At 34.4% G+C, this 230686-nt stretch carries 213 protein-coding genes and 3 pseudogenes (2 of these 216 cut by a window edge); 58 read left to right on the top strand and 158 right to left on the bottom strand.

Translation table 11 applies throughout. From position 1 onward, the window contains the following. From AC4BBR_RS01795 to AC4BBR_RS01780, 4 genes are all read right to left on the bottom strand, one after another. A protein-coding gene (locus AC4BBR_RS01795) for an endo-beta-N-acetylglucosaminidase (RefSeq protein WP_490460900.1) crosses the window boundary here: on the bottom strand, nt 1–1290 show its 5' portion. The gene continues 1389 nt to the left of window position 1, outside the view; only the first 1290 of its 2679 coding nucleotides appear in the window; its start codon is at nt 1288–1290; the stop codon falls past the left edge of the window. Nucleotides 1291–1600: 310 nt separating this feature from the next. Continuing rightward, entirely contained in the window at nt 1601–2476 is an 876-nt protein-coding gene (locus AC4BBR_RS01790; RefSeq protein WP_490462055.1) for an ROK family protein, read from the bottom strand. An 18-nt stretch (nt 2477–2494) separates the two neighbouring features. Further along, nucleotides 2495–5185 carry an alpha-mannosidase gene (locus AC4BBR_RS01785; protein ID WP_490460899.1) on the bottom strand — a complete coding sequence of 897 codons (2691 nt, stop codon included), beginning with the start codon at nt 5183–5185 and terminating at the stop codon, nt 2495–2497. A 22-nt stretch (nt 5186–5207) separates the two neighbouring features. Continuing rightward, the gene (locus tag AC4BBR_RS01780; protein WP_490460898.1) at nt 5208–6497 is read right to left on the bottom strand and encodes a glycoside hydrolase family 125 protein; all 1290 of its coding nucleotides are present in this window, start codon (nt 6495–6497) and stop codon (nt 5208–5210) included. A 160-nt stretch (nt 6498–6657) separates the two neighbouring features. Here AC4BBR_RS01780 and AC4BBR_RS01775 point away from each other — a divergent pair, with 160 nt between their 5' ends. Then, complete coding sequence (locus AC4BBR_RS01775; RefSeq protein ID WP_490460897.1) at nt 6658–7692, top strand: GntR family transcriptional regulator; 1035 nt, start codon at nt 6658–6660, stop codon at nt 7690–7692. 3 nt (nt 7693–7695) lie between these two features. After that, nucleotides 7696–9837 carry a GH92 family glycosyl hydrolase gene (locus AC4BBR_RS01770; protein WP_490460896.1) on the top strand — a complete coding sequence of 714 codons (2142 nt, stop codon included), beginning with the start codon at nt 7696–7698 and terminating at the stop codon, nt 9835–9837. Between the two features lie 86 nt (nt 9838–9923). Here the strand turns inward: AC4BBR_RS01770 and AC4BBR_RS01765 are convergent, their stop codons facing one another. The 14 genes from AC4BBR_RS01765 to AC4BBR_RS01700 form a co-directional block, all read right to left on the bottom strand. After that, entirely contained in the window at nt 9924–11420 is a 1497-nt protein-coding gene (locus AC4BBR_RS01765) for a response regulator transcription factor (RefSeq protein WP_490460895.1), read from the bottom strand. Nucleotides 11421–11482: 62 nt separating this feature from the next. Then, nucleotides 11483–13213, bottom strand: coding sequence for a sensor histidine kinase (locus AC4BBR_RS01760; protein ID WP_490460894.1), 1731 nt, complete (start codon nt 13211–13213; stop codon nt 11483–11485). Beyond that, nucleotides 13206–13820 (bottom strand): YesL family protein, encoded by a 615-nt coding sequence (locus tag AC4BBR_RS01755; protein WP_490460893.1) that lies wholly within the window; start codon nt 13818–13820, stop codon nt 13206–13208. Before AC4BBR_RS01755 ends, AC4BBR_RS01760 begins: the two co-directional genes overlap by 8 nt. Before the next feature lie 178 nt (nt 13821–13998). Next, on the bottom strand, nt 13999–15465 hold the full coding sequence (locus AC4BBR_RS01750; RefSeq protein WP_490460892.1) for an ABC transporter substrate-binding protein: 1467 nt from the start codon (nt 15463–15465) through the stop codon (nt 13999–14001). 138 nt (nt 15466–15603) lie between these two features. Continuing rightward, complete coding sequence (locus AC4BBR_RS01745; RefSeq protein ID WP_490460891.1) at nt 15604–16524, bottom strand: carbohydrate ABC transporter permease; 921 nt, start codon at nt 16522–16524, stop codon at nt 15604–15606. Nucleotides 16525–16539: 15 nt separating this feature from the next. Further along, entirely contained in the window at nt 16540–17487 is a 948-nt protein-coding gene (locus AC4BBR_RS01740; RefSeq protein ID WP_490460890.1) for an ABC transporter permease, read from the bottom strand. 335 nt (nt 17488–17822) lie between these two features. Beyond that, nucleotides 17823–18758 (bottom strand): D-ribose ABC transporter substrate-binding protein, encoded by a 936-nt coding sequence (locus AC4BBR_RS01735; protein ID WP_490460889.1) that lies wholly within the window; start codon nt 18756–18758, stop codon nt 17823–17825. A gap of 22 nt (nt 18759–18780) precedes the next feature. After that, nucleotides 18781–19725: an ABC transporter permease gene (locus tag AC4BBR_RS01730; RefSeq protein ID WP_490460888.1), complete on the bottom strand. Its 945-nt coding sequence runs from the start codon at nt 19723–19725 to the stop codon at nt 18781–18783. Nucleotides 19726–19727: 2 nt separating this feature from the next. Further along, nucleotides 19728–21209, bottom strand: coding sequence for a sugar ABC transporter ATP-binding protein (locus AC4BBR_RS01725; protein ID WP_490460887.1), 1482 nt, complete (start codon nt 21207–21209; stop codon nt 19728–19730). A gap of 20 nt (nt 21210–21229) precedes the next feature. Further along, nucleotides 21230–21619, bottom strand: coding sequence for a D-ribose pyranase (rbsD, locus tag AC4BBR_RS01720; protein ID WP_490460886.1), 390 nt, complete (start codon nt 21617–21619; stop codon nt 21230–21232). After that, nucleotides 21616–22497, bottom strand: coding sequence for a ribokinase (gene rbsK, locus AC4BBR_RS01715; RefSeq protein WP_490460885.1), 882 nt, complete (start codon nt 22495–22497; stop codon nt 21616–21618). The genes rbsD and rbsK overlap by 4 nt, the downstream gene beginning before the upstream one ends. 79 nt (nt 22498–22576) lie before the next feature. Continuing rightward, complete coding sequence (locus AC4BBR_RS01710; protein WP_490460884.1) at nt 22577–23536, bottom strand: LacI family DNA-binding transcriptional regulator; 960 nt, start codon at nt 23534–23536, stop codon at nt 22577–22579. A 137-nt stretch (nt 23537–23673) separates the two neighbouring features. Then, entirely contained in the window at nt 23674–24276 is a 603-nt protein-coding gene (locus tag AC4BBR_RS01705) for a class I SAM-dependent methyltransferase (RefSeq protein ID WP_490460883.1), read from the bottom strand. Between the two features lie 10 nt (nt 24277–24286). Continuing rightward, entirely contained in the window at nt 24287–24877 is a 591-nt protein-coding gene (locus tag AC4BBR_RS01700; protein ID WP_490460882.1) for an SGNH/GDSL hydrolase family protein, read from the bottom strand. A 742-nt stretch (nt 24878–25619) separates the two neighbouring features. Here AC4BBR_RS01700 and AC4BBR_RS01695 point away from each other — a divergent pair. From AC4BBR_RS01695 to guaA, 3 genes are all read left to right on the top strand, one after another. Next, the gene (locus tag AC4BBR_RS01695) at nt 25620–26144 is read left to right on the top strand and encodes a hypothetical protein (RefSeq protein WP_490460881.1); all 525 of its coding nucleotides are present in this window, start codon (nt 25620–25622) and stop codon (nt 26142–26144) included. 106 nt (nt 26145–26250) lie between these two features. Then, on the top strand, nt 26251–27174 hold the full coding sequence (gene coaA, locus AC4BBR_RS01690; RefSeq protein ID WP_069641246.1) for a type I pantothenate kinase: 924 nt from the start codon (nt 26251–26253) through the stop codon (nt 27172–27174). A 279-nt stretch (nt 27175–27453) separates the two neighbouring features. Continuing rightward, complete coding sequence (gene guaA, locus AC4BBR_RS01685) at nt 27454–29010, top strand: glutamine-hydrolyzing GMP synthase (RefSeq protein WP_490460880.1); 1557 nt, start codon at nt 27454–27456, stop codon at nt 29008–29010. 429 nt (nt 29011–29439) lie between these two features. On the opposite strand, the gene AC4BBR_RS01680 is transcribed toward guaA, so the two are convergent. Then, on the bottom strand, nt 29440–30381 hold the full coding sequence (locus AC4BBR_RS01680; RefSeq protein ID WP_490460879.1) for an alpha/beta fold hydrolase: 942 nt from the start codon (nt 30379–30381) through the stop codon (nt 29440–29442). Nucleotides 30382–30986: 605 nt separating this feature from the next. On the opposite strand from AC4BBR_RS01680, the gene AC4BBR_RS01675 reads away from it, so the two are divergent. Then, a complete protein-coding gene (locus tag AC4BBR_RS01675) occupies nt 30987–32291 on the top strand; it encodes an ISL3 family transposase (RefSeq protein WP_490460878.1) in 1305 nt (434 codons plus the stop codon). Nucleotides 32292–32465: 174 nt separating this feature from the next. On the opposite strand, the gene AC4BBR_RS01670 is transcribed toward AC4BBR_RS01675, so the two are convergent. The 9 genes from AC4BBR_RS01670 to AC4BBR_RS01630 all read right to left on the bottom strand — a co-directional run bounded on the left by AC4BBR_RS01670 (nt 32466) and on the right by AC4BBR_RS01630 (nt 39157). Then, on the bottom strand, nt 32466–32969 hold the full coding sequence (locus AC4BBR_RS01670) for a DUF4411 family protein (RefSeq protein ID WP_207696433.1): 504 nt from the start codon (nt 32967–32969) through the stop codon (nt 32466–32468). A 3-nt stretch (nt 32970–32972) separates the two neighbouring features. Next, complete coding sequence (locus AC4BBR_RS01665) at nt 32973–34082, bottom strand: ImmA/IrrE family metallo-endopeptidase (protein WP_490460877.1); 1110 nt, start codon at nt 34080–34082, stop codon at nt 32973–32975. A 464-nt stretch (nt 34083–34546) separates the two neighbouring features. Beyond that, nucleotides 34547–34789, bottom strand: a complete 243-nt coding sequence (locus AC4BBR_RS01660; RefSeq protein ID WP_490460876.1) for a helix-turn-helix domain-containing protein — start codon at nt 34787–34789, stop codon at nt 34547–34549. Between the two features lie 604 nt (nt 34790–35393). Beyond that, on the bottom strand, nt 35394–35690 hold the full coding sequence (locus AC4BBR_RS01655) for an immunity protein CdiI family protein (RefSeq protein ID WP_490462054.1): 297 nt from the start codon (nt 35688–35690) through the stop codon (nt 35394–35396). A 59-nt stretch (nt 35691–35749) separates the two neighbouring features. Then, nucleotides 35750–36154 carry a hypothetical protein gene (locus AC4BBR_RS01650; protein WP_490460875.1) on the bottom strand — a complete coding sequence of 135 codons (405 nt, stop codon included), beginning with the start codon at nt 36152–36154 and terminating at the stop codon, nt 35750–35752. A gap of 416 nt (nt 36155–36570) precedes the next feature. Continuing rightward, on the bottom strand, nt 36571–37086 hold the full coding sequence (locus AC4BBR_RS01645; RefSeq protein ID WP_490460874.1) for a hypothetical protein: 516 nt from the start codon (nt 37084–37086) through the stop codon (nt 36571–36573). A 20-nt stretch (nt 37087–37106) separates the two neighbouring features. After that, on the bottom strand, nt 37107–38531 hold the full coding sequence (locus AC4BBR_RS01640; RefSeq protein WP_490460873.1) for an LXG domain-containing protein: 1425 nt from the start codon (nt 38529–38531) through the stop codon (nt 37107–37109). After that, nucleotides 38524–38883 (bottom strand): hypothetical protein, encoded by a 360-nt coding sequence (locus AC4BBR_RS01635; RefSeq protein ID WP_490460872.1) that lies wholly within the window; start codon nt 38881–38883, stop codon nt 38524–38526. Before AC4BBR_RS01635 ends, AC4BBR_RS01640 begins: the two co-directional genes overlap by 8 nt. Before the next feature lie 7 nt (nt 38884–38890). Beyond that, the gene (locus tag AC4BBR_RS01630; protein ID WP_069654094.1) at nt 38891–39157 is read right to left on the bottom strand and encodes a DUF3130 family protein; all 267 of its coding nucleotides are present in this window, start codon (nt 39155–39157) and stop codon (nt 38891–38893) included. A 339-nt stretch (nt 39158–39496) separates the two neighbouring features. On the opposite strand from AC4BBR_RS01630, the gene AC4BBR_RS01625 reads away from it, so the two are divergent. The 3 genes from AC4BBR_RS01625 to AC4BBR_RS01615 all read left to right on the top strand — a co-directional run bounded on the left by AC4BBR_RS01625 (nt 39497) and on the right by AC4BBR_RS01615 (nt 41043). Further along, nucleotides 39497–39757, top strand: a complete 261-nt coding sequence (locus AC4BBR_RS01625) for a hypothetical protein (protein WP_490460871.1) — start codon at nt 39497–39499, stop codon at nt 39755–39757. 28 nt (nt 39758–39785) lie between these two features. Then, nucleotides 39786–40559, top strand: coding sequence for a helix-turn-helix domain-containing protein (locus AC4BBR_RS01620; RefSeq protein ID WP_490460870.1), 774 nt, complete (start codon nt 39786–39788; stop codon nt 40557–40559). 64 nt (nt 40560–40623) lie between these two features. Further along, complete coding sequence (locus AC4BBR_RS01615; RefSeq protein ID WP_490460869.1) at nt 40624–41043, top strand: VOC family protein; 420 nt, start codon at nt 40624–40626, stop codon at nt 41041–41043. Nucleotides 41044–41570: 527 nt separating this feature from the next. Here AC4BBR_RS01615 and AC4BBR_RS01610 read toward each other — a convergent pair. Continuing rightward, nucleotides 41571–42497 carry a helix-turn-helix domain-containing protein gene (locus tag AC4BBR_RS01610; RefSeq protein ID WP_490460868.1) on the bottom strand — a complete coding sequence of 309 codons (927 nt, stop codon included), beginning with the start codon at nt 42495–42497 and terminating at the stop codon, nt 41571–41573. A gap of 78 nt (nt 42498–42575) precedes the next feature. Here AC4BBR_RS01610 and AC4BBR_RS01605 point away from each other — a divergent pair, with 78 nt between their 5' ends. The 5 genes from AC4BBR_RS01605 to AC4BBR_RS01585 all read left to right on the top strand — a co-directional run bounded on the left by AC4BBR_RS01605 (nt 42576) and on the right by AC4BBR_RS01585 (nt 47176). Beyond that, the gene (locus AC4BBR_RS01605; RefSeq protein ID WP_490460867.1) at nt 42576–43340 is read left to right on the top strand and encodes an ABC transporter ATP-binding protein; all 765 of its coding nucleotides are present in this window, start codon (nt 42576–42578) and stop codon (nt 43338–43340) included. Between the two features lie 4 nt (nt 43341–43344). Continuing rightward, the gene (locus tag AC4BBR_RS01600; RefSeq protein WP_490460866.1) at nt 43345–45684 is read left to right on the top strand and encodes an ABC transporter permease; all 2340 of its coding nucleotides are present in this window, start codon (nt 43345–43347) and stop codon (nt 45682–45684) included. A 62-nt stretch (nt 45685–45746) separates the two neighbouring features. Then, complete coding sequence (locus AC4BBR_RS01595; protein ID WP_490460865.1) at nt 45747–46025, top strand: hypothetical protein; 279 nt, start codon at nt 45747–45749, stop codon at nt 46023–46025. Nucleotides 46026–46073: 48 nt separating this feature from the next. Then, nucleotides 46074–46952 (top strand): substrate-binding protein, encoded by an 879-nt coding sequence (locus AC4BBR_RS01590; RefSeq protein WP_490460864.1) that lies wholly within the window; start codon nt 46074–46076, stop codon nt 46950–46952. 14 nt (nt 46953–46966) lie between these two features. Further along, nucleotides 46967–47176, top strand: a complete 210-nt coding sequence (locus AC4BBR_RS01585; protein ID WP_490460863.1) for a hypothetical protein — start codon at nt 46967–46969, stop codon at nt 47174–47176. 756 nt (nt 47177–47932) lie between these two features. Here AC4BBR_RS01585 and AC4BBR_RS01580 read toward each other — a convergent pair. The 6 genes from AC4BBR_RS01580 to AC4BBR_RS01555 form a co-directional block, all read right to left on the bottom strand. Beyond that, on the bottom strand, nt 47933–48085 hold the full coding sequence (locus tag AC4BBR_RS01580) for a hypothetical protein (RefSeq protein WP_490460862.1): 153 nt from the start codon (nt 48083–48085) through the stop codon (nt 47933–47935). Nucleotides 48086–48464: 379 nt separating this feature from the next. Beyond that, on the bottom strand, nt 48465–48617 hold the full coding sequence (locus AC4BBR_RS01575) for a hypothetical protein (RefSeq protein WP_490460861.1): 153 nt from the start codon (nt 48615–48617) through the stop codon (nt 48465–48467). A gap of 784 nt (nt 48618–49401) precedes the next feature. After that, nucleotides 49402–49962, bottom strand: a complete 561-nt coding sequence (locus AC4BBR_RS01570) for an SPASM domain-containing protein (RefSeq protein ID WP_490460860.1) — start codon at nt 49960–49962, stop codon at nt 49402–49404. A gap of 18 nt (nt 49963–49980) precedes the next feature. Further along, the gene (locus AC4BBR_RS01565) at nt 49981–50346 is read right to left on the bottom strand and encodes a radical SAM protein (protein WP_490460859.1); all 366 of its coding nucleotides are present in this window, start codon (nt 50344–50346) and stop codon (nt 49981–49983) included. Beyond that, nucleotides 50336–51091, bottom strand: a complete 756-nt coding sequence (locus tag AC4BBR_RS01560; RefSeq protein WP_490460858.1) for a hypothetical protein — start codon at nt 51089–51091, stop codon at nt 50336–50338. Before AC4BBR_RS01560 ends, AC4BBR_RS01565 begins: the two co-directional genes overlap by 11 nt. Then, nucleotides 51075–51821 carry an ATP-binding cassette domain-containing protein gene (locus AC4BBR_RS01555; protein ID WP_490460857.1) on the bottom strand — a complete coding sequence of 249 codons (747 nt, stop codon included), beginning with the start codon at nt 51819–51821 and terminating at the stop codon, nt 51075–51077. The genes AC4BBR_RS01560 and AC4BBR_RS01555 overlap by 17 nt, the downstream gene beginning before the upstream one ends. Nucleotides 51822–52027: 206 nt before the next feature. On the opposite strand from AC4BBR_RS01555, the gene AC4BBR_RS01550 reads away from it, so the two are divergent. The 4 genes from AC4BBR_RS01550 to AC4BBR_RS01535 are packed head-to-tail and all read left to right on the top strand — an operon-like array spanning nt 52028 to nt 54763. Continuing rightward, nucleotides 52028–52747, top strand: a complete 720-nt coding sequence (locus AC4BBR_RS01550; RefSeq protein WP_490460856.1) for a LytR/AlgR family response regulator transcription factor — start codon at nt 52028–52030, stop codon at nt 52745–52747. Continuing rightward, on the top strand, nt 52747–54033 hold the full coding sequence (locus tag AC4BBR_RS01545; RefSeq protein ID WP_490460855.1) for a sensor histidine kinase: 1287 nt from the start codon (nt 52747–52749) through the stop codon (nt 54031–54033). The genes AC4BBR_RS01550 and AC4BBR_RS01545 overlap by 1 nt, the downstream gene beginning before the upstream one ends. An 11-nt stretch (nt 54034–54044) precedes the next feature. Continuing rightward, nucleotides 54045–54188: an AgrD family cyclic lactone autoinducer peptide gene (locus AC4BBR_RS01540; protein ID WP_490460854.1), complete on the top strand. Its 144-nt coding sequence runs from the start codon at nt 54045–54047 to the stop codon at nt 54186–54188. Beyond that, nucleotides 54188–54763, top strand: coding sequence for an accessory gene regulator B family protein (locus tag AC4BBR_RS01535; protein ID WP_490460853.1), 576 nt, complete (start codon nt 54188–54190; stop codon nt 54761–54763). The genes AC4BBR_RS01540 and AC4BBR_RS01535 overlap by 1 nt, the downstream gene beginning before the upstream one ends. A gap of 382 nt (nt 54764–55145) precedes the next feature. On the opposite strand, the pseudogene AC4BBR_RS01530 reads toward AC4BBR_RS01535, so the two are convergent. The 3 genes and pseudogenes from AC4BBR_RS01530 to AC4BBR_RS01520 form a co-directional block, all read right to left on the bottom strand. Next, nucleotides 55146–55282 (bottom strand): annotated as a pseudogene (locus tag AC4BBR_RS01530) (transposase); the annotation flags it as partial. 211 nt (nt 55283–55493) lie between these two features. Continuing rightward, a complete protein-coding gene (locus AC4BBR_RS01525) occupies nt 55494–55652 on the bottom strand; it encodes a hypothetical protein (RefSeq protein WP_490460852.1) in 159 nt (52 codons plus the stop codon). Nucleotides 55653–56449: 797 nt separating this feature from the next. Further along, nucleotides 56450–57331 (bottom strand): helix-turn-helix domain-containing protein, encoded by an 882-nt coding sequence (locus tag AC4BBR_RS01520; RefSeq protein WP_490460851.1) that lies wholly within the window; start codon nt 57329–57331, stop codon nt 56450–56452. Between the two features lie 101 nt (nt 57332–57432). On the opposite strand from AC4BBR_RS01520, the gene AC4BBR_RS01515 reads away from it, so the two are divergent. Beyond that, complete coding sequence (locus AC4BBR_RS01515) at nt 57433–58140, top strand: CPBP family intramembrane glutamic endopeptidase (protein WP_490460850.1); 708 nt, start codon at nt 57433–57435, stop codon at nt 58138–58140. Nucleotides 58141–58311: 171 nt separating this feature from the next. Here the strand turns inward: AC4BBR_RS01515 and rlmH are convergent, their stop codons facing one another. Continuing rightward, on the bottom strand, nt 58312–58791 hold the full coding sequence (rlmH, locus tag AC4BBR_RS01510) for a 23S rRNA (pseudouridine(1915)-N(3))-methyltransferase RlmH (protein ID WP_490462053.1): 480 nt from the start codon (nt 58789–58791) through the stop codon (nt 58312–58314). A 292-nt stretch (nt 58792–59083) separates the two neighbouring features. Then, nucleotides 59084–60043, bottom strand: coding sequence for an IS30 family transposase (locus AC4BBR_RS01505; RefSeq protein ID WP_490459128.1), 960 nt, complete (start codon nt 60041–60043; stop codon nt 59084–59086). A 238-nt stretch (nt 60044–60281) separates the two neighbouring features. Here AC4BBR_RS01505 and AC4BBR_RS01500 point away from each other — a divergent pair, with 238 nt between their 5' ends. The 3 genes from AC4BBR_RS01500 (at nt 60282) to AC4BBR_RS01490 (ending at nt 64537) form a co-directional block, all read left to right on the top strand. Continuing rightward, on the top strand, nt 60282–61586 hold the full coding sequence (locus AC4BBR_RS01500; protein WP_490460849.1) for a S1C family serine protease: 1305 nt from the start codon (nt 60282–60284) through the stop codon (nt 61584–61586). 202 nt (nt 61587–61788) lie between these two features. Then, nucleotides 61789–63141, top strand: a complete 1353-nt coding sequence (locus AC4BBR_RS01495) for a PTS sugar transporter subunit IIC (RefSeq protein ID WP_490460848.1) — start codon at nt 61789–61791, stop codon at nt 63139–63141. Next, nucleotides 63110–64537 (top strand): 6-phospho-beta-glucosidase, encoded by a 1428-nt coding sequence (locus AC4BBR_RS01490; protein WP_490460847.1) that lies wholly within the window; start codon nt 63110–63112, stop codon nt 64535–64537. Before AC4BBR_RS01495 ends, AC4BBR_RS01490 begins: the two co-directional genes overlap by 32 nt. An 86-nt stretch (nt 64538–64623) precedes the next feature. Here the strand turns inward: AC4BBR_RS01490 and AC4BBR_RS01485 are convergent, their stop codons facing one another. From AC4BBR_RS01485 to pepA, 5 genes are all read right to left on the bottom strand, one after another. After that, nucleotides 64624–65424 carry a MurR/RpiR family transcriptional regulator gene (locus AC4BBR_RS01485; RefSeq protein WP_490460846.1) on the bottom strand — a complete coding sequence of 267 codons (801 nt, stop codon included), beginning with the start codon at nt 65422–65424 and terminating at the stop codon, nt 64624–64626. A gap of 352 nt (nt 65425–65776) precedes the next feature. Beyond that, the gene (gene ytpR, locus AC4BBR_RS01480) at nt 65777–66394 is read right to left on the bottom strand and encodes a YtpR family tRNA-binding protein (protein WP_490460845.1); all 618 of its coding nucleotides are present in this window, start codon (nt 66392–66394) and stop codon (nt 65777–65779) included. Nucleotides 66395–66542: 148 nt separating this feature from the next. Further along, on the bottom strand, nt 66543–67007 hold the full coding sequence (locus AC4BBR_RS01475) for a universal stress protein (RefSeq protein ID WP_490460844.1): 465 nt from the start codon (nt 67005–67007) through the stop codon (nt 66543–66545). A gap of 62 nt (nt 67008–67069) precedes the next feature. After that, a complete protein-coding gene (locus AC4BBR_RS01470) occupies nt 67070–67384 on the bottom strand; it encodes a thioredoxin family protein (protein WP_490460843.1) in 315 nt (104 codons plus the stop codon). Between the two features lie 10 nt (nt 67385–67394). Beyond that, complete coding sequence (gene pepA / locus AC4BBR_RS01465; RefSeq protein ID WP_490462052.1) at nt 67395–68471, bottom strand: glutamyl aminopeptidase; 1077 nt, start codon at nt 68469–68471, stop codon at nt 67395–67397. Nucleotides 68472–68706: 235 nt separating this feature from the next. Here pepA and AC4BBR_RS01460 point away from each other — a divergent pair, with 235 nt between their 5' ends. After that, on the top strand, nt 68707–69048 hold the full coding sequence (locus AC4BBR_RS01460; protein WP_490460842.1) for a PepSY domain-containing protein: 342 nt from the start codon (nt 68707–68709) through the stop codon (nt 69046–69048). Between the two features lie 130 nt (nt 69049–69178). On the opposite strand, the gene AC4BBR_RS01455 is transcribed toward AC4BBR_RS01460, so the two are convergent. From AC4BBR_RS01455 to AC4BBR_RS01405, 11 genes are all read right to left on the bottom strand, one after another. After that, nucleotides 69179–70036, bottom strand: coding sequence for a GRP family sugar transporter (locus tag AC4BBR_RS01455; protein ID WP_490460841.1), 858 nt, complete (start codon nt 70034–70036; stop codon nt 69179–69181). A 23-nt stretch (nt 70037–70059) separates the two neighbouring features. Continuing rightward, on the bottom strand, nt 70060–70518 hold the full coding sequence (locus AC4BBR_RS01450) for a PTS sugar transporter subunit IIA (RefSeq protein WP_490460840.1): 459 nt from the start codon (nt 70516–70518) through the stop codon (nt 70060–70062). Nucleotides 70519–70532: 14 nt separating this feature from the next. Beyond that, the gene (locus AC4BBR_RS01445; RefSeq protein ID WP_490460839.1) at nt 70533–71861 is read right to left on the bottom strand and encodes a family 4 glycosyl hydrolase; all 1329 of its coding nucleotides are present in this window, start codon (nt 71859–71861) and stop codon (nt 70533–70535) included. 9 nt (nt 71862–71870) lie between these two features. After that, nucleotides 71871–73292, bottom strand: coding sequence for a PTS transporter subunit EIIC (locus AC4BBR_RS01440; protein ID WP_490460838.1), 1422 nt, complete (start codon nt 73290–73292; stop codon nt 71871–71873). Nucleotides 73293–73391: 99 nt separating this feature from the next. Then, nucleotides 73392–74159: a chitin disaccharide deacetylase gene (gene chbG / locus AC4BBR_RS01435; RefSeq protein WP_490460837.1), complete on the bottom strand. Its 768-nt coding sequence runs from the start codon at nt 74157–74159 to the stop codon at nt 73392–73394. Between the two features lie 124 nt (nt 74160–74283). Next, nucleotides 74284–75111: a PRD domain-containing protein gene (locus AC4BBR_RS01430; RefSeq protein WP_490460836.1), complete on the bottom strand. Its 828-nt coding sequence runs from the start codon at nt 75109–75111 to the stop codon at nt 74284–74286. A 249-nt stretch (nt 75112–75360) separates the two neighbouring features. Next, nucleotides 75361–76017, bottom strand: a complete 657-nt coding sequence (gene trmB, locus AC4BBR_RS01425) for a tRNA (guanosine(46)-N7)-methyltransferase TrmB (protein WP_490460835.1) — start codon at nt 76015–76017, stop codon at nt 75361–75363. 114 nt (nt 76018–76131) lie between these two features. Further along, nucleotides 76132–76911, bottom strand: coding sequence for a phosphotransferase family protein (locus tag AC4BBR_RS01420; protein WP_490460834.1), 780 nt, complete (start codon nt 76909–76911; stop codon nt 76132–76134). A gap of 110 nt (nt 76912–77021) precedes the next feature. Then, nucleotides 77022–77885 (bottom strand): D-amino-acid transaminase, encoded by an 864-nt coding sequence (gene dat, locus AC4BBR_RS01415; RefSeq protein WP_490460833.1) that lies wholly within the window; start codon nt 77883–77885, stop codon nt 77022–77024. Nucleotides 77886–77887: 2 nt separating this feature from the next. After that, nucleotides 77888–79105: an ABC transporter permease gene (locus AC4BBR_RS01410; RefSeq protein WP_490460832.1), complete on the bottom strand. Its 1218-nt coding sequence runs from the start codon at nt 79103–79105 to the stop codon at nt 77888–77890. A gap of 1 nt (nt 79106) precedes the next feature. After that, a complete protein-coding gene (locus AC4BBR_RS01405; protein WP_490460831.1) occupies nt 79107–79844 on the bottom strand; it encodes an ABC transporter ATP-binding protein in 738 nt (245 codons plus the stop codon). Between the two features lie 135 nt (nt 79845–79979). On the opposite strand from AC4BBR_RS01405, the gene AC4BBR_RS01400 reads away from it, so the two are divergent. From AC4BBR_RS01400 to AC4BBR_RS01390, 3 genes are all read left to right on the top strand, one after another. Further along, nucleotides 79980–80408, top strand: a complete 429-nt coding sequence (locus AC4BBR_RS01400; protein WP_490460830.1) for an HIT family protein — start codon at nt 79980–79982, stop codon at nt 80406–80408. After that, the gene (locus AC4BBR_RS01395) at nt 80408–80749 is read left to right on the top strand and encodes a YtxH domain-containing protein (RefSeq protein ID WP_490460829.1); all 342 of its coding nucleotides are present in this window, start codon (nt 80408–80410) and stop codon (nt 80747–80749) included. Before AC4BBR_RS01400 ends, AC4BBR_RS01395 begins: the two co-directional genes overlap by 1 nt. A 298-nt stretch (nt 80750–81047) precedes the next feature. Then, a complete protein-coding gene (locus AC4BBR_RS01390; protein WP_490460828.1) occupies nt 81048–82079 on the top strand; it encodes a peptidylprolyl isomerase in 1032 nt (343 codons plus the stop codon). Nucleotides 82080–82252: 173 nt separating this feature from the next. Here the strand turns inward: AC4BBR_RS01390 and AC4BBR_RS01385 are convergent, their stop codons facing one another. From AC4BBR_RS01385 to AC4BBR_RS01345, 9 genes are all read right to left on the bottom strand, one after another. Beyond that, the gene (locus AC4BBR_RS01385; RefSeq protein ID WP_490460827.1) at nt 82253–82714 is read right to left on the bottom strand and encodes an ASCH domain-containing protein; all 462 of its coding nucleotides are present in this window, start codon (nt 82712–82714) and stop codon (nt 82253–82255) included. 18 nt (nt 82715–82732) lie between these two features. Further along, nucleotides 82733–83677 (bottom strand): 3'-5' exoribonuclease YhaM family protein, encoded by a 945-nt coding sequence (locus tag AC4BBR_RS01380; RefSeq protein ID WP_490460826.1) that lies wholly within the window; start codon nt 83675–83677, stop codon nt 82733–82735. Between the two features lie 2 nt (nt 83678–83679). Further along, nucleotides 83680–86376: an ATP-binding protein gene (locus tag AC4BBR_RS01375; protein WP_490460825.1), complete on the bottom strand. Its 2697-nt coding sequence runs from the start codon at nt 86374–86376 to the stop codon at nt 83680–83682. Continuing rightward, on the bottom strand, nt 86373–87605 hold the full coding sequence (locus tag AC4BBR_RS01370) for a metallophosphoesterase family protein (protein WP_490460824.1): 1233 nt from the start codon (nt 87603–87605) through the stop codon (nt 86373–86375). Before AC4BBR_RS01370 ends, AC4BBR_RS01375 begins: the two co-directional genes overlap by 4 nt. 173 nt (nt 87606–87778) lie before the next feature. After that, nucleotides 87779–88909, bottom strand: a complete 1131-nt coding sequence (locus AC4BBR_RS01365) for a metallophosphoesterase (protein ID WP_490460823.1) — start codon at nt 88907–88909, stop codon at nt 87779–87781. Further along, nucleotides 88902–89771, bottom strand: coding sequence for a phosphatidylserine decarboxylase (locus tag AC4BBR_RS01360; RefSeq protein ID WP_490460822.1), 870 nt, complete (start codon nt 89769–89771; stop codon nt 88902–88904). The genes AC4BBR_RS01365 and AC4BBR_RS01360 overlap by 8 nt, the downstream gene beginning before the upstream one ends. 21 nt (nt 89772–89792) lie before the next feature. After that, nucleotides 89793–90398 carry a CDP-alcohol phosphatidyltransferase family protein gene (locus tag AC4BBR_RS01355; RefSeq protein ID WP_490460821.1) on the bottom strand — a complete coding sequence of 202 codons (606 nt, stop codon included), beginning with the start codon at nt 90396–90398 and terminating at the stop codon, nt 89793–89795. A 206-nt stretch (nt 90399–90604) separates the two neighbouring features. After that, nucleotides 90605–90946 (bottom strand): YlbF/YmcA family competence regulator, encoded by a 342-nt coding sequence (locus AC4BBR_RS01350; RefSeq protein WP_490460820.1) that lies wholly within the window; start codon nt 90944–90946, stop codon nt 90605–90607. Nucleotides 90947–91014: 68 nt separating this feature from the next. After that, nucleotides 91015–93174 (bottom strand): PBP1A family penicillin-binding protein, encoded by a 2160-nt coding sequence (locus tag AC4BBR_RS01345; protein WP_490460819.1) that lies wholly within the window; start codon nt 93172–93174, stop codon nt 91015–91017. 809 nt (nt 93175–93983) lie between these two features. Between AC4BBR_RS01345 and AC4BBR_RS01340 the strand changes: the two genes are divergently transcribed. Beyond that, a complete protein-coding gene (locus AC4BBR_RS01340; protein ID WP_490460818.1) occupies nt 93984–94844 on the top strand; it encodes an RluA family pseudouridine synthase in 861 nt (286 codons plus the stop codon). 44 nt (nt 94845–94888) lie between these two features. Here AC4BBR_RS01340 and AC4BBR_RS01335 read toward each other — a convergent pair whose 3' ends face one another. From AC4BBR_RS01335 to AC4BBR_RS01320, 4 genes are all read right to left on the bottom strand, one after another. Next, nucleotides 94889–96409, bottom strand: a complete 1521-nt coding sequence (locus tag AC4BBR_RS01335) for a phosphohexomutase domain-containing protein (RefSeq protein WP_490460817.1) — start codon at nt 96407–96409, stop codon at nt 94889–94891. A gap of 37 nt (nt 96410–96446) precedes the next feature. Further along, entirely contained in the window at nt 96447–96902 is a 456-nt protein-coding gene (gene argR / locus AC4BBR_RS01330) for an arginine repressor (RefSeq protein WP_490460816.1), read from the bottom strand. A gap of 161 nt (nt 96903–97063) precedes the next feature. Continuing rightward, a complete protein-coding gene (locus AC4BBR_RS01325; protein ID WP_490460815.1) occupies nt 97064–97702 on the bottom strand; it encodes an ATP-binding cassette domain-containing protein in 639 nt (212 codons plus the stop codon). Continuing rightward, a complete protein-coding gene (locus AC4BBR_RS01320; protein WP_490460814.1) occupies nt 97692–99833 on the bottom strand; it encodes a hypothetical protein in 2142 nt (713 codons plus the stop codon). Before AC4BBR_RS01320 ends, AC4BBR_RS01325 begins: the two co-directional genes overlap by 11 nt. 285 nt (nt 99834–100118) lie before the next feature. Between AC4BBR_RS01320 and AC4BBR_RS01315 the strand changes: the two genes are divergently transcribed. Then, on the top strand, nt 100119–100595 hold the full coding sequence (locus AC4BBR_RS01315; RefSeq protein ID WP_490460813.1) for a helix-turn-helix domain-containing protein: 477 nt from the start codon (nt 100119–100121) through the stop codon (nt 100593–100595). Nucleotides 100596–101057: 462 nt separating this feature from the next. Here AC4BBR_RS01315 and AC4BBR_RS01310 read toward each other — a convergent pair whose 3' ends face one another. The 3 genes from AC4BBR_RS01310 to AC4BBR_RS01300 form a co-directional block, all read right to left on the bottom strand. Continuing rightward, on the bottom strand, nt 101058–102575 hold the full coding sequence (locus AC4BBR_RS01310) for an ABC transporter permease/substrate-binding protein (RefSeq protein ID WP_490460812.1): 1518 nt from the start codon (nt 102573–102575) through the stop codon (nt 101058–101060). A 1-nt stretch (nt 102576) separates the two neighbouring features. After that, nucleotides 102577–103530, bottom strand: a complete 954-nt coding sequence (locus tag AC4BBR_RS01305; RefSeq protein WP_490460811.1) for an ABC transporter ATP-binding protein — start codon at nt 103528–103530, stop codon at nt 102577–102579. A gap of 416 nt (nt 103531–103946) precedes the next feature. Then, nucleotides 103947–104243 (bottom strand): putative quinol monooxygenase, encoded by a 297-nt coding sequence (locus AC4BBR_RS01300; RefSeq protein WP_490460810.1) that lies wholly within the window; start codon nt 104241–104243, stop codon nt 103947–103949. Between the two features lie 452 nt (nt 104244–104695). Between AC4BBR_RS01300 and AC4BBR_RS01295 the strand changes: the two genes are divergently transcribed. Next, the gene (locus AC4BBR_RS01295; protein WP_490460809.1) at nt 104696–105082 is read left to right on the top strand and encodes a GtrA family protein; all 387 of its coding nucleotides are present in this window, start codon (nt 104696–104698) and stop codon (nt 105080–105082) included. Nucleotides 105083–106247: 1165 nt separating this feature from the next. Here AC4BBR_RS01295 and AC4BBR_RS01290 read toward each other — a convergent pair. The 4 genes from AC4BBR_RS01290 to AC4BBR_RS01275 form a co-directional block, all read right to left on the bottom strand. Beyond that, entirely contained in the window at nt 106248–106568 is a 321-nt protein-coding gene (locus tag AC4BBR_RS01290) for a DUF2085 domain-containing protein (RefSeq protein ID WP_490462051.1), read from the bottom strand. A 13-nt stretch (nt 106569–106581) separates the two neighbouring features. Then, a complete protein-coding gene (locus AC4BBR_RS01285; protein ID WP_490460808.1) occupies nt 106582–106881 on the bottom strand; it encodes a zinc ribbon domain-containing protein in 300 nt (99 codons plus the stop codon). Between the two features lie 54 nt (nt 106882–106935). Further along, on the bottom strand, nt 106936–107229 hold the full coding sequence (locus AC4BBR_RS01280) for a zinc ribbon domain-containing protein (RefSeq protein WP_490460807.1): 294 nt from the start codon (nt 107227–107229) through the stop codon (nt 106936–106938). 185 nt (nt 107230–107414) lie between these two features. Beyond that, nucleotides 107415–108614 carry a hypothetical protein gene (locus AC4BBR_RS01275; protein ID WP_490460806.1) on the bottom strand — a complete coding sequence of 400 codons (1200 nt, stop codon included), beginning with the start codon at nt 108612–108614 and terminating at the stop codon, nt 107415–107417. A 768-nt stretch (nt 108615–109382) separates the two neighbouring features. Here AC4BBR_RS01275 and AC4BBR_RS01270 point away from each other — a divergent pair. After that, nucleotides 109383–110696 carry a serine hydrolase domain-containing protein gene (locus AC4BBR_RS01270; RefSeq protein ID WP_490460805.1) on the top strand — a complete coding sequence of 438 codons (1314 nt, stop codon included), beginning with the start codon at nt 109383–109385 and terminating at the stop codon, nt 110694–110696. Nucleotides 110697–110982: 286 nt separating this feature from the next. On the opposite strand, the gene AC4BBR_RS01265 is transcribed toward AC4BBR_RS01270, so the two are convergent. From AC4BBR_RS01265 to pepV, 12 genes are all read right to left on the bottom strand, one after another. Further along, nucleotides 110983–111375, bottom strand: coding sequence for a hypothetical protein (locus tag AC4BBR_RS01265; RefSeq protein ID WP_490460804.1), 393 nt, complete (start codon nt 111373–111375; stop codon nt 110983–110985). Next, nucleotides 111372–112334 (bottom strand): hypothetical protein, encoded by a 963-nt coding sequence (locus AC4BBR_RS01260; RefSeq protein WP_490460803.1) that lies wholly within the window; start codon nt 112332–112334, stop codon nt 111372–111374. The genes AC4BBR_RS01265 and AC4BBR_RS01260 overlap by 4 nt, the downstream gene beginning before the upstream one ends. Then, complete coding sequence (locus AC4BBR_RS01255) at nt 112334–112681, bottom strand: T7SS effector LXG polymorphic toxin (RefSeq protein ID WP_490460802.1); 348 nt, start codon at nt 112679–112681, stop codon at nt 112334–112336. Before AC4BBR_RS01255 ends, AC4BBR_RS01260 begins: the two co-directional genes overlap by 1 nt. A gap of 15 nt (nt 112682–112696) precedes the next feature. Then, complete coding sequence (locus AC4BBR_RS01250; RefSeq protein WP_490460801.1) at nt 112697–113062, bottom strand: DUF3958 family protein; 366 nt, start codon at nt 113060–113062, stop codon at nt 112697–112699. Between the two features lie 3 nt (nt 113063–113065). Further along, nucleotides 113066–113341: a TIGR04197 family type VII secretion effector gene (locus tag AC4BBR_RS01245; RefSeq protein WP_490460800.1), complete on the bottom strand. Its 276-nt coding sequence runs from the start codon at nt 113339–113341 to the stop codon at nt 113066–113068. A 377-nt stretch (nt 113342–113718) separates the two neighbouring features. Next, complete coding sequence (locus tag AC4BBR_RS01240; protein WP_490460799.1) at nt 113719–114099, bottom strand: hypothetical protein; 381 nt, start codon at nt 114097–114099, stop codon at nt 113719–113721. Then, nucleotides 114074–114559, bottom strand: a complete 486-nt coding sequence (locus tag AC4BBR_RS01235; protein WP_490460798.1) for a hypothetical protein — start codon at nt 114557–114559, stop codon at nt 114074–114076. The genes AC4BBR_RS01240 and AC4BBR_RS01235 overlap by 26 nt, the downstream gene beginning before the upstream one ends. Nucleotides 114560–114893: 334 nt before the next feature. Further along, complete coding sequence (locus AC4BBR_RS01230) at nt 114894–115286, bottom strand: hypothetical protein (RefSeq protein WP_490460797.1); 393 nt, start codon at nt 115284–115286, stop codon at nt 114894–114896. Next, nucleotides 115255–116601 carry a T7SS effector LXG polymorphic toxin gene (locus AC4BBR_RS01225; protein WP_490460796.1) on the bottom strand — a complete coding sequence of 449 codons (1347 nt, stop codon included), beginning with the start codon at nt 116599–116601 and terminating at the stop codon, nt 115255–115257. Before AC4BBR_RS01225 ends, AC4BBR_RS01230 begins: the two co-directional genes overlap by 32 nt. Before the next feature lie 15 nt (nt 116602–116616). Then, nucleotides 116617–116982, bottom strand: a complete 366-nt coding sequence (locus AC4BBR_RS01220; protein ID WP_490460795.1) for a DUF3958 family protein — start codon at nt 116980–116982, stop codon at nt 116617–116619. A gap of 3 nt (nt 116983–116985) precedes the next feature. Beyond that, nucleotides 116986–117261 carry a TIGR04197 family type VII secretion effector gene (locus AC4BBR_RS01215; protein ID WP_490460794.1) on the bottom strand — a complete coding sequence of 92 codons (276 nt, stop codon included), beginning with the start codon at nt 117259–117261 and terminating at the stop codon, nt 116986–116988. A 221-nt stretch (nt 117262–117482) separates the two neighbouring features. Further along, a complete protein-coding gene (gene pepV / locus AC4BBR_RS01210) occupies nt 117483–118904 on the bottom strand; it encodes a dipeptidase PepV (RefSeq protein WP_490460793.1) in 1422 nt (473 codons plus the stop codon). Between the two features lie 295 nt (nt 118905–119199). Here pepV and AC4BBR_RS01205 point away from each other — a divergent pair, with 295 nt between their 5' ends. Then, on the top strand, nt 119200–119331 hold the full coding sequence (locus tag AC4BBR_RS01205; RefSeq protein WP_490460792.1) for a type I toxin-antitoxin system Fst family toxin: 132 nt from the start codon (nt 119200–119202) through the stop codon (nt 119329–119331). A gap of 184 nt (nt 119332–119515) precedes the next feature. Here AC4BBR_RS01205 and AC4BBR_RS01200 read toward each other — a convergent pair whose 3' ends face one another. Then, a complete protein-coding gene (locus AC4BBR_RS01200) occupies nt 119516–119815 on the bottom strand; it encodes a hypothetical protein (RefSeq protein ID WP_490460791.1) in 300 nt (99 codons plus the stop codon). Nucleotides 119816–120375: 560 nt separating this feature from the next. On the opposite strand from AC4BBR_RS01200, the gene AC4BBR_RS01195 reads away from it, so the two are divergent. Continuing rightward, nucleotides 120376–120897 carry a hypothetical protein gene (locus tag AC4BBR_RS01195; protein WP_490460790.1) on the top strand — a complete coding sequence of 174 codons (522 nt, stop codon included), beginning with the start codon at nt 120376–120378 and terminating at the stop codon, nt 120895–120897. 53 nt (nt 120898–120950) lie between these two features. On the opposite strand, the gene AC4BBR_RS01190 is transcribed toward AC4BBR_RS01195, so the two are convergent. The 3 genes from AC4BBR_RS01190 to AC4BBR_RS01180 form a co-directional block, all read right to left on the bottom strand. Further along, a complete protein-coding gene (locus AC4BBR_RS01190) occupies nt 120951–121565 on the bottom strand; it encodes a helix-turn-helix domain-containing protein (protein ID WP_490460789.1) in 615 nt (204 codons plus the stop codon). A gap of 171 nt (nt 121566–121736) precedes the next feature. After that, nucleotides 121737–122339, bottom strand: a complete 603-nt coding sequence (locus tag AC4BBR_RS01185; RefSeq protein ID WP_490460788.1) for an AbiU2 domain-containing protein — start codon at nt 122337–122339, stop codon at nt 121737–121739. A 26-nt stretch (nt 122340–122365) separates the two neighbouring features. Further along, a complete protein-coding gene (locus tag AC4BBR_RS01180; protein ID WP_490460787.1) occupies nt 122366–123178 on the bottom strand; it encodes a hypothetical protein in 813 nt (270 codons plus the stop codon). Nucleotides 123179–123447: 269 nt separating this feature from the next. Between AC4BBR_RS01180 and AC4BBR_RS01175 the strand changes: the two genes are divergently transcribed. From AC4BBR_RS01175 to AC4BBR_RS01155, 5 genes are all read left to right on the top strand, one after another. Further along, nucleotides 123448–124056 (top strand): thermonuclease family protein, encoded by a 609-nt coding sequence (locus AC4BBR_RS01175; RefSeq protein WP_490460786.1) that lies wholly within the window; start codon nt 123448–123450, stop codon nt 124054–124056. A gap of 15 nt (nt 124057–124071) precedes the next feature. After that, nucleotides 124072–124356: a hypothetical protein gene (locus tag AC4BBR_RS01170; protein WP_490460785.1), complete on the top strand. Its 285-nt coding sequence runs from the start codon at nt 124072–124074 to the stop codon at nt 124354–124356. Between the two features lie 26 nt (nt 124357–124382). Next, entirely contained in the window at nt 124383–124619 is a 237-nt protein-coding gene (locus AC4BBR_RS01165; RefSeq protein WP_490460784.1) for a hypothetical protein, read from the top strand. A 196-nt stretch (nt 124620–124815) separates the two neighbouring features. Next, on the top strand, nt 124816–125274 hold the full coding sequence (locus tag AC4BBR_RS01160; RefSeq protein ID WP_490460783.1) for an LMxysn_1693 family intestinal colonization protein: 459 nt from the start codon (nt 124816–124818) through the stop codon (nt 125272–125274). Then, nucleotides 125275–125907, top strand: coding sequence for a CPBP family intramembrane glutamic endopeptidase (locus AC4BBR_RS01155; RefSeq protein ID WP_490460782.1), 633 nt, complete (start codon nt 125275–125277; stop codon nt 125905–125907). 118 nt (nt 125908–126025) lie between these two features. Here AC4BBR_RS01155 and AC4BBR_RS01150 read toward each other — a convergent pair whose 3' ends face one another. The 5 genes from AC4BBR_RS01150 to AC4BBR_RS01130 form a co-directional block, all read right to left on the bottom strand. Further along, nucleotides 126026–126592: a recombinase family protein gene (locus AC4BBR_RS01150; protein ID WP_490460781.1), complete on the bottom strand. Its 567-nt coding sequence runs from the start codon at nt 126590–126592 to the stop codon at nt 126026–126028. 326 nt (nt 126593–126918) lie between these two features. Further along, a complete protein-coding gene (locus AC4BBR_RS01145; protein WP_490460780.1) occupies nt 126919–127176 on the bottom strand; it encodes a hypothetical protein in 258 nt (85 codons plus the stop codon). A 526-nt stretch (nt 127177–127702) separates the two neighbouring features. Beyond that, the gene (locus AC4BBR_RS01140) at nt 127703–128014 is read right to left on the bottom strand and encodes a hypothetical protein (protein ID WP_490460779.1); all 312 of its coding nucleotides are present in this window, start codon (nt 128012–128014) and stop codon (nt 127703–127705) included. Between the two features lie 19 nt (nt 128015–128033). Beyond that, nucleotides 128034–129242 (bottom strand): alpha/beta hydrolase family protein, encoded by a 1209-nt coding sequence (locus AC4BBR_RS01135; RefSeq protein ID WP_490460778.1) that lies wholly within the window; start codon nt 129240–129242, stop codon nt 128034–128036. After that, on the bottom strand, nt 129242–129562 hold the full coding sequence (locus tag AC4BBR_RS01130; protein ID WP_490460777.1) for a hypothetical protein: 321 nt from the start codon (nt 129560–129562) through the stop codon (nt 129242–129244). Before AC4BBR_RS01130 ends, AC4BBR_RS01135 begins: the two co-directional genes overlap by 1 nt. An 846-nt stretch (nt 129563–130408) precedes the next feature. On the opposite strand from AC4BBR_RS01130, the gene AC4BBR_RS01125 reads away from it, so the two are divergent. Beyond that, nucleotides 130409–131047 carry a helix-turn-helix domain-containing protein gene (locus tag AC4BBR_RS01125; RefSeq protein WP_490460776.1) on the top strand — a complete coding sequence of 213 codons (639 nt, stop codon included), beginning with the start codon at nt 130409–130411 and terminating at the stop codon, nt 131045–131047. A gap of 229 nt (nt 131048–131276) precedes the next feature. On the opposite strand, the gene abc-f is transcribed toward AC4BBR_RS01125, so the two are convergent. From abc-f to AC4BBR_RS01110, 3 genes are all read right to left on the bottom strand, one after another. After that, the gene (abc-f, locus tag AC4BBR_RS01120) at nt 131277–132746 is read right to left on the bottom strand and encodes a ribosomal protection-like ABC-F family protein (protein ID WP_490460775.1); all 1470 of its coding nucleotides are present in this window, start codon (nt 132744–132746) and stop codon (nt 131277–131279) included. A 613-nt stretch (nt 132747–133359) separates the two neighbouring features. Further along, on the bottom strand, nt 133360–134340 hold the full coding sequence (locus AC4BBR_RS01115) for an amidase domain-containing protein (RefSeq protein WP_490460774.1): 981 nt from the start codon (nt 134338–134340) through the stop codon (nt 133360–133362). 24 nt (nt 134341–134364) lie between these two features. After that, a complete protein-coding gene (locus AC4BBR_RS01110; RefSeq protein WP_490460773.1) occupies nt 134365–134640 on the bottom strand; it encodes a hypothetical protein in 276 nt (91 codons plus the stop codon). Nucleotides 134641–134791: 151 nt separating this feature from the next. Here AC4BBR_RS01110 and AC4BBR_RS01105 point away from each other — a divergent pair. After that, nucleotides 134792–135331: pseudogene (locus AC4BBR_RS01105) on the top strand (transposase); the annotation flags it as partial. Between the two features lie 141 nt (nt 135332–135472). Here the strand turns inward: AC4BBR_RS01105 and AC4BBR_RS01100 are convergent. From AC4BBR_RS01100 to AC4BBR_RS01080, 5 genes are read right to left on the bottom strand one after another with little or no spacing between them, the layout of a single operon-like run. Beyond that, a complete protein-coding gene (locus tag AC4BBR_RS01100; RefSeq protein WP_490460772.1) occupies nt 135473–136501 on the bottom strand; it encodes a C39 family peptidase in 1029 nt (342 codons plus the stop codon). A gap of 33 nt (nt 136502–136534) precedes the next feature. After that, nucleotides 136535–137278: a hypothetical protein gene (locus AC4BBR_RS01095; protein WP_490460771.1), complete on the bottom strand. Its 744-nt coding sequence runs from the start codon at nt 137276–137278 to the stop codon at nt 136535–136537. Nucleotides 137279–137294: 16 nt separating this feature from the next. After that, nucleotides 137295–137960: a hypothetical protein gene (locus AC4BBR_RS01090; protein WP_490460770.1), complete on the bottom strand. Its 666-nt coding sequence runs from the start codon at nt 137958–137960 to the stop codon at nt 137295–137297. A 30-nt stretch (nt 137961–137990) separates the two neighbouring features. Continuing rightward, a complete protein-coding gene (locus AC4BBR_RS01085; protein WP_490460769.1) occupies nt 137991–138257 on the bottom strand; it encodes a hypothetical protein in 267 nt (88 codons plus the stop codon). After that, nucleotides 138254–139009 (bottom strand): hypothetical protein, encoded by a 756-nt coding sequence (locus tag AC4BBR_RS01080; RefSeq protein WP_490460768.1) that lies wholly within the window; start codon nt 139007–139009, stop codon nt 138254–138256. Before AC4BBR_RS01080 ends, AC4BBR_RS01085 begins: the two co-directional genes overlap by 4 nt. Nucleotides 139010–139208: 199 nt before the next feature. Here AC4BBR_RS01080 and AC4BBR_RS01075 point away from each other — a divergent pair, with 199 nt between their 5' ends. Beyond that, nucleotides 139209–139460: an NAD(P)H-hydrate dehydratase gene (locus tag AC4BBR_RS01075; RefSeq protein ID WP_490460767.1), complete on the top strand. Its 252-nt coding sequence runs from the start codon at nt 139209–139211 to the stop codon at nt 139458–139460. Between the two features lie 112 nt (nt 139461–139572). Continuing rightward, complete coding sequence (locus AC4BBR_RS01070) at nt 139573–139989, top strand: ADP-dependent NAD(P)H-hydrate dehydratase (RefSeq protein WP_490460766.1); 417 nt, start codon at nt 139573–139575, stop codon at nt 139987–139989. Nucleotides 139990–140213: 224 nt separating this feature from the next. Here the strand turns inward: AC4BBR_RS01070 and AC4BBR_RS01065 are convergent, their stop codons facing one another. The 4 genes from AC4BBR_RS01065 to AC4BBR_RS01050 form a co-directional block, all read right to left on the bottom strand. After that, a complete protein-coding gene (locus tag AC4BBR_RS01065; RefSeq protein WP_490460765.1) occupies nt 140214–141035 on the bottom strand; it encodes a DUF2705 family protein in 822 nt (273 codons plus the stop codon). After that, on the bottom strand, nt 141032–141919 hold the full coding sequence (locus AC4BBR_RS01060; protein WP_490460764.1) for an ABC transporter ATP-binding protein: 888 nt from the start codon (nt 141917–141919) through the stop codon (nt 141032–141034). Before AC4BBR_RS01060 ends, AC4BBR_RS01065 begins: the two co-directional genes overlap by 4 nt. A gap of 173 nt (nt 141920–142092) precedes the next feature. Then, the gene (locus AC4BBR_RS01055) at nt 142093–142815 is read right to left on the bottom strand and encodes a pseudouridine synthase (protein ID WP_490460763.1); all 723 of its coding nucleotides are present in this window, start codon (nt 142813–142815) and stop codon (nt 142093–142095) included. Nucleotides 142816–143024: 209 nt separating this feature from the next. Beyond that, on the bottom strand, nt 143025–144674 hold the full coding sequence (locus AC4BBR_RS01050) for a putative polysaccharide biosynthesis protein (protein WP_490460762.1): 1650 nt from the start codon (nt 144672–144674) through the stop codon (nt 143025–143027). Between the two features lie 459 nt (nt 144675–145133). On the opposite strand from AC4BBR_RS01050, the gene AC4BBR_RS01045 reads away from it, so the two are divergent. Continuing rightward, entirely contained in the window at nt 145134–146651 is a 1518-nt protein-coding gene (locus AC4BBR_RS01045) for a UDP-N-acetylmuramoyl-L-alanyl-D-glutamate--L-lysine ligase (RefSeq protein ID WP_490460761.1), read from the top strand. A 104-nt stretch (nt 146652–146755) separates the two neighbouring features. Here the strand turns inward: AC4BBR_RS01045 and AC4BBR_RS01040 are convergent, their stop codons facing one another. Then, nucleotides 146756–147667, bottom strand: coding sequence for an AEC family transporter (locus AC4BBR_RS01040; protein WP_490460760.1), 912 nt, complete (start codon nt 147665–147667; stop codon nt 146756–146758). A 229-nt stretch (nt 147668–147896) separates the two neighbouring features. On the opposite strand from AC4BBR_RS01040, the gene AC4BBR_RS01035 reads away from it, so the two are divergent. Continuing rightward, nucleotides 147897–148892 (top strand): serine hydrolase domain-containing protein, encoded by a 996-nt coding sequence (locus AC4BBR_RS01035; protein ID WP_490460759.1) that lies wholly within the window; start codon nt 147897–147899, stop codon nt 148890–148892. 304 nt (nt 148893–149196) lie between these two features. Here AC4BBR_RS01035 and AC4BBR_RS01030 read toward each other — a convergent pair whose 3' ends face one another. Continuing rightward, a complete protein-coding gene (locus AC4BBR_RS01030) occupies nt 149197–151668 on the bottom strand; it encodes a heavy metal translocating P-type ATPase (protein ID WP_490460758.1) in 2472 nt (823 codons plus the stop codon). A 238-nt stretch (nt 151669–151906) separates the two neighbouring features. Here AC4BBR_RS01030 and AC4BBR_RS01025 point away from each other — a divergent pair, with 238 nt between their 5' ends. Beyond that, the gene (locus AC4BBR_RS01025) at nt 151907–152866 is read left to right on the top strand and encodes an IS30 family transposase (protein WP_490459128.1); all 960 of its coding nucleotides are present in this window, start codon (nt 151907–151909) and stop codon (nt 152864–152866) included. Nucleotides 152867–153357: 491 nt separating this feature from the next. On the opposite strand, the gene AC4BBR_RS01020 is transcribed toward AC4BBR_RS01025, so the two are convergent. The 3 genes from AC4BBR_RS01020 to AC4BBR_RS01010 all read right to left on the bottom strand — a co-directional run bounded on the left by AC4BBR_RS01020 (nt 153358) and on the right by AC4BBR_RS01010 (nt 157490). Beyond that, complete coding sequence (locus AC4BBR_RS01020; RefSeq protein WP_490460757.1) at nt 153358–154371, bottom strand: LacI family DNA-binding transcriptional regulator; 1014 nt, start codon at nt 154369–154371, stop codon at nt 153358–153360. A 112-nt stretch (nt 154372–154483) separates the two neighbouring features. Then, on the bottom strand, nt 154484–155158 hold the full coding sequence (gene pgmB / locus AC4BBR_RS01015; RefSeq protein ID WP_490460756.1) for a beta-phosphoglucomutase: 675 nt from the start codon (nt 155156–155158) through the stop codon (nt 154484–154486). After that, nucleotides 155151–157490 (bottom strand): glycoside hydrolase family 65 protein, encoded by a 2340-nt coding sequence (locus AC4BBR_RS01010; RefSeq protein ID WP_490462050.1) that lies wholly within the window; start codon nt 157488–157490, stop codon nt 155151–155153. The genes pgmB and AC4BBR_RS01010 overlap by 8 nt, the downstream gene beginning before the upstream one ends. Nucleotides 157491–157674: 184 nt before the next feature. Here AC4BBR_RS01010 and AC4BBR_RS01005 point away from each other — a divergent pair, with 184 nt between their 5' ends. From AC4BBR_RS01005 to AC4BBR_RS00995, 3 genes are all read left to right on the top strand, one after another. After that, the gene (locus AC4BBR_RS01005) at nt 157675–159855 is read left to right on the top strand and encodes a PTS transporter subunit IIBC (protein ID WP_490460755.1); all 2181 of its coding nucleotides are present in this window, start codon (nt 157675–157677) and stop codon (nt 159853–159855) included. An 80-nt stretch (nt 159856–159935) separates the two neighbouring features. Continuing rightward, nucleotides 159936–160757, top strand: a complete 822-nt coding sequence (locus AC4BBR_RS01000) for an endonuclease/exonuclease/phosphatase family protein (protein ID WP_490460754.1) — start codon at nt 159936–159938, stop codon at nt 160755–160757. Nucleotides 160758–160888: 131 nt separating this feature from the next. Continuing rightward, complete coding sequence (locus AC4BBR_RS00995) at nt 160889–161524, top strand: NAD(P)H-binding protein (protein WP_490460753.1); 636 nt, start codon at nt 160889–160891, stop codon at nt 161522–161524. A 53-nt stretch (nt 161525–161577) separates the two neighbouring features. Here AC4BBR_RS00995 and AC4BBR_RS00990 read toward each other — a convergent pair. Both AC4BBR_RS00990 and AC4BBR_RS00985 read right to left on the bottom strand, forming a co-directional pair. Then, a pseudogene (locus tag AC4BBR_RS00990) lies at nt 161578–161709 on the bottom strand (sugar ABC transporter permease); the annotation flags it as partial. Between the two features lie 195 nt (nt 161710–161904). Continuing rightward, nucleotides 161905–163383 (bottom strand): lytic polysaccharide monooxygenase, encoded by a 1479-nt coding sequence (locus AC4BBR_RS00985; protein WP_490460752.1) that lies wholly within the window; start codon nt 163381–163383, stop codon nt 161905–161907. A gap of 388 nt (nt 163384–163771) precedes the next feature. Here AC4BBR_RS00985 and AC4BBR_RS00980 point away from each other — a divergent pair, with 388 nt between their 5' ends. Then, nucleotides 163772–165235 (top strand): AcpB/EbpR/MafR family transcriptional regulator, encoded by a 1464-nt coding sequence (locus tag AC4BBR_RS00980; protein ID WP_490460751.1) that lies wholly within the window; start codon nt 163772–163774, stop codon nt 165233–165235. A gap of 424 nt (nt 165236–165659) precedes the next feature. Continuing rightward, nucleotides 165660–168653: an LTA synthase family protein gene (locus AC4BBR_RS00975; protein ID WP_490460750.1), complete on the top strand. Its 2994-nt coding sequence runs from the start codon at nt 165660–165662 to the stop codon at nt 168651–168653. Between the two features lie 324 nt (nt 168654–168977). On the opposite strand, the gene AC4BBR_RS00970 is transcribed toward AC4BBR_RS00975, so the two are convergent. The 4 genes from AC4BBR_RS00970 to AC4BBR_RS00955 form a co-directional block, all read right to left on the bottom strand. Then, nucleotides 168978–169736, bottom strand: a complete 759-nt coding sequence (locus AC4BBR_RS00970; protein ID WP_490460749.1) for a MurR/RpiR family transcriptional regulator — start codon at nt 169734–169736, stop codon at nt 168978–168980. Nucleotides 169737–170689: 953 nt separating this feature from the next. Continuing rightward, nucleotides 170690–171256, bottom strand: coding sequence for a DNA-3-methyladenine glycosylase I (locus tag AC4BBR_RS00965; RefSeq protein ID WP_490460748.1), 567 nt, complete (start codon nt 171254–171256; stop codon nt 170690–170692). 158 nt (nt 171257–171414) lie between these two features. Continuing rightward, on the bottom strand, nt 171415–172113 hold the full coding sequence (locus AC4BBR_RS00960; RefSeq protein ID WP_490460747.1) for a glucosamine-6-phosphate deaminase: 699 nt from the start codon (nt 172111–172113) through the stop codon (nt 171415–171417). Between the two features lie 213 nt (nt 172114–172326). Further along, nucleotides 172327–173091: a C39 family peptidase gene (locus AC4BBR_RS00955; RefSeq protein WP_490460746.1), complete on the bottom strand. Its 765-nt coding sequence runs from the start codon at nt 173089–173091 to the stop codon at nt 172327–172329. Between the two features lie 242 nt (nt 173092–173333). Between AC4BBR_RS00955 and AC4BBR_RS00950 the strand changes: the two genes are divergently transcribed. From AC4BBR_RS00950 to AC4BBR_RS00925, 6 genes are all read left to right on the top strand, one after another. After that, the gene (locus AC4BBR_RS00950; protein WP_206847146.1) at nt 173334–173699 is read left to right on the top strand and encodes a hypothetical protein; all 366 of its coding nucleotides are present in this window, start codon (nt 173334–173336) and stop codon (nt 173697–173699) included. Nucleotides 173700–174883: 1184 nt separating this feature from the next. Next, nucleotides 174884–175360 carry a GNAT family N-acetyltransferase gene (locus tag AC4BBR_RS00945; RefSeq protein ID WP_490460745.1) on the top strand — a complete coding sequence of 159 codons (477 nt, stop codon included), beginning with the start codon at nt 174884–174886 and terminating at the stop codon, nt 175358–175360. 64 nt (nt 175361–175424) lie between these two features. Further along, a complete protein-coding gene (locus AC4BBR_RS00940; protein ID WP_490460744.1) occupies nt 175425–175892 on the top strand; it encodes a GNAT family N-acetyltransferase in 468 nt (155 codons plus the stop codon). A gap of 19 nt (nt 175893–175911) precedes the next feature. After that, nucleotides 175912–176295 (top strand): ACT domain-containing protein, encoded by a 384-nt coding sequence (locus tag AC4BBR_RS00935; RefSeq protein WP_490460743.1) that lies wholly within the window; start codon nt 175912–175914, stop codon nt 176293–176295. 101 nt (nt 176296–176396) lie between these two features. Further along, nucleotides 176397–177140 carry a class I SAM-dependent methyltransferase gene (locus AC4BBR_RS00930; RefSeq protein WP_490460742.1) on the top strand — a complete coding sequence of 248 codons (744 nt, stop codon included), beginning with the start codon at nt 176397–176399 and terminating at the stop codon, nt 177138–177140. A 44-nt stretch (nt 177141–177184) separates the two neighbouring features. Then, the gene (locus AC4BBR_RS00925; protein WP_490460741.1) at nt 177185–177595 is read left to right on the top strand and encodes a DUF1622 domain-containing protein; all 411 of its coding nucleotides are present in this window, start codon (nt 177185–177187) and stop codon (nt 177593–177595) included. 93 nt (nt 177596–177688) lie between these two features. Here the strand turns inward: AC4BBR_RS00925 and AC4BBR_RS00920 are convergent, their stop codons facing one another. From AC4BBR_RS00920 to AC4BBR_RS00890, 7 genes are read right to left on the bottom strand one after another with little or no spacing between them, the layout of a single operon-like run. Beyond that, nucleotides 177689–179419, bottom strand: a complete 1731-nt coding sequence (locus AC4BBR_RS00920; protein WP_490460740.1) for a phospho-sugar mutase — start codon at nt 179417–179419, stop codon at nt 177689–177691. Nucleotides 179420–179423: 4 nt separating this feature from the next. Continuing rightward, a complete protein-coding gene (locus tag AC4BBR_RS00915; RefSeq protein ID WP_490460739.1) occupies nt 179424–180488 on the bottom strand; it encodes a BtaManbiosPhlase in 1065 nt (354 codons plus the stop codon). 17 nt (nt 180489–180505) lie between these two features. Then, nucleotides 180506–181399 carry a DUF1861 family protein gene (locus AC4BBR_RS00910; protein WP_490460738.1) on the bottom strand — a complete coding sequence of 298 codons (894 nt, stop codon included), beginning with the start codon at nt 181397–181399 and terminating at the stop codon, nt 180506–180508. Between the two features lie 2 nt (nt 181400–181401). Further along, on the bottom strand, nt 181402–182928 hold the full coding sequence (locus tag AC4BBR_RS00905) for an alpha-amylase family glycosyl hydrolase (protein WP_490460737.1): 1527 nt from the start codon (nt 182926–182928) through the stop codon (nt 181402–181404). A gap of 10 nt (nt 182929–182938) precedes the next feature. Further along, nucleotides 182939–183775 (bottom strand): carbohydrate ABC transporter permease, encoded by an 837-nt coding sequence (locus AC4BBR_RS00900; protein WP_490460736.1) that lies wholly within the window; start codon nt 183773–183775, stop codon nt 182939–182941. Continuing rightward, nucleotides 183762–184637 carry a carbohydrate ABC transporter permease gene (locus AC4BBR_RS00895; RefSeq protein ID WP_490460735.1) on the bottom strand — a complete coding sequence of 292 codons (876 nt, stop codon included), beginning with the start codon at nt 184635–184637 and terminating at the stop codon, nt 183762–183764. The genes AC4BBR_RS00900 and AC4BBR_RS00895 overlap by 14 nt, the downstream gene beginning before the upstream one ends. Next, nucleotides 184637–185956, bottom strand: a complete 1320-nt coding sequence (locus AC4BBR_RS00890) for an ABC transporter substrate-binding protein (RefSeq protein WP_490460734.1) — start codon at nt 185954–185956, stop codon at nt 184637–184639. The genes AC4BBR_RS00895 and AC4BBR_RS00890 overlap by 1 nt, the downstream gene beginning before the upstream one ends. 160 nt (nt 185957–186116) lie before the next feature. On the opposite strand from AC4BBR_RS00890, the gene AC4BBR_RS00885 reads away from it, so the two are divergent. Further along, nucleotides 186117–187109 (top strand): LacI family DNA-binding transcriptional regulator, encoded by a 993-nt coding sequence (locus AC4BBR_RS00885; protein WP_490460733.1) that lies wholly within the window; start codon nt 186117–186119, stop codon nt 187107–187109. A 108-nt stretch (nt 187110–187217) separates the two neighbouring features. Here AC4BBR_RS00885 and AC4BBR_RS00880 read toward each other — a convergent pair whose 3' ends face one another. Further along, nucleotides 187218–188000, bottom strand: a complete 783-nt coding sequence (locus tag AC4BBR_RS00880) for a hypothetical protein (protein WP_490462049.1) — start codon at nt 187998–188000, stop codon at nt 187218–187220. 269 nt (nt 188001–188269) lie between these two features. Between AC4BBR_RS00880 and AC4BBR_RS00875 the strand changes: the two genes are divergently transcribed. Then, the gene (locus tag AC4BBR_RS00875; protein WP_490460732.1) at nt 188270–188998 is read left to right on the top strand and encodes a class A sortase; all 729 of its coding nucleotides are present in this window, start codon (nt 188270–188272) and stop codon (nt 188996–188998) included. 96 nt (nt 188999–189094) lie between these two features. Here AC4BBR_RS00875 and AC4BBR_RS00870 read toward each other — a convergent pair whose 3' ends face one another. The 13 genes from AC4BBR_RS00870 to AC4BBR_RS00810 all read right to left on the bottom strand — a co-directional run bounded on the left by AC4BBR_RS00870 (nt 189095) and on the right by AC4BBR_RS00810 (nt 209681). Next, nucleotides 189095–189346: a hypothetical protein gene (locus tag AC4BBR_RS00870; RefSeq protein ID WP_490460731.1), complete on the bottom strand. Its 252-nt coding sequence runs from the start codon at nt 189344–189346 to the stop codon at nt 189095–189097. A gap of 242 nt (nt 189347–189588) precedes the next feature. Further along, on the bottom strand, nt 189589–191283 hold the full coding sequence (locus AC4BBR_RS00865) for an oleate hydratase (RefSeq protein ID WP_490460730.1): 1695 nt from the start codon (nt 191281–191283) through the stop codon (nt 189589–189591). 108 nt (nt 191284–191391) lie between these two features. Beyond that, complete coding sequence (locus AC4BBR_RS00860) at nt 191392–191967, bottom strand: TetR/AcrR family transcriptional regulator (RefSeq protein ID WP_490460729.1); 576 nt, start codon at nt 191965–191967, stop codon at nt 191392–191394. Between the two features lie 349 nt (nt 191968–192316). Next, complete coding sequence (locus AC4BBR_RS00855) at nt 192317–197488, bottom strand: MucBP domain-containing protein (protein WP_490460728.1); 5172 nt, start codon at nt 197486–197488, stop codon at nt 192317–192319. Nucleotides 197489–197709: 221 nt separating this feature from the next. Then, entirely contained in the window at nt 197710–202938 is a 5229-nt protein-coding gene (locus AC4BBR_RS00850) for a MucBP domain-containing protein (protein ID WP_490460727.1), read from the bottom strand. Between the two features lie 99 nt (nt 202939–203037). Beyond that, on the bottom strand, nt 203038–204075 hold the full coding sequence (locus AC4BBR_RS00845) for a WxLIP family cell surface protein (protein ID WP_490460726.1): 1038 nt from the start codon (nt 204073–204075) through the stop codon (nt 203038–203040). A gap of 158 nt (nt 204076–204233) precedes the next feature. Then, entirely contained in the window at nt 204234–204992 is a 759-nt protein-coding gene (locus AC4BBR_RS00840; protein ID WP_490460725.1) for a WxL domain-containing protein, read from the bottom strand. A gap of 69 nt (nt 204993–205061) precedes the next feature. Beyond that, nucleotides 205062–205286 (bottom strand): hypothetical protein, encoded by a 225-nt coding sequence (locus AC4BBR_RS00835; protein ID WP_490460724.1) that lies wholly within the window; start codon nt 205284–205286, stop codon nt 205062–205064. Continuing rightward, on the bottom strand, nt 205287–205616 hold the full coding sequence (locus AC4BBR_RS00830; protein WP_490460723.1) for a hypothetical protein: 330 nt from the start codon (nt 205614–205616) through the stop codon (nt 205287–205289). Nucleotide 205617: 1 nt separating this feature from the next. Next, nucleotides 205618–206691, bottom strand: coding sequence for a WxLIP family cell surface protein (locus AC4BBR_RS00825; RefSeq protein ID WP_490460722.1), 1074 nt, complete (start codon nt 206689–206691; stop codon nt 205618–205620). 25 nt (nt 206692–206716) lie between these two features. Then, on the bottom strand, nt 206717–207388 hold the full coding sequence (locus AC4BBR_RS00820; protein WP_490460721.1) for a hypothetical protein: 672 nt from the start codon (nt 207386–207388) through the stop codon (nt 206717–206719). A 71-nt stretch (nt 207389–207459) separates the two neighbouring features. Next, the gene (locus AC4BBR_RS00815; protein ID WP_490460720.1) at nt 207460–208182 is read right to left on the bottom strand and encodes a winged helix-turn-helix domain-containing protein; all 723 of its coding nucleotides are present in this window, start codon (nt 208180–208182) and stop codon (nt 207460–207462) included. Nucleotides 208183–208574: 392 nt separating this feature from the next. Beyond that, complete coding sequence (locus AC4BBR_RS00810; RefSeq protein ID WP_490460719.1) at nt 208575–209681, bottom strand: tyrosine-type recombinase/integrase; 1107 nt, start codon at nt 209679–209681, stop codon at nt 208575–208577. Between the two features lie 633 nt (nt 209682–210314). Between AC4BBR_RS00810 and AC4BBR_RS00805 the strand changes: the two genes are divergently transcribed. Continuing rightward, a complete protein-coding gene (locus AC4BBR_RS00805; protein WP_490460718.1) occupies nt 210315–211772 on the top strand; it encodes a helix-turn-helix domain-containing protein in 1458 nt (485 codons plus the stop codon). A gap of 133 nt (nt 211773–211905) precedes the next feature. Here the strand turns inward: AC4BBR_RS00805 and AC4BBR_RS00800 are convergent, their stop codons facing one another. The 17 genes from AC4BBR_RS00800 to AC4BBR_RS00720 form a co-directional block, all read right to left on the bottom strand. After that, entirely contained in the window at nt 211906–212178 is a 273-nt protein-coding gene (locus tag AC4BBR_RS00800) for a hypothetical protein (protein WP_490460717.1), read from the bottom strand. A gap of 88 nt (nt 212179–212266) precedes the next feature. Then, nucleotides 212267–213655, bottom strand: coding sequence for a sensor histidine kinase (locus AC4BBR_RS00795; RefSeq protein WP_490460716.1), 1389 nt, complete (start codon nt 213653–213655; stop codon nt 212267–212269). Next, the gene (locus AC4BBR_RS00790) at nt 213652–214326 is read right to left on the bottom strand and encodes a response regulator transcription factor (RefSeq protein ID WP_490460715.1); all 675 of its coding nucleotides are present in this window, start codon (nt 214324–214326) and stop codon (nt 213652–213654) included. Before AC4BBR_RS00790 ends, AC4BBR_RS00795 begins: the two co-directional genes overlap by 4 nt. A gap of 98 nt (nt 214327–214424) precedes the next feature. After that, nucleotides 214425–215657: an ABC transporter permease gene (locus AC4BBR_RS00785; protein ID WP_490460714.1), complete on the bottom strand. Its 1233-nt coding sequence runs from the start codon at nt 215655–215657 to the stop codon at nt 214425–214427. After that, nucleotides 215650–216339, bottom strand: coding sequence for an ABC transporter ATP-binding protein (locus AC4BBR_RS00780; RefSeq protein ID WP_490460713.1), 690 nt, complete (start codon nt 216337–216339; stop codon nt 215650–215652). The genes AC4BBR_RS00785 and AC4BBR_RS00780 overlap by 8 nt, the downstream gene beginning before the upstream one ends. Next, the gene (locus AC4BBR_RS00775; protein ID WP_490460712.1) at nt 216323–217543 is read right to left on the bottom strand and encodes an efflux RND transporter periplasmic adaptor subunit; all 1221 of its coding nucleotides are present in this window, start codon (nt 217541–217543) and stop codon (nt 216323–216325) included. The genes AC4BBR_RS00780 and AC4BBR_RS00775 overlap by 17 nt, the downstream gene beginning before the upstream one ends. Before the next feature lie 214 nt (nt 217544–217757). Then, on the bottom strand, nt 217758–218780 hold the full coding sequence (gene ruvB, locus AC4BBR_RS00770) for a Holliday junction branch migration DNA helicase RuvB (protein ID WP_490460711.1): 1023 nt from the start codon (nt 218778–218780) through the stop codon (nt 217758–217760). A gap of 12 nt (nt 218781–218792) precedes the next feature. Next, nucleotides 218793–219404, bottom strand: a complete 612-nt coding sequence (gene ruvA / locus AC4BBR_RS00765; protein WP_490460710.1) for a Holliday junction branch migration protein RuvA — start codon at nt 219402–219404, stop codon at nt 218793–218795. A 174-nt stretch (nt 219405–219578) separates the two neighbouring features. Continuing rightward, nucleotides 219579–221252 carry a peptide ABC transporter substrate-binding protein gene (locus AC4BBR_RS00760; RefSeq protein ID WP_490460709.1) on the bottom strand — a complete coding sequence of 558 codons (1674 nt, stop codon included), beginning with the start codon at nt 221250–221252 and terminating at the stop codon, nt 219579–219581. A gap of 188 nt (nt 221253–221440) precedes the next feature. Then, nucleotides 221441–221878: a peptide-methionine (R)-S-oxide reductase MsrB gene (gene msrB / locus AC4BBR_RS00755; RefSeq protein WP_490460708.1), complete on the bottom strand. Its 438-nt coding sequence runs from the start codon at nt 221876–221878 to the stop codon at nt 221441–221443. Between the two features lie 92 nt (nt 221879–221970). Beyond that, nucleotides 221971–222471, bottom strand: coding sequence for an acyl-CoA thioesterase (locus tag AC4BBR_RS00750; protein ID WP_490460707.1), 501 nt, complete (start codon nt 222469–222471; stop codon nt 221971–221973). Between the two features lie 27 nt (nt 222472–222498). Further along, nucleotides 222499–223056 carry a Maf family protein gene (locus tag AC4BBR_RS00745; RefSeq protein ID WP_490460706.1) on the bottom strand — a complete coding sequence of 186 codons (558 nt, stop codon included), beginning with the start codon at nt 223054–223056 and terminating at the stop codon, nt 222499–222501. Between the two features lie 27 nt (nt 223057–223083). After that, nucleotides 223084–225168 carry a DNA mismatch repair endonuclease MutL gene (gene mutL, locus AC4BBR_RS00740; RefSeq protein ID WP_490460705.1) on the bottom strand — a complete coding sequence of 695 codons (2085 nt, stop codon included), beginning with the start codon at nt 225166–225168 and terminating at the stop codon, nt 223084–223086. Between the two features lie 37 nt (nt 225169–225205). Then, nucleotides 225206–227773, bottom strand: coding sequence for a DNA mismatch repair protein MutS (gene mutS, locus AC4BBR_RS00735; RefSeq protein WP_490460704.1), 2568 nt, complete (start codon nt 227771–227773; stop codon nt 225206–225208). Nucleotides 227774–227775: 2 nt separating this feature from the next. Next, nucleotides 227776–228144: a YlbF family regulator gene (locus AC4BBR_RS00730; RefSeq protein ID WP_490460703.1), complete on the bottom strand. Its 369-nt coding sequence runs from the start codon at nt 228142–228144 to the stop codon at nt 227776–227778. Between the two features lie 350 nt (nt 228145–228494). Next, nucleotides 228495–228812, bottom strand: coding sequence for a hypothetical protein (locus AC4BBR_RS00725; protein ID WP_490460702.1), 318 nt, complete (start codon nt 228810–228812; stop codon nt 228495–228497). A 1139-nt stretch (nt 228813–229951) separates the two neighbouring features. Further along, a protein-coding gene (locus AC4BBR_RS00720; protein ID WP_490460701.1) for a WxLIP family cell surface protein crosses the window boundary here: on the bottom strand, nt 229952–230686 show its 3' portion. The gene runs 321 nt beyond the window's last position; the window shows 735 of its 1056 coding nt (coding positions 322–1056); its start codon lies beyond the right edge, outside the window; the stop codon is at nt 229952–229954.

The raw sequence follows: 230686 nt of genomic DNA, 5'->3' as shown, positions 1-230686 counted from the left end.
AGCTTCTAGTTGATTTCCGTACTCATTATCAATAACCCATCGATATGTTGGCATAACATCTTGAATACTACGATTGTTAAAGGGTCCATCTTTAACTTTTGTACCGTTTTTATAAAAAGCATCGCCATTTCCTACATTAAAGTTTGTTAGAAACGGTAAACTCGTCACTGGCGTTTTTTCCACATAATAGCGCGATATTCCTTGCCATTCTTTTTTAGAGCTTTCCACAGTGCGAGGATCTCCTTGTGGATTTATCCAAAATAGTTTTTCATTTTCCCAATAGCGGTCAATATCATAATCGGCCCCGTCTCGTAACGTCCAATCTGGACAATAAAGACCCAAAGAAATTAGAGGTTCCCCATCTCCCCCTAAAACACTACTTGGTTTCCGACTACTATTTATCCCCTTAGCTTGTACATCAATTCCAGCAAAAAGGTCGTAGGGATCACGTTTTAATTGCAGTGCTTTTTCTCTAGATGATTTAAGTGTTTGCCATCGGAAATCTATAAACATTTTGTCTGAGACACGTTTCCCCTTATCTTGGAAATATCCTTGATTCTGGTCGTTCAATTCTCCTTGCCAACTTACTGAACCACTTGGTACCATAGAATCGTACCAAATAACTTGCTGATTTTCAGGCTTATGAGTTTGTAAATAAGCCATGAATTCTTTCATATCACTAGCAGTTTGCGCATCAACATCGGTTTCTTGATTAATGAACCAGCCATCAAAACCATAAGTTGATGACATCTCAAGCAACTTATCTGCTATCGGAAACTTCCCTTGCCGATCTTTTTGAACAAATTGCTTTACCCATTCTTTTTTACCTCCATAAGCTTCTGGGGGAAAGAAAACTGTTCCGACTATCGGCACACCATTTCTATGGGCTGAATCAGTTACGTCCCCACTCGGAGGAACAATAATTCCCTCACCAGAAGAACCCGCCCAAGCAACCAACGTATCAATATATTGCCAATTTGTAAAATTATAGACAGCTTTATCTGTACCACCTTGCGACGGTGTTCCTTTTGTATGTTGGTTCACAATTGCGATCGACAATACTTTTGCTTGCGTACTTTGGTCTGGATTCATTTTTTTCCCCTGTACTCGATCGACTAAAGGAACCTTTGAAACATTGAAGGGCGCATCTGGATCACTTTGGGGACTCCAATTTAATAATGTCTCAGGAAATAAAGCTGTAGATTCTGGTACTTGGTCAAACAACGGAATACCTTGATCATTGTTCCCCTTTGATTCAGATGATTCTGCATAAACGTTTGGCGTAAACATTAGATTTGCTCCTATTGAAAGAGCAAGCATAGTAGCTGAACAATAAAACACACTTTTCAAAGTTTTTCTTTTCAACGAATGAACCCCCTTTTGTCATTTGCTTGAATTCTAGCATTATTCATTCTTACGAATATGATAGCGCTTTCTTGTTTGCGTATAAATAAAAAAACTATAGCATTATTATAAAAAAGGATAGGTTTTATTAAAATTTAAACTCAAAAAGCAATAACTAAAACGTCACTTTTTTAGTCCTTGGTTTCAATTATTGCTTTATTTAGAATCTATCTACTAGAGTAAAAACCTTAGTTTATCATGTTTCAATCCACTCTTTCTGCTCCTTAGCTAACAATAAACAACCCATCGTACCACTATTGTCGCCCAAATCACAACCAACAATGTACTCTTCTAATGTAGGTAATGAAACGTATCCACCTAATTGTCGCTTTAACGACTCACGAATTTCCCGGAAAAGTTGAGTTTGCTTCATTACACCACCACCTAAGATAATTTTTTCTGGTGAAAGTACTAATGTATAGTTCATCAAAGCCTGTGCTATATAAAAAGCTTCGATTGACCAAACATCATGATCCGGCTCTAAATGCTGACCTTTGATCCCAGTTCTTTTTTCTATAGCTGGTCCAGCTGCTAATCCTTCTAAGCAGTTTTCGTGGTAAGGACAAACGCTCTCTAAGGTATCATTTGGATAACGTTGAACTAACATATGTCCCATCTCAGGATGACTAAACCCTTGCAAAACAGCACCGTTCACGACAGCTCCACCCCCAATACCCGTTCCTATCGTCAAATAGATACAGCTTTGTGTTCCTTTACCTGCGCCTAAATGCATCTCACCATAAGCAGCCGCATTTACATCTGTCGTCCAGGCTATCGGGATATCGTAACGATCTTTTAATACGCCTAAAAAATCTATATTTCTCCAACCTTCTTTTGGTGTAGATGTGATGTAACCATACGTACTAGATTTCTGATTAACATCGATTGGTCCAAACGACCCTACCCCTAATGATGTTAATTGATAGGCATCAAAAAATTCAAAGACTCGACCTAAAGTTCCTTCTGGTAATGCGGTAGGCAAACTGATTCGTTCAACGATCTTTAACTCTTCGTCTGCTATAGCACAAATAAATTTTGTTCCACCAGCTTCAATTGCTCCATAATACTCCATCAAAATCACCGCTCCTTCTTATCGGTCAAATCCCATTGTGCGAATTTCATAGGCATTCAAGGTTTTCATTACTTTTTCGGATTGTCTTTCTTCTAGTAAATTCAATAAATAAGGATCTTTACTAGTATTTTTTTCTATCTCAATTTCACTCGATTTTCCACTCATGTTGAAGCCTCGCACAACAAGCGTACGATTATCCTCACTGTTTTTCACTGCCGTTACAGCAAAAGTCTGTCCTGTAACGGTTAAATAAGTATCTTTTGGTTTTAAACTTCCCGTATGTTTCGTTGTTTGTTTCATACTAAATGGAATTTGTGCTGCATATGCTCGTTGATACGTGGCATATCTAGTAGTTGCTTCACCGTGAAAATCAACGCCGTAATTAAATGTATGACTGCCTAAACATTGTGCTTCAGGTGTTGGAAAATACCCCCAGTCTCCCATTTCTCCAACCGCTCTTAAAAGTGTTAAAGCAATCGTATTATTCTCAGGTAAAATTTCATATTCATTCAAGCCAACATTGGAAACGGTCATCCCCGACTTCTCATCGTGAATATTCACAAATGCATGTTGATGTTGCGGATTTGTTGGATTTTCCCAACTTTTACTGACTTGATTCGACCGTGTAACTACCTCATAAATGCTGTCAGCTTCGTGTGTATCTGTTTGGATCCCCGTAGGAAATAGCATCCGCAAGCGATGATCTTTCATTTGATTATCAAGAGTTGTTTCAAAATTCAAACGTGCAGAATCTTTTTCCATCGTCATTAAAGTTTCAACCGTTAATTCTTTCATCATTGATGAACGCTGTGATTTTCGATAACGGAAATCAACCACGGCTTTTTGTTCTTGCTCCAATAAATCTTCCGCCGCTTCCGGTACCATCATACATTGAACAATTTTAATTTGTGCAACAAATGATTCATTTTTAACTATAGAAATTTCAGCTGTGTGATTGTTAGACAAAATAGGAGTCGCACCTTCTGGTTGTTTAAATATATACTCGTTACCAATATCGCCTGTATCTTCGATTGTTAACAACTTGTGATATTCTCTACCTGAAGACTTGTCTAGTACTTTTATAGTACCGTCTTCATCGATCGTAACTATCAAACAACTGTTTTCCAAGACAATTTTCCGGCCATCTTTAATCATTGAATCTGTTTCTTCTAATTTCGCTTCCGTTTCTTGTAACGCAAAAGTATCCCATGAGAAGGCAGGCATATTATCTAATGCCATCTCAATTTCGACATATTTAGCCATGTATGGGATTCTAAAACGATCTTTCGGCAAATCATAGCCAAAACTAATTTCAGGATTTGAAATCGCAGCTGGTATTATTTTCCCTTTAGAATCGACCACTTCAAATGTTGGCGTATCCCCTTCAGCAAGTTCCTCCCACAATTCATGAGGGATGCCTTCTTTGAATGGTTTTCTTGCGATTTCCACTTTTATTCTTACGATTTCTGATTTCTGATAGCCAGAAGTATTAAACACTACAAATGGATGACTTGCTTTTGAGAATTTTTCTGTATCGACCGCCTTAACCAACGTTGTCATAGCTTCTTCAGCTAGAAACCTTCCGACTTCATTTGCCTTTTCAAATCGTGGAATCATTTCACGATGTACTTCATCTACGGAACAGCCACAAATACTGTCATGGGGATGATTTTGCAACAACAACTTCCAAGCGTAATCTAACTGATCATGTGGATAAGTTTGCGTTAAATCATATGCCATCGCAGCAAGTGGTTCCGTCACATTTTCTAACTGTCGCTCTACTTTCGTGTTCCATTGTTTTAAATACACTCTAGCGGAAGCGGTATTCGCTAAAGTAAACCAACCATCCGTCTCTTGACTCGTCAATTCTCCGTGAACTGTTCCAACTTTTTCCGGTAAATCTTGTCCTATTTGCTCTAAATACGCATCAAAATTCGAGTGGATGAATTCATAATCTGGAAACAGTTCATTCGCCAAAGCAATCGCTTTTGTAATGTCTTTTTGAACAGGCTGATGATCCACACCATTCATCATCAGTAAATGATCGGTTGATGCGAATGTTTCAACTTCTGCTAATTTTTGCGTCCAAAAAGCTTTAGCTGCTTCTTTTTCAGCCGGTATCTCATTACCGTTACTGTACCAATTCGCAAACAGCAGCCCTAAAATAGTACTGCCATCTGGTCCTTGCCACCACATTTCAGAATATTGTGATGTGTAATTTTCATCATCTAACACTTCGTTGTTAAAGCCTACAGGTTTTACTCCTCTCCCAAAAGCCGCCGCATCTAATCCTGCTTGTTTCATCATTTGCGGTGTTTGCCCCATGTTGCCGAAAGTATCTGGGAAATACCCTAGTTTAACCGTAGATCCCCACTTCTCGCTTTCTTTTTTACCAATCAACATATTGCGAACGTTAGATTCTGAGCTGATTAGAAAATCATCTTGCAAGATATAAAATGGACCAATCCGCAATTTCCCATCTGTGATTGCTTTTTGAACATCCGCTTTTTTTTCTGGCCTAACTTGTAAATAATCGTCTAAAATAATGGTTTGTCCATCCAAATGGAAACTATCAAAGTCTGAATCATTTTTAGCTAGTTCTAACACATCATCCATCAGCTCGACCAAACGCATATGATGTTGTTCATACGGCAAGTACCATTCACGATCCCAGTGAGAATGTGAGATGATATAAACTTTTTTCTTCATGATTTTATGCTCCATTTCCTTTTTATTGCACCACTCGAATGTCAAAATAATCCATTACTAATTCACAAAACATCATATTCGCCCATGAGAACCATTCGCGCGTATAGTTTGAAGGATTATCTACATCAAATCCTTCGTGCATTAAATGTGTGCCGCCATCATTTGCAACTAAAGAATCCAAGATTCGTTCTTTTTCTTTTTTATCTTCTGTTGTCATTCCTTCCATTGCGAGAGCGATTGGCCAAATATAATTTTCTGGTGTGTGCGAACTTCCGATTCCTTTTGCATATTTCCCTTCGTAAAAGTAAGGATTTTCTTTGCTTAAAATCGTTTTTCGTGTTGTTTGATAAATCAAATTGTCGATCGAGGTGTAACCAAGGTAAGGAGCCGAGAGTAAGTTAGGAATATTACTGTCATCCATGATACTAGTGTGTCCCAACCCATCTACTTCATAAGCGTAGACTGTTTTTCCACTTTGATTTTCTGTTTTCCCATATTTTTCAATCCCAGTATCAATCTCATTTTTTAGTAAAGAAGCTTGTTTTACTACTTCTGGATCAAACAATATTTCTGAAAAAATTTCTTCAATATATCCTAAAATAACTACCGCAAACATGTTCGACGGAACTAAATAGCCGTAACGACATGCATCATCGCTTGGACGAAAACCAGACCAAGTCATCCCTGTTCTTCCTATCTCCGCTCCTCGACCATTATTTACAAGCGTATCTTCTACTCGTGTTGTCTCTCGTTCAAATGTATAAGGTGAATGTTGATGTTCCTGTTCTATTTTGAACACTGTTAAGATCTTTTTCACACCTTCAACAAATTTCCCATCAAATTGCTTCGTACATCCCGTATTTTTAAACAGTAAATAGGCTAACTGAACGGGATAACAAAGTGAATCTATTTCGTATTTGCGCTCCCAGATCCACGGATTCATCGTAGTGTGATCGTTTTGATGTCCAGCACCATTTGGCGTTTCATTGAATGCATTGGCGTATGGGTCGATCGTGATATAGTAAAATTGTCGTTGAACCAATCCGCATATCATGTCTCTAAGTTCATCATCTTCTTTTGCGATAACTAAGTAAGGACGAACTTGGGCGGTTGAATCTCTCAGCCACATTGCCGGAATATCTCCTGTTAGTAAAAATGTAGTACCATCCGCTTGTTTTTTTACAGTCGTCGTCAAAGTATTAGCAAACGCTGCATTAAAATTTTCAGCCCATTCAGCATGTTCATCTCCACATAGATGCGTAATTTTATCCATAAAACCTTGCACCGAATCGGGTATTTTTTTATAAGTCATACTTACCTCCTAATAGTTGATATATCATTTCACAACGAAAGTATATGCTAATGTAAGCGTTTTGTCTACTGTTTTATTAAATATTTTTGAATTGAACTCATTTTATTTCTGTGTTAAACTAGCATTAATGATATATCATTTCATAATTAGGAGAACAATTATGTCAAAACCACTATATAAAAAAATAATAGACGATTTGTTACAAGCAATTGAAACTGGTCAACTACTGGAAAATGAACAACTTCCCACCGAGAAGGAACTTTCCAAAACCTATAATGTCAGCCGTATTACATCTAAACGAGCATTGACAGAGCTTGAAAATCAAGGATTAATTTATCGCATTCAAGGAAAAGGTAGTTATGTTCAAAAACGTTACGTAAAAAAAAGAAATGTCTCACGGATTTTATTCTTGATTCCGTTCGTAAATGATCTTTCCCTCGGTAACTTTAATGAAGGATTGGCACCAATAACAAGCGAACATCATTATGAAGTAATCATGTCATCTGCAGAATTTTTGATCAATAAACAAGCAGCTGATATTATCGAAGATTTCGACGGTATGATCTATTATGCACATAATACTGAAGATTTTTTAGACACGTTATTCGAGCTTTCTATTCAGCAATTTCCAGTAATTGTCTTGGATAAAAAAATACACGAACTCCCTTTTCCAACTGTACAATCAGATAACTTTTCAGGTGGTGCAATGGCTACTAATTTTTTGGCTACTCTGGGACATCAGCGTATCGCTTATATCTTTGGAGAGCCGACTTTACCTCAATCTGTGCGCCAGCGATATTTAGGCTATATACATGCAACCAAAGAACAGCGTTTATCTTTCTATACAGCTTTAACAGATAGACAAGCTTTTTTAAATGCTGATATCATCGCTTATCTTCGCAAAAATGACATTACTGGAGTCATTTGCGAAAACGATTTAGTTGCGATTTCTTTAATGAATCAAGCCAAACGAGCTGATATTGATATACCAAATCAGCTATCCGTTGTCGGTTTTGATAATATTCAAGCTTCATCATTAATCGATCCACCTTTAACAACAATCGCTCAAGATTTTAAGGGAATGGGTAAACTTGCAGGTACAATGCTGATTGAATGGATCGAAAAGAAAGTGATGCCGACAGATCAGCAAGTTTCAGTAAAACAAATCATTCGATACTCAACAAAGGAGATTTGATAGATGAATTTAACATTAATCGATACTAGACATGGCACCGATAATCAACATTCTTTTTCAAATGGCAATTGTTTACCCTACACAGGTGTACCTTTTGGTATGAATTATTTTGCGCCTCAGACCAACGGCGATAATGGCAGTTGGTGGTTCAATCCTCGTGATCGAGTTTTTCAAGGTTTTCGTTTGACTCACCAACCTAGTCCTTGGATGGGGGATTTTAGTTATTTGGTTATGCTGCCTTTTAATGGCGTATTAAACAAGTCGACTGTGTTTCACGCTCAGTCTTCTTATCGACCGGATGAAAGCGTTTTTAACCCTGCTTATTTAGAAATCACTGCTCAACGGTATCAATTAACGACCCGCATGATTCCTAGTATGTATGGGGGTGTTTTAACGACAACTTACACACAATCAGATGCTGGACTTTTGCTTTCATTGCCTGGAAAATACAAACTCACCATCGAGGACGCTCATACGATTTCCGGCTCTATAATAAACTACGCAGGTTGTGAAGATAATCATTTTTCTTTTTACTTTACAATGCATTTTAAACAGCCTTTGATTTTTGAAACACCTCTTGAAAAAGTAGGAGAAGAGGATTGTATTAGCTTTTCATTTGGGGACATTAAGGAACAAGTTGTACAGTTTGGCACCTCTTTTATCAGCTTAGAACAAGCTAAATTGAATTTATCGCGCGAATCTCATTGGCAACCCAAAGATTATCTATCAGATTCAAAAAAACAATGGGCGCATTATCTAAATAAAATCGAGATTCAGGACAAAAATCAGCAACGTCGTTCAACCTTTTATCATAATCTTTACCGTGCTTTTTTATTCCCACAAACATTCTATGAAAAAGATTCTGATGAGCAAATTATCCATTACGATACCTTAGCCAAAGAAGTGAAACCTGGGGTACTTTATACTAATAACGGATTTTGGGACACCTATAAAACGGTCTATCCTTTATATTCATTGATTGCGCAAGATAAATATGCAGAAATGCTAGAAGGATTTTTGAATAGCTATCGGGAAGGTGGTTATTTACCTAAATGGCTTTCGCCTGATGAACGGGGCTTGATGCCTGGCACATTGATCGATGCAGTGATTGCTGATGCCGCAGTTAAAGACATCCGCCATGATTTGATGCCAGAATTTTTAACTGCCATGATTAAAGGCGCAACAATCCAAAGTGAGAATTCAAATTACGGTAGACAAGGAACCAAAGATTATTTGACATACGGTTATGTTCCTGCCAATTATCATGAGTCGGTAAATCATACTTTAGATTATTGTTATAGCGACTTTTGTATCAGCCAAGTGGCCAAGATATTGGATGAAGAGGTCACCTCTGAACATTATAAAAAGCAAGCAAAGAATTATTTAGCTATTTTTGACCCCAAAACAGGTTTTATGAGGGCAAAACAACCAGACGGTACTTTCAAAGAACCATTTAACAGTCACCAATGGGGTGGAGACTATGCAGAAGGTAGTGCTTGGCAAAGCAGTTTTGCTGTTTACCATGATTTTAAAGGGTTGATCTCGGCTTTTGGGGGGCAAGAACGGTTTGAAGAGAAATTAATTGACTTGTTTAATCAAACACCTACCTTCAACGTTGCTGGATATGGTTTTGAAATTCACGAAATGAGTGAAATGGCGGCAATAGAATTTGGACAGCTAGCGATTTCGAATCAGCCAAGTTTTCATTTCCCTTACTTATTTAGCTATCTTGGGAAACCAGAATTTGCTCAGCCTTTACTAAAACAATTGATGATTCAAGAATTCAATGATAGTCCGACTGGTTTTCCTGGTGATGAAGATAACGGTAGTATGGCCAGCTGGTATATTTTTAGTTCATTAGGCTTTTATCCTGTCTGTCCTGGTTCAGGTGAATATGTAATCGGGATGCCTTTGTTCGATAAAGCCGTTATTCATTTATCTAGCGGTAAAATATTAACAATCTCTACCAGTCCAAATCGAGAGCAACAGCAATTTATAGATCGTATTCGTTATAACGGTTCTCTTCATGAACGGTTAGTTTTTGATCATGAGACATTGATGGATGGCGGAACAATTGATTTTACTTTAGGCATTGTGCCTAGACCTAAAAACTATAGAGAAGATCAACTGCCATTTAGTCTTTGACTGAATTGTATATTAAAATTATAATCAAAAAAACCATAAGATTTTCGGGTTCTTGTGGTTTTTTGATTACTTTTAGTTTGATTTCCCTAAAACTCTTCTTCTCCCACTGAATCATAGTGATGTTTATATTTTTCTCGAAATTCTTTTGGTGTTAAATCGTTCATTTTTTTAAAAATCTGCGAGAAATACGTGCTGTTGTTGAAGCCAATTTTATCTGCAATCTCATTAACATTATCATCAGAATATAGCAACAGATTCTGTGCTTTTTTCATACGATACTGGTTCAAATATTGAGAAAAGCTCTTCTTTGTTTCTTTCTTAAAAAGCTGTCCTAAATACATCGCATTAAGATGCAGCGATTGAGCTACGCATTTTAACGTAAGTTCGCTTGTATAATCAGAACGAATTTTATCGATAACATTTTGAACGTTTTCTGAATAATCGTAGGTCATTTTTTCCCGAGAGATTTGTCTGACAGTAGTTGATAGAATTGCACGCAGTTTATCCACATTTGATGAATGATTGATATCGTCTAAAACTTGCTGGTATTCCTGTTCATCCAAGTGATTGAAGCGACGATAAATATCCATAAAAAGCATAAAGGTAATATGACGGACATCTTCTGGACGAGCACCAATTTTTTGCGTTTTTGCAAAAATTTCAGCAATCGTTGTCTCAATTGTAGTAAAATCACCAACCATCAATGTCTTGTTAAAATTAATAATATCTGCTGACAGATCAAAATCATCTGAAAAGACGGAATATAAGATATTACTGCCACTCGTTTCGTAAAACTTATAACGTTGCAATGTTTGATTTGCTTTTTCATAACTATCTGGAACATCTTCCCAATCACTAACAGTCTCACCTACACTTATCAGCCAATCCTCATCATTTTGTAAAGGATTTACTGTCAAAAGCTGATTTAATTGATATTTACCGCCTTTAAAAATATGTACAAGCAGACTTTTATCCCCTAGATTGCGGGAAAAAAATAATGATTGCTGTTGTTCCTCCAACCAATTAATCATTTTGGCTTTTTTCTCACGAGTTACTTCGATCAACAAAACAGTCCAGTCTGCTTTTTTTGCAGTATTAACTACTTGATCCAGCTCTCCATAACTATCCTTATCAATTTCACCATTTACCCATTGTGACAATAAAATTTCACTATATAAGTCGTCTCTCGTTTCCTGTTGATTACGACTATCCAAACGTTTTTTTGCCTTTTTAACACTTTTTAGAAGCTCTAATTTATCCACCGGTTTCATCAAATAATTGATCGCTCCCAGTTGAAGCCCTCCTTTTAAAAAGTCAAATTTCTGATAACCAGAAAGGATCATAAATTCAAATTGACACGCCTCTTTTTGAGCTGCTTCAATAAATTCTAATCCTGTCATTTCCGGCATCGTAATATCTGTAATCACAAGATCGATAGCCTCCGTCTCCATTATTGTTAAAGCTTCTTTTGCATTTTGCGCTGTCCCTTTAATCGAAAAACCCTCTGCTTCCCAAGAGATAATTTTTTTCAATCCATTCACGATCATGTATTCATCATCCACTAGTAAAACATTATAAGTCATTCCCTTGCTCCTTCGCCCCTGCGGTTACTCATCGCAGTATGATTTTACGGTGAAATATAGATTTAATTTTGAGAAATAGGATCATTAAAAGAAAGTTCAATCGCAATGCCTTTTGTTTCATTTAGAGTAATCGTCATCAAAAAAGATGAACCAAAATGAGCTCGTAACCGTTCATTCACATTTTGCAGCCCAATCGAATCATGTAATTCGATCTGTTGACTCGCCAACTTAGTGTGAATCAATTGCAGCTTTTGCAAAGATATACCTTTACCATTATCACGTATTAAAATTTGTATTTGTCCATCTACTAAATGGGCTTTTACACTGATTGCATTGTCTTTTCTGGAAAAATCAATACCGTGAACCAAATAGTTCTCAATTAATGGTTGAATCGAGAATTTCGGTAAAACTAATTCCTTCAACGCTTCATCGATTTCAAAGTGATAAGCGATTCGATCTGGATACCTCATTTGGTATAAGTACACATACTTTTCGCAAAAGCTCAGTTCTTTTTCCAATGTAGTTGTTTTGGCCTGATCCGTATTATTTCTCAGCAATGTTGAGAATGCATACACAACGTCAGCTAGTTCCTCACTGCCTTCACTTAAAGCATACATCCGGATATACTCTAATGTGTTGTATAAAAAATGCGGACTGATTTGAGACTGCAGTGCCCTCATATGAGCATCTTGTTGCTTAATTTCTAGTTTGTAAATATCCGCAATGTACTGTTCAATGTTATCCAACATCGTATTAATACCTTTTGAAAGCTCTTTTAATTCAAATTGCGTCTCCTGATCGTTGATCCGCGTATTCAAATCTCCTTTTGAAACAAGCGCCATCGATCCCATAATAATATCGACTTGTTGAGAATACTTGGTAAATGTTCGATACAATAAATACAATAATAGTGCAATCAAAACGAAGCCGCCTAGGATTAAAATCCGCAAATCAAAAAAAACATGCGTTAAAATTTTTTGTTTAGAAACGGTTACTAAAATATCAACCCCACTTGTTGTTTGCAAGTGCTCCAATATATTGGTTTCCGCTAATTTTCGAATGGGTAATTTTGATGTTTGTTTCATTTTTTGCTGAATCAATTGCTGTTCTGAGATATCATTTTTTTCCGTATAAGTTAATAGCTGATAGCCTGTATTTGAAAATACATACGCGGAAAGTCCTTCAAACGTCGTTAAATGAGTTAAACTATCAACGATATCTTTTTGAGAAAATTCAACATAGAAGCTTCCCAATACTTCTAAAGTTACTGGATTAGTGATTGGATACGCTAAATAGAATTTATTGTTTAAACGTGGAGTGCCACTAATTTTTTTTCCGTTCTTATCTTTAATAGTAGAAAGATAGTAATCATTATAATTATTCAATACCATGATGACTGATTCAATATTGTCATACATTGTATAAAAATTTTGTACTTGGCTAGGTAAAAATAGATAATTCCCCGTTTCCAATTGTTGATCGTAAGAATAATTCAAATAATTTGAAATTGAAGAATCCATGTAACGATTTAAGCTGTTAATCTTCTCTTGGCTATCTGCCAAACTATTTAACATGGTTTTTCCTTGTAAATTTTTATCATTAATTGATCGGCCAATCATATCGACTGCTTCTTGCGCGGTCGTCTCCCCTCTTCCCATCGATTGCCAATAAGTATTCATACCAATACTGACCATACCAATCAAAATTAAGGAAACTAAAATTACGGCATAATTTTTTAGTAATCGGTTTAGCAGTGTTTTTTGGCTAAAGGATGACGATCTTATTTTACGCATGAAATTCCAATCGTTGATCGATCGTTTGCCGCCATGATTTTGTTGCAGTGAAGCTCCAAATTTGAATCATAGAAAATGTTCCAAACAAAATCAACCCTTTGAATTTCCAAGTGATAAGTAAAATCAGACCCATCCCAATGGCAATTTTCAGTAAATTTGTAAAATTAGATAACGTTGAAATAAAAGCTAGTTTCAACAAGTTTTTTAACCCAATGTCATAATAACTATCTAATAATAACGAGTATTGAAAAGTCACAGTCGCATAAACCATTGCAAAAACTAAGAGAAAATCAATCATCAAAAAGGAAAGTCCTTGAATTTGAACTGATAAAAATAGATTGTATACTAATAGTGCCAACAACAAGATCAACGCATAAAAAAGGATATTGCCTCTAACAAAATTCCGCTTAAAACAGCTCCACCCTTCTTTTAAAGTAATTTCCTTATAATTAAACTCATGACTGACAAATAATTCATTCACCGTCTTAAGCGCCGGTCCAACACCTACCACAATCAAACCGCAACAACTAAACAGCCAAAAGAATAAATTTAACTTTACGATGACCCATATCTTAATGAATAACGTTTCTAATGCTTTACCAACCATTCAAATCTTCCTCTCTGCTTCTCTACTAACCATAATAAATAACTATTGTGAATATTCCAAATAAAAAACTACTGCATATAATATATTATGTAGTTTAAACAGAATATTATTTTTCATAAAAGAACCAAGTAAAAACGATGTATCATCGAATCACTTGGTTCCAGCGACTAAGCTTGTTCTATTTTTTCAAAAAGTCATCGTATTGCTTTTGCATTTCAGTCAGAACTTTTTCATAACCCGCATTATCAAGTGCTTCCTTTAATTTAGGAACCGTCTCTTCTGGATCAACAGTTCCTGTGTTTAAACCATCCAGATATTGGCTCATAACATTTGCTATATTACTCATTTCTGTCTTTACATTTGACGTTACAAAATTGAAACCTAATATTGGAGAGCTTTCTGCTTTAGCAATTGATTCGTCACGCTCTTTGATCATTTCTTCAGTGATAGTATCTTGAGTGTATAAAATTTTATTATTTCCAGTATTCCAAGCTGGTAAATGCGTTTTTGGTTTATACCCTTCTAGTAATTTGATCTTGTCCTCCGTATCAGGCACTTTTTCCCAAGCTTCACCTTCGATTCCCCAAACTAATCCGTTGAGTAATTCTGGATCACTATTGAGCTGACCTAAAACTTCTACAGCTTTTTCCTTATTTTTTGAAGTATTTGAGACAACAAAATTAGCCATTTGTGCTTGAGCTGTCGATTTTAGTGGTTTTGTGAATGCTTTCGATACTAGTTCTTGTCCAGCAGCATTACTTAAAATCGTATCGCCATAATCATAAGGTCCTTGTGTTTCTTGACGAATAAACCACGTATTTCCTTCTAAAGGATATTCTGTATTACTCGTTGCGGCATCAGAGGGAATATATCCTGCTTGATACCATTTATGCATCGTTTTTAATGCATTCATAAAATCTTCGCTTTCATACTGATTGACAATTTTATTTGTATCGCCATTTAGATCGACAGCAAACGGATATTCCAGTCCAATCGGAAAGTCATAATCCCCTTGCGCTTTAAATCCTTGACCGATGGCAAAAGCTGCGATAGTTGGCTCTTTTTTATGGAACGTTTTCAAAATGCTTTCTACATCTTCATATGATTCCACATCATCGATTGATAGATCATATTTGTCTAAGTACTGCTTATTAAACGTCAATACTTGTTGCGAATAAACATTAGCATTAACTGGAAATGCGTATAACTTCCCATCAACTAAATTTCCTTTAATATACGCTTCATCCAGCTGATCATAGGCATCTTTCGCAAATTTTGGCGCTAATTCAGTCAAGTCCGCAAAAGCACCTTTTTGTGCATTCGGCACATAGTTATCCGCAAAGGCAATATCATAGTTTTCACCAGAAGAAACGATAACACTCATCTTTTTTTGGTAATCGCCCCAACCAATATATTGGATATTTAATTTAGCTCCCGTTTTTTCTTCGATTCTCTTATTAGCGACTTCCATCAATTCATCATAATTGTCTGGCTTATCACCGATTTGATACATCAATAACGTATTTTCATCCGCTTTTTTACTACTACCACTAGTCTTTTCTTTACTTCCTCCACCACATGCTGTTAAAACACCTAAAAGAATAACTGCTGCACTTAAGCCGACTGCTTTTTTCCAAGTCTTCATTCTTGTTCCTCCTCGTAATTTTTAAATGCTAAACTGAACGTTTAGTTTCTGAGTAATTTAGAAAATCAACGTAAGGTTTCTTTTAATTGAGAAAATATAGCTACTTACTGATGAAATTGTTCTGCAAAACTAGATATCCTATTCTTTCACGCCACCAATCGTTAAACCTTTGACAAAATACTTCTGGAAAAAAGGATAACTAATTGCAATTGGCAAGGTAGAAATAACGACGATTGCCATACGAGCAGATTCACCTGGTATCGCAGCCATCCCACCGGATAATTGATTGCTAGCTCCAGCATTTTGAGTGAGATATTGAATATTATTTTGAATCTTCATTAACAAGTACTGCAAAGGTACTAAGCTATCTTTTTGAATATACAACAGCGCATTGAACCAATCATTCCAATACCCTAAGGCGGCAAATAAGCTAATTGTTGCAATTCCCGGAACAGCTAGCGGTAAAACAATTTGAATAAAAATACGCATCTCGGAAGCACCATCAATCCGTGCTGATTCTATGATCGAATCAGAAACTGAGCGTTTGAAAAACGTACGCATCACAATAATATTAAACGGACTAACTGCCATCGGCAAAATCAATGCCCAAATCGTATCTTTTAACTGAAGTAAATTTGTCATCACTATATAATTTGCAACCATTCCTGGAGAAAATAACATCGTAATCAAACAAAATACGGTAAAGAAACGACGGAATGGAAAATTAGACCTTGAAATTACATAAGCATAAAGTGACGTCGCTGTACTATTAATTAGAGTTCCTACCACAGTCACGACTATTGTCACAAACAACGCTTGGAAGATTTTGTCTTGCATCTGATCAAATAAATAGGTATACCCAAAGAAACTAAAATCTTGCGGCCAAAAACTATATCCGTGTGCCGCTAACGCGGTTTCATTACTAAGTGAAATCGCCACAACAAATAGAAACGGCAACACACAGGATAGTGCAAAAACAGCGATTAATATATTAAAAAATAAATTGACCGGTTTGTTAAATGAACGAATTTCTACTTTCGAAACTGGTTTTTTCCTCAATGTTTTCACTCCTCCTTAGAATAATGCCGAGTCATTATCAAATCGACGAACGATTCCGTTTGTAACCATCAACAAAACAAAACCGACCGTTGACTGATACAAACCAGCCGCAGCTGTCATCCCGATATCTCCTGTAGCAGTCAATCCGTTAAAGATATACGTATCCAAAACAGAGGTGACCTGATACAACGAACCAGAATTTCTTGGAACATTATAGAACAAACCAAAATCTGCTCTAAAAATATTCCCCACAGCTAAAATCGTCAAGATCGTCATTAGAGGTAACAATTGAGGGATCGTTACATTCTTGATTTGCTGCCACTTGCTCGCACCGTCCACCATCGCTGCTTCATAATAAGTAGGATCGATTCCCATAACTGAAGCAAAATAGATGATACTATTGTATCCGATCCCCTTCCACGTTCCAATGAAGACTAAGATAAATGGCCAAAATTTTGGTTCACTGTACCAATTGATTGGCGTGCCTCCTTGACCTACAATCCACTGGTTGAAAATTCCTTTATCTGGACTTAAAAAAGCATACACAAAATACCCAATAATAACCCAAGATAAAAAATACGGCAAAAGAGACATTGTTTGATAGATTTTTACCAAACGCTTATTTCGCAGTTCACTCATTACGATTGCAAAAAATACAGAAATGACAAGGTTTAAGATAATAAACGTCACGTTGTACAACACTGTATTTTTAGTAATCAAAAATGCATCATTAGAAGAAAATAGAAATTTAAAATTATCTAATCCAACCCAAGGACTCGCCTTCAAACTAGCAATAAATCCATCCGGCGAAATATGAAAATCTTTAAACGCTACTACATTAGTCAAAACTGGAATATAAAAGAAAAAAATCATCCATACCATCGCAGGGATTGCCATTAAGATTAACGCTTTATACCGCCAAACATTTGTAAAAAAAAGCGCACTCTTTGACTTTTTCTTCATTTACTCAACTCCTTTCATCAAATTATCTACAACAATATTGTAGCGCTTTCAAGCAAGGATAAGAATAAACAAAATATAGATATTAGTATAGAAAATATAGATTCCATCTAAATAAAACAAACTCAACCACCATTCTTTTACAATACAAGAATTGAGACAAAAATAAGCAGATTTATCAAGATTTCGAATCGCAAATCTTATACATTTCTGCCGTTTCCTAATTACAAGAAGTTCGAACAAAGCATTTTAAATTCACTAATATAAAAAACGCACATCTCTATCCTACCAAATTATCTAGTAGAATCAGAGCGCACGTTTTTTCATTTCTGTGATTTCTATTCTTTTGCTTTCATTAATTCCAATGGTGAATCTATTTTACTTTCCACTTTTTTCCCTTCAAAATGATCATAAGCCGCTTGTAGTGCTAATTTCCCCATTTCAATAGGCTGCTGCGCAACTGTTGCGCCCATCGTTCCGTCTTTCACTGCTTTTACGCCATCTTCATTTCCATCAAAGCCAATAACAAGTACATCCTTTTTACCAGCCGCTTTCAATGCTTCGACAGCACCTAATGCCATTTCATCATTTTGAGCAAACACCGCTGTGATATCTGAATTGGATTGTAACATATTTTCCATAACGCTCAGCCCTTTGGCACGATCAAAATCAGCGGATTGACTTTGTACCACTTTCAGCTCTTTTTCAGCAATATTTTCAAAGCCTTTCCCACGTTCACGAGTAGCTGAAGCGCCTGGCGTTCCTTCAAGTTGAACAACTTTTGCTCCATTACCAACTCTTTCCACGATAAATTTAGCAGCCATTTCTCCACCTTTCACGTTATCAGAAGCAACTAGCGTTACAATATCGCCTCCATCAGAGCTTCTGTCTAGTGCAATCACTGGAATATTGGCTTCATTAGCAGCTTCTACTGCTGGCTGGATCGCTGAAGAATCAACCGGATTGACCAATATCACATCGACGTTTTGTTGGATTAAATCATCAATATCGTTACTTTGTTTTGATGCGTCATTTTGCGCATCGGAAACGATCGTCTTTGTTTTATTTTCATTTGCTAGTGTAGTGATTCCGTCTTTAACTGAAACGAAAAATGGATTATTTAATGTAGAAATACTTACGCCAACTTTTAGATCTCCAGCTTTTTTCCCTTCTACTTTAGTCTCTTCTTTAGACTCATTATTCCCTAGAGTTGCTGCACCGCACCCTGATAAAAGTAATCCTGCTGCAATCATTGAAATAAACAATTTTTTCATAGTCATCTTCTCCCTTATTTAGTTATTTATTTTGTTTTCGGTCTAATAATACTGCGACAATGATTACTAATCCTTTGACGATTTGTTGATAGAAACTGGATACTCCTAATAAATTCAATCCATTATTGATTGTCCCAATAATTAACACACCTATCAATGTTCCAAATAAACGCCCTTTTCCACCTGATAAACTAGTTCCTCCTAACACAACCGCAGCAATTGCATCCATTTCATAAGATTGACCTGCCGTAGGTTGCGCCGAATTTAAGCGAGAAGTGAGGATGATCCCTGAAATCGACGCCATCAATCCCGAAATCGTATAAATGACAATTTGAATTCGATCTGTTTTAACTCCTGCTATTTCTGCGGCCTTTAAATTTCCGCCTACCGCGTAAGTCTTTTTGCCAAATGCAGTTTTATGAAGCAACATATATAATAAGAAGAAAAATACCAACATAACAATAATCGGAAACGGTACACCAAACAAATAGCCTTTGCCCATAAATTGAAAAATAAAACTCTTACCGATTCCTGTAATTGGATTACCATCAGTGTAAACCAGTGTCGCACCACGATAAATCGTCATTGTTGCTAAAGTCGCGATAAATGGCGCCATTTTCCCTTTCGTAATCAAAAGTCCATTGACCATCCCTAAAAAAGCGCCCAAAATCATGCCAAACAGCATCGCTAAAATCGGAGAAATACCGTTAGCAATCAGTCCTGCTGTCAAGGCTCCCGACAAAGCTAATGTCGAGCCCACTGACAAATCAATACCACCCGTCAAAATAACAAAGCTCATACCAAATGCAATCAAGGCATTAATTGATACTTGGCGCAATAGATTCAATAAATTATTGGGTGTAATAAAGCTAGGGTTTAGCACAGTTACAACGATCACTAAAGCGACCAATGCAAGTAATGGGCCTAATGACCCTAAGGCAATTTTTTTCTTTTTTATATTCTCCATGCTCAATTTCCTCCCGTAGCTAAGTTCATAATTTTTTCTTGTGTTGCTTCGCTTTTTAAAACTTCTCCTGCGACTCGTCCTTCTCTAACCACGATGATACGGTCACTGACACTCATTACTTCTGGTAAATCACTGGAAATCATGATGATCGCCACACCACGTTCTGCTAATTCATTCATCAACAAATAAATTTCTCGCTTTGCTCCAACATCTACACCCCTAGTCGGCTCATCTAAAATCAGTACTTGGGGACCTATCCCAATCCATTTAGCTAATACCACTTTTTGCTGATTGCCACCTGATAAACTACTGGCAGGGACATCCTTATTTTCTGCTTTCACTACGAGACGTTTGAGTAATAGCTCCACAAATTCATCTATTGTTTTTTGCTCCAGCAACCCTCGCTTACTAAATTCATCCACTGAAGGAAGCACAATATTATCTTCCAAGCTAAAATCAAGGATCAATCCCTCATCTTTGCGATTTTCCGTTAGAAAACCAATGCCTTTTTTGATTGCCTCAGAAGGCTTATGAATAGTGATTTGCTCTCCATTTAATCGAATTTCTCCAGAGTCATATCGATCAATCCCAAAGATTCCTCTCATAATTTCCGTTCTTCCAGACCCCATTAATCCAGAAAAACCAAGTATTTCTCCTTCTCTAACTGAAAATGAAACGCTCTCAAAAAGACCGGTAGACGTTAGGTTTTTCACTTCAAATTTTATAGCACCGATCGGAGTTGTTTTTTCAGGATAAAAGTCCCCAATGTCACGCCCTACCATATCTCGTACTATTTGGTTCACATCGATCGCTGAAATTTGATGGGTGCTGACTGATATCCCATCACGCATTACTGTAATCCGATCACACAAGGCAAAAATCTCTTCCATCCGATGAGAAATATAAACAATCGCTACCCCGCTATTTTTCAATCCACGAATGATTGTAAATAGATTATCAATTTCCGTTTCTGACAAAGCTGCTGTCGGTTCATCCATAATCAAAACTTTTCCATTCGTCATCAGTGATTTAGCAATTTCCAACATTTGTTGTTGTCCAACAGATAACGTATCCACTTGAGCCTCTAAATTTAATGATATATGCAGTTCATTGAATATCTTCTTGGCTTCTGCAGCCATTGTCTTGTTATCCAATAATCCTAGCTTTGTTTTTAACTCTCGATTAAGATACATATTTTCCAATACTGTCATATTAGAAAACGCATTCATTTCCTGGTGAATAAAGGTTACACCAAATTCTTCTGCTTCTTTGGCATTTTTAAAATAGTGTTCTGTTCCATCAATATAGATTTTTCCAGCATCGCGTTTATGCAAGCCTGTCAAAATATTCATTAATGTTGATTTGCCAGCACCATTTTCACCCATCAACGCATGTATTTCCCCTGATCTTAGTTCGAAATCAACGCCTTCTAATACTTTATTCGTTCCAAAACTTTTACTGATTCCTAACATTTTAACTTCCATGAGATTACTCCTCTCATTTTCTAAAAAATTACCGCTGACTGTAAAATCACATTTGCATAGGGTGTATCTTCTCCAGTTCGAATCACAGCTTTTACTTCTTTGCTAAGTTGTTTAAACTCATCATGAGAAACATACTCAATCTCTGGGAGCCATTCTTTTAGCTGCCTATTTAATTCAACATTGTTCTCCTTGATTTCGGTTGCTAGTATAGCCTTTTCTACAGCTACCTCTTCTAAAATCAGTTCCAAAACAGAATAAAATGAAGGCGTTCCCTGCTTTAAAGAAATATCGATTTGCTTCACTTTTTCAGGAACAGGTAAGCCGCAATCACCAATAATAATCCGATCGGTATGTCTAAGATCATCCACAATTTTAGCAATCTCAGAATTTAGAATCCCTCTTTTTTTCATAAAGTAGCGACCACCTTTTCATACATCGGAATACCGTTTTGGGCACCTTTCGTTTGAATTGCAATGGCTGATGCCGCATTCCCAAGTTTCAGACTTTCTGCAACTGTTAGTCCTTCTAAAATTCCCTTTGCAAAATAACCATTAAAGGTATCCCCCGCACCTGTTGTATCAATGACAGTAGCCACTTTTTGTGCAGGTACGATCACTTCTGCTTCACCATCAAAGAACGCCGCACCTTGATTTCCCAATGTTATGATCAATTTATTCGGATAGTTTCTCAATACTTCTGTTCGTTCTTTATTTCCAAATAGCAGGACTGCTTCATGCTCATTAGGGGTTAAGTACGTCACTTTTTCGATATATTCTTCCGCAATTTCTTTGGCTGGAGCAGGATTGTATAATACCTGAATACGCTGAGTTGTACAAAAATCAATAATATACTCAATCGTTTCTATCGGAATTTCATTTTGCAAAATAACCATTTGCATTTGTTGGAGTTCTTGTTGGTACTGTTTCACAACATCAATGGATAGTCGATCGTTTGCTCCTGGAATAATAATGATCCGATTGTCACCATCCATTACTTGGATATGTGCAGAGCCACTCTCTGCAGTATCAACGGTTTGAATCATATCTGTATTGATGCCATTCTCTTTTAAATTATCGATCAGCGCTTGACCAAAAATATCTTGCCCTACTGCTCCAATCATTGAAACATCTAAACCTGAACGGCTTAAAGCGATTGCTTGATTTGCTCCTTTCCCTCCAAAAAAGGTCTGGAAACTTTCTCCTACCAATGTTTCTCCTTGATTTGGAATGATTTTAGTTGTTACAACAAAATCGGTTGATATGCTGCCAATTACTACTACTTTTTTCATTATTTCATCTCCATCCACGATATGTAACCGGTTACCTATAATCATACATTAACACCTTTCAGCAAGAATGTAAACCTTTTCATCGTAAACTTTCTCCTTTTTGCAACATGACTGGTAAGATTTTTTCTTGCTTTTTCCCTGCTTCTCCTGCTAAAAGCTGTATCATTAATGATGCGGCCGTTTCCCCTATTTCATAAACAGGTTGCTTAATTGTTGTTAATTTAGGATAGGTCATATCTGAAAAAGGAATCCCATCATAGCCCATGATTTGTATGTCTTTAGGAATCGATAAGCCTTTTTGTTGCGCTTTTTGCATAATTTTTAATGCGAGATAATCATTGGAGGCAATCACTGTATCAATATTTTCGTACTCTTTAAAAAAAGTATCTGAAATTTTATCTACTTCATTGACGTTAAATGAACTTGTTTCAAATACTTGGTAATGATCTGTTTGTCCTTTCAAAGCATCTTTTAGTCCTTTCAAGCGCTTCTTCGCACTCTGAAAGGCTAAATCCCCTGTAATAATCAAAATATTTTCAAAGTTCGTCTTTAGAATTTCTTCCCCAATTATCTTGCCACCTAGATAATCATCCGGCAACACTTTATTAAAATCGCCCGCATACACTCTATCGATCCCAACAACCGAAATATCTGTTAAAGGTTCGATTGGCAAGGCTGTGATAATCCCACTCACATTATTTTGGATGAATGTCGTGATATACTGCTGTAGCTGATCTTTTGAATCCGATGTATTTGCTAACAACATCATATAGCCATTTTTAATTAACGTTTCTTCAATACCTTTTGCTAATAAAGGAAAATAGGGATTCGCGATATCAGGTAATAAAACACCAATGATTTTTGATTTTTTTTGAAATAAAGACCGCGCAACTTCGTTTGGAACATAATTTAATTCTCCTATTGCTTCTGCAATTTTTTCCCCTGTTTCATTTCTTACATAGCCATTTTTATTAATATATCTAGAAACACTGGCAACAGATACACCAGCTTTTTTTGCCACATCTTTGATTGTTACCATTTAAGGCACCCCTGTCATGTTTTCTTATATCTTTATTTTAGAGGAAACGCTTGTAAAAAGATAGTTAGACAATAAAATAAAGCCATTGACTACAGATTATGCCTCTAATCGTCAATGACTCCTTCATCGTATATAGATTATTCTTTCACACTTCTTAAAATATAATAGCCTTTATCTTTTGTCACGATCTCTACATTCCCAAAGATTTCTGCCATTTTCTTCTCAGCACTGGGCGCGCCTTGTTTCTTTTGGATCACGACAGTCAATGTTCCGCCGACAAGTAGTCTAGGATGCGCTTCACTTAAAATTTCATGCACCACTTTTTTCCCAGCTCGGATCGGTGGATTGCTAATGATTGCAGCGTATTGCTGTTCATGGGTATCAGCGTAGATATTTGATGTGTGGATATCGACATTTTCCACATGATTTTTCTTCGCATTCTCTTGCGCTAAAGCGACTGCTCGCTGATTGATATCGATCATTTCTACCGTTCTTCCACTGAATGAAGCCAACGTTAAACCGATTGGACCATAGCCACATCCGACATCTAGAAGCATTCCTTCTGGCAAATCTTCCCATTCAAACGCATCGATCAACACACGGGAACCAAAGTCCACTGTATTACGGGAAAATACCCCACTATCGGTTAAAAACTGGAATTTTTTTCCTCTTAATTCAAACGACCATTGCTCTAAATCATGAGCCAAATCTGGATTTTCTGTATAATAATGATTATTCATTTTCTTCTTCCTAACTATTTTCTTTTGTCATCAGTCTACCTTTTATTTCTCGAACAATCAAGGCAGCTAGTAAGTCATAACCGGTTTTAGAAAAGTGTAAGCCATCTGTTTGTAAAAATTCATCTGTTCCAGGGTAAACGACCATTACTTTGTATAAATCGATGACAGCAATTTCGTATTTAGCGCCGATTACTTTTACTCGTTCGGCATATTCACGAATCCGATCATCATCTCGGGTTGGTTTTCTAGCGCAATCTACATATGGCGGTGTGAGTAACACGACTTTTTCTTTGCCGATTTTAGTGATCATTGTTTCGAGGTTTTCTGCGTATTTTTCTAAAGGCACTAGATTGTCACTATTCGTGTCATTAGCACCGAAAAAGATCGTTACGATATCCGCTTTTTCTGCTAAGACTTCTTTGTCCAAACGTTTCATTGCATCTTGCGTGGTATCTCCCGGCATCCCAGCATTTACGATCCTCACTTCTTCATAATGTTGAACAGCCAGATCTTCTGCGATCAGATTTTGTAAAATCGGCGTGATGGCTTCATCACCATATCCTGCTGTGATACTATCTCCAAATAAAACGATTTTTTTCATGAAGGATTTTCCTTTCTGTACTAGTTTTCTTTACTTAATCATACCACTGAAAAGGTCGTTTTGCCGAGGCAAAGAATTATTTTAGCAGTAAAAATGAAACAGCCCCTCCTCCTATCCAATCATACGATTCAAATTTAACTAACATCCTCAAAAATCGACTAATTGTCATAATCATATTGAAACAGTAACTCTTCCGTTATACAATAAAGTTAAATGAAATAAGATAGGAAAACTTACATATGAATAAAAGAAGAATACTCGGCCTAGCCTCGCTTTTGTTTTTAATTGCGCTTGGTGGCTGCCAAAAAATGCTGCACTAAAAACAAAAGACTACGATCTAGCTATCATTGATTCAAAAACATCACAACCTTTCTTGAAAAAGACGATAAACTAGAAAAAGTGGAGCAACTTAAACGAACAGATGGACATCTAAATTTTTGGCGTAATAATTTTTGGAAAATAGATGATCATTACTACACAAAAACCTCTGAAAATCCCAAACTTGAAGTATCCTTAGCAAAAATTGGTCGTGACTTATCCATTGATCTTGTCAAAGCCGAAGGAAATGATGCCTATACTTCAAATGTAGACGGGGAATTTTTCTATACTACCGCCTGTTTTAGTGATCGAACAGAATTTTATAAGTATGATAAAAACTTGAAACTCCATAGGAGAGTATCTCTATGTTTTATGTGGCTATACTAACCCTGATGATGGATCAAGCAAAAATAGGTTAGTGAAAATGACAAAGGAATTTGAAGTGATCGAAGAAACCGATTTAGGTGATGAAACGAGTGCATACATGAGAATGGTTCATTTTCAAAATAAACTGTATATTACAGAAGCCAATGCCAGTGTGGGGGTAACTGGTGAACCAGGAGAAGCAAATCGAGTACTTGTATATGATCTAGCAACAAAAAATCAATCGTATCTCACTTTGACTTATCCTTATCCAATGGAAATATATATAGACGAGCCAAACGAAAACCTAATCATTCGTCACTATGAGCTCTATGTAAAAAGCTATACATGGACCGTTTATAACTTGAAAGACCAATCAGAATCGTTCATTCATTTTCCTGAATATGAAAAATTGGAACAAGAAAAACATATAAATCCTCCATTTTTCACTCAGGATAGTGGTTATTACTATTTTATGTTCGATGATCAACTCACCAAATATGATCCTAAAACGAATACATCGATCAAACTAGACTTATCAGCCTATGACTTTGAAGATACAAGTGCTTTGATTATGAATAAATAAGAATACACACCAAAACTCTACTTTAACCACTCAGTAGGGTTTTGTTGTTTTATGAAAGATGCTATAATAAGCACAGAAATAAATGTTGGCTTTGGTGGAGGAACCGATGGACGATAAAATGAATTATTACCCCATTTCACGGAAGGAATGGCAGGGCTTCTATCATAACGGCAAAGCGCCGCTGACAGAAGAAGAATTAGAAGATATCAAAGGCTTCAATGATCAAATTTCATTGCAGGATGTGCAGGACATTTACGTGCCGCTGACCCATCTGATTCATTTATATATGAAAGAATTTGAGTCTTTAACTGTTAGCAAAGGGCTGTTTTTGCATGAATATGTACCTGTTCCGCCTTTTATCATCGGGATCGCTGGTAGTGTGGCTGTTGGGAAAAGTACCACCGCTCGCTTACTGCAGCTGATTTTGTCCAGAACCTTTAAACGTCGCAATGTCCAACTGATTACAACGGACGGCTTTTTGTATCCGAATAAAGTATTGGAAGAAAAGGGCATTATGGATCGGAAAGGATTTCCAGAGAGCTATGACATGGAAAAGTTGATCGACTTTTTAAACCAAGTCAAAAATAGCCAAGAAGAAATCAAAGCACCACTTTATTCTCATAGTGTCTATGATATTATCGAAGGCGAATATGAAGTGATCCAACAACCAGATATTTTGATCGTTGAAGGAATCAACACACTGCAATTGCCAGCCAATCAGCAAATTTACGTCAGCGACTTCTTTGACTTTTCTGTCTTTGTAGATGCTGAGCCAAAGCTGATTGAAAAATGGTACCTTGAACGTTTTGGTGCCTTACTTGATACGGCCTTTCTTGATCCAGATAATTACTATTATCAATATGCGATTGGGAATCGTGACGATGCCTTTGCGATGGCTAAGGAAGTTTGGAAAACGGTGAATTTGAAAAACTTAGAGGAATATATCTTGCCAACTCGAGGCAGAGCGGATATTATACTTCATAAGACTGAAAATCATATTATTGATGAGATATTTATGCGTAAATATTAAAATTAATTTCGCTAATCTTCAAAAATCTGCTACTATTCCCACTCAACAGTAGCAACACTCAACTTGATTCTAAAGGGGTCAGAATTTTCCTAACGGAAAATTCTCCATAAACGGTGTAAAAAAAGCAGGTTTCTTGCTTTGAAACACAAAGAGCCTAGCAATTTGATGTTGAAAAGTACAAGACGCAACATTTGCGTGTTGTTCCTTCTTTGCTTGAACCTAAACGCTTTTTTTTACAACCTCTTTTTAGATAAATCTAAATGGATAGGGGTAATAAATGTGACCAATGTTGCCGATTTGACAACTGTCGAAAAAATTATTGTTTTAGACTTTGGTAGTCAATATAACCAATTGATTACTCGACGTATTCGTGAATTTGGCGTGTTCTCAGAGTTATTGAGCCACCGAATCACAGCGGATGAAATCCGTGCCATGGCACCAAAGGGAATTATTTTCTCTGGTGGCCCAAATAGTGTTTATGATGAAAATGCGTTTAGTATTGATCCTGAAATTTATGAATTAGGCATTCCAATTCTAGGGATTTGTTACGGCATGCAACTGATGATGCATAATCTAGGTGGAAAAGTTGAGCCTGCTGGCAACCGTGAATACGGCAAGTCAGAGTTATCACTTTTGATTCCTGATTCACCTATTTTTAAAGGAACACCTGAAAAACAAATCGCTTGGATGAGTCATGGTGACCTTGTCGCTGCCATCCCTGATAGCTTTAAAACGGTGGCAACTAGCGCAGATTGTCCGTTTGCTGCAGTTGAAGATACAGACCGCAACCTTTACGGTGTGCAATTCCATCCAGAAGTCCGTCATTCTGAATATGGGAACGACTTATTACGTCACTTTACTTTTGATATTTGTCATTGCGAAGGCGACTGGACAATGGGCAACTTCATCGAAATGGAGATCAACAAAATCCGTGAACAAGTCGGCGATAAAAAAGTGCTTCTTGGCCTTTCAGGCGGCGTGGATTCAAGCGTTGTTGGTGTGCTTTTACAAAAAGCCATTGGCGATCAATTGACTTGTATCTTTGTAGATCATGGTTTATTGCGCAAAGGTGAAGCAGAACAAGTTATGGATAGTTTAGGCGGAAAATTCGGCTTAAACATCATTAAAGTAGATGCAAAAGAACGCTTCTTAGATAAATTAGCTGACGTTTCTGATCCAGAGAAGAAACGTAAAATTATTGGGAATGAATTCGTTTATCTTTTCGATGATGAAGCAACAAAACTTGATGGAATCGACTTCCTAGCACAAGGTACCCTTTATACAGATATCGTAGAAAGCGGAACTGAAACAGCTCAAACAATCAAATCTCACCATAACGTGGGCGGATTGCCGGAAGATATGCAATTTGAACTGATTGAACCGTTGAATACGTTGTTTAAAGATGAAGTTCGTGCATTAGGGATCGAATTAGGCATGCCAGAAGCACTAGTTTGGCGCCAACCATTCCCTGGTCCTGGTTTAGGGATTCGTGTTCTGGGCGAAATTACCGAAGAAAAATTAGAAATCGTGCGTGATTCTGATGCGATTTTACGTGAAGAGATCGCCAATGCTGGTTTAGATCGTGATATTTGGCAGTACTTTACTGTGTTACCTGGCATCCGTAGTGTGGGTGTGATGGGCGATGGTCGTACGTATGATTATACTGTGGGTATTCGTGCAGTGACTTCGATTGATGGAATGACAGCTGACTTTGCTAGAATTCCTTGGGATGTGTTGCAGAAGATTTCTGTGAGGATCGTGAATGAAGTGGATCATGTGAATCGGATTGTTTATGATATTACGAGTAAGCCACCTGCTACTGTTGAGTGGGAATAATATACAGGTGAATGACTCACAAATCCATTGATTTATAAGGGGTTCTGCACCAATGAATTATTCCAAAATAATAAATTTATGCAAATTGTATACCTCGTGTGACCACGTTTGTAACCACGAAGTCAGTCAGAAATGGCTGGCTTTTTTATTTCACTTTTTCTAAAAATAAAATAGATAATTTACCCCTTTTGGAAAAACCGGAAGTTCTAATTCAATCCTAAATTCGTTGTGGCCTTAGACACCGACTAAATATAAAGAAAAGCGACTTACTCTTCCTTGAGCTGGTCGCTTACTTTTTTATTCTTGTTCTATGAACACGTTGTATAGTTATTAATAATCCATCCTACATCTTACTCTTAAAAGGAAAAAGAGAAGTATTTTTAGATTTCTCTTTGTAGCCAAAACTATTTTCTCTGAAAATAAAAATAGTTATTTATTAAGAATAATTGCTTTTACTTTTTCTATGTCTTCATTAAAACGTTGTGGTTCATCAAACATAGGAAAATGAGCAGATTGTTCATATAAATAAAACTCTTTCTGTGGAGCAGTAATCGTATCAAAAAAGACTTTAGCCTGTTCTGGGCATGTCATTAAATCATACTTTCCATTGAAAATAAATACAGGGACTGACAACTCGCCAACAACAGCCCCATAAGTTTGTACCATGAATTCTGAGATTAGCGGAACTGCTTTAGGTGAAAATAAGACACTCATAAATCGAAACTTTTCCCTCAATGAATATCTCCTGTAACTGAATAAATCCTTCATCATATTAAAATTTGAATACTTTCGTCCATTGAAAATACCTCGTCTATGTTTGGAAATATATTTATCAGTAAACATATAGTAGTCACGATTAGTTGCAAATTCAATCTCTAATTTATTTGGAAATTTTTGTAAAAACTTAATATTTCCTTCCTTTTCACAGCAATCCTTTACAAAATCATAGACTATTTTTTGATGTTCATACATTGAATTAACTTGGCCAATACCAATATAAGCAGAAAAAAGAGCGGGTCTTTTTTTTACAGCCAAACTTGCAGTTAGTGTTCCAAATGAATGCCCCATAATAACACAAGTATCCTTGTTAAACTTTTTCAAAAAATACTCCGCCCACTCAATAATATCTTCTACAAGTACGTTTACTTCTAATTTCTTTTGAGTAGCATTTGAGCTTAGCCCACACTCTCTTGTCTCTGGAAAAACACATTGAAACTGTTTCATCAGATCTGGGAAATATTTTTCAATTAAAAATATCTCAGGATACAAAGGTCCACCGTGTATGTATAATAGCAGAAGACGATCATCTGGATTTTCATCAAAAATTACTCCTTTCTCTTCACCTGCAATGTTTATCACTTCTTTTTTCATATTTATAGTCCATTCCTTTCAAATCGCTCACAGCGCTATAATGTATAAAGACAAATAGTCCATCTTCTATTATATACTAAAACCTGTATTGAATTATTTTTTTATTCGTTTTTATACATGTCTAGCTACTAAAACAATACAAATACCTCATTGTATTCTATCAAAGCAATACTTTTCTCTATTTACTCCAATTCTTCAATCATACTTGCAACCATGGAAATTTTAAATATATAACCTATAACAAAAATGTAGTAAAGAACGATACAGTAGTTATAAGGAGTTCCACTTACTTTTTTCAAACATCTAACCTCTCAAGAAAGAAAAAAGTAATTTGAGTTTTTTGCCAACTCTAAATTTTGTATATTTCTCCTTTTGGAAAAACCGGAAGTTCTAATTCAATCCTAAATTCGTTGTGGCCTTAGACACCGACTAAATATAAAAAAAAGCGACTTACTCTTTATTGAGCACGTCGCTTATTTGGCTCTATACTTTCTGATGTTGGTGAAAAATCACCGGCATCTTTTTTAATGCAAAATAATAGAAAAGACACCTCAATATCCTTTAGAATTAAGTCGACTAAAACCATTCAAAAGGAGGAAATCAAGATGTCCTATACAAATCTTATCAAAAATACATTAGATATTCTAGACTTAAACATTACTTTTAATGAAAACTCTTTAAACAAAGAACGCATCAAAGGACAGATCTGCCACGTATTTTCTGGTACATTGGATTATTTAGCCCACTCTTGTCCTCATTGTGGTGGCAATGAAGACGGATCGATTATTCGTTGGAGCTTTACAACCTGTCTGATTTTACTGAATGATGTCTCTGAGTATCAAACGTATTTACGCTTGAAGAAACGCCGTTTCTTCTGCCATTCTTGTACTAAAACCTTTGTCGCTGAAACAAGTCTGATTGAAAAGTGTTGTTCGATCTCAAGGAAAGTGAAGCTTTCTATTGCCGATCGTTTAAGAAAAACCACGTCTATGAGTGAAATTGCCCGTCAAAAGAAAGTCTCTGTTTCTTCTGTTTATCGCGTATTGAAACAGTTTTATGAACCCCAAAAAATCAATCGGCTCACCTTGCCCGATGTTCTTTGTTTTGATGAATTCAACTCTGTGAAACAAGTCGCTGCTTCTATGAGCTTTATCCTAATGGACGGGCAAACAAAACAGTTAATTGATGTCGTTGAAAATCGGCAACTCCCTTTTTTAGAACGCTATTTCTCACGATTTCCTTTGGCTGTTCGTAAAGGTGTAAAATACATTGTTTGCGATAGGTATGCTCCTTATTTTTCTTTAGTTAAGAAACTATTTCCCGAGGCTCAGATTATTCTTGACCGCTTTCATATTGTTCAACACATTGGGCGAACATTCTTAAAACACCGTATTCAACGAATGAATACATTTCTTCACCAGGGAACGGAAGAGGCAAAAAAATATCGTCACTTGAAGAACTATTGGAAACTTCTCCAAAAGAATCAATCAACACTCAATTTTGAAAAATGCCAATGGCGTCCTTCTTTTCGTGCTTATTTAACAGAAACAGAACTCGTAGATCGGTTACTTGCCTATGATAAAGAATTGAAAGCTGGCTATACCTGTTATCAGGATTTTCTCTACGCCATACAGACCAGAGACTACACAAGATTTCACGTGCTTTTAAAACAAGATTATTCTAAGCTTCCAGCCTATTATCAAACGACAATTAATACCTTTAAAAAAGTTCAAACGAGCATTAAAAATGCGTTGGATTTACCTTATTCCAACGGACCGTTAGAGTGCTTGAATAATCATATAAAAGTATTGAAAAGAAATGCCTATGGCTTCCGTAACTTCTATAATTTTAAATTGAGAATTACTTTATGCTTTGGCACTGTTCTTTTTCAACCAAATAGAAAAACCTAGAGGACTTTCCCTCTAGGCTTCATTAGTGATTTAATTCTTTGGATTTCTTCACCAACATTAGTTGACAAAGAGCCGTTTTTTTTTGACTTACTTTTTCTTTCTTAAGAACTGGTTTGATTGTTTCAATTATCAAGGTGCTTCAAAATCCGTTAATATCAAACGTTACAGAACCGTTTATATTTTCAATCCTATCTCTTTAAAAAAATCTAGCATCGTTATACACTTGACTCCCAAATCAGATGCAATATCTGGAATTTTACAAGCTTTGGAAGGGTTAATTCTATTTAGATTGGCATTCTTTGTTTCATCTGTCACAATTGTAAATTGTTCCTTTTTCGCTATTGCAATTAACCATCCATCAGCGATAGTATCATTTGCCCAACCACGCTCACTAGTCAATGCATTTTCTTTATATAAATCACTTGAATTAATGTGTTGTAATACACTTCCCCACTCTTGATCATAAGTTTTATGATCAAGGAGCCCCCTAGTATAATTATTAGCTAAATATTCTTTGACAAACCATTCACTTTGGTATGTTTCGTTAGTAACTATTTTAGGAATAACAATATTTGTATTAAGCACTTTAGTAAACTCTTCCCAAAAAGTCGGGAAATTTTCCTTTGGATAATAACGATCATAAAAGGATATATAAATATTCGTATCTAATAAATACATTCTCTATCTACGCTCCTTTAATATGTTATATCCTCTGTAGCTTACTCCTACAAGGTTAAATGCATCTGTGTAAGATAGTCTTTGATTATTAACCGCATTCTGAACATAATTAAAAAAATGTTGGTCAATCCTAAATCGTACATTATTTTTAAAATCTCCACCACTTGATTTTTTTTCATCAAACAGCTTTTGATTTTCTCTATACTGTTCGTTTAGTTTATCAATTAAGCCCATATATTGTTTATGACTGATTTTTTTGTTATCTAGCATCTTACGTACAATAACGAACTCACTAACTTTAAAGATATTAGCTAAATCCACAGTATTTTGAGTAGTATTGTATTTTTCTAAAAATTTATCATTTGGTACCAATATTTCAGCAGTAACTTTGTTAACAAACGCTTCAGTGTGATCAAAATCAGTTGATTCATTTTGAATACCATAAATTTCTTCATCACCAATAAAAAGATGTACTAACTCATGAATAAGGGTGAACAATTGTCCATTTTTAGTATCTTTTTGATTTAGAAAAATAATCGGCGCTTTTTTATCTATTAAAACAAATCCCCTGAATTCATTTAAATTTAAAGCACGATGAGTATTATCTTTGTACTTTCCATTAAGGAACACAAACACCCCAATTTGATTAATTTTTTCTCTAAAAAATTTTAAAATATTTTCTCTACTCACTTTTAAATAGTAATCTTTTTCAATTCCCAAGATATCCCGAATATAGTTAGCAACTTCTAAATAATTGTCAGAAATCAAAAACTTACCAATGTATTCTAACTCCGTTTCGATTTCTTCACGTAAGAAATCTTGTTTAGAACGCATTTCATCAATAGTGTCTTGTAACTCTCTGCTTTGACTAGCAACATATTCTGAATTAATTGTTCTAAAATTAATAACATTTAGTTTTTTTTCGATCGGTTTATCTAGCATCAACAACCCTACTGGAATTGAAAGTTCTTTAGAAATTTTAGTTAATTGATTAAAGGTAGGAGGTTTTTCACCAGACAAAAACTTATCAAAATTTTTATGCGACTTTTCTTTCATATACTCTATAGAAAGACCTGACTTCTCAAAATAAGCATTCAAAGTTTGAGTATTCATCTCGTTTTCCACCTTTCACTATAATATTTCTTATGCTAATTGTATCATAGTTTGTCAACCAAAAAAACTATGTAAACTTTTTTTAAACACTTTTAAAAAAATAATACTTTAAATCAAACTCGAAATTTTCCTTAGCGTTTACCAACAATTAATCGCATAAACAGAAGTCAAGTAATTAGCAAACTCTCCAATTCTTTGCCTATGCTCAGATATATTTGTCTAGTTCTATTTGGTACATCACCTTCTAAAAAAGATCTTCAGCCCAAACATCACTATTCCATGCATTTAACTTATTTTTCACACTCTTATTAAGATTACATTCTCAAAAAAAAAACCAATTGGAAATTATTTCTTTTTAATTATAACACAAAATTAATTTTTAGTTTGAAACAAAAAATATATTTAAACATTTGTTCAACAAAAAAACTACGATTCATCACAAATCGTAGCTCCACTAAAAGTAATTATTCATCCTCAAATATAGTATTATTCATCTCTGGAAAATCCAACAATTCAGAAACCGTCATATCTAATCCCATTGCTAATTTATGTAACGTTTTCAACTTAGGGTTTTTGGTCTTCCCTTTCATAATATTATCCACAGTAGACTGCGTTATACCTGATAAAGTTGCAAGTTTATTGATAGATATATTTTTCTCAACACGTAAATTTTTAAGTCGTAATCTAATTACATCAGAATAAGTCATAACTTCCCTCCATTAACCTTGTACAGTTAATTAAAGTATATAATATTTCCTTATAACAAATTAACTGCACGCGGTTGACGACGAATAATCCTTGTGACAAATTAACTTTATAAGGTTAATAAATATCATTAGGAGGTCCAACATGACTCACCCAATAAAAATGATCACCTATCAAGACCTACATAAACTAAATCATTCAATCCAACAATTAAAGAACTGGCACAAAACATTCAGTTCACTAAAAAACAACATCCATAATCACTCTATTCCCGATAACCTCTTCTATGAACATGAGCGAATACTAAAAATATTAGCTCAAGAAACACACAAACTTAAAACCAAACAGAAACTCAAAAACATTTTGATTTAAAATCCTAGCCGCAAAATGGGATTTTAAAGTTCATCAGTATTAGCCAAACTGGTACTGATCAACGATAGATTTAAACAAGTAGTTGGATAACCGGCTACTTGTTTTTTTGATTACACATCAGCAGTAGACTAAGAATACTCATGATATTTAGACCGATTATTTTTTTCTATAGTAACCAGCGCAACGCAAAAAAGCCTAGAGGAAATCCCCTAGACCTCGCCACTACTATATGAATTAGATTTTAATCTCATTCTCTATTGCATATTCTTCTCCAAGTACTTCTTGTAGATAATTTGCTATTTGATTAAACTCATCAAGAAATAATTCTTTTTCTATATCTGAGTTAAACCCAATGTACTTGAAACTAGTATCTGTATCAATAAATAGATCATTATATTTTTCCTGTAAGGAAACTAATTTTCTTTCTAATTCTTTATCTTTCACTAACTCTTTAGGTATATCGTTATATAGAAAACGCCCATCTGCATATATCCATATAGGAAAACATTGATACTCTAAATATAGTTTTATTTTTTCATCTCTGTACTCCTAAATTAAATAGTACATTATTTAAACTGATCTATTTTTCCTTAAATATTTAAATTTATTTCATCTATATTATTTTGCGTAGACATCTGAATCAATCCATTAGCAAATTGCTCTATAAGACCAATTTCACTGTATAGATAAAAACAGCATCTATGTTTACGTTCATCGTTATCGTCTATTTCTATTTCTATTTTTCCTGTTGCATCTGCTGGAGAAAAATTCAGCGAAAAAGCTGGCGTGAAATCTCCTTCTTTTTTTCCAAACTCTACATAACAACTATCATTAAATTTAAAAGAAAATTCCTTAATTCTGTTTCCAATAATTTCTAAGTCTGTATTCTCAATATAGCATAATTGATAAGCTGAAATATATTTCGATTTAGCACTAACTTTTATTTCTAATAAATTTGAATCTTCCCAATTTTTTTCTATTTTAATGTTATTCATATTTTCTCCATTTGACAGCTTTATATTTTTCTAACCGTCTTCTGCAAGCCACCTAAAATCAGTAATTTTTATTGATAATCCTTTAACATTTTTTGGGTCTTAAACTGAACTTAATGCATCGTCATTTGCTAATTTAAATAATTTGATAAAATATGTCCAGTACTCCCCTTATCCATAGTTTCTTTTGTTTTTCAAACTACGCTATCTTCAAAATATCTTTCACTCGATTGTTTAGCAATACTAAGAACAATAAGAAAGTAATAGCTAATGACTTTTTATATCTAAAATAATTTACAACCTAATATTATTTTATAAAGCTTATTACGCATAATTTTAGAACCATAATTATTGTTTTGAATCGCAAAATAAACTTTATTTTCAACTAATAAATGAATATTTAGTTTTCTGATTTCACTTTAATTTAGCGAAACAGAACTTTGGATACTATCATTAAGTTCTGACCATTCAATCTTTGAAAAGTCAGAAAATCTCATTCCAATAATTTCATTATCTTTATTTAAAAGTAAAGACAAATGCTTAGACATCTTTACAATAGAAGATAACTTCTCTTCATTTAATTTGAAGTATAAACTAGTATTCTCCCTAAATATATCAAAATCAGCTTCTTTAGTTAAAACTGGTTCTTTATCAAACATATCCAGTTGAATTATAGGATTTTGTTCACTAACTTTACTATTTGGAAGTTTTGAATCTGCAATATCATTTATTGAGGTTATCGTCACACCTACAATTTTCTTGGTTTCAGAATTTATTTTAATTTCTATAAATGATGATTTTCGATTAATGAATCTATAATAATATAACTCTTCTCCCTTGTTATCATTTGTTGGAAATTCTAAACTCACTGGAACATAATAGTCTATTTCAATTTCGTCTAAAATAGTTCCTTCTTCAAAGCTAGTAATCTTCATAAAAATAAAAACTCCTTTTCTTAAGGTATATATTGAGCATGTTTTATAACTGGAAGTTGACCAACTTGTCTAGGAGGACTAAAAATTAACTCCCAATTCCCGGACCTTATAGGTACATTATACTGATATCCTTTTACCACTGCCTCTGCAGTAGAAGCTTGTAGACTCGCTAGCAACTGTTGTTCCGATAATTTACGCCCATGTGATAAGTTCCTAGTAGAATATTCCACTATATGTTTTGTACCATTAGGATTTACCCAGAATTTTTTTCCATTCACTGTCATTTCAAATGATTTTGGAATATTTGTACCATCTATTACTGGTTGAGTACCTTTAATATCATCCCAGATAGTAGCACTAACCCCGCCAACCTTCCCTACATCTTTCCCTCTATCAACAGTCTTCACAACATCCGCCGACTTCTCAAACTCTTTCAACGTTTCCCACTCTTTAGCAGTCAACTTAATCGCATCAAGCGTATAATCACCATTTCTAAGCAACTTAGCTGACTTCAAAATATCCTTTACTCGATCAATCGGCAATACTGCGAGTAGTATGAAAATACCAGAAGATGACCGTTGCATCGTTGTTGAATCTTTCCCAAACAGGATCTCAATATCATCAATATTCGTAAGGATTTTAAAAATCTCTGGTCCATACTCTTTAAACAATTCAACATTATGAACACGAAACAGTTCATGCAGCTCTTTTGTTTTTTGAACATCCAATTTTCCATTGCGATAAATCTGGTATTCGACACCATTCGATAATTCTTTGATGACCACATCAATTCGGTCTTTCGGTTGTGCTTTGTTAAAGTCCTTTAGTGCTTTATACCATTTTTGATTTTTAAAATCAATGCTTTTATAGCCATCTTTACCGCCTGAAAAATTTCCAGCACTGCCTAGAAAGGCTAACCCTTCGGCAATCGAAGCAATGACTGTTTGCACGTCTGAGAAATCACTGCCATGTGCTGCTTCAAAGGCGCTATATTTTTCGAGAATTTCAATTTTCTTGGCGGTTCCTAGCATACTTTGTTTATTAAAAAATTGATTCACAAACGGTACGTCTTCAAAGGCTTTTGCCAAAGCTTCCATGATCACATCATTTTCTGCTTGTAAACGACGTAACTCAGCTTTCAATCCCTCCATTTTGGCGGTATCTAAATCATTTTCGGCTGGTCCAACTTCTGAGGTAAAGGCGCTTAAATAAGCTGTAATCGCATCATCAAGGGTATTTAAGGCATTGTCCACTGTCGTTGATACTTCTGAGTAGGCATCAACATAACTTTTGGTCGAATCCCACCCTGTACCAGATAATTTCCCTGCACGTTGAAACACTTGTTGCGCCTCTTTAAAGGAATTTAGTTGATCTAATACAGTTAAACGTAAATTTTGCACTTCACTGGCAACATTTTGCCTTTCAGTATATCTAAATTTAGGCATCTTCCTCCTCCTTTTGTGCTTGTTTTTTTTGTAGCCATAGGAGGTCGTCTTCTGCTTGGATTTTTTTACGTTCTGTTTCACTGACTAATTCAGTTAACTCTTCTTTGCCCGCATCAAAGGTTCGGAACGCTTCTGTTCGTTCGTCTTCTAGCATTTCTAAGTCTATTCTAGCTGAACGTTCTGCTTCTGTTCCTTTGCTGTAATAGAGAAATTCTTCTAATATCTCTGCTTGTTGTTGGTAAACACGTTGTAGATCATTGAGTAGAAAATCACTTTCGGTGTCTTTTTTCTTTAAGGCTATTTTTCGATCTTCATATTCTTCGATTTTTACTTGTAGTTGTTTTTCTTCCATAAAGCACCTACTTTACTGCATTTTTTTCAGCCTGTTTGATGGCTTGATGTATTTTTTCTAAGTTTCCAATGTCTTTAGACGCGTTGCTTTTAAACGTTGATACGATGGTACTAAGCGAAGAAACACTACTTTTCATTGCACTAGCGGCGCTACTTTCAGAAAAGCTCATGCTACTTGCTTGTTTTGGTTTGAATGATAAGGATGATAGGCTACTTGTAAATTTGCTTGTTAAAGAATTTACTGTCGCTGCATCGGTACTGATTTTATCTGCCATGTGAACGCCTCCTTTGATAAATTAGTTGTTTTTATCTGTTACATACTATTGTTTTTAAACTAAATTTCCTAATCCATATAAGTACTTTAAAAAATAATATGTAATATAAGAATACTATATTGAAAACTATATATTCTATCAAAATTTTCAGTATATTTGTAACTTTTTGATAAACCATATTGAATTATTGTAAGACGTTTAGCAATTCATTCCAGTTCATAGCAATGATTTTAGATACATTGATACCTTATTGAAGAATATCAATATGTTTCTGGTAGACGCTATCAGCATAAATTCAAACAAAAAACGACCAAATCTGAAAGGAGATGACTAAAAATCATGACTAGAATAAAAAAATCTGAGCTAGATAAACTCTTAAAAACAGTAGAATCTTCCAACGAAGAACTGTACAATCAACTGTATAGTTTAAATCATTGGATTTCAGAATATTCAAGTGAACTAGCCCTTTATGGTGATGGATGGGCATCTGGAACGAGTACTCTACCAGATGCAAACAGGATTAATACAGGAAAAGCGACTGTTAACGGAATACCAACAGGTGGGAATAATAGGGAATCAACATTTTTCCCTAAAGAATAGCATCCTCATCTGAGAAGGAGGAACAAACATGAAAACGAAAATGCCTGAAATTCTTTCTTTCATTTCAGAAGAAGCTGTTAATAGAAAAATGACCAGTGAGGAAATTGCCGTTCACTTTGGTTATGATAAACATCACTTTAGTCGGAAATTTAAAGAAATAAATGGATTCAGTGTTGCTGAATTTCTCTCTAGTTTAAAAGTTGAAAAGGCGATCTTTGAACTCGATGAAGAAAAGCGTATACTCGACCTACAAGAACGTTCAGGTTTTGAAAGCAGCGGTAGTTTCACGAATACGTTTAAAAAATATACAGGAAGTTCTCCTAAAGCGTACAAAACGGAAATGAGTGAACTTTTTGATGATATGAAACGTTTTGAAACGGATGATAAGGATCAGTCGATAGCGCATTTTGAAGAAAAGAGTCATTCTTTTTGCACAGTAACGATTGAAGTACCTGATGGATTTGAGATGGGTATCCTATTTATTGGACTTTTCCGTACACTTATCCCGAATCATATGCCTATATCCGGATTAGCTACTAAAAATTTAATCGGAAATACATTGAACAATATTCCAAGTGGCGACTATTATTTATTAGCTTGTGGGATAAGCCGTTCCAATAATATTCTATCTTACTTTAACTTAGGTAATAGCTTGAGGGGGAAAGAAGATGAAAAATTATCTTTTCCAAACTGTTCTGGCAATCATTACACGATTAAGCTTAGAGATCCAATACCAGAAGATCCACCAATTTTAGTGAATGTGGGGAAACTTTTGATCTCCCGTTTAAAGAACACAATCTAGAATAATATTATTCGACCGTGAAATGATACACTAGTCGTAAGTTAATGGAATGGAGATGGAAAAAATGATCAAAACAGGAACCCCTTATCTATACTTTTATGACGAGTGCGACGATGCATTACAGTATTATGTCGATATCTTTGGCGCTGAAATTCTAGAAAAAGCTACATTTGAAGACGTGGATTTTATGGAAGATGAAAGCCGAAAAAATTGTATTGCTCATGCTAATTTTAAACTCGGAGAAAGTGTGATTCTTGCAAATGATTTTCTCGAAAAGAAAAGCAAAGAGACATGTTCTCCAAGCGCACAGACTAGTATCTGGCTTGAGCTTGAAAAGGATGCGGACATAAAGCTTCTGGAAGAAAAAATGTTAGCTACTGGTTCCAAGAGCATTACAAAACTTGAAGAGACTTTTTGGGATTCATTCTATGCTAAAATCGAAGATAAATTTGGGATTATTTGGGAATTGAATGCTCAAAAGTAGAGAGTCAGAAAATGATTAAATAGCGTAAAATATAACTTTGGCCTTATTCTCTATGTTATACGAAATATGCTTATTTTTGAGCGGGAGTAACAAGCTAATAAAGATTCTATAGTAAAAATTAGATCGTTGACCCCTTTGTCAATAAACGTTTACAAAGGGTCAATAACGTTTTGTAAACCTTTTTGCTTGAAAAATCAAAATGTCTATAATCAATATTTTGCATCAGCATTGGCCGAACTGGTACTGATCAACGATATATAAAGCTAAGTAATTGGACAGTCAGGTACTTAGCTTTTATTTTAATCTTGAAACGTTCAAAAAGCCCTGCCAAGATTTTTTCTTAGCAAGGCTTTCATTATTAAAAAACTTGTTCAATTTATCTGACACCATTGTTTATACTGAAAATTTCCCATATATAAAACATCGTAATTCCTCCTTTTTACTATCAATTATAAATTTTATCTCGTAATCCAAAGGAAAGTATAAAAGTTTTACTATAGTATAAAATATATATAAGTATAGCTTACTTAAACAGAATTTCTCAAAAATCGTTCAAGATATTTTTTATAACTATCATGAATATCATGCAATTCAAGCACTTTTAATACATTCAATGCTTGATTGGCTTTTTCGATTCCTTCATTTCTTTCTCCTTCTGCAATTAGAAGAATTCCTTTCAAAAAATTCAATTTATTTTTTTCATAAATTTGCTCGGGTTTGCCTAATAAACTTTCCACTTTAACAATAAATTTTTTTGCTTGCTTGTAGCCTTTATTTTCTATAAAAAAGATAATAAGATTAAGAAGCAGGAGTAACAATTCATTGGTATCTCTAAATATATGTAGTTCCGTTTCAAGTCTTTTTTGTGCACCTTTCACCAATAAACTTACTTGTTCTACGCTAAAGCAAAAAAATACATTGTTAAAAAGTGATACATCATAGTCAAACCACACATCAATATTGATTAAGTAATTCCAGAGAGAGTCAATGATTTCTTTAGAGTATTCTTTTTGTTCTATTCTTTCTATATGTAACTTACAAATACTTATATTATGAGCATGTCTAGTAATGTAATTCGTTTTAAATTTTTTTTCTTCTGATTTAATGAGAGCGTCCAATTCATTGACATTGGCACTGCTGACAACATTCTTTAATTCCTTTAAAAATTGACGTTGACAGTTATCTTCTGACTTATCTTTCATGCTGATAAACTCTTGATAACTCACACTTAACTTATTTAATAGATCATACAACTTTTGAGAGGATATATCTGAGTTACCTCTTTCAAATTTAGATATAAACGAAACTGAAATAGTCTCATCTGATAAGTCTGCTAAGGAAAGATTTCTTGATTTTCTAATATATCTAATAATATTTCCGTTATCCATGAATAACCCCTTTTCAGAAAATTTCTCTTTTTTTACACTATAGTGAAAAATACCAACTAAAGGCAATAAATACCTCTACTATTATAAAAGTACCCTTAATTAGGAGATTTGGCAACTAAATTTTGAAAGAAATGAGGAATAGATGTGCAGGAAATCATTACAGCAGAGCGACTTTGTAAGGAATACAAGAATGGCTCTAATGCCGTAAAAGTATTAAAAAATATTGATTTAAAAATTTATGAAGGTGATTTTACCGTAATAATGGGAAGTTCGGGTTCAGGCAAATCAACTTTATTATATTGTCTAAGTGCAATGGACAGTATTTCATCTGGAGAAGTGAAGTATCAAAATCAAAGAATGGATAACATGAAAGAGGTTGAGATTTCAAAAATTCGGAGAACAGAGATGGGATTTGTATTTCAACAAATGAATCTCATTAGTACCCTTTCTCTCTTTGAAAATATTATTATCTCTGGTTATTTAAAAAATGATTTTAAAAAAAAGGTTCACTCCCATGCAATGAGTCTGCTAGCGCAAGTAGGGCTAGATTCATTTGCAAAAAGGCTTCCGTCTGAGATTTCAGGTGGTCAACAGCAGCGAGTTGCTATCGCTAGAGCACTTATTAATAGTCCAAAGATATTATTTGCAGACGAGCCTACAGGTGCTTTAAATTCAAAATCAGGCGAAAATATATTAGACACTCTTTCTCACTATAACAATAATGACAATCAGACTATTCTTATGGTCACACATGATCTAAAAGCATCATTAAGAGCAAACAGAATTATTTATCTTAACGATGGAGAAATTGAAGGAGAATTAGCATTAGATAAATACGCTGCTGAAAATATAGATATAGTAGAGCGTGAAAAAAATGTATTGAATTGGTTACAAGGAATGGGGTGGTAAGAGTATGCGTACATTTTTGCTACTACTTAGAAAAAATCTATTCAAAAGAAAAACCTTTGCATTTTCGATAGTAGCGTTATCAGCCATTGCTATTATTTTTTTATTGACAACTCTAGGTTCTTTGTCTGAGAATGGCAAAACTTATGACATTTCTTATGAAGCTTCCAAATCACCAGACTTACTTTTTAGCTTTTCCCAAAATAATTATCGGAAGAGTTATACCAGTGAACTAAAAAAGATGGATAATATTAAAAATGTTGAAACGATTGAAACATACTCTGGATTATTAGAAGATGAAAAAAATGGCGATACAAATGTTCTACTTCGTTCACAAGGAATTAACACTTTTCGAGTAGAGGATGGCGGAAATGGTACATTAAACGTCAATGAGACCTATGTACCTATCTATTTAAAAGATTCCCTTTCTCTTAAAAAAAATGACACTATTGATGTTAAGCTCAATTCCCAAATTATTCAATTAAAAATTGTAGGCTTCTTTGAAGACACGGTGTTTGGCTCACCTATAATGAGATATAATCAAATCCTTATTAATGATGGGACTTATGATCAGATTTCAAAGATGGATGCAAGTGAGAACATTATAAAAAACTTCTTCATCCAAGTGAATTTCAATAAACCACCACTTGACGAAGACTTCACAGCTTATGTTACGAATAAAATGGAAAATTTTGAAGGAACAGAAGTAGCAGATTTTATCTATGATAAAACATTTACTAAAAAAGCCTATGTGATGATCCCAACAGTTCTCTCTTTGGTTCTTTTACTTGCAACAGCCTTTATTGTTTTTGTTAGTTTTTTCGTTTTAAGATACGCAATCTTAACTTCATTAGAATCTGACTATACTCAAATCGGTGTTATGAAAGCATTAGGCTTTACCAATAGAAAAATAAAGTATCAATTTATGATCCAATTTCATGTATTAATACTTTTTGGAGGGATTTTTGGACTACTAGTATCTACACAAACCATCCCAAGGTTAACGAGTGTATTTCTAAATTCAAATGGTATTATTGGAGATAACTCCGTTCCGTTGGGACAGATGATTGTGTTACTAGCTGTCTTTATTTTATTAAATTCACTCATCATACTCTTTAGCTTAAGAAAATTAAAAAATATTACTCCTGTCAAAGCGCTTCGAATGGGTCAACTTTCAGATGGAGATAAAGCTAAGAAGAGAATCTCTTTAGAGCATCTAAGTATGTTACCGTTATCTATTAGCATCTCTATCAAACAATTATCCACAAGGTTTAAACAATATACCTCATTAATACTCGTTGCATTTTTCTTTAGTTTCTTATTACTGAGTGTTCTAACACTATCCAAATCTTTTGAAAAAGAGAATGAAGTATTCAAACTTCTTGGCATGCCAAAAAATGATGTAGTATTACAGATTGCTGAAACTGTAGAGGATAAAGAGGAAGCAATAAGGCAATTAGTTAATCAAATTGATAAAAAATATTCAGTCAATTCTTACAGTTCTTTTTTTCAAACAAGTTTGAAAGTAGAAAAACAGTCAATCGTTGCGCTTGTATATGGTGATCTTAAAAGCAAAGTTGATTTAAGCGAGGGACGTTATCCTAAAGCTGAAAATGAAATTCTTATTACAAGTAACGTGAGCGAACAATTTAATAAGAATGTTAATGACACCTTAAAAATATCCACTAAAAAAGACAACTCAGAGGATTTCAAAGTAGTTGGCGTATACCAAAGTGTTAACAACGTTGGGCTTACTATTCATATGCTAGATACTGGGTATTCTAAGCTAAATAAAAATTATTCTCCTGTTCAATATGTCTTGGATTTAAAGAATGATTCAGATGTATCAAAAACAATAAAACAATTTTCTACAAATAAGGACAATATTAATATAACAGATGGTTTAAAAAGTAATAAAAACTTGATTGAAACAATACAAACGGGTTTGCTATTAATGACAATGATTGTATTGATTTTAAGTTTTTCTATTTCATCCGTGATCATTCTCCTATTGAGTACAATTTCAATTAATAGGGAATCATTAGAATTAGGGATCATGAAATCATTGGGTTATACATCGGCTCAATTACGTTGTCAATTTGCTTCCAGATTTGTTATAGCGACAACATTAGGAACAATAATTGGAATCATTTCAGCCTTGCTTAGCGGAAATAAACTGTTTTCTGCGCTTCTTTCAATGGCAGGCTTAACTAGTTTAGATTTAAAATTTTCAATTGGAAATTTAGTTTTTGTAGTATCGTTTTTCGTGTTTGTTAGCTTCTTATTTAGTTATGTTTCCTCACGAAAAATAAAGAATGTACATGTAAAAAATTTATTAGTAGATTAAAGGAGCGAATTAGGGGTATGTTTGGTTATTTAAAAAGTTTTTATACAAAGTTAGCGTTTATAATGGGATTAGTAATGTATGTTTCATATGCTTTGCCCACTGGTAATTGGCAAAATATATACTTAATATTTGTTTCGATCTTCGTTGCAGTTTTCCTACCATTTTTCACTAAAATAAGTGAGAAGTTAGAGCGATTTGCAGTATTAAGAACAGGAAGCATGTTTTTAGGTAAAGTCATTCGCTTTCTCTGGCAATATGCATTTAATTATTTTGCTTTGACCATGGTTATTACTGGCGGTATCGTAGATACTGCTAACCTACAATTTGTCGGAGGATTGTAGGGAGCTATTGCATTAACTTCATTTGCTTCTCAAGGATTACAGTATGTGATGTTAGCATTAGCAAATAAAAATATTGGTGATCGTTATTTGAATATTACACTTGCCTTGAGTTTTAATGTCTGTATTAGTGCCATTGCATCATTAGGATATGTTCCAGTTCAACTATTTTTTGCGGTTACAGGGATTCTCTTAGGAATATTTGACGCATTATACAGTTTGATTACAGATTTAAAAGGTATTTTTTCAAAAAAATCTGGAGTTGGTGTGTTCTTTGGGACATTCAATCCTGCTCATGTTTCACATATGAAAATTATAGAACAATTTATTCAAGAGAGAAACTTAGAAAAGGTGTATGTTCATCCAACTATCGTCCCCAAGCTTCACCAAGCATTATTGGATGAAGGGATTATTAGAATAGCCAAAATGAAAGATGGTATGAGAATTTACGAAAAAACTGAAAAAGCTGATTTTCATATTGATTACTTTCCAACTGGAAATATTTTCTTTGAAGCGGAAAATAGAATTGCTATGTTACGGGGGGCAGTCTCGGATGCAAATTTAGAAAAGAAAGTTGAAGTTTTAGCTATGCCTGATTTATACATTGATAAAGGTTTCCATGGAATCATTAAGCACATTAAAAATAAACATAAAGGGAAAAGAATTTATGGTCTTCACGGTAGTGATTACGGTGGAATGTTGGTGAGAACCATTTATGATGAAACTTTCTTAACACCTTATACAATAGTGAGAAAAGATGATATTTCAGCTACAGCAATTAGAAATGGTGCCGAGGGTATGACTTCCAAGACGGTAACTGAAATACTGAATATTTTAAAGGATGATTCTCATGCAAATAATGGCGACATATTTGAATTTTCAGGCATACGATATATTTATTCAGATTCAAAATTGATTGAGTTAGACTAGCTACGGAGGGAAAAATGACGACAACTAAAGAGATACTTCTACCAAATAATTACACACTAAAATTATATAAAAGAAAATATTTACCTCAACTTTCTGACTTCGTAGCAAATATTTACTTTAACCAACATCATTATCAGTTTGATGAAGATATTGAAACCTTAGCAAATGAATTACGAACTCAAGATGAAGAGCTCAGCAAACAATCGACTATTTGTTGTATTTAAAATACACAAAAAGACATATGTCGCACTGGAAGACTTGTCAAAAGAGTTCAACAATTACCATTTGAAGTAGAATTTGATATTAACTTAGATTTGTTTCAAGATAAATACTCTAACATCTATGAATTTGCAAGATTAGCAAGTGGAGAAAGATCTTCATTTAGACTCATTAAGATTCTTACAACACATCTACTTAGAAGTGTTGATTCAGATAGCAACATAATTGTTGCTAGTTTAGATCAACGGCTCTATAAAAAGGTATTACGGTTAAAATATCCTGTGTTTAAATTAGGCAAAGAAAGACATTATATGGGATCGGTAACTGTCCCTGTGGAGTTTGATTTATCAAAAATTAAAATGTGGGAGCGAAGTAGGTATTTGCTCTTTTTGTGTCTACTTTATTGACATTTATCCAATATATAATTATTTTTGAGCTGAATACACTAGTATTTTCTAGCAATTTTTTGCTTGTCAATTGATCTATTTTTATCTTTGAAAAACTTTTCTAAACACTGGTAGTACTTCTTCTATGATTGTAATTGTTCCCAAACGTCATAAAGTGCATAAATATCGGTTCTTAGCAGAGCTTTCACTGTTAAAAAACTGGTTTGATTTATCTGACACTATAGTTTATAATGAAAATTTCCTATATGTAAAACATCGTAATTCCTCCTCATCTTACTTAGAAATTCTATCCCATAAATTCTTGCGAGACATAGGAGTTTTACTATAGTATAAAAATACGCAGAATCGACTATTTTAAACTATCTTTTTCAAAAATCCTTCGATATATGTTTGGTAACTGTCATGAATATCATGTAATTCAAGAACTTCTGATACAGTCAATGCTTGATTTACTTTCTCAAACTCTTCATTTCTTTCTCCTTCCGCGATCAGAAGAATCCCTTTCAAAAACTTTCCACCTTAACAATAATTTTTTTGCTTGTACCCTTTATTTTCTATAAAAAAGGCAATGAGATTAAGAAGCAGGAGTATCAATTCATTGGTATTTCTAAATATATGTAGTTCTGTTTCAAGTCTTTTTTGTGCACCATTTATTAATCTTAATGAGCGTCTAAATCCATTTTTAATTCATCCATTGGTTGGTTTACTTCTTCAAACTTGTTACTTTCAAAAATTTTCCCTTCTTGCATTTAAAACACATCCTTTTCTTTTTTTATAAAAAGAGATTAGCTCTCGTTTTAACATAAGTAAACTGCCTGCAATTTCATGAAAGAGGACACATTTAAGATACATTATACCCTCTTCCAATAATTCAACTTATCAACTATTAGTCTGACACTACAAAATAACTACCAATAATACATGCTGGACTTTCGATTGGATCCAACTCTTCATAAGCGTTCAAATCCATTTTTAATTCATTCATTGGTTGATTCACTTCTTCAAACTTATTGCTTTCAAAAACTTTTTCTTCTTGCATTTAAAACACATCCTTTTCTTTTTTTTATAAAAAGAGAATAAATCTCTATTTAACTAAATAAGATAAGAGTATAGTGAATAAATCAAAAATCCATAAATTACTATAATTCCTAGGTAATCCACGAAAGTTTTTTTCTTCCCAGTACAGTTCATATTTAAAATTGTGGAAAATAAAATATGATAGCCATCATTTCTCATACCACCTATCGGTATTAAGCAGAAAATTACCATCGTCAAAACTTGTGGAATAACAAATGTATAGTCATTGAAAAATACGTATACTAGGAAGCAAGTATATATATTCACCATAGCTCCTGCATAGCTTACACAGCATCTTCTGAATTTCGGTAGTAAATAACCATCTGAAGTATCAACAGTTATCATGGGAAACACGTACCTAAAATTTAGTCGTATCTTTCCAACTTTTCTATGCCATGCTTTGAGAAAAGTGGCATGACCTATTTCATGGAAAATCACATTAAAAATTAGAAATCCTATTGATATAACTATCGACGAAGAGCCACTGATATTTCCATCAAAAAAAGTGGATGACTTCAAAAAAAGAATACCCAATAATACTACAGAAATAATGATTAATAATATACATAAGTAATCGAACCATTGCCAAGTTACTTTATTTATAGTAGTGAACTTGTATCTTTTTGATGCATAATAGTTCTCTTTAAAAAAATACTGATTATTCATCTTGATGTAGCAATCACCATTCTTCAATTCAAACACTTCATAATTATTAAATTTTAGATTCTGTCCATCCATCATATAAACTACCTACTTAATTTTACACGCTCTTGTACTCGCTCAAAAATGTAAGGTTTAAATTTGCTAATATTACCTTCTTTAAACAGAATTGCACATAACTCACAAACATTAACAACTTTATCTGGAACATCCATACCTAAGTCATTCTTCGCGATATTTATTAAATAATCAAAGTTCTCATTTCGTAACAAATAGAGTAGCCCATTGTTTTTTATGTTATCTAAGGCTTCCTTCAAACTGATGTTTGTATAATCACCGACCGTTAATCCAGTATCCATAACCATTTGAGAGCAACAAGGATAGATTTTCCCTGAATAAGTTACAACGATGTTGCCATCATAAATACATCTAAGGCCATCTACAGATAAGCTTCTATAAAATTGATCATCTGTGAATGCAGTGCATGCCCCTCCAGCAGGTAAACAAGGTACAATCTCAATAGTTGGCCCATACGTGCCATTACCTAAATCATCTATTATATCGCCAATTTTCTCATCTTTTACAACAACTATAGCCAATGTTGTCTGTATTCCTAGTTGAACAGCCGCATTCAGAACGTTTTTCACATACTCTGTCTTTACATATTATCTATGGTAAGAATCATGGCTAAGACTAAGATGGTCTAATCCAGCAGTTTTCAAAATTGATAACTTTTCATAGGCTTTCTCATAAGAAGTTGCCCAATAACTATTCGAAATAGTCGTTACTCTCTTTCCAGCTGCTTTAGCTGCAGATACTAATCGAACCAAATCATTAAATGTCATGAAAGGTTCTCCACCTGTAAAGGAAACAGTTTTTATTTCATCAATATCTTTAGATTCATCAATGTAATCTAAAATTCTCTCTCTATCCAATTTCTCTGTACAAGTAGGTGTCGATTGAAAACAACACATAGAGCATGCTGCACTACATCTTCGATGGATAGTAAAAGCTAAAGTATTATAATTCAATTTTATTTCCTCTCTTCCCTATCAATATATTATTTGTTATTACTAGTAATGAAATCCAAATAGCATTCGGTAGGATAATCAGCAGGTATTTGTAATCTGCCAAGTTAATTCCTAGTGTTGATAGCGAACGGTGTTTCACAACTTGACCAGTTGAAGCAAGAATTGCATTATAAGAAATACTGTTTGGATCAGCTTGATTAAAAAGTCCAAATCCCATCATATTCGCTGTGTTAAATACGATAAACATAGCGAAACAAATTAATGTTGCCGTCATTGTATTTTTAAAAATGAGTGATAGAAGCAGAGAAAACAAAATAATAAAAAGCAAATTAATATCTAAATCCAGTAACATTGTCAGCAGATAGCTTAAATCATTATTTCCTAATAAAAAGAATAGAATTATCAACGTGATATTTGATGCAACTAGTGAAATGACATACATAATAACAGACTTACAAAAAATGATTTGTTTCACAGAGTACCCAATTTGAGTCATATAAACATTGATTCCATTTTTTATATCTGTAGAAAATATAAAGATGTAAATGAACGAAAAAAAGATGAAAGTGAATTGATTATATGCATTTAGTACACTTAAAATTTTGATTTGACCATTCACTTCCTGAAAAAACATATTGGATAGCAACATTCCTGCCATACCTATCACAACAAAAACTAGTGGCATTAAAAGTAATAGTTTCTTATTTCTTAATCTTAATAATTCAAAATTAAATAAAGCTTTCATTTTCCAATCCCCCTTCCATATAGCCAAGAAATGCTCTTAGCTGGCTTGGTGAATAGTCGTTACCTTCATAGAGTTTGATTTTCTTTTCTTCTTTGAATAGTCCATAAATAGTTCCCTCTAGAAAAGAAACATCTTCCATGTCATGAGAAGTATGCAAGAATAAAATATCTTGATTTGATAAATTTTTAACTTCACATAAAAATAACGACTTGTTTTTATAATCTAATGAATTACTTGCTTCATCTAACAAAATAATCTTCTTTCCTGAAGCTAATGCAGAAAATATTTCAACTATTCTTCTTTGACCTGAACTTAAGGTCTTAATAAACTGGCTTCTAGTTTTCATCACAGAAGTAAATATTGGTCCATAATTTTCCTGTCCGTACTTTACCTTTTCCTTACCTAACAAATCAAGAATATCTTGAACCTTCACTTCTTCTGGCATCTGAATATAGTCAGAAACAATAGAAGTTTGTTCTCTTATCTCACTTGGAATAACCCCATCTATTGGGGGAATAATTCCCAATAATGTTTTATAAATAGTGGATTTGCCACTACCATTATCTCCAATAAAAGATACAATACCATTATCTGGTAATTCAATTGTGACATTTTTATATAATGTCTTATTTTTGTAACCGATGGAAGTCTTATACTTCATAAGAAAATCCCCTTCCTTTCCAATTATTAATTTTTTTGGCAGAAGACCTTTAGTAGTTGTTATGTACACATCATAATCTCTTTTCACTCTCTTTTTAGCATCATGTTACGAACAACATTTTATCTGACTCATTTGACCTTTTCCGGAAATAAATAATTGAAATATATGGTAAAATGTAATGAATAACTAAAAACATAGTTATTCATTACATTTTACATGTATATCGTTTCACAAAAATAAGTTATATCAAATTGATGATAGAATGGGGAGGTACTATGATAAGAGTTGCAGTTTGTGATGATATAGATGTTGTTGGTAGTCTAACAGAAAGACTTTTACTTCATTATAATAACGCAACGTTTGATGTTGACGTGTTTAATAAATCGCAAAAACTGATAGAGTCACTAAATGATGAACCTTATGATTTGTTTATTCTGGATATTTCAATGCCAGGTGTAACAGGTATTGAAATTGCAGAACACATTAGGGAGAACGATTATAATTCTCCTATCATATTCTTAACAAGCTACAAAGAATATATGGAAGAGGTCTTTCAAGTACAGACTTTTGATTATATTATGAAACCAATTACAGCTAAAAAATTGTATCCTGTTCTAGATAAGGTCATGAAATTTCTAGATTTGGGTAATGAAAAATTTCATTATCAATTCAGGAGAGTGGATTATAACATTCCACTTAAAGAAATCATTTATTTTGAAAAGAGTGGTCGTCAAGTACTCATCAACACTCTTCTTGGAATTGAAAGCCCACTAACTATCAATATGACAACAAGTACCTTATTGTCTAAACTTGATAGCAACTTTATCCAGACTCATACGTCTTTCATCATTAATATGAAGTATGTTACTGGAATTAGAAGTGATTTAGTCATTCTTACACTACCAGATGGAGACACTCATGAGATTCCTATTAGTCGCAAATTTAAAGATTCTGCCAGAAGACAAATATTAATGAAGATTAGGGATGTATTATAATGGAATTAGCTATCTTAAACTTAGTAACTTTTATCATAAACTTAGCGGTTATCAATTTTTTTTTCACGAGTTCTAATAAAGGAAATAAAATTTATTCTATTCTTTTAGTTCCGCTTGTCATAACAAGCTTTTTAATAAATCTATTTTTACCTAAGGACAGACTACCAGTCTGGAATATTATCTTACAGTTTCTAGCAATAGTAGCACTTACAAGATTAAAGAGAATTCCATTACAAAAATCATTTTTTATGATCGCAACTCTCTTAACCATTTTTCTAGTTACTGATGTTTTAGCAACGGCAATCTTATTTGGGCTAATACCTTCTGATCTATCTGAGTCATCAAGCCTAATTTTTCATATATATGGAAATGCGATTGCAATAATACTAAATATAGTTTTTGTCACAGTTTTTAGACTGTTTGTTTTTGAAAAAAGCTCTTCTTCAAAAAGAGCTTTTCGTATCCCGTTACTTATTGCATTAAGTTCTATACCACTAGTATCTGTTTTAGTTCTTTGTATTTTTTCACTAGTAACTATAGGGGTTATTCCTACATCAAATTCCTTATGGATTATAGTCATCATCGGCGTTATTTATATGAATCTCTGCATTCTATACCTTTACTTCGAAATGCAAACTTATTTTGAGAAATTATTTTATATTCGAATCCAAAATAAAGAATTTGAATCTGAGCTGAAAACATTCAAAGAGGTTAAAAAATCACAATCACAAATACGTTCGATTAATCACGATTTAAAAAATCGGTTCCTTATTATTTTAAGCTTCCTGGAACAAAATAACATTTCATTGGCTAAAGAATATTTAACAGAAGCTGTAGAAAAAATTGATTCCACTAGTCAACAGTTCTACACACACAATTATACGTTGAATTACTTGCTCAATGAAAAAAGAAAAATAGCTGAAAATGCTGGAGCGTTGTTCAACATCAGCATACTTTTCCCTAAAAAAACTACTATTGATAATGACTTTATAGCTGTTGTGCTAGGAAATTTGATGGATAATGCACTAAATGCAGTCTCACGACTACCTGAATTAGAAAAAAAAGAAATTAGGTTAACAATCAAGCTTTTCAATCGTAATCTAATGATTGAACTCTCCAATTCCTTTGACCCAAAAGAAGTAGATTCAAGAAAACATCGTAAGATCCAAGGAATTGGAATTAAAAATATTAAAGCTGTAGTAGAAGAAAACGGTGGCATTTATGAACATTGGGTTAATGATAGTATTTACACTGTAAGTATTGTCTTGCTAAATATCAATATTTGAGATGAAGAACTATGAAAAAACAAAATCACTTGATACGTAAAATTGTAAGAAAAGCTACGATACAAGTTGCTTCAAACGAAATAAACACTCTTTGCACTTTTTTTTGTGGTCAAAAGGAGCCGCCTAAAGCTCTCAAGAAACTGAGGAAATTCTAATGTTAAATTCTCTATATATTGCAATTGCTGGAAGAATGAATCAAAATGAATTAGATGAAGAAAAAGAAATACTCGTCTTTGGAATACATTATCTTATTAATTATCTTATTCTCTTCATTATTGCGATACTGTTTGGAATCTCGACAAAAACTTTACTTGAAACACTTTTATTTCTCCTTGTTATTTTACCAATCCGATCTGTGCAAGGAGGATTACATTTCGAAAGTAGCTCAGTTTGTTTTATTGTATCCATATCATTTTGTATAATTCCTTACTTTTTAACATTTATTGATTTCAACCAATCTCTATTGTTTTTATTGGCGCTGTTTTCCATTCTCTTATTGCTCTTTGTGGATGTCCTTGAAAACAAAAATAATCCTATGAATGATGCAGAGTTAGCCTTTCTAAATAAAAAAGCTAGAAAAATAGAACTATTCTATCTAGGTTTGATTCTCTTTCTTAAGCTAACACATGCAAATTATTTCAGCTATTTCATCAACAGCGCTCTAGTCATTTCTACTATCTCATTCTATATGGGCTTTATTCCACAAAAATTAAGTGCTAAGAAAACCTAAACCAACATTTTATTCGTGCATCCTCAATAAAATACAAAGAACCAATTCTAATCATGATGCAATTCCCCGTTAAGTTATCAATAAATGTAAAAAAAGTTCACTAATTTGGGGGTCTATATCAAATTATGTTGGTAGAACAAAAAAATGAATAAAATTCTAGGACTTGGAACAAAAACAGGAAATTACTGATTTTATTCCAAGTTCTTATATCTGGAGAAGAGGAATTCAGCCAATTATCTGGGCAACTGGCTGGAAGCGACTTGGAAAAAATGCCAAGTCCATTTCTAAATCGAGTCAAATCAGCTGTAATGAATCTTGAAACACAGCTACTAATTCCAAATTTATCTATGAAGCTGCGGAGATATTGGCTACATTCCTCCTTTTAGTGCTGTGAAAAAATAAGACCTTGAATAATATAAATACATGAACGAAAATGATAGAAATTACGGTAACCATAGGCACTCTCTTGATCACCTTAATCTTATTATTTAGCCCTTCCGTAATTCCATTAGAGAAAGAATACCCGTACTTCTTTTGTATAACTCATAAAATGTCGAGTTAAATGAGTCAAACGCCGATCTTCGAAGACTTCAAGAATTTTGTTTGTCTCGCCATTGACACAAATAAAGCTCATTGCTCTTGCGCAAGGTGATTAATGATCCGAAGGATTGTCACATCAGAAACAAAGTGTTCTTGGGCAATCAATTTGCGAGAGACATTATGTTTTAGTTCAAGCATTATTTGCCATGTAAGCTGTTTGGATATAAGTAAGCGTAGCTTTGATTACCTGCGCTTTTCCGTTTTTAACCTGTCGATATTCGAGCCCATCTTCTCCAAAAGAGATATCTTTATCTGTTAGTCCAAGCAATAATCTGGTATTCTTATCCATAGGGAGCAACCTTTCTGATGATCTGTTTTTTTGTCGATTTCATTTGGTCAGTAAGTTGTTCCTTTTTTGTGTTTAAACACTAAAAAAGTGTTGATAAATTTTCCTAAAGGAATTTTTACCAACACAAAATATTATAGAGCCAACAAATCTTGGAAGGGCATTTTGAAAGATTTTTCACATAATTTAAAAAATAGAAGACTGAAAATATTTTTTACGATGTTCTATTTTATGATTCTTCGGACTTATGTCCTAAGCTTTTCCTACGATTAGTCAAGTAGAAACGAAATATATTCCAATCTACAAAACGCTTCCGATTTAATAACTTTTTCAATAATTTGAATTCATGAATATGTTACTCTGATTGTTATTTTACAAGCAAAGCGAATGTATCAGACTCAGTTTCCCCTTCGATTACTTTTACTCTACTCTAAATTTGTTATCAAAGTCATAATAGTCGTTTCTTTGTCTTGTTTATTAATATAGTCTAAATCCATGTAAACAATTGACTGATTTGCAGCGATTTTATCCCCTTCAGAAACTAAAACAGCAACGTATATTTCCTTAATGAATAAAAAGAGCTGCCACGTAATTTTTGCCTTCTAAAATCGTTCCCATTACTCATCTGAACACCTACTTTTCTAAAATATCCCTACTTATGATACGGTTCTGCGTATCGGAAGTGAATGATATTTGGAAAATTTACTACTACATATTACTTTATATTCGTTCGATAAAGTTTAAAACAATTATAAAAATGGTTTCATTTTCTTAAGTATCAAAAAAATTTTGGCTAGCATTTACATGTATCTCTCATAATAATTTTTAGCCTTTTCCTGATGGAGCTGAAAAATAATAGTATAGAACTTTGATTCTGAGGAGAGCATCGAATTCAGCATATCTAATAAGGCTTTCATCTTCGATTGAGAGCTAGAGAAATCTAAATAAAGACCAACCAAATTATTAATAAATGCCAATTGAACAAGTAAATGTAAATTATCTGACGAGTTAACGAGATCATTATAAACAAACAGTGTTTCTTTGGCTCCCTCTATGTCATTAATCATCAATAAACTTTGAATCCTATTAAAATGTAAATCACCTACTTCTTCATAATACAATTTACTGTTAAACTCTTTATATTTTTTCAATTCAGATTGAATACGTTTATATAGCTGTTCTGCCTCATCCTTATCATTTTCTGAAATCGATAGTAAGATTAATTTGCTTAATTTGATTTCTTTTAATGTCCACATTTTCGCATTCTCTAATTCAGATAAAATCTCATTAAATGGTTCTCGAGAAAATTTGTAAAAGTTTGTGTTTGTAATCAATACCAAAAGATAGGCATTCATTGCCAAGTACCGCATTCCCGTATTCTGATGCTTATGATATCGTTCATAAAGCTCATACAATTCTTCAAACTTCCCATTCTTGTATAGCACGTCAATTTGATTCTCTAAAGACTTCTCTTCATTCATCGTGTTTTGCTTCCTAAAGTACTCGAATTCCTCGTAGGAAATCCCTAAATTGTTAATTAATTCTTGAAATTTCATAATTTCAACTGAATACTTTCCAGCCTCAAAATCACTATAAAAGGTTTTAGAAACAACCCCTGTGTAGACTTCTTTTTGAGTATATCCTTTGTCTTTTCGAATTTTCTTTATTATTTCTCCGTACATTTTTTCTCCTTTTTTATTAATTCCTGTATACAGGAATTATAGTAGTTTATTCTTTCAATTACCATGATATATTTGAAAAAACGAATTTTGGAGGAATAAACATGAATAAAATATATCTTAAATTGCTTGGCTTCTCACTAGGTTTGACAATAATCATCAGTCTGTTTTCTGCTGCTAGTATGGTTTTGAAAATGGATGATAATGGTATTATTATGTTTCAAATAGCAGCATTTTTATCTTTAGCCATTCTACTTTTCTTCTATATGAAGAAAAAGGATTCTACATTGAAACAATTTGGCTTTGAAAAGACCTATATCAGCAAATCTATTTTAGGTTTTATTGCTTTAATCATTCTAATTCAACCTATCATTTTAGGAATAAATTTTTCACTGCCCTTTTCGACACTATTATTAATTATCATTCAAATGATTTTAGTAGGCTTCGTTGAAGAATCTCTGTTTAGAGGTATATTTTTCTACTTTTTAAAAGCTGAACAGCCTAAAGTTTACCTTCTATTTTCAAGCATTGTATTTGGTTTACTTCATATCGCTAGTGGATTAAATCCAGAAACAGCTCCGTTATTAGTACTTTTACAAATCATTAATGCTTTATTATTGGGTGCGGTATTCGCACTTTTGTATTATTCTTTAAAATCTATTTATCTCGTAATTGCCTCTCATACACTATTTAACATTTTTGCTTCTGTAACGTTAGAGAGTTCTTTCCAACTTAATTTAGTTGCGGTTTCAATTTTAACTATTTGTTATATAGTATTTTTAATTTACTATACCAAAATAGTTTTTCACTAAAAAAAGTAAACCTGTATTTTAAATTTTTTTGGTGACTTTTTAACTCAAAAAACCCTTTAATGATTTTATTTCAAGTGGTGCATTTATCTCTAACTGTAACTAAATGGATGTCTAGCTAATCAAAAAACGTATCCTGTTCTATTTTAGGATACGTTTTTTTATAGTGAAATCTTATTTATGATACGGTTCCCCCCGCATAATCCGAAACCCTCGATAAATCTGCTCCACTAAAACCAACCGCATCAACTGATGTGGATAAGTCAACTTCCCAAACGACATTTGCCGCTGACTTCTCTTCAATACTTCATCACTCAATCCTAACGAACCACCAATTACAAAAGACAACTGACTTTTTCCATTGATCCCCAACTGCTCAATCTCCTTTGAAAATTCCTCACTACTAAATTGTTTTCCATTGATTGCTAAGGTAAAAACATACTCCTGATCTGAAATTTTTGCTAAAATCCGTTCCCCTTCTTTTACTTTAACCTGTATCATTTCAGCTTCACTTAAATTCTCTGGCGCTTTTTCATCAGCCACCTCAATAATTTCCACTTTTGCATAACTTTGCAGACGCTTCAAGTATTCGTTGATTCCTTGAATTAAATATTTTTCTTTTAACTTACCTACTGTAATAATTTTTATTTTAATTTTTTTCACGTCCCTTTCTACTATAATCTTATACTTGTTAACAATTTTATCATGAATGGTTTTTCTCTTCCACATACTTTCCCACAAAGTTATACACATATACACAGACTTATCCACAGACCCACGTCCTATTATCCTTTATTTCACAGTATTTTGAGATACAAACACATATTCCCGTTCATTTATCCACATTATCCACATTTTGTGGATAACTTTCCTACTGAAGTTTTCCTCTATTTTTTTAAAGTTTTTCACATTTTATTGTGTATAAGTATTTTAATAATTTGATTTGTCAAATTAAGCTAGACAAATGTCTTTCATTTATGTAACTCAAAAATACTTCTAATGGTGTTCGATAATTTAAAGATTTCCTTGGTATGTGATTTCTTTTAGAGGTGACAGCCGCAACAAAAGCTTGGTCAACTTGATTAAAATCCATTGTTTTAGGCAGCCCATCTTTACGTAATAACCCATTCGAATGCTCATTTAATCCGCGTTGTGAGGGGGTTCCAGGGTCTGCAAAATAGATAGAAATATCATTGACATTACTCATGTTTTTCCAATTTGAAAATTCTTTTCCACAATCAAAGGTAATGGATTTGAACAAGTTTCTGGGAATCTTTTGTAGCCAATCAGTTGTCGCTTTTTCAATATCCAATGCTTTCCGACCATTTGGTTTTAATGTAATAATCACTTTTGAAAGGCGTTCAACTAGAGTGATGATGGCACTTTTATGATGAACGCCAACAATTGTGTCACCTTCTAAATGCCCAAATTCCTGTTGGAAATTAGGGTAGTCAGTGGATCGTTCTGAAATATTGCGTTTAAATGCTTGCTTTCCACGACGTTCTTTATGCCCGTTGGGCTTTCGTTTCCCTTTCATTGGTAGTTTTGAGCAATCAAATTGATTCGCTTTAAACTGACGATAAAGTGTTCTAACAGAGCATGAAATAGGAAACTCAGCTCGACCAATAATCACATCAGGTGTCCACCCTTGAGCCACCATAGATTGAATGTAATCATGCTGTTTTGTAGGCAAACTAATGGGTTGTCGACCACAACGTGTTTTATTTTCTTTATATTGTTGGTAATAGTCACAGATAGATTTTCCTTGTTTCAGGAAGTTGTAAACATTGTAGATTGTCTGTCTAGAACGAGTTAAAGTCTTAGAAACCATCGTAACAGGTTGGCTCATATTGAAATAAGCTTCTATCATCACGAGTTCATTTGATGTAAGATGAGTATAGGTCATTTGTCTTCACTCCTTATAATTCTTTGGTCGGAACTATTTTGAGTGTAGCACAAATGACTTATTTAGTTGTCTAGCTTAATTTTACTATCGGCGTAATGATATTTTTTCATTATTTGTATCTGTTTTTCTACCTAACTTGTTCATAAAAAATTCAAAGCTCTTGAGTAGACTAAAGATGTCTTAAAAGACTATACTAAAAATAGAATAAATAATGAGAACTAATTAGGAGGTTGCTTGTATGCAAAAAAAAGACGTTACACCTGATTCAGATAAAAAGCAAAATGGAGTATTCAAAAAATTTGGGATTGGTTTAATTGGAGGATTACTTGGAGGAGCACTCGCTTTTGGCGGTGCATATGCCATTGTGGGACAAAGTCCGTCTTCTTCTAATTCACCAATAACAACAAATTCCGTGAAAGATAATAAAGGCGATACGAAAGTAACGAATGTGAATCTAGACGTAAGTAGTGACGTTACCAAAGCTGTCGATAAAGTCAAAGACTCCGTAGTTTCAGTCATCAACTTACAAAGCCCTAGTCAAAGTACTAATGATGGCGGTTTTGGCGGTATCTTTGGTGGAAATGACGAAAATGAAACGAATGATGCTGAACCTAAGGAGAATGATTTAGAAGCTATAAGTGAAGGTAGCGGTGTAATTTATAAAAAAGATGGTAAAACAGCTTACGTGGTCACTAATAACCACGTAGTCGACAAGGCAAAAGGATTAGAGGTTGTTTTACACGACGGGACAAAAGTTCAAGGCGAATTAGTTGGTACTGATTCTTATACTGATCTTGCTGTAATCAAAATTTCTTCTGATAAAGTGGATTCAATTGCCGAATTTGGTAACTCAGATAAACTAAAAATTGGTGAACCCGCATTAGCTATCGGTTCTCCATTAGGTTCAGCTTACGCTAACTCAGTAACACAAGGGATCATTTCTTCTTTAAATAGAAATATCCAAAATGAAAATAACGGTCAAGCGATCAACATCAATGCGATCCAAACAGATGCCGCAATTAATCCAGGTAACTCTGGTGGTCCTTTAGTTAACATCGAAGGTCAAGTAATCGGAATCAATTCTGTTAAAATCGTTCAATCTGAAAGTCAAGTAAGCGTTGAAGGAATGGGCTTTGCGATCCCAAGTAATGATGTAGTAAATATCATCAATCAATTAGAAAACGAAGGTAAAGTGACTCGCCCGGCGTTAGGTATTTCAATGGAAGAATTAACAAATGTGTCTACACAACAAAGAAAAGAAATCTTAAAACTTCCTGAGTCAGTTCAAATGGGTGTACTTGTTCGTACCGTCCAAACTGCAACTCCTGCTGATAAAGCTGGTCTTGAAAGATATGATGTCATCACTAAAATCGATGACCAAGATATCGATTCTGTAACTGACTTACAAAGCGCTCTTTATAAGAAAAAAGTTGGTGACAAAATGAAAGTCACTTTCTACCGTGATGGAAAAGAACAAACTCTTGACGTTGACCTAACAATTGACCAAGCCGCCCTAAAATCAAATAAACAAACAAACGAATAATTTCACTAAAAGGAGAGTAGAACAAGCGTACTTGAAGGATAGTTCTTTAAGTTGCTTGCTCTACCCTCTTTTTGTACAACTTACAATATTTGTAAAAAATACAGATTTTGTAAGTTGTACAAATATTGTCTTCATTTTTTTGAACATCTTATGATATGATTTTTTTGTAATCGATTACAAAAAAATCAGGAGAGTAAAATGAATGAATAAAATTGAGGAAATAATCAACCAGCACTTAATGCCCCTAGCAATAAAAATTCAAACTAATAAATACATGAGTGCAATTTCAGATGGTTTTTCAATGATTTTGCCAATTACAATGTTGGGAGCAATTTTTACATTGCTATCAAGTATGCAATTTGAACTCTATCAGAATTTTTTAAAAGTCACTCATCTAGCTACTATTTTAAGTTATACCTCCAAAGTAACTACCGATATGATCGCTTTATACGTCGTTTGTGCTATAGCCTATAATTTAACTATAAAATTAGGATTTAAAAAAGATGCTTTCTTTTCTGCGCTTATCTCATTAGTATTATTCTTTCTGTTGCTGCCTAGCGGAATGGAGCATCAATTAGAATCAGGTGAGATGATTACGGTTCCCAATGCTTTATCAACAGATTATTTAGGTGCAAAAGGCATGTTTATGGGAATTATTTTAGGAATGATTATCCCCATCATCTATTGCGCAATTATTAAGCGAGGAATTGTGATTAAAATGCCGGCAAGTGTTCCTCCAACTATTGCAAAATCATTTGCATCCATTGCACCCGCATTTATCCTAACAGGTATTTTTTCTCTTATTCGATTTGGTTTTGAAATGACCTCTTACGGAGATGCCAATAATTTCATTTATACTATTTTAGGTGGTCCGTTGCAGAATTTAGGAAATAGTCCTATTTCATTTATTATTTTGATCATTGTTGCTCAGCTTCTGTGGTTCTTTGGGATACATGGTTATATGATTATTCGTCCAATTCTACAAACTGTTTTTATTCCACTAAGCTTGATGAACTTAACGGCTTTTGAAGCTGGAGAGCAATTACCAAATGCCATTACGTATCAACATTACGGGACGTATGCTAATTTAGGTGGTTCAGGCGCCTTGTTAGGGGTAGCAATTTTAATGTCTTTCACTGCTAAAAGTGATCGTTATAAAAAATTGGGTAGAATGGCCTTGCCAGCTACTTTCTTTGGAATCAATGAACCTGTCATTTTTGGAATTCCAATGGTTTTAAATACCATATTCTTTATTCCTTTTATCATTGGTCCAATTTTAATGTTTGTTATCCCCTACTTGCTACAAGTATTTCATGTCATTGAAACACTAAGAGGCTTACAACTACCTTTAGGTACACCCGCTTTAGTCTATGGTTGGTTAGAAGGGGGGACACCTATTTTGATCGTTCAGGCGATTTTGATTGTTGTTCAAGTCGTCATCTGGTTTCCATTTTTCAAAGCAGCAGATCGCCAAGCAATTTTAGAAGAAACACAGCTAGCTGAGGAAATCAGTAAAGAAAAAAATGAAGCAGGTGAATCAGTTGGGAAAATTTAAAGAAGATTTTTTATGGGGAGGAGCCTTGGCAGCTAATCAGTCAGAAGGAGCTTACTTAGAAAACGGTAAAGGTCAGTCAATCATTGATGTTTTACCTGTAGGAGAAAAACGCAAACGCAGTTTAAAAGATCCAAACTATGCCTTTGAACAAACCTTTGATTACTATCCAAGTCATCAATCAATTGATTTTTATCATCGGTATAAAGAAGATATAAAGTTACTGGCTGAATTAGGAATAAAATGTCTACGAACCTCGATTAGCTGGTCCAGAATATTTCCAAAAGGAGACGAACTGGAGCCTAATGAAGCAGGACTTAAATTTTACGATGATTTATTTGATGAATTACTAAAATACAATATTGAACCGATTGTGACCATTAATCATTTTGATACACCGCTCTATCTTTCACAAAACTATAGAGGCTGGGAAAATAAACAGTTAATCGTCTTTTATAAAAGATATTGCGAAACATTATTTAAACGCTACCATAAAAAAGTAACATACTGGATTACGTTTAATGAAATCAATATGATTTTAAGAAATCCCTTTTTAGCTGGTGGACTTGTCACTAATGAAAAAAGCACGGTTTTCCAAGCTGCCCATCATCAACTAGTTGCTTCAGCAGCAGTAACAAAATTGGCTAAAACGATTGATCCAACGATGCAAATTGGCTGTATGCTAGCCGCTGGAAGTGTTTACCCCTATACATGCAATCCAAAAGATATTCAGGCAGCTATAGAACGTAGCCGCGACCAATATTTCTTTATAGATGTTCAAGTAAATGGCTCTTATCCATACTTTTCACAAAGATATTTTGAAGAGCATGGCATAGAACTGAATCGCTCAAAGGAAGAACTGGCTCTGTTAGCAGAACATACCGTTGATTTTATTGCTTTTAGTTATTATACAAGTCGTTTAGAAACAGTCAATGAGGAGTTAAGAAGTAATATTATTGAAGGCAATGCCATGGCCAGTGTACGAAATCCTTATTTGAAAGATGCAGGCTGGGGAAGACAAATTGATCCCTTAGGGTTTAGGATTACCATTAATGAGATTTATCAGCGCTATCAGCGTCCGCTCTTTGTTGTAGAAAATGGCTTAGGTTCAAAAGATGAACGGACAGGTGATCATATTCACGATGAGTACCGTATTAATTATTTTCGTAGACATGTTGAACAAATGGCAGAAGCTGTAAAAGACGGAGCAGACTTAATAGGGTATACGACATGGGGGTGTATAGATCTGGTCAGTGCTGGAACTGGTGAAATGGATAAGCGATATGGATTTATATACGTGGACTTAGATAACGAGGGAAAAGGAACCAGGAAACGTTATAAAAAAGATAGTTTTAGTTGGTACCAAAAAGTCATCGAAACAAATGGAGAAATCTTATAAATTAAAAAAGCTAAAAAAAGACTAAAATTAGAGATAAACGATGTCATTATAAAATCATTTAGTCTACTAATAGTCTTTTTTTAGCCTTATGAATACAATTGATAGTACCGAGAATATAAGATATCAATACAGAGCTGTGCCTGATAAGGAGCAGCTTTTTTGATTGCACTGTTCCCTAAAAATAGAACTTCATCAAAAATGTTAGCAATTTTCATTTGATCATTTTGAGTAATTAATACCGTATAATTGTCATCAGAGGACATATCAAATAATAAATCACTGAATTTTAAAAAATAATTACCATCAGTAGAAAGGATAACCACTAAGCTATTTTTTGAAATTTGCTGAAATGCCTTTCGTTGATTCATTCGTCCATTAAAGTAGGTAACATATTTTCCGCATGAAAAAAGTAAATATTGCAATTGCTCCAATAATAAGCCGGAGCTATGAGTGCCAAAAAAATACACATCTTCGGTATGATAAATACGTTCACATAAAAGATCAATCTGCTCTAGATCAAGATTCTTTTCTAATGATTGAAACGATTGCGTGATTTGTTTGATGTATTCGTTTAAAGAATGACTGCTGTTGCGTTGATTAATTGTCAATTCAAAATTGTTTTTATTAATGAATTTTTTTGTATTAGACTGATACTCAATGAAGGCTTGCTTCATATCAGAAAATTTTGAATAACCTAGCTTTTTAGAAAAACGGCTGATACTAGCTGTAGAAGTAAAGCATTCTTCAGCTAAAGATTCAATTGAACTATCCGTAGCATCATGCCCAACTTTTTTCAGCAAGGTACGTGCAATCGTCGTATTGATATTTCCTTCTGTTGTGGAAATCACAAGATCCTGAAGTTTACCTACAATACTCGCTTTCTCCATTATATCGTCCTCCAAAATAAATATATGTTTAATATAAGTATAACAGAAAAAAACCAGGTTGGGACAGAAGTGTTTATCTACAACAGCTCTCTGACGAGAAAGTATCCACTCATACCTCGAGCAATAAGAGGACGTTCACGAAAGTTATTCTTCAAATTTTTATGAATGCCTTCTTATTTCCATAGCCTTAACTCTTAGGGCTTTAGCACTTAGAATTGGATGTGACTCGTAGAGTTATTTTCCAGCCTTGTCTATAATTGGGGGAATAAATAAAAGTTAAAACGAGTCAAAAAAATCTTGATGAATCGTTTTAACTTTAAAATCCTATCTCAATTTTAGCTCAAGGTATTATTTATTTTCCGACAGCAAATGCTTCCCCTACTACCGCATCAAATGGCAATTCTAAAATTCCTTTTTTTGCTGGTGCATCTGGCAAGCGTAACTCACTAGCTGAACAAATCATACCAAAACTTTCTACGCCGCGTAAAACACCTGGCCAAATCATCAAGCCGTCTGGCATCATTGCACCAGGTTTTGCTACAACGACTTTTTGTCCAGCTTTGATATTGGGCGCACCACAGACGATTTGCAGCATTTCACCATTATCGACTTCTGTTTGCGTGATCGATAAATGATCAGAATCAGGATGTTTTTTACAAGATTTTACAAATCCGATAACGATTTTCGGGTCATTCTCTTTAATCAATGGTTCAGAAAATCCGGCTAAAGTAATTTCTTCATTCGCTTTAGCTAATTGTTCTTCCGTCAATTCGACTTGGCCATTTCCCTCAATCGCGCCTAAAATTGTCGATGCGTTAAAAATATTCCAAGCAACGATTTGATCGTCCTCTATCACACTTACACGTGCTATATCGCCCTTACGTTCCACAAGATTTTCTTGACCTTTATCGTCAGAAACGATGACCATCAAGACATCGCCGACATGTTCTTTATTATAAGCAAAAATCATTTTTTTCCTCACTTCATTATTATCTTTTATTCCAATATATTGGTTCTTAAAATCATACGCTACTCTTTCTTACCTACTACACAGTGGCTAAGAAAAACAAGTGAAACAAAACGGTTGCGCCTTGCTTCACCTATTTTATCCATTAAACTTATTTATTTTTATTAGCATCAGGATGAACAATCAAAACATCACAGGGCGCATGACGAATAATATAGCTGCTAACACTGCCAACCATCAAACGCTCTACTGCATTCCATCCAGATTGGCCAACCATGATCAAATCGACATCATATTTGTCAGGCAACTCTTTAGACATCACTTCTTTTGCCACGCCATAGGTCACGATCGTTTCTACTTGTGTAAACTCAACACGTTTAGCATGTTCTTTACACTCAGCTAATATTTCTTTGACCTTTTCTGTTTCTTGGTCTAACAAACTATCATTTAAAGAAGAGTAACCCACCATTGAATAAACTCGATTTTCTATAACATGAGCTACGATCACACGACCCTTATTTCTTCTAGCTACTTCAACAGCTTGTTGGTAGGCTAAATTTCCTTGAGCACTGCCATCGACACCAACTAAAATATTTTTGTAGGCTTGTGTTAACATAGTACTCATCTCCCGATTATTTTATTTTATCTCTTGAATCGGCTATCTATTCGACTACAATTTCAATTGACACTTTTTAAAAATGTTGTGATTTCTTCTTTGGTTTTGCGATCTTTGTTGACCAGACGTCCTAACTCTTTACCTTGTTCAGTCACGACAAAACTTGGAATACCAAAAATAGTCCATTCAGAAGCAAGTTCCATAAACTTATCACGGTCTACCTCAATAAAACGAAACGCTGGAAATTCTGTTTCGATTTCAGGTATTACTGGCTTGATAAAGCGGCAGTCACCACACCAATCTGCAGTGAAAAAGAAAACACTTTTTCCTTCTGATACATAAGATGCCAGTTCTTCATAAGATGTTGGAATAATCATAAACTATCCTCTACTTTCCATAAATAATCGTATTAATTGTTGTTTTGTCTAAACCTTTTAATACTTGAATCAACATCTCACGCGCTGCCTCGAAGTCTTTGATATTAAACATTGTTTGATGCGTGTGGATATAACGCCCGCAAACGCCAATCACAGCACTCGGTACACCACTATTTGTTGTATGTGCAGCACCTGCATCGGTTCCACCTTTAGACACAAAATATTGGTATGGAATGTTATGCGTTGCCGCTGTATCTAATAAATATTCACGTACACGAGGCAATGTAATCATACCTGGATCGTAAATACGTAATAATGTTCCTTCACCAAGATGTCCGTAAGTCCCTTTTTTTGTTTGGATATCATCGGCTGCTGAACAATCTACTGCAAAGAATAAATCTGGATTAAATTTATGAACAGAAGGTTTAGAACCACGTAGCCCAACTTCTTCTTGAACGTTAGCACCAGCAATCAGAGTGTACCCTAATTGCTCATTTTCCAATGCTTCCAATGCTTCTAGCACCAACGTGCAACCGTAACGATTATCCCATGATTTACTGATGATATTTTTACCATTAGCTGTCTTGATTGTCTCAGTTTGTGGAACGATCGAATCACCAGGGCGAACGCCGTAGCTTTCCGCTTCCTCTTTTGACTCAAAACCAGCATCGAATAGAATATCGGTCACTTCTAATTGTTTTTGCCCACTAGTTCCACGTAATAAATGTGGAGGAATCGAAGAAGAGATACACGGATAATTTCCTTTGTATGTTTTCAGCGTAAAACGCTGTGCTGATACTACATAAGGATTCCAGCCACCTAAAGGAACCACTTGAAATAAACCATTATCTTTGATCTGCGTCAACATAAAACCAACTTCATCCATGTGAGCCGCAACCATAACACGAGGGGCATCTTGCTCCTTGGCTCTTTTAAGTCCAAAAATCCCACCTAAACCATCATATTGAATATCATCTACCAATGGTGTCATATTTTTTTTCATATATGCACGAATGTCTTCTTCAAATCCGCTTGTTCCTTGTAATTCTGTTAATTCTTTGATACGTTGAAATGTTTTCTCTTCCATCATTGTATTATCTGCCAGTTATCCTTTTCAGGATCAACTTTTTTTACTAAAAATAACATTATTTTCAAACAAAAATGGCAGATACTCCTTTCATATAATTTCACATTCATTATAACGCAAATTTTTTCACTTGCCCACGTTTTTTGTTTTTCGATATTTTCATACTATGTGTTAGAATAGAGTTAAAGCTGAAGAATTTTGGCAAACTTTTGAAAATACGCGGAGGTTATTCCCCATGAATGAAGAAAATGAATTGAGTTATTTTAAAGGTGGTTTAGCGATCGGTTTGAGTCTAGGCATCTTAAGCGGAATCGCTTCAACTTTATGGTACAAGAACACACACACATTGGATGCTGATTTGGTTTTAGAAAATGTGAAAGAAGCTTTTTTGAAAGAAGGACCGATCGAAGGATCTTGGATCGAATTTGAGAAAAAACCATTACGAAAATTTGCAATACATTCAAAAACTTATACTGGCGGAATTTCACGCTTAGAAGACGGAACTATGGTTCAATATGAATTTACTGCGGACGCTTTTACTGGAACTGTGATCGATGTAAAACGAATTAAAGTGTAATTAACTTAAAACGAGATTGAGACAACAAGCAACTACGTTTGTCTTAATCTCGTTTATTCGGACTCATTTTGTATAGTTTGTTATATGGTTCCTTTTCATCATTCAGCTAAAAAATTAGCTCGCACACGTCTTACTTCTTAATTGCCCCAACTAAAATGATACCAATCGTTATTAACAGTGCACCTAAAATAATTAAACTCAACTCTTTAGGAGTCTTCTTTAGGTTCAAAAGGTACAAACCGCCAAATATCGATATCAAAACAGCTAACTGGGAAAAGGTAAAACTTTTTGCTACACCGATAATTGGAATCAGCAAAAAAAGACTTAAATTAGCAAAACTCCAAGTAAATCCTGTTAACAAGTTCCTTATTATTCCTGATTTTTGTATACTTTCTTTTCTATTTATTTTTATGAAGATAGATGAAACCAACATACCTAATGACTGTGGAAAAAAAATTGCTGCTCCTGAAATCGAAAAAGCTTTCGGTAACGTTATATATATAATCAACGCACTTGACGAAATAAGTAATAAGTACAGCGCTCGTCTATAATTTTTATGGGTTGATACTACTTGTCTCCGTTCTTTAAAAGAAGTACAAATGATACCCAAAATAATCATTGTGATACCAATAGCACCCAATAAAAAAGCTGAAGAACTTTGCCATTCTTGAAAAAAAACAACAGCAATCAACGTCGTTCCAATTAATTGAGAGCCATTTGAAATAGGCATCGCTTCAGATACTGGAAGTAATTGAAAAGAATAAAATTGTAAATATTGACCCACTGACCAAAAACAGCCTGACAAAAAAGTAATCAAAAACAACTCTTTTTCAAGTACGGGTTGTCTATAAAAAAAGATGCTCATTCCACATAAACAAGCCACAATAGTTGTGCCAATCAGCTGCTCGATAGGTTTCGTTTTAGTAAGCGATGCAATTATAGGCATAACGCCCCACCCCAACGCAGGTAACAAATATAAAATAAACATGCTCATCTCCTTTACATAGCTAACTAGAAACTAAACACACTCTCTCCTGGGAATACTCGAACGTTTTCTTTCATCAGTTCTCCCTCTGACAGCTCTGGCAAAACAACGATTACGACTGTATCTTTCTCTTTTTCAACTAACAATGGTAGATCCATTTTCGCTAGCAGCGTATCACAAGTAATATTGTCGCCTTCTTCTACATAAATTGAAAAAGCTTCTCCACTCAGTTCAACTGTATCCAGCCCCATATGAACAAGTAATGTCTCACCAGATTTACTTTCAATAGTGATTGCATGCAAGGTTGGGAAAATACTCTGAACTTTTCCGACAACTGGGGAAAAAATCTCCCCAGAGTGATTGATTATTGCAAATCCTGGTCCTATCATATTCGTTGAGAATACTTCATCGTTTACCTGTTCTAAAGGGATTAGTTGACCTGCAGCAACCGCTTTTAATGATCGTTTCTTTTTAAAAAATTTCATTCTCGATCTCCCTTTTAAGCCAATATCGGCCAATACTCTTTATTTGCTTCAATCATTTCATCTAAGACAAGTTTTGCGACTCTTGCATTAGGAACTGTTTGGTTTAAAGTGAACGCTTGCAATGCTTTTTGATAAGATCCTTCAAAATATGCATCAACTAATAATTTTTCTGCTGCGACTTGCGCTTCCATTAAGCCCTTATGAAAATCATTAATCGGCTGTCTTAGTGAAATCGGCTCGACCCCTGTCGCACCTATATAAGCAGGTACTTCAACGACTGCATCTGCTCTTAAATTAGGAATGGCTCCTTGATTGGGTACAATCAGCATAAAACGGCGGCGTTCATCGTTTAGAAGAGAAGTAGCCATATCAACGATATACTGGCCGTGTTCCCCAAAATTGAAATTCAAAACATCTTCTGTTAAACCTTCACGGATTTTTTGCGCCATTTCTCGCGTATTTTTTTCTCGGCCGTCCATTACCATATTCGCTCTTGTATAATCCTTATCTGCATCGTCAACTACCATGTCAGGATAAAGATAATATTCTAAATAATTATTAGGAATGTGCGTTGGAAAATTTTTAGTGATCACAGACATCATCTTGAATGCTTCTTGCCACGTTTTATCCCCAGCATTAAAATCTGCAACAGCCATTTCCTGCGTTGTTAGTTTTTCAATAATTTCTGGCATCACATCTCGACCTAAAGCTTTATCATAAATTTCTGTATACCAGCCAAAATGATTCAACCCATAATAACTTGGAATCCAGTTTTTACGATCATAACCGTAATTTACTGCAATCGTCTCTTCAATTGAAATCGTCATATCACAAGCATTAATCATTTTTGCTGCAGGATAGGTACGACGAACAGCTTCTGAAACAATAGATTCAGGATTTGTATAATTTAAAATCCAAGCATCTGGAGCATACTCCTGAACATAACCTACAATTTCCAACAACCCGCTCATTGAACGCATCCCATAAGCAAAACCACCCAAACCACATGTTTCTTGCCCAACTAGATCATATTTCAAAGCAATTTTTTCATCTTTTTCTCGCATTTTCATACCACCTACACGAATTTGAGAAAAGATAAAATCGCAACCCGTAAATGCTACTTCTGGATTTTCCGTGGAAGATAATGTCACTTCACTATATCCATCTTTTCTCAACATAAAATCAATGATCAAATACATATCATCATTTCTTTTTTTATCAATATCATACAAACGGATTTCTTCGATTGGCAGTCTGCTTGCATTATTTAGCACTGCTTGGATAATTCCTGGTGTATACGTACTTCCGCCACCAGCTATCGTAATAATTTGTTTTTTTGTCATTTTTTCCACCTATCCTTCGCTTTCTAATAATTTATCAAATTCAGCCATGATATATGTCACTTCTAATCCGATAATCACTTGATAATTTTTTTCTGTCGGCTTGATGATTCCACTTACTCCTAGCTGCCTGATTCTCTGTTCGTCAACCACCGAGCTATCCTTTACTTCTACCCTTAAACGAGTGTTACAACTATACGCATCAGCAATATTGCTTACACCACCAAAAGCCGCAAGTAACTTTTTCGCCATATACTCATAATTTTTACTTGCTAAACTCAGCTCTTTTTCTTCTACCGCTACATCCGTACTAAATTCTGTAGCAGCTTCTCTTCCCAAAGTAGGTATATTTCGTTTGGTGATAAGATAGTAAAAGGTAAAATAGTATAGTGCGAAAAAGACAAGACCTATCGGAATAATCAAAATCGCATTTGTCGCAATTCTAAAATTAATCAGATAATCGACAATACAAGCACCAAAAGTAAATCCAATCCGAATATTAAACAGATAACATACAAAGCCTGCTAAACCAGCAAAGAATGCATGTACTACATAAAGCATTGGAGAAATAAACATAAAACTAAATTCCACAGGTTCAGTGATATTAGCAATAAACGAAGTCGCAGCCCCACTGCCCATAACTCCTTTAACCATTTCTCTATTTTCTTTAAAGGCTGCACGATAAACCGCCAAACATATCGCTGGAATACCAAACATCATAACTACAAAGAAGCCTGATAAGAAAAGACCTGCTTGAGGATCCCCGTTGATGAAACGAGTCATTTCTCCTCTGAACACTTCACCATTTGGTGCAGTATAACTGCCTAAATCATAATAGACATACGTATTCAACACATGATGCAGTCCAAATGGGATCAACAAGCGATTTAAAAACATAAAGATTCCTACACCAAATGCACCCATATCCACTAATAATTTTGCAAAATTATCAATCCCTGTTTGAATGATCGGCCAAATGATCCCAAAAATGACTGCTGTAATCGTCTGTAAAATCATCACCATCGTCAATGGAAATTTCTCACCAGCAAAATAAGAAAAGACCATTGGTAATTTTTGATTCTTGAAACGATTGTAGGTCCAAGCTGCAACTAATCCCGAAATAATTCCACCAAAAATCCCCATACTTACATCTGGATTCATAATTGCCAAGCCTTGTTTCAACGTAGCAATAGCTAAAAATCCTGTTAAAGCTGGTATCCCTTTATCTTTCGTTTTGGCAAAACCAATCGCTACACCAATTGCAAACAAAATATCCAAATTTCCAAAAACTGCATTTCCTGCGGCCCCAATCACTGGTATATTCAACATATCATCCGCCGACAAACGCATGATCAAACCAGCTAAAGGCATTGCAGCTACAGGTAACAACATCGCTCTGCCTAATTTTTGTATATTTGCTTTAAAATCCGACATTATTTTTCCTCCTCTTATACTATATAAATAACAATGTTTCTTTCCCCTTTAGCTTATCCCAATCATAAAACTCAAAATCTTCACCTGCCTCAAAATAAGCTAAATCTCACCGTAATTCACCAATTCTATTTGTGCATCCTGTTTTACTATTTTCGCAAAATCTGAATGAATCAAAAATTCAACCTGATTAATTCTTGGAAAAACAAAACTGGAGCCTTGATACAAGGTTTGATCAATATAAGCTGTATGACACATGATTTCCGTTGTTTCATTTGTTCGTAGACGTCCTAGTAACTCAGTTAAATATTCTTCTAGCGTTTGATTGATTTGACGATCTTTTGGATTATCAACACCTACATCATCAAAAAAACGTTCAAAATTTACTACATGTCGCACCTCTTCTTTATGCTCGAAATTTCCGCGAACAGGCAAATCGTATTTTTTTGCCAAAGCAACGACCACTTCCTGATTATGCCCAAATGTATGTGTATGATGGTGACTATCTAAATGGGTTGGTGTAATTCCAGCCCGAAATACTTTTTGTATCTGAGCATTCCATTCCAGATACAATTCATCTGGATCAATCTGAAATGATTGCTCGTAAAATGCCAATTTTTTAAATGTTCCATCTATATTAATTAATGTCTCCAAATTACTTAAAAGCGGTTTCCCACAAGTTAATGTCAAATGAACCCCTACACCTAACTGCGGCAATTCTTTTTTTAGCTCTACAGCATGCCTAAATCCTGGCATATTTGGCATTATTGTAGTAGATGTCAAAATACCTTCTTGATAAGCGTCGATAATGCCATAATTAACACCACGACTATAACCAAAATCATCTGAATTAATAATTACTTTTCCCATTTTCTTCCTCATTTCTATTTGATTGATAACAAAAAGACGTACTCTAACAAAATATCCTCCGCATCAAACTAGAAGATTTTTTATTAGGTTACGCCTACCGAATAGTTACACCCTAAATACTATTTTATTTAATTCTTGCTAAATGGACTGCGAGATACACTGTTTCATTTTCTTGAATGATGATCCCATATTTCTCTTCAATGCTAGTTGTTATGACTTTTGCCATATTATAAGGAGCACTCTCTTGAAAAGACTCGTTGAAAAAAGAAAAATCTTCTTCAGATATCTTTTCTTGATAGATCAAGCGTTTCACTAAAAATTTCACATGAATCATCAAGCGATGATACATCAGAGAATCCTGATTTAATTTTCCAAAATATTCTTTTTCTAATAGCTGTAAAATTTCTGTTGTCATTTCTAAAATTTTTAAACTATTTAAACTGTTTCTTTCTCCTAATTCTGCATTAATAATATGCATGGTGATAAACCCTACTTCGTTAGCACCTAATTCTGTGTTATAGCGTTGATTGATCAATTGAACGACCTTAATAGCTGTCTTGTATTCATCTGGATACAATAATTTCATTTCCGGTAACATGATTGCCGTAACTTGACTGTCTTCTTTCCTTCGTTGAATCGCAAAATAGATATGATCAGTCAAAGCTATATAAATATTGGAATCTAAAGTAGTCTTGATCTCTGACTGAATAAAATGAATAATTTCTTCTGAAAATTCGATAAATTCAAGCGGGATTTGTGCCGCCATTTCACTAAACATTTTCGTTTTTTCTTTAGAATCCAAAACAAAGATTTTATCTGCAGTTGTACTGTCAAACCTTTCATTGATGACAGCTGAAAAGCCGATTCCTTTGCCCATAGCAATTTTTTCTACCCCATTATCATCCACTAAAACAACATTGTGATTGATCTTTTTAATTATATGCATTTTCATTGACAACCCCTTCTCCAGAAAGGCTACGCGAGTTTTTAGTGCTGATTTCTTATCTGTATTTTATCACTTCCTTTCGTAAGACTATCAGCACATTGGCCTCAGATACTAGCCAAATTGAGAAACTTTTTTACGCAAAAACGACCTAAGAAAAGAAAACTTTTCTTAGGTCGTGCCTAATTTAATAGTTACACCCTGTGTTTTATGATTAAAATATACCACAACGTGAAAACGTTGTCAAACCCTGTTTTTTTAGATCTTTTTATTATCAGCTTGAAACCTTGCTTCAACACGGTAAATAGGCTGACCTTTAGCGGAAAATTTTTCTTCGTATTCAGTCATAACATTGCCTTCATAATCACTCGCATGTAAATCCAACCAGACTTGTTCTAGAATCATGCCATATTTTGAAAAACTACTTAATGAATATTCAAATAAGCCGCGATTATCTGTTTTAAAATGAATTTCGCCATTTGGTTTTAGAATTGTTTCATCTGTTGCTAAAAATGTTTTAAATGTCAAACGACGTTTCTCATGTCGTGTTTTCGGCCATGGATCCGAAAAGTTCAAGTAGATTTGATCCACTTCATTTTCTGCAAAATATTGCGTCAATTCCTCTCCGTTGACATGAAGTAATTGTAAATTAGGCAGCTCTTCTTCCAATGCTTTTTCTAATGCAATCGAAAGAACACTTAGCTGCATGTCAATCCCAATATAATTAATTTCTGGATTAGCTTTCGCCATTCCTACTACAAATTGGCCCTTACCAGAGCCGATTTCGATATGAATAGGGTGATCATTCCCAAAACGTTCAGCCCAGCGACCTTGCCACTTGGCAGGTTCATCAACGACTAATTCAGGATGACTAGCCAAAAGTTCAGCTGCTCCTGGTCTTTTTCTCATTCGCATGTTCTATGTTTCCTTTCTTTATAACAAATTTTAAGAGGGTAGGACAAAACGATCACCGTTTTGTGCTGCCCTCTATTATTTAAGTAAGCGGTAAGAGATAAATACTCAACCTCTTTAATACCCAAAAGCTTGCTTCAATTTCAAAATCTCAGCATTCATTTCTCTTCTTTCTCCTGATTGATAGTGTCGGAGAATTTCTTGAAGAAAATTGAATAACGCATACCACTTGATTCGCGTCAATGCTTCTTCACTTGGCCGCATACCGTAAGCTAACAGCCATTTGTTCCAGCTTGTCTGAGGAACATAATGACCGAGCAACATCCCCAAATCTAAAGCTGGATCGGCAATCATCACCGAATCCCAGTCAACTAAATAGAGATAATTATTCGATACGATCCAATTACGATGATTCACATCACCATGAACGACCATATAATTATGAATAGAATAATTTGGTATATTTTCTTGTAGATAGCGATACACCCTAGCAAGATATGAATTATTTTGAAGTTCTTTAGGCAATTTCTCACCATACCCTTGAAGCATCATCGCAGGTGTTTGAATCTGACCGCCGATTTTTCCCAGCATGCTTTTTAGCATATGTGAATGGTGCAAATGATAAAGGACATCCACAACATCATTTCTTTGACCGATTTCTTGGGCTTTGAGTACTCGACCGTCAAGCCATTCTTGTGCCGTTAAAATATCGCCTGTCACTGTTCGTTTCGTCCAAACCAGCTTAGGGGCAATTCCTTCTTTAGACAGTGCAGCCAAAAGAGGAGAAGTATTTCGTTTAATAAATACTCTTTCAGTCGCACGTATACCCATGAAAGTTTGGCCAGTTGCGCCTTTTATTGGCTGCAAGCGCCATTCCTTATCCAACTGAAATGCCATGGAAATTATCTCCTATCCTAACAACTTCTAATAATTAATTACAGTAAGTATCATTTTAGCTTCCATAGCGTTCAACGTCAAGCATCTCTCTTGTTCTTTTAATATTCAAACTAGTTTTCTGATGTTCCGCATACTGTATCAACACTGGCAATATAAGCATTTAGCAACTGTTCAGTAATTCCCCCTGGTTTTCCTGTTCCTATGACATGATCATTTACTTTTACAACGGGTACGATTTCAGTTAGTGATCCAGAAACAAAACATTCATCTGCGGTAAACAATTCTTCTTCGTAAACGGCTTCTTCCTTCACTGGAATACCTAGTTCTCTTGCTAACTCGATAATTTTCATTTTAGTAATGCCCGGTAAAATCAAGTTGCCATCTGGATGCGTATAAACAATGCCATCTTTAACTACCCAGAAATTCGCAGCTGATGCTTCCGTCACCTTATCATCACGAACAAGTACTGCATCATCAAACCCTTGACGACGAGCCTCATCCAATGACAACACATTGCCCATTAAACTCAGTGACTTGATATCGCAATGCAGCCAACGTGTATCAGGAACTACAGCAACCGTAATCCCTTCTTCCATTTTCTTCACTGGACGCTCATACGGTCTAATATTAGCTGTTAAGACTCCTTTGACTTTTTTCGGATCTGGCAATGCATGATTTCTTGGTGAATCGATTCCTCTTGTTACTTGAAAATAAAGTTTGCCTTCTTTGATTCCTTCAATTTCAACTAATTTTTTCAAATTAGCTGTCAACGCTTCTTTGGTAAAAGGCAAGTGCATTCTAATTTTTTCAGCACCGCTCCATAAACGATTTAAATGTTCTTCCACCATATACAGGTGACCGTTATACACTCGAACGACTTCATACAGACCATCACCATATTGATAGCCGCGATCTTCAATATCAATTTTCACGTCTTCACGTTCAACAATTTGATCATTCCATAAAATATGCATTATTACGCCTCCATTTTCTTCAAACGATACGGAACATAAAACTTAGCAAATAACAAAACTTCTACGATCAATGCTGCCACAACCATTAGACCTTCTTTAACATTAGGTAACGCAATCAACACAAAAACACTAAATAGAACTGCCGCCACAAATAATAACACCGTGACAAGCTTACTCACAGCCTGTTTCTTTTGTCCGTTTGGCACAGGATAAAGATGTGTCATCACCATATAGTCAAACTGCGTATAAATCGGAATCAACTGAAATCCGATCAAATAAACAAACAAAACAGATACCCCCATCGAGATCCAAAATTCTTTTAGGAAAAATAAAATCACTCCAGCAACTAATACCAAACGAATGAATAAACCACTATACTCAGAACCTCTTAAAAAACTACGGGCATATAGATATAAGTAAGTATTTTGGCTTGTTTTTTTGATCTTGCCCAACAGTGGATCAAGGAATTTCCGACGTCTCACACTGCTAGAAATTTCCGGTACATCTGTAAATAAGTGGATAAATTGATAAATTCGATGCATCCGACTTTTTTCTTTTTGAACCATTAATTCCCAGTCTAACGATACAGTTTGTTCCTTTTTAGTCAAAACTACATAAAAGAGTACAGCTTGTACCACGGCGATAAGAGGACCTACCACAGGCGCAACATATAAACTAAGAACGATTGCTACAAAACTGGTAACAAACCACAATGTAAACCAAATATAGTACTCTTTTGAAGAAATTTGATATAACTCATATTTTTGTACCCGTAAATGACTGACTTTCAAAATTCCTAACATCACAATAAAATAGAAAAATGTTGAAAAGGCCCATCCTGTCGAAACGACTACTAACGGCATCGACATACCACCCATCAAGAATAAGGCTACTAGTGGCAACCAAAAAGAGTAGCGAATGGCGCGATTTAAATAACTATCCATAACAGATTCTTTCGGTAAAATAAAGACTTTATCCGCCTCTTGTGCCAATGTAGCAATACGGCCAATTTGTAACAAAGCGAGCCACAGAATTATAATGATCGGTCTCCCCCAAACAAAATTTGCTGGTAATGTTTTTAACACTTGAGAATAATAAAAACCCAATCCGCCTAACAAAAAGACACAAACCAAAATAAAATGGTCATTAAACACATAACGCATATATTTCATCATTTTTTTCAAATGGCGTGCTAAACGAATGCCAAAAAATCCAGACATATTAACCCACCTTTTCTTCTTTTGTTAGTGCGATATAAATATCATCCAGCGAAGAACCTGGCAAATCAAACTCTTTCCGTAGTTCCTCCATCGAGCCCAGCGCTCGCACTTCCCCATCATGCAAGACGACAAAACGATCACAATAACGTTCAGCTGTAGCTAAAATATGTGTCGACATCAAGATTGCCGCTCCTTGATTACGCATTTCATCCATTAATTCTAACAATGCATGAATGGCTAAAGGATCTAGACCCAAAAAGGGTTCATCAATGATATATAAACTTGGTTCGATCAAAAAGGCGCATAAAACCATGACCTTTTGTTTCATTCCTTTTGAAAAATTAGCAGGAAACCAGTCCAATTTATTTTCTAAACGGAATGTTTTTAATAACGCATCCGCACGCTTAAAAGCTTCTTCAATCGGGATATCATAGGCCATCGCAGTAATTTCAATATGCTCTCGCAAGGTTAACTCTTCATATAAAGAAGGCGTTTCAGGAATATAACCGATTTTCTTTCGGTAACTTTCCGGTTGTTGCTTTAACGTCTCACCATCAATAGAGATTTTTCCTTTTTGCGGCGTTAATAATCCGATCACGTTTTTGATTGTTGTACTCTTACCCGCACCGTTTAGGCCGATCAAACCAACCATCTCACCAGATTTAACTTCAAAATTAATATCTTTTAATACAGGTATATGACCGTAGCCCCCTGTTAAATGTTCAATTACTAAACTCATCCATGTACCTCCAACTTTTTTATAGTGAATCTATTATACCACGAACTTTTTGAAGGTTTCATGAACTTTTCTTCCCAAATAAATTTCAAGGTATGGTAAAGTAAAAGAAATAGTAAAAAAGAAAGAAGGGAAACCATGACAGATTGTATTTTTTGTAAGATCATCGATCAAGAAATTCCAAGTTATAAAGTTTATGAAGACGACAAGATTTATGCCTTTTTAGACATTACTCAAGTAACCAAAGGCCATACACTCCTTATTCCTAAAGAACATGTAACAGATATTTTTGAGTATGATCCTACACTTGCAGGTGAAGTCTTCGCTCGTGTTCCTAAAGTAGCCAGAGCGTTGGAGAAAGCTTTTCCAGAAATAGACGGATTAAATATTATCAATAATAATAGAGAACTCGCTTATCAATCTGTTTTCCACTCTCATATCCATTTAATACCACGCTATGGAAAGACAGACGATTTCTCCATTCATTTTGGAAATAATCAGGGAATCTATTCTTCTGAAGAAATGCAGGAAATAGCGAAAAAAATCATGGAGCAGGTGAAACAATAATGGGAAAATTTTCTAAAGGAATATTATTCGGTGCATTCGTTGGAGCTGCCAGCGGCTTACTTTTTGCGCCAAGAAGTGGGAAAGCCACTCGTCAAAAATTTGTCGATGAATTAGAAGATTGGTCAGATTTAAAAGAAGATTTTACCGAAAAACTGGATCAATTTAAAGAATCAGCACAAGCATTGCAAGCAGCTGCTGATATGTATATCGAGCCTTTTGTTGACGGTATCAATCAAGACATTGAAAACTTTATGTTTCAAGCAGAACCAAGAGTAAATCAAATTCAAGAACAGATAGAAATAATCCAAGCAGAATTACCTGAGATACCTCCAGAAAACTAATAATTGTCGAGGATAAATTTTTCCTACAATTTATCCTCGTTTTTTGCTTTTATTTAAATGAATTGCTTTTTTCTTCATTTAACTAAAATAGTTATTTAGTCTATATCAATTATCATTTTGAATAATATTTTGAAAATCATCCTTTTTTATAGAGGAAAATATGTCTTAAATAAGAAAAATTTTCGAAAGTATTAAATACATATTTCTTTTATGAATCATAGTGTGGTATAGTTATAACCGTGAGAATTAATTTCTACATAATAAAAAAATAAAATAATCCTTAGGAGTGCTTACGAAAATGAAGAAAAAATTAATCTTAGCTACAGCAGGTCTATTCAGTATTTTTGCCTTAGTTGCTTGTTCAGGTGGTTCACAAGACATCGCAACAATGAAAGGTGGAACCATCACGGTTGACGATCTTTACAACCAAACGAAAGCAAGTCAAGAAAGCCAACAAACAGTTAGACAAATGATCATCTACAAAGTATTCGACCAAAAATATGGTAAAGATGTTTCTGAAAAAGAGGTTCAAGCTGAATTTGATAAAACTAAGAAAGGTATTGAAGAGCAAGGTGGAAACTTTGCAGAGCAATTAAAACAATATGGTTATACAGAAAAAAGCTATAAAGAGATTGTCAAACAACAACAAGCTTATAAAGCTGGACTTAAAGATCACATCAAAATTACTGACAAAGATTTGAAAACTACTTGGGAATCGTTCCATCCAGAAGTAGAAGCACAAATTATTCAAGTTGCTAATGAAGACGAAGCAAAAGAAATCAAAAAACAATTGGATGACGGCGGCGATTTTACAAAAATCGCTAAAGAAAAATCAACAGATGAAGCAACTAAAAACGATGGCGGCAAAGTAAAATTTGACTCTCAATCACAAACTATTGCACCAGCAGTATTAGATGCTGCTTTCAAATTAAAAGATGGCGAAGTTTCTGAACCAATTCAAGCAACTGATTCTACTGGTTACCAATCAACATTCACTATCGTGAAAATGCTGAAAAACAAAGACAAAGGCAATGATATGGCTCCTTACAAAAAAGAGTTGAAGAAAATTGCTGAAGAAGCAAAATTAAATGATCAAGAATTCACTCAAAAAGTGACTTCTGAAGTTTTAACAGAAGCAAATGTTAAAATTAAAGACAAATCCTTTGATCAAGTATTAGCTGGCTTAGTTGAAACAAAAGATTCAGCTAAATCAAGCGAGTCTTCTAAGAAAGAAGAAAAAAAATCTGAATCAAAAGACTCTGAAAAATCTAAAGATTCTTCAAGCAAGACAGAAGAATCATCAAGTAAAACCGAAGAGTCTTCTAAATAATCATTACGAGCGTGGGACAAAACTAAAGAGCAGTTTTGTTTCGCGCTCTAAATCTGAATAAACGGCGAGAAAAAAGCAGCTCCGAGAAATAAGAGGGAATTCACAAAAATTTGAAAAGCAATTTTCGTGAATTTCAGCTTATTTCTCGGAGCTAAACGCTTTTGTCTCAGCCTCTATTTTTGAAAAACTAATTCAAATAATTCGTAAACAATCAACATATCCTCAGAAAAAGGTAGCTCATACTTCTCTAACGATTGCTCAAAAAAAGGTTGGTGAACACTACGCCAGTATCTCAAGGTGCGATCACCTTCTCCTTCAAGATAAGCATGTACTTCTGATATTCGGGTATACGGCAGAATCTCAACTACTTTTGTACAAATAATCGCTTGTGCTTGACCCTTACCGTCCAGAAGCACACTATAATTTCCGACTTCTGGCAATTCCTCAGCTTCAAAATCTTTTTCATATAAAAGATGTAGCGAAGACGTACCAGTCTTTTCTCCTTTGAGAACATGGGCTAGTAGCTCTTCTGCCATTTCTGGCGAATTCCCAAAAGACCAAGCTTCAAATTCATCATGCGTAATCCCATGTTGATTCTTAAATTGTGTCCATAATTCTATCACTGATTGCTTCATTTTTATTTCCTCGTTCACTTAAATATTTTTCGGTACATAAAAACTACGATTATCTAATCCAAAGATACGATCAGTGTATTGTCCTGGATCTGTTTGACGGACTGAACCTAACATCATTTGGATTGAAGCATCGATATTATCAATTTGATGCAATACTTCAGCTTCCATAATCCGTGGCCTAACAGGTGATCCATATTCTAATAAACCATGGTGCGCTAGAACCATATGGCGTAAAACAATGACATCTTCATCATTCTCGTCGATTTTCAACGCAATACATGCCTTTGTAATTTCTTCATCCACAAGAACTAAGTGACCAATCAGATTCCCTGAAAGTGTATATTCAGTGGTCATAGCACCTGATAGTTCTTTGACTTTCCCTAAATCATGTAAAATGATTCCTGAATAGAGTAACGCAGCATTTAATTCATTGTATTCCTTACAGATGGCTTTGCCTAAACGTAACATAGAAACCGTATGATATGCCAAGCCATTCGCAAAAGCATGATGATTTCTTTTAGCTGCTGGATAGTCAAAAAATTCTTTTTGATATTGTGTTAGTAAATAGCGAACGATTCGTTGCCAATGAGCATTTGTGATTTCAAAAACAATCTGATTAATTTCTTCAACCATATCTTCTCGCTTCAACGGCGCCCGTTCCATATATAAGGTTGGTTGATTAGGCTCATCTGGACGTGCCACACGCATATGAATGATTTTCACTTGAGGATTTCCTTGATACACTTCTCTTTTTCCATTTAAAAGAATAACATTTCCAGCTGTAAAGCGGCTGATTTCTTCCTCCGAAGCGTCCCAATATTTTCCGTCGATCGTCCCCGATGTATCTTGAAAAGTAAACGCAATAAATTTTTTACCATTTTTAGCTATACGTACATCGGCATTTTTTATCAAAAGAAATAGTTCAAATGTTTCATCTACAACTAATTCACGGATTTTTTTCATACTTACACTCCTTCTAATTCTATAATCGGCTGTTTCAACTCTTTATAATAGCTTACCATTTCTTGATCAGAAGAAAAACAAATGACTTGCTGATGTTCGGAAAAAACTGCAAATAGTTGTGCTAACTGTTCTTTTCTTTGACTATCATAATGTAACCAGCCATCGTCTATAATGATTGGACATAAACTGCATTGCTCTTGTAAATAAAGAAACGCAAATCGTACGGCCATAATTACTTGATCTCTTGTACCAGTAGATAAGTCATGTAGCATAAAACGTTGCTGATCTTCACGAATAACGATCAATTGTTCTTCATGCAATTGAATCCCCCGATACGTATTTTGGGTCAAGAGCTTGAAATAGTCTGTTGCTTTTTTCAATAAGTTAGGCAGTTGTTTTTCTGATAATTCTGTTAAAAGGTCCATTAACAATTGACCAGCTAATTGATACGCAGACCAATCTAATGCCAGTTCTTCGATCTCCGTTTTGAGTTGAGCTTGTTCTTGATACAGTTCATCTAATGTACGGTCAGACAGCATTTGTTGGCGCTGATAAAGTATTTTTTGTTCTTTTTCCTGCAATTGTTGGATACTATCCTCAATTTCATTAAGTGTTTGTTCAAGCTCTCTTTGTTCGGATGATAATTGTCCAGGGTCACTTGATTCAGCGTATACCCCTACTAACATGTTTTGTAATTCCTGTTTTCGTTTATGATTAGTCGCAACTTCTTGATAATATTGGATTTTTTCTGGAATCTCTATTATAGATGCTATCTGAAAACGATGTAACAGTGGTTCAGCTTGATCGATCACTTGTTGTTGTTTCTCTTTGACTTCACGAATTTTTTGACGTGAGTAAGCATCGGCTTGGTATTCCTTGGCAAAGCGAACTTTTTCCATTTCGTCAGCAAAACTGCTAATTACACGTATTCTTTCTGCTAATGACGTCCCAACAATTGGCAATCGTGCTGTATAACACTCGGTTTCTTCAGTTAATTTAGCTACATGGTTTTGATCTTTTTCCAACTGATGTTCAAGCTCTTGATTCGTATTAAGTAGAATCAAATAGCGGGTAAGGTCCGTCCGATGAGTCAGCCAAAACTCGACTTGATCCATGCGACCTAAGTGATTTTCTTTTACTTTTTGAGCAATGTTTTCAGACATTTCTTTTTCTTCTTCATAGATTTTTTTGATTTCAGCTTTCATTTTTACAAGCTGATCATTCAAATAATCTAATTGAGATAACTTTTCCTGCCATTGGCGTTTTTCATTTTCATAGGTATCTTTTGGTTGATAAAAAAGCGGTGATAATCCCGCAACTAAAAATCCCGCACTCAAAACAAATGTTCCGTATCGAAGTGGTACTGGTAAAAAGAAGCTCAGTACTAGGATGATCCCCGAAAATCCCAAAAAAAGTGGATTAACTTTTTTCTTTGGTTGTTTATCGTTTTTCCGAAACATTTCTTTGTTGATTGTTTCAAAAGTACTTAAATTTTCTTCGCGTGTCATAATTTCTTCTTCTAACAATTGTAAATCAGTCTGGATCGTTTGGCGTTTGACCTTACGCGCAACAATCTCTTCTCTCAGCTCGTTGATCGCTTGCTCTTCAAAAGGTAAGTGAGGCGGTGTCTCGGAGCTCCAACCCCACTGTTTTTCTAAAGAAAACATTTCTTGTCGATTTTTCTGTAACGATTGAATCATCCAACTGATTTCAGAAAGCAACTTGTCGATGCCATACCGTTGATTGAGTAGTTGCTGAATATGTTCTTCTTCTTCTAAGTAAAACTGATAGTCAGCCGTCTGATCTTCCGTCTCACTTTGTGTCGCAATACTTTGATTCAACCGAATCAATTCTTCATTCAAAAAACGATACTGCTGATAAATCGAAAGCAAAGCCTCTTGATCTTCAAGATCCAATACCACGGTTTCTTTTGATTGTTCGATAGATTGCAGTTCTTCATATAAAGGTAGATTCATCACTTGCTTTTCTACAAGTACTAGTTGATTCTTGATTTTTTGCACTGTTTGACGTTTTTCTGCTATCAATTGCTCTGTATTTGACAGTTCAGCAATTAATTGTTGGAAAGGTCGTTCCTGTTGTTCTTTTTCATTAATACGTTGTTGCAGACTTTGGTAAGCATTCAGCTTTTGATTTAATGGTGGTTGGCTACCTTTACCTTTATAGATTGTCTGAGCGCGCTTAAAGTAGTCTTCCCTACTTACTAACAACTGTTGGCTTCCAGATAAACCTAAAGAAAGTAATGACGTCTGTAGTTCTTCTTCATTTAGTTTTTCTAATTGGCTAAGCTGTTCCTGTTGAAAGGTAAATACTGACTGAAACAGCTCTTTCGTCAGCGGATGAATCATCTTCTCCAATACTTCTTCATCGCCTATTTGGTCATTGAAATAAACTTTCGCCTGTCCTTTATTTTGCCCTTTAAAACGTTCAACTTGTACTTCTCCATAAATAGGATGCAAAAACCACAATCTTCCGCCGTATGCTGCACCATTTTTCGGTTGGTAATCTTTTTTTCGTTTGCTTTTAGTAGGAAAACCAAAAAGCATTGCCTGAATAAATTGATAAATAGTTGACTTTCCAGCTTCGTTTGCACCAAATATTAATTGGTTTTTTGAGAGAAAATCAATCTTATGTTGTTGCCATTTACCAAATCCAACAAGTTCTATTGCAATGAGCTTCATGACTGATCCTCCTGAATGACAAAATCGGTGTTAATCTTTTGATCTGCGTGTTCAATACTCCGTTCACGCCACGTTTCGTTTATTTGTACAACTGAAGAAAACAGTGGGTTTTGTAAAAGTTCCTGCAAGGTATTTGAGAATATATCCGGCTGTAAATAGTTTTTTTCTAATTGATTGAGTAACTCAGGAGCTGCCTTGATCATCACTTTTTTAGCAAAGTCATCCGTCATTACATCTACTTGGAATAAAAATAGCGATTGATTTGTTTGCCTCAACAAAGTCGTTTGTAAATATTGAAGTAATTCTCCATTTTCATATGATCTCTGGAATTCTTCACCAAGTTGTTCTGTATCTATTAACTGGATTCCCTTTAAAACCACTTGTCTATGATCCCTACTGTCCTTTAAAAGAAGCTCAGTAAGAATACTCAGTGAGTCTTGTAAACCTCTCGCTTGATTTAATGAATACTGTTCCACTTGCCAAGTGACTTGAGCTACTTGTTCAAATCGAACAGTTGCATGTCCTGATTCTATTGAAACAATCGCTACACCTTGAACCTTCTGTTCTTTTTTAGTATGCCCCTGGGGTGTTCCTGGATATACAATCAGCGGATCAGCACTGACTACCTGAGGTTGGTGGATATGTCCTAAAGCCCAATAATCAAACCCTTTCGTTTTCATCTCGCTAAATGAAAATGGCGCATAGTTCTGATGACCACTATTCGTCGTATCGCCATGATAAATTCCAATATGCAAGTCTACTGTCGAATCTTTTATAGGAAAATCTGACAGCTTATCATCATTGATCCAAGGATGTTCATAGCTAAACGCAGAGATCGCCACTTTTTCTTGATTCTTAGTCATAAAATAATGCGTCTCAACTTGCTCTTTCTGAAAAAGGAACATATTTTTCGGAAAATCAAACCAATAACGCTCAGCAACATAATAATCATGATTACCAAAAGTCATAATCACAGGGATGTTTACTTGGTCTAAACGTTTCATTTCATCGATAAAACACGCTTGTGTTCGGATTGATGTTCGATTTTGATGAAAGGTGTCTCCAGCAAAAATAACTGCATCTACCTGATTTTTTATTGCTATATCAACAATTGTGGTTATTACTTCGTGATTAGCCCTCTGTAATTTTTCAATAACTTGTTTTGGACTATTTTTTAGACCTTCAAAAGACCGATCCAGATGTAGATCTGCCGTATGCAATACTTTCATTAGAACCTCCTATTCGTTCGCCCTAACTCTTTTCTTTAATCATATCATTTTATTCAGAAGTGGTCAGTAAAAACATACGAAAACTTGTTCGTTTTCCATTTTTTTAAAGCTATAAAATAAAAGAAGCCGAAATCCAACTCAGTGAGTTTCATTTAAGCCTCTATTCGTTATACTTATTTTGTTGTGATCTCAATTTGAACAATTTCACTTTGAGTACCGATACGCATCGGTGGACCCCACATGCCCACGCCAGAAGAAACAATTACTTGAGGACTGTTTTCATTTTTACGATAATAGCCATAATCCACAGTGAAATAAGCTTTTGTTATTAAATTAAACGGAAAAATCTGTCCTTGATGGGTGTGTCCTGAAAGAATTAATTCATTTGAATCCTCGTATTCGTCAATATTTGATGGTTGATGATCTAAAATGATTTTTGGGAGTTGCTTACCAACTGTCTTGAATTGCTCTTGCATGTTTTTTCTTGTGCCATCTTGTGAACCAATCGGTCGGCTGTCTTTTCTGCCGATAACTAAAAACTCTTCACTAACAACGGTCATTTCATCTTCCAGCAACGTGATATTCGAAGCTTCAACAAGCGCCTTCATCTTATCAAAGGTCTCACCTGCGTCATGATTGCCCCAGCACATATACGTTCCATACGTAGAAGAAAGTCGTTTGAATTGTTTTTCCATGCCCTTTACATCTTGCAAAGCTTTGTAATTCCCATCAAATAAATCACCTGAAATAAACACAATATCTGGATGTAGTTGATTGATTTTACTCACGATTTTTTCCAGCTTCTTCACATCATTCACATAGCCTAGATGCAGATCGCTGATCAATACAGCGTTTAACTTTTTGTGTTTATTCTTTGTAGCATTGTCTAGCGTCACTTGATAATTCACTGTTCTTATTTGCTGCGCTTGCCATGATCCATAACAGAATAAAACAACAATTAAAAGAGTTGCTCCCAGCCAAATCACTAATTCTATTTTTGTTTGAACAGTCGTTATTTTCCCCGTCATCTTTAAAATAAAATCAGTCAAACTAAAAATAACCAGGGATAAAAACCAAAATGATAACCAATAACTACCGATTTTCCCAATCAATCCCCCTACATTAGCATCAAATAATAACATTGTCAGCATAGACGCGATCGCAAATAAACTAATAATTACCCATAAAATCCACAGATGCTCAAAAAAAGAAAATTGTTCCAATATGGATAGGAGCTTTCTACAAATGTAAAAATTGCCTAAAATAAATAACACGGCAATAATCAAAATTACCAACTTATTCATTTCTTCCCTCCATTTTCCCACCAATCATTTGACCAAATTTCACAATCGTTTCGTATTTATTATCAGTGTTCATCCAAATTTCCGAATCAATCTTTACTTGGTTTTTCTGAAATAATAAAATCACTGTAGAGCCACCAAATTCAAACCAACCTTTTTTTTCAAAGCGCTGACAACGTCCTGAATTTTTCAGATTTTTGATTCTCCCTACCATTAGAGCGCCTACTTCAATTTGCGCAACTTTCCCGAAATTTTCTGTTTCTATCACCGTAACTTCCCTTGCATTTCTAGAAAAAACAGGCTCATTATGAATTGCAACTGGCTGAACGGTGTGAAACATTCCAGCTATTTTTTGATGCTTGATAATTGTTCCTTCATCGATAAAATAATAATGATGATAATCGTCAGGAGTCAAGCGAAAAATGACAGCACAGCCTGCTTGCCATTCTTTTGCAAGACTCGTGCTATCAAGTAATTCAGCAAGATCATATTCTGAATGCTTCACTTTAAATGTTTGAGCTTCACTGATTGGATATACTGTAACTTTGCCATCACAAGGTGCTGCTAAAGAAACTTGATCTTCTGATAATACACGCGCTTCGGGCTTGATTTCTCGAATAAAAAAATGATTGAATGACTGGTACGTCGTAGATTCATATTCGTCCATTTGAAGGTTATTTTGCTTAATAAAACGCTGGATCATGCTCTTGGAAAGCGAGCTATTTAAATAAACACCGACAATTTTTGTCAGTGGCGGTTGGATGATTCCTTTTAAAATAAAACGTCCAATTGGATTTTTATATAAAAAATGTAACAACCAACTATCGTTTTCACTGACAGCCTTTGTTTTAAAGCGCTTCTCCATGTATTTACCCCTTTAATAAATTTAGCGAACAAAAAAAGCAACCACTGCTCCTACAAATGCCCCAACAGCTAATTTTCTAGGATCTACTTTTTTGATCTTCACCTTTGAAATAAACAAAAATCCAATAATTAATAATGCTACTGGATAGACTAAAGTAATTGCAATGTGGAAACGACCTGCAATAAAAAACAACAGCGGAATCAATGCAGCACTACTAGTTACTGGCAATCCTTCATAATATTCACGGCAACCTTCTGTATGCTCTTTCCTCTCCATTTCAGTCACATTATAATGCGCTAAACGGATTAATGCTGCTAAGATATAAAATACAAATAATGGCAAATAAATTCCTTGTGTAAGTCCAGATGCATACCCTAATACTGTTGGGAAAACCCCAAAACTAATCAAATCAGCTAATGAGTCGATTTGAATCCCATAACACAGCTCACTTTTTGTGCGCTCTTTAAGGTTTGCGACAAACCCGTCGAACATATCACAGATACCAGAAAGTGCTAAACAAAAAATTGCTTCTACAACATGCTGCGTAAGGGCTAAATACATCCCAACAATAGAAAACATTGCATTTCCATAAGTTAAAATAACTGTGTAATCATAAATACCAATCATACTTTTTGCTCCCCAATCCAATTTTCTTTTAATATTACTATATCATTAAAGTGTCGTAAATTGGGAGAATTTTTAAGATTTTATACATTTTTGATATCAGATATACGTAATGCTTTTTTAAACCTATTATAAATATAAAAAAAACTTTTATAAATAGTTGAAAACATTTCCTATCAACTATCTCTAAAAGCTTTTATATTGATTGATTAATCGTTATACAAATCACGAATCGGTGTCATGATAATACGGTTCAAATCATTTACGATCAAACTAAATGCTTGTTCTTTTTGCATTAATTGGTTGATCACTTCTGCTTTTTGAACTTCTGTTGCTAATGCTTGAGCTTTTTCAGCATCTTCTTCTGAAAATTCTTCGCCACGCATTTGTTTTTCTTGCAGTCCTTGTTGAAACGTTTGGAATTCTTTAAATAATGTGTATGCTTCTTCGTCCGCTTTTACTTCATCGTAAGCTTGTTCCAATGCCTTAAACTCTGCTAATTCACGGATTTCACGTTCAACTTGATTGGCTGTATCATAAATATTACTCATTTAATCTCCCTCGCTTCTCTAAATTATTCTCTTTGATTGTACCATTCTTTGATTCGTTTTCAAACCGATTATTCTCCAGTTAAGCCACCAAAGAAATTTTTCAGTCCATTCTTGGTATTATCCCATCCTTCTTTTATTTTACCGCCAATATCTTTGGCACCGTCTTTGACTTGACCACCAATATCTTTGACACTATCCTTCCAATCATCATTGTCTCCAGTAGGAACCTCGCTAGCAGCCTGTGTTATTCCACCTGTTACATACGCATCAGCTACTGTGAATGGCGTTTGTGCTGTATAAGGTAAAATACCTTGCGTTTGGCTACTGAAAACGGTAGAAGCATGTGTTGCACTGCTGCCTTGCAGGTAATGACTTTCGCTTGTTTGTTCAAACCCTAGCCACGTTGCAACCACAATATCCGGCGTATAGCCGACAACCCATTGGTCATTGGTTTTATCTGTATCAAAGTTTGTTTCTGTTGTTCCCGTTTTTCCGGCCATCACGTAACCTGCTGGATCAGCGTTGATCCCTGTTCCTGAACTAAATACGCCTAAAAGCATACTCGTCATTTGATCAGAGGTTTCTTTTGTAATAATTTGTTTGGTTTCAACATTCGTTTTATCTATAATGACCGCACCCGTAGAATCAACAACCTTTGTGATTAGATGTGCTTCTGACTGAGCGCCACCTGTGGCAAACGGGCTATAGGCATTCGCCATAATTAAAGGGGATACACCTGTTTTTAATCCTCCTAGAGCTAATCCATAATATTTATCTTCTTTCGCCAAAGGAATTCCGAATTTTTCCGTTTTTTCAAAGCCTTTGTCTAAACCGATTTTATGCAATGTCCACACAGCAGGTAAATTCAAACTTTCACCTAACGCTTGGTACATCGGCACTTCACCGCTGTTCATTCGGCTGTAATTTTCAGCTGGATAATAATCTTGTGGCTTATCTTCTAAAATGCTATTTGGTTTCATCCCTGATTCTAATGCAGGTGTATAAACCGAAATTGGTTTCAAAGATGAACCTGGTGAACGTTTCGTTTGAGTTGCAAAGTTAAAGCCACGATATACATGTTCTCCACGTCCGCCTACTACGCTTTGCACACCACCTGTTTTTGGATCAAGTGCAACAGATCCACTTTGAACCATAGCCCCATCTTCGCTATTCGGTGGGAATAAGGCGTCATTAGCATAAGTTTGATCCATTGCATTTTGATAATTTTGGTCTAATGCTGTGTATATTTTATACCCTTTATTCAATAGATCTTCTTCTTTTAGCCCATATTTATTAACAGCTTCATCAATAACTGCATCAAAGTAATATGGGTATCTATAATCTGAGTTTTGATCAGAATAATTATCAGCCAACATACTACCCATATCTACACCAGCTTGAGCATCCGCTTCTCCTTGAGATAATTTTCCATTATCTACCATTAATTGCAAAACTGTATCTCGTCGATTGACAGCATTCTCAATATAGTCTAACGGATTATAAATTCCTGGACCCTTGAGCATACCCACTAAAGTCGCTGCTTGACCAACCGACAATTCGCTGGCACTCATCCCAAAATATTTATGAGATGCATCTTCAATTCCCCAAACTCCGTTACCAAAGTATGAATTATTGAGATACATTTCTAGAATCTGCGCTTTATCATATTTTTTTTCAATTTCGATGGCCAAAAACAGCTCTCTTGCCTTACGAGTCATTGTTTGCTCTTGTTTTAAATATGCATTTTTAGCTAACTGCTGTGTGATCGTACTACCACCGCCACCACTACCAATCAATCCAAAACTCAGCTTTCCAACAACTGCTCTGAAAAGCCCTTTAATATCATATCCATGATGTGTCTCAAACTTCCGATCCTCCGTCGAGATCAGCGCATCTGTAACATATGGAGAGATTTGATCAATCGTGACAAATGTGCCTTTTTGTCCAAACAGTCTACCTGCTTCGTCACCATTTTTATCATAAATAACAGTAGACTCTTCCAGCCCATTTTTCAAGGCGCCTACATTCGCTGATTTTGCTAAAGTGAACAAATAGATACTAGTTACTAAAACGATAATCATGCCTAGTAATAAAATAATTTTATTGATTTGATATTTTTTCCAAATCCGCTTTCTCCAGTGATGAAAACGAACAAGATATGGTTTAATCCAAGCCCAAAAGCTTTCAAAACCAGATTTTATTTTCCCCATAATTGTTTTAAATTCCATAATGCTCCCTCTTTATATAAAAGTTTCTAAGCTATTTTAACATAGATCACAACTTTTATTCATACGGCTTTAGCATGAATAAAATACAGAGATTTTGTTTCGCTCATTTTACCATGTTTTCCTTTTATTTTTATGTAGAAATGTTTAAGAATCCATCAAGAAATTGATGATTCTATAGGATAAATTAGCTAGTTAATGGGTAAATTCTTATTTTAGTTGTAAAATAGTGCTAATTTAAGAAAGTTTTAATCATATAAAATTCATATTTACCCTTTATTATACTAGTATACCAACAAACAACCCTAACTAAACACTTTTTCATTTTTAACTCCTTTTCCCACTCTTCCCCAAAGAGTGGGTCTCTTTTTTTCTGAAAAGCTTTTCAGATAGCATTAAAAAGGATTGAAGCTTCTACCAAAATAATTCTAATTGTTAATTTGTATTTTTTATGTGATACTCCCTTTGAAATGTAGTCATTTTCACTGATGCCGTTTTTCTTTAAAAAAAAGTACAATTTTGATTAAATTAATACACAAAAAATTCATATTTACCCTTTATTATACTAGTATACCAACAAACAACCCTAACTAAACACTTTTTCATTTTTAACTCCTTTTCCCACTCTTCCCTAAAGAGTGGGTTCTTTATTGCATTTTACTATCTACGATTTGCTTCATGATGCACAATAATGAAACTAGATCCTTCTCCAGTTACTTCCATAACATTACCTTTAATTCCGACTATGCACTTGAACTTATTCTTCTATTTGTTAAACTAATTTAGAACGCTATTGAAAAGGTGGGGTAAAAATGGAATTATTCATCCAATTACCAAGAAATTTTAAGGAACAAACAGTCCGAGAATTACTCGAACAAGAATGGTTAGTTCCCCGTAAAGTACGACACTTTTTGCGTACTCGAAAGAATGTGTCGATTAATGGAGAATCAGCTTTGTTCCATTTCTCTGTAAAAAGTGGCGATGTTATTACTTTACAGTTTGAACCAGAAGATTATCCGACGCCTGTAATTCTTTTAGGAAAAGAGTCTAACGTTAATGTATTATTTGAAGATGAATACTTGATTATTTTGAATAAACCTTTTGGGATGAAAACTCATCCTAATCAACCAGATGAACATGACACCCTACTTAACCATTTAGCAGCTTACTTAGCGCCTAAAAACCAAATGCCGTATGTTGTTCATCGGCTAGATAAAGAAACAAGTGGTGCAATCTTATTTGCTAAAAATCCTTTTGTATTGCCGATTTTAGGTCGATTACTAGAAAGCAAGCAAATCTATCGGCACTATCAAGCGGTGATTTCAGGTCAGCTAAATGAGTCTATGACCATTCGAAAAAAAATTGGCCGTGATCGTCATGATCGCCGAAAACGAGTAATTGATGAACGGCGTGGTGATGTGGCTGTTACTCATGTTGACGTTGAATCTTATGATCGAAAGACGAACCATACCACTATTTATTGTGTTTTGGAAACGGGACGAACCCATCAAATCCGTGTACATCTAGCAAGTATTGGGCATCCCATCATTGGTGATCCGTTGTATCACCCAAAACCTAATGGGCGCTTGATGCTTCATGCTTATGAACTGCATCTGACACATCCATTTACTGGAGAAGCGATTATGGCAGTTGCTGAGCCTAGTTTGTGGTAACCCAAAAAGTTAGGAAAGAACGTTTTGTTCTTTCCTAACTTTTATTATTTCCCCAATGCTTCAGTGAGTTTCACTAAGTCCAATTGTTTATACCCTTCAAAGAAACCTGCTAATTCTTCTAAAACCTTTTGGTTCATCCCAGCTTGATCATTTTCAACTTGTAAAACTAACAATGGTTCATGCAAACTCATTCGTAGTAAAAACCAACCACTTCCATACTCATCGTAAACATTCACTCGAATGCCTTCATGGTTTTCAGGATCGATTTTCATCCCTCGTTGACTCCCGACAAAACCACTCAAATCTCGAATTACTTGTTCACCATAATCACGGACATTTCCTGCTAGAATTTCAACCCGTAATTCTTGGGTTTCTGCTGGTTGTTTTAATGAACTGATCAAATCACCGAGTGTTGAGCTTTCTTTTTTTAATGTAGGCAACAACATCAGAATTTTAGCGATAACATACGCCCCATCATCTAAATAGTAGTTTTCTTTAAAGGCTGCGTGTCCACTTGTTTCGATCGCTAATTGGGTATCAATTCCCTCATCATTGAGTTCGATCATTTTGTTGATCACATTACGGTAACCAGAAATATAACGCACTTGTTTACCACCTTTTGACTCGATAAACGCCTTCAGATGGCTTGAAGTTGGTGAGTTTGTCACAATACTGCTACCAGGATTTTCAGCCAAGACAATCGTTGCTAAGACAGCAATCAAATTATTTCGATTGATGACTTCGCCTGACGCATCCACCACTGCTGAGCGGTCCACATCCGTATCAAAAATCACTCCTAAATCAGCCTTATTTTTTAAAACAGCTTGTTGGATACTTGCCATTGCTTCTTTATTATCAGGATTAGGAATATGGTTAGGGAACATACCGTCAGGTTCTAAAAATTGCGAACCTGTAATGTCTGCGCCAAGTTTTGCTAAGACTTTTTCTGCAAAGAAACCACCCGCGCCATTACCAGCATCGACTATAATATGAAAACCAGCTAGCGGTTTTTCTTCTCTTGTTTTCATACCTTTACGAATTTTATTGGTTAAATCAGCTGAATAGGTCTCTAAAATAGACGTTTTTGTAACAGTTCCTTTGGCTACAAGTGCAGGTTCGTCAGCGTGTGCTAAGATATAGGCAATATCCGCTTTTTCTGCACCACCAGATTTAGTGAACAGTTTTAAGCCATTAAAATAATACGGCAAGTGACTGGCTGTGATCATAATCGTGGCATCACAATCATATTGTGGAAATTTCGTGGCCATAAACATGGCAGGCGTTGTTGCTAAACCAAAGTCTAACACCGCTACATTTTGCTCAACGAAACTGTCGATCAACGCTTGTTTTAAGCTATCTGCAGAAATACGGCTGTCATGACCGATACCGATCTTTAATTTTCCCGATTGATTTTTTTCAGCTAAATTTTTTTCATCACGAAGCCAATGAACCATTCCAACAGCAATTTTCCCGATTTGCGCTGGTGTTAAGTTTGCTGTTTTTTCTTCATGCTCTACTGCTATTCCTCTTATATCCGACCCATTTTGTAACGCTTTCAAATTCATGTAACCAAATCTCCCTTCATTTTTTGATTGGTTATGCTTAATCTATCATCGCTTCAAAACGTTCAACAACAGCGATTGCGTCCTCTTCTGAACGAGCAATGATAATAATCGTATCGACTCCTGCGACCGTTCCTGCAATTTCTTCATAACTGACTTCATCTAAAAAATTTGTGACAACATCTGCTGCGCCCATATCTGTATGGACGATGACCATAAATTGGACACGTTCCATGCGAATCACTGAATCCTTCACAGATGCTTTTAGTTTTTCCTCACTGCTAGATGCTTGTTGTTGAGAGAATAAGGCATACTTCACTCGTCCATCTGAGCCATGGGTTTTAACAATGCTCATTTCACGTACATCTCTTGAGACAGTGGCTTGGGTTGCTTTGACGCCAGATTTTTCAAGAAGTGCAATCAGGTCGTCTTGGGTTTCTATTTCATTTTCTGTGATTAGTTGTTTGATTAACCGTTGTCGGTCTGCTTTTTTCATGTTTCCACTTCCTGTTTTGGTTATTTTCTTTATTATAGCGAAAGTTGAGAGAATTTGCATTTCTTTTTGGTAAAAATTACTTTATTATGAGAAAAAGAGTATGAATAACACTGCCCATAAGACTTACGTGTTGTTCATACTCTTTTTAGCTACTTCCTATTCTACTGAGTCTTTTCAAGATCTAAATCTATAACTAGGGAAGCATACTTCAACAACTGTTTATCATGCGTAACCAATACAACTGCTTTCTCTTTTTCCTTTACTAAATAGTGAAAATAGTCAATTATAAAGGCAGCATTTTCTTCATCTAAATTTCCTGTTGGTTCATCGGCAAAAATAATCTCAAATGGCTTCAGCAATGAACGAATCAGAGCGATTCTTTGTTGTTCTCCTCCACTTAATAAAAATACTTTTTTTGTTAAAATCGATTCTGGTAATGAAAATTTTTCTAGAAGAAGCGTAAGATCATTTTTTTTAAACGATTTATTGTATTTAATAGCCAGTTTAAGATTTTCTAAAACCGTCATATTTTCTAGTAAACCATAGTTTTGAAACATATAGCTGATTACATTTTTTCTAATCCTTTGGCAATTTTTTTTCGTATTTTCAAATTGTTCGTAGTTTAAACTTCCTGTATAGACCTTTTCCAATAAGCTCAAATTATTAATGAGCGTCGTTTTTCCTGTACCACTCTTACCAGTTATTAAGATAAAATCTCCTGCTTTTACTGATAAGTTAAAATTGGTGACGATTTTCTTCTTATTGAGTTCAATCGATAAATTATTTGCTTCAAATATCATAAAAATCTCCTTTCAACGTACTAGACTTACTATTCAAATAGATGCATCCATAAATGAAGCTGTTTAATACTATAATGATGATAAGCGGTACTACTACAAAAGAGGTGTGAGAATGTAAAAAATTAAAGAGGACTAAAGTAATCAACTCTATGAGTATTGGAATCAACACAATATCGGTCATTTGATTAAATACCGAATACCCCAATATTTCTTTTACCAATCGTTTTTTTGCATTCAACTTGAATAAGATATACATAATTTGAACATTCAATGTGATAATAAAGATAATCAAGATACTATATTGAATACTTAGGTTAAAGACATTCGCTTCATTTCTTGCCGTCTCTTCTCCATGTTCTTTAAAAACTGATAAAGTAAAATTCAAAATACCATTGAGACCTGAGTCCTTGATATCTTGTTTAATAAGATCAAAAAGCTCCTTTTTTGTTGCACTATCAAAATTAATGAACAGACCTCCGTTCATCGTTAAAATATTGCCCCAAAAGAGTCCATCCATTAATTTAGGGTTTACAACTACGGCTATAGGATCTTCGATCATATTTTTATCAGCTTGGCTTCCATAAAATGAATTATAGGTGAAATACTTTTGTTGATTCTCAACATACAGCACTTGAATTTTCACTTCGTCCAATGAAATCAATCCATTTGGAGGTTCTTCCGTTAGTCTGAACTTCAGATCTGATAAATAGTTTTGCTTGATTTCTGCTTCATATTTCTGGTATTTTTGAGGCACTAACAATGACCGTGTATTAGCATCTGCGTTCATTTGTTCCATTTCAGACGGGGGAATAAATTTTATGGGGTTAACCTTTAAATAATTTGTGTCAATGGTGATATCCGCCCCTCCTGGCGAAGTAATATATTCCTCTTTATCAGGGATTCTATCTTGACCAATGATTATGGACTTTCCTTTTGAGTCATTTAAAACAGTATAGTTATAGGGAGCTATTATAAATGTTTTATGCTTTTTAGAGAGCTTTTCATAAAATAATTGAGCATTTTTCAAATAGGTTGTTTCTTCTAACGGATCCTCCCTATCTAATTGATTTGTTATATTTGTCTTATATAAATTTTCTGTTTTTGCCCACAATTGTGTTGATTGCTTTATCTTATTATAATTTTTGAACTCCTGTTTTATCTCTAGGGACTTCCCAAGAAATAAAAACAATGAAATACACAACGTTCCTCCAATGACAATTGTTACTAATTTACTTGGCGCGGCTCCCTTTATATTATTCTTTACATTTGTAAACTGATATAAACATACTACGATCGAACTATAGACTATTAACGATAGCAAGTAAATACAAAAGCAAAGTAATAATGACCATACTAGGTTGAGTGTTATATCCCTAGATAAAATGATATATAGAGTTAAAGCTAGTATCAGTCCGTATACTATAGAAAAAGTTGACTTGATGGATTGGAATACAATTTGTCGAACAGAATAGCCCAAGATTTTTTTCAAAGAAATCTTTTTCCTTTGTGAAAACGCTAATGAAATGATGCAAACAAAGAAAAATACAATCAAGTATAACGTAATCAGATTTTGGTAGATGTTGACTGTAAAAGTATCTGATATAACAGGGTTAGTTATCTTGATAGTTCCGTATTTTTGGAATATATCAATAAGCTTTTTATGGCGCCCATTCCCTTGGATGTAGAAAACATTTCCTAGTCCTATATTTTTTACGTATTCAAATGAATAAAGTTTTATTTTTAAATAGTCACTAGGTAAATTGATCCTTCCTATATTTTTTCGATTTCCATCAGAATAATTTGCCACATAAGAAAATTCTGAATTAGTAGGAAATACGCCCGATTTCAAGCGAAAGAATGGATTTATCTTAGGATTTGTCGAGAGAATGCTTAATGTGTCTTTCGCAGTAAAATTGTACTGCGAAATTGTTATATCCTCTTTAAGAGAAGTCTCGTAGAGATCATAAACAAACTGTTTATAATTAATTCCGGGCTCATAAATAATATGCAGTTCCTTCGTATTATCATAAAGTGCCTTTTTTATATCTAATCCTTTTAATAAACTAGTAGCAGAAAATAGCAGTAACAGAAAAATTATCGTTGATAAACAAAAATTTATTTTTTTAATCATATGTATGCAACCTTTCTAAAAGAATAAAAAGAGAACGCTAGCTTAAACATTTCTGGTACAAACTTAGCTTACTATCATTTGGCTATTTTTATAAAGAACTTATCGAGTTACATGACGAAAAAAGCCTGTACGCTTAGGTTTCCACCATGGAATCCCAACGTTCCATGGCTAAATACCGTCTGTTCAGCACTTTATTTTTACAGCTCTAATAAACTATTATTAATTTTCAATGTGAATTATGCTAAAATATAATTATATATATTTATGTTTACATAGGGAGGAAATATGGATTCTATAGGTCGCAAACTAAAAATATTAAGAACAGAGAACAACTACACACAAGAAGAATTGGCAAAACAACTATTTGTTACAAGACAAACAATTTCTAAATGGGAAAATGGAAAAACTATTCCAGATATTCAAACGTTAAATAGAATTTGTGCGTTCTATAATATTCAGTTACCCTTCTTGGTATCAGAAAACAGTTCTGAAAAAGATGAAATCGCTCACTACGTAAAGCACTCAAGATACTTAACTCTTTCTGTAAATCTAATCATAGTCTCCATACTCTTGTTTAATATAATACAAAGCTCTTTTTTTTCTCACTCACATGGCGTCTTCACATGGTTTATTTTATTTGCACTAGGTAGTTTATTGTTAGCAAATATAATCATACTCTTCATTTCAGACAGTTATAAAATACATCTGTTCAATAGTGTACTACCCATATTCATATTTTTGATTGTTAACTCAATTAGTTGAATTGTTCCTTTTTGAGAATCTTCAAAATAATTTTTTCACAACCTTACATTCTTAGCTAGCACTCAAAAATAAGCAACTCATCATGAAATGATAGAACAAAAAAATCTAGCCAAACAAGTGTTGTTCAGCTAGACAAAATAAAAGTCACTCTGCTGGAAGATCGATTGTCTTCCTGTGGAGCTTTGAAATTAGGACAGAAGTTTTTTTCTGAGGTTCTGAGTTTAATGATAAAAAATAGTTCATTGTATTGAGTGCGGTTTCGATAAGTGTCCGAAACTTTTTTATTTCACGATTGAACAACGAATTTTTAAGTTTGAACAATCGATTTTGAGGTAACTTTTTATGACGGATAATTCAACTTTTCTAAATCAATCAAGCACATAGTAAAACCAAATACTGTTTGTCGGAAGCCGTCACTTTCAATCAGATATTTATTATCTACGGCAGACTATTTGCTCGTTACTATTTTTCCAACATCCCATGTTTCACTAAATACTCATGTGCAACAGTCGCGGGGTCTTTTTGCTCTACATTGACTTGGTAATTCATCTCACTCATCTCTTCTTCTGAGATTTTGCCAACCAAAGGCTGCAATGCTTTTTCTAATTCCGGGTATTTTTCAAGTGTCTCAGCTTTTAACAGTGGCGCTCCTTGATAAGGTGGGAATAGTTGTTTATTGTCCTCTAGGATCACTAAATCATATTGTTTTAACTCGCTATCTGTTGAATAAGCATCTACTACATTGACATCTCCATTATCGATTGCTTGGTAACGTAATGAGGGTTCCATCGACTTCACCTCAAAATTTAAGTTATATAATTTTTGCAAACCTTTATAACCATCTTCGCGATCGATAAATTCTAGTGTGAATCCAGCATTTAACTGATTTTCAATTGTTTTCAAATCTTCAATTGTTTTTAGACCGTTTTCTTCCGCAAATGACCGTTTAACCGCAACAGCATAGGTATTTTGATAACGCATTGGTTCTAGATAAACCATGTTCTCTTGTTTTTGAATTTCATCTCGCGCATATTCATACACTTTTTTGGGATCTTTAGATACGTTTTTACTGCCTGTTAAAAATGTTTCTAGTACGGTTCCTGTAAATTCAGGATATACATCAATTTCACCCGATTTTAGTGCATTAAATAAGAAACTGGTTTTCCCAAAGTTTGATTTTAGATTGACGTGGATATCACTATTTGCTTCAATCAGTTCTTTATACATATTAATCAAGATATCCGGTTCTGCACCTAACTTTCCAGCTACTGTAATTTCTTTTTGCTCAGCTTCTTGATGCGTATAGACAAATGAGCCTACTAATAAAGCAATCAATACCATAAATGCTGCTACGATTCTTTTCACTGTAGCTTTTTCCAACAAATGAATTCCAAAGTTAAACAAGACAGCCAAGATAGCAGAAGAAATTGCGCCAATTAAAATAAGGTATACATTGTTTCGGTCGATCCCCAGTAAGATGAACGTACCTAGCCCACCTGCACCAATCAAAGCCGCAAGTGTAGCTGTTCCAATGATCATAACTGTCGCTGTACGAATCCCTGAAATAATATAAGGCAAAGCTAATTGCAGCTCAAATTTGATCAGTTTTTCTCGTTTATTCATCCCAAAAGCTTCGGCTGCTTCTTCTAACGAGGGATCAATTTCGGTCAAACCTGTATAAGTATTTTGCAAAATCGGAAATAGTGCATAAATTACTAGCGCGACGATTGCTGGCGGACTGCCTATCCCAATAATCGGAATTAACAACCCGAGTAGTGCTAAAGAAGGAATTGTTTGGAAAATCCCTGTGATTTGTAGTACAAATTCTGCCGCTTTTTTATAATTTGTTAGTATAATTGCCAATGGAATCGCTATAAGAATAGCAATCAGTACTGACAGTAGCGACAGTTGAACGTGCTCAACAACAGCTTGAATGAAGTCTTCTTTACGAGCAATGAGTGTGTTTATTAATTTCCCCATATTATCGATCACCTTTTTCTATCTTTGTCTCTAAGAAACGCAAAATCGTTCGATCTGTGATTTCACCAACTGTACCTTTTTCGTCTACAAGCCGGACTAGTTTATTATTTACAAGTAAACGAATCACAGCTGGAAGTGGTGTGTCCAATGTTACGATTGTTTCAGTGTCAACTTGTCCAGCTTTCACAAGACCTAGCGCTAATAAGTCGGCTACACAATAATTGTCTAAACTAGAGTAATCTTGTCGGAAAAATTGTGCCACAAAGTCATTAGTAGGATGATTTTTGATTTGTTCTGGTGTGTCAGTTTGAACGATCTTCCCTTCTTTCATCACACAAATACGGTCACCTAAAAACAGAGCTTCATTCATATCGTGAGTAACAAAAACAACGGTGCTCGCTAATTCTTTATGCAACTCTTTAATTAATAATTGTAACTGTCCTTTAGAAATTGGATCTAAAGCGCTAAATGGTTCATCCATTAAAATAATATCTGGCTTTGCTGCAATTGCTCGTAAAATTCCAATGCGTTGTTGTTCTCCACCAGATAATTCAGCTGGTTTTCGATGAAGATATTCTTCGGGGTCTAAACTAACCTTCTTTAATAGTTCTTCTGTTCTTTCACGTCTTTTTACTTTATCCCAATGATTCATTTCTGGGATCAATTCAATGTTTTCTGCGACTGTCAGATTGGGAAACAGAGCAATCTGTTGAAGAACATACCCTGTTTTTAATCGGAGTTCTTTTAAATTGTAATCAATCAATCTTTGGTCGTTAAAATAGATATCGCCATCTGTGGGTTCAATCAAGCGATTGATCATTTTTAATGTTGTTGTTTTTCCGCTACCACTTGGACCTACTAATACAAAAAACTCACCGTCTTCAATGGAAATATCAAAATTTTCTAATACTAACTGGTCGTTGTATTTTTTTGATACGTTTTGAAAGTTAATCATCTATTCACCTCATTTTTCTTATATGCACGTACTATTTATCTTTAGGTAATCTTCCATTTATTTTAAGTATGTTTATAAGTATACTTGAAAATGTTATTTGTTTCTAACGACTTGATTGTATTGTACAAAAATAAACCTGACAACTGTCTGTCAAGGTTATTCTGAAGCAAGTATCAAACATAACAATTTTTCAACTATTTTCACAAATAGTAGATTTTTGAAAACTAGTTATTGTAATAAGCTGATTAGTACACTAATTTACTTGAACAAAGAAAAAGGTGTGATACAAAAAGGAAACACCATTTTTGTATCACACCTTAAATCCCAATAAACACTGGACACAGAAGCATTCCTTGTGTCCCAGCCTCGCTATTGTTATTTGAGGATATATCAACTACTGAGTTAAATAACTTAATTTAGCTTGATCTTGGCAGGTCTTGTAATACTCTAACATCTATTTTTTTGCTTAGCAATGGTTCGACTTGACTCGAAAATTCAGTGAAATGTTTAGAAGTACGATGTTGTTCTAATGCATTTTGATCCAAGTATTGTTCTACGAACATAAATTCACCAAGCACTTCGACCGATTGATACATATCGTATTTTAAATTTCCTGGTTCAGATCGCGTTCCTTGAATCAGCATTTCTGACAATGATTTATATTTCTCGATTTCATTTTCTTTGATAAAAATAGTTGCATTGATTGTGATCATGTTATATCTCCTTCTACGTCTGAATTATTGTGTAGATCTTATTTTGTCAAAATCATGACTTACATAGGATAATTTTCAATTTACTCCTCTTTAAATCACCATAAAAATAGTCTACATCAGATAAAATAAATTATAAAAAATTTTAATTTTTGTGTTGGAATATATTACCTAATCCATTTTTGGTTCAATTTTAAAGGCTCACTTCATTACATGTAAAATAACAAACTTCTTTCTCTTAATTAATTGAATTATCTTATCTCCCGCTCATTATTTTCTTATACAAAAACCGTAATTTCTAGAATCTAAATCAATATACTTATGTTGTATCCCGGTACTTTATATGTAGAATGTACAACAAAAAAAGTACTCGTTAAACACAGATAAATATTAGTAAATTAAACGCGAAGCGTGTATAATATACAATCATAAAATACATCACTAGGAGTAGATACATGCAACATAAAATAAGTCGACAAGCTGAATTATTTCTTTTATGGGGAATAGTAACAATTGCTTTCAATATTTTTGTATTTTATTTGTTACATTCCGAATTAGGATTGAATTATCAATTAGCAAATCTTTTTGATTGGGTATTAACAGTATTATTTTCTTATATTATCAATAAACTATTTGTTTTTGAGTCAAAATCTAAACACTTTATAAAAGAACTGATTGCTTTTTTTGGTAGCAGAGTGTTATCTTTTCTTCTCGAGTTGGTATTCTTATGGATATTCTTTTCGGTATTTCATTTCAATTCAACTGTAAGTAAGTTAACTGGGCATAGTGTTGCGCTTATCAGTAATTATTATCTAAGTAAAATACTATTTATGGAGATATAAAGAATTCTTTTCAAAAAATTGTCTTTTTTGAGAATTATCCATCTTTCCTATTGTAAATAGTTAAACCATTATCTACCTAACTATTCTTTATAATAATTAAGTAGATAATGGTTTAATTTTAAGCTAATTTGCTTATCGATTGTCATAGCACGAATAAAATATTGTTATTATTTTGAGATAAAAATATCCGTAGAAACGCTTATACATAAACGTTTTAAACAACGACAAGAATCTTACCGTTACAAATAGTCGGAATCATAGTAGCGTAAAATTATACCAAATTAAAGAAGCGATAACATATGAAAAAAATTGTAGTAAGTGCGTTGTTCTCATTATTGTTGATTGGTGGTTTTGATAATGAGTGTGAGACAAACCTCTGAAAGTGCGTCATCCGAAACTAACTTTATTGTATTTCCAGAAGTAGATATCGACTCAGTAGAGCTTAAAACTCCTACTGAAAATGACTGTTTTTGAGAAATCTATATTTAAGAGCATCAGACGCAACGTGCTTATGCCAGATTACGATTTTGTCCACATATAATTTACAAAAAAATGATCCTGCTAAAATTTAGCAACATCACTTTTGATATATCTACACATTTAGCTCTTTCTGAACATTATTAGTCGATCATGTCATCTATAATTTCATTTTCAAGTTTTTTATTTACAACTCGAGATAATTTCTTTCCTCTTAAAGTCCTCTTCTGCAAAGAGACGGAATTCTTGAACAATCAAAGACAATATTACTGATTCATCATCCATTTTTAACTATAACTATTAAATTATGATCTTCTTAAATAAGATCGGTAGGTTAAATCGATTAAAATAGTGACTGGGACATAACTCTATGAGTTACAACCCAGTCACCTAAAATCCGAATAAACGGTAGGAGCAGAAGCAATCCCTTCTGTCCCAACCTCCATTTTGTCTTTTTCAAAAAATTTTATTGAATAATTAAAATACCGAACCTAGCGACATTTTCTTTCTAATCAATAATCTACACACGATTGATTAGAGAGAAAATGAAAATCAGAACTATTTGTCTGGTCTTCATTTATTAATTTTTTCCACACCTTAAAATTAAGTGCTTGTATTCCGACCTTGTGCGATCGTTCATTTTATTTCTTGGTTCTTATTTAACTGCTTTTAATTAAAATAATTCTTTTTACTTTGCATGGTTATACCCTAATGAATAGACATAAACTATAGATATTAAGAAGAGTTGTACAATTCCATATCCAAATAGCATTCCTGTGACAAAACGCCGAATATTTTTACTTTCATATTCAGTTAATAATTGCAAAAAGCCATCCAAAATTAAAGGTAAAAGTAAAATAACTAAACATAAAATAGAAATTTTTGCAAATGGAAAACTAAAAATACCGAATAAAATACCCAGCAATTCCCCAGTACATCTAGCACACAATGGAAACTGCTTTCCGTGAAAATGAAATGATCTATCTGGACGACAATGACAACCAAATATTCTTGCTAGCCATTTAGTATCCAGGATTTAAAGTCGCTCCAAACATACCTAATGCAAAAAGTAGTACATAAAATACTACGATACATCCAACACTAACTAAAGCACCTATTCCTGCAGCTTTAGCTGTTTTTGGCTTATTGTCTTTCCATACTAAAAATAAGATTAATCCTACGATTGGGAGGCAACATCCTAATAATCCCCATAAAAAACCGCCGTTATCCATTTCCTTATGTGCATTTTCTGTTGGAACACCACAGTGTGGACAGACTACTGCTTCCTTATCAATTTCTTTACCACAATTAGAACAATACATACTCAACCACTCCTCCATTTAATGTAAACTAACCTAACCAATATTCTTTGTATTTTATGAGCTTATCCTTAGAAAGAGTAGAACAAAAAACAGAATATATAGTATCCAGAATAAAATAAGTGCAGATACGCCACAAAGGGCTCCTAATCCAGCTACTTTTGCAGCTTTAGGATTCTTTTCCATCCAAATTAAATAAAGGACTAGTCCTGCAACAGGTATAAAGAACCCTAAAATTCCCCAACCGAGTTCATCATTTTTACGAAAATACTCTTTTTTTGTAATTGCTCCACACTCTGGACAAATTACAGCCTTCTCATTAATTTTACTACCACAATTGGAACAATACATTAAGAATCCACCTTCTCAAATAATAATCAATAAATACAAAAAATTTATGGCATATTTATTATATCAGTATTTTTCTATAATGGAAATGCTATTTTATTCTAAAATGAAATCCCAATAAATTAGGTTTCTATTACTTTTTCCTAATATTTCCTCAACATTTCAAACATCAGATCGACTTTTTTCATTTAAAACCAAATTTCACTGTCAAATGCCGAATTTATATTTTGCAAAATTTCATTTTTAAGCTGAGACTCTTCAAAACTATTATACTTAAAGTCTATATCTTCTTTTTTCAACCTTGACTGCTTGACTAACTGCTTTTTCAAATCAGACATACTTTCCGGTTTTCCTAAAACATGATTATAGTAGCACATTAAAATAGAAAATTTCATAGGAATTTTCATAGACTTTTGAATTCTCAACCTTTCAAAATAACTTCTTGAGAACAGTCTAGACTTTCTTTTTTTCAAGGATAATATTAAGTAACTAGTGTATACTCGTTCAATAAATAGTTTTCTTCTCAATTTAAATCTATATGAGAACTCTTCCATAGCATATTGTCTGATCACTTGACTTTCTATAGTAGAATACCCTCGAAACAAAAAACTAACACTACTATTATTCTTTTCATACTCCTTTTTTTCATCACAAATATCGTTTTCTTTTTTTATAAGTTTCTTAAAAATCGATTTATATAGTCTGCATACATTTTGTACTCTTTTAAGAATCTTCTTTAAGAGTTCCCCTAAAGAAATATGAGATTTTTTTCTGTTAAAAAAATCTTTATCTTCTGAAAAAACAATAAAAGCTAATATTTCAAAATCTTCTAATGTCATTTCTTTTTTTATATCTAAAATTTCTTTTGGACTAATATTTTTTGTTATATTTGGTGCCCATTTCTCCGTTATAGTTTTATCAAAATTTTTAAAGCTAAAAAAGTCCTTAGCTACTATAATATATTGTATTGTCACAAAAAATAAAAATATCATTAACGATAGATCTTTTTGTTTAGAAAAAAAGATAACCAAAACTACACAAATAGGTTGATAAAAACCAAAAGTCAAATAGAATAACGCCTGAATCGAGTATCTTAATAAATGTGATATTGATAATTCTCTTTCCAAATCCAAATTACCTAACTGACTTAAATAACCAACTCCTCCAAACATGATAATACCAACAAAAACTAATAATAAATAATAATCCTTTATTAAAAATAAATAGAAAACATAGATTACCACATAACTACTCATTACGAAAAGTAATTGCGATTTTTTGTTCGATATATCCCCATTTAATCCTAAAAAAATTAGTACTATACTGGTAACTGCGGTTGCTATTGTAATAATATCCGATATTCCAATATCTATTATTAAATTCTCCATTTTTATCCCTCATTTCAGTTAAAACAAAAGGTTCATATCTTCTAATTTCTTACTCTTTTTCTTCCTGATTTAGCATGGTTTATTATAATTAAATAAATTAATTTTTCTTATTTTCAAGTTTCTATATCCGATATTATGCCCCACCGACTAACGAAAGATTATAGAAAATGTTCTCATTTTTTGATCAATTTTCTTAATAAATAGTCTCTTTTTTAATGCATAAATCTATCGTAACATAAATTAATCACCCTTGCTCAATATTTAAAAAAAAGAAAGTTAATTTGTTTGCAATATGTTATATTTAAGTAGTAGTTTCAAACTACAAGCAAATGTATATTGCTATTGACTTCTAGCATTTAGAATTTCCCTAAGTTTTTTGAAAGCTAGGAGTTCATTTTAACTATGCAGTAGTGATAATAATATACACATTAATTAAACTAGCAAATTCTGTAATAAACATTCTCACTTTCCTACCAGCAATTAATTTATATTTCTATAAGTATTTTTATATAAAACCTGAACAAGTTAATGCTTTTTCTACAATAACCAACTCAAGCTTAGTAAGTTTTTTACCTAAAAGCTCAACTCCCACATTGCTATATCATTCAAGGCTATATCATTGAATGTAAAATTACATTTATTGGCAAAGATGGCACTACTGATATTTTAGTAGGATATTTCCAATATATCCTACTAAAAATTTACTATTAAATGACTTTTTAAATAATCTCAAACATGATATATTCACTCTGGAGAAAGGTGTACATAATGAACAATAACAAAATAACGTCTTCCTTGAATAACTGGATAGATTTTTATCAAAAACATCATTATCTACAAGGAAATTTAGCAATATACAAAAATAGAAAAGCAATTTTTCAAAATAGTTATGGTTTCGCTAATATAGAAATGGGAATGAAAAATGACCAGCAAACTAGATTTAAAATTGGGTCATTAACAAAAGCTTTTACTAGTATGATTATTTTTATACTTTATGAAAAAAATTCTCTAGATATTCACAAACCCGTTAAAAAATATCTTCCAACTCTTTCAATTAATGAAGAAATTTCTATTTATCATTGTTTGACTTGTAGTTCTGGGATTCCAGATTTTGTCTCAGAACCTGATTACTATGAAAAAACAATGCGTTTAAATCAGAGAATTGATACTTTAATCAAACATTCTCTCAATAGACCATCATTATTTAAATCTGGAACAAAGTTTTCTTATTCTTCCACAGATTACCTTATTCTGACTAAAATAATTGAGGAAGTCACGGGACAAAGCTATGCATCATGTTTGAAGCAATTTATCTTAACTCCTTTGGAAATGTTTAATAGCGGATGTATGAACGATATTGACATTATTAAAAAACTAGCAGATAGCTATAGTTTTTGGACATCTGAAATTCAAACCGCAAAAACAAATATGACTTTTCCAACTGGTGCCTTTGGTATGTACTCTACAACTGGAGATTTGTTAAAATGGGGACAAGCTATTTTAGATCGTAAACTTATTTCCACATCTTCTTATGAAAAATATCTTTCTGCTTTTAATGCAACCTATGCTTGTGGTTGGGATATTACTGAAATTGAAGGACAGCCATGTATACAGCATAAAGGGGATATAGATGGTTTTGAAGCAAGTATCAAAATATTAGACAAACAAAAGTTAATTGTTATCTTACTATCAAATGTAGACATTATACCTGTGACAACGATTACAAAAGAAATTTGCCAAATTATCAATGGAATAAAATTACATTTAACAAACAGCTATCAAATCAAGTCATTTTCCAACGATATAATTTCACATTTCATTGGAGATTATTACTATATTGATCACTTAACGAACAAAAGGAACTATCTAAATATCAGTTATAATAATAAAATAGCTTTTGTTACTAATAAAAGATATAATATTCCCTATAAATTTAACCTACTTCCAATTTATACAAATGAAAATAAGCTATTATTGCAAAGCGATAGGATACACGAATTTATCGAACTTTCGCTAAATGATCATAGCCCACTAACCTATTGGCATCTTGATGGCTCTCGTTTTCAACTATACAAATTATAAGACGACAAAATGATTTAACAATAAAAAACGCAACTACTATCTCAGTAAAATGACTGAAACCAGAAGTTACTTTTTTTTTTATTGGCTCTATGAGTTACAATCCAGTCACCTAAAATCCGAATAAACGGTAGAAGCAGAAGCAACCCCTTCGGAAATAAGCTGGAATAAGCAACTTTCATAAAACAAATCTTAATAATAAAATTTAAACTCAGTGAAAGATAAGCTTTTACAAATTTTAAGGTCAAAAATAAATAGAGCTAGCGATGACTGCAAGCTCTATTTGTTTTTAGTCATTATCTTCAACTATAATATTTGAGATTATTGTTGAGTCAGTTTCATTTTTAATTTTAACAGTATAAGTTTCACCTTTTTCTACAATATAAACATAATAGAACTTATTTTTTGGAGTGAATCTATCCTCGCCAATATTATATGGTTTTAACATTCTTTGTGTTTGATTGTCATATAAATTTACGGAGAAATCCTTTTTGTGTTTTTTATCAACATAAATGAATACTTGAGCTTCATTATTATCTTTAGATATTTTTATTTTAAATTCTCGTTCTTGGTTAGGCGAGTACTTCTGCCCGTTGTATTTTGGGACTATGAAGAAGACAAGCGAGAAAAGTAAAATAACAATAATTATACTACTTGCTTTTAATATACTTTTTAAAGTCATCGATACCCTCCTGAACAAGCAGAGCCGTCACCTTCGTTATCGCCATACCCATTCGCTTTCCAAGCACTTACACCACTAGTAAAATCTTTGGAAAAATAATAAGCAAATAGACTTAGCTTACTAGGGTCACCCTTAGCTACATCACTTAGAATTTGAGCAACGCCAACACCCATTTTTAGGGTTTCACCGTTGAAGAACAAAGCGCCTTGTCCGAAATAGCCAAATAGATAATTGCCTAAATAGTCCCTACGATCTTCGATTCCTTTTGACCATCCTCTTGCCCAAATTGAATAGTTTGAATCTCCAAAAGTTCTACTCTTCAAATCAAGTGGTTTTGCTGTGTTGACCATATCAATAAATTGTTTGTAGTTTAACGTGTTTTTACCAGAGACATCAATAGCATTATCGCCTAATTTTCTGGCTACTGCTTTAATATCAATATCAAGCCCTTGTAATATTCCTGCAAGTTTCTTCTCGGCTTCGATCGCATCGGGGGAGTTAGCGCCAAATTTTGCTCGTATTTTATCATATTCATCAAAAGCAGGTTTTGCCAACGAATAAAGGTAATCTTCATATACACGAGTGATTTTATCGGCTTTTTCAGTTGGAGAAAGAGACTTGTCATCTTTAATCTCCTGAACGAGTTTCGCATAATCTAATGGCAAAACAAAGTTATCTTTCCATTCCTTATTAATACTTTTTGCCCAGTCAAGTTTTAGCTTAGCAGTGCTATACATGCCGTTTGAGCCATCAAAGCAGTTCGTACTAGAAAGTGCAGATAAACCTTGGCTTACATTATCTAACAATGAATCAGCAGTAGTATATAAATCAGAACATGAACTCTCTAAATCATGTAAAGATTGTATTTCTTCTCTCAGTTGATGAATTTGAATGGTAATTGAATTAGAACCATCATCGGCATTAACGTTTCTTGTCCCAAATGACGGGCTATTTGTCATTAAACTATTTCTGATCGTCTTTGTTGTTCTAAACGTTCAATAATTCGGTTTAATGCGTCTTCATCAATTTCCTCATTCTCAATCTTTTCAGCTATTCTACTAGCAAATGTTAGATTATCATTTGTCATTTCATCATTTGCCCGAACTTGACCACGTAAAAGTGGAATGTGGGCAGTTTCGGCGTAACTTTTGGCAGCCGACCACGCATCACCAGTTAACTCTGGCGCTCCAATAAAGCTTTGCATATCTTGCATAATTTGATTTAAGCCGTCATTTTTAGTAGATAAAGAGGTATTTATCTGGTCTAAATAGCTAGTTATTTCACTTACTCTAATTTTCAACCCCAATAATAGAACCTCCTTTTAGCGACTTTCTTGTTTTAGTTTCAACTGTTTATTTAGTAAATCTTCTTCTTTATTAACTAATGCTTTTTGTTCTTGCTGTAAATTTGAATGGGTATCATCTAAAATTCTCATGGACTGTTTGTATTCGTGTTCATTGTCTTCATGAGCCATATGTAAAAACCGATTTGCTTTGTCGCCTTTCCAACAATAAGCGAGTTCGTCCAAGATATCGGTATTTTCTTTATAGATTTGATGAGTAATGTCACCAGCTTCTGTAAGTTTTTCAGTTTGCTTTTTCTTTTCGTCTAAATCATCTGTCAGATTTTGCAATTCTCGATTAATCGCAATAATCTCATCTAAATTATCTTTCTTTTCTTCTGACATTTCCTAACCTCCATTTGCAATTTGTGCATCTTTTTCAGCAAAAGTAGTAGCAATTAATGTAAAGTTCGCTAAGTCTTTAGATAACGCACTTCCGTATTGGCTAGTATTTGTTAATGATTTGCCATTTGTACTTTTTACTTTTCCACATACTGAAAGATTAGAAAAGCTAATTGAAGACGAGTTAACACTAGTTTCAAGTGCTGAATCTTTTGCGCTTGAGATAGGGTCTATATAATTAGATGCTACGCCTACATCTGAACTTATTTTTCCGTTTGACATTTGGTTCACCTCTGTTTATTAATTCTATCAATAATATTACCATTTTTTACTTAGTGTAACAACTTGAACTTTAAAATGTTTTTTTATTTTATATTCTCAATTTAACTAAAAGAGGAAAAATTTCAGTAAAAAATACAACTACTACTCTGAAAAATAACAGAATACAGTAGTTGCATTTTTTATTTCAATATAATTTTATAAGCATTTTTTTAATGCGATTTATGCTTTGACGGCTAAACGGTAAATGGCACTACTTTACAAACCTTGATTTATCAATATTTTAAAGGGGTATTTTGAAAATATCCCGCCAATATCCCACCACATTTTTAAAGCTCGGGCGGGCTTTTTATCTAATATATTCATAATCTAGGTTTTTATTAATTATTATTTTCTACGCTAACATAGCTATAAACAAATGAATCTGTTTTATTTTTTACTGTTACTATATACTTTGCCCCAGCTTTAGCTTTTTTAACATATATGATCTGTTCGATTCCTTTTTTCTCTTCTAATTCCAGTTTTTTGCCATCTTCTCCATCTAGAGTTACTTGTAATTTATCACCAACTTTATTATCTACATAAATACGAAACTCGGCTTCAATATTACTTTCATGAATTTCAACTTCAAATTCCTTCGTTTGATTTGGAAAATATAACGACCTATAAACCAATACTACATTTGAAATAATGTAAATAACTAAAATTATAGCTATGATAGATGCAATAATAATACTAATTTTTTTTATTATACTTTTCAAAGTCAGTTATTCCTTTCTGTATTAATTCAGCATCACCTTTATTATCTCCGTAGTTACCATTTTTAATATTTTGAATCCATTTTGGAATATCTTTATCCGAAATAAAACCTTGAGCGGCACCAGCTCCGTATTTTAAATTATCGTTTTTCAATATGAAAGCACCCTGCCCATAGTAACCAAATAGATAGTTTCCCAAATAATCAGCAGAACGGTTATCTTCTTTACCGTTTGTTTTTACTATAAATTCTGGTGTCCACTGTCTTGACCAAACTGAAAAATTGGATTCTCCAAGACCTCTACTTTTTAAATCTAAAGGTTTATTAGTATTTACCATATCTATAAATTCAAGAACATGTTTATCTGAAACTGCTATCGCATTATTTCCCAAACTTCTAACTATTGCTTTAATATCAACATCAAGTCCTTGTAATATTCTAGCTAGTCTTTTCTCTGCTTCCACTGTTTCAGGAGAATCTGCTCCAAATTTTGCTCGTATTTTGTCATATTTATCAAAAGCAGGTTTTGCTAATGTTTAAAAGGGATATTTAAAAAATATCCCGCTAATATCTTATCACATTTTTAAAGCTCGGGCGGGCTTTTTTATCTACTATCTTCATCGTCAGATACTAACTCAACATTTCTTTTTGCAAATTAGCGAGACATGTTCATTCGATTTTTTATTTTCGTGGGATTATATTGAACCAAATCAAGTAAAATTAGTCACATTGATAATAATTTATAAAGTGGATATGTAAATAGGCAGAGATTTTAGTCACCGCAATCCCTACTTATTTTTAGCCGTTATCTTCAACTATGATATTAGAAACAATTATTGAATCGGTTTTATTTTTTATTTTTGCTATATAGCTATTTCCCTTTTCAACATCGTATACATAATAAAATTTTCCTTTTGGTGTAAATTTACTTCCTCCTATATCGCTTGGTGTGATATCTTTTTCTGTTCGGGTATCATACAGAGACACCTCAAAATTTTCTTTATATTGTTTATCCAAATAAACGTGAATTTGTGCTTCTATGTTGTGATCTGCAATCTTCACTTTAATTTCTTTTTGTTGGTTAGGGAAAAATATGGGTAATTGATCTTTTGAAATAAAGAATAGCAATGCCAATCCAATTATAGTAGCTCCAGTAACACTACTTATTTTTATAATATTTCTTGAAATCATTAATACCCTCCTGAACCATATTACCGTCTTGTGTATTATCCCCATAACCTGTTAAAGCCCAAATTCCTGTGCCTACCAATGGACTCACAGAGAAACCAAACAAATAACCTGATAATTTTTTAAAATCTCCTTTGTTTGCATCACTTAGAATCTGAGCAATACCAGCACCTATTTTCAATGTTTCTCCATCTATAAGCAAAGAGCCTTGACCGTAATAGCCAAATAGATAATTTCCTAAATAGTCTCTATTGTCTGCAATATACTGCGTCCATCCTCTTGCCCAGATTGAATAATCGGTATCTCCAAAACTTCTAGACTTTAAATCAAGAGGTTTTCCAGTATTTACCATATTAATAAATTGCTCGTAGTTTAAAGTATTTCTCCCGGATACATCAATTGCGTTATTGCCTAAGTTCCTAGCTACTGCTTTTATGTCAATGTCTAAAGACTCCAATACTTTCGCAAGTTCAGCTTCGGCAGCTTCTCTCTCAGGGGAACCGCTTGGAAACTCAGTTCTAATTTTCCAATACTCATCAAACGCAGGTTTTGCCAATGAATAAAGGTAATCTTCATATACACGAGCAATCTTATCGGCTTTTTCGGTAGGAGATAAACTTTTATCATCTTTAATCTCCTGAACCAGTTTCGCATAGTCTAACGGCAAAACAAAGTTATCTTTCCATTCCTTATTAATACTCTTTGCCCAGTCAAGTTTTAGCTTAGAGGTGCTATACATACCGTTAGAATTATCAAAACAATTTGTACTAGAAAGTGCAGATAAACCTTGACTGACATTATCTAGCAACAAATTTGCCGTTGTATATAAATCAGAACAAGAACTCTCTAAATCATACATTGACTGAATTTCTTCTCTAAGTTGGTGAATTTGAATTGTAATTGAATTAGAACCATCATCAGCATTAACGTTTCTTGTCCCAAATGACGGGCTATTTGTCATTAAACTATTTCTATATAATATTGATCGTCTTTGTTGTTCTAAACGTTCAATAATTCGGTTTAATGCGTCTTCATCAATTTCTTCATTCTCAATCTTTTCAGCTATTCGACTAGCAAATGTTAGATTATCATTTGTCATTTCATCATTTGCTCGAATTTGTCCCCTTAAAAGTGGAATGTGGGCAGTTTCGGCGTAGCTTTTAGCAGCCGACCACGCATCACCAGTTAACTCTGGCGCTCCAATAAAGCTTTGCATACCTTGCATAATTTGATTTAAACCATCATTTTTAGTAGATAAAGAGGTATTTATCTGATCTAAATAGCTAGTTATTTCACTTACTCTAATTTTCAACCCCAATAATAGAACCTCCTTTTAACGACTTTCTTGTTTTAGTTTCAACTGTTTATTTAGTAAATCTTCTTCTTTATTAACTAATGCTTTTTGTTCTTGCTGTAAATTTGAATGGGTATCATCTAAAATTCTCATGGACTGTTTGTATTCATGTTCATTGTCTTCATGAGCCATATGTAAAAACCGATTTGCTTTGTCGCCTTTCCAACAATAAGCGAGTTCGTCCAAGATATCGGTATTTTCTTTATAGATTTGATGGGTAATTTCGCCAGCTTCTGTAAGTTTTTCAGTTTGCTTTTTCTTTTCGTCTAAATCATCTGTCAGATTTTGCAATTCTCGATTAATCGCAATAATCTCATCTAAATTATCTTTCTTTTCTTCTGACATTTCCTAACCTCCATTTGCAATTTGCGCATCTTTTTCAGCAAAAGTAGTAGCAATTAAGGTAAAGTTTGTTAAGTCTTTAGAAAGTGCACTACCGTATTGGCTAGTATTTGTTAATGATTTGCCATTTGTACTCTTTACTTTTTCACATACCGAAAGATTAGAAAAGCTAATTGAAGACGAGTTAACACTAGTTTCAAGTGCTGAATCTTTTGCGCTTGAGATAGGGTCTATATAATTAGATGCTACGCCTACATCTGAACTTATTGTTCCATTTGACATTTGGTTCACCTCAGATTATTTATTCTATCAATAATCTTACCATTATTTACTTAGTGTAACAACTTGAGCTTTAAAATGTTTTTTTATTTTATATTCTCAATTTAACTAAAAGAGGAAAAATTTCAGTAAAAAAATACAACTACTACATCCGTAAAATAACAGAATACAGTAGTTGCATTTTTTATTTCAATATAATTTTATAAGCATTTTTTTAATGCGATTTATGCTTTGACGGCTAAACGGTAAATAGCATCTGCATAAATAGCTGTCGCACGGAATAAATCATCCAATGCCATAAATTCATTTGCCTGATGCATTGTATCCGTATACCCTGGGAACATTGCCCCATAGGCTACACCACGTTTTAGTAAACGTCCGTAAGTTCCACCACCGATGATTTGTTCATGCCCTTTTTGACCTGTATGATCTTCGTAGACTTTTAATAATGTTTCAACTAATGGATCATCCGCTGGCACATAATGTGGTTCTTGGTTACGATCGCCTTGAACGATGTCTGCACCAATCGCACCTGCTGTAGATTTCACACCAGCTTCTAAATCAGCAACCGTTGTTCCTTTAGGATAACGGAAATTCAAGCTCATAAAGTTCCCTTCTTCAGCACCTTTTTTGAAGACAAATAAACCAGCGTTCATTGTTAATTTGCCCATCTTAGCATCTTCAAAGGCTACACCTAATTTTTCACCATAAAAATCTTCGTGAACAAGTGTTGCTGCAACTTGGATAAATTCTTTCGCTGTGCCACCAAATGCATAGCTGTTTAGGAATACCGCTAAGAATGTTGCCGCATTGATCCCAGATTGAGGGCTAGCGCCGTGTGCACCTTTACCTACAAGTTTGATCGTTACCGTCGTACCATTTGCTTCTAACTCACCAGAAATTGGTTCTTCATTGACAAAAACGCTAAAGGCACCTTTCATTTTTTCTGCTGCTTCGGCAGTTGGAACTGCAATCACAGCAGTCGCTGTTCCCGGAACCATATTTTCACGTAAACCAGCGTTAAAGTTTTCTAAAGCATATTCGCCTTCGCTGGATCCACCAAAACGAGCATATAAAGAGACATTCCCTTTTTCACCATTGATAATTGGGAATTCCGCATCTGGAGAGAAACCAAAGTCAGGTGTTTCTTCATGTTTGAAGTAATAATCCATATCGCCCCAGCCGCTTTCTTCATCACTACCGACAACAAAGCGAACTTTTTTAGATAATGGTACACCTAAATCTTTAATAATTTTTAATGCATAATAAGCGGCCATACTTGGGCCTTTATCATCACTTGAACCACGTGCAAAGATTTTTCCATCTTTGATGACAGGCTCATAAGGATCCGTATCCCAACCATCACCAGCAGGTACAACGTCCATATGTCCGAAAATCCCTAATGTTTGATCGCCTTCACCATATTCAATATGTCCAGCATAGTTATCCACGTTTTTCACAACAAAACCATCACGTTCGCCATAAGCTAGCATATGTTTTAAGCCAGCAACAGGTCCAGGTCCAAATGGTGCGTCAGCTGTTGCTTTTGAGTCATCACGTTCACTGTTGATACGTAATAAATTTTGTAAATCTTCTAATAATGCATCTTTACGTGCGTCTACTTCTTTTTGCCAATCAATTGTCATTTTTTAGTCACTCCAATTCATTATTCTACCTCCCCATCATACCACTAACTGACTTAAAAGAAAAAGGCAGAAACAGTTTTTCCTTAATATTTTGCTCTTGTTCTAAATCAGATTTATACTAGACAAAAAGAGAGGATTCAGATGATGGAATTGTCACAAGAAATTTTAACTATGGTGATAAAAATGCGTCCACAATTTCCTCAAAAAAGATCCTTTTTGGGAAAGGTTATTTTTCACTTTTTTAGTAAATATTTCATTTCTTAACGCCTTTACATAAAAGTTAGGTTATAATTAAATGTCGCCCATCCTACAGTCTTGCGACTGGAAGGAGGTGTTAACTGTGCTAGAACTTTTCATTTGCCCCCTTCTTGTCGGCTTAATAGTAGCTTTATTCGAGTATTGGCTGAATAAACGAAACAAGAAGTAAAGCATCCTAACGGCGACATCAGCCAAAAAAGACCCCCTAGAGAATCCTACTTCTCTAGGGGGTTAATGTTAACTGTGCTATTCATTTGCACCCTTAGTATAGCATTTTTTTTATTTGATAACAACATTGTTAGTTTTTACTGACCCTTTTTTTGGGATCAATCTTCATCTTTTGATAATTAATTTTAGAGATTTGCTTCTAGATATTTTTGATTTTCATCAGATATGAATGGTTCTTTTAAGCCTAGCTCATCAATAAGTTCACTTGCAGCACCCTGATTGATAATGTAAAGCTGGTGTACGACATAATCAGTCGCTTCTTTGTCAAAGTCATACATCTTAATCATACTTACATTTCTTTGAGTACCATTCAATTTAGATAGATAATTATTTTCTAGTTCATTAAAAAACCATGTGTACCCATCTACTCCAAATTGATTTTTATCTTCTTTCCACTTTACAATTTCTTTTACAGAATTACTCATTTCTACTTCCTCCTTCAGTTGTGATTGTTTTTGGATCTTATGCATTGCTGCCCATTTCAGTACAATTTTGTACGTTTTTCAGACATTTGTGTACGATTTTATCGATTTTGGAACGCAATTCAAGTTTTATTGATCCTTTTTGGTACTCTCTAAAAACCATTAGCTTCTTAATTCAGCGTTGAACACACAAACGCAAACAGAAAGACAAACGTAAAAAATAAAGATACATATGCTGATTTTTTTAAAATGTAGTATGGACTAAATTTTTTCTGATTTTCTTCAGTGAATACGAGAAGAAATAATATGAAGACTGTTAATAGTACCGAACCTAAACATAGTACCAAAAAAAAGTATCCTTTTTGATACTATGATTACATTCTTGTACAATTTAAGTTTCTGAAATTAAATAATTGGTCACGATTAAATCATAGTATAAACACTATTAAATAAGCAATGCTACAAAATTAATCACAGACAATCAGCATATGTTACAATTTCAATCTTCCCTTTTTCATTGTGGTGTGACAAAATTAACTTCTGAACATAAAGGAGTAATTAATATGAAAAAGGTATTATTTGCATCACCTATTGTTTTGCTAGGATTCTTACTTTCAAATCCTAATTCTGTCACGGCTGAAGAAATTATAACTGATGATAATGCAACATTTGAGGTTGAAGAAATCCATGACACTACACCCCAAGATTTAATTTTTGACCAAAACCCCGTTGAAAGTTTACTACCAGCTAATAATTTATTATACGGTACTAGTAAGCCAAAATCTGATAAAAAAATTACGGGGAAAACCAAATATAATTATAACGGCTCGTATAAAGGGAAAGGTACACTTTATACAAATTATAAATTTTATGGATCAAAAAAGTATAAGGTTACTGTGAGTAATAAAGGTAAAAGTGCAATAAAAGTATCTGCCGAAAGAACGTTTAGAACTTACAGCTCCACAAACGTCGCCGCAGGAAAAACAGGTAGTTTCGTTTTTTCTGATATTAATAGTGATACACGTTGGTGGGTTAAAATTACAGGATCAAACTTTTCTGTATCTGGAACGGTCAGCGCTAATTAAGTAAAAAATCTCAATGAAGTTTGTATTATACTAAACTTCATTGAGATTTTTTACTATTTATCGTTTATGGTGTAAATTGGTTCTTGGTTTGAATTCACAATATTTATCTGAGTAATTTTACTTTTATCTCCAATATTTTCAATTGGAATTTTCACTTTTTTTGTTGATTCTCTTTTTAGTGAAAAATTTAAGTTACTGTGCATCTCTATATTAACAATACCTTTTTCAGGCTCGTCTAACATATAGCCGCCATATTCATAAAAAATATTTTGTTTCAATTCAATTTCTACTACTCTGTTATTTGTAGAGGTACTCGCATTAGTAATTTGAGTAGCTCTGATATTTTGGTTTTTGAAAATATAAAAACCAAATAAAACAATTAACATAGCAATTATCCCCAACAAAAAGAATATCCATTTTTTTCTTATTCTGCTACTCTTTGTATCCTCAGTTATTTGTTTCACAATCACTCCATCCCCTTTCAAGAGGTGATCTAAAGTAATGTTGAATTCATTACTCAATTCAACAATCATATTTAAGTCTGGATATGTTCTGTTGTTTTCCCAACTAGAGATAGTTGTCCTCGACACATTCAGTTTTTCAGCTAATTGCTGTTGAGTCATGTTGAATTCATTTCTTTTACTTTTAATCGTAGTACCTATATCCATTTTAAAATCCCTCTCTTAATAAAATTATTATCTCACCTTGTTAATCACATATAAAGATTTAATCTGTAACAATCCCAATTGTTTAGAATTGTAACGTGGTTCTTTTATTGTTTTTTTGCAAAAATACAATCATATATTGATCCTTTTTGGTACTAATGATAAATTAGCTACTCATCTTTCAAATAAAGAATTCAAATCACATTCTATACTAGGTTCATAAATAATGTCTGTATTTTTTAGCAGAATTTTTAAGTGATTAGTAACTTTAAAAACAAAATCACTTAAATCATATAGGTCTTTATAAGTGAATTTTCCAATAGCAACATCAAGATTATAAGAATCGTTATGAGCAATAACCTTATCTCGATATTTCTTAACTTCCTCTACCATAGGTAACAATGATTCAAGTTCACTTTCAAAAGTATTCAATTCCTCTTTAACTGATTTGAATGTGATTTTATTTAATTTAACAAATTTATCATCTGTAATTTCTATATAGTGATTAGTTATTTTTTTTGCATTGTTTATCACTATGTTCAAATGTTTGTAAATGTTACATTTACCATTTTTATCATAACTACGACAAATCGCAGATATGTATGTGAACTGTAAACATTCATAAGAACTATTAAAAAATTTCCATGCTCGTTCAAAATCATTATAATTTTTAGATTTTAGATCAACAATTGCTTGCATACTGTTTAGATACTTTTTGATATTAATTCCTTCTCTCAAAAGAAATTCATTTCGTTCAATAATCTCATCTATATTCATATTTCTATACACCTTTCACTCCATTTTCACTGATCGTTATTTGCTTGAAAATCTAAATTAAATTCATCTTTAATCCATTTATTATCAGCACATTGAAGTTGATAGTTAGAATTGAAACAATTAAGAATACTTAAGTTTTCATCTAATCTCTTAACAACTATAGATCCCTTATACCTTAGAAATGTAGACGCTACATGAGACTTAAACGCTACATTATAACAATTCACGTTCTCTACAGCAGGATAAGTCCATGATTGAAATACCTCAGAAGGTAGATCGTAAAAGGCCTTTACGATAGCATTGGATAATATGTATAGATACTCAGTACCATTCCCTACTGGTTTAGAAAAATTATTTCTAAAGAATGAAGAATACAAATTAGAAATAATTGCTTCCTTTTCATCAAGAGAGTTTGAACTATGGTCTCCAATATAGACACTAGTAAAACTTTTTCTTGTTTCAAAGCAAGAGATAACTGCATATCGTTGATCATCATAGGACTCTAAACCAATTTCTTTAAGTGTTTGTACTGGATCAGCACTTAGATAAAATACAGATTCTTTTGGTTTGTTTAATCTTCCATAGCCAGAAACTTTTTCTTTTGGCACACCCCAAAAATCTTGTTTTTTCCAAGACTTTAAGCTGTCCAAGTTAAGAGTGTCAATAATTCTTGCTCTATAAAATTTAGATCCTGGATCATACTTCCCACCATTAATAAGAATTTTTGATTGATCAAAAGTTTCCATTAACTTGATTGAAATTTCTTCTTCAGTCAGTTCAGGAGATAGAGATTTTTCAAAGTCCGAAAGTTTCTGTTGTATCTTGGTAATTTTTTCCATTATGTTTCCCCCTATAATTGTATATTAAAAATGAAAATACACTCACATACTAACTTTTGCAGTTTTTCCTCAATAAATTAACTCTTATATTATTTCAAATTGATTCGTTTAAAAGACCTTTTTACTCCATCGATTAAATTCATTTTATCATACGTTAATTAATTCCAGTAACCCATTGCTAAATGTAACGGTTGTTTTGTCTGAAGCTGAAGCAATCGATCAGCTTTGGAAAGATCGAAAATACTATAACATGCTAGGGAGGGAATAGAGTGAAACAAATGTTTAGAAAGTGGTGGCTGCTGCTGTTAGCAGCCACTGCACTTATTGGATCTGGTTGCTCTGCTAATTCTTTTGAAAAGTTTGCTAGAGAAATCACTAATGAAGAAAAATATTATGAGAACATTGGTGAATCAACGAAAAGTAAGTTTGAAAAAAATGTTCGCATTCCAGTGCAGCTAAGTAATCATATTGACGGCGATACAAGCAAATTTTTATTGAACGATCAAGAGATCACTGTACGCTATCTACTAATTGATACACCAGAAACCGTAAAACCTAATACAGCTGTTCAGCCGTTCGGATCTGAAGCAAGTAACAGGACAAAAGAATTGCTTGAAACTGCTTCAGTAATTGAGATCATGCTTGATAAAGGAAATGATACAGATAAATATGATCGTTTTTTAGCCTATGTTTTCATCGATGGCGAATTAGTTCAGGATATTTTAGTTCGTGAGGGGCTTGCTAGAGTGGCGTATGTTCATGAGCCTAGCACTACATATTTACAACAGCTGGAACAGAGTCAGGCGCAAGCGAAACAGCAAGAAATAGGTATTTGGAGTAGACCAGGTTATGTTACAGACAGAGGATTTCAAGATTAAATAGGGGGAGAAAGAATGGAGACATTTATTGTTTACGATATGCATGAGGACGGAAAACACAGGGGCGGAAAAAGAATTGTTGGAACAGTTGAAAATTTAGCTTCTTATATTTACAGAATAGAAGATACTCACCGTTGCATAGTAACAGATACAGGTGATAATTTTTTATTAAACACCATAGGAAATATGATCGATAGTTGTGTGGATAGATCTTTACTAAATCAGCTGTTGCCTATACTAATTCCGTATCAGATGGGAAACGTCGATGAATCAGACGTTCCAGAGGTTATTTATAAGTAATCTGTAGAAAGTGGGAAGATGTGAAAATGACAAATCGAGATCACGAACTAGAAAAGGCTCAAACAATATATTGTGAAAAATACGGAATCAGAGAACCAAAACGAACAAAAGATCACATGATTTATTATGCTTCTTATCCTTCAGTTGGAAAGGATAAAGCGATCACGTACAAAGTGACGGTAAACCTTGAGCGATCTGAAGAAGTAGAACGTCAGCAACTAAAAAGATACTACAAAAAAGGTGAAGTCAACAAGCGTTTATGATGCTTGTTGATCTTATATTTTAAGAAAGGGTGATTTCAATGGAACAACTATCTTTATTCGGGTTATCAATAAAATATAAAAATTTGAATATAAATCAGGAAGTAACTTTTCAAAAAGCACTAAAAAAAACGTTTACAAACCGATTTTTATATGATAATATATTTAAAAATAAGTTAAAAAAAAGGAAGTTTTTTGTTTGAAAAAAATAATCTTCGGTCTTGTTTGTAGTGTTTTTTTGTTTGGTGTCTTAGGCAGTGGGATTATCTCAGAAGCTGTTGAACCAGTAAGTGGTACCGAGACAATTTCTGATGTACTACCAGAGGATGATGAATATTATTATGTTATTGAGGACAATTCTGCTATCCAATCTAGAACATGGGCAAAAACACAGAGCTATAAAATCAAAAAGGGTAGTAGAACATATTTAGGGACATATACTACAAATAGAAAATCAACAGTAGGCGTATCAGTTACTGCTGGTCCAGTAGTTATTAATTTAAAAAATGAATATTCTGAAAGTGGAAAGTATAAAAAGTACAGACAGAATTGTACTATTACAGTAACATACAAAAGATATAGAAAAGTTGATAATAGATACGTTGATACTAAGACAGTCACTTCAAATACCTCTTATACCGATTATGTAAGAATCTAGATGAAATCGAAACTGATGAACACACAAATATATAAAGTAATCTATATTGTAGTATATTTATTTATTAAAAGATATATCCCGGCTGTTGGAGCTAGCTGGGATATTTCTGATAGTAACATTATTTTTTTTCAAAATTTATTTTTAGTAATATTACGTATATTCTTTTTTAAACAAGATTTACTAAATGGATTGAAAAATATTTGTAGTAAAAAAAATTTTATATTCATATTTAGTGCGACAGCTATAATGTATTTAATAGATATTGTATATGCAATGATACTATCTAAACCTGTTATAATTCAAGGTTATTCTTACGGTATTTTAGTTATTTTACAATCAAGTCTAATTATCCCTTTTATAGAGGAAATAGTTTACAGGTATTGCTTCATAAATTTTAAAGGAAAGAAAATTATCCAGATTTTATCTATTGTTTTTTCAAGTATTATTTTTTCAACAGGTCATTTAGCAAGTGTTAATTATAATCTAATTTCACTTATTCCCGTATTTATTTCAAGTGTATTCTTAAGTTATATTTATTTGTATAAAAAAAATATATGGTATAGTATCTTTGCTCATTCATTATACAATTTTTTTATATTTGTTTATGCTTATATTATTACTTCAACAAATTAGAATAGAGGTCACTTCTATTCTAATTAATAGGCTCAAAAATATCCTTTTTGAGACTTCTGTCTGATCTAATTAAGATATCTGTCTTGATTAAAGTTTGAACTTTCTTTAGAATCGCTCTCTATTCACCGTTTTTCCTTTTTTCAAGGTACTTATATAGAGTTGTCGGACTAACTCCAGACATTTCTTTTATTTCTCTTAATGAATGCTGTTTTGTATCATAAAGTTTTAGGGCTAGCTGAATTTTCTTCTCAGATTTTTTTGGACGTCCGCCAACTCGACCTCTTGCTCGTGCGCTTTTAAGTCCTTCCTTTGTTCTTTGGACAATCAGATCTCGTTCAAACTCTGCAAAAGCTTGAAAAACAGTCAACATCAATTTTCCTTGTGGAGTGGACGTGTCAAATTTTTCTTTCGCACTGATCACGCTAACTTTCTTCTTGGAGAAAAATTCTACTAGATCAATTAGATCCCTTGTACTGCGCCCTAGTCTACTCCAACTTTCGACTACAACCGTGTCACCTTCTCGAACATTTTCTTTCAACTTGTTTAATTCTGGTCTACTCGCTTTTGTTCCTGTGATTTTTTCCGTATAAATTATGTCACATGAATATTTCTCTAAAATATCCAGTTGTCGATTTAATTCTTGCGATTGAGTAGACACTCTTGCATAACCATATGTGTATTTCACAAAATCACCTCACTTAATTATACCATATACGGTGGTTATTAGAATATAGATTTACGTATAAGTTTAGGTGATATCACATTAAAACAAAAACCTCTACATAGAGAGATTTCTATTTTTATCTTAATTCTAGTATTTACCTACACCTAAAACGAATATTTTTGGTATAAAGAAAAAAGACTATCTATTATAAATAGTCTTTTCCCTATCCAATTGTTAGTTAATAAATGATTTATTCTTCTCTTCTTAAAGTTTGAAACTCAACTAAGATAGGATTTATTCTTTGATTAATTTCTTCGTACTGATTTTTGCACTCTTCTATCTGATCTTCATTGACCATCTAATAGCGTAAATATTCCTTGCATAAGTGTTATTTTTTTCGTTTCCAAATTACAAATTACTAAAGAACCTCTAGAAAATAATTTTAGTCCTTTGACAATTGAATCGTCTTCCTCGAATGCAAATAGGAATGAATAATCTTTTGTATTTCGACATGGTTGATAAAAGAACTGGATTTCAGGAAGCTTCATTGCATTTGTAGTAGCTACGACGATTAACTCATGTTGAATTGATTGAGTGTTTGACATTGTAATCTCTCCTTTTTTAAAGTTAAGATTGATTTAACAAATATTTTGTCAGCATTCATTGTTATCGCTCACTTATTTTGGGTAAATCTATTGAACACTTTCTATTGTTGCTATAGCAGTATTCCTATTCTGCTCAATAAGGTATACCCTATTGAACATGAAAAAAATCAAAACAATTCGTTCTGATCTTCCTCATATATTTTTAGTTGGAAAAGTTCTTATTTTTTGTTGAATCTAATCTAATTTCCTAAACTATCTAATTTCTTTTCTTGCTTATCAAAAGCTCCTTTTACTGATTTACCAAATTGTCCTTTAATCGATCCTTCTAAAGATTTTGTTGTCTTTGAAAGGGAGGACTTCGCTTCTTTTAAAATGACCGTTCCTTTTTTTTCAGCATTTTTTTAATCAGTTTCACTATTCTGTACGCCAGCCATTCCTATGGCTCGAACAGCTGATTCTTGATATTTTTTTCGCATTTTTTTTAGTAATTCATCGAGTAATTCATTCATGTAGCCTCTCCTATATCTTATAAATCGTCTCTAAGTCTTTTTAATTGAGAACGATAAGTATTTTCAGCTTCGTCCTCTTTTTTCATCAACTTACGTTTTTCTTTTTCTAATTCATCCAAAAAATAATGATTTTCTTGTTCCATTTCTCGCCTTGCTTGATTAAATGGTTCGCCATCCAATGCCAAATCTTTTAAAATATAGGACAACTGTTCTAAAGAATCATCTAAGAGATATTCACCTTTTTTACGTACAACCTTTAGTTCATCTTCTTGTTCTTCTAGTTGTTTGCGTGTTGATTGATATGTTTTTATAATTGCTTCTTCCTTCAAAGAAAAACCTCCAATGCAATTAAAACTGAAGTTGTCGTGCTAAATCTTGATCTTGTTGAACAACTGCAACAATTTTACTATTTATCTCTGAAACTAAACTTTCAAATGTTTCGCCAACTTGTTTCGCTTCTTGTATCTTCTGTTGGTATTTTTCATTAGGAGTATTTATGATTCGTGCTCTTGTGAATCCCACTGAAGATAATTGAGTCTCCATTTCAGCTTCAGATAAATCAGAAGAAGCACTTCGTGCACTCCTCAAAATCTTATTCCATAATTGTTCTGTTTTATCCATTTCTCCTTGATAGTGTACAATAACTTTGCTCATGGCTACTTTTAATAAACTAGACGCTGTTGTTACAATCGATTTAGCACGTGTCGCATCTAAATATATTTCTTCTGTACCTGAAAGCCCGCCACCACTAGCATTTAATTTGGCTTCTAACGTTTTTAGTAAATACATACTTGTTACAAATTTACTCATTAAGTTTTGTTCTAATTGTTGTCCATCCATTAATGCGTATGTATTGTCAGGGACTCTTAATCGTCCATCTTCGTCAAATTTCCATAAGGTCAAAGCGTGGGCCTCTAAGGGATTCCCTGGGCTCCCTTTCGTATACCCTATCATTATTTCTGCGCCTGTTCCATTTCCCATTAGATTTCCAATCAAATCAGCAAAGTTTCGATAGTTTGTTAGCATACCTGGATTATTTTTGACCCACTCTTTAGCATCTGGTGAAAGTATGCCATATGGATCTGGGCCGTTGAAGCCAACGTTGCGCCATTCATTTTCGGCAGCAATCATAAGTGCTAAATACTCACCTAATGAATGACCTGTTGTTGTAACCACTGCATCAGGGTAGGTTAATTTTATCCAATCTGCAAATTCCTGAGCTGAATCAGCTTGACCAGGATTCCAACCCAGTTGTTTCATACTTAAACCAACAGTTTGAGCATCGGTTACAATATCTCGCCAATCGCCACCGAAATTAGTTCCTGCATAGGCAACTGTCAGCTGAGTTGTATCAGGGTATCCACTTGGATTCAAAGGAGCTACTGCCATAGCCTGCATTCCATTACTTGATTCTGATTTAATTTTTAATATTTGGTAATCTTTTCCGCCTAAGTCAATTATTGCTCCTTCTTTCAAATCTGGATCATAACCTTCATGTTTTGGATCTAACCAATAGACGGTGTTACTAGCATCGTTATATTCAATATCTTTCGCCACTAAATTTCCTCCGTTGATTCATTTGAAAAGACCACTTTTACTTTTGAAGTTGTGGTACCACGTTCTTGAATAGACTTATCTTTTATTGGATAACCACTTACTTTTTCCCTACTATTTGAAAATCCGTACGAAAAAGAAACTTTCTTGTTGTCTGTGTTAATCATTGTAATGAACATCCTGTATGAACTAGTCATAGGATCATAGCTACTTTTTTCAAAATAAATTTCTTTAACATTACTAAATGTATTCTTTAGAGCAGTTACTGACTGTTTTTCTGCTTCAATCATATTTTCATCCTGCTTAATTTTTCTGTTGTCCATGAAATATTTCCCTCCAATGCTTATTAACACTAGTAAACATAGTCCTACTATTAAAATAGTATTTCTTTTTTTCATCATAAGCTCCTTTAGTAATAATAGATTAACTATACCATATAATTGCTGAACAATATATTAGTAAATTTTTTCTAAATTTCACTTTATACCAGTTACTTCTAGAAAGGTTATTTAAAAGCATGAAAAGACACTACAATTTTTACCGTAGTGTCTTTTCATGTTTCTTAATTGTACATTCGATCCATCTCTATTATGCGTCAAATTAGTTTTCAGTCAAAATTAACACTAAAAAGCTACTAGAATCAGCTCCAGATAAATTCAATTATGACTATACTCATAATTTACATAGAAAAGATAAAATAAAAAGGATAATACCATCGTTTTTGAGAATAGTATTTTCATACTTAATGGGGTCATTGGCTTTCACCATGATCCCTTCATCTGGTATTTCAGAAAAAGTCATTATCCCTAAACCTAATGTTTTAGGGATAAGTAAATAGGATAGAGATTCTCTCTAGCCTAAACTATTTTTGAGCAACTCTATTGAACAATTTCTATTGTTGTTGTCATTTTGATTTTTAAATGACATAGGTTTCAAGTTTTATTTGACACATCATTTAGCCGTACTTTAAAATTATCCGATAATACTCGGCTATTCTATTTATTTATCAAGTGTAACAATGAACTTTTTAAGTAATACAAGTATTAATATAGTAAATATCAAAAACATTAAACTAGCCTATAATATCAGTCTTGCACCGCATAAGTGCAAGACTTTTTAGATAGTATTTGGTATATTTAGGCTATTACTTACACGAGGAGGAAGAAGAAATGAAACTTTCAGTACTCTTAAAAACTTTTAGCATAAAAAATAATTTGACGCAAGAACAGCTTTCAGAGAAAATGTTTGTTTCCCATCAAACAATTTCAAAGTGGGAAAATGAAATAAATATTCCAAGTATAGACAATCTTTTATTGTTAAGCGATATTTATGATATTTCTTTAGATGAATTACTCCGTGGAAGTTCATATTTTAGAAAACCTTTTTTAGTAGGAAAAAAAGTTTCAATATTAAGGATTTTAACTTTAACAACACTGTGGTTATTCATTAGTCTTTTTTTTACAGGTTTCGGATATCAACCCTTTTGGATTTTTTTGCTAGTTTTTTTATTAGGCGGTATAAATGTACTTTGTGTAGTTGTTGAGGACTATTGGATCATAACAAATAAAGGGCTTGTTATCTGTGAATATCCAAAATCATATTTAAAAAAGCTGAGTGTGATTGCTCGAGTATTAGTGAAAAAAAGCGGAAGTCAGCAGTTTATTCCATATAAAGATATCACATGCGTAGAACTAATTTACCTAAAAAAGAATAGGTTAAGCCCCTTTGATTTTAATCCAGATTATTTTTACATTAGGTTTACGAGTACCAACAAGAAAAAAATTAACTTTGTATTACAAAATTCATAAAATATTTGCCGCAAGCAATTTCATATATAGAAAAAAAAGGAATCTGTGTATATGATAAAAACAAATTAATTCCAGCAATTATAGCAGAGAAAAATCTATTTACATATATGAATAATCTATTGATTATTAGTGTGCAGAAAATGACCATTTTCTGCACACTCTGTTTATAGATTTTCAGCTTAAATTTATTCGATTTATCTGATCAAGCGGACTTTTATTATAAGAAAACCTAATTTTTCGATATCAACTGTTTATTATCTAGTAGATATAATTCATCGGCTAGATTCTCAACAAAATAAGAATCGTGAGAAGTAAACAAAACAGTTCCAGTGTACGACCTAATTAATTCTTCTAAGGCTTCAATAGTTGTCAAATCTATGAAATTAGTTGGTTCATCCAAGATTAGAATATTTGATGGTTCTGTAAAGGCTGCTGCTAGAGAAATTCGTGTGGATTCACCTCCACTAAGATCAGTCAAAGATTTTCCAGTTTCTAGTTGAGAAAATCCTAAATTACTTAAAATACTTCGAACGACTGCTTCTGAATAATTAGTAGATTCCATTAAGTAGTCCAGAATACTTTTTGATTCGCTAAATTTATAATCCATCTGCCGATACATCGAAAAAATAACTTTGGGAGAAAGAATAATACCCTCACCATTTGACACAATATGATTTAATAGAGTGGTCTTCCCCGTTCCGTTATCTCCAACAATAGCAATTTTCTTTTCCAATGAAAATTGGAAATCACAATTCTCCAGTAAAATCTTCTCTCCTTTCCTTAAAGTTACTTGCTCTCCTCGTATTGGAAATTTATTATGAATCTCTACTGATTTGACTTTCGGAAACAGGATTCGATTTTTTCGATCTTGTTGGATAGGCTTTTCTAACTGGGTCAATCGAGACACCATTGCTTTTGCTGATTTTTGAAGACTTTTTTGTACAGTATCCTTTTGCTTCGAAGAAGATAAACGGTCTGGACGAACATTCTGCTTTTTTTTCTTGACAGATACTTTTTCGGATTTAGCTGCCTGTTCCTTTTTTCGAGAAATTGCTGTTTCTAGCTTATTTTTTTCTTTAGTATAGTTTTCAGCTACTCGTTGCTGTTCCAATTTTTCGATTTCTTTTTGCTGCTTGAAAGCGTCGTAATTACCAATATATTCGGTAACCTGACCATCTTTTAATTCCCAAATTTTTGTCGCCATTTTATTGAGGAAATAGCGATCATGACTAACAAATATAAGTGTGCCGTAATAATACTTCAGCTCTTCAACTAGATAATCAACTCCACTACGATCTAAATGAGTGGTTGGCTCGTCCAACAATAGTCCCATTTGATACGTGGATAGGGCTTGAGCTAAGCGATACTTAGTTTCTTCGCCACCACTTAATGTACTGATTTCATTTTTTGGAACCTTAAAACGACTGACTAACTCCCAATCAATACTCTCTGAATCATTAGTCTTAGTTACTTTTTGTATTTGTGAAAAATAACTGAATGATACTTCACGTTGAATACAGCCAGTTTCTGGCATTATTTCTCCTTGAATTATCTTCAGCAGAGTAGATTTCCCCGTTCCATTATCACCAATAATACCAATACGATTATTTTCATAAGCTGTTAATTCTTGTATATTTACTACTTCTTTTATACCAAAGGTTTTTCGAACATTTGTGAGTTTAATTGCTAAGTTTTCCATTATTTTCCTTCTCTTTCTTCTTTGGAAGAGAGTATACAAAAAGGATAGTCTAGGACTATCCTTTGATTTCTATATTCAGGAAAAGTACAGACTAATCCCTTGAAATCGCTCTTTCCAAGACTTTTGAATTTATTTAATTAGCTATTCAAAAGTTCGTTACGCAATTTCATGGATGCAGTCATAATATATACAAGCTCCTCTTTGATTTATTTTATATTGTAATACTAACGTACCATGATTAGAAAGTAAAGAATAATCCAAACTTTCTTCTATATATATCAGGTACCTAATAACTCGCTTTACTTTCACACCAAACCATCTCTAAAGCATCAAGCATATTCTTTTTTAGAGTGAAATTAATAACTACTCAACAGATTAATTTTGAAAAAATGTCATTTATCGAAATAAAAAACGTGCCATTTAAAACTAAAAATAACAGCCTTATTTTATCACACTGCACAAACACTATCAATATTGTTAAGTTTTGATAGTTAACTTTGAAATATAAGGAGAAAACATTATTCAATTATTGGTTTAGTTTAAACATGAATGATAATTTTTTTGCATAGAAAAGGACAATCAGGATAAATCCTGTTGCCCTTTGAGTTTGTTATCACATTCTAATTATAATAAAAGAAGAATACGCATTTGTATCGATACTATTCCATGAGGTATCCACTCTATCTGTAGTATGCTGAGTAATATATGCTGTAGAACCAGATTTTTTGCTTACATATGCCATATGCGTTATTTGAAATGTATTTTTTTTCCAATATGCAACAAAGTCTCCTGCTCGTGTATAGGATTGTGCTTCAGATTTTGAAGTAAAATGGCGAGTAGCTACCCCATCTGCTGTCCAAAAATTTGTAAAACTGTGCGCATTAATCCATGCTGATGTAGCGCTAACCCCTGCTGTATGTGTCCATGCCATCGCGCTTGCATTTGGCGACGGTCTTAGTGGTTTACCTCCAGCGTGTGCAATTTGAGAAGCAAAATTCGTACAATCATTGTCATAAACGGGATACAACATATTTCTTCGGTTCCACCATCTTCGAGCATATTCATTTGCGTTAGTAACATTAAAAGCTGCTCTAGCTGATCTTGAAGGAGCTATTTCTTCTGTTTCCAAGATCAGATTAATATTTTCTGTTCTGATACTATTAAAAGTTCTAGAAAGTAATGCATCTTTCACCTCATTGACAGCTGATAATTGATCTACAGTAGCGTTCTCTGGCAAAATCGATCCTATCCTACTAAAATATATCCCAGCAAACTCACTGTAGGCTATATTTTCTGAATCAGAATCTCCAACCGATAATGTTCCCGTGTCTAATTCTTGTAGCAATTTCAAATATTCTCTATCCAGTTGGTTAGAGAACTCTATCCCAAGTTTATCCTTAATCTTACTTGCAAGATTGACTTGTACTTGCTGTAATGTTTGGTTTAAATCAAATTCTACTTGTGACTCTTCTTGGACTACCGTAACTAAATCAGATCCAGCGCTCTCTTCTGCAGAAACGTTTAACCCTCCTAAACCCAGAATACCTGCTATCCCACACGAAACAATGACACTTTTCCAAGTTCTTTTTCTCATAAAAATCTCCTTTTCTATTTTATTTTAAACTTCACCATAATATTCAGCAAAGTAAAATATCCAATTTTTGTTAACCCGATAAGTTTTCAACTCACTATTTGTATTAATTTCTATTGGCGGAGGGGTTATTGTGTATAGTCCTTCTCCCTTACTGTTTACTTTTGAATTTACTCCAATGTTAAAATACCCTTTAGAAAAAACGACCGTTCGAACTGCAATATAAGGATTTCTGTGAGTAAACCAAAAGAGAACAAGTAATATAGTAATAATAAATAGTAACCAATTTTTCTTAATTTTCATATATTAGTTCTCCCCTAACAAATACTCATGTTACCTTTTGAAATTATATATTCAAATTTGTTGATTTAATTAAACCATTTTACTAATTTAAACACAAACGTTTTCATGTGATTTTTTTAACTTAACAAAATAAATCTATGTATCCTTAAAACGAACCTTTTTAAAACACCGCATTCAACGAATGAATCTGTTTCTCCAGAAAGGAACTGTAGAGGCAAAAAAATATCGACACTTGAAGAAGTACTGGAAACTTCTTCAAAAGAACCAATCGAAGCTCGATTTTGAAAAACGCCAATGGCGTCCTTCTTTCCGCACCTATTTAACAGAAACAGAACTCGTTGATCGACTCCTTGCATATGATGAGGAGTTAAAATCTGGTTACACCTGTTATCAGAACGTTCTTTATGCGGTACAAACACGAGACTACACAAGATTCCACTCGCTATTAGAACAAGATTGTTCTGAACTTCCCGTCTATTACCAAACAGTTTTTTCTACCTTTAAGAAAGTTCAAAATGAAATTAAGCATGCTCTAGAATTATCCTATTCCAATGGCCCATTGGAATGCTTGAACAACCATATCAAAGTGTTAAAGAGAAATGCGTATGGGTTTCGTAACTTTTATAACTTTAAATTGAGAATTGCTTTATGCTTTGGTAACGTTCTTTTTCAGTCGAATAGAAAAACCTAGAGGTATTTTCCTCTAGGCCTTACAATAATTGATTTAATTCTTTGGATTTTCTTCACCAACATTAGTTGACAAAGAGCCAATATTTACTACACTCTCAATTTATAACTGCTTTGTACGAATTGTTTTTGCACACCGTTAGTATTAATATTGAACTCCTAATCCTTTTACATCAATCCATCCTCTTATATCAGGACTATAAACATATGATCCTTGTTCCTGAGTTAATCTAATTGTTTTACCAATATGACTATTTAAATTATCTACTTTTGCATACCCTGATTTTCCCCAAGGTAAACTGTCAACTGACTTATCGTTACCTAAAACGTCTGCTCTTCTTTCTATTTCTATGATTTTCCATTTTGTATTCGTTGTTTTATTTTGATTAGGAGTAGCATCTACAGATTTCTGAATTGCGGTATTAAATGCTTTTTTATCGATCCATCCCATATCTGGCACGTAATAGTATAAACCGCTTCTCGCCTTTATCGTTACTTGCTTACCAATATGATCTTTTGTATATCCTTGGTGTAGAACAAGTCCAGAATACCATGGAACAATATCGATAGTGAAACCTGACTTTTCAATCTTAGCTGTAATATTGGTTGCTATAACTTCAGTCACACCCTTTTTATCGATCCAACCTCTTAACCCCGGACTATAGACATAATTTCCAGAATCTTGAGTGATAGAAAGCACCATCCCTGTATACCTACTTGAGGTACTTCTCATTTCAAAACCATTCCTGCCCCATGGTAACGTATCAATTGTTTTAGGTTGCGAATTGACCATTATTGTTTTAGAAACTTCTGTTACTTCCATTGGTTTTTCAGCGATATAGCCTTTAAAATTAAATAATGTTCTGTTCCACGTATAATTGTATGGCCCAAGAGACATATAAGGTGAACTACTTGAAACAACAAAAGTATCCTCCCACCAAGGATTCCAATAATGATAAAATGGTTTATAGGAAGTATTTCCTTTGGCTGCGGTATACCCCATCAATACGATAGCATGTCCTGCCACACTATCATCATCATAAGATTTAAGATTTGCCACAACAGGTCTTTTATTGTCTATCTCATTTTTCACTCTTTCAAAAGAAAGGATATTGCCTTTAAATTTAATATCCTTATCAAATGTTTTATTTACGTATTTTATTGAATTATGCAAACTATTACTGGTAATCCAATCACTATCTACTTTTTATTCCTCTGTTGCTTGCGGATATGTACCATCAAGGATATTTTTTGCAGATATTATTTCTTTTCCAGCTTGATTATTAATAATTGCTGCATACGCATAATATTGGCACCAAGGTTTATCTTTTTGTATTTCATATACTTTCCACGGTAATACATTATTATCAAACTCTACTGAGATTCTAGAGTTTTTTGCGTTAGGCGTTGCTATTTTTTCTGTAATATCATGAGTAGTCATAGTAGAGGTATCTACTTCTTTATCAATAAAATCTTTATCATCCACAACGAATAGAGGTTTTTGTTCTCCACGATAATTGTAGAAAAGACTTTGATTTATTCCCTTAATTAATACTGGTTGACTCTCATCTGTAGAAAGCTCTTCGCTTAGATTCTCTAACTTTTTTGCTAGAGCTTTTGAAAGAATAAATGTTTCTGGATTTTGATAATCTGATTGATCTATCTGTAGCATATCCTCATTACTAATAATTGGATAATTATATTTTATATTTTTCGGATAGCTAATGGTAAAGGGGTGTCCTAGATAATAATCTGATACTGACTTGTTTTCAGAATAAATCATATTATTCAAATACTCTTCCCAATGATGAGTAGCAAGCTGAGTTGCTTCCTGTGGAGCTTCCATTGATTCTATATATAGTGAAGCAGCTTCTGTTTTTACAGAAAAACTACTCAATAGAAATACAACTGAAAATAATGTAATAATCCCTAATTTTTTTATAATTTTCATCTTTCTAATTCCTTTTCTATTTCGTAAATCCGTATAGTGTAGAAGTCCAACTATAAGTAATATTTGCGGAAGGATCAATCTGACCTTCATTGTGTAGGAGTGAAATATTATTTAAGTTCATTGAAAATATTGCATCGTCACCATGATTTAAACTTCTATATATATAAATAATATTTTCTGGTTGACCTGAATATTTAATTTTTTGAATACCATAAATAATGACTGATGTTTCCTGCTCTATCCAATAATCACCGTTAGCAACTAAATATGCAACTATAGATCGCCTATTAGCAAGTTCATTTTTTATAGTTGAATAATCAAGAACATCATCAACTATTCTAGTCTTGTAACTCTGACTATTCAAAAATTTATTCGATTGATCTAAATTTGCAGTAACAGATTTTAATTGGTTATCACTGTAATTAGGATAGACATATTTAAGTAATTGATTAACCTTCCTATTGGTAGATCCTTCAACAAAATTTAGTACATTAACTACTGATAGTGGCGTTGGTTGCATTGTGAATTGTTTATCATTTGGAATCGTATATTCTTGAATTATTGTCATTTCTATCTCTGGTGGGGTATAGTCTGCATAAGCTTTCATTATGTTAGTATTAAAAAAGATAATGAACAAACTGATAGCAACTATGAGTGTTACGAATGAATTTCTTCTATTCATCGTTATTTCCTCCTAGTGTTTAAGAAACCTTTATTTTATTATAAAGAGTATAATCGCATAAGAGATTAACACTATTTTAAAAACAGTGTTTTCTTTTTTTAAAAAAATAAAATTTTCTGCCGAATTTTTCTCAAAAATAGAATGTAAAATTACAGACGACGTTATCATAGCCGCCTTAATAAAAAAATTCAGAAACAAACTAGAGCTTGGATCTAAAATCAAGAATGTCACCCATGAGATATCTAACAGTAAACTTGCTAATTTTATTTTTTTTAAAAGCTGTATATCAATTTTCACATGTTCACCTCTTTATTTCTTATATTCGTTTTGCGACCAGACGCTGTAATACGCTGTAAATTTATTGATTTCAAAAACAATACCTGTTCCATTATTTTTTTCTCTGTATTATCTGCTACATTGTTAAAATACCAAATATCATAAGCAAACCCTACACCAATTGCCCATTGAATAGGAGTTACATTTGACGCATTAGAAGCTACAGCACCAATTAGTCCTATATCGTTTGCAATTCTACGATATTCAGAAATAAAATAATTCGTATTATTAGTATCCATCCAATCTCTTCTAAAATTCCAACCAGATTCGGTATAATTTCTATTATATGGATTAGCGTTTCTACCTTGAATTTGAGATTCAAATTTTGAATTTTTGATATTCTTAATCGCCTCTTGATAGAATGATTCGCTTGTATAGCCTATTCCAGTTTTTTCAGCTAGATTAGTAAAATCAAATGATTCTATGATAGATTTAATTTCACGTTCGTTATAAACATATCTTCCATTTTCAATCTTTAAAACTGAAGTAACGTCACTCTGCATGTCAGTAAATCTTTGCATCTCAGCATTCTTTTCTACATCATTTGTTGCTGTCTGTACAACTGATTCATCAATTGTATTGGATTCTGCCAAAGTAGTAAGTGGCATTAGAACACTTGTTGACACCAAAAGTATTAAAGAGCCTAAAAAAATTTTTTCATAATATAACCCCTCATAAAAATATTTAATAAAACGCTTTCTGATAATAAACATTTCACTTCTTATCGAGAAATCTTTTCATTAATATAAAAAATAACATTTGAATAATTAATTGCAAACATAAATATGTACATTATGTTAATTCGCATAATGTAGTTCTCTATTATTTATTTATTCAAATTTTGGGGTTCACGTATCAGTCATACGAAATTTTACGGTATAGTCCTAAATACGAACGTTTGGACGATCTGTCTTGATTGGTGGAAATGACTACTTTGGTGGAGCCATCATTATGAGTGCAGAAGCTTGCGTCAAGACCGGAAGTGGTTTAACCTCAGTCATTACAGCCGAAAAAAATCATATGTCTCTTCATTCTCGTTTACCAGAAGCAATGGTACTTGATTGGACGCTTACGCATATGTTTAACGGGTTGATTGATACAGCAACTGTCATTTTGATTGGTCCAGGCCTAGGATTAGAAGCACATAGCGAACAGATGTCTTAACGCAACAAAATGCCTCACAGTGGCTTGTGATTGATGGTTCAGCGATTACGCCATTTGCTCAGAATCATTATTCCTTGAATTATCCTGAACACGTTGTTTTACACCACATCAAATGGAATGGAAACATCTGAGTGGTCTTGATTCTATTAAACAAACTTTCGAGAATAATCAAATTGCTCAAAAAAAATTAGGCGCAAGTATCGTTTTGAAAAGCCATCGAACAGAAATTTATACAGCTCATGCGCAATACAAAAAAACTATAGGAACACCCGCTATGGCAACTGAGGGAATGGGGGACACATTAGCTGGGATGATTACCGGATTCTTAGCGCAATTCAACGATAAGGAAAAAGCGATTTGTGCTGCGGTCTATCTTCATAGTTTCATTGGAGAAGAATTAGGAAAAGAACGCTACGTTGTTTTACCGACTGAAAGTAGCGGAAGCTTACCTAATTATATGAAGCAATTTGAGCAGTCGGACAAAAAAGTACCCAATTGGGAAGAAATATCTAAGTCTATGAAAAATTAGCTTCTGTAGTGCATCTTAGAGCAACGTAAGCAAGATCTCCTGAAAAGGACAAGAAATACTGGATTTTGCGATTGCCTTTTTTTATTCGGAACTCCCTGCCTACGGCAAAGGTAATTTATCTACTTTTTCCTATATATTGCGTTAAGTTAGTTTGAATTTTACTGTCGTATAAAATAAAACAGCTTAACGCCAGCATTTGTTTTATATACTTATTGACTTTTTCACTAAACTTTCAAATCTTTACGCTGATAGAAAATGTATGTCCCACCTAGAAACAATACAATTAAGATACTCAATAATGCTACATTGCTTAAAGATACACCGTTATCCAATATGTTGCTTGGAATTCCCATATGTATCGGTGAGATATTTTTTGCCCAACGAAATGAATCATTCAAATCAGAAAAAATCCCAATCAAATAAAATCCGAATACAATGCCCAAAGAAACACTAGTACTTTGTTTACTAGTTTTTAAAAATGTTGAAATAAAAAATCCCAGTGTTAGAAAAAACAGCAAAATTAAACTTTCTTGAGTAAAAACTTTACTAATTTCTCTACTAATCGTTGTAGCTGAATCTGTCGATTGACGATAGATTAGCGTCGAACCAACAGAAACACCAAATGAAATAAACCAAAAAACAGCTAATATAAACAGATTCCCCAAAAGTTTGCTCGTAACAATTCCTTTGCGTGTCACTGGTTGCGCATATAGAAATTCAATGGTGCCATCTGTCTCTTCTTTGATCAATGACTGACTCCCAAGCATCATGGCATAAATAGAAGCCGCTAAAAACATATACTGGAAATAATAACCGAAAAAGCCCGTAGCTACTAAAAAGCTTGTTTGTCCGTTCACACTAATATTGAATGTTTTTAATAATGAAGGCGACAAACCGTCTACTTTTGCCCCTAAAAGATCTTCCATAGCTGAACTATGCATTTGAGGATATACTGCACTAAAACCAAAAATGATAACCGCAAATAAAATAGTCCAAATGATCAATCCTTTCACCAAAGACCTACTTTCGATTTTAGCTGTAATCATTTTCCCTCCCCTCCTTCATACAATGCCATAAACCGGTCTTCCAATTCAGGATCTGTGATCGTAAAATCTTTAATTGAAGCATCTGCTAACAACGGCAAGACTTCATGTAGATTTCCTTCGTATAATAATCGGGTTTCGTTTCCTTGATGTTTTAAAATTGCTGCGCCTATTTTTTCAAATAAGGACAAAGGGATATGGTCACCAACTAATGTAATGACTTTGCCTAAGGATTTTTCCTTTGTAATATCTTGAACCGTAATAATTTTTCCTTGTCGAATAAACGCTGCTCGGTGAGCATGGTGTTGGATTTCATTTAAATCATGACTGGATAAAAAGATCGTCATGCCTTTTTTATTATACTTTTCTAACTCTTCAAACAAGCGATGTTGCATCAGTGGGTCTAAACCATTTGTGGGTTCATCTAAAATTAATAATTCTGGATTAGGTAAAATACCCGCTGTGATTGCAATTTTCTTTTTGTTTCCCAATGACAGATCAGACATTTTTTTCTGAGCATCGATATCAAATAACTCAATAAAATAATCGATTTGTTGTTGACTATTTTTCACCTGATGAAATTCTGCCACATATTTAAGCACATCAATTGTCGTCATATTGGGATAGAATCGGACATCACTTGATACATAACCTGTTTTCTTACGAATTTCTTTGGCGTCTTTGATACTATCTAACCCAAGTAATGTAGCCGTTCCTTGATCAGGATAAATAAAATTCAGCATAGCTTTAATCGTTGTTGATTTTCCTGCACCATTTGGACCGATAAAACCGTATATTTCTCCTTTTTCGACTGATATAGTTACTTGATCGATAGCCGATTGTTTTTTATATAATTTGGTCAACCCTTTCAGTTCAATAGCATTCATTGTATTATTCCTCCCTATTGACTAGCAAGTCAGTTGAAGTATATCTCTATCTTGACAGCAGAGTCAAAGAAAATGAAATATAGGAAAGGGTGCGAATAAACAGCAATCGCAGGTACTTCCTAATTTTTTTCAGATCTAAATATCTGTCATCTTAGTCTCTCCCAATATATTTTCTATCTATTCTTTTTCAACTTTTCAAGCTCGTCCTTGGTCAGCGTACGGTATTGTCCCAAAGCTAACTCTTCATCCAGCCATAAATTTCCCATTCGTATTCGTTTCAGATAAACAACTTTTTTGTCCACTGCTTCAAACATACGTTTGACTTGATGAAACTTTCCTTCTTGGATGATTAAGCGAATTTCTGACTCCGCACCCCTTTCATCTACTGCTTCAATCGTTAATTTGCTTGGTTTCACTTGTTCATTATTTGTTAAAGCAAATCCTGCCGCAAAATGAAAAATATCTGCTTCTGTTACGATCCCTTGAACTTTTGCAAAGTATTCCTTGTCTACATGCTTTTTAGGCGACAATAATTGATGCGCCAGCTGACCATCATTTGTTAGCAGCAGTAATCCTTCAGTGTCTTTATCCAAACGTCCTACAGGAAATAAATCTGCTCGATAATCTTCGTTCCGCAATAAATCGATTACGGTTTGATCCCTTTTATCTTCTGTTGCAGAGATCACCCCTTGTGGTTTATGCAGCATATAATAATAAAATTGCTGATACGTTAATTTTTCTCCTACAAACTTAATAATATCTTGTTTTTCATCGATTTGTACTTTACCATCTTTGACAATTTGATCATTTACAGTGACTAAACTTCTTTTTAGCAATTGTTTGGCTTCCTTACGACTGCCAACGCCAGTCTCCGCAAGAAATTTATCTAAACGCATAGAATCCTCCTCATTTAAAAACGTAGCAGTTCCGTTTTACTCTGTCCTAAAAAATTGATTGAGGTACTTTTTGTCTCATTTTATTTTCAGATTTTTCCAAAGAGCTAGCTCGTAAAGTTAGACAACATCAAGCTAAACGAAATTCTTCTACTAAACTACTATTTTTCTAAGAAAATAGCGGAACTTTTCGTCCCGCTACTTGATATGTTCTATTTTATTTTTAACTTACGACGAAGATTACCTACCCTTGCTCCTAATAATTTATCTACCAGGCGCAGTTTTAACGTAATATACCCATAAACTGCTCCGCCAAATGCTGCTACAATGATAATAATCATAAATGATTGGAATTTACGCGTTGGATCTAAAAATAGGTACAAGAATTGTCTCATCACGATTGCTGCAATCACCATAATTAACGTAATCAAGAAAATTAATAGACCTCGTCGCAACGTCAACCCCATATTAAAATGACTAACTTTTTTGATTTTTCTCATGATCAATACGCAAGATAAGGTAAATCCAATCATTGTTGCGACCATTGGACCATATACTTCAAAAAGACGTATGCTTGGATATTGAACAATCGCTTTTAAAGCCAACCCTAAGCCAAAATACTTGATTGCCGCTTTGTTCTCATACATTCCCATCAACATTGTTGACGACAACATGTAAAGTCCCATAAACAATCCTGCAAAGCAAGCCTGAATCAAGAGCGACACACCTAAAGCATCTGGTGAATAAAACATTGTATAAAGTGGTTTTGCTAAAACGATCATGCCAAATGTTGCAGGTAGCATCACAAACATAAACAATTGTAAATTATTACTGATTAATTTTGATAAATCTCGGTATTTTTTCAAAGTAATCGCTTCTGTGATCAATGGTAAGCCAGTCGCAGAGATAGACGTAGCTAATGCAATCACAACCATTGTCAGCTTGTCTGGATTGGCGTTAAAAATGGCAAATAACGTTCTTAATTGGCTACCAGAATATGTAGTGAAGCCATTCATAAAATTAGAAAACGTAAATTGATCAACTAATTTAAAGACTGTCACACCTGAACCTACAATAATGAACGGAAGTGCTTCTTTTAATGTCTCCGTTAACAAATCTCTTGTTGACGCTTGATGCTCGTTAGCGCTATGGGCGGCCAGATAATCAAACATCGGTTTTTGTTTATGAAAATAGTAAAATAAAACGATAAGACTCGCCAGCATTCCCACAAATGCTGCTAGCGTTGATTGTGTTACTGCGTCGACATAATTGCCATCAATCATTTTCATAATAATAAAAGCTGTCAATAACATGTAAAAAACACGTACAACTTGTTCAATGATTTGTGACAAAGCGTATGGCATCATATCTTGATTTCCTTGGAAATAACCTCGTACGACACTCATACATGGGAAAATCAAAACTGCTAAACTCAGCGATCTCATCGTTGGGATTAGTTCTTCCCCACCCCCAGACCATTTTGCCAAAAGTGGTGAGGAAAAATACATTACAATAGCAAAAATCGCTCCTAAAATGGCCATCAATTGAAGGGCTTTATAAAAAAGCTGTCGACTGACCTTATATTCATTCAGTGAATTGTAATACGAGGTCTGCTTAGCAATAGCAGCAGGGATTCCTGCTGTAGATATTAATAAAAAGAGAGCGTATACGGTATACCCCATTGAAGATAAACTATTTGCTTCATTGGCGTGACTTCCCATCCATGCATACCATGGGATAATATATACCGCACCCAACAAACGAGAAATTATATTACTAGCTGTCATCCAAGCCGATCCTTTAACCATTTTCTCTTGATTGGTCAAGATCGGTTGATCAGCAGGATTTGGTTGATTTATCATTTAGCTCCTCCATCTTTCTTTGAACATGCTTCCTTTATTTTAATTGTTAAATCAAGTATATGCAACGACTTTCTTTAATAAATTAACTTATTTGTATTTTCCTCATAAATTTCGCAAAAAAATAGTGGTGTTTACGTTTTAAATATCTAAAAAACAACGAAATACTTCATTTATAACTATTTCTTTTTTGTTTATATTTCAACTAAAAGTTGACAGATATCACTTTAAATTCACATTTATTTTTTGCATTCTATCAAAATATATTTATTATGTATTTGTTATTTAAATAGAGCCAAGGTAGTAGAATTAATTCTACCTTAGTAATGTTTCCCCACTATTTTCTTCCTCTGCTAGCAAGCACCTTGAAGTTTTGACATTTAAATTGTATGATGAATTTCTAGAGTTTGCTATTCAAAAAATTTTACATTCACATTTTAGATACCGCTTGGAGGCGTAATGATGACTATTTCTTTAGAAATAATTCGCGAATGTTTACTTAAAGAACATCTTTTAAAAGAATTTATTTCAACAGAAGGCTGGTCTTTGACCGTACCTACCTCGTTGAATAATAAAACGTTTAAGGCTCTTTCCTATGACTCTCGTATAGTGAGTGCTGATACACTTTTTTTCTGTAAGGGAATGAATTTCAAATCAGAGTATTTAGAAAAAGCAGTCCTCTCAGGGCTCGATGTTTATGTAGCGGAACAGCCTTACGATGTACCTGCAACATTAGGAATCATTGTGACCGATATCAAAAAAGCAATGGCTGTTTTAAGTATGGCCTTTTACGATTATCCACAAGATAAATTAAAACTGATTGGCTTCACTGGTACCAAGGGAAAAACAACTGCCGCTTACTTCACTAAATTTATTTTAGATCAGGCGACGAATAAAAAAACAGCTATGTTGTCTACCATGAATTCTACATTAGACGGGCAGACGTTTTTCAAGTCACATTTAACAACCCCTGAGTCTCTTGATCTTTATCAAATGATGGCAGAAGCGGTTAAAAATAATATGACTCATTTCATTATGGAAGTATCATCTCAAGCCTACAAAACCAATCGTGTGTATAATTTATTTTTTGATGTGGGGATTTTCCTAAACATCACACCTGACCACATCAGCCCGATCGAACATCCAACATTCGATGATTACTTTTATTGTAAACGTCAGTTGATCAAGCATTCAAAAACAATGATTTTAAATCATGAATCCGATTATTTTCAATTATTGAAAGAAACAGCAGCACGATATAAAATACCTTATATCGTTTATGGCAATCAAACAGCAGCAGATGTAGATTATATCTATCAAACCAATGCAGACGATTCACTGGCTTTTTCTGTTCAAACAAAAAATGATTCATTAGCTGTTTCTGGTGAATATCACTTGCGTTTGGGTGGTGATTTCAATAAAGGCAATGCGTTAAGTGCCGTTCTTGCTAGTTCCTTAGTAGGGGCGAAACGTAGTGATTGTCAGCAAGGAATCAAAGAAACTACGGTGCCTGGTCGAATGGAATTGTTGACGAATAAAAATGGCTCCAAAGTCTATGTAGATTATGCACATAATTATGATAGTTTAAAAAATCTTTTAACGTTTATCAAAAAAGAACACCCTAATGGTCGTTTACTTGTCGTGATAGGTAGTACAGGGAACAAAGCGATTTCTAGACGAAAAGATTTCGGTACTATTTTATCTGAGCTAGCTGATGTTGCTATTTTAACCACAGATGATCCAGCTGATGAAAATCCAGCAGATATCTGTGCTGAGATTGCCTCTCATATTAAAACGGATATCCAAATCAAAACAGTCCTTGATCGTGGCAAAGCTATCAAGGAAGCCTTGTCTTTAAGCCGACCGGAAGATGCTGTCGTCTTGGCTGGAAAAGGAGCTGACTTGTATCAAAAAGTTGGTGGAGAAGATACACCTTATGAAGGCGACTTTCAACTTGCTGAACAGTTGATTCTTAACTAATCATAGGAGAGGGATTGAGACAAACACTCACTCTATAAGTACTTTGTTTCTTAGTGTGTGCGAAGCGTTTATTCAATTGTGGCTAGGGGATGTAACTCGTAGAATTATGTCCCCATCAATATCATTATAAGTGTCATCAATACCAAGCTAATTAGGATACTTGCTGAAGAGGTAAACCCAACTGTTTCTTCTGGCATTCCAGCTTTAACGCTATTAATTACGGAAAATGTTGGCATCGGTGCGACACTCAACACGACTAAAACGGTTCTAACTAATGGATCCAAGGGAATCACAAAGGCAAATAGCAAGGCAAAAGCTGCCCCGCATACATAACGCCAAATCAGAACTTCTTTTACTAAATGTAACGCTTTCCTAGGTAATCTCAATTCAAAATATAAGCCAATCATAACCATTGATAAAAAACCATTTGCTCTGGCAATCATTTCTAACATTCCCAATAATTCTATCGGTAATTCGACTTGAACGATCCTAAGCAATAACATGCTCATATAGGCTGTAAAAGGCGCTGATTTAAACAAAGTTAGGATAATTCTCTTAAACGTTGTCTCCTCTTTAGAACCTATAGTCCTATCAATCAACAAGGTACTTCCCCCTGTAAGCATTACACTATTACCAATATCAAACATCAAAAGAAATGGGACTGCTAGAGGATAAAATCCTTGAATAAACGGTAAACTAAAATTACCGATATTATATCCTGACATCGAATACATTTGAAATTCTTGTTCTAAAATTGGACGTTTTTTACTCACTCGACCACCAATTAAAATCACTAAAATATTTAAAATAATACCCATAGTAAGCAATAAAAACAACGTTCCAGAAACAACTACACTAGCTAAGCTAACGATGACTGTTGCTGGCAACGTAATATTTACTATAATAACGGATAACATTCCACCATCAGCTTTACTCAATAAACCAATTCGTTTCATTAAATACCCTAAAATTATGATAAAACAAAATCCAGTTGCTTGTACTAAAATCCCTCTCACCTAACCCCTCCTCACTTCTTTAATTCTAAGACTAACATAAAGTATCGTAAAACATCTTATTCTTTATAGCTTTCAGTAAAAATATTTATGTACTCTTTTCTACATAGTGTTTTCCGTTAAATCCTTCTCGTTCAATTTTAAAAAAAATATCTCCTATTAGGAAATTAGTGGTAAACTTATCTATATACTTAACAGGTAAATAGACACCCTAAATAAAGGAGTTTTGCTTATGGACCTAAAACAATTTATTCCACTAGACTTTAACGGTTTTGTTCGTATTACTTCAAATAATGAACCATTATTATTTGAGGCTTTCGGTTATCAAGATTTGCCTAACCAAATAGCAAATAATGTTGAGACAATTTTCGGAACAGCATCTGGCGGCAAAACCTTCGTCGCAGTTGCCATTATGAAATTGATTGAAGAAAAGAAAATAACCATCGACCAACCCATCAACCAAATTCTTTCAAAATCCATGCCAAACATTAATTCCACTGTCACTGTTCATCAATTGCTAAATCACACCTCGGGAATCGGCGATTATTACGATGAAGAAGAACTCTCTGACTATGCTAAATTATGGACTGACTTTCCCAATTATAAAATACGAAAAAATGCTGATCTCCTACCACTTTTTATGAATAAGGGGATGGTTACTTCTCCCGGGGAAAAATTTAAATATAATAATACTGGATATGTTCTTTTAGCAGAAATCATCGAAGAACTTACGCACCAAGATTTCGACAGTTACTTAAAGAAAACAATTTTCGATACAGCTGGCATGTCTTCGACTGGTTATTTTTCTTTGGATCGATTGCCCGCTAACGTAGCGAATGCATATATTTATGACAAAGATTCAAAGGAATATTATAGCAATATTTATAGTATAGATGTTAAAGGTACGGGTGCTGGTGGTTGTTTTACGACATTACAAGACCTTGAATGTTTTTGGCGAACATTGCTGAAGGGGGAAATTATTTCTACGCGTAGTGTACGTTTAATGCAAACTATGCAAGCTTCTGAGTATTATGGATACGGTTTTTGGATTGCAAAAAAAGAGGGACAATCTTTCCCTTATATGCAAGGGCAAGATCCTGGTATTTCATTTATTTCTTCGTATCATCAAGAATCAAATTTAGCAATTACAATTATGAGTAATTTAGCGCAGGATGTTTGGACAATGTACAAAAGATTTTCTGCACAACTTCTTGAAAAGGAGGAATGATCAGATAAATAAGGGAAAATGGATTTCAAAAAAAGCTCTAACATAAAAAAGGAAGCTATTTTACTTAATTCGTTTTTCGCTATAACAAGTATGAGTTAAATAATAACTGAAACTATAGACATGGATTCTATATCATAAGGATAAGTATTTATTTTCTTTGTTCCTGAAATAAATATAGGTGTGAAACAAAAGCAAACAACACTTTTGTTTCACACCTTAAATGTGCATAAACGATTAGATTAAAAGCAGTACTATCGAAAATAAGTTGAAACTCTCGCATTTATTATCATGTTCTTGAAGCTCTTTATTTATTATTTTTTAACCCTGACGGCCTAAATCCTTTCAATCTCAATGCATTCAACAAAACAGATACGGAACTAAAACTCATCGCAGCTCCTGCAATCATGGGGTTTAGCAATGGTCCGCCGAATAGATATAGCATACCCATAGCAACAGGAATTCCTAATGTATTGTAGGCAAATGCCCAGAATAAGTTTTCTTTGATATTTTTAATCGTAGCTTTGCTTAATTCTACAGCTGTTGGTACGTCCATCAAGTCACTACGCATCAATACGATATCCGCTGACTCCATTGCAACATCTGTTCCTGATCCAATCGCAATTCCGATATCGGCTTGGGCTAACGCAGGCGCATCATTGATTCCATCACCAACCATTGCAACTTTTTTGCCTTCTTTTTGAAGTTTCATTACTTCATTTGCTTTATCTTCAGGCAAAACTTCACTTAAGACACGATCAATTCCTACTTGTTTTGCGATTGCTTGCGCCGTGCGTTTATTATCCCCTGTGATCATCGCAACCTCGATGCCCATTTGGTGTAGTTTTTTAATTGCTGGAATACTCGTTGATTTAATCGTATCCGCTACTGCGATAATCCCTGCAATATGCCCATCTTTGGCAATATACATCGGTGTTTTTCCTTGTTCAGCTAGTTGGTCTGACGTATTATCTAAATTTTCTAAGGAAATGTTTCGATCACCCATTAATTTTTTATTTCCTAATAATAAACGGCTACCTTCAATTGTTCCTTCAATTCCATGACCTGCAATCGCTGTAAACTCTTCTGTTGCTGTAAAAGGTAAGTTTTTCTCCTTGGCCTCATTGACAATCGCTTCACCTAGCGGGTGTTCTGAACCTATTTCAGCAGAAGCAGCTATTTGTAGTAATTCATCTTGTTTCAACCCATTTACTGTAACAATATCTGTTACTCTTGGTTTTCCTTCTGTAATTGTTCCTGTTTTATCGAAAACGATCGTTTGAATTTTATGTGTCGTTTCCAGTGCATCACCGCTTTTGATCAATACGCCGTTTTCAGCGCCTTTTCCAGTTCCAACCATAATCGCTGTTGGCGTTGCTAAACCTAGTGCACATGGACAAGCGATGACCAAAACTGAAATCGTGATCGTTAACGCAAATACCCAAGATTCTTGTCCTAAAAAATACCAAGCCAAGCCAGCTAAAACAGCTAAAACCATAACGATTGGTACAAAGAAACCAGAAATTTTATCTGCCATTTTAGCGATTGGTGCTTTTGATCCTTGCGCATCTTCCACTAATTTGATAATTTGTGATAATGCTGTATCCTTGCCGACTTTTGTTGCTTTAAAGCGGAAGCTGCCATTTTTATTGATACTTGCACCAATGACATTGTCTCCGACTTTTTTCTCCACAGGCATACTTTCTCCTGTTAACATTGATTCATCGACTGCAGAAGAACCTTCACTTACAACACCATCCACTGGAATTTTTTCTCCAGGACGAACAAGGATGAGATCGTCTAATTGAACACTATCCACAGGAATCTCTATTTCTTGACCATTACGGAAAACACGGGCATTTTTTGGTGCTAAGCCCATCAATTTTTTTATAGCTTCTGACGTTTTTCCTTTTGACACTGCTTCAAAATATTTACCCAATGTAATTAATGTTAAGATCACACCAGCAGATTCATAGTAAAGTGCCATTGTAAATTGTAGATCACCAGCAAAAATCATTGCCGTTCCATAGAGGCTATACGCTACCGCCGCACTGGTGCCTAGAGCGACTAAAGAATCCATGTTGGGATGACCTTTAAATAACGCTTTAAATCCAACTGTAAAGAAACTTCTACCTAAATATAATACGGGAATCGTTAACATAAGTTGAACTGTTGCAAATATTTCAGGTTGCACCATCGGATCTAAGATTATTGGTAGCGGCAATCCAATCATATGTCCCATTGCGACATATAATAAAGGAACGGTAAAGATTGCTGATAACCAAAAACGTTCCCACATGATCTTGATATGTTTTTGTTTTTTTTCTCGATCTTTGTCTACAGTATCAGCAGAATCGATTTGTTCCACAGCGCCGTAACCTGCATTAGTTACAGCCTTTGTAATATCAGAACTATTCAAAATTGATGGATCAAAGTCAACAACCATTTTTTCCGTCGCTAGATTAACGGAAGCTTTTGTCACACCAGATAGTTTGCTTGTTGTTTTTTCAATCGTTTGAGCACACGAGGCACACGTCATTCCTTCTATATCAAATATTCGTTGTTGAACATTACTTAGCGCTTCATAGCCTGCATCTGCTACGGCTTTTTGAATATCGCTTTCTGACAGTTTGCTTTCATCATATTCAACATTTAGCTTTTCTGTTGCAAGATTGACTGAAGCTTTTGTCACACCAGTAAGATTTGTAGTGGCTTTTTCTACTGTTTGCGCGCATGACGCACAGGTCATGCCTTCTATATCGAATGTTTTTGCTTCCATTTTTCCCAGCTCCTTTGTTTAGTTTCTTTTATATTTTACTAGCACTTCCAGAACGACTATAACCGTAGTCGTTTCGTTTCTTCTTTATATTAAGGTAGAACGGTGCGTTTGTCAACCTAAAAATCTGGTCATTTTATTTTAAGTACGCCGATAGTAAAATTAAGCTAGACAACTAAATAAGTCATTTGTGCTACACTCAAAATAGTTCCGACCAAAGAATTATAAGGAGTGAAGACAAATGACCTATACTCATCTTACATCAAATGAACTCGTGATGATAGAAGCTTATTTCAATATGAGCCAACCTGTTACGATGGTTTCTAAGACTTTAACTCGTTCTAGACAGACAATCTACAATGTTTACAACTTCCTGAAACAAGGAAAATCTATCTGTGACTATTACCAACAATATAAAGAAAATAAAACACGTTGTGGTCGACAACCCATTAGTTTGCCTACAAAACAGCATGATTACATTCAATCTATGGTGGCTCAAGGGTGGACACCTGATGTGATTATTGGTCGAGCTGAGTTTCCTATTTCATGCTCTGTTAGAACACTTTATCGTCAGTTTAAAGCGAATCAATTTGATTGCTCAAAACTACCAATGAAAGGGAAACGAAAGCCCAACGGGCATAAAGAACGTCGTGGAAAGCAAGCATTTAAACGCAATATTTCAGAACGATCCACTGACTACCCTAATTTCCAACAGGAATTTGGGCATTTAGAAGGTGACACAATTGTTGGCGTTCATCATAAAAGTGCCATCATCACTCTAGTTGAACGCCTTTCAAAAGTGATTATTACATTAAAACCAAATGGTCGGAAAGCATTGGATATTGAAAAAGCGACAACTGATTGGCTACAAAAGATTCCCAGAAACTTGTTCAAATCCATTACCTTTGATTGTGGAAAAGAATTTTCAAATTGGAAAAACATGAGTAATGTCAATGATATTTCTATCTATTTTGCAGACCCTGGAACCCCCTCACAACGCGGATTAAATGAGCATTCGAATGGGTTATTACGTAAAGATGGGCTGCCTAAAACAATGGATTTTAATCAAGTTGACCAAGCTTTTGTTGCGGCTGTCACCTCTAAAAGAAATCACATACCAAGGAAATCTTTAAATTATCGAACACCATTAGAAGTATTTTTGAGTTACATAAATGAAAGACATTTGTCTAGCTTAATTTGACAAATCAAAGTATATAAAAAAAAGATAAGACAAAAGTAAAAAACACCTTTGCCTTATCCTCCAGATCTAACTTCATAAGGTTTGCCTCATCTGATTTCAAACTAATCTCAGTTATAAAAAACACTACTTGCTTGTATTGCTTGTAAAATCCGAGCGCTGCAGCGTTTTAGGGATGACGACTTAACCAGATTTCTTCGCTTTCATATGTGATATTAGTTATATTGATTATTTCTGTTAAAGCTTGTTTCCCATTACCTTTTCCATGATAGTCTTTATTTCCGAGTTATGAACTGATTATAGAAGTGAATAGACATTGGAAGGGTAGACATTCTTTTTGTTCTTCAGAAAAGTTTAATGCCACACAATTTTCCCAATTGCTTTTTGTGATATTTTGATAATTATGCTCATATTTCTTGCTCGGTTACATTAGAGATTAGCAACCTCTTCTTCCGGAAGTAAGCTTCTATCCCCAGCCCATTTTAAGCAACTGACTACTCTCTCAAATCCAGTACCGTCTCGCGTTTAATCAACTTATGTGGTATCACCATACGAACCCCTGTTGCTTCTTTTTCCTGCAATGATTCAATCAACTTTTGCATCCCCATCTTGCCAAGTTCTGCAATATCAATATCTATACTGGTGAGATAAGGGTGAACGAGTGTTGCATAAATCGAATTATTAAAACTGATCACCGAAAAATCATCTGGTACGCGATAGCCATACATTTGAGCCAATTGGATCATTCGCATCGCAAAAATATCATCAATCACAACAGCTGCTGTTGCTTTTGTCTCTTTTAAAAGCTCTTCAAAGGCCACATAATCTTCTGGTTTTTCCATATCAACAGAAGGTAGTACCCTTAAGTTTGCTAACATCATTGCTTTTTGATAGCCAAAATAACGTTCATAATAGACATTTTCGTGTGTCGTATTCGTTACAAAAAGAATGTTCTTATGGCCATTTTCAATCAGATAATCTGTTGCGTGTTTGCCTAACAGCTGATTGTCATTATCTACATAGATAACCTTTTCTTCATTTATATAAGGTTGACCGATCAAGGAGAAAGGAACTTGATTTTCGAATAAGTAGTCGATGACCGGATCCTCTTTATCTGAATATAGCAGAATAAAGCCATCGACTTGTTTTTGTCGGTGCATTAACTGAACGTTTTCCAGTAAAGTCTCAAACGATTGTGCTGTAGCAATTGCCGTTGTCATGCTGTGTTTACGAGCTTCACCGTTGATTGATTCGATAATTTCCAAATAAAATGGATTACCCATTCGTTCACGAGAATCTAACGGCGGCAAGATTACACCTACAGCTCCTGAAGAACGTTTTCCAAGATTTCTAGCAGCAATATTGGGCACATAACCCATGTCTTCCATTACTTTATAGACTTTTTTCTTCGTAGCATCTGAAATGCTGGAATGATCGTTGATCACTCTAGAAACAGTAGAAGTCGCAACTCCAGCCTTTTTCGCAACATCTTTTACTGTAATCGTCATCTTTCCCACTCCTTTCACGGTTAATTATAAATCATTCTATCGTAGAAAATAATACCATAGATTGATACCTTGTTGCTATATTCAGTTGAATTCTAGTAAAATAACCTTCAAATCAAGCATTGCTTCTCGCCTTTCGCCATACAGAAGCCAAACGCTCAATTGTCAGTTCTTCCGTAGAGGAAACAAGTTCGATATCAGAACCAAGGTCTTCTGATCGACCAACCCCTATTGGCAGTGCATCACTTGCCAAAATCGCTTGAATTCCTGCTTTGGCATCTTCAATTCCAATACACTCTTTTGCTTTCAAACCAATATTTTCAGCTGCTAATTGAAAAATTTCTGGATTCGGTTTTCCTTTTGCTACATCTGCTGGATCAGCAATCCCATCAAAATAGGACATCAAAGACATTTTTTTGAGTAAAAACGGTCCATTTTTGCTGGCAGAGGCTAATGAAATTTTAATTTCTTGTCTTTTCAAGTTTTTTAACAAATCTAGAATTCCAGGATAAACGTCATCTGAGCTAATTTGCTGAATCATTTCTACATAGTAGTCATTTTTTCGCTGTGCCAACTCAACAAACTGCTCTGAATCAAAATCTTGTGTACGCCCTCCGTGAGCCAGCAATAATATCAAAGAGTCTTCCCGGCTAACACCTTTTAACTCTTCATTGAATGTACGATCAATTGTAATCCCGATTTCTTCCCCTAATCGTTGCCACGCCTGATAATGATACTCAGCTGTATCGGTTAAAACGCCATCTAAATCAAATAAAACACCTTTAAACATTTTTATTCACCTTTTCCATCGCACAAACCAGCTCATCCGTCAAAATCATTTTATTTCCATATAAAGTAAGTGGTAACTCTGCTCCAGATACAAGCTGCAAACAAACACTTGCTTTATCCACTGTTATATACAATAGGCGGTCACGGTAATTCACATGGAATGCGTAACTTGTCCAAACACTTGGTAAAAATGGGGCAAAACTTAATTTCTCATCAGCTGTTTTCATTTGAGCAAAACCTTGAACGATCGCCAACCAACTGCCTGTCATTGACGTGATATGCAAACCATCTTCTGTGTCGTTGTTATAATTATCTAAGTCTAAACGAGCAGTCCGCTGATACATTTCCATCGCTTTTTCTTCCATTCCTAATTCAGCTGCCAAAATGGCGTGAATACTTGGAGATAGCGATGATTCATGAACAGTCATCGGTTCATAAAATAAGAAATTACGCTCTTTTTCTTCCCTTGAAAAACGTTCGCCAAAGAAGTAAATCCCTTGTAAAACATCCGCTTGTTTAATAAAGCACGAACGTAAAATCCGATCCCAAGACCAATGCTGATTTAAAGGGAAATCAGCGGGTGTTAGTGCCGTTCTTGGTATTAATTCTTTATCCAAAAACGTATCCTGTTGTACAAATACACCTAACTCTTCATCAAATGGATAATACATATTTTCAATAATATCTTGCCAATGTGCTTGTTCTTCTTTTGTAATATCAACTGACGTCTCTACTTGATACTTGATATAATTATCTAAAGTATACTTTAGAACCCATGTCGCAATTGTATTCGTATACCAGTTATTGTTGACATTATTTTCATATTCATTCGGCCCTGTCACACCATGAATCATATATTTTTGAGTCTTTTTAGAAAAATGTACTCGATCTGCCCAAAAACGCGCAATCTCAGCTAGAACTTGTAAGCCTTTATTTTTTAAATACTCTGCGTCTCCTGTATAGTTCACATAATTGTAGATAGCATAAGCAATCGCACCGTTTCGATGAATTTCTTCAAAGGTAATTTCCCATTCATTATGACACTCGATTCCCGTAAAGGTAACCATAGGATACAGCGCACCCGCTAAACCTTGCTGACGGGCATTGTACTTTGCTTGTTCTAATTGATTGTAACGATATTTTAATAGATTTTTTGTCACTTCTGGTTTGGCCAAAGCTAAATAAAGAGGAACTGCATAAGCTTCTGTATCCCAATAAGTGGCCCCACCATATTTTTCACCAGTAAAACCTTTTGGTCCGATGTTCAAGCGCTCATCTTCTCCATAATACGTGGTGAATAATTGGAATAAATTAAAACGAATTCCCTGTTGCGCTGCATCGTCTCCTGCAATCACGACATCTGCAAGTTCCCAACGTTTTCCCCAAGCTTCATTTTGTTCATTTAGTAATTCATCAAAGTTTTTTGTAGTATCTTTCAGCAATTGAACTGCTTTTTTTTGTTGTTTTTCTTCTGGAACATCACGACTGGTTAAAATAATTACTTGTTTTTCTAGCGTGATTGTTTCATTCGTTTGTAACTCTGCCTGAAACGACTGTTGTACTTTTAATGTTTCTGTTTCAGCCGCACCTACTTTGGCTTTAGTTATATGCTTCATTGCGGCTGTCACAGAAAATTGCTCGATGCCGAATGGATTTGGAATCGTACGCGTCGTTAAAAAGCCAGTTGATTCTTCAAAACCTGATTGTTCCGCTTCCCAAAACATTTCATCGTAATTACTGTCTTCATTGCGAACATCGCCATCTATTTTTGAAATGATTTGAATATCGGCTGTTCCTTTTAGGACTTCGGCTGTTAATCGAATTACAGCTAGCTCTTGTTGCACAATACTCAAAAAACGTTCAAAACGAAAGTTAACACTTGTCTCACCAATTTCAATGACAAAGGTACGTGTCAACAAACCATTTTTCATATCTAATTCTAAATGGAAGTCTTTTGGATCTTGAATACCTAAATCAACTGCTTCCCCGTTCACAAAAATATCCATGGCGATAAAATTCATCGCATTAATCACTTTTCCAAAATACTCTGGGTAGCCATTTTTCCACCAACCAACTCTTGTCTTATCAGGATACCAAACGCCTGCTAAATAGGTTCCTTGATGGTGGTCTCCTGTGTAGCGTTCTTCAAAATTCCCCCTCATTCCCATATACCCGTTTCCCGTCGAGGTCAACGATTCTTGCAACCGACGTTCGTTTCGTTCCAATTTGCATGTAGCGATTTTCCACGGATCTATTTCAAATAAATGATTCATTTTCTCTCCTCCTATAAATGTTCCACCTGTTAACACCATGATAAACGCAACCGATTGCATTGTCAAATGTTTATTTCCGTACATTCTACTAACACATGCTATAAAAAGCTTATTTATAAGGTTATCGTTTTAAACCTACACAAAAATTAATCTACTTAATTTATGGGTTTACAAAATCACAAAACTACTTTATACTTAAATTAACGAAAACGATTGCATTGAATTTGCAAAGGAGAGTATACACATGAAAAAGTTATTCAGTTTTGAGTTTTGGCAAAAGTTTGGTAAAGCACTAATGGTCGTCATCGCTGTTATGCCCGCCGCTGGATTAATGATTAGTATTGGTAAGACCATTCCTCTAATTAACCCAGATTGGACAGCACTTAGTACAACTGGCGGCGTCATTGAAAGTATCGGCTGGAGCGTTATCAGCAACTTGCATATTTTATTCGCACTTGCAATTGGCGGAAGTTGGGCGAAAGAACGCGCTGGTGGAGCCTTCGCTGCAGGACTTTCTTTTATTTTGATCAATCGAATCACTGGTGCAATTTTTGGAGTTACGAGTGAGATGTTAGCAGATGATAAGGCGTTTACTCATACATTGTTCGGAACAAAAATTATGGTTAAAGGTTTTTTCACTAGCGTTTTAGAAGCTCCTGCTTTAAACATGGGCGTTTTTGTCGGGATCATTGCTGGTTTTGTTGGAGCGATGGCTTTCAATAAATATTATAATTATCGGAAATTACCCGATGCACTTTCTTTTTTTAACGGAAAACGTTTCGTCCCATTCGTTGTAATTCTTTGGTCAATGATTGTTTCTATTCTTTTAGCACTTATTTGGCCGTACATTCAAGCAGGTATCAACAATTTCGGTCTTTGGATCGCTCAATCTCAAGATACTGCACCGATTTTAGCTCCTTTTTTATATGGAACATTAGAACGCTTGTTACTGCCTTTTGGTTTACACCATATGTTAACGATTCCCATCAACTATACACAGTTAGGAGGAACATATGAAATTTTATCTGGCGCACAAGCTGGCACTCAAGTCTTTGGCCAAGATCCTTTATGGTTAGCTTGGGCAACGGATTTGGTGAATTTAAAAGGTGCTGGCGATGCTTCTCAATACAGTTATGTATTAGCAAATTGGACCCCCGCTCGTTTCAAAGTTGGGCAAATGATTGGAGCGTCTGGTATTTTAATGGGAATGACTGTGGCAATGTATCGTAATGTTGATTCTGATAAACGTGAAAGTTACAAATCAATGTATCTTTCAGCTGCTTTAGCTGTGTTTTTGACAGGCGTTACCGAACCTTTAGAATTTATGTTTATGTTTGCAGCTGTTCCATTGTACGTTGTTTACGCTATAATTCAAGGTGCTGCATTTGCTATGGCTGATATTGTCGCACTGCGTGTCCATTCTTTTGGAAATATTGAGCTGTTGACTCGAACACCCTTAGCCTTAAAAGCGGGTTTGGGCGGAGATTTATTAAATTTTGTTTTATGTACCATTGCATTCGGTGTTCTCACTTATTTCATCGCCAACTTTATGATTAAAAAATTCAACTTTGCTACACCAGGAAGAAATGGAAACTACGACAATAGCGAAACACAAACAGATTCACCGCCCATGAACGCACATAATACAACTGGTATAGATCCTCAACTCATTGAGATTATCCATTTGTTAGGTGGAAAAAAAAACATTACGGATGTCGATGCTTGTATGACTCGTTTGCGAGTGAGCGTTACAGATAAAAGGAAAGTCGGAACAGAAGAAGAATGGAAAAAAGCTGGTGCGATGGGTCTGATTGTCAAAGACAATGGTGTCCAAGCTGTTTATGGACCAAAAGCAGACGTACTAAAATCAGATATTCAAGATTTATTGGATTCTGGTGTTAGTATCCCAACAGCACTAACCCAAACAGAAATAAGTGAACGAACATCTGATCCAACCAATTATCTAGGAATCACTAAGACAATCGTCCCAGTTGCAACTGGCGAAGTAATTGCTATTGACCAAGTAGATGATCCTGTCTTTTCACAAAAGATGATGGGTGATGGTTTTGCAGTTATTCCAGTCGATACGACGATTTATGCACCGATAGATGGCATAATCAGTAGTATCTTTCCAACAAAACATGCAATAGGCATAAAAACCCCTGAAGGGATCGAAATTCTAATCCATATGGGACTTGATACAATTGAAATGAAAGAATCAGCTTTTACAATCTTGGTTTCTGAGGGTCAAAAAATCACTGCCGGTGAAATCATCGCTACTGCTGATTTAGAAAAAATTAATGCAGCAGGTAAACAAACAACGATGATTGTCGTCTTTACAAATAGCGAAAAGATTAACGCTTTCCATTTAGATAAAGTTGGTTCACAAAATCCTGGGACACCTATCGGACGATTAGATATTTAACTGAATAAAAACGTTAACGGGTTGACGCAAAGCTAACATAGTTTTACGTCAACTTTTTTACAAACATTGGGGGAAGAATCATGAATATATTAACTTTAAATACTCACAGTTGGCTAGAAAATCAGCCACTAGAAAAATTACAGCACCTCGCCGATCAAATCATCAAAGAAAATTACGAACTAATCGCCTTGCAAGAAGTCAATCAACGCATTGACAGCTTACCAGTTATTTCTACACACAATTTTCACCCTACAGAAGATCAGTTGCCGATTCACGAGGACAACTTTGCATACCTTTTGGTTCAACGTTTGAAAGAACAAGGTTACGACTATCACTGGAGCTGGTCGTACAATCACATTGCTTACTCGATCTATCACGAAGGAGTTGCACTTCTTTCTAAGCAGCCAATCCGACCACAAACTATTGGCGTTTCCGTAGAAAAAGATCCTGATAACTATCGCAGAAGAGTTTTACTACTGGGACACACGAAATTAGGTGAAAAAGATATCACTGTTTTAAGTTGCCACTATTCCTGGTGGGCAGAAACAGATGGTTTTGCTTATGAATGGCAACAAACCGAGTTAGCTTTACAAAACCAAACTTCTCCATTACTGCTTATGGGAGACTTCAACAATCCAGCTTCTGTAAATAAAACCGGCTACGATCTAGTTTTAAGCAGTTCGTTACAGTTACAAGACGTTTTTTCAACTGCGCATAATACATTCGGCGAACATACAGTAGAAAAAGCGATTGATGGGTGGGGAGAAAATCAAGAAAAATTAAGAATCGACTATATTTTCGCTTCAAAAGAACTAACTTTTTCTACCTACAAAATCGTTTTTGATGGAAAAAATACACCTGTAGTCAGCGACCATTTCGGCATTTCAGCCAAAATACAATAAAATGAAAACGTGCGTAAAAAAGTATCTACCTCTCTTTTTCCGTGCGTTTTTTTGTTTCATTTCAAAGGATAATGATACACTGGTTATATGAGGGAATTATCATGATGATTTTAAGAGAGTAGGTATAAAAAATGCAGATAACCATTTTTGGAGGTAGCGGATTCATCGGCCAAAAACTTACAGAAGAATTAATACACCGAGGACATAACGTAACATGTATTTCCCGCAGTGGACAACCAAGTGACTTAACTACTCTTTGGGCGCAAAACGTCCGCTGGATTCGTTCTGATATTTTAGCAGATGATCACTGGCATTCAGCCGTTAAAGAAGCCGATTGGATTATCGATACAATCGGAATTCTTAAAGAAACGCCTTCTAAAAATATCACGTATAAACGATTCATTCTAGAGCCTGTCCGTCTTATTTTAACCTATTTAAATACACAAGAAAATCCAGCTAATTTCCTATTCCTATCCGCGAACAACGCACCCTTTTTTTTGAGAAAGTATATGTATACAAAACGCCAAGCTGAACAGCTTATCAAAGAACAAGCAATAAAAAGCGTGATTTTTTACCCTAGTTTAGTTGTAGATAAAAAACGTTATTCTTCCGTCATCGTCAATAAGATGATCCTAGGTATTAAAAAAATCCCTGTATTCAGAAAAATCGTCCAAGGATATGAGCCCATTTCAAGAGAAACACTAGCTATAGAAATCGCCAATGTTATTGAAGGAGATAACTCTCCCTACACTCAAAGACGAACATAAATGCGAATAAACATTGGAAGCAGAAACACTCCTTTCCAAACTCCCCCTCTGGATTATCCTTTCACCAAACCGCTGGTAATCCCTTCGACATAATATTTTTGTATAAAGATAGACAACAACCTGATCGGAACTCTGATCAACACGTAATCTGCTTTAAACGCCATAAAGCATTGATCAATCCTATCTTTAATCTGCAATGCAGACACAGTCTTATAGATAAACGACTTGTTAAGCGGGCGAAAAACACTAAGATTATCACTATTTGAAAACTATAAAAAAGAAGCACTAGACGAGATGTCTCGTATCTAGCGCTTCTTCTTTTGTTCTATGTCGTAGTGCATGTTTGTTTAATACTATGTCATTATATAGGTATTATCGGATTAAACTAATCCCCATACAGGTGCAGTTCCTGGCTGGTCACCTTGTGTCCACCAGTTCGCTTTATATGTTTTCCCTTGGAAAGTGACTGTATCTCCTTCATTGTAAGCTTTACTTTCTTGCCACTCCATTACTTTGTTTGAAAGTAGTTTCCAAGCGTTGGATTTGTCAGGACGATCGCCTTTAACCCACCATTGTGCTTCATACTCTAAGTCATCAAAGATAACTCTATCACCTGTGTTATAAATTTTGTCAGCATCCCACGTAGAATGACCACTTGGTGCTTCCTTCGTTGTTACAGAAAATATAGCACTAGCATCTGATACATTGCCACCTACACTGATAGCTTTAACAGTATATTTATATGTTGTATTAGCTTTTAAGCCCGTATCTTTAAAACTTGTTTTTTCTGTCATTGCAACTTTTTTACCATCACGATAAACTTCATAGTGTTTAACGCCTAAGAAGTGAGTTGATTTTGTCCACATTAAGTCAACTGTGTTTTCAGTTGTCCCCATAGAGTGAACGTTCGTTGGCGCTGTTGGTTTTTGATTATCTTCTACTTCTGATGATTGTGTTTTTGTTTTTACTGCTGCACTCTTTTCAGAGATTTTACCATTTGTTCCAACTGCCTCTACTTGGTAAGAGTAGGTTGTGTTTTCTACTAAATTTGTATCGTCAAATTGCGTTCCGCCAACTGTAGCAACTTTCTTGCCATCACGATATACATTGTATTCTTTGGCGTTTGAAACAGCATTCCAAGTTAACTTAAGTGAAGAAGTCGTTACTTCTGACGCTTTAACATTGGTCGGCGTTGCAGGAGCTTCCTCAACAGGAGGAGCGATTTCACCCTCTCCTTTTATATTTACATCGATTACATTATAAAAAGCATTTGGCGTATCTGCTACATCCCAAACAGCTAAAACAACATGGTAACCAGAGTGATCTGCAGGAATAGTCACTTGATGTGATTTATTATTTGATGCAGCTGAACCATCATGTTTTACTTCACCAATCAATTGTAAATCTTTTCTAGCGATTGGTTTTTCTGGATTCCAACCATTTTTAGTAATATAGTAGTGCCATTTCGTTGTACTATGAGGTGCTGTGTAATACCAAGAGAATGTATTTTCCCCAGTTTGAACATCTTGCTTCACCCAACGGTCAGCTCCAGTATTATCTAATACGAAGTCCGCAATTTGTCCTAATCCGCCATTTGCAGAAGCAATACGGCCATCTTCTGGTCCAGCTTGAGGAAATCCTTTTGGAGCTTCTAAAGATTGCGGATTTGTGATAACATTTCCATATTTTTCCATTGCTGCTGTCCAGCCTATAGTGTTTTTGTCTAACGATCCTTGATAGCCACGTGACGCAGGCTTTTCCACATACCCATGAGCATTTGCTTCATCTGCATTTAACAAACCTGATCCACCTAAAATAATCGTTGATATCATTGCTAATCCTAATATTTTTTTCTTCATATTTATCCCCCATCTATTAATTCGCCTTCAATTGGCTTAACTCTAGTTTAAACGTTCTGTAAGAAAAAAAGGATCATTTATGGACAAAAAAAAGGAATAGTTGGTTATATCCAATTTATATATGCAAATAAAGATAAATTAGATATATAATTCAATAATTATTACAAACGTTATTTAAAAATAGCATTCTCAAAGGTCAATTTTTTCTTTTAAAAAGAAGAATTTGACCTTTATTAGTTAAATTGTTGCAAAAAAACGTACATTTTTTTTACTATCCTGTAGACAAAACAGATGGATTCAAGTTAAAATAAGAACCGGCTTGAAATTTATTTCATTACAAGTTGAACAAATTAAAAAAATAACATAAAGAAAAGAAAGTGTTGGTCCTATGAAAGAAATCCTTTCCTCACGATCCAAGCGCCAATTAGAGCTAATGGAACTTTTAGCCGATAACGATTGGGTCCCTTTTACTACAGCATCAGAATATTTAAACGTTCCTGTAAAAACGCTAAAATCTGATATTATTGAATTAGAAACTCTACTTGCACCTGCTACAATCGAATCTTCTAAAAAATATGGTATTCGTTTTGCCACAAATTTCGGCTTTTGCAAAACTAGTATTTATCAAAAATTCATAAAAAATAGTGTTGAATTTCAGTTAATCGAAAAGATTTTCTTACATAATTTCTCCACCATCATTGATTTAGCTGACGATCTTTATACTAGCGTATCGACAATTAAGCGTATTGTTATCCGTGTAAATCAACTACTTCAAATAGAAGGCTTTACGATTAATTTAAAAAAAATGCAACTTGTCGGCGATCCACATAGTATTTGTAATTTTATGCAGCATTATTTTTACGAGAAGTACGGCGTAGTTGAAAGTCTTTTGTCTCCCGCTCAATTGTCTATTTTAGATCAAGTGGGTCTACAACTCGTCAAACAAGCAATTCCAAATAAGCTATCATATGATTTAGACTTTTCATTATTGAATCGTCTACGTTTTTACACCTATACTGTCATCAACCTTTTAAAACATAATAGTGAAAATCAGCTTCATGGTCTCCCAGAAAAAGAATTTTCGATTCTTAATGATACACATGCTTGCAATGAATTTTATAGCCAATTTCATCTATCTCTGTCACCTGCTAATTTGACTGTGATTTTCTATTTAATATTCAGCGATCAATATATTGATTCGCTTGTCACCTTACATGAACTGATAAAAGTCGATCGCAATGCCTTTTTAAAATATCAAAAAATTGAACATCTTCTACAAGAAATAGAAAAGAAAATGAGTTGTAAATGTGATAATTTTGATGATATTTTTATACGTCTTTATAACATAGATTATCTGATTCACGGAAGAACGTATATTTTGCACAATAAAAACAAAGAATTCTTCATAAGTATTAAAAATCTATATGGTCATTTCCCAATGGAACTGATCCACTCTTTGCAAGCCATTTTTTATTCAAACCCTTATAAAGAGTACTTAGTTTACGAAGCAATTTCGATTCTATTCACTAATTGGCCAAACCTGCTTGATCGTTTAGAGTATTCAACTCCCGCCTTGAAAGCCTGTCTTTTATTTGACTCTGGATTAGACTATATGAATATGCTCTCAGAGCGCATTAATTACTACTTACGAGGTCGCTTCTCTTGTACACCTTTGCAGGTCACTTCATTAGATGAACTTGAGAAAGAAGCTTCTGCATATGATTGTATTATCACTAATATACCTGAAATCTATGCTAATGCTATTCCAACTATTATAATCCCTTTGATTCCTGATGCTAAAAGTTTCGATAAACTGATGTTGATTTATGAAGATTACTTTGATAAGAATTAGTTTTCTCTTCTTACTATAAATGGATTACTAAAAACAGTTTAGCTGCTCGTTCATCTAAACTGTTTTTTTAGAACATTTATATATTTTTTAATGAAGTTACAACGAAAATTTAGCATTTTATAAAACTATATTTATGCGATTTATTCAAATATACATCTAGTCCAATTTATTCCTTTAACAATTGTAATCAAATGTTTTTTACGGTACTATATAGACTAAAGATAAGACTGTTTATACTGGAAAAAGAAAAGATCCATGAAAATTGCTCTTTAAATCTAAATGCTGAAGCATTTAGACTTTTATGTGCTCGAAGCGTAGTAGCTTCTTTTTTATCGCTTTTTATTCGGCTTAGAGCCCGAAATAAAACCAATTGTTAATTTTGTCCTGGGCTTATCTTTAAATACAATACATAGTAGGTGTTTCTTTGAAAAAAAATGAATCTATAAAATATGAATTTTTAACAATTTTGATAGCTTGTGTCCTGATGATCGCACAAAGGATCTTGCTTTCCGCAACGACCATCCCTGAATATGCCAACTATCCAGGAAGGTTTTATATTTATTCTTTTATGAAAGTCATCGCAGGAGCTGGACTCAATTTGATTCCCTTGTATATGGGCTATCATTATCAGAAAATAGCTAAAAAGAAAGTACTCAGTTATTTAAGTAGCTTTTTTCTGTTATATGCGTTTATTGCGCTTACGAGTAATGTCTTTTTTTATGTTCAGGATTCGGCATTAAATCTTCGTGATTATTGGCTCATTTTATTCCCAATCAGTCAAAACTATTTCACTTATGCTGTATCGTGCATGCTTTTATTTTGTAGCGTCCCGATATTAACAACGCGGCTCAACACATTATCGACAGAACTTTTAAAAAGAATAACTATCATTTTAACTATGGTGTTCGTCTTCTTACCAACACTATTTAATAATGACCTATGGGGATTCCAAGAAGGAAAAAATGTGCTCTGGATTTTCTATTTGTTCTTAATCGGCTATGTTATCAAGCAACTAGATTTAGACAAAAAAATGAAATTTAAATTCTTGCATGTAATCTTTAGTCTAGGCCTTCTTTTAGGCTTAATATTACTGATGACACAAATTTCTCTGGTCGTTAACGGAAATGCAGATACAGCCAATAGATTCTCTGTGCCCTATTCTTTATTTTCGATGTATTATACTCTGAGCTTATTTACTTTTTCAGAATCAATCGCACAAAAATTAAGATTAAAAGTCAAAGGCAATTTGATTGCTGTAAGTTTGATCGCTACTCAAGTACTCACCAACTGGCCATTAATCATTTATCGAGTCAACACTTTTTGGAAAATAAATTTCTCCAACTCTGGATTAAAGTGGCTTATAAATATCTTTGAGTTTATCGGCTTATATTTGGTTTCGTCTATTATTTTGATTATTGGTTGTTTGGTGCTTCAAAAGTTGTCCTTATTTAAGAAACTAAATAATTCTTTGCGTTTTGATTCGCCCACTCAATTTTATCAAAAATTACGGGACATAAAATCATGGTTTTATAAAAGAAGAGCGTTCTTTAATGTAGCCATTTTCTTTTACTTATTTACATTCGTACAAATCTTTTTGCTTAATAAAAAGGATGGATGGACTCAAAATTTCCAAGTGATTCTTAGAATTTTTACTCAAAGTCAATCCATTTTGGTTTTAACGACTATTATAATCATGGGCTTTTTCTTATTGCTGTTATTACTTACAAATCGCTTTTGGTATGTTTTTTCTTTAACATTGCTCATCGATTTACTCCTAACTGTCTCCAGTGTTATCAAGGTCAATTTGAGAGAAGAACCTGTTTTCCCATCGGACTTAAAGATGCTGAACAGTATTTCCGAGTTACTTTCGATGGTTAGCTCTGCTTTAATTATTGTCGGTGTCGTTTTGATTATCTTCCTGACATTAACTAGCATTCTCATACAAAAAAAACTACAGCATCAATATGCCTTAACATTCAATTGGAAAAAAAGAATCATTGGAATCGTTGCTTTATCAGTTGTTTTTTCTAGTGTCTTTTTTATCAATCATAAAAATTCTCCTTCTTTCTTATTGTTCAATCTTTTTAGAGTGAATAAACTTTTTATTAACCAAGGAGAAACCGTCAGAGAGAACGGCCCAATTATTCAATTTCTGAATAATATCGATGTAAAAATAATGGATAAACCCGAAAACTATTCAAAAAATAAAATCGAACAAATAATGAGCAAGTATGATAAAGAAGCAGAAAAAATTAATGAAACAAGAAATGACTGGTTAGAAAATCAAACTCTGATTTTAAATTTAAGTGAAAGTTTTAGTGACCCTGCTAGAATTCCTAATCTTAACGTATTAAATGAACCCATTCCAACGATTAAAGAAGTAATGAAAGAAAACACAAGCGGTGTAATGTTATCTGTAGGGTACGGTGGCGGTACAGCAAATATGGAATGGCAAGGGTTGACAAGTTTAGATATCAGTAGTCTATCTTCCTCATTGGTTACACCGTATACTCAATTAGTTGGGGCTCAACAAGTAAGTCCCAATATTACAAACCTATTCGATGAAAGTATTGCTATCCATCCTTTTACTGCCTCATTGTATCAAAGAAAGAGCGTCTTTGAAAAATTTGGTTTTGATAAGTTTTACTACATCGATAGTCCTGATCAATTGACCTACACTGATAAAATCGAGAGAAGTCCACGGATTTCTGACGAATCTGCTTACAAAGAAACATTAAAAGCTCTAAAAAGCAACACGGAGAGTACTCAATTTATTCAATTATCAACAATGCAGAATCATATGCCTTATGAAAATTATTACGATCAGCTTGACTACGATGCTGAAGGAACAGCTGTTTTAGATAGCAGAAAAGGAGAATTATCAACCTTTATGCAAGGACTTCATTATACAGATGAAGCCATTAAAGATTTCTTAAAAGAACTAGATGACATTCAAAAGCCAATCACTTTCGTCTTCTACGGAGATCACTTACCTTCTATTTATAGTGGGAACGACCTTAAAAAATATGGCTTAGAACATCATGAGACTGATTATTTTATTTACAGCAATGCCTTTAGTCGAGAACAAGCAAAAAAACTAAATAAAAAAGTCGTTTCACCTCTTAATTTTAACGCATTAGCATTTGAACAAGCCAATATCAAGGTGACTCCTTTCTATGCATTATTGACTCAGGTAACAAATAAGCTCCCTGCCGCAACTATTGATCCTGTAAACAGCGTCTCTAACCGTTATAACGGGAAGCAAGTATTTGTTACAGATGACAATAAAATAATTTTTGAAAAAGATTTAACCAAAGAACAGAAAATAATTTTAGATGACTATAAATACATTCAATATGATTTAGTGGCTGGTGAACAGTACTCTGCCAAATGGACTGAACAAAAAATTGGAAAATAATACTGATTAATAAAAATGAGGAATTCTGACCGGCGTGTTCTCTATGAACTAAGTAGATGTTATGCAATATCTGCTAACAAAACTTGCCAAGTATCACTGTGTATTTACAAATTGATGATAAGGGTGAGGCCGAGACTCCGAGAACCAAGTAGATACTGTGCAACATTAATAAGAGGAAATTCACGAAAATCGCTCTTCAAATTTTTGTGAATTTCCTCTTATTTTTAGTTTTGTTCCGCGTTCACCCTAAATGCGAATAAACGGTGGAAGCAGAAGTAATTTAGATAATAAGCCTTTGATACAAAAAACTAACTGAGCAAATTTTCACTCAAAACTAGGTACTTTCGTTATTAACTTTTCATAAATCAACGTACTCATCATATACAGCATCAATCTTGAACAACGTATTTTACGATCACTAGAATCACTGGTCACTAAGGAGTATGTACTGATTGATCTTAGTTTTTTCTCAACCATATTAGTAACGGAAATAATTGTTGTTCTGTTGCATTTTGCTCTGATCATGATTTCATCAATATCATCCACTTGACCACTTATTGAAAAAATGACGACTACGTCTTGAACTGTACTGATTTTAGGAATACGTTCAATCAAAAATTTATCTGAAAAATTATTAGTCCAAAGATCAAGTGATTTCAGCTTATAATTAAATTCAGATGCTACTTGTGAACTTGTCCCTGTTCCCACACAAAAAATTCTTCTTGCATTTATTAGACAATTACATATTTGGTCAATATTTTTTTCATCCACTAATTCTAACGTTGTCCAAGTATCTTTTTTTAGGTTATCTAATTCATGTGAAAAATCAGATTTTACTGGATAACTTCTTTGTTTTCTTTCTCTTGCTTCTATGAATGCAGATTTCAACTCACTAAATGTCGCGTAATTCAACTTTTTACACGCTCTGATGACCGTAGCATAAGATAAATACAGTGCATCTTTAATATCTTTCAATTTTAATCCTTCAATATCTTCAAATTTTAAAATAAACTCAATAACTTCCCGTTCAGCTTCTGACAATTTCTCATAGTTTGAATTGATATTTTTATAAATATCACTCACACAAATCAAATCCTCTCATCTCAAACCGTTGCTATCTTCAAAAAATAAAAGAACAGGATAATGTTCCTTGCATTCCCAGCGATATAGGTAGGAATTTACTGCTCTATTTTAAAGAAACACAACGATTGTTTCTGTTCCTCCAGAAAGAAACGATTAGGTACAATCGATCGACCGGCTCCTTTTTTATTAGGTCGATTAACAAATAGATAGAGTCAACTTCGACAATTTTACGAGTCTGCGGATTGATTAAAGACAGCATCATCTTTCTATGCGGACATCCCTCACCTCAACTGATCAGGCAAACATCTTGTGCAACCGTTACAGGCAGACAACCAACCTTTTCGCTAAGTAAAATGTTGGTTTTTAAGGAAGTCCTTCTGGTTATAATCAATACATCCAGCTTTTTTCATACATTATTTTTTAGTAATCTGTTGTGTCAAAACGAGTCAAAGAAAATGATTTAAAACGGATATTTTATATTCTCCACTATTTAAAGCTTATCTTATTTCAGAAAAAGTACAAGGGGCAATTTCTAGTTCATATTATTTTTTATATGTATGAGAAGATTCTGAAGGGATGAAACAATTCATTTTCACAGGATTTTATAAAATATATTATTCATGATTTTGGTCAAAACCAATATTTCTATCGTCGTAAATTTAGAAGCTAGCTTTGTAGATACCGCTTACTTACTGAAGCGAATGTTTCCAATTAATGAAGAGAAATAGTTTGTCTATATACAAAAAGAATTCTTTAACTCTCCATCAACCTTTCCTAAATTTTGCCGTCATTCCAGACAGTTACCAAACAATTGTATTTTGATTTTATAACAAAATGAAGAGATTCTTTATGACATACTTCATATTTCTACAAATTAGAACTGTATTCCTTAACTATCCATCTCTAAGTGCTTAGATATTTAGAGATGGACTATGTTAATTTAGCGTTGCCTGCTACAATGTTTCTTGACTTTTAAAACAATGCCCTAAATGATCATCTACCATACCCGTTGCCTGCATAAAAGCATAGACTGTTGTTGTTCCTAAAAACTTAAAGCCTTTTTTCTTCAAATCTTTGCTGATTTTATCCGATAATTCTGTTGATGCAGGAACTTCTTTAATATCTTTCCAACGATTTTTAATAGGTTTTCCATCTACATAGGACCAAATAAATTGATCAAAACTTCCATATTCCTCTTGAATTTTCAGAAAGATCTGCGCATTATTGATCGTTGCATTGATTTTCAGCTTATTTCTAATGATTCCTGGGTCTTCTAGTAAAGAATCGATCTTCTCTTGGGTATACTCTGCAATTTTTACATAGTCAAATTGATCATACGCACTACTTAGAGTCTCTCTCTTTTTAAGAATTGTCGACCAGCTTAACCCAGCCTGCATACTCTCCAAAATAAGCATTTCAAAAAGTTTTTGATCTTCATGTTCTGCCGTTCCCCACTCTTCATCATGGTATCTCTCTTCTAATTCATTTCCGTTCGCCCAATCACATCTAATTTTTCCCATAATTTACTCCCACCTTTTTTAATTTATCCAAGAATAACACGAGAACGTACGTTTGTAAACAAAATTTTAAAAAGTGACTGAAACATAACTCTATAAGTTACACTCCAATCACTTAAAATCTGAATAATAGTTTCTTTTACAGCCACTTTCCAAACTATTTATTTGTCTAATTTACTTGCTGCTGCCTCATCTAGAATGACTGTAAGATTCGGATGTAATTGCAGCACAGATGCTGGAATCTTTTCTGTTACAGGACCTTGCAACACATTTTTTACCATTTCAGCTTTTTTCTCACCATTTACAATTAAAATCAAATGTTTTACACGCATTACACTGACAGGTCCCATGGTAACGAATTCCAATCCTTTTTCCATCATATCTGGTACAAACCATGGTTCTTCACCCGTTACTTTTATCTTATACGTCAGATTTTCAAAACTTGTTGTTGTTGGCATATTTCCGCAGAAGTGTCCATCTCCTCCTAAACCAATCAACATTGCATCTAATCCGCCATCCATCGCTAAGCGTTTGTCTTGTTCTGCATAATTTTCGACAGTCAATGGATGAATATTTTCTTCATTGATATTAGCAGGTGTCAAATAGAGTTTTCGTAAATCAGTCATTGTTACACCTTCCGTCTGACCTGGTACAGGAATTTCATCAAAATTATAATAATGAACATTTGCATAATCTAACGAATCTTTTACGATCTCTACCATTTTTTTATAGACGCCAACAGGAGTGTTTCCTGCTGTGATAGATAAGTTAACACGTTTATCATAACTCATATGACCTAATAAAATATTTTTAGTTGTCTCGCTCATTGCTTCAAAGTCTTTTTCGATAATAATTTTCATTTGCTTCACTCCATTTCCGTTTTTATACCTTCATTGTATAATGTGGGAACCATCCCATGTCAATAGTCTCCATGATGATAAAGCGCTTTCTAATTTGTATAAAAAATAGAAAAGAGTATAGGGTAAAATCAGAGTATGCGACAAGACAAAAGTCACTTTTTAAGCGCTAAATGTTTATATAGCCTTATCGGATTTCCTATTTCTCTTTAATCTCTATTTGTAAATAGCCCAGAAGTTCAATGCTTCGTTCATTAGTTCATCCGCCGAAAATTCTTTTGTAGAATGCCCTTTTGCTTCAGAATCATTTGGATCGTTCAACCAAAATTTCCCATTATTCGTGCCGCTTAGTATCATGATATGTCCTGTTTCTGTGAATAGACCTGGTTTCACTGAGACAATCACAGGATGTTTTTCTTTTAGTTGTTCTTCTACAGCACCAATATTTGTTTCAAGATCTTCAAATTGATATCCTTTCATCATCGCAAAATCAGAGAACGCTGACCAAGCCGTACCTTCGCCTTCCATAAAGTAATCGTTTTTCGACCAGTTCAAAATATCTTGCGGTGTACATACTTTGTTATCCAAGTAAGAAGATACCATCGCTAAAGAAAGGATTGCACATCCATTGATTTCTAAGGTATTGCCGTCAGGATTCCCCATACCATATGGCGTTTCCTTCCATTTATCGTCCGTTTGCAATAACAAACTAATCGGCATCCGATTAACGAATTTCCCATCATTCAAATCCTGATTAACTTGTTCAGTATATGTTAATTTTTTGACTTTTTCTGGCTCTTTTTTCGTTTCGCTTGTCATAGTTAGTTTTATCTCATCTACTTTTTCCTCTTTGAGTACAGATGAAAAGCCGTGACCTTCTTCCATGGGTGCTACTTTAGCTAAAATTGCTCCTGTAAATGCAGTCACTATTAATAATGCTATGATATAAATTTTTGATTTCTCTGGTTGTTTTTGTTGCATAGGTATCTCCCTCTTTCAAGTTGAAAGTTTTAGTGGAACATTTCACTTTCAAACGAATTACATAAATAGGAATCAGTACTTCTAATATTACTGAATCTAACAAAAAAAGCAAGCAAGAATAATTACTTATCATATTATTACAAACATATTTTCTTGAACTATTTGATCTTTTTAGGTAAAATAGTAGTATCTGATTGTTTAGAGTCTGATAGCAACAGTAAATTCGTAAAGGAGGTAGAAGAATGGACAATAACCATAAATCAACCATGAAAAGCATTTCAAAATTGATCAGCCAGTCTTCCCAAAGTTTCTTTTCGGCATTTTTAGATGACTCGAAAGATAAGCAGAGCAAAAATAAAGAGCGTGAAGAAATTCTTAAGAAATTACAAGTCGCTTCTGCTCAAAAAAGTTTAGTTGTTTTACAATTAAAAGAAGTGCCAACTTCTCAAAAATTTGAAACAGTTTCAGGCTGGATCGTTTCCAAAAATATAGGTGATTCGATCATGCTACGATTACAAGAAGACAGCCAACAAATTCGTATGATTACTGTTGAACATATAAAAAAAGTGAGTACCTTGTCTAAAAATGACAAACGCCTGATTAAATAAAAAAGATTGAGGTTGGAACAGAAGAATTCATTTCCGAAGGAGTTGCTTCTGCTTCTACCGTTTACTCGGATTCCTTCACTTTTTACCAAGCGATTAAATACTCATTATTCTCAAGTTAAATATTAAATAATCAGCAATCCCATAACAAACAGATAAACATAGCCATTTACTTGATAAACGCCACTAGCAATTCGTCGCAATTGGGATTCACAAAGAAAACTTACATAACTCTGTAACTACCAGTGAAGTGCATCGGCGAATATTAACTGCTATCAACGCTAGCTTCATCTGTATTTCTCAAACCATTGTTTATACAATGTTCATCACTATAAAAAGCCTAAGTAATCTGTTAATACGTTTTTCAGATTACTTAGCACAATAGGAATCTATCCCCCCACGATCTAACAACGTCGACTTCAACATTTAAGTGTCTTATATTCTTCATATGACTCTCATTCCTTTAACTGTTATTCAATCAAAATCTCGTTTTCAATATACTTAATAGTATAATCAAATTTTTCATCCAAGATTAGTATTTTTGTTTTTTATCAAAGCCCTAGCAATTCTCAGCCGCTGATATTCTCCTGTACTAAATAAATACTATTTTTCCCCTCTCCAACATAAAAGTTTTACGCTTACTAATACGGTAGCCTCATAACGTAATCAATTTGAATTTCTAACAAACAAAACTGAAGCGACTTTGATTACAAATGGCTTGACCGCTTGCATAAAGATGACTTCTTCTTTGTACCAAAGATAAAATCTAACACAAAATTTACTATTCTTGACCAAATCGAAGTCGCCAATCTTAAAACTCATGCTGATAAAATGATCCGTGACAAACAAGTGACACTTTTAAGCTAAAAATATCCTTTCATTATTTGATGTTTGAACTGATCGAAAAATGGTTTAGACGACTCCGATAAATAAAGGTAGATTAGTCGCACATGCTCTTACTTGTGTTAAAACGAATAACGGTTAAAATTTTTTGAAAAATAAGCATCTATTGTGTGAACACTCGACTATTTTTTAAGGAAAATGACTATTCCGAATATATTTGTGCAACACTAGTGAAATAACGCAGCTACCTGAAAGAAAAATATTAACTTTATGCTACACACTCACTTTTTTATGCTACACTTAAAAAAGGTTTTATAACTTATCAATCACTATGGAGGTTAGCTATGAACCATACGATCAAAAAACTCTTAGCAACAGATAAACTAGAACTAAAAGAAGCTCTCACACTTGCTCAGCATGTTTTTTATGCATTCGAAGCGCTTGATTATTCTGATGAAGGAATTGAGCAGTTCAAACAGTTTATCTCTTTTGATACGATCACTCAACAACTAGTTGATCAGGAATTAATTATCTGGACCTATTCATCTAAGACCACCAAAGTAACTGGAATGATCGCACTTAAGTTGCCTAATCATATATCTCTGCTTTTTGTAGACAAAGCTTTCCATAAACAAGGAATCGCCCGTCACCTTATGGAAACAGTCTCTACATACTGTCAAACAACCTACAATGTTAATAAACTTACACTAAACTCTTCGCCTTATGCTCTTGAATTTTATAAACATCTTGGTTTTACTTCGACAGATACTCAACAAGAAATAGACGGCATTATTTTTACACCAATGAAAAAAATATTCTAACATCGCTGCGCGAACGCTTTCAAACATGTTATACTAAACAAAATGTGAGGTGAGAGGAAAAATCATGTATTTGAAAATTTATGATCATACATACCAAGAACACATTCATAGCTACTGCTTATCAGAAAAGAAGCTTCGCTATGTTCGTGAGCCGAAAATCGCTATCGCTTTAACGAAAAAAGATCCGCAACGTCACGCTGTTCTCGCTTTTGAAAATGAGCAGTTGGTTGCTTTTTTGACACTTTTTGAAGCTAAAGGCGGTAGTCCCTACTCTACTAATGAACAAACTTTATTAGTGCAGGACCTTTCAACAGACTATCGACATTTAGGCAATGGGTATGTTAAACAAGCGGTTCAATTGCTACCTGCATTCATTCATCAACATTTTTCTACCATCAATCAACTAACAATCATTGTTAATGAAGACAAAGCATTCACTCGAGCCTTATGTATAGACGCAAACTTCAAAGATACTAGTCATATGCTCTCTCCTACTTACGGTTCGCAAGCGCTTTTACAGCTCTCGATCTAAAAAAAAAGGAGGCAACGACATGCAACTAAAACTACTAGATAAAACCAAGTATTCCATCATAAAGTTTCCTAGTCATATAGAAATTCCTCATTCATTTCATGAGATAAACGCATTTAAAAGTATCACTTATACTGAAGATGAATGTTCTATCATTGTGCCGTCTGATACACTAGCAACTAACCAGGCACTTTCCGTTGATCACGATTGGTTTATTATTCAAATCATTGGTGAGCTAGATTTTTCCCTCGTTGGTATTTTGACTCAATTAGCCAACCCTTTAGCAGAAAATGAAATTTCAATCTTTGCTTTATCTACATATAATACTGACTATCTTCTCATTAAAAACCAAGTGAAAGAAAAAGCTATCCGAGTATTGCGTGATTGCGGTCATAGTTTTCAATAATCTCCATCTAAGTTTTAGTAAATTCTCTTTTATGGGGAATATCCCCGCAATCTGATACAATAAAAGAGCCAGAAAATATACTTGGAAAAAGGAGCTAGAAAATGGAAAACGAATATGATAACCCTAATTTTTTCGAAGCCTATAGCCGAATGGATCGTTCTAGAAAAGGTCTAGAAAGCGCTGGCGAATGGCATGAATTAAAAAAACTCCTACCTGACTTTACTGGGAAAACTGTTCTGGATCTTGGTTGTGGCTACGGTTGGCATTGTCGGTATGCAGTTGAAAACGGTGCTGAAAAAGTTATTGGTATCGATCTGTCTGAACGGATGATTAAAAAAGCTGAAGAAATGACAGATTCTCCAAAAATCAGTTATCATTTAATGAGTATGGAAGAAATTGATTGCTTAAACGAGACTTTTGATATCGTGATTAGCTCTTTGGCACTTCATTATGTTCCTTCATTCGATGAGATTGCTAAGAAAGTCAGGAACGCTTTAAATCCTGGCGGCGATTTTGTTTTCTCTGCTGAACATCCGATTTTTACAGCGCAAGGAACAGAAGATTGGATCTACGATCAAAAAGGACAAGCTATTTATTGGCCTGTTGACCGCTATTTTGACGAGAGTATTCGTGAAACAAGCTTTTTAGGGGAAATGGTAATGAAATACCACAAGACGTTAACAACATATTTAGATGGTTTATTAACACATGGCTTTCAGCTTACTCGAATCGTCGAACCAATGCCTTCTTTTGAAATGCTTGAAGCAAGTGCTGAAATGCGTGATGAATTGCGCAGACCAATGATGTTACTTGTTTCAGCTAAAAAAATTGGTCAACAAGACTAAATCACTTCGTTTGTCTTACTATAAAGCCAGAGGAGGAATATCGAATGCACGATTTAGCTCAAAACATCCTAGATAACCTGATACCATTCTTTGATTTATTCATTTTAGCCTTGAATATTTTTTCTATCGTCGTCTTGATTTGGGGTGTTATTATGGCAGGAATTGATTTTCTGAAAAGTGAAAAAAACGATCGGAATCGTATCGTAATGGCTCGGCAAAATAATTTTATTAAAAGTTTTTTAGGCAGCTACATTCTACTGAGCTTAGAAATACTGATTGCCGCAGACATTATTGAGTCGATCATCAAACCAACATTCCAAGATATTTTAAAATTAGCCATTTTAGTGGTAATTCGAACCGTAATTTCTTATTTCTTGCATAAAGAAATCGAAGATGCGTTAAAAGATAAGGAAAATGAATCTGAAGAAAAAAAAAATAAAACTAAAAATCTATAATCATTTCATTTTTAGAATTTCTTATATCTAAAAAACGACTTGAAAAAGCATGGTACTATCTGCTTTTTCAAGTCGTTTATTCGTATTTTTATTTTATTCTAGCAAAAGGAATTTTTTTACTGCCTCTTGTATTCTCTCTAGTTCTTTTTTTGATTGAGCCTCCGTTTCAGCATGAACTGAATAGTAGATTTTACACTTTGGCTCTGTTCCAGAAGGTCTGATACATATCCACGATTCATCTTCAAAAATAATTTTGATCACATTTGACTGCGGTAAGTTCAAAACCTCCATCTCTCCTGTCACAAGGTTCTTTTTAAATCCAATACTATAGTCTTCTTGTGATTTTATCTTTTTAGAACCTAGCCTTTGTACATTTTCTTGTTTCAACGTTTCTATAAGCGTCTCCATTTCTTTTTGTCCCCGTTGCCCTTTGAAAGTGATACTTTCTAACGCTTCACGATAAAAACCGTACGCTTTATAAATGGTTTGGAGATGCTCTAAAACGGTCGTTCCTCTTTGACGACATTCCAGTGCCAGTTCAGCCATCAAAATAGCCGCTTGAATCGCATCTTTGTCTCTGACAAAAGGATTGATTAAGTAACCAAAACTTTCCTCGTATCCAAAAAGAAATTCTTTATCTTTTTTTTCTTCGGATAATGCAATCTGTTCTCCGATAAATTTGAATCCAGTTAACGTAGTTCTCGTCTCAATCCCAGCTTGTGCTGCTATCTTCTCTCCTAAATCCGAAGTCACAATTGTTTTAGCAATAAAATAATTGCTCAAATTTTCTTTTTCGTTTTTTTTATGTCGAATTAGAAAGTCTAATAGTAAAATACCAATTTGATTCCCATTAAGTAATACTGGCTGTTCCTTTTCATCTAGAACAACCACTCCTAGCCGATCCGCATCTGGATCTGTCGCAAGAAATAAATCTATTTTTTGCTTTTTCAACTCTTTTAATGCTAATTCAAAGGCCTCGGGATCTTCTGGATTCGGTGATTTAACCGTTGAAAAGGCAGGGTCACCATCGGATTGTGACGCTAAAATAGATAGGTTGCTAAATCCTATATTTTCAAAACCTTTTCGGATTAATTTTTCTCCTGAACCATGGAGAGGGGTATATAAAATAGATATTTCTCCACCATTTTGCTTAACGTTCTCCTTATTCTGTACAACGGAGGTTAGCTTTTCTAAATATAGGTTATCCATCTCCTCATCGAGGTAATGAATTTTTCCTTTTAAAAGATAATCAGATAAAGAAAGAGTCTCAATCTCTAATTCTTTTGTTAAACGATTCAAAATATACATCAATTCGTTCGCTGCTTCTAGTGTTATTTGACCGCCATCAGAACCATACACTTTAAAACCATTATATTCTTTAGGATTATGACTCGCTGTAATCATTACCCCAGCAAAAGCGCCTAATTCCCTTACAAAGAATGACAATTCAGGTGTGGGGCGCATTATACTCGATAAGTAGACGTTTATCTCCCTTGAAGCTAAAACGTTCGCTGTCCATTGCGCAAATTCTTTTGAAAAAAAACGATTATCATAAGAAATAACTACACCTGCCTTTTGAGCTTCTATTCCTCGCTTCTCGATGTACTGTGCTAGTCCCAATGCAACACGCTTTATCGTATACTCATTGATGCGATTCGTTCCAACACCGATTTCTCCACGTATTCCTCCAGTTCCAAATGAAAGATACTGATAAAAACGGTCTTCTAATTCCTGCTCATCCTCAACGCTATCCAATTCCTTTTTCAGTTCATCTGATAGATGTTTTGCATTTAACCATTCAGAATATTTCTTTTTCCAACTCATGAGATTAACCTTCTTTGTCTAATTGTTCAAGAATTGCACGAATACTTAATTCACAGCCCGCCATGGACGTATCCGCAACACCGTAGTACATGGTTAACTTATCCCCATCAACAAAGCCACCACAACCAAAAACCACATCCCCGAAGAAGCCTTTTTTCTCATATTTAGCCTCAGGCTCCATAATTGGATTTTTTGTCCGAGCAATGACTTTTGTCGGATCATCAAGAGCCAAAAGGACTGCCCCCATGCAATAGCGTTGTTCTTTTGTTGCACCATGATAAATCTCAAGCCAGCCTTTTTCTGTTTTTATAGGCACTAATCCACCACCAATTCGTCCATTATTCCAACTGTCTTGTTGTATACCAATCAGATGCTCATGGTTTCCCCAAGCACGTAAATCAGGAGAAGAAGCAATCCAAATATCGTAATTACCGATACTCTTTAATGATGGACGATGCAACGCATAATATTTGTCATTGATTTTTTCAGGAAATAATAATACATCTTTATTTTCGGGTGCAAAAATATTGCCCATATCTTCAAAATGCTCAAAATCTGTTGTACAAATCATTGAATCACAAACACCCATTGGTGACACAGAACTAAAATTCACATAATACGTATCGCCAATTTGCGTACAACGAGCATCTTCAATCCCAAACGTTTGATACTCATTAAATGGATATAAAAAGGCTTTGTCATCCACTGTAAACTGGCGACCGTCTTTACTCCGTGCAATTCGAATATAGGAAAGTGATGTCAAATATACAAATCCAGCTAAGTTATCAGCTAAACGAATCATGCGTGGATCTTCAAAATTGTACTTTGGATCCTTGCGATCAAACGTTATTATTTCCAATTCTTTTGTTTCAGAATTAATGATTGGTGCTTTAATCGTATCTTCCGAACTTGAAATCGGTCTCTCTGCCACACGTAATAATAATAATATTTCGTCTTTGTATTTTGCTACTCCAGCATTAAATGCCCCAATCACTTCGTGGTCTTTATGCAATGGCGGAACGTCTAATGGCGTAATAAGTGGATTTTCTTCATAACGATAAATAGTCATATGTTTTTCTTCCTTTTCTAAAATGGATTTTGAATAGTTATTTTTTGAGCCTCAGCATCACTAATTCCAGCGTAAAATATTGCTTCTTCGCCATTCAGAGTTAAGCCTCCACTAAACACTACATCGATTAAATCATTTCTTTTAGATGGACCCGGTAAAAAATCCGATCTTTCAGCAATAATTTGTGGGGTTTCCATAGAGATTTTCTTTTTATCTAGTTCAAATGTCATAGCATAATAATGGCGATTTCCAACTTTATCAAACGAAGCAATATGTCCTAACACACAAATTCGCTCACCAATTAAATGAATTTCATTTGCACCTCCCCAATCTACATCAGAAAACTGTTGTTCAAGAAGCGGTGCTTGTTCGATTATTTCTGTCGAAAGTTGCGCTAGCGACTCTACAATTGCTACACCAATTTTACCTCTACCACCTTTTTCCCCTTGTGGTCTAGTCAAAACTAAAATTTCCCCGTCGGACAACTGCTTCAATCGAATATCTTTCATCCCAAATGGACCTTCAAAAATCTTTTCAGCATCATTAATACTTTTTAGACGATATAAAATGGTTCGCCAATGCGCTTTCTCTTCATCAAAAAAGACTTCTACACCACCCAAAATAATTGTTCCATCGATTGTCGTAACAAACGGATCTTGCAACGCTAGTTTGATTGAACCTTCAATCAAGCGCCATTTGTTCTCTTCTATTTCTTCGAACAAACCAATATGTGATACTTCATTTGTTCTAGCTTCAATACGACCAGCGATAACCTCTCTATCCCCTATGCTAAACGGGGCGGTTATATTATATACATCCTGGTTTGCGACTCCTGAAAATCGAAGCTTTACTGCCTTATTTTCCAATTTCTTTCCACGATGATTTTTCAATAATAGCTCAATATCAATCATTACTAGTTCCTTCCTATCCAAATACCATATCCAGATAAATAATAGTTATTTTGTTTTTTGACTAATTCTCCATTTTTTAAATACGTCATGTGTTGCGCTGAAAACTCAAAAGAAGGACTCCAGTCTGGCGAAAAATTTATGATAATCAGTAACTCCGAGAATTGATACACCAATAAACCTTCTTTGTGCTCCACTATCTTCATACACTCTTTCTCTTGAACATATGTTTTACGAAGCTTAATTAGTTTTTGATACCAAGTAAAAATAATCTCTGCTTCTCCATTTTTTTGACCATAGCCTATCCAGCTATTCCCTTTAGCTACACTCCAAGGAATCATCCCTCTTGAGCGATCTCGATTGACCAAAGTTGCTTGTTCCATCGAAGTTTCATACGAATCACCCTGTAATCGTCGTTCTTCAAATCTATTGATTGCTTGAATATCTTTTATATCAGAAAATTTAACTGGCAAATAATCCCCCACACCTAATTCCTCTCCCTGAAATAAAAATGCAACCCCCTTATTTAAAAGCAGCAATGTAGCTAATTGTAGATAGCGTGACGTATTTTCTTGACTCAAACGATTCCATGAACGAGACATATCATGGCTGTTGAAAAATAGCGTTGGTAACCGACTCTCACCATATATTTTTTGCATTTCTGTTAATTCTTTAACTATTTTTTTCTCATCAAAGCGCTCCAAACTCCCAAAGTTAAAATTGAACGTTACATCAAATAACTCTCGTCCTGCATACTGTTGAATTACTTCTAATTTATCCGAACTAATTTCACCTACAGTAAATAGCCGACTATTTTTAGAAACTAGAAAAGCTTTTATTTCCTTGATTGTTTCTATAATACCTGGTTGGTTCACATCATATTGATGGATTTGAACGCCATTTTCATCATAAGGATTGTCTTTGCATTCAACGTCAACCGTTAAATTATTGATGACATCCAGTCGAAAACCATCGATACCTTTTTCAATCCAAAAATCAATAACATCAAAAATTGCTTGTTTCACTTCTGGATTTGTCCAATTAAGATCAACTTGTGCTTTCGAAAAGCTATGATAATAATATTGCTGCGTTTGTTCATCAAATTGCCAAGCACTACCTCCGAAAAAAGATGTCCAGTTATTTGGTTTGTCACGCCAAATATACCATTCTCTTTTGGAATTATTTTTCGATCTTCTCGCTTCTTGAAACCATGGGTGTTGATCAGATGTGTGATTAATAACCAAATCAATAATGACCTTTATCCCAACCTCATGCATACGCTTTACTAAAGTTTCAATAGCTGAAATATCTCCATAAATAGGATCCACATTGTAATAATCTGAAATATCGTAACCATTGTCTACTCTAGGAGAAGGAAAAAACGGTGTTAGCCAAATCCCATCAATCCCAAGTTCTTTTAAATAAGTTGCTTTTTCACTAATTCCTTTTAAATCTCCGATACCGTCACCATCGCTATCATTAAAAGACGGAATATAAATTTCATAAAAAATTGATTTTCCCCACCAACTCATAGTGATCTCCTTACTTCAATGTAAATTGCATACCATCTTGGAATCGTTTTGAAAAAACTAAGAACAAGATAATTAACGGTAACGTTAGTAAAACTGACGCCGCATACATTGGACCTGGATACGTACCATAGGGACCAAACATCTGAGAGATCAAAACGTTTAACGTGGTTGTGCTATCACTTTTAGAAACAATCATATCCCATAGTAAATTTGTCCATCGATCCGTATATAAAAATAGAAAAATAACTGTAGTGATTGATTTAGACATCGGCAATACTATTTTAAAAAGAATTGATATATCACTCGCACCATCTAATTTAGCTGCTTCAATCAACGTATCTGGAATCGCTTTGAAAAAATTTGTGTACATAAAAATGGCCCACAAACTCATCACTGTTGGAACAATCATTCCAGCATAGGTATCTAACAAACCAACTTTCGTAATCAATAAAAATTGGGGAATTAATAAGATAATTGCTGGAAAAAACATTTGAAATAAAATGAAATTATTTACAAATTTCTTTCCCTTAAATTCAATTTTTGCTAAGGCATAACCAACAGTTAACGCAAATAACAACATCAAAAATGTCGCAATGGTCGCAACAATAATCGTGTTTATAAACGCGCCAATCCACGGTGCATTAGCCGAAGTAGAGGCATCTCCGAACAACCACTCCCATGACCTCAAATCAAAATGACTCGGGATTAATCTACGATCAACTTCATCCCATGAAGCAAAAGAGTGCATAACTAAATAAACAAAAGGAAATGTCATAATTAACATCAAAAGTGTTGTCACAAAATATTTAATACTTGTTAATAATTTAGTATTTTTACGACCAACCATTTTTTTCACCCCATTTTTCTAATAATTTACGAATAACACCAATAGAAGCAAATGTAACAACTGACGAAAGCAAAGCAATTGAAGAAGCATACCCTGATTTCAACCCAACAAAGGCTTGATTATAAATTTCCATCTGCCATGTATTCGTAGAAAAGTTAGGTCCACCACCCGTTAACTGATAAACTTCGGTAAAAATCCCAAAACTCACGCCCACAGCTAGTACTGTAACTGTGAAAAAAGCTGGATACATCATCGGAAACGTAATTTTCCAAAACGTGGTCCATCTGGAAGCCCCATCTATCGCCGCTGCTTCATAGATCTCATGGTTAATATTCGATAAACCTGAAATCAAAATCAGGCCATAATACCCTGACATTTTCCAAGCAATCATCAAAGATACGATAAAGATTGCGACTTTCGGATCGCCTAACCAGTCAACATCTAAACCAAATGTATTTCGTAAAAAGATATTAAACGGGCCATTATACGATAGTAATCCTTTCACAATCAGAGAAGTTACTACACCACTTGAAAGGTATGGTAAGAAAAAAGCAACCATAAAAAGACCTTTAAATTTTGGTAAACTATTCACCAATAAAGCAATAACCATGGATAACACTAATGCTAACGGAACAAATACCAGTAAAAATTTATAGGTGACTAAAAAAGCGGATTGAACAGCTGGGCTTTTTACAGCAGTAATAAAATTTTGAGCCCCAACAAAATTAATTGTTGGGGAAATCATATCCCAGTCAGTCAGCGCCAACCAAAAAGACCATAGTAACGGCAACAAGAAAAAGATTAGCGTAAATATCAGGTAAGGGCTAGTAAATATCCAGCCTAATTTATTATTCCTTTTCATTACCGAAGCACTCCTTCAACTGCTTTTCCGCCATCTTTGAAAGCTTTTTGAGGACTTTTCTCTCCTCTTACAACAGGGACCCAAGCTTGTTCGCCAAAAGCTTGTTGAATGTCATTATATTTCTCGTTATCCATTGCAGGAATAGCGTAGGGAACATTTTCTGCAAATACTTTCATTGCAGGATTTTCTGTAAAATATTCTTCAAATACTAGATTTTCTATTGCATCATCTCTAGCAGGAATCAAACTCGTCAACTCAAGCCATGTCACATCATTTTTCTCATCACCATAAACAAAAGATAGAAACTTCATAGCCGCTTGTTGTTCCTCTTCAGTCGCTTGTGCGTACATAACAATCCCTTTAGAATCTGCATAGGTGGAAATATTTTTTTCTCCTTTCATTGCATCTGGGACAACTGGAGGCGTTATCGTATAATTTTCATCAAAAATCAATTCAGGATATTTTTCTTCCCAGTTAGGAAATGTCCACGGTCCTAATTCAGCCATTAAGCTGTCTCCGTTTTCAAATGGATCGGTCGCTTCGCCTGTTCGTAGTAATTTCTTTGTAGCAAGTTCATTCATTAAACCAAAAACTTCTTCTGTAGCTGTACGATCAGCGACGAACTTATTCTCCTGAACAAAAGGAGCTCCATTGCTAGCTGCGTTATATAGTGGGAAAAAATCAAACCAACGCATCCAAGCAGTAGGATCTGTCAAATCTTTCTTGGCCCAAATCGCTACATCTTTTTTTTGTTTAGATAATTTATCCCCTACTTCTAATAACTCAGAATATGTTTCAGGTATTTCATTTACTCCAATTTCTTTCAACATATCTAAGCGCCAAGCATATAAAATAGGATTGGAATAGACAGGAAAAACATATTGCTTTCCGTCTGAGAATTCCCAGCTTTCAATACTTTTGCTCATTTTTCTTTCCTCAACCGCTTTTGAAAAACCTTCTTGTTCATTTAATGGTAAAATTGCCTCACTTGCAGCTAGTTGAGCCGCAAAACTTCGATTAATATTTTCTGATAGTGTCGGTGCCGTTTTAGAAGCAATCGCTGATTGAATCGTTGCTTCTGAAGATGGACTTTCTTTCATTTGAGAAACTTCAACAATAATATCTGTTTGGCTTTTCTCAAATTCCTTTGCCCTGTCTTCCCAATAGTTTAATTGCGTTGGATTAGGTGCCGCCCAAAATGTAATCTTTGTTTTATCACTAGTAGACGCATCTTCTTTCTTCGACGAGCCACAACCGACTAATAGTAACGCTCCCATTAAACCAATCGACATACCGACTAAAATTTTTTTGAACTTCATAATTTCTCCTCCTGTAAGCAAACGCTTTCTTTTTTCATGACTTCATAGTATCATTTGTACCTAACATATGTCAACATTACATAACGATGATTACAAAAGATTACAAAAACAAAAGAGCAATATGTTATACTTAAATAAGTACATTAAAAGGAGAATCGCTATGAAAAAAGTTTCAATGCAGGATATTGCCGATCAATTAGGTATTTCAAGAAACTCCGTATCCCAAGCTTTAAGAAATACTGATGGAGTTAGCGACGCAACAAAAAAAGCAGTCTCAGAAACTGCTCATTCTTTAGGTTATGAGTACAGAGAAAAACAAACGAATAAACAATACGGTAAGATATTATTAGTTGCAACGGACTTCGTCTTTTCTCAAAAAAGTTTTTTTGGTGAAATAGTGGACAGTATTCGAGACACCTGCGAAAAAAGTGGTTATCAGCTCATTACTGAATCCCTTTCTAAAGAAGCATTACATACATTCAAATTACCAAAGAATATCGCTGAATTTACAGGTATGATTATCTTATCTCACAGTGATAACTGCTATATAAAAAAAATTATCGACTACGGTTTACCTTGTGTATTGGTGGACCATCATGATCCATCATTACAAGCCGATGCCGTTTTATCCAAAAACACTGACGGAACCTATCACGCGATCTCTCTTCTTCATCAAAATCAAAATAAACGAATTGGCTTTATAGGAGATATCCATTTTTCCCCTAGTTATCTTGAACGTTACCAAGGATACAAAAGAGCGCTAACTGACATGAATCTCATTCATGACAAAAGCATTGAAATCACTTCTATTGAAGAAAGCCAGGGTGCTCTCTATACAAAGCTAAAAGAAATCGAAACAATGCCAGATGCTTGGTTTTGCGCTAATTCTGGACTAGCCTTCATGCTTAACTCTTACTTACAGTCAATCGGCTACTTGATTCCTGAAGATATCAATATTATTTGTTATGATGATACTGAATTTACACGAATGGCTCGTCCACCCATTACCAATGTTTCAACAAATCTTGCCTATATGGGAGAAATTGCTGTTCAAACATTGATTCAGCGGATCAACAACAACAACAATCCATTAATTCATAAACAAATTCTTCCTACTTTAAACATCAGAGAGTCTGTAAAATTGATTACTTAATACTACAATTGTTTCTTTAGAAAAAAAAAATTAAGACCAACATCTCTGATGATTTCAGAAATCAGTGACGTTGGTCTTAACCTTTTACGCTATTTCGTGTTTATCTTTTTATGCCTGTCTTGTCAATTCTGAAAAACCAAACTCATCTTCTTGCATCAAACGCCAAGTTCGTTTGGCTGTATTGTAAATCAACATTCCAATCACCGGCTCATTTCGATATGCAACATTTTTCGTTTTCCACAAAGAATCTTCCACTACGTAAATCGGAATGTGGTACTCCTTGCCTTTGATATCCATCTGATTAAAACAAAAAACAACACCTTCTTGTAAAATCGGCTTCATTTCTTTTAATAATTCACTGTCCAACTTTTCAACAGAAATCCCTCGTTTAAAGAATGTTTTACGCTCGTTGACTTTTTCCAAAATCACTTGGGTGATCTTATCTGCCAAAATGCGATAAAACTCATCGATATAACGATAATAAACCCTTGTCATATGATCAACAAATTCAAAAAAAACAAAATCATTTTGTAATTTATAAAAGAACGGTGAGTGTAAGCTTGTTTTCATATGCCCAAAATAAAGCAACTCTGAAATTTCCAAAGGCGTCAATTCTTTCAGCATTGTAACATCTGAAAAATCGATCCATTTGATTTCTTCATTCATTTTACGACGGTGAACAGTAGAAAAATAGTGATTGACATTCTCTTGTCCACGAATAATCTTCAATCCACTATGCATATCGTACTCCCCTTCTTCAGCAGAAGGATTCAGCAAGAGTAGATTCTTAGGGTGATGAACAATGGAGCGTGTAAAGTCTGTATGTGTAATTCCTTTTGATAATACAGCATTACTTGTCATATCAATATGTACATAAATCAAGTCCAACATTCGTTCCATCACCCCCATTTTTGTCTTCTATTATATTCTACAATATTTCGCGAATAAAAGCTTGTGTCTTTTATTTTAAGTTTCAGTTACAAAGAGTTAAAAAGTAGCGATTTTCTATATCAGATAACAAATACAAACTAAAAACCAGGGTACATCTGACTTATTTTTAAGGTTCCTTTTAATTAAATATATTTATAAAAAAATAAAGATTTTAATCTAGGGTTTCAAATTGATTTATGATACACTTAAAGAAAAAAAGGGGGACGCTTATGGTCTCAAGAAAAAAGCAACTTAAAAAGAAAAAAAGAAATTGGTTTATCAATATAATTTTATTCTTATTACTCATTGTTGGTTTAGCGCTCATTTTTAACACACAAATCAGAAATCTACTCATTCAGCACAATGGAAAAGCTTATGCAATAAATAATCTAACTCCTGATATTGTTGAAAAAAATAATAAACAAGATACGTCATTTGACTTTGAAGCAGTCGAATCACTTAGTACTGAGGCAGTTTTAAAAGCTCAACTATCGAATAAAAACTTGCCTGTAGTTGGCAATATCGCACTTCCTGATGTAAAAATCAATCTGCCAATCTTCAGAGGACTAGATAACGTGGTCTTGTTAACTGGAGCTGGAACCATGAAACCAGATCAAGAAATGGGAAAAGGCAATTACGCACTAGCTAGTCATCGCGTGCAAGATATGATTTCTTTATTTTCTCCATTGGAATACTCCAAACCTGGTGAATTAATCTATACAACCGATTTGGATAAGGTTTATACGTATAAGATTACTTACGTGGAAAAAATCGATCCGTCCAGAGTAGAACTAATTGATGATGTCCCTGATAAAAAAATGATCACCTTGATTACTTGTGGCGATATGTATGCCACAACACGAATTGCCGTTCAAGGTGAATTAGAATCTATAACACCCATCAAAAAAGCAACGCCAGCTATGACAGATGCATTTAATATGGAACAATTAACATTATAAAATGGCAAAAATGAGTGGGGATCAAACTGAAAATCAGTTTGATCCCCACTCTAAATCTAAAAAGCCGCTTATTCCTCGGAGCTATATGGTTTTATCTCAACCTCGTTTCAGGTGTGTAAACCTTTTATTATAAGCCATTCGTTTTTTCATCTGACGAAATCCATAACAAATGCTTACTAACAATAATGCAATTGGGTACATAGCTAAGGTTACAACAAACCATTCCAAACTGAAAACAGAGAGCAATGACACATGATACGTAATCGCATAAACCACAGGTAAAACAAGTGCTAATCCCCCGTAATATAAACTTATTTCAAAAATAAGTGATTTATATACATGCTTCATGATCCATTCTCCTATTCTCTCTGTGATTTTAACCATTGAACTTTTTCTCTCTTGGTTACTCTACTTTTTCATTGTAGTATTTTTCATTAAAAGATACATCCATCTTTGGTCTGAGATTTCAAAAAATTCTATTTTTCTAAAGCTGTGCTTATTTTATCTATTTCAACTATTCCTACTTTTTAGACAAAAAATCCAAGAAAAGCGAAAGGCTCATCTTAGATTTTTTCTTTATTTAATATTTATTATCGAAACATTGTTTGTGCAGCTTTCGCCAATACTTTAGGGTCACGATTATATGGAGTCACTGGAATAATCTCTTTATCTATATCAAACAATGTATATACAGCAATCCGTGCTGCTCGTACGGAATATTCCTCCGTAAATACCATATCTTTTGGGATTTCTACAAATTGACTAACCATTGCAAAATTCGTACTATTTTCTGGTACAACTTGAGGGCGATCAGTCATTTTACGAGGTTGGAACTGCGCATCGATATAAGGCATATATACTGGGATCACATTCACAACATCTTTAATAATTTCATCCCAATCCGCTTGCCAGCCCATCTGACAAATCCATTCATACAAAATTTCTTCACCCGTACAATCTCGCATTGGTTTTTTCACATAATCTCCAACTATATTCGTATAAATGCCATACCCCCAGAAAATCGTTGTATCAGAGGCTTGATTTTTAAAATGAGGCTGTGCCGCAACAACTGTGCTCATTAACCAACTTGACTCTTTTAAGGTCATCAAAGCACCCGATCCTGGAATATTACCCGAGAATTCTTCGATTCGTTTTAATAACTTATCGCCACGACACGTGACGGTGAAGCTTTCCCAGTTCGTTTCAGTCTCGTTACCAAAGAATGGTTCAGGGTTACCTAATCCTGCTTTTTTCTTTGAAATGTTTCGCCAAAGTCTAGCAGAACGTGCTTCTTCTGAAACTTCAGGCGCCGGTATATTCCAATCGCCTTCTGTAGAACTATCAGTCATGGTTCCGTTAGTCATAATTACTACATCTTCTTCATTTAGTTTGATCGTTTCGCCGCTTCCTAGTTTTAACGCAGTCACAGTAATTTCAGCGCCTGGTTTGAAGTCTAAATCAATCACATCTTCGTTTAATGTAAAATCAACACCATGTTTTTCTAAAAAAGCTTTCAAAGGCAATATTACGCTATCATATTGATTCAATGGCGTACGAGTCACTCCTTCTAAAGTATCTATACGGGAAAATTCTAAGATCATTCGATTCATGTAACGACGTAATTCGAATGCACTGCTCCATTTTTGGAAAGCGAAAGTCGTTTGCCACATATACCAGAAATTTGTTTCAAAGAAATGTGGTCCAAACCATTCTTCAATCGTTACCTCATCTAAACTTTCTTCTGAAGCAGCTAATAATTTTGTCATTGCTAGCCGATCTTCATTGTCAAACCCCATCGTATGGGCATCAAGGATTTCTTGGTCTTTTGTGACTAAACGGGCTTGCGCATGCGTTGGATGTAAGTGATCAAAGTTCAAAATTTCTTCTGTTACACTATGATTTGCCCATTCTAATGATGGAATGCTATCAAAGAGTTCCCAGAAATTTTCATACGTTTCTTCATTTAGCATCCGACCGCCACGAGCAACAAAGCCTTTTTCATTGGTGCCGATTCCGTCATTACTTCCACCAAGAATTTTCATACCTTCGATTACATGGATATTTTTACCGCTGAAATTTGCATCACGAATCAGATAAGCTGCGGCTGCCATTGTCGCTATCCCACCGCCAATTAAGTAAACCTGCTTGTCTCCATAATAACGGCTATTGATTTCTTCTTCTATTTCAGAAACTTTTTCTAAGCCTTTTTCAGCAGATACTTTTTTAGCAAGATACGCTGCACCTAGTACACCTGCTGCCGCTAATCCAATATGTCTTTTTTTCATGAAAATCCCCCCGATTCAATTGATGAACCTAGCGTACAATGATTCCATGTAAATGTCTCGTGATAGCCTTATCATTCCGTCTTGTTTTTAGACACTACAGACAATTTGTCATAACAGCTCGTTTTCTTGCGCGTATAAACGATAAGAGAAAAACTCAGTATCTTTAGCTAAACGGAAAAGTTGTGTTGCGATTTCTAAAGGCGATTCTTTATAGTTATCTAAAATCCAATCAATCAAGACACCATTACAGCCATATGAAAAGAAACGAGCATAGAAGATTTTATCTTCTGGCAATAACTGATTTTCTTTATCCATTTGATCAAACAAATTGATAAACAGTTTATTGGTAATCGTTGAAAAGCACGTCCTTAAACTATCTGAATCTGAACTGACTGTATTATAGTAGAAATCACTTTTAGACTGGATTGCTTTTAGCATTTTCAAGGCTTGTTCTTCCCAATTATCAATACTTACATCTGAAGAATCTAAGTAAATCAATGCATCGTGAATATAAATCCAGCATAAAAGATCTTGTTTATCAGTAAAATGATAGTAGAAGGTTTGCCGGTTTAGACCGACTTCTTTTGTGATGTCTTGGACGCTGATTTTACTGAATAACTTGCTGTCACATAGTTCGATCAATGCGGATGAGATAGCTTTTTTGGTTATTTGTGATTCGCTCATGTTTTTTTCCTCACTTTTTCTAGATAAGTTCATCATACCAAAAAATGAGAAGAAAATATAAGGTTTTGGAGGACTTTTTTATGGATTATTATGATTTTAGATTAATGCGAGGACGCTTCGTTACTATTTCTTTCAATTTAAGGTTTCTATATTTTTGCATTACTTTTCAAATAAATAGAAGAGCGCGGGATCAAGCGGCTCTATGATAAATTTTTTCATCTTTACCCCAAAAATTTATAAATATTAAAATAGATATAACATATAGATTTGTCTATCTCTATATGCCATATCTATTTTAAAGCTACATGCAAATCATCTTATTCTTTACCAACATTTATTGAAACTTTCTTTAAGGTGTTGCCTCAACTTGCCATAAAACAGAAGCTGTATACTTCCCTGTTTGATAGACTTTATTGGAGTGTACAATCAATTCTAACCCTGTTTTATTATCCGCCCATTTCTTACTGATGTTGTACTCTTCTCCTACTGTTGTTGCAGCGCCTGTTTCTATTGGTTGTGCTTGTCCTGTAAGCAACGGAACTTTTGTCGTTGCATTCTGTTTATAAAAGAACACATTGTTAATTACTTCGCTTGGGTTTTCTTTACTAGTCAATGGTTTTTCTAAGGTTGCCGAAAGTTTCCACGGACTTTTGTTATTCTTTCGAGTATCTTTGACAATTAAATCTTTATCATATTTCGGTTGCTCACCTTTGACTATCTTAGATAAATACTTGCTTCCAAAATCTAAAGTCTCAGGATATGAACTGATAAATAGCGAGCCTTTGAAACGATAGAATAATTCGAGGGGTCCTTTAATCTCTTGTTTATCCGTAGGTGACTCTACTAATTCATAGCGTTCCTCTTCTAGTTTTGTCAATCGTTTTTTAATCTCTGTTTCATATTGCGTCAAATCAAGAGTAGACCCTATAATTACGGTTGAGTTGATCGATTCTACTGATGGTATGTCTTTCCCTTCTTCGTCCACAAATCGAATCTTCAATGCTACTTCTGTCTTCTTAACCTTATACACCACTTTATCATTATGCATTTTAACTTGATACGTTTTTTCATTTACCGGGCGTTCGATCACTTCATAATTCTGAGCTTGGAGTTCCTTAATTGCATCAAGTATGTCACGATCTTCACTTAAATCAAGTTTACCAATATCTCGTACCATTTCAAACTTTTTGATAATCGTATTCTTTTCATCGACGAATTCGACAGGAATCTCACCGTCGAGAGCGATTTGGAATTCAATCTGTTGCTCAGCATCTCGAGTGATGGTATAAGGGCTCTCAGGTCTGTATCCCGCAATTCCATACCCTTTATCCATAAATCCATCTATTATAGTCGCTATTTCAGAGTCTTCAATAAAATCAAATACTGTACCGATTCTCTTTTCAAGTCTAAGAGGTTCTCTTAATACATCTTCATTACTAATTGAAGCATTAAGAAATTCTACTACCAATGTCGCATAGGATCTAAAGTAATACGTAACCGGTGCGTTAGTCGCTCCGACTGGATAATTCGCTTCATTATCTGGTCTTTTTTCCAACACATGGTTCTCTTTATCCAATTCAGCCAGTGCATTTTTCACACCCGGTTCTTCACTTAAATTGACTGGTTTACCTACTTCTTTATCCAATTCAAGTGTTTTTAACTGCTCATTTTTTTCATTAACGAAATTAATAACTAGTTTAGAATTTGTTTGGAATTTGTACGTGATTGTTTGGTCATCTGCCGTAATCGGGTAAGCATTTTCGGGCGTAGGTGACTCAAGTACTTTATAGTTCATTCCTTTATACTTATTGACGATATCTTGCACCGTTTTCTCTTGTGTCAAATCAACGGGCACACCTATTTCTTTTTGTAACTCTACCGTGTCTTTACTATCGAGGATCTTGTTATTTTCATCCACGAATTGGACAGTTAGTTTTGATTCTGTTTTGAATTGATAGGTGACCTTTTGTGCGTCATTATTAGCCATCACATAATCTGTTTCTTTGGCTGGCGAGCTTAATAATGGATATTTCGCCTTAAGTGGATCAAGTACTGCTAATACATCAGTTTCTTTTGTTAAATCGACCTTGCTGCCAATTTTTTTGGTTAATTCTACCGTATTTAAAACCGCATTTTTTTCATTGACAAATTCGACAGTCAGTTTAGATTTTGTTTTAAATTGGTACGTAACGGTTTCGTCTTTGTTGGCTATTGGATAGTTTGTATCATCTTTTGGTGTTGCTATTTCCTCATAGCCGAGTCCTTTTTGTTTATCGAGTAATGCCTTTATTGCAACATCTTCACGTAAATTGACTGTGCTTCCTATTTTCTTCGTTAGAGTAATAGGCGACTCAATTTCTTTATTATCCTCATCAATAAAATTAACAACTAATTTTGATGTTGTTTGGAATTTGTACGTGATTGTTTGGTCATCTGCCGTAATCGGGTAAGCATTTTCGGGCGTAGGTGACTCAAGTACTTTATAATTCATTCCTTTATACTTATTGACGATGTCTTGCACCGTTTTCTCTTGTGTTAAATCAACGGGCACGCCTATTTCTTTTTGTAACTCTACCGTGTCTTTACTATCGAGAATCTTGTTATTTTCATCCACGAATTGGACCGTTAGTTTTGATTCTGTTTTGAATTGATAGGTGACCTTTTGTGCGTCATTATTAGCCATCACATAATCTGTTTCTTTGGCTGGTGAGCCTAATAATGGATATTTCGCTTTGAGTGGGTCAAGTACTGCTAATACATCAGTTTCTTTGGTTAAATCGACCTTGCTGCCAATTTGTTTAGTTAATTCTACAGTATTTAAAACCGCATTTTTTTCATTGACAAATTCGACAGTCAGTTTGGATTTTGTTTTAAATTGGTACGTAACTGATTCGTCTTTGTTGGCTATAGGATAGTTTGTATCATTTTTTGGTGTTGCTATTTCCTCATAGCCGAGTCCTTTTTGTTTATTGAGTAATGCCTTTATCTCAGCATCTTCACGTAGATTGACCGTGTCTCCTGCATTTTTATTTAGAGTAACAGGCAACTCAATCGCGTTGTTATCTTCATCAACAAATTGCACTGTCAATTTCGATTTTGCTGTTACGGTAATATAGACAGTTTCTTCGATTACTTCATCATCTTTTTTGGCTTGTAGCTTCGCTGTATATGGCGTCGTTGAAGCTTCGGATTCATTGGTTAATGTTGTATTGAAAACCAGCAAGTCAACCCCTTCACTCGATCCTGTTGCCACATCCCATGCAGCCGCTTTAGATTTATCTAGAATCAAATTCTTTAACTGATCTTTTGACAAACCTGTCAACTCTGATTTATCTACAGAGAAATTATTCACTCCTAGAAATAGTCCATTATCTGGTATAACACCATCAGTTACCATCACTGGAACTTTAATAATTGTTGATCTGCCTTTGCCTTCAGTCTCATCCGTCATGCGAACCTCAACCATATGCATGCCTACTTTTGACGTGTCGATTGGTTCTTTTTCATTCACATATTGATAAGATGCTTCGTGATTTGGTAAAATAATTGGATCTTTAACTAAAGATTTTGCGGTTTTATTCCAAGCACTGTCTTTTTTTACAAATTGAGCGATTGGCGTGGCACCTAAATTATAGACATTTAAATTGAGGTATGTATCTTCAGATGGTAAATCTGCCCACATACCAACTTCATTTATAGCTAGTAAATTAGTAACATAATTCTTTATTGTTCCCGGATAATCATTTAGTTGTTGTGGCAATTTTGCTCTGGGAACAGTAACTTTTCCTGTTGTCTCAGTCACTGTAAAAGGTTTTTTTTCTTCACTATCATCAGGATAAGTAATATACAATGTTCCTCCACCATCTTGAGGAATCCTGCCTATTTCATAATCATAATTAAATTCCTGCTCCGCTGTGTCCTGATATACATTATATTCATTAGGTGTAGGATTTATTGTAAGATACGGTAAAGATTCTCCGAAAAACAAATCCCATGTCGCACTAACAGATTCTCCAGGTGCTATATCCTTTTCTGGAACACCTGCTGAAAAATAATAACCACCCTCTGCCTTATCAAAAACTTTCTCCCCTGATGAAAGTTTGTTATTTTCTAGGCCTGGTTTCATTGCATTCTCATGAAGTGCTATCCAATCCTCATCCTTAAATCCAGACTGTGGCTTCACATTCCAGTGAGTATAAGGATCAGACACTCTAGGTTTGAAATCTATTGCAAAATATGTTTGTTCTTGAGCTTCATTCTTTGTAAATTGTCCTCTAAACCCTCTGCCGTTTCCTAATGATGTTAAATAATAGTCCTTAGCAAAACTTATTCCTGCAGTACTTACCATCCCTTTATTTAAAAATCCCATACTTCTATTCGTCGAGGTAAGATTCTCTATCCTCGTCTGTACTCTATAACTTTGATTTGGCGCTATGTTCATTTCAAAAGTTATTTTATATTCGGCATTTGATGTCTCTGCTTTCATCTTTGTTTTATCAGCATTTGCATATACCTTAGGACGATACTCATTAGCTAGGGTTCTTTGTAACTCACCATCTATAATAGGTACCATCGTATACATCCCCCCGACCATTCGATTAAAAAGAGAACCTACGCCATCGTCTATTTTATAGGCGATCTGTCCGCTCTCATACTTCAAATAATTAAGCGTGTTTAGAGATATTGAAGTATAACTCGAAGTCTCATTCTTCATTCTAAATACACCTTTCTTAAATGAATTTTGAGTATACGCATATGTTCCAAATGGTATCAATATCCATTGATCATCTTCTTCTGTCCGTGTCTCTGGTGAAGGATTCAGCATTTTTGTATTTTCTTGTATAACAATATCTTTTTCTGCTTGAATAGCTTGCTTTTGTTCATCTACTGCAATATCAAATGTTGTGTTATAATTTCCCGCTACAGCAGGATCAATGGTCGTTTTTGATACAGTAACTGGTAATTCTTTGCCTGTATCTGTTCGCCATGCGCGAGCGTTTGCTTTTTCTGTAACAAGTTGCTGTAATTCTTCAGCTGTCTTATTTTCTACTTCTTTCGATTGAAACTGAATGTATTCTTCCTCACTATCTAGCTGTAATGCTACTTGATTTTCTGCTAGTAGTGTTGTCCCTCCATTCGTTATCGTTACCGGGACTGGAATAACGTTGCTTTTCTTTGTCCGTTTGTTGGTCATTTTTACATATACTTGTTGATAGCCAACTTTTGCACTGCTTGTTTTTTTTGTTTTTCCTTTTTCATTGCTATATTCGTAGGAAAAATCTTTTGTAGCTGCAGGTAGACTTTCCTTTTTAAAAAGCGTCTCAAGTCCTGATTCGGTTGTAAGATCTGGAAATTCTTCATTTTGTGATAAAATCAGCTCTTTCGCAGTTGCACCTAATTCGTTTGTTGCTGGGTTTGCCTTTATTGAACTGCTTGGTAGGAATAGCCAACTGATTAGACTGGTTCCTACTAACAGTAATCCAAGAACCAACCAACTTTTTAGTCTTTTATCATTCTTCATATATTTTTCTCCCGCCTAATTCTTTTCCTCAATACAAAAGTTTAGTTTCTAATATAGCTACATTCTCAAACACCATAACTATTATCTTTACTATTTGTACATTTCCAATTATGTATATGAAAACAGTTACAGCATATAGATAATTTTACTCTACACGCTATAACTATTTTGAACTAAGTGAAAATCATCTTATTCTTTACCAACATTTATTGAAACTTTCTTTAAGGTGTTGCCTCAACTTGCCATAAAACAGAAGCTGTATACTTCCCTGTTTGATAGACTTTATTGGAGTGTACAATCAATTCTAACCCTGTTTTATTATCCGTCCATTTCTTACTGATGTTGTACTCTTCTCCTACTGTTGTTGCAGCGCCTGTTTCTATTGGTTGTGCTTGTCCTGTAAGCAACGGAACTTTTGTCGTTGCATTCTGTTTATAAAAGAACACATTGTTAATTACTTCGCTTGGGTTTTCTTTACTAGTCAATGGTTTTTCTAAGGTTGCCGAAAGTTTCCACGGACTTTTGTTATTCTTTCGAGTATCTTTGACAATTAAATCTTTATCATATTTCGGTTGCTCACCTTTGACTATCTTAGATAAATACTTGCTTCCAAAATCTAAAGTCTCAGGATATGAGCTGATAAATAGCGAGCCTTTGAAACGATAGAATAATTCGAGGGGTCCTTTAATCTCTTGTTTATCCGTAGGTGACTCTACTAATTCATAGCGTTCCTCTTCTAGTTTTGTCAATCGTTTTTTGATCTCTGTTTCATATTGCGTCAAATCAAGAGTAGACCCTATAATTACGGTTGAGTTGATCGATTCTACTGATGGTATGTCTTTCCCTTCTTCGTCCACAAATCGAATCTTCAATGCTACTTCTGTCTTCTTAACCTTATAAACCACTTTATCATTATCCATTTTAACTTGATACGTTTTTTCGTTTACCGGGCGTTCGATCACTTCATAATTCTGAGTTTGGAGTTCCTTAATTGCATCAAGTATGTCACGATCTTCACTTAAATCAAGTTTACCAATATCTCGTACCATTTCAAACTTTTTGATAATCGTATTCTTTTCATCGACGAATTCGACAGGAATCTCACCGTCGAGAGCGATTTGGAATTCAATCTGTTGCTCAGCATCTCGAGTGATGGTATAAGGGCTCTCAGGTCTGTATCCCGCAATTCCATACCCTTTATCCATAAATCCATCTATTATAGTCGTTATTTCAGAGTCTTCAATAAAATCAAATACTGTACCGATTCTCTTTTCAAGTCTAAGAGGTTCTCTTAATACATCTTCATTACTAATTGAAGCATTAAGAAATTCTACTACCAATGTCGCATAGGATCTAAAGTAATACGTAACCGGTGCGTTAGTCGCTCCGACTGGATAATTCGCTTCATTATCTGGTCTTTTTTCCAACACATGGTTCTCTTTATCCAATTCAGCAAGTGTATCTACTATACTCTGCTCTTTACTTAAATTAACTGGTTTGCCTACCTCTTTATCTAATTCAAGTGTTTTTAACTGCTCATTTTTTTCATTAACGAAATTAATAATTAATTTCGAATTTGTTTGGAATTTGTATGTGATTGTTTGGTCATCTGCCATAATCGGATAAGCATTTTCAGGCGTAGGTGACTCAAGCAAGACATAGTTCATTCCTTTATACTTATTGACGATATCTTGGATTGTTTTCTCCTGTGTTAAATCAACGGGCACGCCTATTTCTTTTTGTAACTCTACCGTGTCTTTACTATCGAGGATCTTGTTATTTTCATCCACGAATTGGACGGTTAGTTTTGCTTCTGTCTTGAATTGATAGGTTACCTTTTGTGCGTCGTTATTAGCCATCTCATAATCTGTTTCTTTGGCTGGCGAACTTAATAATGGATATTTCGCCTTAAGTGGATCAAGTACTGCTAATACATCAGTTTCTTTTGTTAAATCAACCTTGCTGCCAATTTGTTTAGTTAATTCTACAGTATTTAAAACCGCATTTTTTTCATTGACAAATTCGACAGTCAGTTTGGATTTCGTTTTAAATTGGTACGTAACTGATTCGTCTTTGTTGGCTATTGGATAGTTTGTATCATTTTTTGGTGTTGCTATTTCCTCATAGCCGAGTCCTTTTTGTTTATTGAGTAATGCCTTTATCTCAGCATCTTCACGTAGATTGACTGTGCTTCCTATTTTCTTCGTTAGAGTAATAGGCGACTCAATTTCTTTATTATCCTCATCAATAAAATTAACAACTAATTTTGATGTTGTTTGGAATTTGTACGTGATTGTTTGGTCATCTGCCGTAATCGGGTAAGTATTTTCGGGCGTAGGTGACTCAAGTACTTTATAGTTCATTCCTTTATACTTATTGACGATATCTTGCACCGTTTTCTCTTGTGTCAAATCAACGGGCACACCTATTTCTTTTTGTAACTCTACCGTGTCTTTACTATCGAGGATCTTGCTATTTTCATCCACGAATTGGACGGTTAATTTGGAACTTGTTTGATATTTGTATCTGACTGTTTGTTTATCATCTAACGTATTCGGGTAAGCGTCTTCTGGCGTAGGTGACTCAAGCAAGGTATAATTCATTGCTTTATACTTACTGACAAGTTTTTGTATAGAGTCCTCTACTGTCAAATCGACTTTGCTACCAATTTTTTTGTTTAATTCTACACTATTTAAAACTGTATCTTTTTCATTGACAAATTCAACAGTCAGTTTGGATTTTGTTTTAAATTGATAGGTGACTGTTTCATCTTTGTTAGCTATTGGATAACTTGTATCTTTTTCTGGTTTCGCTAGTTCCACGTACCCGCGTTCTTTTTGTTTCTCAAGCAACTGTTTTATGCCTTCTTCTTCACGTAGGTTGACTGTATCTCCTACATTTTTCTCTAATGTAACAGGTGTCTCAATTGGCAAGTTATCCTCATCAACAAATTGCACTGTCAATTTCGATTTTGCTGTTACAGTGATATTGACAGTTTCTTCTTTTTGTACTCCATCTTTTTCAGCACTGATCCGTGCAGTATATGGTGTTTTTGAAGCCTCTGAAGTAGTCTCCAAAGTTTTCTTTACAACTGAAAACTTAATGTCATCACTTAAACCTGTTATTACATCCCACGCTGTTGCATTAGATTTTTCTATAATCAATTTCTTTAGCTGATCATCTGTTAAATTTGCTATTTCAGATTTATCCACTGAGAAATCTTTTACGCCAAATACAAAGTCTTTTGGTATTTCTCCATCAATAACCATTACTGGAACTTTTATAATGGCTGTTTTATTTGGTTGCTCAGTCTTATCTGTCATAATAACCTCGGCATGTTGCAGACCAACTTTTGACGTATCAATGGGCTTTGTCTTCACATAGTTCGTCGTCACTGTGTTTCCAGGTAAATAAACTGGGTCTTTAATTAGTGATTCCGCCGTTTTATTCCAAGTACTGTCTTTTGCAACCACCTGAGGTATTGGCGTTGCACCTAAATTATAGACATTTACATTTAAATATTTATCTTCTGTTGGTAAGCCTGGTTGTCCTGCAGGATCTTCATTAATACCAAATAATGACGTTGTATATGTTTCAATTGTTCCTGGATTATTATTTAGCTGTTCAGGTAATTTCGTACGCGGAACCGTTACACTTCCAGTATTATTAACTGCTGAGAATGGTTTCTTTTCCTCACTTTTATCTGGATAGGTAACCGTCAGTGTCCCGTAACTCGAATCTAATGGCATCTTCCCTAAAGTGTAGTTGTAATTAAATTCCTGCTTCTTGGTATCTTGATATACATTGTATTCTTCTGGCTCTGCTTCGATTGAAATATACGGTAGTGCTACCCCGAAATATATATCCCACGTCGCACTAACAGATTCGCCAGCTGCTACAGGTCGTTCTGGAACTCCAGCTGTATATATATATGAAAGCAGATTATCAGGAAATAACACCTCTCCTGGTTTCACCTTATTATTTTCCATTCCTGGCTTCAGTCCACTATAAGTCAGAGCTTTCCACTCCTCATCACGATCAGCATCACCTTGTTTTTTATCAGGTCTTATTTCCCAATAAGCATACGGATCATCCACTCTAGGTTTGAAATCTATCGAAAATTCACTTTGACCTCCAGCAGCATCTTTCCCAAATAGACCATGAACTCCTCTACCATTTCCTAGAGATCTTATTTGAAACGGTTGGACATTAGTCATCCCGCCCGATGATACTTCTCCTTTATTGACAAATCCTAAATTCATCGTTGAATTACCTATATTTTGTATACTCATTCGAACTCTAAAACTTTGATTCGGTGCTATCCACATTTCATAAATAAATTTGATGTCAGGATTGAGGTATTTATCACTTGCTTCTGTCTTTACACGTACAATTTCCTTAGGATTACTAATTGATTTTTTTACATATACTTTCCCAACTCTATCTTGTTCAGCAACTGAGGTTAGAGGTGTCCCATTTTGGAACGGAACTATTGTCGGCATTCCAACAGTATTACCAAACAAAGAACCTACTCCAGCTTTAAGGGAATACCCAAATTTAAGCGGAAATCTATACAGCTCTCTCTTATCACGCATATACGAGTATATATTACCAGGAATACCATTATTTAGTAGTATTCCACTGGGTGTATCTGGATCATTAAAATTCTGATTCACAAACTGAGTATGTTGCCCTTGGGGGAGCAACTCCCAATCCGTCGTTGCCTCTTCTGCTTTAGGTGATGGATTTAACATTCGAGTATTTTCTTGTACAAGCACTTCTTTTTCCACTTGAACAGCTTGCTTTTGTTCATCTACTGCAATATCAAATGTTGCGTTATAATTTCCCGCTACAGCAGGGTCAATGGTCGTTTTTGATACAGTAACTGGTAATTCTTTGCCTGTATCTGTTCGCCATGCACGAGCGTTTGCTTTTTCTGTAACAAGTTGCTGTAATTCTTCAGCTGTCTTATTTTCTACTTCTTTCGCTTGAAACTGAATGTATTCTTCTTCACTATCTAGCTGCAATGCTGCTTGATTTTCTGCTAGTAGCGTTGTTCCCCCATTTGTTATCGTTACTGGGACTGAAATAACGTTGCTTTTCTTTGTCCGTTTGTTGGTCATTTTTACATATATTTGTCGATAGCCAACTTTCACACTACTTGGCTTTTTTATTTTCCCTTTTTCATTGCTATATTCGTAGGAAAAATCTTTTGTATTTGCAGGTAAGCTTTCTTTTTCAAAAAGCTTCTCAAGTCCTGATTTTGTTGTAAGTTCTGGAAATTCTTCATTTTGTGATAAAATCAGCTCTTTCGCAGTTGCACCTAATTCGTTTGTTGCTGGGTTTGCCTTTATTGAACTGCTTGGTAGGAATAGCCAACTGATCAGACCGATTCCTAAGAATAGTAAACCAACTGTAAACCAACTTTTCATTTTTTTCTTATTCTTCATGTCTTTTTCTCCTTTTTCGTTCTTTCTCCCCTACTCAAGCAAAAAACTATATAGCTTTAGCATTCAAATATTCGTATTTTCATATACCCCAGTGATTCATTATCTTTTTTTATGCTGTTTCTTTTTATAGTAAAAGAAGCTAATACCAATCGCTCCTAACAAAACAAGTAAAATAGGGAGTAGCCACCACCAATTTTTCTTAGGTTCTGAACTATCATCCATTAGCGCTTGCTTATTTATTTGTGTTGCTTGAATTTTTGAAAATTTGAAATTCCTAGCCCACTTCCAGGTTTGTCCATTTTTTGCCGTTACTTTAACATCTGCTGTATATTCATCCGCACTTACTGTTTGTCCGTTTAAAAATACAGGCATCTCCATTATGGAATTGGGCGCCATACGCAACTGTTTTTTTTCAAGCTCTACTAAGGATTTCTTTTCCCCTTTTTTTCTGATATTCGTCGTTGCTGTTAATCCTTCGGCAAACACACTTTTGGTATTTGATATATTCAAAAATAACGCATACCCACCATCTTTTAACTTTAATGATACATCGTTCAGTTTTAATTCTGGTTGTATACTTTGAGTCTCCGATTCGCTAAGTAGCACCCCAACCACAAAAGCGAATTTATTTGAAATAACTTTGTCTTGTTCTGACGTTTCTTTTTCTTTTAAGACGGGTTTTAATTGAATCCCTCCCGTCACGAAACCTTCGAACGCTTCTTGTGGAACATCAATCGTAAAATCAACGATCGTACTGCTATTTGCAGGCACCGAAACATTTTTGGGTCCTGTCATAATTTTAGATAAATCGTGTTTGAGCGATTTATCATTTTTCAACTCATTTGGCGAAAAGGTTGCTACACCATTGCCATTTGTTTTCGCACTACTAATAGCTATATCGATTTTCATCGGTTGTTTTGATGCATTTACTAACTTCATTTGAACCGTTTGTTGCATTCCTGGTTTTACTAAAAGATCATAATAACCAACTTTATCGTTTTTTTGATTTTCCGAGAAAATTATTTCGTAGGAAAAATCATCGATTGTTCCAGTGACATCCTCAGAAAAACCAACGATTGGCTGGAATAGAACAAATGAAATAACCAGTAGTAACATGTAATGTATCTTTTTTTTCATCTTTGTCTAACCTCTTATGATCTTTTTGCTTTACTTATTTTTTGTTACTGTTTAAAATAGAACTTACTTTAGAAATACAATAATTTAAAACGAACAACTTATAACAATAACTCTCAACACAATCTGTACACACTACTTATTTATTTGTTTTTTTAATATTATTTACCAATTGAATCCGTTAATGTCCAAGTTACAGTACCTTTGTAAGAGTGTCCAGCAGCTGCTGAACTATCTGGAACTGTTAATTTAGTATTCATAACTTTAGCAGCAACCCCGCCTCTAAAGTTATTACTTTCAGTTTTCGCCATAACTCTTTTAGATGTTGCATCTCCAGCTACTAAACTCATGTTTGTTGCTTTAAAATCATTTGTAGCACCTAATACAATTTTATCATTTGCTGTAATTGTTGGTGCTTTAGGTCCAAATGCATCACTCTTTGGGTTTTCTGGATCTTGTAATGGTTTTTGATAATCATTTGTATTTGGATCCACAACGTCCCCAATGAAGTAACCTTTAGCCTGCTCTAATTCATAAGTTAATGTTGATTCTAATGCATCTGGAGTAGTAGTAGCTTTTAGTTCTGATAAGTTTGCTTTTAATTCCCATGCAGAACGCTTGCCATCAACTCTATCATCATTAACAATAATGTATTGCTCTTTTACTACTTTGTTGTTAAAAGTTTTAGATGCTCCTATTGCAGTTTGTTTACCAAATTCAAAAGCACGTGGTTTGTGTGAAATAGCTAAGTTATCTTTAAAAGGTCCATCACCTTCAGATGTTCCTTTATCACTCTCAAACTCAATTCCTACTTCTGTTCTTTGTACTTTATCATCTCCAGGAGCTGCATTTGCTGTAGTAGCAAACATCCCTACTGCTACAGTTGATAATAATGTTACCATTGCTAATTGTTTTTTCATTTTTCCCATCCTTTTAGTGCATGTGTACAGATTGGTGACAGTTACTGTTATAAATTGTTCCCTTTTATTCTATTGCAAAAGTTCTATTTGTGCTTTCAACAGTGTGAATAGATAAACAATCAGACCCAAACTAACCAAAGTAATCCCCAAAAGACTGAAATTCATGATTAAAGGGGTTTTCTTCCTTTTTATTTTTCTAATTAGAAAAGCATCTCTTGAAAGCATCAGTAGGAAATATAGCAAGGCAACAATTGCTATCCCTCCTAATATAAATAACCATAAATAACTCTTCATTTAACAAACTCGCTCCCATAATTTATTTGACATAACCGTTTTTAAGCTAATCATTCCTACAAAAAAGATAAGTAGAGAAGTCCCTAGTAGCATCCAAATAGCTGTTGTAACCAGTTCTCCTGTTGAAGGTAGTCTTCCCATGGGCTTTTTCCTAGGTTTTATTGGATCCATCTTAGCTGGAGGTTGTATCTTCCCTTTAGAGTCCGAGCCCTTATCAAATTCAATTCCAACATCTGTTGTAGGGTGAGCTGCTCTAATTTCGGTTGTTTTGAAAAAGAACATCCCCCCCAGACAAATGAGGAACAACAGAACATTTATTCCTTTTTTCATCTCATTTCCCTTCTTTCTTTTTTCTCTTTTTCCTTTTCTTCCGTTTTCTCATTTTCCATTGATTCTCTAATTTTTTCCTTCTTACTGTAAGTCCAATTATAAGAGCAATTGTCATGACAGACAACATAACTGTTACTATTTTAATCCATAAAGGAGTAATAATTTTAAAAGCTGTTTCTTCATTCATTTTTTTCGCTTGACTACCACTAATCCGAAATTCTTTTTCAAGCTCCCAATTACCATATTCATTACTTGCTACTATACTTAACACATATAAACCAGATTTTATCGTGTCGCGCCCCATATCTATCTCAAAATCTGCCAGACTGTTTGGAGCCATGCTATATTCTTCAATTTTCTTTTCACGAATCACTTTGTTGGTTTCTTTTTCTTTCACTTCTGCTTTTATATTTAACTTAGATAATATTTTGGACTCAGTATTTTGCAACACGCCAAGTGTCATTTTTCTTCCTCTGACCAATGTCGATTTTGCATTTAACAAATTCAATGTTTTTGAGTCTCGGTAATCATCTCCGTTTTCTGATGTAATTAAACCAATCTCGTACTGAAATTTGTTTCCTACTGCTGCGTTGTCCTTTTCATCCAATTCAAAAATCAAACTTCCCATTTTTATCCCTGAATAGCTTTCTTTTGGTGCTTTTAGTTGAACTGTTACTTCTTTTGTCTCAAAATTTTCTACAGTTACTTCTGGTGTTTCTACTTTTACCATTGAACTTATTGGATCTACTAATGTTTTGTCCAGCTTTTTTAAATCATCTGTATATTCAATTGTTCCACCATTAGAACTGATAGCATTCGCTGCATAGATTTTCACTTTTACAGGGTCTTTTTTTTGGCTTTTTACCTTTACTGTTAATTTTAGTTCTTCTCCAGGCGTAGTTTGAAGATAAAAGTAACTTTCTCCAGGATCAATTTGTTTGCTACTCGGAACAGCTACCACTGCGAATCCCATACCTGTATCTTCATCGTCATTTGCTAATGCTTTATTTGGAAATAAACACAAGAGCAATCCTATAAATAAAATTATATATAAGTAGTAAGTTTTACTTTTCATTGAACTTTCAATTGCTCCTCATCTATTAAAGTTTAGAATTTTCATTTTTTATTGCTTCGACATAAATATCTACGTAGTAACGATTGTCGTCTTCTTGATACAATTCTTCTCCCAAAATGACCGTCTCCTTTTCTTGCCATGTTTCTAAGAATGAACGAACTGCTTGTTGTGCAGATGATTCGGTCTCAAATGGTCCTTTTGTCTCAATCACATCTCCTTCTTCATACTCTAACTCCTCTTCACTATCTCCTTTGTTCCCAATCATAGCTAACGCATAAACAATACTTCCAGATAACGCTGCTATAACGATAAAGGCAACGACATATGCATTAATGAATAGCAGAATAATATACAGTACATTTAATCCTACAAGCGCAATAAAAGCTCCTTTTGGATATAGTCTTCTTTTATTCGTAAGAAACAGAAAATAAATGAACACAAAAGTCATTGTCATTAAAAGAGCGCTTAGTGCAAAATACACAATTGATGTACGACCATTCTCATTCACTAGAAGTAAAAATTGATAAAAAAGGGACAATCGTTTATCAACATAAAAGTACGCTTCTTTATAATAAGAATAGAACATCACTAAGTATGTGATCCACATGACGGAAAAAATTCCTTCTATAAATAGGATATATTTCAATCCTTTATTCTGATGTTTTTCTGTTTGTTCTGTCGTCATCCTTTTTTTCAACCCTCAATCATCCTATTTATTTTTGGCCTTCCTTGCCATTATGTGTCCTTTTTTTAAAGTACGTTCAATCCTCACTTGATATCTAGCTTATATCCCTTCGACCGAATCGTCTTTATGTATTCCGGACTTCCGGGCGCTGTTTCAAACTTTTTTCGCAGATGGAAAATGAGGTTTGTCACTCTGTATTGTTTAAACGCCGCATCCTCTTTGTTCCCACTCCTTTTGTCTACCCAAATTTTTTGATAAATTTCTTCATATGATAATGTTTCTCCCATATGAATAAACAATTCTCTTAGAACTAAAAATTCTAATTTTGTTAAAGAAATTTCGAAACCATCTTTTAGCTTCAAGCTCAGGCTTCCTTCAATTAATTCGAAGTTTCCATTTATCGTTTTCTTTTCTGGTGATTCAATATTTGTTTCTTCTTCATTACTTGTATGCTTCAATAAATTTTCTAGTTGTAATAGAACCATACCTTTTTTGTCTTTAATATTTGAAATACCATCTGCTCCTAATTGAAAATAAATCATTTGGTGAAACTCGGAGATATCTTTGGAAAACACCCAGACAACTCCTTCAAACCATTTTCTTAATTCCAAAATAGTTTCGCATATTGATTCAAAACAAAGTTCTTGTCCTTCTTCAATAAAAATGATATTCATATCTGCTAATACTTTTTCATTATTGTTTATACAGTGGAAAAAAGAAGTGTCAAAAACGGAATGGTTGAAGACTTCTTTCTCAGATGTACTGTACATCTGTTCTTCCTCAGTTAAAATTCCTAACTTGTACATTCTTAAGCTCCCTCCTACTGTTTTATGTTTTTAACTTTTAGCTGATTCCCCAATAGGTTATCGCTAACTATGTGATTATTTATTTCATTTCTCCTAGGTTATTCTTTGCTCTTTCTTTGATAAGAAAGTAAAATTAGTAATAGTAGTAAATTACTAAAAATCAGTCTTGTTTTTTAGTAAAACGAGAACTAGGACTCATTTTCCTTGATAGATAAGGGATCTCTTTTTCGAGTGACGGCGAATGTGACGGTTAGTAACATGTTCTAGCAACATGTTATTAGACATCTACACTGGAATTTTCTCGCAAATCTCCTACTTTTAAATAATACGTGTTATTTAAAAAAGAAAAAAAGGGAGACAGATTATCTCCGCTAAATTATTTTTTAGTGAACTTAAGATGAGAATAAAGCTAGTTTATCGATCGCTTGACGTTGATCCTCAAGGAAAGAATAAGTATAGGTATCTAATGTCATTTTTATAGATGCATGCCCTAACAGTGCACTAACTGTACTTATATTGATGCCCAGCTCCACACATCGTGTAGCGAACGTATGGCGTAACGCATGGAATCCAACATTTGATATCCCTACTTTTGTTTTAATTCGTTCAAATCGATAGCTAATAGTTCTAGGCTCTACAGATTGTCCACGGTTTTCAATGACATAAGAAGAGCTCGCTTGACTTTTAGCCCAAATAAGTTGATCTTTCAAACAAGGCGTCAATGGAATCACCCGTTTTGCACGTTGGGTCTTAGGTGCTGTTTCAATTAATTTCGTTTTATAGACATTATTCGTGTAATCAAAGATGCGTTGTTTTGTCCGGCGTACATGGATCACTTGCTGGTCAAAATCAATGTCTTCCCATCTTAATGCACTGATCTCTCCAATACGCATTCCTGTTTCTAAGGCAAGCAAAATTGGCAAACCTTTAATACTTTTCTTGCTTTCATTTAAAACTTGAGCATGCTGTTGGCGGTTTAATGCTGGGACTTGTTCTTTTTGAACCTTTGGTAACGAAATTTGCTCTGCAGGATTTATGTATAGGTACCCTTTATCTCTAGCTGCTTTCAAGCAGCTCTTAACGATGCGAAAGACAATATGAATAGATGCAGGTGAGAGTTTATCTTTCAATTGTTCTACTAATAGTTCTAATAACTTTTGATCTACAAGATGTAAGGGCGTTTTACCAATAACTGGTAATATGTGTAAAGAAAGTTTGTTTTGATAACTTGAATAGGTACTTTCCTTAATGTTTTCTTTCATAAGTTGATTTAGCCAAATGATTGCCCAAGCCTCAAAAGATCCTTGGAAACGTTGTTGAAACGAGTGCTTCTCAAGAGAATACAGAACCTTTTGTTCTAACAGTTTTTCTCGAACTGCTCGATAAGACCTTCCATAGATATAGCCGTAGTGAATCGAACCATTTGCTTTTCTTGCTTTTGGATAGCGACCTTCCCAGCGACCATCTTTTCTTTTATATATGTTTTCGCCTCTTGCCAAAATAAATCATCCTTTCAAGTTTTATTGACGGCGGAATCGACGGCGGAAAAAAACGAGCTATTTTCTCCGACGAAATGAGATTGTTTTATAATAGGAAGTAACCTAATCAAATAATCGTCATTTTCCTAATGAATTTTGTTAGAAAAGAAGAAAAATTAAATTTTATCTTAAAAAAACCTTGTAATTTTAATTTATATCTATTAGAATTAAACAAGTAAGAAAATAATAACTAGATAAAAACGAACAAAACGATATATATATCAATAAATAAAAAGAACGTTTCTCGTTTTACTAAAAAACCAGAAACATTTTTTTAAATCGATATAAATTTAATCTTTTATTTTTCTCTATTTAATTTCCTTCTCTTTTTCAACCACAAACTATTTCCTCTTTACGTAAAACACTCTCCTTCCTTATTTTTATATAGCTCTATTCGAACTTAATTTAGTATATACGAAAAAGATTGCTCTTTTTTCTTTATCATTGACCTCTTAACTGTCAAGTAAAAATAATTCCATTTTTTTTAATTCTGTTTTATATTTAAAATAATCGATATAAAAGAGATAGAGGTGCATCGTCATATTAAACTATTTCATAAACGAAAAGAATCAAACGAAATTAGCGATTCTAAAAATGATTTTATTCGAACCTAATGGACAATTTATTCAAACAATTATGGAACAATGTTCACTAAAAAGAAGAACCGCTTCACGTTATTTAGCTGAGTTGGAAGCTGATATAACTGAAGTATTTCCTAATAAGAATGTATTTTTACACCAAACCAATCAAATTGATACGTTCACAATTTATAAAGATGATTCGGTTCCCTACACTCAAATTGTCAATTCGATGAGGCTAAACTACATTCAACAAGGAAATCTGTATATCGTGTTCAAGGCCGTCTTAATGAAAAATTATTCCTCCGTCAAGCAGCTCTCTTTAGATATTAATATGAGTACAGCTGCTGTGTATAAATACCTTTCAATCATTGAAGTGTTTCTTGAAAAGTTTGGATCTAAACTATCTATTACTCATAAAGAGGGAAACATCGTTGGTAACGAAGCTGGTACTCGTTATGCGTTTTATTTTATTTTTTGGTTTATTTTTAGAACGAACGAATTGAAAAAAAAGGATTCTTTTATTCCGCTGGAGTTATTTGACATATCTTCTATTTCTGAGTCTATTTGTTCCGATATAGAATTGTCTCTTTCTCAACGTTCAAAGTTGGAAATTCTGCAAGCAGTAACGTTGTATCGAGTCATTTATCGCAGACGAACACTTAATATGCCTGATGCTTTTTGGACCGATATCCAATTTTTTAATAAGCCAGACTTACATTTTAATCCTGAATTAGAAAAAAAAATTCCTACTGAGAATCTCAAAAATGAGCAGCTGTTCTTCTCTTTCATTATTCGGACACTGCTACATAACATAGATAGTTTTGAACAAAAGCAAGCAATTGTTACTGCTTATAAAGATTCTGATTTGGCTATTGCACATCAACTGTCTATTTTTTTGGCTAAATTCCAAAGTAGGTTTAACTTTCCAAAAACAGCAACAGATGAGGTTGAACTCTATTATTTTTTGATTATGGCTTTTGTTTATTTTAAACACACAAACATTAAGACGATAGATTTTTTTGGTGGTCATCTTTCATTAGAACGTTTCATGGAACAGAAGCCTTACTTCCAACATTTGGAAAATGAAGTAACTAAATTTGTTCAAGAGGAAGGTAAGACATTAAACTTACTGCTCGAATCTGAATCAAGTGAAACATTGACCCAGCTCACTCATTATCTTTTTTGGAGTATCGCTATTAGCGATCAAACACCATTAACCGTCATCTATATCCAGTGTTCCAGAGATGTTTATATGGCTGATTCTATTGAAAAAATGATTTTAAAATTCATTAATCCAGACATGATTAGGTTCACTAATAGGATATCGGAAGCCGATATTATTATTGCCGACATGTATGAAGGGGACTATCCTCAAGCCGATACTTTCTATTTTGAAGGCACTTTTGATCCTGATATTTGGTCAGAGATGATTTCTTTCATCACTAAAGTACTGTGGAAAAAATATGTTTAGTTTTTCCTTTTCAACATTTCTACTTCTTTAGGAGTAATAAACTTTCCACTATCGTTTGTAAACGTATAAATTTATCCATACTAAAAAGCATCGTGAGAACTATTCTACTGTTCTCATGATGCTAAATTTCTGATTATTCTACTGCCTGCATTTCCATATCATCTAGGCTAGCGCCTTCTGGTACAGGTATTTCTGTCCCGTCTTCAAATACTTTGATTGTTACTTTTTGTCCATCGATTTCTTCGGTACGTTCACTGACAACATCGGATTCTTTTTTATCCAATTTTGGTCCTTTTAATTCGCTTTTATCCTCTGATTCTTTTTTCTCTTTGCTTCCACAAGCAGTTAATGGAACTGTCATTAGTAATGTTAATAAAGCAAGAAATGTCATTGTTCTTTTTTTCATGTCTAAATTCCTCCTAAAATGTTTTACTATAATTAGTTTAACAGAGGGATGTAGAGTGTATTTGTATGCAAAGTGGATTTTATCTGTATTATTCACTTAATTTAACTTTTTTGGAATATTGTAAGGTAAACTTCATTCCTGTTTTGTTAGCTATTGGTTCAAATGTAAACGGAATATCATTTTTTAATAATAGTTTAGATATAATGTATAAGCCTAAACCCGTTCCACCGTCTTTTCTAGCACGGGCATAATCTGGACGATAAAAGGGTAAAAATATCTTATCAATTTCCTCTTGTTCCAAAGGGGTACATTGATTTTCAATCACTAAGTTTATTGATGTCAGCGTGATAGTGATGACGCCATTTTTTTTCGTATATTTGACCGCATTGCTCAAAAGGTTCATGAGGACTCGTTTCATATCTTCTTTGTTGCAATTGATTATTACGTCTTTTAATTTTATATCAAAAGCCAGACCTCTTTGAACAGACATTAATTCAAACAAGGCGACTGTCTCATTGATTAAGTCGGTCAATGAAAATTCCTCGCTTGGGGTTTCAAATTTTTCTGGGCTTTCTAATTTTGATATAAATAAAACATCTTGCACTAGCTGACTTTGTGATTCTAGTATCTCTTTACATACATTCAAATAATAGTCTCGGTCTTTAAACCGACCAACGTTTAAGATCATCCCTTCAATGACTCCTAGCATTGCAGTGATTGGAGTCTTCAACTCATGGGAAGCAATTCTCATAAATTCTGATTTGGAATGTTCAATTGCGTTACTTTTTTCTAGTTCTTGATTTAGTGATTGGATATTTTCTAATAGTGAAAGATATAAAAATTGAATATTATTTTCTAATTCACTAATTTCATCTTTTCCTTTTACTACATAATCTGTTGGCTCTTCTAAAACAACCATGTTTTTTGTTCTATTGATGATTCGATGAACTCTTCTGGTTGCCCAATGTGAATAGATGTATGCACCAATTCCTCCAACTAAAAAACTTAAGCCAAGAACATAAGGATAAATTTTTGATAAGGTTTCTTTTACTTCTCTTACTGGCTCTGAATACATGTTCACTGAGATATTATATTTTTCTCCATTTGAATCTTTAATCGTTGTATCTAAAACAGGTATAATGGCGTCAATCGCCACCATTTCAGTGTTATCCGTTGGAATTACCATTTCTGCTGGCTCTTCTGAAAGGGTGGGATATACAATCTTTTCTTTTGAATCTCTTACAACCCAAATTGTCGCCCCTTTACTATTTTCTTCTTTATTGATCGTTTCTTTTATTTTATCTATTGGTTTTGCGTTTATTTCTGCAATTACTTTATGAGCACTTTGAATGGCATTCTCTCTCTTGTCTTTTTCATACACGATAGGAAGTAAGTAAGAAAGTATGCCAAAACTAAATGTAATGCCAATACTGATGATTATCGATATAAAAATAAACGTTTTTGTTCTTGTCTTCATTTTTCCGCCTCTAGGATATACCCAATGCCTTTAATGGTCTCGATGGTTAAATCAGGTATTTTTTTTCTGATATTTTTCATGTGACTATCGATTACTCGATCGTTCGCCGTGAAGTCATACCCCCAGATACTTGCTATCAGCTGCTCTCGGGTCACTACTCGTCCTTTATTTTTAGCTAAATGCTCAACAATCTTATATTCAATTTTTGTTACAGGGACTCGTTCATCTCCTATAAAAATCATTGCTGAGTCAAAATTCATCCGTACATTTCCATAGCGGATTTCTTGTGTTGTGACAGCTGAGGTTTGTTCGGTTCTCCTTAATACTGCTTGAACCCTTTTAACCAGTATCGTCGGTGAGAATGGCTTTATCACATAATCATCTACTTTATGCTTGAAACTAATCAATTGTGTATGTTCTTGATCAATAGCAGTCAACATGATGATCGGCACATCTGATAGTTGTCGAATGCGTTCCAATAATTCTAATCCACTAATTGTCGGCAGCATAATATCTAAAAGAATCAAATTGAACGTTTCTTTTTCGATTAATTTCCACGCTTCTTCACCATCTAAAGTCGAAGAAACTTCATATCCTTTTTCTTCTAAAAAATCAGAAATCACTTGATTCGTCATCGGATCATCCTCGACCACTAATATTTTTATCTTCATTCTATTTTCCCTCCAATAAAAGCTTTTTAAACACAGAGAAACTATAGTTGACTTGGACTCTTTCCAGTCAGCTATAGTTCATAAACATCTTTGACACATTATTCATATCTAAGTGCTTCAATAGGATCTAGCTTGGATGCTTTAACTGCGGGCATTAACCCGAAAACGATCCCAATGATCGAGCAAAATGCAATGCTCCCCACAATAGATAACATGGAAACAACGAATGGATAATTCATCATTGATGTTACTACCTTACCGATTATTATACCTAAAATAATCCCTAGTAATCCTCCAAATATGGTTAACGTGACTGATTCGACTAAAAATTGTTCTAAAATAATTTTTCTTCGAGCACCTAATGCTTTTTTTACACCAATTTCTCTTGTTCGTTCTGTTACTGAAACTAACATAATATTCATAACGCCAATTCCCCCAACAACTAGGGAGATACTGGCAATCCCTGCAAGAAGCAAGAAGTTTGAACGATTGAATTGTTCGAGTTGTTTTTCGATATTTTCAGAATTTCTAACGCCAAATTCATAACCTGATTGCGGAATGAGACCATTTAATAATCCTGCTACTTCTGATGCCTTTGTTTTTAATTGGTCTGTTTGCTCTGTTTGAATAATGACTCTAGGCTCTGGATTTAATTCGTTTGTTATCTTATTCCATTGGCTGATTGGAACAATTGCTTCGCTCTTAGCACCATACCCTGTCATCGTCGCTTCTTCATTTTGTTCATCTTCATATGCACCAATGACTTGAAAGGGGTATCCGTTTATTTCTACGTACTTCCCTATACCTCCACCTTTTGGAAACGTTGTGTCATACGATTTTTTATTCATTATAATCGACTGCTGACTTCCTGTATAGTCAACAGCTGTAAATAATCGTCCTTCGACCACTTTTTTTGTTTCCATTTCAAAATAATTAGCTGTAGTTGCCATTATTGTGGTATTATCACTTTTTTGTCCATTATAAAGTTTCGAGTCTTTCTCATAGATGAGTGCACTATTTTTAATTCCTGTTTGATTTTTTATTTCATCCATTTGCTCTTGCGCTAATATTGGGATATAGGTTGGTTTTTTCTCTTTAGAGTTTTCACTGAATCCTGCGCCATTGAATTGACTTTTTTTGCCGTATTCCACATTAATAGTATTATTACTTCCGCCGACAAATTGTTTTTTCATATTTGCGGTATTTCCTTCGATAATACTAAAAATGGCAATAATCGCTGCAATACCTATAATTACACCCAACATGGTTAAAATGGAGCGGAGTTTGTGCGCCCAAATGGATTGTAAGGACAACATAATATTTTCAAGCATAAACGTTTTCCTCCACCTCATCTTTGGTTATAAAACCATCTCTTAAAAAGATTTTTCTTTTGGTATAATCTGCAACTTCTTGTTCATGGGTAATGATAATGATCGTTTTTCCTTCTTTATTCAATTCAGAAAACAATTCCATTATTTGCTCACTGTTTTGTGTGTCTAAAGCCCCCGTTGGCTCGTCCGCTAAGAGAAAATCAGCGTTGGTGACCAGTGCCCTCGCTACTGCAACCCTTTGCTTTTGCCCACCTGATAACTCAGAGGGTTTAAAGGACACTCTATCTTCCAGCCCAACTTTCCTTAAGGCTTCTAATGCTCTTTCTCTTCTTGATGAGCGATCTACTTTTGAATAAATAAGTGGTAATTCAACGTTTTGCAGTGCGGAAAGCTTAGGCATCAAATTGAAATTCTGAAAAACAAATCCAATCGTTTCATTTCTTAAATCGGCTAGTTGGTAATCTTTCATGTCTCCAACATTTCTATCATTTAAGCGATATATTCCTTTTGTTGGTTTATCCAGACAGCCGATGATATTCATTAATGTGGATTTTCCTGAACCTGATGGGCCCATGATAGAAACATATTCGCCTTTTGAAATGGAGAGGTTGATTCCTTTAAGAATTTCTACTTCTTCTGAACCTTGCCAATATGATTTACGAATATCAGTTAGGTTGAGCATTTTGTCCAACCTCCATTTCTTCTTTCAAATCAGAAGTTGGATACACGATAGCGTCGGTTTCATTTAAGCCAGATTTGATTTCTATAGTGGCATTTTCTTGGTTTTCTTCTCCTATTTCGACTTTTGTTTTTGCTAATTTATTGTGTTTCACTTTCCAAACAAATGCATTGTTCTCTTCTTTGATCACATAATCTTTGGGTAATATGACCTTGCCTGGTTCTGGTGCTTTAGGAGCTGCTCTAACATATACATGTTTGCCAATAGAAGGTGGTACATCTGCCTTGTCAACAACTACTTTAAAAGGATATTTGGAGGCATTTTGATTTTCTTCTTCTTTCTGATCCCCATTATCATCCGTCGTTAAACTACCTACCTTGGTAATTTTACCTGACCAGACTTGTTTCCCATCCGTTCTATCTATGATTTGTACCGCTTGATCTACGGAAAATTTCTCTTTGTTAAACTCGTCTACATTTCCTTCGACATATTGAATAGATGCATCAACGATTTCCATAAATGGTGTTTCACTTTTTTCTGCTGCGGGTTTGTTCATTTGATCTTTATCAATTGTTTTTACAATACCGTCAAATTGAGCGGTCACCGTATTCTGTGTTGTTTTTTGCTGCGCTTTGTCTACTAATAATTGTGCTTTATCCACCTCTATCTGAGCACTAGCTACTTCGGCTTCAGCATTAGATGCTTCCATATAAGCTGCATTAAGATCTGCTTCTGTTATTTTTTCTTTATTTTCGTCGGTTTCTTTATTTGCATCCTCTTTTTTCTTATTGTACTCTTTCCATTTTAAATCTGCTGCTTCTCTTTTTTGCGCGACGCTATTTGCTTGGTTTGTCACACTGAGTTGAGCATCTTTTAATTCTGTTTCATTTTCTACACTATAATAGGTAAATAGCTGTTGCCCTTTCGTTACAGTGTCCCCTTCATTTACATGAACTTCTGTTACAATTCCTCTTGTTGCATCTAAGGTTATTTTGCTTTTAGCATTGGGGATAACTGTCCCAGCTAAGATAGCATCAGAACCTTTTTGGGTTGTCTGCATTACTTCTTTTACTGTTTTTGATACGATGGGCGCGGTCTTTTTTTCATCAGTTTTATTATCGGCTTTCGTTACCATAAAATAGCCAGTTCCTGCTATAATTGCTAGTATTACTACTGCTAATCCTATTTTTAATTTTTTATTTTTCACTATTTTTCCTCCACTGGTTATTTGATAATTTTACTTTAGCAGAGTTCCATGGATTCTATTTGTATGTAGTGTGGATTATTTGTGTATATTGGATTAAATAGTGGGATTCATTGTGAAATTAGCCTGTTTAATTGTATTTTTTATGTGATTGAAAGTAAAAATGACTCTAGCAACTTGGTTAGTAAGCCACGTTGTTTGAGTCATTTTTAATAATTTATTTGGTCATATCATTTTTGTAGTATGATTCGTAGCCAAAATGTTCATAGGCTAAAGCTGTTGCTATCCGTCCTCTTGGTGTCCGTTTGATAAACCCTTTTTGGATCAAATAAGGTTCGTACATATCTTCGACCGTTTCAGTTTCTTCACTGATATTCACTGCTAATGTGCTTAAACCAACAGGACCGCCACCATATAATTCGATCATTGTTTTTAATAGCTTTTGATCGACATAGTCTAATCCTTGATGATCGACTTGTAACAATGTCAACGCCTGATCAGCGATGCCTCGATCAATTGTACCGTCTGATTGTACTTGAGCAAAATCACGTACGCGTTTTAATAAACGGTTGGCGATTCGCGGTGTCCCTCGAGAACGGCGGGCGATTTCAAAGGCGCCGTCTTCTACAATTTCTGTTTGGAAAATATCTGCTGAACGTAACACGATTTCTTTTAAATCTTGTGTTTCATAATATTCCATGTGGGAAATGATGCCAAATCGATCTCGGAGAGGCGCAGATAACATTCCTGCTCTGGTCGTTGCACCAATCAAGGTAAAGGGCGGTAATGGAAAATGAACGGGATGGGCTGTTGTTCCTTGCCCAACCATAATATCCACATAAAAATCTTCCATTGCCGAATACAACATTTCTTCTACAATGCGAGGTAGGCGATGGATTTCATCGATAAATAAAACGTCTCCCGGCTCTAATTCGTTTAAAATTGCGACTAAATCACCTGCTCGCTCAATCGCAGGTCCACTAGTTGTACGGATGTTGACGTGCATTTCATTAGCAATCACCATCGCCATTGTCGTTTTCCCTAATCCTGGCGGTCCATATAAAAGAGTATGATCCAGTGCTTCTTCCCGATTACGGGCTGCTTCAATGTAGATTGTAAGTTCTTGTTTGACTTTGTCTTGACCGATATATTGTTCGAGAAATTGTGGACGTAGTGACTTTTCTAGTGACTCTTCCCCCGTGTTTGTTTCAGCTGAAAGTAGTCTTTCATCTTCTGTCATAACCATTCCTCCTTAGCGTTTCATCATGAATTTCAATGCATTACGTAAGTATTCATCTGTTTGCTGCTTGCCTAGTTCTTCTAATTTCGGTGTGATTCGTTTAATTTCTTTCTCGCTATAGCCTAAGGCACTTAGCGCTTCTAAAGCTTCTGTTAGTGCCTGATTCGCTGATTGGTTCGTTGATGTTTTCGCCATTGCTTCTACGGCTGCTTCTGAGGTTTCTAGTTCACCTAGTTTTCCTTTTAGATCAAGTATCATCTGCTGAGCTGTTTTTTTACCTACACCAGGGAATTTAGTTAAATAAGCGGCATCTTCGCTTTCAATTGCGTTGATTAACCCACCATGGTCTTCTGAAGCCATGATTGCTAAACCACTTTTAGGACCAATTCCTGAAACACTGATCAGTTTTAAGAAAAGTTGTTTTTCATCTAGATCACTAAATCCGTATAATGAATGAGCATCTTCACGGATGACTTGATGGACATAAATTTTGATTTGCTGATCGGTTTTACCTGAATAACGATAAGGGTTACCTACAGAAATCTGATAGCCGATGTTGTTTGTTTCTACTACAATATAGTAAGGACTGATAAACGTCACTTTACCAATGATATATTCGTACATAATTTCACCTTTCTTGATACCGTTGAGGTTAGAACAGAAGTAGCTACTTTTGCACCAACGTTTCTTATGCTTCATACGCACATACGTTTCTATTTTAGCATAGATTTAAGAAAATCAGTAGTTGGATAAAAAAAGCCCGTACGAATTATGATTAAATTCGTACGGAGCCAATTTTTATTCAGAAATATACGTCCATTTATAGTCATATCGTGCGCCAGCTCCATGAGCAATTACACCTTTGACTTTTTCACTGCGCATATGTGCTTCTGCTTTTTGATAAACCGGGGCAACCCCCATATCGTCCATCAATAATTTTTCGGCATCCACCATATCTGTCCAGCGTTTTTCTGGATTTGAGGCATTTTTACTGCCGGAATCGTTGACTAGTTGATCATATTTTTCATTTGAGTAACGACCTCTGTTATATGATCCACCTGTCAAGAATAAGTCCGTAAAGCTACTTGGGTCTGCATAATCAGCACCCCATCCGCCCATGATTACTTCGAAGTCACCATTCTTACCACGGTCTAAACGAACAGTAAATGGCACATTGGTAACTGTCACATCCACGCCATCTAGCGTTTCTTTGACTGCACCTTGAATATATTCTAACACTTTTTTGGTAGAATCTGTGTCATCGCCCACGATGTCAAATTTGAATGAATCGATTCCTAATTCTTGTTTCGCTTTTTCCCAGTATTCTTTCGCTTTTTTAGTATCATGGGTCAATACGCTTTTGTTTTCGTCAGCAAAGTCTTTATTGCCTTCTGGTGAAAACGACATTCCTTCTGGAACAAGACCTGTAGAAGCAATCGAACCGTCTCCTAAAATTCGATCAACCAACGCAGCACGATCGATTGAATAAGAGATTGCCTTTCTTAAATTTACATTTTGATAAGGTGAGTTTGCATCTCTTTGGTTAAATTCAAGATAAGACGTTCGAGCATCTTTTTCAATCACGAGTTCAGGATCATCCGCCATTTGTTTTGCTAATTCTCCACTTAAGATTACATCGTCTGCTTGTCCATCTTGGAAAAGATTCAAGGATGTAGGAGCTTCTTTGACTACTGTAACTGCAATTTTATCTAATTTAACTGCGTCTTTATCCCAATATTGATCATTTTTTGTGTAAGACCACTCGGTATCTGTTCCAGGTCCGTCAAAATCAGTCAATGTAAAGGGACCGTTATAGACTGACGCGTCACTCGTTGTCGCATAATCTTTGCCTTTTTCTTCGACTATTTTTTTATTTTGTGGGAAAAAGGATGGGAACGCCAATAAGTAATCAAAGTATGGTGTTTCTTGTTCTAAGGTTACTTCTAGTTCATGATCGTTGATTGCTTTGATCCCTAATTCGTCTAAACGTTTTTCTCCAGCAGAAACGGCTGCGCCATTTTTGACTAACTCAAACATATACGCATATTCTGCTGCTGTTTTGGGATCAGCTGTGCGTTGCCAGCCGTAGACATAATCTGATGCTACTACAGGATCACCATTTGACCATTTAGCCTCTTCTCTAAGTTTAAATGTATAGGTCAGTCCGTCATCGCTTTTCTTTGCTAGCTCTACTGCACCAGCTGGCTGTGGTTTACTCTTGTCATCTAAACGATATAACCCTTCATAGACATTATTCAATGCTGAAAAGCTGATCGTATTTGTTGCTACTGATAAATCTGCACTTGGCATTTCTTGTTGGACTACTAATTTAAAAAGCTGTTCCCCACTCGCTTTTCCACTCTCATTACCGCTATCTGTAGAATCAGTATTGCCACTATCACCACATGCTACTAATACTAATGTAGACAGCATCATTACACTGATCAATTTCGTTACCTTCATTTTTTTCATTTTATTCTCCTTAATAAATAATTATTTTATTTCTTTTTTATAATTTTCTGAATATTCTTATATTACTAAAAATCTAAGCAAATAGCAATTATTTTTGCGCGAAAATAAAATAATAGCTGTTTTTGAATTTTCCAACTATAAAAAAAGCGTATCTAAGCAGATTTTAACTACTTAGATACGCTCTCATATTATTTAAATAAGGTTTTATATTCCCCATATCCTTCTTTTTCTAGCTCTTCTGCTGGAATAAACCGCAACGCCGCTGCATTGATACAATAACGTAAACCGCCTTGATCTTGTGGTCCATCCGTAAAAACATGTCCTAAATGAGAATCCGCTTCTTTACTGCGTACTTCAACGCGACGCATCCCTAAAGAAAAATCTGAATTTTCTTTGATGCCTTGTTTTTCAATTGGTTTAGTAAACGCCGGCCAGCCACAGCCTGCATCATATTTATCTTTTGAGCTAAAAAGTGGTTCGCCACTCACCACATCCACATAAATTCCTTCTTGGTAAAAGTCATCATATTTACCAGTAAAAGGTCGCTCAGTTGCATTTTCTTGTGTTACAGCATATTCAATATCGGATAGCTTTTCTTTCAACTCTTCTTTTGATGGTTTTTCCATGACAATTCACACCCTTACATTTTTGTTAGTCTTATCATAGCATCATTCAGAAAAAAACACTCACTTTCTGTTTAAGAAGTGGGTGTTCAAGTCTATTGTTTGTTCCAAGGAATAGACAACTCAACATTTTTAGCAAGATTAATACTTTCTTGGCGTTTGGTCTGTCTGGATTGTTTTCTCGCTTCATATCCTTGACAGATAAATCGTTCTTCTTTTGTCTCAGGCTCAATTGTTTTTGGTAAGCTAGCTCCTTTAGGTACTACAAACGTCATAAAGCATGTGCCAGCGAGATAACGTTCTCCTGTAAACAAATCTTCACCAATCACTTTAGCAAATATTTCCATTGAACGAGTACCGACGCCTGATACGTATGCATCGAGACAAACAGAATGGTTTACTTTTAAAGGGGCTAGAAAATCTAAATGATCAACAGAAGCTGTGACAATCGCAGCTCTTGAAACGCGAACTGCTGAAATACCTGCCGTTTCATCTAACCAAGCCATTAATTGACCGCCAAATAAAGTTTTATGAAAATTTAAATGTGGATAGGTGATCATGTGTGTTTGAATGGCTCTTGTTTGTGAACATTTCATTCGTTGTTTCCTTCTTTCATCGTTCAGTTAATAATCAAAAGATGGCAGCATTCGATATAGTGTCGCAATAGGCAACCCCATAATCGAATAATAATCCCCCTGAATACTTTTTACTAATAACGCACCTTGCTCTTGAATGCCATAAGCTCCTGCTTTGTCCTGATACTCTTTTGTCTCTATATAGCGAGTGATTTCTTCATCGGTCAAATCATAAAACTCGACTGTCGCTGGAACTGTGGCCGAAGATTCTTGATCGTCTTTCATTAATACGACGCTTGTATAGACTTTGTGCGTCCTGCCGCTTAGTTGTCGCAGCATTCGAAACGCATCGTCTCTAGAAGTAGGCTTTCCTAATATTTCATTATCGATCGTCACAATCGTATCAGAACCGATTACTAGATCATTAGGGTATTGTTTTGCAATATGTGCTGCTTTTTGTGCCGCCATCGTCAAAACGTAGTCCATCGGGGTAAAATAACCTTTGACTTCTTCATCGATATCAGCTGGCACAACGTTAAACTCAGAAATGATTCGGCTCAACAGCTCACGTCTGCGAGGAGATTGGGAGGCTAGGATAACTGCCATTAGGATTAAACCTTCTTCCTATATTTTTTAGTGCGGATCTTGAATTCGTTTAAACATTTTTTCCATATCTGAGTTTGTAAAATGGATTAAAACAGGACGACCATGAGGGCAATTAAAGGGATTCTCACAGGTTTCAAGATCCTTCAATAACACACGCGCTTGTTGTTCATTTAAATAGTGATTGGCTTTGATCGAACGTTTACAGCTCATCATGATCGCTGTGGCTTCACGGAATTTTTTCACACTGACTGATCCTGTTGATAAAAACATGTCAATCATTTCACGAATGATACTTTCTTCTTCTCCAGCAGGATACCACGTTGGATGCGCACGAACGATAAAACTATTTTGTCCGAAGTCTTCTAAATGAATGCCAACTTCTGCTAAAGTTTCTTTTTTCTCTTTGATCTTTAGTGCATCACTGTTTGGATAATCGATTACAATTGGTACTAATAATTCTTGTAGATCGTTTGTTACTTCCCCGATTTTTTCTCTAAAATACTCATATTTGATACGTTCTTGAGCGGCGTGTTGATCGATGATATACAAACCGTCTTTGCTTTGAGCAAATAAGTAAGTACCGTGCATCTGACCAAAATATTCTAACTCTGGAAAACGTTCTTTTGGGCGTTCATCAGATAACTTGTTTAACACTTTGTTTAAGTCATTTTGAGCACTTGTTTCTGAAAAATCAAATTCTGGATGTTGACTTAACTCTTCTTCATAGACCTGTTGATCAATGGTTGTCTTGTCTTGTGATTGAGGCGTTTCTTCCGACTTTGTAGGTTCTGCTAGATGGCTCTCATCAGAAGTTTGCGGCTCTTCCGTTTCACTGGGTGAACTAAATGCATAAGCTAGCAACGCTTCTTTCTCAAGTTCTTCTTTAGTCTGCGGTTCAGTTTCTTTTGCCCAATTGTTAGTAGATGCTTGAGGTTTATATTCTGGCGATGTTTCTTTAACAAAGAAATTTCCACTACTAGGATCATAGCCTAAATTCCCTGATTTCCGAACAGGTTTGCTAGTTACCTCAGGTTTCGTCAAAGGAATTTCCATTTGCTCAATTTTGGGCTGTTGTTCGACTTTCTTTTTAAATCGAAGATTATCTGCCGCATTTGGAATCAGCTGCTCGTGACTTAATACTTCTCGAATTGCCTCGCTAATTAAAATCATCAATTCTTTTTCTTTACTTAAACGGACTTCTTGTTTTGTCGGATGGACATTGACGTCAACGAGTAATGGATCCATCTCGATTTCTAATACAGCCAGAGGAAAACGGCCGACCATCAGTTTTGAGCCATACCCATCGACAATTGCTTTATTTAAAGCAAAGTTTTTGATATAACGCCCATTGATAATTGTTGATAAATAATTTCGACTCGCTCGTGTAACCTCTGGCAATGAGACATACCCTGTTAACTTAAAGTCTAAATCTTCCGCTTCGATTTTTAGCATTTTTTTTGCTGTGCCAATACCGTAAATTCCAGCGATCGTTTGTTTTAAATCACCGTTACCAGCAGTGTTCATCATTTTATTGCCGTCATGAACCAAGCGAAAAGCAATGTTGGGATGACTTAACGCCAAGCGATTGACAATATCACCGACATTAGCTAATTCAGTTTGAATCGTTTTGACATATTTTAAACGAGCTGGTGTATTAAAAAATAGGTTTGAAACGGTGATTTTCGTTCCCTTTCTTAATGCAGCTGGGCGATGTTCTTCAACCTTACCGCCTTTCATTTGTACATAACTGCCTTCCTCTTCTTCAGAAACAGCAGTTTCTATGGCGATTTCCGAAACGGATGCGATACTGGGCAAAGCTTCTCCTCGAAATCCTAAACTACGTATGCGGAATAAATCGTCTCTTGTATGAATTTTACTTGTCGCATGGCGTTTAAAGGCACTAAGAATATCCTCTTTTGCGATTCCTTCACCATTATCAATGACTTGGATCGTTTTAAGTCCTGCTTCTTCAATAAAAATATCGATTTGAGTGCTTCCTGCATCGATCGCATTTTCTACAAGTTCTTTGACAACTGATGCAGGACGTTCGACTACTTCACCAGCCGCGATCTGATTGGCAAGCTGTTCTGATAATTCTTGTATTTTCCCCATCTATACGATCCTTTCCTTGCTCAGTTTTTTATTTAGTTTAAATTCTTTTTTGCAGTTCATGCAATTTATTTAAGGCATCCATCGGTGTTATTTCTAAAAGATTCATTTTTTTCAACGTATCAATCACGCCTAATTCATCCGTGGATACTTCTTTAAATAGGGATAGTTGTTCCGTATCTTCTTTGATTTCTTCTTTGTATTCAACGGCTTTAAGCGGTTGTTCTTCTGATTCTAATGCTGAAAGAATCGTTGCAGCACGCTCTAGTAAATCACTTGGTAAACCAGCGATTTTAGCGACATGGATTCCGTAACTCTTATCAGCTGGCCCATCCATCATTTTATGCAGGAAAACAACTTCGCCATTTTTTTCCACCGCACCTACGTGAATATTTTTCAATCCAATTAAGTTTTCATCCAAGACGGTCAATTCGTGATAATGGGTCGAAAATAAGGTTTTCGCTTTGACTTCTCTGTGGATATATTCAATGATTGCCTGTGCTAATGCCATTCCATCATATGTTGCAGTGCCTCGGCCAAGTTCATCAAATAAAATCAAGCTATTCGGGGTAGCATGACGTAGTGCTTGATTGGCTTCCATCATTTCCACCATAAATGTACTTTGCCCCGCAATTAAATCATCTGACGCACCGATTCTTGTAAAAATTTGGTCAAAAATTGGTAAGTCTGCGGATTCAGCTGGTACAAAACAACCGATTTGAGCCATTACCACCGTTAATGCTAATTGACGCATGTAAGTACTTTTACCAGACATGTTTGGTCCTGTGATTAATAAGATGATATTGTCTTTGCTCATATGAACGCTGTTTGGAATATATTCTTGATGACCTAAAACTTTTTCTACAACGGGGTGCCGACCTTCTACGATGTGCAGTTCTTTACTGTTACTTTTCAGTGTTGGACGAACATATTGGTATCTTTCACTTACCGTTGCAAAAGCTTGTAAGACATCGACTGCGCTAATTGTTTTCGCTAGTTTTTGCAGACGCTCGATATTAGCTTTGACTTGTTCGCGAACTTCTAAGAATAATTGATATTCTAGATCTACTGATTTTTCTTCTGCTTCTAAAATCAACGTTTCCATTTCTTTTAGTTCTGGTGTAATAAAGCGTTCCGCATTCGCTAGGGTTTGTTTGCGTTCGTATTTGCCTTCTTCTAGGTTAGCTAAGTTAGATTTCGTCACTTCGATATAGTAGCCAAATACTCGATTAAAGCCTACTTTTAATGTCTTAATTCCTGTTTCTTGGCGTTCTTTGGCTTCTAGTTCGGCTAACCATTGTTTACCGTGGCGCATCGCATCTCTGTATTCATCTAATTTTTCGTTGTAGTTATCTTTGATGACATTGCCTTCTGTGATTGCAAGCGGTGCTTCTTCATTGATCGCCCGATTGATTAGTTCTACGACATCTTCAGCTGGATTCAGATCTAATAATAGGTCGTTCCACTCGCCTTGATTGATTCCCACAATCAATTCACGAATCAATGGTACTTGCTCTAACGAAGTCTTCAATTGGAGTAAATCACGCCCGTTCACATTTCCAAAGGCTACACGGCCAGCTAAACGTTCTAAATCATAGACTTTCGTCAAAGTGGATTGTAGGTCAACACGTTCAAAGTAAGCATTCAATAAAGATTGAACCATTTCTTGACGTGTTTGGATTTGTTTTTCTTGAATGAGCGGACGATCTAGCCATTGTTTTAATAAACGACCTCCCATTGCCGTTTTTGTTTCGTCTAATAACCATAATAAAGTTCCTTTTTTCAAGCCTGTCCGAATCGACTGAGTCAATTCTAGGTTGAATTTAGAATAGTGGTCCATCTTCAAGAAATGATCTGGCTGATATTCTACGGCTTTTTGAATGTGAGATAAGCTTCGCTTTTGCGTTACACTTAAATAGGTTAAAAGTTTCCCCGTTACGTCCACTTCTAGCGGATGGGTAAGTTCACTTGTTAAAAAGCTAAATTCGGCTGTTTCTTCTGCTTGATTTTGCTCAGAGAAAATAATATTTAAACGGTCTTTCAGTGTTTGTTTAAGGGTATCTGATAGTGTGCTGCCTAATACAATTTCTTTGGTTTGTAAAGCTGAGGCTTCATTAATCACGCCATCTTCGTCACTCAGTACGGCTGTTTTTAGTTCGCCGGTGCTTAAATCGACATAAGCTAAACCAAATAGATCGTTTGCTTCAACAATAGCTGTCAAATAGTTATTGTCCTTAGCATCTAGACCTTTACTCGTCATCACCGTTCCTGGTGTAATTAGTTGTACTACTTCTCGTTTAACCATGCCTTTGGTTGTTTTGGGGTCTTCTACTTGTTCACAAATCGCAACCTTGTAGCCTTTTTCAATCAGTGTATCGATATAGCCTTGCGCTGCGTGATGGGGAATCCCACACATTGGAATTGGATCATCTGCATTGCGATTACGGCTGGTTAAAGTTAGTTCCAACACTTGCGACGCATTGATGGCATCTTCATAAAACATTTCGTAAAAGTCGCCTAATCGGTAAAATAGAAACGCATCCTGGTATTGATCTTTGATTGCTAAATATTGTTCCATCATGGGTGTGTGTTTCGTTTTTTGCGGCATTGTTACCCTTCCTTCTCTAGTTCTTCGTTGATTCTATGTTGGATCATATCTGTAACGTATTGCAACAGGTCGTTGGCTTCTATCAATTGTTCTCTATACGATACGACTAAAGGATGTTCATCAAATTCTTTTGTTAGTTCATCCGCTCGCTTGATCGCAGCTTTTTCTGCTTCTGGTTTATCATAATGTGCAAATTGAACGGCATCTTTTTGGGCTGCTTTAATTTGTTCGACTAACGCTGTGAGTTTTTTATTGTTTTGAACTTTTTCTTCTAGTTTTTTATACCGCTGAATCAATTCGTCCTCATCAAGCAAGGTTAATAATTTTGTTAATTCTTCGTTGATTTTTTTATCTGTAATGGATAGCTCCATGATTTCACACCTTTATTCTAGATAAGTTTTTGTTGTAAAACAGGTCTACTTATTTTAACATAATTCCAGCAAAATCAACAGTTTGTGGAGAAATACAATAAATTTATTTTTAATGTTTTAGAATTTAATTTTGAAATAGTCAGCAAAAAAACAGGGAAACCTTTTATTTCGGTTACTCTGTTTTTAGGGTTTGCACTTGTTTTGTTTCACTCACTAATACTACTTTATTATTTGTATACTAAATATATCTAGTGATCTAATCCTGCACTAAATTCTGCTTCACTGGCTTCATAATCTGAAAAGAGACTCGCTGAATGAGTGTTGTAGGCATGGAATTTGGCTGATTTTTCTCAGCACTTTTCAATACATTCACACGCATTGATGTAGCGTCGTTCTAAATCTGGGCATGCTGTTTTGGCTAAGCTCATTTCTTGTTCGACAATTTGTTTCACTTGTTCAAATTGTTCAATTTCGGCTAACACTTGGTCTTCGAGGGTGTCAATTCCACAAACCATGCCTTGATAGTCACTGAGCAATCTCTTGTCGGCACTTTCTAACGCTTCTCCTGTCATGATACAACGGTGTATAAAGCAGCATAAAATAGCTTTTAACTGAATCGTACGCCTTACCTGATAAACAGGCTTGGATGCTACTCTGTAGTGAAACAATCGCTTGGTTCGCTTGACTAGTCATCTGTGACGCTTGATTAATTTGTGCTTAAACTTCACTGACGTAAAATTTAAATCTCACTTGCTTTTTCCTCCCTTTGTTTCCAAAAAGAGGCTTGTTCTGCGTTTACGGAGTCTTCTTGATCGACCAACAACCAATACTCTTTTTGTCATTCAACTTGTTGTTCTTCAAATTCTTGTTCTGCTTTTTTCGCTAAATGGAAACTTTCATCGCCCCGCTCTTGATAAAATATCAGAAAAAAAGGGTTGTTATTTTTTCTGATATATAAGAGAAGGGGATTTGGGTGTTATTTAATTGAGGAATGTATACTTTTATATTGTGAATCCTTAGTTGTTTCGGCATATTTATAGCCATAGGATAGAAATAAACAACAAGGAAAGACGATATTAATTCACTTAGACAGAAATGAGTGAATCGGTGGTTGCTTCTTTTAACGATAAAATTAAATAATTGGCACTTCTCGGTATGGCTACCAACCAAACAATTGAAGTTTTGATTAAAAAAACGAACCTGCTTAACAAATCGCCAATAGTGTCAGTCATTTTCTTGTTTTTACACGCTTTTTGTACAGCCGAAGTTCATAAAACTTCTTCTCCTTTCAAGTACAGATAAGTAAAAATAACAGTTCTTTGTCTTACCTATCAACGGTTGTTGAGAAAACTGTAGTCGTTTTTTGTTTCTATCCTATAAACTTTGAGAAAAAGAAAAGGGCTATTTACGAGGGAGCAATGATCATTTCATACACCTTATACTTTTAGTCTTGTTGTCAATCGGAACGAAAGTGCAGTGATATAAAGTAAAAAAAGGCACTTCACTTACCGGTACCATCCAGTAAATGAAGCCCTGGATAGATAGAACGACCTATCTATCCAAGTTGCCTGATTACTAGTACCGTAATACTAGCTTCTTTATTGCACCTATTTTTTGTAAAAATTTATAGACATTTTTTGATTTTTTTTTAAATGGGGGAAGAAATTGGCTATCTTTCTGTGCTGTATCGGAATAAATGGTGAGAAAAAATAGGTCTTTCGTTCAACCTTTTCTTTTTCTCAGTTGCTAATTGTTGTTGAATTCGAATCAAAAAAGTCGCTGCATAAATTTATATCTCTTTATTTCTCTAATTTTTCTTCAACTCTGCCACTTGTTCTTCTAAAGCATTGATTTTTTGTTGTCTTTTTCTGTAGAGAATAACTAAAAGAATCAACAATAGAAGAGCTAGGAATAGTATTATATAGAGTAGGTAGTTGTTTTTAGCATGATGGATATAGGCTTGGTCATTTAAATTTTTCGCTTCTTTTGCGTTGATGTCAAATTCTTTTTCAAAATCCCAGATTTTTCCTTTTGATTCTGCGTGGACAGCTAAAAGATATTTCCCTGGTTTGAATGTTGTTTCTTGTAAGCTTACTGGATTATTGAATACTGAATTTGGTGCCATCTGTAGGTTTGTTTGTTGGGTTTCGTAAAGAATTTTATCTGTGTTTTTCCTTCTGATTTTAACATGTATGTTTAATTTGTTTAGATACGCTGCTTTGGGATTGGTTAAATGGGCAAAGACTGTATTTCTTTTATTAACTTGTCCTAAACTTACTTTGGTTAATTGTAAATCGGGTGCTACTTCTTTTTCTCCGTGTAAAATAAGTGCGATGACATAGCCAAATTGATTTTTAATTGAGACATCTGCTGTGGATTCTTTTGTATTTTCTTTTGTATTTTCATTTGTAAAAATTATTCCGCCTGATACTATTCCCGAAAAGTCTTTGTTAGGCATTACGATAGCATAGTCAACTTCTTTTGATTCATGAGGGGCTAATGTGATTTTGGGTGTGTTTGTTTTTACAAGCTGACTTATATC

It is taken from the genome of Enterococcus sp. AMC1251 (assembly GCF_058216535.1).
This window is presented reverse-complemented; position numbering and strand designations above follow the sequence as displayed.

What these genes read in the sequence shown, in the direction of transcription:
- AC4BBR_RS01250 (WP_490460801.1), bottom strand. Translation starts at nt 113,062, where the DNA reads ATGTCAGAAGAAAAGAAAGATAATTTAGATGAGATTATTGCGATTAAT.
- AC4BBR_RS01460 (WP_490460842.1), top strand. Translation starts at nt 68,707, where the DNA reads ATGAATGAAGAAAATGAATTGAGTTATTTTAAAGGTGGTTTAGCGATC.
- AC4BBR_RS01200 (WP_490460791.1), bottom strand. Translation starts at nt 119,815, where the DNA reads ATGAGTAATTCTGTAAAAGAAATTGTAAAGTGGAAAGAAGATAAAAAT.
- AC4BBR_RS01215 (WP_490460794.1), bottom strand. Translation starts at nt 117,261, where the DNA reads ATGTCAAATGGAACAATAAGTTCAGATGTAGGCGTAGCATCTAATTAT.
- mutS (WP_490460704.1), bottom strand. Translation starts at nt 227,773, where the DNA reads ATGCCGCAAAAAACGAAACACACACCCATGATGGAACAATATTTAGCA.
- ruvA (WP_490460710.1), bottom strand. Translation starts at nt 219,404, where the DNA reads ATGTACGAATATATCATTGGTAAAGTGACGTTTATCAGTCCTTACTAT.
- AC4BBR_RS01060 (WP_490460764.1), bottom strand. Translation starts at nt 141,919, where the DNA reads ATGAATGCTATTGAACTGAAAGGGTTGACCAAATTATATAAAAAACAA.
- AC4BBR_RS01405 (WP_490460831.1), bottom strand. Translation starts at nt 79,844, where the DNA reads ATGAGTTTAGTAATTGAACATTTAACAGGGGGCTACGGTCATATACCT.
- AC4BBR_RS00870 (WP_490460731.1), bottom strand. Translation starts at nt 189,346, where the DNA reads ATGAAGCATGTATATAAATCACTTATTTTTGAAATAAGTTTATATTAC.
- AC4BBR_RS00845 (WP_490460726.1), bottom strand. Translation starts at nt 204,075, where the DNA reads ATGAAAAAAAAGATACATTACATGTTACTACTGGTTATTTCATTTGTT.
- AC4BBR_RS01280 (WP_490460807.1), bottom strand. Translation starts at nt 107,229, where the DNA reads ATGTATTGTTCCAATTGTGGTAGTAAAATTAATGAGAAGGCTGTAATT.
- AC4BBR_RS01725 (WP_490460887.1), bottom strand. Translation starts at nt 21,209, where the DNA reads ATGGAAGTTAAAATGTTAGGAATCAGTAAAAGTTTTGGAACGAATAAA.
- mutL (WP_490460705.1), bottom strand. Translation starts at nt 225,168, where the DNA reads ATGGGGAAAATACAAGAATTATCAGAACAGCTTGCCAATCAGATCGCG.
- AC4BBR_RS01785 (WP_490460899.1), bottom strand. Translation starts at nt 5,185, where the DNA reads ATGAAGAAAAAAGTTTATATCATCTCACATTCTCACTGGGATCGTGAA.
- AC4BBR_RS00950 (WP_206847146.1), top strand. Translation starts at nt 173,334, where the DNA reads ATGGACAATAACCATAAATCAACCATGAAAAGCATTTCAAAATTGATC.
- AC4BBR_RS01145 (WP_490460780.1), bottom strand. Translation starts at nt 127,176, where the DNA reads ATGTCAAACACTCAATCAATTCAACATGAGTTAATCGTCGTAGCTACT.
- AC4BBR_RS01615 (WP_490460869.1), top strand. Translation starts at nt 40,624, where the DNA reads ATGATCAAAACAGGAACCCCTTATCTATACTTTTATGACGAGTGCGAC.
- AC4BBR_RS00945 (WP_490460745.1), top strand. Translation starts at nt 174,884, where the DNA reads ATGAACCATACGATCAAAAAACTCTTAGCAACAGATAAACTAGAACTA.
- AC4BBR_RS00895 (WP_490460735.1), bottom strand. Translation starts at nt 184,637, where the DNA reads ATGAAAAGGAATAATAAATTAGGCTGGATATTTACTAGCCCTTACCTG.
- AC4BBR_RS00730 (WP_490460703.1), bottom strand. Translation starts at nt 228,144, where the DNA reads ATGGAGCTATCCATTACAGATAAAAAAATCAACGAAGAATTAACAAAA.
- AC4BBR_RS01585 (WP_490460863.1), top strand. Translation starts at nt 46,967, where the DNA reads ATGACGACAACTAAAGAGATACTTCTACCAAATAATTACACACTAAAA.
- AC4BBR_RS01340 (WP_490460818.1), top strand. Translation starts at nt 93,984, where the DNA reads ATGGAATTATTCATCCAATTACCAAGAAATTTTAAGGAACAAACAGTC.
- AC4BBR_RS00795 (WP_490460716.1), bottom strand. Translation starts at nt 213,655, where the DNA reads ATGAAGACAAGAACAAAAACGTTTATTTTTATATCGATAATCATCAGT.
- AC4BBR_RS01625 (WP_490460871.1), top strand. Translation starts at nt 39,497, where the DNA reads ATGACTAGAATAAAAAAATCTGAGCTAGATAAACTCTTAAAAACAGTA.
- AC4BBR_RS01195 (WP_490460790.1), top strand. Translation starts at nt 120,376, where the DNA reads ATGAAAAAGGTATTATTTGCATCACCTATTGTTTTGCTAGGATTCTTA.
- AC4BBR_RS01275 (WP_490460806.1), bottom strand. Translation starts at nt 108,614, where the DNA reads ATGGAGAATTTAATAATAGATATTGGAATATCGGATATTATTACAATA.
- AC4BBR_RS01645 (WP_490460874.1), bottom strand. Translation starts at nt 37,086, where the DNA reads ATGAAGATTACTAGCTTTGAAGAAGGAACTATTTTAGACGAAATTGAA.
- AC4BBR_RS01560 (WP_490460858.1), bottom strand. Translation starts at nt 51,091, where the DNA reads ATGAAAGCTTTATTTAATTTTGAATTATTAAGATTAAGAAATAAGAAA.
- AC4BBR_RS00960 (WP_490460747.1), bottom strand. Translation starts at nt 172,113, where the DNA reads ATGAAAATTATTATCGAAAAAGACTTTGAAGCAATGAGCGAGACAACT.
- AC4BBR_RS00840 (WP_490460725.1), bottom strand. Translation starts at nt 204,992, where the DNA reads ATGAAAAAACAATTAGCAATGGTAACATTATTATCAACTGTAGCAGTA.
- AC4BBR_RS01245 (WP_490460800.1), bottom strand. Translation starts at nt 113,341, where the DNA reads ATGTCAAACGGAAAAATAAGTTCAGATGTAGGCGTAGCATCTAATTAT.
- AC4BBR_RS00875 (WP_490460732.1), top strand. Translation starts at nt 188,270, where the DNA reads ATGGTCTCAAGAAAAAAGCAACTTAAAAAGAAAAAAAGAAATTGGTTT.
- AC4BBR_RS01595 (WP_490460865.1), top strand. Translation starts at nt 45,747, where the DNA reads ATGGGATTAGTAATGTATGTTTCATATGCTTTGCCCACTGGTAATTGG.
- AC4BBR_RS01055 (WP_490460763.1), bottom strand. Translation starts at nt 142,815, where the DNA reads ATGCGTTTAGATAAATTTCTTGCGGAGACTGGCGTTGGCAGTCGTAAG.
- AC4BBR_RS01325 (WP_490460815.1), bottom strand. Translation starts at nt 97,702, where the DNA reads ATGATATTTGAAGCAAATAATTTATCGATTGAACTCAATAAGAAGAAA.
- AC4BBR_RS01760 (WP_490460894.1), bottom strand. Translation starts at nt 13,213, where the DNA reads ATGCGTAAAATAAGATCGTCATCCTTTAGCCAAAAAACACTGCTAAAC.
- AC4BBR_RS01305 (WP_490460811.1), bottom strand. Translation starts at nt 103,530, where the DNA reads ATGATTAACTTTCAAAACGTATCAAAAAAATACAACGACCAGTTAGTA.
- AC4BBR_RS00955 (WP_490460746.1), bottom strand. Translation starts at nt 173,091, where the DNA reads ATGCAACAAAAACAACCAGAGAAATCAAAAATTTATATCATAGCATTA.
- AC4BBR_RS00855 (WP_490460728.1), bottom strand. Translation starts at nt 197,488, where the DNA reads ATGAAGAATGATAAAAGACTAAAAAGTTGGTTGGTTCTTGGATTACTG.
- rbsD (WP_490460886.1), bottom strand. Translation starts at nt 21,619, where the DNA reads ATGAAAAAAAGAGGGATTCTAAATTCTGAGATTGCTAAAATTGTGGAT.
- AC4BBR_RS01665 (WP_490460877.1), bottom strand. Translation starts at nt 34,082, where the DNA reads ATGAATACTCAAACTTTGAATGCTTATTTTGAGAAGTCAGGTCTTTCT.
- AC4BBR_RS01365 (WP_490460823.1), bottom strand. Translation starts at nt 88,909, where the DNA reads ATGAATAAGTTGGTAATTTTGATTATTGCCGTGTTATTTATTTTAGGC.
- AC4BBR_RS01220 (WP_490460795.1), bottom strand. Translation starts at nt 116,982, where the DNA reads ATGTCAGAAGAAAAGAAAGATAATTTAGATGAGATTATTGCGATTAAT.
- AC4BBR_RS01355 (WP_490460821.1), bottom strand. Translation starts at nt 90,398, where the DNA reads ATGATTGGTATTTATGATTACACAGTTATTTTAACTTATGGAAATGCA.
- AC4BBR_RS00905 (WP_490460737.1), bottom strand. Translation starts at nt 182,928, where the DNA reads ATGAGTTGGTGGGGAAAATCAATTTTTTATGAAATTTATATTCCGTCT.
- AC4BBR_RS01045 (WP_490460761.1), top strand. Translation starts at nt 145,134, where the DNA reads ATGACTATTTCTTTAGAAATAATTCGCGAATGTTTACTTAAAGAACAT.
- AC4BBR_RS01065 (WP_490460765.1), bottom strand. Translation starts at nt 141,035, where the DNA reads ATGATTACAGCTAAAATCGAAAGTAGGTCTTTGGTGAAAGGATTGATC.
- AC4BBR_RS00880 (WP_490462049.1), bottom strand. Translation starts at nt 188,000, where the DNA reads ATGTTGGACTTGATTTATGTACATATTGATATGACAAGTAATGCTGTA.
- AC4BBR_RS01270 (WP_490460805.1), top strand. Translation starts at nt 109,383, where the DNA reads ATGAACAATAACAAAATAACGTCTTCCTTGAATAACTGGATAGATTTT.
- AC4BBR_RS01730 (WP_490460888.1), bottom strand. Translation starts at nt 19,725, where the DNA reads ATGGAGAATATAAAAAAGAAAAAAATTGCCTTAGGGTCATTAGGCCCA.
- AC4BBR_RS01485 (WP_490460846.1), bottom strand. Translation starts at nt 65,424, where the DNA reads ATGGAGAAAGCGAGTATTGTAGGTAAACTTCAGGATCTTGTGATTTCC.
- AC4BBR_RS00830 (WP_490460723.1), bottom strand. Translation starts at nt 205,616, where the DNA reads ATGAAAAAAGGAATAAATGTTCTGTTGTTCCTCATTTGTCTGGGGGGG.
- AC4BBR_RS00785 (WP_490460714.1), bottom strand. Translation starts at nt 215,657, where the DNA reads ATGCTTGAAAATATTATGTTGTCCTTACAATCCATTTGGGCGCACAAA.
- AC4BBR_RS00930 (WP_490460742.1), top strand. Translation starts at nt 176,397, where the DNA reads ATGGAAAACGAATATGATAACCCTAATTTTTTCGAAGCCTATAGCCGA.
- AC4BBR_RS01600 (WP_490460866.1), top strand. Translation starts at nt 43,345, where the DNA reads ATGCGTACATTTTTGCTACTACTTAGAAAAAATCTATTCAAAAGAAAA.
- AC4BBR_RS01765 (WP_490460895.1), bottom strand. Translation starts at nt 11,420, where the DNA reads ATGACTTATAATGTTTTACTAGTGGATGATGAATACATGATCGTGAAT.
- AC4BBR_RS01320 (WP_490460814.1), bottom strand. Translation starts at nt 99,833, where the DNA reads ATGATTAAAAAAATAAATTTTTGTTTATCAACGATAATTTTTCTGTTA.
- AC4BBR_RS01000 (WP_490460754.1), top strand. Translation starts at nt 159,936, where the DNA reads ATGAATATATTAACTTTAAATACTCACAGTTGGCTAGAAAATCAGCCA.
- AC4BBR_RS01395 (WP_490460829.1), top strand. Translation starts at nt 80,408, where the DNA reads ATGGGAAAATTTTCTAAAGGAATATTATTCGGTGCATTCGTTGGAGCT.
- AC4BBR_RS01520 (WP_490460851.1), bottom strand. Translation starts at nt 57,331, where the DNA reads ATGTACGGAGAAATAATAAAGAAAATTCGAAAAGACAAAGGATATACT.
- AC4BBR_RS01285 (WP_490460808.1), bottom strand. Translation starts at nt 106,881, where the DNA reads ATGTATTGTTCTAATTGTGGTAAAGAAATTGATAAGGAAGCAGTAGTC.
- AC4BBR_RS01025 (WP_490459128.1), top strand. Translation starts at nt 151,907, where the DNA reads ATGACCTATACTCATCTTACATCAAATGAACTCGTGATGATAGAAGCT.
- AC4BBR_RS01020 (WP_490460757.1), bottom strand. Translation starts at nt 154,371, where the DNA reads ATGACGATTACAGTAAAAGATGTTGCGAAAAAGGCTGGAGTTGCGACT.
- AC4BBR_RS01780 (WP_490460898.1), bottom strand. Translation starts at nt 6,497, where the DNA reads ATGACTTATAAAAAAATACCCGATTCGGTGCAAGGTTTTATGGATAAA.
- AC4BBR_RS00780 (WP_490460713.1), bottom strand. Translation starts at nt 216,339, where the DNA reads ATGCTCAACCTAACTGATATTCGTAAATCATATTGGCAAGGTTCAGAA.
- AC4BBR_RS01490 (WP_490460847.1), top strand. Translation starts at nt 63,110, where the DNA reads ATGAAGCAGGTGAATCAGTTGGGAAAATTTAAAGAAGATTTTTTATGG.
- AC4BBR_RS01095 (WP_490460771.1), bottom strand. Translation starts at nt 137,278, where the DNA reads ATGAAAATTATAAAAAAATTAGGGATTATTACATTATTTTCAGTTGTA.
- AC4BBR_RS01515 (WP_490460850.1), top strand. Translation starts at nt 57,433, where the DNA reads ATGAATAAAATATATCTTAAATTGCTTGGCTTCTCACTAGGTTTGACA.
- AC4BBR_RS00885 (WP_490460733.1), top strand. Translation starts at nt 186,117, where the DNA reads ATGAAAAAAGTTTCAATGCAGGATATTGCCGATCAATTAGGTATTTCA.
- AC4BBR_RS01375 (WP_490460825.1), bottom strand. Translation starts at nt 86,376, where the DNA reads ATGAAGCTCATTGCAATAGAACTTGTTGGATTTGGTAAATGGCAACAA.
- AC4BBR_RS01575 (WP_490460861.1), bottom strand. Translation starts at nt 48,617, where the DNA reads ATGCAAGAAGAAAAAGTTTTTGAAAGCAATAAGTTTGAAGAAGTGAAT.
- AC4BBR_RS00790 (WP_490460715.1), bottom strand. Translation starts at nt 214,326, where the DNA reads ATGAAGATAAAAATATTAGTGGTCGAGGATGATCCGATGACGAATCAA.
- AC4BBR_RS01630 (WP_069654094.1), bottom strand. Translation starts at nt 39,157, where the DNA reads ATGGCAGATAAAATCAGTACCGATGCAGCGACAGTAAATTCTTTAACA.
- AC4BBR_RS01205 (WP_490460792.1), top strand. Translation starts at nt 119,200, where the DNA reads ATGTCGCCCATCCTACAGTCTTGCGACTGGAAGGAGGTGTTAACTGTG.
- AC4BBR_RS00920 (WP_490460740.1), bottom strand. Translation starts at nt 179,419, where the DNA reads ATGAGTTGGAAAAAGAAATATTCTGAATGGTTAAATGCAAAACATCTA.
- AC4BBR_RS01155 (WP_490460782.1), top strand. Translation starts at nt 125,275, where the DNA reads ATGAAATCGAAACTGATGAACACACAAATATATAAAGTAATCTATATT.
- pepA (WP_490462052.1), bottom strand. Translation starts at nt 68,471, where the DNA reads ATGGAAGAGAAAACATTTCAACGTATCAAAGAATTAACAGAATTACAA.
- AC4BBR_RS01660 (WP_490460876.1), bottom strand. Translation starts at nt 34,789, where the DNA reads ATGACTTATTCTGATGTAATTAGATTACGACTTAAAAATTTACGTGTT.
- AC4BBR_RS01680 (WP_490460879.1), bottom strand. Translation starts at nt 30,381, where the DNA reads ATGAAAAAAGAAGTGATAAACATTGCAGGTGAAGAGAAAGGAGTAATT.
- AC4BBR_RS01265 (WP_490460804.1), bottom strand. Translation starts at nt 111,375, where the DNA reads ATGACTTTAAAAAGTATATTAAAAGCAAGTAGTATAATTATTGTTATT.
- AC4BBR_RS01300 (WP_490460810.1), bottom strand. Translation starts at nt 104,243, where the DNA reads ATGATCACAATCAATGCAACTATTTTTATCAAAGAAAATGAAATCGAG.
- AC4BBR_RS00935 (WP_490460743.1), top strand. Translation starts at nt 175,912, where the DNA reads ATGCAACTAAAACTACTAGATAAAACCAAGTATTCCATCATAAAGTTT.
- AC4BBR_RS01495 (WP_490460848.1), top strand. Translation starts at nt 61,789, where the DNA reads ATGAATAAAATTGAGGAAATAATCAACCAGCACTTAATGCCCCTAGCA.
- AC4BBR_RS00805 (WP_490460718.1), top strand. Translation starts at nt 210,315, where the DNA reads ATGATTTTATTCGAACCTAATGGACAATTTATTCAAACAATTATGGAA.
- AC4BBR_RS01500 (WP_490460849.1), top strand. Translation starts at nt 60,282, where the DNA reads ATGCAAAAAAAAGACGTTACACCTGATTCAGATAAAAAGCAAAATGGA.
- AC4BBR_RS00860 (WP_490460729.1), bottom strand. Translation starts at nt 191,967, where the DNA reads ATGAGCGAATCACAAATAACCAAAAAAGCTATCTCATCCGCATTGATC.
- AC4BBR_RS01125 (WP_490460776.1), top strand. Translation starts at nt 130,409, where the DNA reads ATGAAACTTTCAGTACTCTTAAAAACTTTTAGCATAAAAAATAATTTG.
- AC4BBR_RS01650 (WP_490460875.1), bottom strand. Translation starts at nt 36,154, where the DNA reads ATGAATAACATTAAAATAGAAAAAAATTGGGAAGATTCAAATTTATTA.
- AC4BBR_RS00940 (WP_490460744.1), top strand. Translation starts at nt 175,425, where the DNA reads ATGTATTTGAAAATTTATGATCATACATACCAAGAACACATTCATAGC.
- AC4BBR_RS01670 (WP_207696433.1), bottom strand. Translation starts at nt 32,969, where the DNA reads ATGTATTTATTAGATACGAATATTTATATATCCTTTTATGATCGTTAT.
- argR (WP_490460816.1), bottom strand. Translation starts at nt 96,902, where the DNA reads ATGAAAAAAGCAGACCGACAACGGTTAATCAAACAACTAATCACAGAA.
- AC4BBR_RS01750 (WP_490460892.1), bottom strand. Translation starts at nt 15,465, where the DNA reads ATGAAGACTTGGAAAAAAGCAGTCGGCTTAAGTGCAGCAGTTATTCTT.
- AC4BBR_RS01470 (WP_490460843.1), bottom strand. Translation starts at nt 67,384, where the DNA reads ATGATTATTCCAACATCTTATGAAGAACTGGCATCTTATGTATCAGAA.
- pgmB (WP_490460756.1), bottom strand. Translation starts at nt 155,158, where the DNA reads ATGTTTAAAGGTGTTTTATTTGATTTAGATGGCGTTTTAACCGATACA.
- AC4BBR_RS01475 (WP_490460844.1), bottom strand. Translation starts at nt 67,007, where the DNA reads ATGTTAACACAAGCCTACAAAAATATTTTAGTTGGTGTCGATGGCAGT.
- AC4BBR_RS01190 (WP_490460789.1), bottom strand. Translation starts at nt 121,565, where the DNA reads ATGGATATAGGTACTACGATTAAAAGTAAAAGAAATGAATTCAACATG.
- AC4BBR_RS00980 (WP_490460751.1), top strand. Translation starts at nt 163,772, where the DNA reads ATGAAAGAAATCCTTTCCTCACGATCCAAGCGCCAATTAGAGCTAATG.
- AC4BBR_RS01440 (WP_490460838.1), bottom strand. Translation starts at nt 73,292, where the DNA reads ATGTCGGATTTTAAAGCAAATATACAAAAATTAGGCAGAGCGATGTTG.
- AC4BBR_RS01335 (WP_490460817.1), bottom strand. Translation starts at nt 96,409, where the DNA reads ATGAATTTGAAAGCGTTACAAAATGGGTCGGATATAAGAGGAATAGCA.
- AC4BBR_RS01545 (WP_490460855.1), top strand. Translation starts at nt 52,747, where the DNA reads ATGGAATTAGCTATCTTAAACTTAGTAACTTTTATCATAAACTTAGCG.
- AC4BBR_RS01185 (WP_490460788.1), bottom strand. Translation starts at nt 122,339, where the DNA reads ATGAATATAGATGAGATTATTGAACGAAATGAATTTCTTTTGAGAGAA.
- AC4BBR_RS01535 (WP_490460853.1), top strand. Translation starts at nt 54,188, where the DNA reads ATGTTAAATTCTCTATATATTGCAATTGCTGGAAGAATGAATCAAAAT.
- AC4BBR_RS01640 (WP_490460873.1), bottom strand. Translation starts at nt 38,531, where the DNA reads ATGCCTAAATTTAGATATACTGAAAGGCAAAATGTTGCCAGTGAAGTG.
- AC4BBR_RS00985 (WP_490460752.1), bottom strand. Translation starts at nt 163,383, where the DNA reads ATGAAGAAAAAAATATTAGGATTAGCAATGATATCAACGATTATTTTA.
- AC4BBR_RS01010 (WP_490462050.1), bottom strand. Translation starts at nt 157,490, where the DNA reads ATGCAATCGGTTGCGTTTATCATGGTGTTAACAGGTGGAACATTTATA.
- AC4BBR_RS01370 (WP_490460824.1), bottom strand. Translation starts at nt 87,605, where the DNA reads ATGAAAGTATTGCATACGGCAGATCTACATCTGGATCGGTCTTTTGAA.
- AC4BBR_RS01505 (WP_490459128.1), bottom strand. Translation starts at nt 60,043, where the DNA reads ATGACCTATACTCATCTTACATCAAATGAACTCGTGATGATAGAAGCT.
- AC4BBR_RS01450 (WP_490460840.1), bottom strand. Translation starts at nt 70,518, where the DNA reads ATGAAATTTTTTAAAAAGAAACGATCATTAAAAGCGGTTGCTGCAGGT.
- AC4BBR_RS00995 (WP_490460753.1), top strand. Translation starts at nt 160,889, where the DNA reads ATGCAGATAACCATTTTTGGAGGTAGCGGATTCATCGGCCAAAAACTT.
- AC4BBR_RS01740 (WP_490460890.1), bottom strand. Translation starts at nt 17,487, where the DNA reads ATGAAGAAAAAGTCAAAGAGTGCGCTTTTTTTTACAAATGTTTGGCGG.
- AC4BBR_RS01775 (WP_490460897.1), top strand. Translation starts at nt 6,658, where the DNA reads ATGTCAAAACCACTATATAAAAAAATAATAGACGATTTGTTACAAGCA.
- AC4BBR_RS01170 (WP_490460785.1), top strand. Translation starts at nt 124,072, where the DNA reads ATGGAGACATTTATTGTTTACGATATGCATGAGGACGGAAAACACAGG.
- AC4BBR_RS01400 (WP_490460830.1), top strand. Translation starts at nt 79,980, where the DNA reads ATGACAGATTGTATTTTTTGTAAGATCATCGATCAAGAAATTCCAAGT.
- coaA (WP_069641246.1), top strand. Translation starts at nt 26,251, where the DNA reads ATGGACGATAAAATGAATTATTACCCCATTTCACGGAAGGAATGGCAG.
- AC4BBR_RS01705 (WP_490460883.1), bottom strand. Translation starts at nt 24,276, where the DNA reads ATGAATAATCATTATTATACAGAAAATCCAGATTTGGCTCATGATTTA.
- AC4BBR_RS01035 (WP_490460759.1), top strand. Translation starts at nt 147,897, where the DNA reads ATGGACCTAAAACAATTTATTCCACTAGACTTTAACGGTTTTGTTCGT.
- AC4BBR_RS00835 (WP_490460724.1), bottom strand. Translation starts at nt 205,286, where the DNA reads ATGAAGAGTTATTTATGGTTATTTATATTAGGAGGGATAGCAATTGTT.
- trmB (WP_490460835.1), bottom strand. Translation starts at nt 76,017, where the DNA reads ATGCGAATGAGAAAAAGACCAGGAGCAGCTGAACTTTTGGCTAGTCAT.
- AC4BBR_RS01445 (WP_490460839.1), bottom strand. Translation starts at nt 71,861, where the DNA reads ATGACAAAAAAACAAATTATTACGATAGCTGGTGGCGGAAGTACGTAT.
- AC4BBR_RS00750 (WP_490460707.1), bottom strand. Translation starts at nt 222,471, where the DNA reads ATGAAATGTTCACAAACAAGAGCCATTCAAACACACATGATCACCTAT.
- AC4BBR_RS01180 (WP_490460787.1), bottom strand. Translation starts at nt 123,178, where the DNA reads ATGGAAAAAATTACCAAGATACAACAGAAACTTTCGGACTTTGAAAAA.
- AC4BBR_RS01115 (WP_490460774.1), bottom strand. Translation starts at nt 134,340, where the DNA reads ATGAGAAAAAGAACTTGGAAAAGTGTCATTGTTTCGTGTGGGATAGCA.
- AC4BBR_RS00760 (WP_490460709.1), bottom strand. Translation starts at nt 221,252, where the DNA reads ATGAAAAAAATGAAGGTAACGAAATTGATCAGTGTAATGATGCTGTCT.
- AC4BBR_RS00825 (WP_490460722.1), bottom strand. Translation starts at nt 206,691, where the DNA reads ATGAAAAGTAAAACTTACTACTTATATATAATTTTATTTATAGGATTG.
- dat (WP_490460833.1), bottom strand. Translation starts at nt 77,885, where the DNA reads ATGCATATTTTATGGAATGATCAAATTGTTGAACGTGAAGACGTGAAA.
- AC4BBR_RS01410 (WP_490460832.1), bottom strand. Translation starts at nt 79,105, where the DNA reads ATGTCTGGATTTTTTGGCATTCGTTTAGCACGCCATTTGAAAAAAATG.
- AC4BBR_RS01525 (WP_490460852.1), bottom strand. Translation starts at nt 55,652, where the DNA reads ATGGATAAGAATACCAGATTATTGCTTGGACTAACAGATAAAGATATC.
- AC4BBR_RS01070 (WP_490460766.1), top strand. Translation starts at nt 139,573, where the DNA reads ATGGAATGGAAACATCTGAGTGGTCTTGATTCTATTAAACAAACTTTC.
- AC4BBR_RS01770 (WP_490460896.1), top strand. Translation starts at nt 7,696, where the DNA reads ATGAATTTAACATTAATCGATACTAGACATGGCACCGATAATCAACAT.
- pepV (WP_490460793.1), bottom strand. Translation starts at nt 118,904, where the DNA reads ATGACAATTGATTGGCAAAAAGAAGTAGACGCACGTAAAGATGCATTA.
- AC4BBR_RS01360 (WP_490460822.1), bottom strand. Translation starts at nt 89,771, where the DNA reads ATGGAGAAGCGCTTTAAAACAAAGGCTGTCAGTGAAAACGATAGTTGG.
- AC4BBR_RS00900 (WP_490460736.1), bottom strand. Translation starts at nt 183,775, where the DNA reads ATGGTTGGTCGTAAAAATACTAAATTATTAACAAGTATTAAATATTTT.
- AC4BBR_RS01590 (WP_490460864.1), top strand. Translation starts at nt 46,074, where the DNA reads ATGTTAGCATTAGCAAATAAAAATATTGGTGATCGTTATTTGAATATT.
- AC4BBR_RS01390 (WP_490460828.1), top strand. Translation starts at nt 81,048, where the DNA reads ATGAAGAAAAAATTAATCTTAGCTACAGCAGGTCTATTCAGTATTTTT.
- AC4BBR_RS00865 (WP_490460730.1), bottom strand. Translation starts at nt 191,283, where the DNA reads ATGAAAAAAAGACATATTGGATTAGCGGCAGCAGGTGTACTAGGTGCA.
- AC4BBR_RS01050 (WP_490460762.1), bottom strand. Translation starts at nt 144,674, where the DNA reads ATGATAAATCAACCAAATCCTGCTGATCAACCGATCTTGACCAATCAA.
- AC4BBR_RS01695 (WP_490460881.1), top strand. Translation starts at nt 25,620, where the DNA reads ATGACAAAGGAATTTGAAGTGATCGAAGAAACCGATTTAGGTGATGAA.
- AC4BBR_RS01620 (WP_490460870.1), top strand. Translation starts at nt 39,786, where the DNA reads ATGAAAACGAAAATGCCTGAAATTCTTTCTTTCATTTCAGAAGAAGCT.
- AC4BBR_RS01385 (WP_490460827.1), bottom strand. Translation starts at nt 82,714, where the DNA reads ATGAAGCAATCAGTGATAGAATTATGGACACAATTTAAGAATCAACAT.
- AC4BBR_RS01165 (WP_490460784.1), top strand. Translation starts at nt 124,383, where the DNA reads ATGACAAATCGAGATCACGAACTAGAAAAGGCTCAAACAATATATTGT.
- AC4BBR_RS01080 (WP_490460768.1), bottom strand. Translation starts at nt 139,009, where the DNA reads ATGTTTATTATCAGAAAGCGTTTTATTAAATATTTTTATGAGGGGTTA.
- AC4BBR_RS00965 (WP_490460748.1), bottom strand. Translation starts at nt 171,256, where the DNA reads ATGGGAAAAATTAGATGTGATTGGGCGAACGGAAATGAATTAGAAGAG.
- AC4BBR_RS01700 (WP_490460882.1), bottom strand. Translation starts at nt 24,877, where the DNA reads ATGAAAAAAATCGTTTTATTTGGAGATAGTATCACAGCAGGATATGGT.
- AC4BBR_RS01380 (WP_490460826.1), bottom strand. Translation starts at nt 83,677, where the DNA reads ATGAAAAAAATCCGTGAATTAGTTGTAGATGAAACATTTGAACTATTT.
- AC4BBR_RS00745 (WP_490460706.1), bottom strand. Translation starts at nt 223,056, where the DNA reads ATGGCAGTTATCCTAGCCTCCCAATCTCCTCGCAGACGTGAGCTGTTG.
- AC4BBR_RS01295 (WP_490460809.1), top strand. Translation starts at nt 104,696, where the DNA reads ATGCAACATAAAATAAGTCGACAAGCTGAATTATTTCTTTTATGGGGA.
- AC4BBR_RS01350 (WP_490460820.1), bottom strand. Translation starts at nt 90,946, where the DNA reads ATGAGTAATATTTATGATACAGCCAATCAAGTTGAACGTGAAATCCGT.
- AC4BBR_RS01345 (WP_490460819.1), bottom strand. Translation starts at nt 93,174, where the DNA reads ATGGAATTTAAAACAATTATGGGGAAAATAAAATCTGGTTTTGAAAGC.
- msrB (WP_490460708.1), bottom strand. Translation starts at nt 221,878, where the DNA reads ATGGAAAAACCATCAAAAGAAGAGTTGAAAGAAAAGCTATCCGATATT.
- AC4BBR_RS00815 (WP_490460720.1), bottom strand. Translation starts at nt 208,182, where the DNA reads ATGTACAAGTTAGGAATTTTAACTGAGGAAGAACAGATGTACAGTACA.
- ruvB (WP_490460711.1), bottom strand. Translation starts at nt 218,780, where the DNA reads ATGACAGAAGATGAAAGACTACTTTCAGCTGAAACAAACACGGGGGAA.
- AC4BBR_RS01030 (WP_490460758.1), bottom strand. Translation starts at nt 151,668, where the DNA reads ATGGAAGCAAAAACATTCGATATAGAAGGCATGACCTGTGCGTCATGC.
- AC4BBR_RS01710 (WP_490460884.1), bottom strand. Translation starts at nt 23,536, where the DNA reads ATGGTAACAATCAAAGATGTGGCAAAAAAAGCTGGTGTATCTGTTGCC.
- AC4BBR_RS01315 (WP_490460813.1), top strand. Translation starts at nt 100,119, where the DNA reads ATGGATTCTATAGGTCGCAAACTAAAAATATTAAGAACAGAGAACAAC.
- AC4BBR_RS00800 (WP_490460717.1), bottom strand. Translation starts at nt 212,178, where the DNA reads ATGAAAAAAAGAACAATGACATTTCTTGCTTTATTAACATTACTAATG.
- AC4BBR_RS01005 (WP_490460755.1), top strand. Translation starts at nt 157,675, where the DNA reads ATGAAAAAGTTATTCAGTTTTGAGTTTTGGCAAAAGTTTGGTAAAGCA.
- AC4BBR_RS01735 (WP_490460889.1), bottom strand. Translation starts at nt 18,758, where the DNA reads ATGAAAAAATTGTTTATTTCAATGATTGCAGCAGGATTACTTTTATCA.
- AC4BBR_RS01540 (WP_490460854.1), top strand. Translation starts at nt 54,045, where the DNA reads ATGAAAAAACAAAATCACTTGATACGTAAAATTGTAAGAAAAGCTACG.
- AC4BBR_RS01675 (WP_490460878.1), top strand. Translation starts at nt 30,987, where the DNA reads ATGTCCTATACAAATCTTATCAAAAATACATTAGATATTCTAGACTTA.
- AC4BBR_RS00890 (WP_490460734.1), bottom strand. Translation starts at nt 185,956, where the DNA reads ATGAAGTTCAAAAAAATTTTAGTCGGTATGTCGATTGGTTTAATGGGA.
- chbG (WP_490460837.1), bottom strand. Translation starts at nt 74,159, where the DNA reads ATGGGAAAAGTAATTATTAATTCAGATGATTTTGGTTATAGTCGTGGT.
- AC4BBR_RS00910 (WP_490460738.1), bottom strand. Translation starts at nt 181,399, where the DNA reads ATGATTGATATTGAGCTATTATTGAAAAATCATCGTGGAAAGAAATTG.
- AC4BBR_RS01635 (WP_490460872.1), bottom strand. Translation starts at nt 38,883, where the DNA reads ATGGAAGAAAAACAACTACAAGTAAAAATCGAAGAATATGAAGATCGA.
- AC4BBR_RS01260 (WP_490460803.1), bottom strand. Translation starts at nt 112,334, where the DNA reads ATGACAAATAGCCCGTCATTTGGGACAAGAAACGTTAATGCCGATGAT.
- AC4BBR_RS01130 (WP_490460777.1), bottom strand. Translation starts at nt 129,562, where the DNA reads ATGGACAACAGAAAAATTAAGCAGGATGAAAATATGATTGAAGCAGAA.
- ytpR (WP_490460845.1), bottom strand. Translation starts at nt 66,394, where the DNA reads ATGATTTTTGCTTATAATAAAGAACATGTCGGCGATGTCTTGATGGTC.
- AC4BBR_RS01310 (WP_490460812.1), bottom strand. Translation starts at nt 102,575, where the DNA reads ATGGGGAAATTAATAAACACACTCATTGCTCGTAAAGAAGACTTCATT.
- AC4BBR_RS01755 (WP_490460893.1), bottom strand. Translation starts at nt 13,820, where the DNA reads ATGGTTGGTAAAGCATTAGAAACGTTATTCATTAAGATATGGGTCATC.
- AC4BBR_RS01430 (WP_490460836.1), bottom strand. Translation starts at nt 75,111, where the DNA reads ATGAAAATGCATATAATTAAAAAGATCAATCACAATGTTGTTTTAGTG.
- AC4BBR_RS00925 (WP_490460741.1), top strand. Translation starts at nt 177,185, where the DNA reads ATGCACGATTTAGCTCAAAACATCCTAGATAACCTGATACCATTCTTT.
- AC4BBR_RS01455 (WP_490460841.1), bottom strand. Translation starts at nt 70,036, where the DNA reads ATGTTTATTTTATATTTGTTACCTGCGTTGGGGTGGGGCGTTATGCCT.
- AC4BBR_RS01090 (WP_490460770.1), bottom strand. Translation starts at nt 137,960, where the DNA reads ATGAATAGAAGAAATTCATTCGTAACACTCATAGTTGCTATCAGTTTG.
- rbsK (WP_490460885.1), bottom strand. Translation starts at nt 22,497, where the DNA reads ATGAAAAAAGTAGTAGTAATTGGCAGCATATCAACCGATTTTGTTGTA.
- AC4BBR_RS01420 (WP_490460834.1), bottom strand. Translation starts at nt 76,911, where the DNA reads ATGGCATTTCAGTTGGATAAGGAATGGCGCTTGCAGCCAATAAAAGGC.
- AC4BBR_RS01550 (WP_490460856.1), top strand. Translation starts at nt 52,028, where the DNA reads ATGATAAGAGTTGCAGTTTGTGATGATATAGATGTTGTTGGTAGTCTA.
- AC4BBR_RS00915 (WP_490460739.1), bottom strand. Translation starts at nt 180,488, where the DNA reads ATGACTATTTATCGTTATGAAGAAAATCCACTTATTACGCCATTAGAC.
- AC4BBR_RS01790 (WP_490462055.1), bottom strand. Translation starts at nt 2,476, where the DNA reads ATGGAGTATTATGGAGCAATTGAAGCTGGTGGAACAAAATTTATTTGT.
- abc-f (WP_490460775.1), bottom strand. Translation starts at nt 132,746, where the DNA reads ATGGAAAACTTAGCAATTAAACTCACAAATGTTCGAAAAACCTTTGGT.
- AC4BBR_RS01110 (WP_490460773.1), bottom strand. Translation starts at nt 134,640, where the DNA reads ATGAAAATTAAGAAAAATTGGTTACTATTTATTATTACTATATTACTT.
- AC4BBR_RS00850 (WP_490460727.1), bottom strand. Translation starts at nt 202,938, where the DNA reads ATGAAGAATAAGAAAAAAATGAAAAGTTGGTTTACAGTTGGTTTACTA.
- AC4BBR_RS01230 (WP_490460797.1), bottom strand. Translation starts at nt 115,286, where the DNA reads ATGATTTCAAGAAATATTATAAAAATAAGTAGTGTTACTGGAGCTACT.